The 184,646-nt window shown below is 72.6% G+C and carries 115 protein-coding genes and 4 pseudogenes (1 of these 119 only partly in view); 60 read left to right on the top strand and 59 right to left on the bottom strand.

The annotated features are described in order from the left end of the window. The 8 genes and pseudogenes from ACFY04_RS16955 to ACFY04_RS16920 all read left to right on the top strand — a co-directional run. Positions 1-551 (top strand): annotated as a pseudogene (locus tag ACFY04_RS16955) (carboxylate--amine ligase); the annotation flags it as partial. A 502-nt stretch (positions 552-1,053) separates the two neighbouring features. Beyond that, entirely contained in the window at positions 1,054-2,337 is a 1,284-nt protein-coding gene (locus ACFY04_RS16950; RefSeq protein ID WP_389117365.1) for a cation:proton antiporter, read from the top strand. 328 nt (positions 2,338-2,665) lie between these two features. After that, positions 2,666-2,992, top strand: a complete 327-nt coding sequence (locus tag ACFY04_RS16945) for a carboxymuconolactone decarboxylase family protein (protein ID WP_389117363.1) — start codon at positions 2,666-2,668, stop codon at positions 2,990-2,992. Positions 2,993-3,084: 92 nt separating this feature from the next. Further along, the gene (locus ACFY04_RS16940) at positions 3,085-4,515 is read left to right on the top strand and encodes a DUF2252 domain-containing protein (RefSeq protein ID WP_389117362.1); all 1,431 of its coding nucleotides are present in this window, start codon (positions 3,085-3,087) and stop codon (positions 4,513-4,515) included. Positions 4,516-5,081: 566 nt separating this feature from the next. Beyond that, entirely contained in the window at positions 5,082-5,462 is a 381-nt protein-coding gene (locus ACFY04_RS16935) for a hypothetical protein (protein WP_389117361.1), read from the top strand. Positions 5,463-6,158: 696 nt separating this feature from the next. Beyond that, positions 6,159-7,802, top strand: coding sequence for a flavin monoamine oxidase family protein (locus tag ACFY04_RS16930; RefSeq protein ID WP_389117358.1), 1,644 nt, complete (start codon positions 6,159-6,161; stop codon positions 7,800-7,802). Positions 7,803-8,069: 267 nt separating this feature from the next. Next, complete coding sequence (locus ACFY04_RS16925; RefSeq protein WP_389117357.1) at positions 8,070-9,035, top strand: hypothetical protein; 966 nt, start codon at positions 8,070-8,072, stop codon at positions 9,033-9,035. Further along, complete coding sequence (locus ACFY04_RS16920; protein WP_389117355.1) at positions 9,032-10,270, top strand: hypothetical protein; 1,239 nt, start codon at positions 9,032-9,034, stop codon at positions 10,268-10,270. Before ACFY04_RS16925 ends, ACFY04_RS16920 begins: the two co-directional genes overlap by 4 nt. Before the next feature lie 438 nt (positions 10,271-10,708). Here ACFY04_RS16920 and ACFY04_RS16915 read toward each other — a convergent pair whose 3' ends face one another. The 8 genes from ACFY04_RS16915 to ACFY04_RS16880 all read right to left on the bottom strand — a co-directional run bounded on the left by ACFY04_RS16915 (position 10,709) and on the right by ACFY04_RS16880 (position 24,193). After that, positions 10,709-11,302 (bottom strand): sarcosine oxidase subunit gamma, encoded by a 594-nt coding sequence (locus ACFY04_RS16915; protein WP_389117354.1) that lies wholly within the window; start codon positions 11,300-11,302, stop codon positions 10,709-10,711. Then, positions 11,295-14,606, bottom strand: coding sequence for a sarcosine oxidase subunit delta family protein (locus ACFY04_RS16910; protein WP_389117352.1), 3,312 nt, complete (start codon positions 14,604-14,606; stop codon positions 11,295-11,297). Before ACFY04_RS16910 ends, ACFY04_RS16915 begins: the two co-directional genes overlap by 8 nt. A 12-nt stretch (positions 14,607-14,618) precedes the next feature. Then, entirely contained in the window at positions 14,619-15,851 is a 1,233-nt protein-coding gene (locus ACFY04_RS16905) for a sarcosine oxidase subunit beta family protein (RefSeq protein WP_389117350.1), read from the bottom strand. Positions 15,852-15,914: 63 nt separating this feature from the next. After that, entirely contained in the window at positions 15,915-18,353 is a 2,439-nt protein-coding gene (locus ACFY04_RS16900) for an FAD-dependent oxidoreductase (RefSeq protein ID WP_389117347.1), read from the bottom strand. 221 nt (positions 18,354-18,574) lie between these two features. After that, the gene (locus ACFY04_RS16895) at positions 18,575-19,573 is read right to left on the bottom strand and encodes an ABC transporter substrate-binding protein (protein ID WP_389117346.1); all 999 of its coding nucleotides are present in this window, start codon (positions 19,571-19,573) and stop codon (positions 18,575-18,577) included. A gap of 50 nt (positions 19,574-19,623) precedes the next feature. Beyond that, entirely contained in the window at positions 19,624-21,615 is a 1,992-nt protein-coding gene (locus ACFY04_RS16890) for an ABC transporter permease (protein ID WP_389117344.1), read from the bottom strand. Further along, positions 21,615-22,703 carry a glycine betaine/L-proline ABC transporter ATP-binding protein gene (locus ACFY04_RS16885; RefSeq protein ID WP_389117342.1) on the bottom strand — a complete coding sequence of 363 codons (1,089 nt, stop codon included), beginning with the start codon at positions 22,701-22,703 and terminating at the stop codon, positions 21,615-21,617. Before ACFY04_RS16885 ends, ACFY04_RS16890 begins: the two co-directional genes overlap by 1 nt. A 20-nt stretch (positions 22,704-22,723) precedes the next feature. Next, positions 22,724-24,193 (bottom strand): aldehyde dehydrogenase family protein, encoded by a 1,470-nt coding sequence (locus ACFY04_RS16880; protein ID WP_389117340.1) that lies wholly within the window; start codon positions 24,191-24,193, stop codon positions 22,724-22,726. A gap of 219 nt (positions 24,194-24,412) precedes the next feature. Between ACFY04_RS16880 and purU the strand changes: the two genes are divergently transcribed. Next, positions 24,413-25,285: a formyltetrahydrofolate deformylase gene (purU, locus tag ACFY04_RS16875; RefSeq protein ID WP_389117338.1), complete on the top strand. Its 873-nt coding sequence runs from the start codon at positions 24,413-24,415 to the stop codon at positions 25,283-25,285. 59 nt (positions 25,286-25,344) lie between these two features. Here purU and ACFY04_RS16870 read toward each other — a convergent pair whose 3' ends face one another. Further along, positions 25,345-26,184 (bottom strand): 5,10-methylenetetrahydrofolate reductase, encoded by an 840-nt coding sequence (locus ACFY04_RS16870; protein WP_389117335.1) that lies wholly within the window; start codon positions 26,182-26,184, stop codon positions 25,345-25,347. Further along, complete coding sequence (gene betA, locus ACFY04_RS16865) at positions 26,181-27,839, bottom strand: choline dehydrogenase (protein WP_389117334.1); 1,659 nt, start codon at positions 27,837-27,839, stop codon at positions 26,181-26,183. The genes ACFY04_RS16870 and betA overlap by 4 nt, the downstream gene beginning before the upstream one ends. Before the next feature lie 153 nt (positions 27,840-27,992). Here betA and ACFY04_RS16860 point away from each other — a divergent pair, with 153 nt between their 5' ends. Continuing rightward, positions 27,993-28,790 (top strand): IclR family transcriptional regulator, encoded by a 798-nt coding sequence (locus tag ACFY04_RS16860; protein WP_389117333.1) that lies wholly within the window; start codon positions 27,993-27,995, stop codon positions 28,788-28,790. 42 nt (positions 28,791-28,832) lie between these two features. On the opposite strand, the gene ACFY04_RS16855 is transcribed toward ACFY04_RS16860, so the two are convergent. The 5 genes from ACFY04_RS16855 to ACFY04_RS16835 all read right to left on the bottom strand — a co-directional run bounded on the left by ACFY04_RS16855 (position 28,833) and on the right by ACFY04_RS16835 (position 33,809). Next, the gene (locus tag ACFY04_RS16855; RefSeq protein ID WP_389117332.1) at positions 28,833-29,966 is read right to left on the bottom strand and encodes an aromatic ring-hydroxylating dioxygenase subunit alpha; all 1,134 of its coding nucleotides are present in this window, start codon (positions 29,964-29,966) and stop codon (positions 28,833-28,835) included. 102 nt (positions 29,967-30,068) lie between these two features. Beyond that, positions 30,069-31,235, bottom strand: coding sequence for an NAD(P)/FAD-dependent oxidoreductase (locus tag ACFY04_RS16850; RefSeq protein ID WP_389117330.1), 1,167 nt, complete (start codon positions 31,233-31,235; stop codon positions 30,069-30,071). Further along, positions 31,232-31,594, bottom strand: a complete 363-nt coding sequence (locus tag ACFY04_RS16845; protein WP_389117329.1) for a bifunctional 3-phenylpropionate/cinnamic acid dioxygenase ferredoxin subunit — start codon at positions 31,592-31,594, stop codon at positions 31,232-31,234. Before ACFY04_RS16845 ends, ACFY04_RS16850 begins: the two co-directional genes overlap by 4 nt. A gap of 497 nt (positions 31,595-32,091) precedes the next feature. Continuing rightward, positions 32,092-32,724, bottom strand: coding sequence for an MBL fold metallo-hydrolase (locus ACFY04_RS16840; RefSeq protein WP_389117327.1), 633 nt, complete (start codon positions 32,722-32,724; stop codon positions 32,092-32,094). Further along, positions 32,724-33,809 (bottom strand): S-(hydroxymethyl)mycothiol dehydrogenase, encoded by a 1,086-nt coding sequence (locus tag ACFY04_RS16835; protein ID WP_389117325.1) that lies wholly within the window; start codon positions 33,807-33,809, stop codon positions 32,724-32,726. Before ACFY04_RS16835 ends, ACFY04_RS16840 begins: the two co-directional genes overlap by 1 nt. A gap of 130 nt (positions 33,810-33,939) precedes the next feature. Here ACFY04_RS16835 and ACFY04_RS16830 point away from each other — a divergent pair, with 130 nt between their 5' ends. From ACFY04_RS16830 to ACFY04_RS16820, 3 genes are all read left to right on the top strand, one after another. Beyond that, complete coding sequence (locus tag ACFY04_RS16830) at positions 33,940-34,314, top strand: hypothetical protein (protein WP_389117324.1); 375 nt, start codon at positions 33,940-33,942, stop codon at positions 34,312-34,314. Positions 34,315-34,428: 114 nt separating this feature from the next. Next, positions 34,429-35,343, top strand: a complete 915-nt coding sequence (htpX, locus tag ACFY04_RS16825) for a zinc metalloprotease HtpX (protein ID WP_389117322.1) — start codon at positions 34,429-34,431, stop codon at positions 35,341-35,343. Positions 35,344-35,359: 16 nt separating this feature from the next. Further along, positions 35,360-35,950: a hypothetical protein gene (locus ACFY04_RS16820; protein ID WP_389117321.1), complete on the top strand. Its 591-nt coding sequence runs from the start codon at positions 35,360-35,362 to the stop codon at positions 35,948-35,950. Between the two features lie 45 nt (positions 35,951-35,995). Here ACFY04_RS16820 and ACFY04_RS16815 read toward each other — a convergent pair whose 3' ends face one another. Continuing rightward, positions 35,996-37,321 (bottom strand): DUF2254 domain-containing protein, encoded by a 1,326-nt coding sequence (locus tag ACFY04_RS16815; RefSeq protein WP_389117319.1) that lies wholly within the window; start codon positions 37,319-37,321, stop codon positions 35,996-35,998. Between the two features lie 208 nt (positions 37,322-37,529). On the opposite strand from ACFY04_RS16815, the gene ACFY04_RS16810 reads away from it, so the two are divergent. Further along, positions 37,530-39,365, top strand: a complete 1,836-nt coding sequence (locus ACFY04_RS16810; RefSeq protein ID WP_389117318.1) for a glycoside hydrolase family 15 protein — start codon at positions 37,530-37,532, stop codon at positions 39,363-39,365. Positions 39,366-39,537: 172 nt separating this feature from the next. On the opposite strand, the gene ACFY04_RS16805 is transcribed toward ACFY04_RS16810, so the two are convergent. The 5 genes from ACFY04_RS16805 to ACFY04_RS16785 all read right to left on the bottom strand — a co-directional run bounded on the left by ACFY04_RS16805 (position 39,538) and on the right by ACFY04_RS16785 (position 45,206). Next, entirely contained in the window at positions 39,538-41,310 is a 1,773-nt protein-coding gene (locus ACFY04_RS16805) for a cation:proton antiporter (protein WP_389117316.1), read from the bottom strand. Between the two features lie 235 nt (positions 41,311-41,545). Continuing rightward, positions 41,546-42,586 (bottom strand): cytochrome d ubiquinol oxidase subunit II, encoded by a 1,041-nt coding sequence (gene cydB / locus ACFY04_RS16800; RefSeq protein WP_389117314.1) that lies wholly within the window; start codon positions 42,584-42,586, stop codon positions 41,546-41,548. A 26-nt stretch (positions 42,587-42,612) separates the two neighbouring features. Beyond that, on the bottom strand, positions 42,613-44,055 hold the full coding sequence (locus tag ACFY04_RS16795; protein WP_389117312.1) for a cytochrome ubiquinol oxidase subunit I: 1,443 nt from the start codon (positions 44,053-44,055) through the stop codon (positions 42,613-42,615). Positions 44,056-44,380: 325 nt separating this feature from the next. Further along, positions 44,381-44,905 carry a gluconokinase gene (locus ACFY04_RS16790; RefSeq protein ID WP_389117310.1) on the bottom strand — a complete coding sequence of 175 codons (525 nt, stop codon included), beginning with the start codon at positions 44,903-44,905 and terminating at the stop codon, positions 44,381-44,383. Positions 44,906-44,912: 7 nt separating this feature from the next. Then, positions 44,913-45,206: a hypothetical protein gene (locus ACFY04_RS16785; protein WP_389117308.1), complete on the bottom strand. Its 294-nt coding sequence runs from the start codon at positions 45,204-45,206 to the stop codon at positions 44,913-44,915. Positions 45,207-45,540: 334 nt separating this feature from the next. Between ACFY04_RS16785 and ACFY04_RS16780 the strand changes: the two genes are divergently transcribed. The 6 genes from ACFY04_RS16780 to ACFY04_RS16755 all read left to right on the top strand — a co-directional run bounded on the left by ACFY04_RS16780 (position 45,541) and on the right by ACFY04_RS16755 (position 66,451). Continuing rightward, the gene (locus tag ACFY04_RS16780; RefSeq protein ID WP_389117306.1) at positions 45,541-46,503 is read left to right on the top strand and encodes a 2-hydroxyacid dehydrogenase; all 963 of its coding nucleotides are present in this window, start codon (positions 45,541-45,543) and stop codon (positions 46,501-46,503) included. A gap of 37 nt (positions 46,504-46,540) precedes the next feature. Next, complete coding sequence (locus ACFY04_RS16775; RefSeq protein WP_389117304.1) at positions 46,541-46,792, top strand: hypothetical protein; 252 nt, start codon at positions 46,541-46,543, stop codon at positions 46,790-46,792. A 393-nt stretch (positions 46,793-47,185) separates the two neighbouring features. After that, positions 47,186-50,407 carry a hypothetical protein gene (locus ACFY04_RS16770; protein WP_389117303.1) on the top strand — a complete coding sequence of 1,074 codons (3,222 nt, stop codon included), beginning with the start codon at positions 47,186-47,188 and terminating at the stop codon, positions 50,405-50,407. Next, positions 50,407-53,946 carry a hypothetical protein gene (locus ACFY04_RS16765; RefSeq protein WP_389117300.1) on the top strand — a complete coding sequence of 1,180 codons (3,540 nt, stop codon included), beginning with the start codon at positions 50,407-50,409 and terminating at the stop codon, positions 53,944-53,946. Before ACFY04_RS16770 ends, ACFY04_RS16765 begins: the two co-directional genes overlap by 1 nt. Continuing rightward, on the top strand, positions 53,934-55,127 hold the full coding sequence (locus tag ACFY04_RS16760) for an MBL fold metallo-hydrolase (protein WP_389117298.1): 1,194 nt from the start codon (positions 53,934-53,936) through the stop codon (positions 55,125-55,127). The genes ACFY04_RS16765 and ACFY04_RS16760 overlap by 13 nt, the downstream gene beginning before the upstream one ends. Positions 55,128-55,135: 8 nt before the next feature. Next, positions 55,136-66,451: a LysM peptidoglycan-binding domain-containing protein gene (locus ACFY04_RS16755; RefSeq protein WP_389117297.1), complete on the top strand. Its 11,316-nt coding sequence runs from the start codon at positions 55,136-55,138 to the stop codon at positions 66,449-66,451. A gap of 136 nt (positions 66,452-66,587) precedes the next feature. Here the strand turns inward: ACFY04_RS16755 and ACFY04_RS16750 are convergent, their stop codons facing one another. The 5 genes from ACFY04_RS16750 to ACFY04_RS16730 form a co-directional block, all read right to left on the bottom strand. Then, positions 66,588-67,664 (bottom strand): ferritin-like protein, encoded by a 1,077-nt coding sequence (locus ACFY04_RS16750; RefSeq protein ID WP_389117295.1) that lies wholly within the window; start codon positions 67,662-67,664, stop codon positions 66,588-66,590. A 45-nt stretch (positions 67,665-67,709) separates the two neighbouring features. Then, positions 67,710-68,210, bottom strand: coding sequence for a hypothetical protein (locus tag ACFY04_RS16745; protein ID WP_389117293.1), 501 nt, complete (start codon positions 68,208-68,210; stop codon positions 67,710-67,712). Positions 68,211-68,605: 395 nt separating this feature from the next. Continuing rightward, the gene (locus tag ACFY04_RS16740; protein ID WP_389117292.1) at positions 68,606-69,778 is read right to left on the bottom strand and encodes a serine hydrolase domain-containing protein; all 1,173 of its coding nucleotides are present in this window, start codon (positions 69,776-69,778) and stop codon (positions 68,606-68,608) included. A 26-nt stretch (positions 69,779-69,804) separates the two neighbouring features. After that, entirely contained in the window at positions 69,805-71,370 is a 1,566-nt protein-coding gene (locus ACFY04_RS16735) for an alpha/beta fold hydrolase (protein ID WP_389117290.1), read from the bottom strand. Positions 71,371-71,572: 202 nt separating this feature from the next. Continuing rightward, positions 71,573-74,947, bottom strand: a complete 3,375-nt coding sequence (locus tag ACFY04_RS16730) for a CHAT domain-containing protein (protein WP_389117382.1) — start codon at positions 74,945-74,947, stop codon at positions 71,573-71,575. A 275-nt stretch (positions 74,948-75,222) separates the two neighbouring features. Between ACFY04_RS16730 and ACFY04_RS16725 the strand changes: the two genes are divergently transcribed. The 18 genes from ACFY04_RS16725 to ACFY04_RS16640 all read left to right on the top strand — a co-directional run bounded on the left by ACFY04_RS16725 (position 75,223) and on the right by ACFY04_RS16640 (position 100,816). Next, complete coding sequence (locus ACFY04_RS16725) at positions 75,223-75,765, top strand: hypothetical protein (RefSeq protein ID WP_389117288.1); 543 nt, start codon at positions 75,223-75,225, stop codon at positions 75,763-75,765. 116 nt (positions 75,766-75,881) lie between these two features. Then, entirely contained in the window at positions 75,882-79,259 is a 3,378-nt protein-coding gene (locus tag ACFY04_RS16720; protein ID WP_389117287.1) for a CHAT domain-containing protein, read from the top strand. Further along, the gene (locus ACFY04_RS16715; RefSeq protein ID WP_389117285.1) at positions 79,256-79,999 is read left to right on the top strand and encodes a hypothetical protein; all 744 of its coding nucleotides are present in this window, start codon (positions 79,256-79,258) and stop codon (positions 79,997-79,999) included. Before ACFY04_RS16720 ends, ACFY04_RS16715 begins: the two co-directional genes overlap by 4 nt. Positions 80,000-80,034: 35 nt before the next feature. Beyond that, positions 80,035-80,682 carry an RES family NAD+ phosphorylase gene (locus tag ACFY04_RS16710; protein ID WP_389117284.1) on the top strand — a complete coding sequence of 216 codons (648 nt, stop codon included), beginning with the start codon at positions 80,035-80,037 and terminating at the stop codon, positions 80,680-80,682. A 68-nt stretch (positions 80,683-80,750) separates the two neighbouring features. Continuing rightward, on the top strand, positions 80,751-81,863 hold the full coding sequence (locus tag ACFY04_RS16705) for a hypothetical protein (RefSeq protein ID WP_389117282.1): 1,113 nt from the start codon (positions 80,751-80,753) through the stop codon (positions 81,861-81,863). A 134-nt stretch (positions 81,864-81,997) separates the two neighbouring features. Further along, positions 81,998-82,228, top strand: coding sequence for a hypothetical protein (locus tag ACFY04_RS16700; RefSeq protein WP_389117280.1), 231 nt, complete (start codon positions 81,998-82,000; stop codon positions 82,226-82,228). Beyond that, positions 82,221-82,991, top strand: coding sequence for a hypothetical protein (locus ACFY04_RS16695; protein WP_389117278.1), 771 nt, complete (start codon positions 82,221-82,223; stop codon positions 82,989-82,991). The genes ACFY04_RS16700 and ACFY04_RS16695 overlap by 8 nt, the downstream gene beginning before the upstream one ends. Next, on the top strand, positions 82,988-83,806 hold the full coding sequence (locus tag ACFY04_RS16690; protein WP_389117276.1) for a PP2C family serine/threonine-protein phosphatase: 819 nt from the start codon (positions 82,988-82,990) through the stop codon (positions 83,804-83,806). Before ACFY04_RS16695 ends, ACFY04_RS16690 begins: the two co-directional genes overlap by 4 nt. Before the next feature lie 2 nt (positions 83,807-83,808). Further along, positions 83,809-84,918: a hypothetical protein gene (locus tag ACFY04_RS16685; protein WP_389117380.1), complete on the top strand. Its 1,110-nt coding sequence runs from the start codon at positions 83,809-83,811 to the stop codon at positions 84,916-84,918. Next, positions 84,906-85,556 (top strand): 4Fe-4S single cluster domain-containing protein, encoded by a 651-nt coding sequence (locus tag ACFY04_RS16680; protein WP_389117274.1) that lies wholly within the window; start codon positions 84,906-84,908, stop codon positions 85,554-85,556. The genes ACFY04_RS16685 and ACFY04_RS16680 overlap by 13 nt, the downstream gene beginning before the upstream one ends. Further along, positions 85,553-86,992 carry a hypothetical protein gene (locus tag ACFY04_RS16675; RefSeq protein ID WP_389117272.1) on the top strand — a complete coding sequence of 480 codons (1,440 nt, stop codon included), beginning with the start codon at positions 85,553-85,555 and terminating at the stop codon, positions 86,990-86,992. The genes ACFY04_RS16680 and ACFY04_RS16675 overlap by 4 nt, the downstream gene beginning before the upstream one ends. Next, positions 86,980-89,112: an AAA family ATPase gene (locus ACFY04_RS16670; protein WP_389117270.1), complete on the top strand. Its 2,133-nt coding sequence runs from the start codon at positions 86,980-86,982 to the stop codon at positions 89,110-89,112. Before ACFY04_RS16675 ends, ACFY04_RS16670 begins: the two co-directional genes overlap by 13 nt. Then, complete coding sequence (locus ACFY04_RS16665; RefSeq protein WP_389117269.1) at positions 89,109-91,166, top strand: Hsp70 family protein; 2,058 nt, start codon at positions 89,109-89,111, stop codon at positions 91,164-91,166. The genes ACFY04_RS16670 and ACFY04_RS16665 overlap by 4 nt, the downstream gene beginning before the upstream one ends. After that, positions 91,166-92,356 (top strand): hypothetical protein, encoded by a 1,191-nt coding sequence (locus tag ACFY04_RS16660; protein ID WP_389117267.1) that lies wholly within the window; start codon positions 91,166-91,168, stop codon positions 92,354-92,356. Before ACFY04_RS16665 ends, ACFY04_RS16660 begins: the two co-directional genes overlap by 1 nt. Beyond that, positions 92,353-94,854, top strand: a complete 2,502-nt coding sequence (locus ACFY04_RS16655) for a GTPase-associated protein 1-related protein (RefSeq protein WP_389117265.1) — start codon at positions 92,353-92,355, stop codon at positions 94,852-94,854. Before ACFY04_RS16660 ends, ACFY04_RS16655 begins: the two co-directional genes overlap by 4 nt. A 6-nt stretch (positions 94,855-94,860) precedes the next feature. Then, positions 94,861-96,411, top strand: coding sequence for a hypothetical protein (locus tag ACFY04_RS16650; RefSeq protein ID WP_389117264.1), 1,551 nt, complete (start codon positions 94,861-94,863; stop codon positions 96,409-96,411). A gap of 350 nt (positions 96,412-96,761) precedes the next feature. Next, complete coding sequence (locus tag ACFY04_RS16645; RefSeq protein ID WP_389117262.1) at positions 96,762-99,548, top strand: SpoIIE family protein phosphatase; 2,787 nt, start codon at positions 96,762-96,764, stop codon at positions 99,546-99,548. Positions 99,549-99,670: 122 nt separating this feature from the next. Beyond that, complete coding sequence (locus tag ACFY04_RS16640) at positions 99,671-100,816, top strand: ABC transporter substrate-binding protein (protein WP_389117260.1); 1,146 nt, start codon at positions 99,671-99,673, stop codon at positions 100,814-100,816. A gap of 49 nt (positions 100,817-100,865) precedes the next feature. Here ACFY04_RS16640 and ACFY04_RS16635 read toward each other — a convergent pair whose 3' ends face one another. From ACFY04_RS16635 to ACFY04_RS16580, 12 genes and pseudogenes are all read right to left on the bottom strand, one after another. Then, on the bottom strand, positions 100,866-101,519 hold the full coding sequence (locus tag ACFY04_RS16635) for an ATP-dependent Clp protease proteolytic subunit (RefSeq protein WP_389117258.1): 654 nt from the start codon (positions 101,517-101,519) through the stop codon (positions 100,866-100,868). A gap of 289 nt (positions 101,520-101,808) precedes the next feature. Next, a pseudogene (locus ACFY04_RS16630) lies at positions 101,809-101,988 on the bottom strand (hypothetical protein); the annotation flags it as partial. 95 nt (positions 101,989-102,083) lie between these two features. Then, complete coding sequence (locus tag ACFY04_RS16625; RefSeq protein ID WP_389117384.1) at positions 102,084-102,302, bottom strand: hypothetical protein; 219 nt, start codon at positions 102,300-102,302, stop codon at positions 102,084-102,086. Positions 102,303-102,381: 79 nt separating this feature from the next. Next, positions 102,382-102,549, bottom strand: a pseudogene (locus tag ACFY04_RS16620) (aminotransferase class I/II-fold pyridoxal phosphate-dependent enzyme); the annotation flags it as partial. A gap of 273 nt (positions 102,550-102,822) precedes the next feature. Further along, positions 102,823-103,665: a TauD/TfdA dioxygenase family protein gene (locus ACFY04_RS16615; protein WP_389117257.1), complete on the bottom strand. Its 843-nt coding sequence runs from the start codon at positions 103,663-103,665 to the stop codon at positions 102,823-102,825. Further along, positions 103,647-103,802 carry a hypothetical protein gene (locus ACFY04_RS16610; RefSeq protein WP_389117254.1) on the bottom strand — a complete coding sequence of 52 codons (156 nt, stop codon included), beginning with the start codon at positions 103,800-103,802 and terminating at the stop codon, positions 103,647-103,649. The genes ACFY04_RS16615 and ACFY04_RS16610 overlap by 19 nt, the downstream gene beginning before the upstream one ends. Positions 103,803-104,175: 373 nt before the next feature. After that, positions 104,176-106,167 carry a beta-galactosidase gene (locus ACFY04_RS16605; protein WP_389117252.1) on the bottom strand — a complete coding sequence of 664 codons (1,992 nt, stop codon included), beginning with the start codon at positions 106,165-106,167 and terminating at the stop codon, positions 104,176-104,178. After that, a complete protein-coding gene (locus tag ACFY04_RS16600; protein ID WP_389117250.1) occupies positions 106,164-107,201 on the bottom strand; it encodes a zinc-binding dehydrogenase in 1,038 nt (345 codons plus the stop codon). The genes ACFY04_RS16605 and ACFY04_RS16600 overlap by 4 nt, the downstream gene beginning before the upstream one ends. Further along, positions 107,198-108,169 (bottom strand): inositol monophosphatase family protein, encoded by a 972-nt coding sequence (locus ACFY04_RS16595; protein ID WP_389117249.1) that lies wholly within the window; start codon positions 108,167-108,169, stop codon positions 107,198-107,200. Before ACFY04_RS16595 ends, ACFY04_RS16600 begins: the two co-directional genes overlap by 4 nt. Continuing rightward, entirely contained in the window at positions 108,166-109,434 is a 1,269-nt protein-coding gene (locus ACFY04_RS16590; protein ID WP_389117246.1) for an aspartate aminotransferase family protein, read from the bottom strand. The genes ACFY04_RS16595 and ACFY04_RS16590 overlap by 4 nt, the downstream gene beginning before the upstream one ends. 413 nt (positions 109,435-109,847) lie before the next feature. Then, the gene (locus ACFY04_RS16585; protein WP_389117244.1) at positions 109,848-110,450 is read right to left on the bottom strand and encodes an HAD family hydrolase; all 603 of its coding nucleotides are present in this window, start codon (positions 110,448-110,450) and stop codon (positions 109,848-109,850) included. A 26-nt stretch (positions 110,451-110,476) separates the two neighbouring features. After that, positions 110,477-111,703 (bottom strand): MFS transporter, encoded by a 1,227-nt coding sequence (locus ACFY04_RS16580; protein WP_389117243.1) that lies wholly within the window; start codon positions 111,701-111,703, stop codon positions 110,477-110,479. Positions 111,704-111,873: 170 nt separating this feature from the next. Here ACFY04_RS16580 and ACFY04_RS16575 point away from each other — a divergent pair, with 170 nt between their 5' ends. The 7 genes from ACFY04_RS16575 (at position 111,874) to ACFY04_RS16545 (ending at position 134,885) form a co-directional block, all read left to right on the top strand. Further along, positions 111,874-112,641, top strand: a complete 768-nt coding sequence (locus tag ACFY04_RS16575) for a DeoR/GlpR family DNA-binding transcription regulator (RefSeq protein WP_389117242.1) — start codon at positions 111,874-111,876, stop codon at positions 112,639-112,641. A 497-nt stretch (positions 112,642-113,138) separates the two neighbouring features. Next, the gene (locus tag ACFY04_RS16570; protein WP_389117241.1) at positions 113,139-114,260 is read left to right on the top strand and encodes a LuxR C-terminal-related transcriptional regulator; all 1,122 of its coding nucleotides are present in this window, start codon (positions 113,139-113,141) and stop codon (positions 114,258-114,260) included. 88 nt (positions 114,261-114,348) lie between these two features. Next, a complete protein-coding gene (locus ACFY04_RS16565; protein ID WP_389117239.1) occupies positions 114,349-122,190 on the top strand; it encodes an amino acid adenylation domain-containing protein in 7,842 nt (2,613 codons plus the stop codon). Beyond that, positions 122,187-132,749 carry an amino acid adenylation domain-containing protein gene (locus ACFY04_RS16560; RefSeq protein ID WP_389117237.1) on the top strand — a complete coding sequence of 3,521 codons (10,563 nt, stop codon included), beginning with the start codon at positions 122,187-122,189 and terminating at the stop codon, positions 132,747-132,749. The genes ACFY04_RS16565 and ACFY04_RS16560 overlap by 4 nt, the downstream gene beginning before the upstream one ends. Before the next feature lie 80 nt (positions 132,750-132,829). Then, positions 132,830-133,030 carry an MbtH family protein gene (locus ACFY04_RS16555; protein ID WP_389117235.1) on the top strand — a complete coding sequence of 67 codons (201 nt, stop codon included), beginning with the start codon at positions 132,830-132,832 and terminating at the stop codon, positions 133,028-133,030. 84 nt (positions 133,031-133,114) lie between these two features. Next, the gene (locus tag ACFY04_RS16550) at positions 133,115-134,446 is read left to right on the top strand and encodes an MFS transporter (RefSeq protein WP_389117234.1); all 1,332 of its coding nucleotides are present in this window, start codon (positions 133,115-133,117) and stop codon (positions 134,444-134,446) included. Positions 134,447-134,621: 175 nt separating this feature from the next. Beyond that, positions 134,622-134,885 carry a hypothetical protein gene (locus ACFY04_RS16545; protein ID WP_389117232.1) on the top strand — a complete coding sequence of 88 codons (264 nt, stop codon included), beginning with the start codon at positions 134,622-134,624 and terminating at the stop codon, positions 134,883-134,885. 86 nt (positions 134,886-134,971) lie between these two features. On the opposite strand, the gene ACFY04_RS16540 is transcribed toward ACFY04_RS16545, so the two are convergent. Continuing rightward, entirely contained in the window at positions 134,972-135,484 is a 513-nt protein-coding gene (locus ACFY04_RS16540) for a hypothetical protein (protein ID WP_389117231.1), read from the bottom strand. Positions 135,485-135,581: 97 nt separating this feature from the next. Further along, the gene (locus tag ACFY04_RS16535; RefSeq protein WP_389117229.1) at positions 135,582-136,625 is read right to left on the bottom strand and encodes a LuxR C-terminal-related transcriptional regulator; all 1,044 of its coding nucleotides are present in this window, start codon (positions 136,623-136,625) and stop codon (positions 135,582-135,584) included. A gap of 245 nt (positions 136,626-136,870) precedes the next feature. On the opposite strand from ACFY04_RS16535, the gene ACFY04_RS16530 reads away from it, so the two are divergent. Next, positions 136,871-137,098 carry a response regulator transcription factor gene (locus ACFY04_RS16530; protein ID WP_030016799.1) on the top strand — a complete coding sequence of 76 codons (228 nt, stop codon included), beginning with the start codon at positions 136,871-136,873 and terminating at the stop codon, positions 137,096-137,098. Here ACFY04_RS16530 and ACFY04_RS16525 read toward each other — a convergent pair. The 10 genes from ACFY04_RS16525 to ACFY04_RS16480 form a co-directional block, all read right to left on the bottom strand. Further along, positions 137,092-138,393: an MFS transporter gene (locus ACFY04_RS16525; RefSeq protein ID WP_389117228.1), complete on the bottom strand. Its 1,302-nt coding sequence runs from the start codon at positions 138,391-138,393 to the stop codon at positions 137,092-137,094. The genes ACFY04_RS16530 and ACFY04_RS16525 overlap by 7 nt on opposite strands. Before the next feature lie 47 nt (positions 138,394-138,440). Then, on the bottom strand, positions 138,441-139,979 hold the full coding sequence (locus tag ACFY04_RS16520; protein ID WP_389117226.1) for an amino acid adenylation domain-containing protein: 1,539 nt from the start codon (positions 139,977-139,979) through the stop codon (positions 138,441-138,443). A 114-nt stretch (positions 139,980-140,093) separates the two neighbouring features. Beyond that, positions 140,094-143,333, bottom strand: coding sequence for an amino acid adenylation domain-containing protein (locus ACFY04_RS16515; RefSeq protein WP_389117225.1), 3,240 nt, complete (start codon positions 143,331-143,333; stop codon positions 140,094-140,096). Between the two features lie 19 nt (positions 143,334-143,352). After that, positions 143,353-146,601 (bottom strand): amino acid adenylation domain-containing protein, encoded by a 3,249-nt coding sequence (locus tag ACFY04_RS16510; RefSeq protein ID WP_389117224.1) that lies wholly within the window; start codon positions 146,599-146,601, stop codon positions 143,353-143,355. Continuing rightward, the gene (locus tag ACFY04_RS16505; protein ID WP_389117223.1) at positions 146,598-148,403 is read right to left on the bottom strand and encodes a condensation domain-containing protein; all 1,806 of its coding nucleotides are present in this window, start codon (positions 148,401-148,403) and stop codon (positions 146,598-146,600) included. Before ACFY04_RS16505 ends, ACFY04_RS16510 begins: the two co-directional genes overlap by 4 nt. Beyond that, a complete protein-coding gene (locus tag ACFY04_RS16500) occupies positions 148,396-148,620 on the bottom strand; it encodes an MbtH family protein (protein ID WP_389117222.1) in 225 nt (74 codons plus the stop codon). Before ACFY04_RS16500 ends, ACFY04_RS16505 begins: the two co-directional genes overlap by 8 nt. A gap of 74 nt (positions 148,621-148,694) precedes the next feature. Continuing rightward, complete coding sequence (locus ACFY04_RS16495; protein ID WP_389117221.1) at positions 148,695-150,962, bottom strand: pyridoxal-phosphate dependent enzyme; 2,268 nt, start codon at positions 150,960-150,962, stop codon at positions 148,695-148,697. Between the two features lie 2 nt (positions 150,963-150,964). Next, the gene (locus ACFY04_RS16490) at positions 150,965-151,945 is read right to left on the bottom strand and encodes a kinase (RefSeq protein WP_389117220.1); all 981 of its coding nucleotides are present in this window, start codon (positions 151,943-151,945) and stop codon (positions 150,965-150,967) included. Beyond that, positions 151,911-153,497 (bottom strand): argininosuccinate lyase, encoded by a 1,587-nt coding sequence (locus tag ACFY04_RS16485; RefSeq protein WP_389117218.1) that lies wholly within the window; start codon positions 153,495-153,497, stop codon positions 151,911-151,913. The genes ACFY04_RS16490 and ACFY04_RS16485 overlap by 35 nt, the downstream gene beginning before the upstream one ends. Positions 153,498-153,645: 148 nt before the next feature. Continuing rightward, the gene (locus ACFY04_RS16480) at positions 153,646-161,004 is read right to left on the bottom strand and encodes an amino acid adenylation domain-containing protein (protein ID WP_389117217.1); all 7,359 of its coding nucleotides are present in this window, start codon (positions 161,002-161,004) and stop codon (positions 153,646-153,648) included. Between the two features lie 244 nt (positions 161,005-161,248). Between ACFY04_RS16480 and ACFY04_RS16475 the strand changes: the two genes are divergently transcribed. Together ACFY04_RS16475 and ACFY04_RS16470 are read left to right on the top strand one after the other, a co-directional pair. Beyond that, positions 161,249-162,082 carry an alpha/beta fold hydrolase gene (locus tag ACFY04_RS16475; RefSeq protein WP_389117216.1) on the top strand — a complete coding sequence of 278 codons (834 nt, stop codon included), beginning with the start codon at positions 161,249-161,251 and terminating at the stop codon, positions 162,080-162,082. Between the two features lie 137 nt (positions 162,083-162,219). After that, positions 162,220-162,792, top strand: coding sequence for a TetR/AcrR family transcriptional regulator C-terminal ligand-binding domain-containing protein (locus ACFY04_RS16470; RefSeq protein WP_389117214.1), 573 nt, complete (start codon positions 162,220-162,222; stop codon positions 162,790-162,792). A 69-nt stretch (positions 162,793-162,861) separates the two neighbouring features. Here ACFY04_RS16470 and ACFY04_RS16465 read toward each other — a convergent pair whose 3' ends face one another. Beyond that, positions 162,862-163,791, bottom strand: coding sequence for an MBL fold metallo-hydrolase (locus ACFY04_RS16465; RefSeq protein WP_389117212.1), 930 nt, complete (start codon positions 163,789-163,791; stop codon positions 162,862-162,864). A gap of 150 nt (positions 163,792-163,941) precedes the next feature. Here ACFY04_RS16465 and ACFY04_RS16460 point away from each other — a divergent pair, with 150 nt between their 5' ends. From ACFY04_RS16460 to ACFY04_RS16440, 5 genes are all read left to right on the top strand, one after another. Further along, positions 163,942-164,151: a hypothetical protein gene (locus tag ACFY04_RS16460; protein WP_389117210.1), complete on the top strand. Its 210-nt coding sequence runs from the start codon at positions 163,942-163,944 to the stop codon at positions 164,149-164,151. Continuing rightward, the gene (locus ACFY04_RS16455; protein WP_389117209.1) at positions 164,138-165,544 is read left to right on the top strand and encodes an amidase; all 1,407 of its coding nucleotides are present in this window, start codon (positions 164,138-164,140) and stop codon (positions 165,542-165,544) included. Before ACFY04_RS16460 ends, ACFY04_RS16455 begins: the two co-directional genes overlap by 14 nt. A gap of 133 nt (positions 165,545-165,677) precedes the next feature. Then, the gene (locus tag ACFY04_RS16450) at positions 165,678-166,952 is read left to right on the top strand and encodes a pyroglutamyl peptidase (protein WP_389117207.1); all 1,275 of its coding nucleotides are present in this window, start codon (positions 165,678-165,680) and stop codon (positions 166,950-166,952) included. Positions 166,953-167,226: 274 nt separating this feature from the next. Continuing rightward, positions 167,227-168,339 carry a mechanosensitive ion channel family protein gene (locus tag ACFY04_RS16445; protein ID WP_389117205.1) on the top strand — a complete coding sequence of 371 codons (1,113 nt, stop codon included), beginning with the start codon at positions 167,227-167,229 and terminating at the stop codon, positions 168,337-168,339. 199 nt (positions 168,340-168,538) lie between these two features. After that, positions 168,539-169,294, top strand: a complete 756-nt coding sequence (locus tag ACFY04_RS16440) for a DUF4118 domain-containing protein (protein WP_389117203.1) — start codon at positions 168,539-168,541, stop codon at positions 169,292-169,294. 7 nt (positions 169,295-169,301) lie between these two features. On the opposite strand, the gene ACFY04_RS16435 is transcribed toward ACFY04_RS16440, so the two are convergent. Continuing rightward, positions 169,302-171,374 carry a SpoIIE family protein phosphatase gene (locus tag ACFY04_RS16435; RefSeq protein WP_389117202.1) on the bottom strand — a complete coding sequence of 691 codons (2,073 nt, stop codon included), beginning with the start codon at positions 171,372-171,374 and terminating at the stop codon, positions 169,302-169,304. 574 nt (positions 171,375-171,948) lie between these two features. Between ACFY04_RS16435 and ACFY04_RS16430 the strand changes: the two genes are divergently transcribed. Then, entirely contained in the window at positions 171,949-172,398 is a 450-nt protein-coding gene (locus ACFY04_RS16430) for a GNAT family N-acetyltransferase (RefSeq protein WP_389117200.1), read from the top strand. A gap of 26 nt (positions 172,399-172,424) precedes the next feature. Here the strand turns inward: ACFY04_RS16430 and ACFY04_RS16425 are convergent, their stop codons facing one another. The 4 genes from ACFY04_RS16425 to ACFY04_RS16410 form a co-directional block, all read right to left on the bottom strand. After that, positions 172,425-173,177: an anti-sigma factor domain-containing protein gene (locus ACFY04_RS16425; protein ID WP_389117198.1), complete on the bottom strand. Its 753-nt coding sequence runs from the start codon at positions 173,175-173,177 to the stop codon at positions 172,425-172,427. Further along, positions 173,174-173,851, bottom strand: coding sequence for an ECF RNA polymerase sigma factor SigK (gene sigK / locus ACFY04_RS16420; RefSeq protein ID WP_389117196.1), 678 nt, complete (start codon positions 173,849-173,851; stop codon positions 173,174-173,176). Before sigK ends, ACFY04_RS16425 begins: the two co-directional genes overlap by 4 nt. A gap of 172 nt (positions 173,852-174,023) precedes the next feature. Next, on the bottom strand, positions 174,024-174,443 hold the full coding sequence (locus ACFY04_RS16415) for an ATP-binding protein (RefSeq protein WP_389117194.1): 420 nt from the start codon (positions 174,441-174,443) through the stop codon (positions 174,024-174,026). Between the two features lie 135 nt (positions 174,444-174,578). Next, the gene (locus ACFY04_RS16410; RefSeq protein ID WP_389117192.1) at positions 174,579-174,965 is read right to left on the bottom strand and encodes a hypothetical protein; all 387 of its coding nucleotides are present in this window, start codon (positions 174,963-174,965) and stop codon (positions 174,579-174,581) included. Positions 174,966-175,360: 395 nt separating this feature from the next. Here ACFY04_RS16410 and ACFY04_RS16405 point away from each other — a divergent pair, with 395 nt between their 5' ends. The 3 genes and pseudogenes from ACFY04_RS16405 (at position 175,361) to ACFY04_RS16395 (ending at position 177,232) form a co-directional block, all read left to right on the top strand. Further along, entirely contained in the window at positions 175,361-175,858 is a 498-nt protein-coding gene (locus tag ACFY04_RS16405; protein ID WP_389117190.1) for a hypothetical protein, read from the top strand. Next, positions 175,749-176,708: pseudogene (locus tag ACFY04_RS16400) on the top strand (xanthine dehydrogenase family protein molybdopterin-binding subunit); the annotation flags it as partial. The gene ACFY04_RS16405 and the pseudogene ACFY04_RS16400, both read left to right, overlap by 110 nt. Positions 176,709-176,791: 83 nt before the next feature. Further along, the gene (locus ACFY04_RS16395) at positions 176,792-177,232 is read left to right on the top strand and encodes a molybdopterin-dependent oxidoreductase (protein ID WP_389117189.1); all 441 of its coding nucleotides are present in this window, start codon (positions 176,792-176,794) and stop codon (positions 177,230-177,232) included. Between the two features lie 43 nt (positions 177,233-177,275). Here ACFY04_RS16395 and ACFY04_RS16390 read toward each other — a convergent pair whose 3' ends face one another. After that, complete coding sequence (locus ACFY04_RS16390; protein WP_389117187.1) at positions 177,276-177,695, bottom strand: molybdopterin-binding protein; 420 nt, start codon at positions 177,693-177,695, stop codon at positions 177,276-177,278. Between the two features lie 628 nt (positions 177,696-178,323). On the opposite strand from ACFY04_RS16390, the gene ACFY04_RS16385 reads away from it, so the two are divergent. From ACFY04_RS16385 to ACFY04_RS16375, 3 genes are read left to right on the top strand one after another with little or no spacing between them, the layout of a single operon-like run. After that, positions 178,324-178,959, top strand: coding sequence for an ATP-binding cassette domain-containing protein (locus ACFY04_RS16385; protein WP_030016709.1), 636 nt, complete (start codon positions 178,324-178,326; stop codon positions 178,957-178,959). Continuing rightward, positions 178,956-179,822: a metal ABC transporter permease gene (locus tag ACFY04_RS16380; protein ID WP_389117185.1), complete on the top strand. Its 867-nt coding sequence runs from the start codon at positions 178,956-178,958 to the stop codon at positions 179,820-179,822. The genes ACFY04_RS16385 and ACFY04_RS16380 overlap by 4 nt, the downstream gene beginning before the upstream one ends. Further along, positions 179,780-180,592, top strand: coding sequence for a metal ABC transporter solute-binding protein, Zn/Mn family (locus tag ACFY04_RS16375; RefSeq protein ID WP_389117184.1), 813 nt, complete (start codon positions 179,780-179,782; stop codon positions 180,590-180,592). The genes ACFY04_RS16380 and ACFY04_RS16375 overlap by 43 nt, the downstream gene beginning before the upstream one ends. Before the next feature lie 878 nt (positions 180,593-181,470). Here the strand turns inward: ACFY04_RS16375 and ACFY04_RS16370 are convergent. Then, positions 181,471-183,147 carry a class I adenylate-forming enzyme family protein gene (locus ACFY04_RS16370; RefSeq protein WP_389117182.1) on the bottom strand — a complete coding sequence of 559 codons (1,677 nt, stop codon included), beginning with the start codon at positions 183,145-183,147 and terminating at the stop codon, positions 181,471-181,473. Further along, on the bottom strand, positions 183,144-184,646 hold the 3' portion of the coding sequence (locus ACFY04_RS16365; RefSeq protein ID WP_389117180.1) for a CoA transferase. Its footprint extends 333 nt past the window's final position; only the last 1,503 of its 1,836 coding nucleotides appear in the window; its start codon lies beyond the right edge, outside the window; it ends in the stop codon at positions 183,144-183,146. Before ACFY04_RS16365 ends, ACFY04_RS16370 begins: the two co-directional genes overlap by 4 nt.

Genomic DNA, 184,646 nt, shown 5'->3' with positions numbered 1-184,646 from the left:
CCGGTCAGCGGCCCGCCCCCGCATTTCGCGGGGCTCGCGGACTACGAGGCGCGAGCCGATGCGCTGGTGGGACCCGGGGTGATCCCGGACCGGGGCAGCTGTACTGGCACGCCCGGCTCTCCGAGCGCTATCCGACGGTCGAGGTGCGCTGCTGTGACGTGCAGCTGGAGGCGGACGACGCGGTGATACTCGCCGGCGTCGTCCGCGGGCTCGCCGCCACCGCGATCGCCGAGGAGAAGGCCGGCGTCGCTCCCGCACCATGCCGCCCGGAGCTCCTGCAAGCCGCGACGCGGCATGCGGCCCGGCACGGGATCACCACCACGCTCATGGACTCGAAAGGCCGACTGCGGAGCAGCGGGGACGTGCTGTACGCGCTCCTCCAGCACATCGGTCCCGCCCTCGAAGAGAATGGTGACCACCGCGAGGTGACCTCACTTGTTCATCGGCTCCTCCAGCAGGGAACGTCGGCCGACGGCCAGCGCCGCGCCCTGGCCGAGGCCGGCCTGCCGGCGGTCGCGGCCCTGATCACCGCAGGAGCCATCACTCCGTGAATCGCGTGCCGACGGATGGATCAAGGCGTGCTCCCGCCGACCGTGTTGCGGCGCGCCGTGCGGTGGCCGCTCATGCCGAAAGCCCCGCGGAGTGCGAGATGCTGCTCGACATGCTCGGGCTGCTTTCCGGCGAGGAGCGCCCGTGGACGTCGGTGTCAGGCCCTGCGCACTTGGGCGAGTGAAACCCCGTGCGGGCAGCCCAGCGCCTTCCATTCTCCGTCGATCCCATGACGTGGACGGCGGCCGTGTCTCCGGGCGTATGGCCATGCGCAGCGCCGCAACACCTGCCAACCCCGTTCAGCTCCTTGTGGCCGCCGCTCATTGAGCCGATCGGGCCGGGTGGGTGTGGTCGGAGCACGGTTCCGCAGGGCATGGCCGGCAACGCCGTAGGGTCAGGCTTCGTGTCCCTGCGTGAGGTGATGTGGCGTGCCTGGGACACCTGGCACGCTGCCGGTGACGCAGCCGCCCCGGCGACGACGGATGCCCAGTGCGAGGAGTACGGATGAGGGAATGGGCCATCGTGATCGCTGGGGGTGTGGTCGTCGGCTACGGGATGCTCTCGCGGCGCCTGTCGACCACGGTGCTCTCGGGACCGTTGGTGTTCATGCTGTTCGGGCTCACGATCGGCCCTCTGGGCCTGGACCTGCTGGACCGTGAGAAAGATCCCGAGATCACGCGGACGCTGCTGGAGAGCGCGCTGGTGCTCCTGCTGTTCGCGGACGCGGCAAAGATCAGGGCCCGGGACCTGCGCCGGGAGGAGTTCCTGCCGCTGCGCCTGCTTGCGCTGGGCCTGCCGGCCACCATGGCTCTGGGATGGCTGGCGGCCTGGCCACTACTGCCCGGCCTGAGTCTGTGGGAGCTGGCCCTGGCCGGCATCATCCTGGCACCCACGGACGCCGCGCTCGGCCAGCAGGCCGTATCCAACAAGAAGGTGCCGGCCCTGGTCCGCGGCGGCCTGTCCGTCGAATCCGGTCTGAACGACGGTCTGGCGCTTCCCTTCTTCGTGCTGGCACTGGCTGCCGCCGGTGAGGGCCACGGCCATCCGGGCATCGCCGAGACGTTCCTGCGCGCACTGTTGCTGAGCGGCGCGATCGGACTCGCCGCCGGCTGGAGCGGGGCAAGCCTGCTGCGCTGGTCGCTCGCCCGAGGATGGAGCAGCCCCGACTGGCGCCCGTTCCTGGTGTTCGCCGTTCCCGTGATCACCTACGCGCTGTGTGTCACGACCGAAGGCAGCGGCTTCATCGGCGCCTGGACCGCCGGCCTCGCGTTCGGCATCCACCTGCGCCGGACCGCCGCCGACCGAGGCATCCGTACCCAGGACTCGGATCCGGCGCAGAACGCGAGATTCACCGAACGACTCGGTCTCCTGCTCGCCTCACTGAGCTTCCTCGTCTTCGGCGCGGTCATCCTGGGACCGACGCTCCAGCACCTGACGTGGCGGACGGTCGTCTACGCGCTGCTCAGCCTGACCATCCTGCGGATGCTGCCGGTCGCGCTCGCGCTGGCCGGCACCGGGCTGCGCGCCGCCTCCGTGGCCTACATCGGCTGGTTCGGCCCACGTGGGCTCGCTTCCCTGGTGTTCGGCCTGCTCGCCCTCGAGGAGCACCTGCCCGGGGGGGCCTTGCTGAGCGAGGTCATCGCTGTGACCGTGGGCCTGCGCATCCTCCTGCACGGGGCCTCCGCTCCCTTCCTGGGAAACCGCTACGGCGAATGGTTCACCAGGACACTGCGCGTGGAACCGAACCTGCGGGAGAACGCACTCGCCCACAAGGACGCGCCACGCTGAAGGGACCGCGCCTCCCTCAAAGGGCGTCGTTCCATCAAGGCGGGGAGCTTGGTAACCGCCGGACGAACAGGGGCGCAGCGCACTCAAGATCGAGTACTCAGCGCTGATGCTGCAGCCCCTGATCCTGAAGCCGGACGAGGCCACCGCCTCGATGGCCACACCGCTCTCAGATGATGGGCACGGCTACCCCGCGCGCAGGATCGGGAGGGGTTCTAGGGTGGGAGGAAGGGGACACCGGTGGTCTGCGGGCCTCCGCTCCTCTCACGTCGTTCGCGCGTGCTCGGAGCGGGCGCGACGACACCCCGGACACCCCTGGAGGACATGCGTCATGTCCACTGCATCTGAAACCCCTGTTCTGGATACGCTCGCCGCCATGACGGTCGACTCGCTCGAGCGGTGCGGGTTGGCCCCGGACATGCTCCTGATGACCCGTATCGCGGCCCTCGCGGCATCGGACGCCCCGCCGATCTCCTACGCCGCCCACATCGATCCCGCCCTCCGAGCCGGTCTGACCGCCGCGCAGTTGCAGGACGTGCTGGTCGCCATCGCCCCCATCGTGGGCACCGCCCGGGTCATGACGGCGGCCGGCAACATCACCGCGGCACTCGGCATCGCCATCGCCGTCGCCGAGGCCGAGATCGGCGCCCAAGGCTGACGCAGACGACCCATGGCACCACTGGACACGGCGCGCAGAGCAAGGCGCCGTTCCCCATCGTGAGGACCGCAGGGTCAGGCAGGAGTGCATTGATGTCCGAAAGCGCGGCCGCCGCGATGCGCGCGGTGCCCTACAGCACGCCCCAGGAACGCGCGGCCCAGGGCAAGGAGGCCCGGAGCCGCTCGCCAAGGTCGTCGCACGCCGTCTACCGGCCGTCTCCGGACCGACCGGACCCACTGGCGATCCTTGAGGCACAGTCCGCGGCGCGGGTGCCCGAGCTGGTCCCGATCCGCTACAGCAGGATGTCGGAGTCCCCTTTCCGATTCTACCGGGGAGCCGCCGCGATCATGGCGTCCGACCTGGCAGGCAGTCCCGACTCGGGGATCACGGCCCAGCTGTGCGGGGACGCGCACCTGCTGAACTTCCGGCTGCTGGCCTCTCCGGAGCGGCGGCTGATGTTCGACATCAACGACTTCGACGAGACGCTGCCCGGTCCCTGGGAATGGGACGTCAAACGACTGTCCACGAGTCTCGTCATCGCCGCCCGCGCGAACGGCTTCGACGACGGGGAGCGCGCACGCATCGTGAGATCCGCCGTGCGTGCGTACCGCGAGGCGATGCGCGGCTTCGCCGGCATGGGCAACCTCGACGTCTGGTATTCGAAGATCGACGCGGACCGCCTGGAGGACCTCACCGCGGGTCAGCTCGACAAGGGCGGACGGAAGAAGCTGTCCCGTTCCATGGCGAAGGCCCGCACGCATGACACCCTGCAGGTCTTCGACAAACTCACGGAGCTGGTCGACGGCCGGCCCAGGATCGCGGCGGACCCCCCGTTGCTGGTGCCGCTCGCCGACCTGCTGCCGGACGTCGAACGCACTGAGCTCGGACGTCAGTTCCGTCGTCTGGTCGAGCGCTACAGCCTCACACTGGCAACCGACCGGCGGACACTCCTGGAGGACTACCAACTCGCGGATGTGGCCCGCAAGGTGGTCGGCGTCGGCAGCGTCGGCACCCGCTGCTGGATCTTCCTGCTCCTCGGCCGCGACGGCCAGGACCCGCTCTTCCTCCAGGCCAAGGAAGCAGACACCTCCGTACTCGCCGAGCACGTCGGCGCGAGCCGGTACCGCAACCAGGGCGAACGTGTGGTCTCGGGACAGCGGTTGATGCAGGCGGCGAGCGACATCTTCCTCGGCTGGGAACGGGTGGACGGGATCGACGGCAAGCGGCGCGACTTCTACATCCGCCAGCTGCGCGACTGGAAGGGCATCGCCATGCCGGAGACGATGCCGCCCGGACAGATGGAGACGTTCGGCGAGTTGTGCGGCATCACCCTGGCCCGTGCGCACGCACGGTCGGGCGACCGGGTTGCGATCGGCGCGTACCTGGGCCGCGGGAAGGCGTTCGACCGCGCGCTCGTCGGCTTCGCCGAAGCCTATGCCGACCAGAACGAACGCGACCATCAAGCCCTGGTCGACGCAATACGCGCAGGCCGGATACCTGCGGAGGAACTCCCCACAGCCTGACCGTTGCGCGGTTGGCGGCGCCCGGCACACCGAGCATGCCGATGCCCTCACTACGCCTGCTCAGTCCGCCCGTGTTCACGGCAACGCGCTGCTGATGACACGGCCCTCGCCGGTTCGATGGAGGCGCAGATGCGCCCCGGCGCGGACCGGCGGGCCCTGTCCTCTCGACGTAGACCTGGCCATGACGGCGACGGCTCTCGGTCCACCATCCCTCGCCGGGCCCGCCCAGAGAGCTGCGGAGGGCCCGGGCGCATCTCGAACTGCCGGGAGTGCGGCGGGCTCAGCCGCGGCGCACGCTTGAAGCAGGGCACCACGATGGCAGCCCGGCACCGGCAGGCAGTCCTCGGCAACCGGCTGCCCGTACTGACCGTGCTCCTCGGGGCGGCCGGAGTGCTGCTCGCCCGGCGCCGACGCAGGGCCCCGGTGGCCACCATGCTGTGCGCGGCAGCCGCCTGCCTGATCCTCGCCATCGGCCTGGCCATCGCCCCGCAGCCACTACCTCGACAACCTCCCCGCCCGAGCAGGTCCAGTCACCGAGTGCGGCAGCAGACGTCTTCGACACCCTGGTGCGGTTCCTGCGGCTCAGCATCCGCACCGAGATCGTCCTCGGGATCATCGTCGCCCTCGGCGCCTACCTGTCCGGAGCCGGCCGACTGCCGCGCGGTGTACGCGGTACGGCCGAACGCACCGCCGACTCCGCCGCACGCTGGGGCGCCGCCCACGGAGTGCACACCGGGCGCGTCGGCGTCCGGGCGGAAGCCCGCCGGCGCTGGATCACCATCGGGGTGCTGTTCGTAGTGGCCCTGGTATTCGCACTGTGGAACCACCCGACCGAACTCACCGTCCTGCTGCTCGTCCTCATCCTCCTCGCCGTACTCGCCGTACTCCCGCTGGTCGCGGCCAGCGGCCGGGCCAGCGAGCGTACGCAGCCCACTGACAGGCGGTAGCAGCGGCAGATCACCGCCCCGTCACCTTTCCTCCGGGTCGATGGCCTCCACCTCGGGGAACAACGTGACCTGGATCCCGCCCGCGGGCTCCCCCCGGGACACCACCGCTGTGCCGTCACGGGCTGGTGCCCCGGCACGGTGCGACTCCGGGCCGAAGTCGGGAGACCGACCCCGGCCCGGGCATGGCGGTCAGGATGCCTCGTCTACTACCTGGGGGAATGGGCTGTGAGCCTCATAGACCTCTCAGTTCGGCCTGACGTGACACCAGGTGCGTGTGTCCTCTGACGCCGAACCCGGATCGTTTGCCGGCAGCCACAGGTGACATGCAGGGGCTCTCTGAAGCGTCAGGCCGGGGTTCCGGACTGCTCCTGGCCGTGCCCGGCACCGCAGTCACCTCCTCCGGCCGCACACGGCTTCTTGAAGGTTGTCCGCCGCGGGCCGGCAAGCGCGGGCGCACGCCGGCGTGCGTCAGCTTCCGCTCCGTGTGCTCACCCGGACGGTCGGCGTCCGCTCTCGACAGACCGGGAAGGACCCCTTGCGCAGGCCGAACTCGTACTTCGCGCGGCACTTCATGGCCAGGTCTCGTCTCCTTCGGGGCCATCCCGCGGCCGGTCCCACGGGCTTCTTCACCGCACAAGCCACAGGAGCCAGACGAACCGGGATTGGCACCGTCCCGTCCGACCCGAGAGGTGAGCCATGAGTACCCGCACGTCCGCCACCCCGTCCGAATCCGCACAGTCGCTCTACCACGCCATGTCCGGCCTCGCCGGCCCGCTGAGCTCCGGCGAAGGCACCGCGCCGGACTTCGCCGCCGCACCACGCGCGGCGGCCGGCGAGGAGCCGTCGGTACTCATCCTCGGCGCAGGCGTCGGCGGACTCACCGCCGCCTACGAACTGGGCAGGCTCGGGTACCGGTGCACGGTCCTGGAGCCCCAGACCCGCACCGGCGGCCGCAACCGCACCGCCCGCAAGGGCGACACGCTGTACGAAATCGACGGCGTGGGCAACAGCCCGGTGCTGACCCACACCTGCGCGTTCGACAAGGGCCTGTACCTCAACCTCGGCCCCGGCCGCATCCCGTACCACCACCGCCGAGTCCTCACATACTGCACCGACCTCGGGGTGCCTCTGGAGCCGTACATCATGGAGACGACGGCGAACGTCCTGCACAGCGCGGGACACACCCCGCCCGGCCAGCCCTGGCGCAACCGGCGGATCGCCAACGACACCCGCGGCCACCTCGCCGCGCTCCTGTCCGCCACCCTGACCGAGAGCGACGAGTTCACCGGCCTGCTGCGGGACCTGCTGCGCAAGTTCGGCGACCTGGACGAGGAAGGCGAGTACCACGGCTCCACCCGCTCCGGCTACGACGAGCCCCTCGACGTCCACGAATTCCCCCGGCCCGCGCCCCCGCTGCCCCTCTCCGAACTGATTCAGTCGGAGTTCTGGAAGCGCAGGTTCTACCAGCCGGTGGACTACCTGTGGCAGGCCACGATGTTCCAGCCGGTCGGCGGCATGGACAAGATCGTCCACGCCCTCACCGAGCGGATCACCTCCGAATACGACGTGACCGTCGAACTCGAGGCCGAGGTCACCTCGATCGACCTGACGGGCGACGCAGTCAGCGTCACCTACCGCACGGGCGGACAGGAACTGACGACGACGGCCGACTACTGCGTGAGCAACATCCCTCTGCCGGTCCTGAAGCAGCTCACGCTGACCGGCTTCTCCACGGGGTTCCGGAACGCCGTGCAAGCGGTGGACTTCGCGCCGACATGCAAGGTCGGCTGGCAGGCCAACCGGCGGTTCTGGGAGGACGACCACAACCAGATCTACGGAGGCATCAGCTGGACCGACCACCCCATCACCCAGTTCTGGTACCCGTCCAACGACTACTTCTCCAAGACGGGCACCCTCACCGGGGCGTACAACTTCGGCGACCACGCCGAGGACATGGGCAAACTCGCGCCGGCCGACCGGCTGCGCCTGGCCCGGGACGGCGCCGCACAGATGCACCCCGAGTTCCGGGAGAAGACCACCGTGCCCCAGGACCTGGGGGTGACCATCGCCTGGCACAAGGTGCCCCACCAGCTCGGCGGCTGGGCCGACTGGGACCCGGCCGACCCCGACCACCAAATCGCCTACAAGCAGCTCCTGCAGCCCGAGGGCGACGGCCGCTTCTACGTCGTCGGCGACCAGGCATCACCGCTGCCCGGCTGGCAGGAAGGAGCCATGATGTCGGCACAGTACGTCGTCGCTCAGATCCTCGGTCTCCTCCCCCGCACCGCCCCCGAGACCGTCCAGGTCCCGGACGCCGTCTTCCTGACGCAAGGACTCTGAACACGCGCTCGGGGCCCGGCCCGCAGCACCCGGGCCCCGACCGACCCGCTGACAGCCAGGTCGTTCCCGCTGGCTCAAGGCCCTGGTCGCTGAAGTCCGGCCCGAGGTCTCGTACGGACGGCCAGAGGGCTGCCCAGAAGCGTGCATCATGCCGCCCTGGCCCGCCTCAGGAGTCGTCTTCCGCCGTGCGTCACCCGTGGCGGAAACCCTTCATCCCTGACGGGGACGGCCGGTGTGGGAGGTGACGACGCCGGGTAGGGCGGGATCATGCCCGATATCCCCCTGGCCGGAGCGGCCCTGCGAAGGGTGCTGACGGTCGTCGACCAGACGGCGGAGTTGGCTACAGAGGTGGCGGCCGCCCTCCGGATGCGCCCGAATGACGCCACGGCCCGCACGGCGGCGACATCGCTCGGCGTCGACGTACTGGCCTTCGAGCCTGCCGACTTCAAGGCGGTGGCCCGCCATCTGGAACCGCTGGACCAACTGATCGCAGCCGTCCCGCCCGATGCCGACGGAATGCGGTGGCGCTACCTGGACGAAGCCGTCCTGTTCCGATGCGAGGCGGAAGTACCCACGCTGTTCGATGAGTTCACCGCACGCCTGGACATCAGCCGGGTGATCGGTCTGACCACCGGCTACCTGGCCGGCCGTACGGATGTCCGGGCACGCGATGCGGACGGAAGGCCCATCTGGCAGCTGGAGCGCAGCATCAGCCGGGCCCAGCCCGCTTACCTCGCGCTGTCCGGCGCCGATGTACTCGACGTCTGCAAGCTGGAGACCATCGACTACGGCCCGGACGATCAGCTGCTGCGTTGGCGGCAGGTCCACAGCGCGAACGCCTCCGCCCTTCAGGACGACGGCTCGGTGTCCTTCGCCCGGACCCCGAAGGGCACCAGAGTGACCATCTGCACCCATCAGGAGTTCGCCCTCCCCCCGTTGTGGCAGGCGATCACCCCCGCGCTATGGCCAGTGGTCCGGCGCGCTCTGGTAGAGGACGCCTACCGCAGGTCCTTTCACATCACCCTGAGAACCATCGCCGCACGCGGGCAGGGCAGCGGTGCCGCGCCGGTGGAGGAGCCGGCTGGTGCCGCCTTCTCGCTCTGGGACGCCCTCGCCCGGTTGGCCGAGCCGTTGAGCCCATGGACCCTGTCGGCCCTGAGGCAACCGGCCCGGCCCGATCTCACCGACAGTTCCGGCTTTCGCCACTTCAGGCCCGAGAGGCAGCCCCGTTGACGCCGCCCGCCACTCCCCCGCACGCGTACCCGTACGCCTTCCACATCGCCCTCGACGGCAACGGTCTCAACGGACTCGAAGGCCGGGCGGGAGTGTGCGTCTTCCGCTACGACCCGGCCACCGGCCGGTACGCGTACAAGCTCCACTACTACGACGGCATCGCCGGCGGCCATGCCGTCAGCGTCAGCCCGGACCACACGCTCGGCTTCCTCGGCAACACCGGCCAGCACCTGCTCTTCTACGACACCGCCACCCTCGACGAGGCCGACCGCCTGTCCACCCTGCGGATCGAACCGACCGACTCGTCCGTCAAAGGCACCACGCACATCGCCTGGCTGGGTGACCGGGAGATCGTCGGCGCGATCGGCGAGCACCTGTGGCGGTTCGACATCGACAAGCTCGATGCTCCCGAACGCCTGGGCCCGCACGGCCTCAAGCTGCCCCACGCCATGAAGGCCACGGCGTCGGGCCGCTACCTCGTCTACGGCGGCATGGACCACCCCGGCCGCGGCGAGGCCCGCGAGGTCGGCATCTTCGACCTGCAGACCGGCAGCGCACGCCGCGTCGAACTGCCCGCCACCTGCTGGCACGTGGCCGTCCACCCCCGCGAAGACCGTTTCTACGCCCTCTCCTTCCGCGTCCTGCCCCAGGAAGGACACGACTGGCACGAATGGGCCATGGCCTACCTCAAGGAATACGTCTTCGAGATCGACGCCGAACACGCGCAGGTCCTGCGCCACTGGACGGCCCCCCGTGAGACCCCGGCACACATGAACTCGGACGTCTGCGTCTCCGACCGTGAACTGATCTACTGCAACGGCGGCAGCGGCACCATCGTCATGATCGACCTGGACGACTTCTCCACCCACCGCATCATCGACGAACGCCCCGGCCTGCCCGAACAACTGCTCGCCGGACGCCAATCACTCCACCAGGTGACCGACGCCTTCACCCGCGGGTCTCCGGCCGCGAGCAGCAGGCACTTCCTCTCCGCCCTGCGGGTCTCGCGCGGAACCCTGCTCGATTCGGTGTACGCCTGCCAGCTGTCGGCCGACCAGACCCTGCTGTTCACCGCCAACCGCGGGCTCAACACCATCACCGTCTACGACTACCCCGCCAACACGGTCCGCCAGCGGGTGCGCATGCCACAGCTGCGGCAGTACGTCGACGGCCTCTCCTGGTGGCACGACCCTCGACTCGGCTTCCACCACAGCACGCTGGTCTCCCCTCCGTGAACGGACGTTTTCCCCCGCGACCAGCCAGAAGGCCGCCCGCGGTTCCCGCTGGGACCGGGCGCCCGGTTCCAGCTGCCTACGGCTCACTCAAGGGTGGCGAGATGATCGGCGTCGCCCCCGCGCCACTCGATGAGGAACATGGTCGCGTCGTCGATGGTGATGCCGCCTCGTTCCTGTTTCAGGGTGTGGGAGAGCGCGCGCACCACCCGCAGCAACGCGGCGCCGCCTCCGGCAGGCGGACGGTCCTTCAGGACTGATGCTGACCGAACGCTTACTTTTCTGACGCACCTTCAGTCCGGTCCAGCGGCTCAGCCGCACTGCCCGAGCGTCGTCGATCGCCCGGCCCGGCAGCGCCCGGCGAACGCGGCGCTGACCGGAACCCCCACCGCATCGCTGAAGAGGTCCATCTGCCCGGGGGCCGTGAGTGGACGCTACGTGTCACACGTACTCCGATGCTGCGTCCAGCAACCAGTCCGCCAGGTATCCGGCGAAGGACGACCGGACCAGCAGCCAGAACCCCGCTCTGGGCTCGCCCCGTGGGACCAGCACCACCTGCGCGCGGGCCAGGGTGGTCTGGGCGCAGCGCCCGGGGCCGAAGGCACGCGGGTGCAGGTCCAACGGGCAGCCGTGCGCCAGCAGGTCGCGAGCGCGGCGGCCCGTAACGAGCACGGTGGTGCGCTGTGCGGAGACGTCCGTGACGGCGGCGGGCCCCTCGCCCGCGGCGTCGCGGATCCGGTGAGCCAGGTCGGCGCGGCTGCCGGGCGGGCCCACGACGAGCCATTCGTCGGGGCCGAGCCAGAGGGCGGAGCGGTCACCGGCGTGCACGACGGTGTTGGGCTCGCGGGGCAGTCGGAGCCCCAGAGCAAGCTCGATGGCGTCGGCAGCCGGGCCCTTGGGGTCGAGCCGGACGTTCACCTGGCCGAGGAAGGGCAGTTCTGCCAGGCGCAGGTCGCCGCCCGAGGCACGGGTGGCAGCGGCGAAGCGATCGGCGGCGTGCCCCAGGGGACTGTGGCGGATTGCGGTGTCAGCCATCGCGGCGGGCTCCCTCGGGGTCGTAGAGGACGGGACTCGCGACCGTCACCGGAACAAGGCGGTCGCCCACCGGCGCGTACAGCAGCTCGCCGATGCGGTCCCGGCCCCCCTTGATCAGGGCGAGTGCGAAGGTCCGGCCAAGCGCCGCGCTGTGGTAGCTGGAGGTGACGTGGCCGAGCATCGGCACCGGCGGCGCGGGAAGCACACTGTCGGCGACCAGGTGGGTGCCCTCGGGGAGGAAGGCGTCCGGGTCTTCGGGGAGCAGGCCGACGAGGTGCTTGCGGTCGGGACGTGTGGTGTCGGCGCGTGCGTGGGAGCGCTTGCCCACGAAATCGGGCTTCTTCTTGGACACCGCCCAGCTCATGCCGAGATCCTGCGGGGTGACCGTGCCGTCGGTGTCCTGGCCGATGATCGGATAGCCCTTCTCGGCGCGCAGGACGTGCATGGTCTCGGTACCGTACGGGGTGATGCCCAACGGGCCCCCTGCCTCGTACAGCGCCTCCCACAGCGCGCGGGCGTCCCACGGCGACACGTTGATCTCGTAGGCCAGTTCGCCGGAGAAGCTGATCCGGCAGACCCGGGCCGGGGCGTCCGCGACAGTCGTGTCTCGCCACGCCATGAAGGGGAAGTCGTCGTTCGCGACGGCCAGTTCAGGGGCCAGGGAGGCCAGAAGCTCTCGGGAGCGGGGGCCTACGAGGGCCACTGTGGCCCACTGCTCCGTAACGGAGGTGCAGTGGACGCGCAGATCGGGCCACTCGGTCTGCAGCCATTCCTCCATCCAGTCCAGCACGGCGGCCGCGTTGCCGGTCGTGGTCGTGACCAGGAAACGCTCCTCGGCAAGGCGGATGACGGTACCGTCGTCGAGGACCATGCCGTCGAGGCGGCACATGACGCCGTAGCGGATCATGCCGACTTTGAGGGTGCTCATCATGTTGGTGTAGAGCCGGTCGATGAAGACGGCGGCGTCCGGCCCCTGCACGTCGATCTTGCCCAGGGTGGAGGCGTCCATGAACGCGACGCCCTCGCGGGCGGCGCGGCACTCACGGAGCACGGCGGCCTTCATGTCCTCGCCGTCCTGGGGGTAGTACCAGGGTCGCTTCCACTGACCGACGTTCTCGAACAGGGCGCCGTGGTCGGCGTGCCAGTCGTGCAGGGCGGTGACGCGGACGGGGTCGTGGAGCGCGCCGCGGTCGCGACCGGCGAGGGCGGCGAAGGAGACGGGGGTGTAGGGAGGGCGGAAGGTCGTCGTGCCGAGGGCGGAGATGTCCACGCCCAGCAGGTGGGCGACGGTGCCGCTGGCCAGGACCCCGGAGGTCTTGCCCTGGTCGCTGGCGGTGCCGGCGGTTGTGTAGCGCTTGGTGTGCTCGACCGAGCGCATACCGGCACCGGTCGCACGGGCGAGGTCTTCGACGGTGACATCACGCTGGAGGTCGACGAAGCGGGGCGCGCCGAGGACGCCGGGGACGACGAAGACCTGCATGGCCGGGGAGTGCGGTCCGTCGGCGGCGGCGGGGAGTCGGGGCGTGCCGGCCGCGTAGCCCTCGGCCTCGATCGCGCGGCCACCGGCGGCGGCGCCCTCGGCGAGGACGCCGGGCAGGTCCAGGACACCGTTCGCCGAGCCTGCGACCTCGACGGCCTGGCGGCAGCCGTCGGGCACGAACGATCCGAGTGCCTCGTCGTATCGCAGCTTGCCGCCCGCCTGGCTGAACAGGTGCGCCACCGGGTTCCAGCCGCCCGAGACAAGCAACAGGTCGGCAGCGAATTCGCGGCGCCCCGCCACTTCTCCGTACGGGGCGACGGCCACCGCCGTGAGGCGCGGGCCGCCCTCGGTGCCCACCACTGCGTGGCCGGTCAGCACCTCGATCCCGGCGTCCTGGGCGCGGCGCGCCCACTCCCCGGGCTCGGGGCGGGTGTCGACGACCGCCGCGATGTCCACGCCCACCGCCGCCAGGTCGAGCGCGGCCGCGTAGGCGCTGTCGTTGGTGGTGAAGACGACGGCGCGGCGGCCGGGCAGAACGCCGTAGCGCTGGGCGTACGTACGGGCCGAGGCCGCCAGCATCACGCCGGGGCGGTCGTTGTCGGCGAACGCCAGCGAGCGCTCGTGGGCTCCGGTGGCCAGGACGACTCGACGGGCGCGGATGCGCCAGACACGCTCGCGGGAGACATGCCCGGGGGCTGCGCCGCCGAGGTGGTTGGTGCGGCGCTCGACGGCGAGGACGTGGTTGTCGTCGTAGTAGCCGAAGACGGTGGTGCGGCGCAGTATGCGCACCTCGACCTCGGCCGCGAGCCGCGCGACTGTCTCGCCTGCCCAGTCCAGGAGCTGTCCTGTCCCGAGGAGACTGCCGCCCGGTTCGGGCTGGTCGTCGGCGAGGATGACGCGCGCGCCGCTGCCTGCGGCGGCGGACGCGGCCGCGAGTCCGGCCGGTCCCGCGCCGACGACGAGCAGGTCGCAGTGGGCGTGGACGGCGTCGTAGCGCGCGGGGTCGGGCGCGGTGGCAAGCCGTCCCTGCCCGGGCAGGCTGCTCGCGACGAGCCCGTCGTACAGCTCCACTGCCGTCGTCGGCAGCATGGGCTCCGGGAAGGGCTCCTCGATCTGTACGACGGCGTTGGGTTCCTCGACTCCGGCGGAGAAGATGCCGCGCGGGCGGCCGAGCTTGATGCCGGTGCCGGTCTGGATGACGCCGTTGGCGAGGAGGGCGGAGGCGAGGGTGTCGCCACGAAAGCCCTCGTATGTGGTGCCGTCGAAGACGAAGCCGAGCCGCTGATCGCGGCGGATGCGGCCGCCGGTGCTCAGGCGGAACGGCTGGGGGCCGCGCTGGGACTCGGGGTACGTGCTCGTCTGCGGCTCGGTGGCCGCAGGGTTCTCCGCCACCCCGCCCCTTCCCGGGGCCGGGGGCTTGACCCCGGACCCCTCGGGCTCCCTCGCCGGGTGCGGCACGGTGGGCGGGTTGTGCCCACCTGCCCCCACAGCTCCGCGTGGGGGCACCCCCATGGCGCTGCGCTCGCCCTCGCGGAACGACTGCCCACGACCCGGGTCCGGGCGTGGTTCGTCCGTTCGGTACACCGCCAGGATCTCGTTCGTCGCCGTGTCGCGCACCGCGTTGAACCACCGGCGGCAGCCGGTGGTGTGGCTCCAGCGCTCCGCGAACGGGCCCTTGGGGTTGTCGCGGAAGAAGAGGTAGCGGGACCACTCCTGGTCGGTCAGGGCGGCGGGGTTCTCGGGATAGGGCACGTGGGCCTGACCGCCGTAGTGGAACTCGGCCTCGTCACGGGGCCCGCACCAGGGGCATGGGATGAGCAGCATCGATTCGGCTCCTCAGTGGGCGACCGCGGCCGCGCCGTGCTCGTCGACGAGCGCGCCGGTGGTGAATCGGTCGAGCGAGAAGGGGGCGTTGAGGGGGTGGGGGGTATCGTGGGCGATGGTGTGGGCGTAGACCCAGCCGACGCCGGGGGTGGCCTTGAAGCCGCCGGTGCCCCAGCCGCAGTTGACGTACAGGTTGTCGACCGGGGTGAGCCCGATGATCGGCGAGGCGTCGGGGCTGACGTCGACGATGCCGCCCCAGGTGCGCAGCACATGGGCGCGGGCGAAGACCGGGAAGAGTTCCAGGGCGGCGGACATCTGGTGCTCGATGATGTGGAAGGCGCCGCGCTGCGTGTAGGCGTTGTACGAGTCGATGCCTGCGCCCATCACCAGCTCGCCCTTGTGGGCCTGGCTGACGTACACATGCACGGCGTTGGACATGACCACGGTGGGGTGCACCGGCTCCAGCAGCTCGGATACCAGGGCCTGCAGCGGGTGGCTCTGCAGCGGCAGCTCGAAGCCCGCCATGGCCGCGAGCACCGAGGTGTGTCCGGCCGAGCAGAGCGCGACCTTGCCGGCGGCGATGGGGCCGAGCGTGGTCTGTACGCCGACGACCCGTCCGCCCTGGATGTCGATGCCGGTGACTTCGCAGTTCTGGATGATGTCGACGCCGGCGGCGTCGGCGGAGCGGGCCAGCCCCCACGCGACGTGATCGTGCTTGGCGATTCCGGCCCGCGGCTGGTACGTGCCGCCCATCACCGGATACCGCACGTCGGGCGAGATGTTGACGATCGGGCAGACGTCCTTGACCTGATCCGGGTCCAGCCATTCGGCGTCGACGCCGTTGAGCCGGTTGGCCTCGACGCGGCGCACGCTTTCGCGGACGTCCTGCAGGCTGTGGGCGAGGTTGAGCACACCGCGCTGGGAGAAGAGGATCGGGTAGTCGAGTTCGTCCGCCATCCCCTCCCACAGTTTGAGGGCGTGCTCGTAGATTCCGGCGCTCTCGTCCCATAGGTAGTTGGAACGGATGATCGTGGTGTTGCGGGCCATGTTGCCGCCCGCGAGCCAGCCCTTCTCCAGGACGGCCACGTTGGCAATGCCGTGGTTCTTCGTCAGGTAGTGGGCGGTCGCGAGACCGTGGCCGCCGCCGCCCACGATCACCACGTCGTACGACCGCTTCGGCTCGGGTGTGCGCCACAGCCGGTCGGGGTGCTCGGGGAGGTCGGCGCCCGGGGTGCGGGGGGTCATCGGGCGTCTCCTGAAAGGTGCGGGTGCAGCGGGTGCTTGGCGGCCGGCTTTCCGGTCACAGCACTAGCCGCGCAGGCGGGACATGGAGGGGTCGAACAGCGGCTCTTCGGCGACGACCGCTGCCACGCGCTGGTCGAAGTAGCCGATGTGCACGGTCCGGCCGGTCGTGGCGAGCTCGGCGGGCAGCCAGGCGTACGCGACGCCCTTGCCGATCGTGTATCCGTACGCGGCGCTGGTGACGTAGCCGACGGGGCGGTCGCCGTCGTAGACCGGTTCCTTGCCCATGACCACGGCTAGCGGGTCGTCGATGGTCAGACAGGTCAGTCGGCGCCGTACGTCCGCCTTGCGCCGCACCAGCGCGGCCTTGCCGATGAAGTCTTCCTTGTCGAGTTTGACGGCGAAGCCGAGCCCCGCCTCGTAGGGGTCGTGCTCATAGGTCATGTCAGTGCCGAAGGAACGGTATCCCTTCTCCAGGCGGAGGCTGTTGAAGGCGCCGCGGCCGGCCGCAATGCCGCCGAGGGGTTGCGCGGCCTGCCACAGGGTGTCCCACAGTTTCAGTCCCATGTCGGCGGTGGTGTACAGCTCCCAGCCTCGTTCGCCGACGTACGACAGGCGCATCGCGGTGACGGGGACGGAGCCGATGTGGGCGCGCTTGGCGCGGAAGTACTTCAGACCGCCGTTGGAGAAGTCCGCGTCGGCGAGCGGCTGGAGGACCTCGCGGGCCAGCGGGCCCCACAGGCCGATGCAGCAGGTGCCGGCCGTGATGTCACGTACGGCGACCGATCCGTCGGCCGGCAGGTGTCGGCCGAACCAGTCGAGGTCGAGGCTGCCGTTGGCGCCGACCTGGAAGTGGTCGCGGCCGAGACGGGCGACGGTGATGTCACTGCGGATGCCGCCGTCCTCGTCGAGGAGCAGGGTGTATGTCACCGAGCCCACCGACTTGTCGACGTTGCCGGTGGACAGCCGCTGGAGAAAGGCGGCGGCGCCGCGACCGGTCACTTCCAGGCGCTTGAGTGCCGTCATGTCGTACATCGCGACGGTCTCGCGGGTGGTCTGGGCCTCGGCGCCGACGACGGGCGACCAGTAGCGCGCCGCCCACTCGTTGGGGACGGGGATGGAGCGACCTTCGACGAGCGGGGCGTTGGCCTCGTACCACTGGGGCCGCTCCCAGCCGGTGGCCTCCAGGAAGAAGGCGCCGAGTTCCTGCTGGCGGGCGTAGAAGGGGCTGGTGCGCAGGGGCCGGGGCGCGCCGGCCGGCTGGAGGGGATGGAGGATGTCGTAGACCTCGACGAAGTTCTGGCAGTCGCGGGCCAGGACGTACTCCGTGGAGAGCTGGTGCGGCTCGAAGCGGTTCACGTCGCACTCGTGCAGATCGAAGGACGAGCAGTGACCGTCCACGAGCCATTCGGCCACCGCGCGGGCTACGCCCGCGGAGTGGGTGACCCATACCGCCTCGGCGACCCAGAAGCCCATGACCTCAGATGATTCACCGAGCAGCGGCAGTCCGTCGGTGGTGAAGGAGAAGAGGCCGTTGATGCCCTCTTCGATCTTGGCATCGCGTGTCGCGGGCAGCAGCGCCCGCGTCTCGGCCCAGGCGTCGGCGAAGTCGTCCTCGGTGAACTTCAGGACGGAGGGCATCTGTTCGGCCTCGTCCACCGGGGTGATGTCCTCCGGGGCGACGGGCATGGGCCGGTGACCGTAGTAGCCGATGCCGATGCGGTCGAAACGGTCGCGGTAGTAGAGGTCCCCATCCTGGTGGCGCAGGATGGGACGGACGGCCTCCTCGGCCTGGCCTTCCAGCGCGGGGACGGGGCCGGTCCAGGCGAGCTGGTGGGCGAGCGGGGTCAGCGGCAGGTTCATGCCGACCATGCGGGCGATCTTCGGGCCCCAGATGCCGGCGCAGCACACGACGATGTCGGCGGGGATCTCTCCCTGGTCCGTGACGACTGCGCTGACCTTGCCCTCGCCGTGTACGACGTCGAGGACTTCGTGGCGGGCGAGGAAGCGGACGCCGCGCTCGGTGGCCCGCCGGATCTGAGCCTCGACGGCAAGCACCGCCTTGGCCAGTCCGTCGGTGGGGACCAGCAGTCCGCCGAGGACGCGCCGGCGATCCACCAGCGGGTGCAGTTCGACGCACTCTTCGGGGCCGAGCAGCCGTCCTTCGATGCCCCAGGCGGTGGCCCAGCCATGGCGACGGTGCAGCTCGGTCAGCCGTTCGGGGGTGGTGGCCACCTCAAGACCCCCGACCTGCAGGAAGCAGGGCTGCCCGTCCACGTCGAGGCTGCGGAACTTCTCGACGGTGTAGCGGGCGAGCTCGGTCATGGTCTTCGAGGAATTCGTCTGGAAGACCAGCCCGGGCGCATGGGACGAGGACCCGCCGGTGGCGGGGAGGGGCCCCTGGTCGACGACCGTGATGTCGGTCCAGCCCGCGAAGGACAGTTCGTCGGCGAGCGCCGCTCCCACGACGCCTGCTCCGATGATGACCACTCGGGGTCCCGCCATCGCCGCACCTCCACCTTCAAGCAGTTCAGTTGCTTTCAGCGCAACAAGCTTCAGGTTGCGCAACTCACGATGCCGGTCGCCGAGATGGGTGTCAAGGGGTCCCGGACGGCCGTGACCGGGGCGGAAAACAGCCGTGCCCGGCGGGCTGTCACGGCAGCCCGCCGGGCACGGCTGTGCTTGTTCGCCCGTCCCGCAGACGGGCTTGTCGGCTGTCCCGGGGATCAGCTCTTCTTGAGCCAGGCGTCGACCTTGTCGCGGTTGGCGTCCACCCACTTCTTGGCCGCCGCCTCCGGCGGCATCTTGTCCTCGGCGATGTACTTCGCCACGAGGTTCTGGTCCTCGTTGGTCCAGGTGAAGTTCTTCACGAGGTCGTAGGCGGGGCTCCCCGAGTCGGCGAACTTCTTGCCGACAATCTTGTCCAGCCGGTATTCGGGATAGTCGCAGGCGACCTTCTCCGCCACGGCGTCACAGCCGTCCGTGTACTCCGGCAGATTCACCTTGACCAGGTCGATCTCCGAGAGGAACCACTGCGGTTCGTAGAAGTACCCGATCAACCAGGTCTTCTTGGCCTCGGCCTGCCGGAACGCCTGGATGAGCGCCGCCTCGCTGCCGCCGTAGACAACCTTGTAGTCGAGCCCCAGATTCTTCACCAGTGCGGCGTCGTTCGTGACGAACGACGGGTCGCCGTCGAGGAACTGACCCTTGTCGCCCGACTCCGACGTCTTGAAGTCGGCGGCGTATTTGTTGAGGTTCTTCCAGTCAGTGATGTCCGGGTGTTCCTTGGCCAGCCACGGCGGCACGAACCAGCCGATGACTCCCTTGTTGCCGGTCGTGCCGGCCGTTACAGCGGTCTTCTGGTCGGTGATGTACTTCTTCTTCAGATCGTCGTGGCCCCAGTTCTCGACGACGGCGTCCACCTCGCCGGTGCCGAACCCCTGCCAGGCGACCTCTTCCTTGAGGTCCTTCTTGGTGACCTGGCACCCGAGGTCCTTCTCTGCGACATACGCGATGACCGCCGCGTTGGCCTCGTATCCGACCCAGGGGTTGACCGCGAGGTTGAACGTACCGCACTTGCCGGAAACACCGCCCGAAGCACCCGATCCCGACTCGCCCACCTTGGCGCCGCCGCAACCGGTGACGACGGCCAGGCCCAGCGCCGCGAGACCGGCCATGGCGGCCCGCCGTCTCGCGGGACGCGATGGTGTCATGAAGTTGCCCATCTTGTGCTGCCTCCTGTGCTTGTTCCTGTGAGCGCCGGGATGTGGGCGGCCTAGCGGGCGCCGGGCCTCCTCGCCCTCCGCCGTGCCGCTGCCTGGGTGATGCGGTCGAACATGACCCCGAGCAGAACGATGGCCAGGCCTGCCGCCAGGCCCTTGCCGTACAGCTCACCCTGGGAGAAACCGGCTACGACGTCGTAGCCCAGGGCGCCCGCACCGACCAGTCCGCCCACGACCACCATGGACAGGACATAGATCAGGCCCTGGTTGGTCGCGAGCGTCAGGGCGCTGCGTGACATGGGGAGCTGGACCTTGGTGATGATCTGCCAGGTACTCGAGCCGGCCGCGGTGGCGGCCTCCACCGTGGTCTGCGGCACCGCTCGCACACCGTCTGCGATGATCTTGATCGTCACCGGGGCGGCGAAGACGACCGCGGCGGTGATCGCCGTGAAGCGCGTGGCGCCGAACAGCGCCAGGAACGGCACCAGATACACGAACGAGGGCATGGTCTGGCCCGCGTCGAGGCTGGGTCTGATCATCCGGTCGGCCAGGGAACTGCGCCCCATCCACACGCCGACCACGACACCCAGCAGCAGGACGATCAGGGTCGCCACCGCCGTGGAGGCCAGCGTCGTCATGCTGTCCGACCACACGCCGGTCGCGACGAGCGAGGCTACGCAGGCCGCGGCCGTGACACCCGCGCGCCACCCGCCGAACACGGCGCCGACGGCGACGAGGACCGCGCCGACCAGCCACCACGGGGACTCGGTGAGCAGCGTCTCGAAAGGGTTGAGCAGCGCTGTGGTGATCAGATCCCTGGCTCCGTTGGTCAGTCCGCCGAAGGTGTCCTGCGTCCACAGGCTGACCGAGTCCGCCGTACGCGCGATGGCGCCGCCGGCCGCGGCGTCGCCGGGAAACTCGGCCGCCCACACATAGGTGTGGGACAGCCATACGCACACCGCGGCCGCCGCGCCGCCGGCCGGCAGCAGGGGCCGGCGCCACTTCCCGAAGCGGCCGGCGCCGCGCTTCCTGGCGGCCTCCACCCGGTCGCCCGCCGCGGTCGTCACCCGGTCCAGCACGATGGCCATGACGACGATGGCGAGGCCGGCGTTGAAGGCGACGCCCACGTCGAGGGTCTGCAGCGCCTTGACGACGGTCTTGCCCAGGCCGGGCGCGTCGATCAGAGCGGCGATGGTGACCATGGACAGCGCCGCCATGATGGTCTGGTTCACGCCCATGACGACGGTCCGCTTGGACATGGGCAGCAGCACCTTGGTGAGCGTCTGCCGCCGGGTGGATCCCAGCGACTCGGCGGCCTCGACCGTGGTGGCGGGCACCTCGCGGATGGCATGCGCGGTGATGCGGATCGCGGGAGGCGCCGCGTAGATGAGCGTGGCGATCGTGGCGGATGCCGGGCCGATGAGGAAGAACAGCGTCAGCGGGGCCAGGTAGACGAAGGTCGGCATCGTCTGCATGAAGTCGAGGAAGGGTGCGATGGCGCGGTTCACCCGGTCGGAGAGCCCCGCCCAGATACCGAGCGGGATCCCGATGAGCAGGGAGACGAAGACCGCCGACAGGGTCAGGGCCAGGGTGTCCATGCTCTCCTGCCACAGTCCCTGCAGCCCGAAGAAGACGAACCCGGCCACGGCCAGGGCAGCGACGCGGATGTTCCCGAAGGCCCAGGAGATGTACCCGACCAGGGCGACGACGCCCAGCCAGCCGATGACAGGGACCGGACGCCCGGCCGACGGCTGGGAGATCAGTGACTGGATGAAGGTCACGAGAGTGTCGATGACCAGCCGGATCTCATTGAAGAAGTAGAGGAAGACCGGATTGCTGTTGCGGTTCGCCCCGATGGTGTCGTTGACCGAGTTGAACCAGCGGTGCAGGTCCGTCAGGTCGGCCGCCGCCAGCGCCAGGGTCTGGCGCCCGCGCAGAACGGCGAACAGCACCAGCCAGGCGACCAGGATCGCGGCCACCACGGCGCTGCGGCGGACCCCGCGTACGGACGCGACCCGCACGGCCGGTTCGGCGACGACGGCCATCACGCGCCGCCTTCCTGCCCCGCCACGACCGCGAGGATCTCCTCGTCCCCGACGATGCCCAACAGCCGCCCGTCCTCGACGACCTTGACCGGCTTGTCGGCGGCGAGCACCGCCCGCGTCGCCTCACGCACCACGACGTCCGGGCCCAGCTCCGGGCCGTCGAGGGGGTCGCCGGGCTCGGGGGCCCGCATGATCCAGCGCAGGGTCAGGACCTCGGCGCGGGCCACGTCCCGGACGAATTCCCGGACGTAGTCGTCGGCGGGCGCGCCGACCAGTTCGTCACCCGTGCCGCACTGAACCATCTTGCCGTCGCGCATGATGAGGATGCGGTCGCCGAGCTTGAGCGCCTCGGACAGGTCATGGGTGATGAACACCATGGTCTTGCCGACCTCGTGGTGCAGCCGGATGACCTCGTTCTGCATGTCGCGGCGGATCAGCGGGTCGAGCGCCGAGAACGGCTCGTCGAAGAAGAGCACGTCCGGATCGCCGGCGAGCGCCCGGGCGAGACCGACTCGCTGCTGCATGCCGCCGGACAGCTGCTCGGGGTAGGAGTTCTCATATCCGGCCAGGCCTACGAGTTCGACCACCTCCTGGGCGCGCCGGTTACGCTCGGCCTTGCCCATCCCACGTATCTCCAGTCCGTACGCGACGTTGTCGACGACCCGGCGGTGGGGCAGCAGCCCGAAGTGCTGGAAGACCATGGAGAACTTGCGCCGCCGCAGCTCACGCAGCCGTCTGGCGTCGGCGCCACGGATGTCCTCACCCTCGAAGTCGACTTCCCCCGCGGTGGGTTCGATCAGCCGGGTGAGACATCGCACCAGCGTGGACTTGCCGGAGCCGGACAGGCCCATGACGACGAAGACCTCGCCCGGCGACACCTCGAAGTTCACATCCCGTACGGCGGCGGTGCATCCCGTACGGTCCATGAGCTCACGGCGCGTGAGCCCGCACAGCTCCTCGGAGTCCGGCACCTGGTCGGCCTTGGGCCCGAACACCTTCCACAACCCGCGCACGGAAATGACCGGGGCAGCGTCCTGGTCCTTGGACGTGCCGCGCCGCTGCGGCAGTACAGTCTGCTTGGGGGTCACGATCGACCTCTCTTCGGCGTTCAGCCGCGGAACCAGTGCTGCGGCCGGGGTTGGATGTTCTGCCAGATGTGCTTGGGCTCGCGGTATTCGTCCAGACCGGTCGGTCCCAGTTCCCGGCCCACGCCCGAGTGTCCGAAGCCACCCCATTCCGCTTGCGGCACATAGGGGTGGTAGTCGTTGATCCACACCGTGCCGTGGCGCAGCCGTCGCGCGACCCGCTGGGCCTTGCCCGCGTCCTGCGTCCATACGGCTCCGGCGAGTCCGTACTCGGTGTCGTTGGCGATGCGTACGGCGTCGTCCTCGCCGCTGAAGCGCTCCACGGTCAGCACGGGCCCGAAGGACTCCTCGTGCACCACGCGCATGTCCTGCCTGCACTCGTCGAGCACGGTCGGCGGGTAGTAGTAGCCTTCCGCGAGCGCGGGGTCCTCCGGGCGGCTGCCGCCGCATCGCAGTACGGCGCCCTCGGCGAGGCCGGCCGCGACATACGCCTCGACCCTGTCCCGATGCTGTGCGGAGATCAGCGGTCCCGTATCGGCCTCGGGATCGAAGGGGCCGCCCAGACGGATGCGCCCGGCGCGGCGCACGACCTCGTCGACGAAGGCGTCGTGCAGCGAGTCCTCCACGATCAGGCGGGCACCGGCCGAGCAGACCTGCCCGGAATGCAGAAAGACGGCCGTGAGAGCGAAGTCCACAGCGGTATCGAAATCGGCGTCGGCAAAGACGACGTTGGGGTTCTTGCCGCCCAGTTCGAGGGCGACCTTCTTTACGGTCGCGGCGGCCGTGGCCATGATCCTTCGGCCGGTGTCCAGGCCGCCGGTGAAGGAGATCATGTCGACGGCGGGGTCTTCGGACAGCGATGCGCCCACCTCGGGGCCGGTGCCCAGCAGGAGGTTGGCGGCGCCGGCCGGCAGGCCGGCCTCCTCAAGTACCCGCATCAGCAGGATCGATGTGGAGGGAGTGAGTTCACTCGGCTTGAGAACGATCGTGTTCCCGGCCAGAAGCGCGGGGGCGACCTTCCACGACGCCTGGAGCAGCGGGTAGTTCCACGGAGTGATCAACCCACAGACACCGACGGGCTCGTAGGTGACGCGGCTGACGGCGTCGTCGCGCCCGGTGTCGATCACCCGGCCGGCGCTGGTACCCGCGATCCCGCCGTAGTAGCGGAAACAGGAGACCACATCGGCGATGTCGTACTCGCTCTCCACCAGCCGCTTGCCGGTGTCCAGCGATTCGGCGCGGGCGAACTCCTTGGCGTCGCGCGCGATCAGATCGGCGGTGCGCAGCAGCAGCGCGCCGCGATCCCGCTCGGGGGTGCGCGGCCAGGGGCCGTCGTCGAATGCCCGGCGGGCCGCGGCGATCGCGGCGCCGCTGTCGGACCGCGTCCCCTCGGACACGACCGCGGCCAGCGTGCCGTCTGCGGGGCAGCGGATCTCCCGGTGACCTCCGGCAACCGGATCGCACCATTCTCCGTCCAGATACAGATCTGCCACGAGCGCAGCCCTTCGAGCGAAGTTCCGTTGCGCATGATGCACCGCATTGCTTGTGATGGAACACCCTGGCCGACCGTGTGACCTTCGTCAAGAGGGTGCGGCGGGCGGATCCGCCCCCTGAGCCCGTTGCCCCGGCTCCCTTGACCAAGGGCCACGACAGGCCGACCATGTTGCGCATCACTCACCCTGTTGTGCAATACGCACCAACGGAGGCCGTGCATGTCCCCTCGACCGCAACCTGGCCGTGAATACGTCCTCACGCTCTCGTGCCCGGACCAGGCCGGACTGGTTCACGCCGTGAGCGGCTATCTGGTCAGGAACTCCGGCAACATCCTGGAGAGCCAGCAGTTCGACGAGCGGCTTCAGGGCCGTTTCTTCATGAGGGTCCACTTCGATGTGTCGGACCCGGACACCGACGTGAAGAATCTGCGTGACCGATTCGGCCCCGTCGCCGAGGCATTTCGGATCTCGTGGACTCTTCGGGACGCCTCTACCCCGACCCGTACGCTCATCATGGTCTCGAAGTTCGGCCACTGCCTGAACGACCTGCTCTTCCGCCGGCGCACCGGCGCGCTCAACATAGAAATCCCGGCCGTCGTCTCCAACCACCGGGAGTTCGAGGAACTGGCCGGGACCTACGGCATCCCCTTCCACCACATCCCGGTGACCAAGGACACCAAGGCCGACGCCGAGGCACGCCTCATGGAGCTGGTCCGCGAGCTGGACATCGACCTGGTGGTGCTCGCCCGCTACATGCAGATCCTCTCCGACGACCTGTGCAAGCAACTCGAGGGCCGGGCCATCAACATCCACCATTCCTTCCTGCCCAGTTTCAAGGGCGCGCGCCCGTATCAGCAGGCGTACGAGCGCGGTGTGAAACTGGTCGGCGCCACGGCGCACTATGTGACGCCGGACCTGGACGAAGGGCAGATCATCGAGCAGGACGTGGTCCGTGTGGATCATTCGCTCGACCCGGACGAGCTGGTCACGGTCGGGCGGGACGTGGAGGCGCAGGTGCTGGCGCACGCGGTCAAGTGGCACAGCGAGAGCCGCGTCATGGTGGACGGAAGCCGCACGGTGGTCTTCCGCTGAACGGTACGCGATCGCCGGACAGGATTGTCTCCCCCACCCCGCCCCTGTCCTGACCGGGGCTACGCCCCGGGTCCGGCCCGGACGTCGAGGCGCTCCAGCATGCCGCGTCGCCAGCGCTCGGTCTCGGCGATCTGGTTGAAGGTGAACAGGTGCAGGCCCGCGACCGCCGCCGAGGGCGCTGTCAGCACGGGCGCGGCGCGCCGCAGCAGCCGCTCCGGCGCATAGCCGCCCGGCGCCGCGAAGCGCACGAACCAGGAAGCGTGCCGGGCCAGGAAGCGCGTCGACTCCCCCACACCGATCTTCGCCGCCATCGCCAGGAGCTTCGTACGTTCGACGGGCCCGGCCACGCCCACGTGCACCGGGAGGGTGACATCCCGGCGGCGGACCCGCGTCACCCACTCGCCCAGCACGCGGGGGTCGAAGCACAGGTTGCTCACGATGTACGTGGCGTGGGCACGCTTGTCCCACATCGCCTGGATGGTGGTGTCGTCGTCGATGAGCGGATGGCTCTCCGGGTAGCCGGTGATGCCAACCCTGCTGAAGGGGCTGCCCAGCTCGCCCAGCCGCCGCAGCGCGGGCAGCGCCCCCTCGTACGGTCCGGCGGGCGGATCCGCGTCCCCGGCCGGTACGAAGACGTCGTCCACGCCCGCCTCCCGCAGCCGTGCGACGACCTCCGCCACATGGGCGCCGTCCCTGAGGAGCCGGGCGGGCACATGCGGCACGACGCCGTACCCCTCCACCGCCAGCCGGGTCGCGAGATCCAGCGTCGGCTCCAGGCCCTTCACCGGCGACGCCGTGACCGTCACCACCACATCGCGCGGCACATGGGCGAGAACCTTGTCCTGCGTGGACTTCGCCGGCAGGACCTCGTAGCGGACGTTCTTCAGCAGCTCTCTCACCGCGGGTCGCGGTGCCGGTAGTACGAGGCCTTGGAGGGCGGCAGCGGCTCCTTGCCGAGGATGAGGTCGGCGGCCTTCTCCGCGATCATCATCACGGGTGCGTAGATGTTGCCGTTGGTGACGTACGGCATCACGGAGGCATCCACAACGCGCAGCCCCTCCACGCCGTGCACCCGCATGCTCTCCGGGTCTACGACGGCCATCTCGTCCGTGCCCATCTTGCAGGTACAGGAGGGGTGCAGGGCGGTCTCACCCTCCTTCGCGACCCAGGCGAGGATCTCCTCGTCGCTCCGCACGGAGGGTCCGGGCGAGATCTCCCCGTCGTTGTACGGGGCGAGCGCGGGCTGGTTGAGGAGCTTGCGGGTCACCCGGATCGCCTCGACCCACTCACGTCGGTCCTGTTCGGTGGACAAGTAGTTGAAGCGCAGCGCCGGATGCTCGCGCGGGTCCTTGCTCTTGATCTTCACGGAGCCGAGGGCGTCGGAGTACATGGGTCCGACGTGCACCTGGTAGCCGTGCCCGCCGGCGGGCGAGGACCCGTCGTAGCGGACCGCGATGGGCAGGAAGTGGAACATCAGGTTGGGGTAGTCCACATCCTCGTTGCTGCGGACGAAGCCCCCCGCCTCGAAGTGATTGGTCGCGGCCGGGCCCTTGCGCAAGAGCCACTGGAGGCCGATGAGAGGAGCGCGCCACTTGGCGAGGTACGGCTGCATGGACACCGGCTGCTTGCAGGCGTGCTGGACATAGACCTCCAGATGGTCCTGCAGGTTCTCACCCACCCCCGGCAGGTGGTGGACGACGTCGATGCCGAGCGGCTCGAGTTCCTCGGCGTTTCCGACGCCGGAGAGCTGCAGCAGCTGCGGGGAGTTGATCGCACCGCCGCACAGGATGACCTCGCGGGCGCGCACCTGCCGCACCTTGCCGCGGCCGCGCCGGTACTCGACGCCGACTGCGCGCTTGCCCTCGAAGAGCACGCGAGTGGCCAGGGCACGTGTCCTGACGTCAAGGTTCGGCCGCCTCTTCACGGGCCCCAGGTACGCTTTCGAGGCCGACAGGCGGCGGCCGCGGTGGACGTTGCGGTCGAAGGGCGCGAAGCCTTCCTGCCGATAGCCGTTGACGTCGTCGGTGCGGGGGTGGCCGGCTTCCTGGACGGCCTGGAGGAAGGCGGGGAAGAGCGGGCTGGAGGCCGGGCCGCGTTCGAGGACGAGCGGGCCCTCGTGGCCGCGGAACTCGTCGTCGGGCTCCGCCGCCAGGCAGTTCTCCATCCGCTTGAAGTACGGCAGACAGTGGGCGTAGTCCCAGGTTTCCATCCCCGGGTCGGCCGCCCACCGCTCGTAGTCCATCGGGTTGCCGCGCTGGAAGATCATGCCGTTGATGCTGCTGGAACCGCCGAGCACCTTGCCGCGGGCATGGTAGACGCGCCGACCGCCCATGTGGGGCTCGGGCTCGGATTCGTACTTCCAGTCGTAGAAGCGACTGCCGATGGGGAAGGTCAGCGCCGCGGGCATGTGTATGAAGACATCCCAGGGGTAGTCGGACCGGCCGGCCTCCAGCACCAGCACGCGGTTGCCCGGCTCGGCGGAGAGCCGGTTGGCCAGGGCGCTGCCGGCCGAACCGCCGCCGACGATGACGAAGTCATACTGCAAGGGGGCCATGGCCTGCCTCGTCTCGCTCGCGTCGTCGATATGCGCGGCATGGTAGTACGGGTAGCGCTATACGCACTAGGTTGCAAGCCGCGCAACTTGATCCGCTTGAGGCCCCTTCTCGCTTCCGCCCGCGCCGTTGTTTACCGTGCGTATAGTTGCACCATGAGCAACTTCACCGCAGATAGCGAGACGGCGGGACCACAGGGCGGTGGCGTGCAGTCCGTCGACCGCGCCATCAGTGTGCTGGAGATCCTGGCCCAGCGCGGCGAGGCCGGCGTCAGCGAAGTGGCCGCGGAGCTCGACGTCCACAAATCCACCGCCTTCCGGCTGCTCGGCGCCCTGGAGGCACGCGGGCTGGTGGAACAGGCGGGCGAGCGCGGCAAGTACTGCCTCGGCTTCGGCATCGTACGGTTGGCCGGTGCGGTCACCGGTCGTATCGACATCACACAGCAGGGCCGCCCGGTCTGCGAGCGGCTCGCCGAGGAAATCGGCGAGACCGTGAACATCGCCATCATGGAGAAGCAGTTCGCGATCAACCTCTGCCAGGTGCGCGGCCCCGGCGCCATCACCGCGCACAACTGGGTCGGCCAGCTCACCCCGTTGCACGCCACCTCCAGCGGCAAGATCCTTCTGGCCCACCTCCCCGCGAAGCAGCGCGCCGAACTCCTCGCGGACGCGGGCCTGGAGAAGCTCACGCCACACACCCTGACCTCGAAGACGAAGCTCGAGAAGAACCTCGCCGAGGCCAGGGAGCGCGGCTATGCCTGGACGTTGGAGGAGCTGGAGATCGGCCTGCATGCCATGGCCTCTCCGGTCCGCTCCCGGGACGGCGAGGTCATCGCCGCGGTCAGCGCCTCCGGACCCTCCTACCGCTTCACCGAGGAGCGGATGCACGAGCTCGCACCGGTACTGGTCAAGGGCGCAGAGGAGATCAGCCACCGGATGGGCTACCTGGGCTGACCGCACGCTGCACGCCTGGCACCCCGGGCGCTCGGGCCGCCGTTACTCCGGCTGCCGGGTGCCGAGGCGTTCGCGTACCCAGTCGTGGAAGGCGCCGATGTGGTGCTCGCTGGGCACCAGGACACCACCCTTGGCGTACAGGCGCGAGCTCATCGCCGGCTGACAGCGCTCGCAGGCGTCGAAGTCCTGCCGGTTGACCCGGTCGAAGAGCTCGACGGAGCGGCTGACGTCCTTGCCGCCGCGCACGACGTCCTTCAGATACAGCCAGTCGCACTCGACGATCGTGCGGTCCGCGGCCACCGGGTACATCCGATGGAAGATCACATGGTCGGGCACGAGGTTGATGAAGACCTGGGGCTTGATGGTGACCGCGTAGTAGCGGCGGTCCTGGTCCTCGGTGACGGTCGGGATACGATCGAGCCCCTCCGAGCCGTCGACCGTGAAGCCCTTGATGTCCGTGCCGAATTCGGCGCCGTGACCGACGTAGTACTGCGCGGCGTAGCCGTCCGCGAATTCGGGGAGCACCTCGGTGAGTTCGGGGTGGATGGTGGCGCAGTGGTAGCACTCCATGAAGTTCTCGATGATGAGCTTCCAGTTCGCCTTGACGTCGTAGACGATCCGCCTGCCGACCTCGAGGTTCGCCATGTCGTAGTGCTCGATGGACTCCACGTCGCCGAGCCGGGTGCGGACCGCGCCGATGACCTGGTCCTCGAAGGAAGGCGGATTCTCGGCCAGGCAGACCCAGACGTACCCGAGCCATTCGCGTACCCGCACGCCCACCAGGCCGTACTCGGTACGGCCGACGTCCGGCATCCTGGTGAGGTTGGGCGCGGCGACCAGCTTGCCGTTCAGGTCGTACGTCCAGGCGTGGTACGGGCACTGGAAGGCCCGCTTGACCTCGCCGGTCTCCTCGGTACAGAGCTTGGCGCCGCGGTGCCTGCAGACGTTGAAGAAGGCGCGAATGGACTCGTCGCGCGAGCGGGTGAGGAGGATGCTCTCGCGGCCCACGTCCACGGTCTTGAAGGCACCCGGCTTGGCAAGCTCCGAGGAGCGCGCGACGCAGAACCACATCGCCTCGAAGATGTGCTCCTGCTCCTGGGCGAAGATCCCGGGATCGGTGTAGTAGGAGCCGGGGAGAGTGGCGATCAGGCTGTCCGGCAGGCTGGTCGAGGTCACAGGGCACTCCTCGCGGAAAAACGTCGTTGTGTGACAAGCAACGCAATGTGCAATACGCAACCGCAGGCAACGCCCGCAGCATGCGGTGCGAAACCGGAGGCGTCAAGACCTCGCCGTGGCGAGCTGCTTGCGCCAGCGGGTGAACAGCCGCGGCTGGTCCATCCCGAGCACGGCGACCGGGTGTCCGGCACTCCGGTAGACGGCAAGGAAGCTGCGGTCGTCCGTAGCTCCCTCCTCGACCGTGACGCTGTCGGACCCGGCGACGTGCCCGGCGAACTGGATACGCACGCCGTACTGGTCGGACCAGAAATACGGTGGCCTGGGAGCCGCCGGTGCCCCCGTGCCCCCGGAGAGCAGCGTCGCGACGGCCACGGTCGGCCGTTCCTGGGCGCCGGTCCAGTGCTCGACCCTGCGGTGGGCCCCGGAGGCCGGGTCGTACCAGGAGGCGCAGTCGCCGACCGCGACGACACCGGCCAGGCTGGTGCGGCCGTCGACGCCGCACCGGACGCCGTTCTCCAGCACGACGCCGGAGCCTTCGAGCCATTCGACACACGGGCGGGCACCCACACCGACGACGACCGTGTCCGCCGGAAGCCGGCGGCCGTCCGCCAGCAGGACCGCGTCCACTCGGCCGCCGGCCCCGCTGAGCTGTTCGACCCCCATGCCGCAGAGCAGCCGTACGCCATGGTCCGCGTGGAGCGAGGAGACGATGCCGCCCATGGTCTCACCGAGCGGTCCGGCAAGCGGGGTCGGCGCCACTTCGACGACCGTCACATCGAGACCGAGCCGGTACGCGGTCGAGGCCACCTCGGCGCCGATGAATCCGCCGCCGATGACGACCAGCCGCCCGCCGCGGGCGAGGTCGGCCCGTAGGGCCCGAGCGTCGTCCAGGGTACGCAGTGTGTGAACACCAGCCAGACCGTCGCTCCCGGGCAGGGTGCGGGCCGCCGCTCCGGTGGCGATGACGATGCCGTCGGCCCGTACCGCACGGCCGTCGGCAAGGCGCACCGAGCGGTCGCCGCGGTCAAGCCCGGTGGCCCGTACGCCGAGCAGCCACTCGGCGCCGAGATCCTCGCCGTCCGCCTCCAGCGAGAGGTCCGCCTCGCCCATGCCACCGGCGAGGTATTCCTTCGACAGAGGCGGCCTGTCGTACGGCCGGTGCGGCTCGTCGCCGATCAGGACCAGCCGCCCACCGTATCCCTGCTTCCGGAGTGAACGCGCCGCCGACAGTCCGGCCAGCGAGGCGCCCACCACGGCCACGGTCCTCACGCGGGACCTCCGGCGAGCCGTGCCGTGACACAGGGAGGCAGGTTGGGCACGGCCTCGGACGGCTGTACGTAGATCATTCCACCCTCGACGACCACATGGTGGGTCCGGACGGGCAGCCTGGCCGGCGGAGCGTCGACGGCCCCGGTCCGCAGGTCGAACTTGGAGGCGTGCAGCGGGCATTCGACCTCGCACCCTTCCAACCAGCCGTCCGCGAGCGAGGCATCCTGGTGTGTGCAGGTGTCGTCGATGGCCAGCACCTCGCCGTCTTCGGTGTGGAACACCGCGACGGGCGGGTCGATTTCGAGCCGATGGGCCTCGCCTCGCGGCAGATCCGCGAGGCGGCACACGGGAATCATCAAGGGACACCTCGGTGCGTATAGCGAAACGGATTGCGATGTACGCAACATCAGTCTGGAGGGGGCCCCATACCTTGTCAAGGATTCGATCGGGACAGCGGGGCAGCCGCAGAAGGGGCCGCGAGCCTTGACGCGGCAGGTCCGCCACCACGTCACCCTGGTGGCCAAATGCGCACTGAATTGCGTATCGCGCCGCCGCCCACGAGGAACTCGTACGGATGGTCGTGTCGGACCGAAGTACGGCCTCGGCATCCCGCCGCAGAACGTCATCGGCGTCACGACGCTGCTCCGCGACCCGGCGGCCGACCGCCTCACCACCGCACGCAGTCGTACACCGACAGTCTGGAGGCAGAGAAGGAGAAGCGGTCCGCCAAGCAGAAGTCACGCTGGCGAAGCCGTCGACGCCGGGCGAAGCCGGGTGGTGGTGGAACCGGCGGAAATCGGCGGCTGACGCCCGGCGGGCTGCCGGGGGCGGGGGCGAGCCCCCGTGCCCGTGCCCGTCAATGGCCCCGCGCGATCCACTCCTCCACGTGCGGCGCCTCGTCGCCGACGGTCGTCGCGTCGCCGTGCCCCGTACGGACCACCGTGTGCGCCGGAAGGCTCAGCAGCCGGTCCCGGATGGAGTCGATGATCGTCGGGAAGTGGGAGAAGGATCGCCCGGTCGCGCCGGGCCCACCGGCGAACAGCGTGTCGCCGGTGAAGACCGTCCCGAGCTCCGGCGCGTAGAAGCAGACCGCGCCCGGTGCATGCCCGGGCGTGTGCAGCACCGTGAGTTCGGTGCCCGCCACCGACACCACCTGGCCATCCGCCAGTTCGCCGTCCGGCGACCGCTCCGGGTGGGTTTGCTTCCACAGCGGCAGGTCGTCACCGTGTAGCAGGATCGGCGCGCCGGTCCGGTCGGCGAGCGCCGGGGCGGCGTCGATGTGGTCGTTGTGTGCATGGGTGCACACGATCGCCCGGAGGGTACGACCGCCGAGCGCGGCGGCGATCGCCTCGGCGTCGTGCGCGGCGTCGATGACGATCGCCTCGTGGTCGTCACCGATGATCCAAACGTTGTTGTCGACGTCCCACGTGCCGCCGTCCAGGCTGAACGTCCCACTGGTGACCAGGTGTTCAATGCGCACGTCGGCCATCACAGCACCACGACCGAGCGCAGCACCTCGCCGTGGTGCATCCGCTCGAAGGCCTTCTCGACCTCGTCCAGCGCGATGGTCTCGCTGACGAACGCATCCAGGTCCAGCCGGCCCTGCAGGTAAAGGTCGATCAGCATGGGAAAGTCGCGACTGGGCAGGCAGTCCCCGTACCAGCTGGACTTGAGTGCGCCGCCGCGCCCGAAGACGTCGAGGAGCGGCAGCTCCAGCGTCATGTCGGGCGTCGGGACACCGACCAGCACCACGGCGCCGGCCAGGTCGCGGGCATAGAACGCCTGCCGGTACGTCTCCGGGCGGCCGACCGCCTCGATGACCACGTCCGCGCCGAATCCGCCGGTCAGCCCTCGGATCGCCTCGACCGGGTCCGTCTCCTGGGAATTGACGGTGTGGGTGGCTCCCAGTTTCCTCGCGGTTTCGAGCTTCCGCTGGTCGATGTCCACCGCGATGATCTTCGCGGCGCCGGCCAGCCGCGACCCGGCGATCGCAGCGTCGCCGACCCCGCCACAGCCTATGACGGCAACGCTGTCGCCACGCCCGACGCCCCCGGTGTTGATCGCGGCGCCGATGCCCGCCATCACCCCGCAGCCCAGCAGTCCGGCGACCGCCGCCGACGCGGCGGGATCGACCTTCGTGCACTGCCCGGCCGCCACCAGGGTCTTCTCGGCGAAGGCGCCGATGCCCAGGGCCGGGGACAGCTCGGTGCCGTCGAGGAGGGTCATCTTCTGCTTCGCGTTGTGGGTGTTGAAGCAGTACCAGGGGCGGCCACGCAGACAGGCCCGGCACTGGCCGCACACAGCCCGCCAGTTGAGGATCACGAAGTCGCCCGGCACCACGTCCGTCACGCCCTCGCCGACCGCTTCCACGATGCCCGCGGCCTCGTGGCCGAGCAGGAAGGGGAAGTCGTCGCTGATGCCGCCGTTGCGATAGTGCAGATCCGTGTGGCAGACGCCGCAGGTCTCGACCTTCACCAGCGCCTCGCCCGGGCCGGGGTCGGGCACGTTGATCGTTTCCAGAGTGACGGGAGCACCCTTCTCCCTCGCGACAACAGCACGGACCTGGTGAGCCATGGCCACTCCTCGACTGATCTGAACCCGGAGAGATGAGTTGCTCATTACGGCACGCATCGCATGTACCGCAACATCAGCATCGTGGAGGCCCGAACGTCAGTCAAGAATCCTGCGCGTCAGACCCGGCCGGATGGCCGCGCACGACCGGGAGATCGCGGACATATTCATCGGCCGGCGAGCACTGCACGGAGCCGCATCCGAGGGCCTGGCCGCCACCGTCGCCGCGCTGCAGCGCGGCCAGGTCTCGGCTCTGCTGCTCAACCACCCCCCGGCGTCCTCGCTACGGCTGTGGACCGGCCCGCAGCCCTCCCGGATCGCCCTGACCGAGGACGAGCTGAGGTCTTTCGGGGTACGGGCACCCCACGAGGACCATGCCGACGAGGCCCTGGTGCGGGCCCTGGTGGGCACCGGAGCCGAACTGGTCGTCGTACCGCAGGACGACTTGCCGCTGCGGGACGGTGTGGGCGCCCTGCTCCGCTACACGGACGCGGGGACGCCGTCCTGAGCGCCGCGGGGCCGGTCCGGGCCATGCGCGGCACAGCTGGTTGTCCAGAGGGAGAAAGCGGCACAATCGAGGATGAGGAGCGCGGCGCCAGCGCTCCGGCTGGAGGGTGATCAGATGCCTGGGACCCGGTCTCATTCCCGCTACGTCCCGGACAGGGGACTCACCACCCGCATGGTGATGACCATGTTCCTGATCGGGCTGCTCTACGTCGTCTTCGTCGGCGTCCTGCTGGCCCTGTTCCGGGGCTCGTGGCCCGTCATCCTGGTGGTCGCGGGCGGTCTGTTCATCGCGCAGTTCTGGTTCAGCGACCGGATCGCGGCCTTCAGCATGGGTGCCCGTGAGGTCACCCCCGAGCAGGCGCCCGAGCTGCACGGCACCGTGGACCGCGTCTGCGCCCTCGCCGACATGCCCAAGCCGCGCGTGGCGATCGCCGACAGCGATGTGCCGAACGCGTTCGCCACCGGCCGGGGCGAGCGCACCGCGCTGGTCTGCGTCACCACCGGCCTGCTCCGCCGTCTGGAGCCGGAGGAGCTGGAGGGCGTACTCGCGCACGAGCTGTCGCACGTCGCCCATCGCGATGTCGCGGTGATGACCATCGCGTCGTTCCTCGGTGTCCTGTCAGGAGTGATGACCCGCATCGCGCTGTACAGCGGACTCGGCCGCGACAGCCGCGACGGCAACGCCGCCGTCGTGGCACTCCTGATACCCCTGGTCAGCGCCGTGGTCTACGTGATCAGCTTCCTGCTGACCCGGCTGCTGTCCCGCTACCGCGAGCTGTCCGCCGACCGCGCGGCCGCATTGCTGACCGGCCGTCCGTCGGCGCTCGCCTCCGCGCTCACCAAGGTGACCGGGGAGATGGCGAGGATCCCGAGCCGGGATCTGCGCAAGGCGGAGCCGTTCAACGCGTTCTGGTTCGCGCCCGCGTTCTCGTCCAAGGAGAGCCTGGGCAGGCTGCTCTCCTCCCACCCGACGCTGGAGGAACGGCTGGACCGACTGGGCAAGATCTCGGCGCAGCTCGGCCGACCCTGAACAGGAGGTACTTCCTGTGGGACTCCTCGACACCATCCTCGGCCGCAGCAAGCCGGTACGCCCTGACCTCGACCAACTCTTCGGCCTGCCGGGCGCGGCGATCACCCTCCAGGCGGCTGCCGGTTTCGCTCCGACCGGCGTCGGCTCGGTGTGCTTCGCCAGCGTCGAGGGCGGCGCCTTCGCCGGGCTCCAGGAGGAGGTACGGGAGCTGCTCGACGCCGATACCGGCCGCGGCGGCATACCGGTCGAGTTCAGCCAGGACGCGTACGGCTACACCTGGCTCCTCGCCCGCCGGCCCGCCGACGACCTGCCCGCACTGGTAAACGACCTGCACGCCGTCAACACCCTCCTCCAGGACGCCGGCTTCGGCCCGCAGCTGCTCTGCTCCCTGATCGGCTTCCGCGAGGCCGCGGGACAGCGCACGATGGCGCTGGTCTACCTCTACAAGCGCGGCACCTTCTACCCCTTCGCGCCACTTCCCGGAACGGCTGGGAAGCGTGACAACGCATTGGAGCTCCAGACCAGGGCGCTGCTCGCGAACGACCTGAGGGTCGACCCCGACCTGAGCCGCTGGTTTGCGGTGTGGGGCGCGCCGGGGATCGGCTGAGGCGTCGCCTGTTCGCCTTCTCCTCGCCTGAACCACCCGCGACCATCACGACCGGGGATGCGGCGATGTCCGGGGGCTCCGCCCACCGCCGATACCCTGCCGGTCGGCCGTCTGCGCGCTGGCGCGACGGGTGGGGTCGGTGAACGCCCGCTGGACCGATTCCCCGAGGAGGGCGAGCTCCGCGCGAACCGCCGGCAGACGCTCGGCCGGCAGGGTTTCGAGGAGGTCGTCCAGCAGCGCGCGGAGCCGCCTGCACACCTGGAGGGACGTGGCCCCGTACTCACGGATTTCGGTAACGCCGAGCTGCAGGTAATTCTCCCAGCCGCGGCCCTGTACCACCAGCCGGGGCCGGCCCTCGCCGTCGGCGAGAACGTACCGGCCGCGGAGCTGCGCCCGGCCGACCACGTGCAGGAACGTGTCGATGTGGTTGAGCACCTGCACGGCGGTCGTGGGGTCGTTCACGGCGGGAGAGAGGGCGCGGATGGCGATGTCGACGAGGATGCGCAGGGCGAAGGCGGGATCCTGCTCGATGGTGCGCTCGGTTCCGAGGGCGACGAGCCCGGTCACCCGCCGCGGGTCGGGTGGCCGGGCGGAGCCGTGGGCCTCGACGAGGGTGGTGCCGGGCGGTACGAAGTCGCCGACCTGGTGGGCCAGGACGAGGACGCAGTCGTGGCGGACGGCGGTGGCGATCAGCCCCGTCGCGTCGAACGCCTGGATGACTCCGCCCCGTTCGGACCGGATGAGGGTCACCGGACCGGCAGGCGGCAGGGAACCCTCGTCGCGTGCCGACGAGCGGTGGATGCGTTCCGTCGCGCGCATGAGCACCTTCTCACCCAAACGCCCCACCAGGTCGGCGATGGCCACGGGCCGGAGGTTGTGGGTGAACCGGTTGAGGTAGATCAGCAGAAGCATGAGGCTGACGGAGACGGCCACTCCGGACAGGGTCACCCCCAGGTCGGGGACGGCGTCCGACTCGATTTTGCGCAACAGGGAAAAGGCGTACGCGAACGTTCCGGTGAACGTGGCCAGCACGGCCTTCTGCAGCCGGTCGCGATACCACAGGCGCATGTAGCGCGGGGACAGCGTTCCCGTGGCCTGCTGGACGACGAGTACGCCGATGGTCACGACGAAGCCCAGCAGCGCGACCATGGACCCGACGACAGAACTGAGCACGCTGCTCGCCGTCGTCGCGGAGTACTGCCAGGTGTCCGGCAGCCAGCCCGCTCCCTCCACGCCGGCGGCCCATTCGGCGAACAGAGCCCCCAGCAGGAGTCCGATCAGAGGGATGATCCACAGGCTCGCCTTGGCGTACTGCCGCAACCGGAAGCGCGCCGCCCAGGACATCACCGCCGGCTCTCTTGCCGTCCGCATCGGATGCCTCTGTGGGTTTCCGGAGCCGGCGCAAAGTTCGACAGCACGGGCAGCCTCCGGTTTCGGCGGTGCAATGCGGTCTGAACATCCAGTTCGTGCGTTCCCATGCTAAGGGCGATTCCCGGCAGGCGCAGGGGCAGCCGGCTCGCCGGGTTCGCAGCGGATTCCGCGCTTAACCTGACTGGGTGGCGTCGAAAGGGGTTCTCCCATGGCTGACTACCCGCTGATCGAAAATCACGGCCTGATCGGCGATCTGCAGACCGCGGCGTTGGTGACCACGGAAGGAACGATCGACTGGTTCTGCTGCCCTCGTTTCGATTCCCCCAGCGTGTTCGGAGCTCTTCTCGACTGGGAGAAGGGCGGGCATTTCACGGTCAGACCGACGGACGAGGCGTACACCACGAAGCAGTTGTACCTGCCGGACACCGCGATTCTCGTGACGCGGTTCATGACCGAGACCGGTGCCGGCGAGGTGGTCGACTTCATGCCGGTGACCGGAACGACGGCCACGGACCGGCACTGCCTGGTCCGCATGCTCCGGTGCGTACGCGGCAGCATGACGTTCCAGATCGACATCGCCCCACGGTTCGACTACGGCCGCAGGCCCCACACCCTGCACGTCACCGAGAACGGGGCGGTGTTCGCCTCCGACGACCTGGAACTCACCCTCAGCGTGGTACGGGAGCCGGAGGACGAGCGGGTGATACACGCCCTCACCGGCGATCACGACCTGCGCGTCACGCTTCCGCTCGAAGCCGGACAACAGCGGGGTCTGTTCATGGAGTCGGCCGCGGAGGGGCCGCCGCGCGAGATCCGCGTCGCCGAGTTCCAGGGGCTCTTCGACGACACCCGGCAGTACTGGCGGTCGTGGCTCCATCAGTCCCGGTACACGGGCCGATGGCGCGAGATGGTGGAGCGCTCCGCCGTAACGCTGAAGCTGATGACGTACGCACCCAGCGGGGCCCTGGTGGCGGCCCCCACGGCGGGTCTGCCGGAGCAACTGGGCGGCGAGCGCAACTGGGACTACCGGTTCACCTGGATCCGTGACGCGTCCTTCTCCGTGTACGCCCTGCTGGGACTGGGGTTCACGGAGGAGGCGAGGGCGTTCATCGGCTGGCTGGGCGACCGGGTGAAGGAGAAGGCCGGCAGCGACACCGACACGGGACCGCTGAACATCATGTACCGGGTGGACGGTTCCTCCGATCTCTACGAAGAGACCTTGGAGCACTGGGAGGGATACCAGGGGTCCGCCCCGGTGCGCATAGGCAATGGCGCGGCGACCCAGTTGCAGCTGGACATCTACGGCGAGGCACTCGACAGCATCTCCTTCGCCCACCAGCACGGCATCCATCTGGACATCCAGGGCTGGACATCGCTGCGCACCCTGCTGGACTGGCTCGTGGACCACTGGGACCAGGCCGGCGAGGGGTTGTGGGAGACACGCGGCGGGCGCCAGCACTTCACGTACGGGCGGGTCATGTCCTGGGTCGCGTTCGACCGCGCGCTGCGGCTGGCGGTCGCCCACGGCCGGCCGGCCGAGAGCGGCCGCTGGGCCGCCGAGCGCGACAACATCTACGAGCAGATCCTGGCGAAGGGCTGGGACGCCGACCGCGGGGCTTTCGTCCAGCACTACGGCAGCGGTGTGCTCGACTCGTCGCTGTTGCGGATGCCTACCGTGGGTTTCATCACGCCCGACGACCCGATGTGGACGTCCACCTTGGACGCGATGGACCGGGAGCTGGTCACCGACAGCCTGGTCTACCGCTACAACCCAGAGGCGTCGCCCGACGGTCTGCGCGGCAGCGAAGGAACCTTCTCCCTGTGCACCTTCATGTACGTCGACGCCCTGGCACGGGCAGGGCGGGCCGATCAGGCCAGGCTCGTGCTCGAGAAGATGATGACGTACGCCAACCACCTGGGCCTGTATTCGGAGGAGATCGCCCTGACGGGCCGGCAGCTCGGCAACTTCCCGCAGGCGTTCACCCACCTGGCGCTCATCGACGCGGCCATCACGCTGGATGAGACCTTGAACCGCATGCGGTAGGGCGGCAGCTGAGGGCTGTCCCGCAATCCGCGGTGGGTCGGCGCGCGGCGTCGGATGCGGTGCATCGCACGGCGGAGGGTCGCCCTTGTACCGGGCGTGTTCGGACGACCCGGCAGCGCGGCGAGGTGCCGTAACCGGAGCCGTGCGCCCGCCGGGGATCACAAGCCGGCCCTCAGGCGGGGGGAGACTGTGCGGGGCCGAACAGAACGACGGAGTCGCCCGCTTGCGGGGTGACCGCCTGCGTCTCGTCCAGCGGTTCGAGCCGGCCGTCGTCACGGACCACGAACAGTGTTTCGTGCCCCGGCGGGAGCGGATCGGAGGCGGGCTGCACCAGGAACCGGGCGCCCTGCTCGTACCGTGCCGCCAGGACGTGCCTGACGAGTGAACCGCCGAAGAGGACCGCGCCGCCCGTGTAGGGCGCGACGGCACCGTGGCTCTCGTGCGGCGGTCCCACCCGGTAGACGGGGCCCTCGACGTTGTCCTTGACCAGCACCGAGGCGAGCGCGTTGAAGTCGTCGTCATCGGTGAGCAGGAAGACGGCGTTGACTCCCTCCAGCCGCGCCCTGGGGTTGGTGGCCGTCGCCAGCATTTCCCCTCTGGCCAGTTCGATTCCGGCGTCCTTGATCCGTTCCCGCTCCTCGTCCATTCCCGCCCACATCTGCACCTCGAGCCCCGCGGACCGCAGGGCTCTTCCGAGTGCGATCACCCACGGAGCGCCGCCCACCAGGAGGGGCCGTGTGCGGTTCGGCGTGGCGACGCCGAGCCGCCGGGCCACGGGGCCGGCCGTCAGGGCGTACAGCACGACCGTCGAGACGATCACCAGGAAGGTGATGGGAAGGATCTTGGAAGCGCCGCGCAGCCCCAGTTCGACGAGGCTCGCCGCGAAGGCCGCCGCGGTGGAGGCCGCGACGATACCGCGCGGGGCCATCCATCCCGCGAACGCCCGTTCCCCCAGGGTCATGTCCTTGCCCGTGGTGGCGGTGAAGGCCACGAGCGGCCGCACCACGAGGACGAGGAAAGCGACGAGGACGAGCGTGGGAAGGAGCACGGGCGTCAGCGAGGCCGGGGGGACGCTCGCCGCGATGGAGATGAACAGCAGCCCGATGATCAGCTGGACCAGTGTCTCGAAGAAGGGGCGACGAGCGGGCATGTCGAAGCCCCGGATGTTGGCGGCGGCCATGCCGGTGACGATCGCGGCGATCAGCCCGGTGTCGTCGCGGAAGATGTCGCAGCCTGCCGACACGGTGATCACCGTGGCCAGTTGCGCCAGCGTTCCCAGCGCTTCGCCGAGCCGGAGCACGCGCAGGGTCAGCCACAGCAGTGCCACCCCGACGGCTCCGCCGATGAGGCCGACCGCCAGGCTGATGAGGAACTGTCCGATCTGGTAACCGCGACCGATGTCGATCCGGTGCGTCGTGGCGACGGCGTGGAAGACGATGGCCCCGAGGATGGCGCCGATCGGGTCGGTCAGCGTTCCTTCCCAGATCAGCAGACGCCGCACCTTGTCCCTCGGCCGCACGTACTGGAGCAGGGGCCCCACGACCGTGGGCCCCGACACGACGAGGATCATGCCCACCATCGCGGCCACCCGCAGCGACATGCTGAACAGGGCCGGGCCGACGGCACAGACGGCCAGGAAGGTGAAGGCCACTCCGAAGAGCAGCAGCCTGCCCACGACCGCGCGGGTGTGGCCCGTGAGGTTACGCAGGTCGAGGCCCAGCCCTGCGTCGTAGAGGATCACTGCCACGGACAGGGACACCAGGGCGGAGAACGCCTCCCCGATCAGCTGGTCCGGATGGACGATGTCGGTCAGGGCGCCCGCGGCGAAACCGGCCGGCAGCAGCAGGATCAGCGCGGGGACGCGCAGTTTGCTCGCGAGGATCTGGCAGGTGGTGGCCAGGGCCACGACCAGGGCGAAGCCGAGGAGGACGTCATCCTCGCTCACAGCGGTTTCCTTCCTCGCCTCACGGGCGTGAGGGGGGACTCGACGAGGTTCCGGAGGCCGGCAGCCCCGGTCGGCGGCCGGTGCCGCGGCCACCGGGTCGGCGTGGCGCCGCGAGGTCGGTCGCCGTCGGGCCGCCTCACCTCGCGTGGGGCGGGTCCGCCGCAGCTCGGTTCGGTGGGGTTGGCCCACGCGTCCGCCGGGGCTTCGGTACCCGGTGCGACCGGCGACTCCGGTGTCATAGCTCGGGCCGGGCCGCGGACGGCGCGGTGGGCTGTCCGGGGGTGAGGAAGCCGTCGGCGGAGATCCGCTTGCGGAAGACGTGGTAGGTCCAGCCCTGGTAGACGAGGACGACGGGGAGCAGGACGAGGGCGACGACGGTAATGACCTTGAGTGCATAGGGGCCGGACGCGGTGTTCTGGACGGTCAGGTCGAAGGCGCTGTTGCTGCTGGAGACCATGACCCTCGGGTAGAGCTCGGTGAAAAGCGATGCCACGGTCGCGGCCATCGCGAGGGTGGTGGCGCTGAAGGCCCAGCCGTCGTGGCTGCTGCTGATGGCCCAGGCCGCGGCGGCGACGGCCAGGACGGCCGCGAGTTCGACGACGTTGACGAGGATGCCCCGCTCGACGAGGGAGCGCGTCCAGAAGACGAAGGCCAGAACGACCAGGCCGACGGGCAGGACGCTGCGACGGGCGAGCCGGTGCGCCCTTTCGCGGACCTCCCCGCTGGTCTTGAGAGCGAGGAAGGTCGCGCCGTGCAGGAGGCAGAGCACGGTCAGGGTGATCCCGGTGAAGACGCCGTAGCCGGTGAAGAGGTCCGCGAAGGTGCCCTCGTACTCCTGGTCGCGGCCGATGGGGACGCCGTGGAGCAGGTCTCCGAGGGCGATGCCGAGGACCAGGGGAACGGTCAGGCTGCCGGCGGTCAGCAGGATGCTCCAGGTCCGTCGCCATCGCACGCCGTCGACGCGGTCGCGGTACTCGACGGCGATGCCACGGACGATGAGTCCGGCCAGGAGAAGGACGAGGGCGAGGTAGAAGCCGGAGAAGAGGGTGGCATACCAGCCCGGGAAGGCGGCGAACATCGCGGCGCCCGCCGTGACCAGCCAGACCTCGTTGCCGTCCCATACCGGTCCGATGGTGTGGAGTACGGCCCGTCGGCCCGCTTCGTCGCGGGAAAGCAGTCCGTGGAGCATGCCGACGCCCAGGTCGAAGCCCTCCAGGACGAAGAAGCCGACCCACAGTACGACGATGAGGATGAACCAGAGAGTGGTGAATTCCATCGCGGGCCTTCCGGCGGCTCGGGACCTCAGTAGGTCAGCTCGGGGGCGGGCTGGTCGTCCTGCTCCGTCGGGTCGGTGCTCTTGCGTGCGTGGCGTGTCATCAGTACGGCGGCGACCACGGTCAGTGCGGCATAGAGGAGGAAGAAGGCCACGATGCTGATGGCCACCTCGGTGGTGCTGACGGAGGAGGAGACACCGTCCTTCGTCAGCTGGAGGCCCTGCACGATCCAGGGCTGGCGTCCGTTCTCGGTGAGGAGCCAGCCGGCGGTGTTGATGAGGAACGGCATCGGCACGGCCCATACCGCTGCGTTGAGGAACCAGCGCGAGTGGGCGAGTCGCTTGCGCCGCAGCAGCCACAGGCCCCACAGGCCGAGGAGGAGGGCGAGTACGGCGAGGTAGGCCATGACGCGCATGGCCCAGTACTGGATGAAAACGTTGGGCACGTAGTCGCCAGGACCGTATTGCTGCTGGTACTGGCTGTTGACCTCGTTGAGACCGAGGACCTTGCCGTTCCAGTGGTTGGTGGCCAGCAGGGACAGCAAGTGGGGGATTTCCAGGATCTGCGTGGGCGTCTGGTCGTTGTTGCCGCCGCCGATCTGGAACAGGGAGAAGGAGCAGGGCTGGCAGGTCTCCCATTGCGCCTCGGCGGCGGCGATCTTCATCGGTTGGTACTTGCCCTCCGTCACGCCCAGTTCACTGCCGACGAGCATGGCGAACAACAGTGCGGGCACGAGGACCAGCAGCGACAGGCGGGCGGAGAGCCGGAAGGCCGAGCCCGAACCCTTCGTCGTGTGCGGGTCGCCCTCGGCATCGGCATCGGCATCGGCCCTGTCGTCGCGGAGGTCGTTGCGCAGGTGCCATGCGGAAATGGCGAGCATGACCATCGAACCGGTGATGAGCGCGGCCAGCACCACGTGGAGATAACCGCGGAGGAAGACCGGGTTGATGAACAGCGCCCACACGTCATTGAGCTGCGGCCGACCGGTGGACGGGTCGATGGCGTAGCCGACCGGATGCTGCATCCAGGAGTTCGCCGCCATGATGAACAGCGCCGACAGTGCGCTGCCGGCCGCCACGGCCCAGATCGTCGCCAGGTGGACGCGCTTGGACAGCTTGTCCCAACCGAAGATCCACAGGCCGAGGAAGGTCGATTCCAGGAAGAAGGCCGCAAGGCCCTCCATCGCCAGTGGGGCCCCGAACACATCGCCCACCGTGCGGGCGTAGCCCGACCAGTCCATGCCGAACTGGAACTCCTGGACCAGGCCCGTCACCACACCGACGGCGATGTTGATCACCAGCAAGGTCCCGAAGAACCGCGTCAGCCGCAAGTACTCGGCCCGCCCGCCTCGGTACCAGGCGGTCTGGAGCAGGGCGGTCAGCAGACTCAGCCCGATGGTCACCGGGACGAACAGGAAGTGGTAGATCGACGTCATCGCGAACTGCAACCGCGCCAGATCCAGCTGACTCATGTGTCCACACCCATCACGGCAACGCGGGCTGATTCTCAGCCGCCCAGACAAGCAGATCCGGGCCGGGGCGGCCGACGCGCCGCACCCGGAACGGCCACGGCCATCCGTCCGGCTCAACCGCTCGTGCCGGCCGCTCTCCGGTTCGGGCGGCAACGACTGCCTACCGCCTCTGGCCGGCGGCGGCGCACCTGGGTGCGGTGCGTACTTATCCGGTTGAGCGCTGGCTCTTGGCCGTCGGCCGGTCCTGCTCTATCGGTTCCGCACGCCGAGGAGCCTCGTGACTCCGGGGACCGGGGCCGGATTCGGACGATGCGAAAGGGGGTTCTCATCGGGTCGCCGGCAGTGCCTTCACCGCCTCGTCGACGATGGCGTGCGGGGTGGCGCCGGCGTCCACGGTCGTCCCCGGCTCGTCGCGCCGCAGTGGTTCGAGGGTGGTGTACTGGGACTCCTCCAGCCGGGCGGGCATGAAATGGCCCGTGCGTCCGGCGACCCGTCGGTTCGCGGTCGCCTGGTCGAGCGTCAGGTGCAGGAACCAGACGCCGGCGCCCGCCCTGCGGAACTGGTCCCGGTACGTGCGCTTGAGAGCCGAGCAGGCCACGACCCCGCCCCGGCCGGAGTCGGTGGCTTCCTTGATCCAGTCGGCGAGCGAGATCAGCCAGGGTCGGCGGTCCTCGTCGTCGAGCGGCCGGCCCGCGGCCATCTTGGCCCTGTTCGCGGCCGGGTGGAGGTCGTCCGCCTCCAGGAAAGGCAGCGAGAGCCGCTGCGCGAGCAGGGCGCCCACGGTGGACTTGCCCGATCCCGCGACTCCCATGACCACCACGACGGTAGGCACGTCGGGAGCTGTGTCCATGATGCCCTCAGAGGACGGCGACCGGGTTGACCGGTGAGCCCGTGGCGTCCGGCAGCCGCAGGGGTGCGATGACGTACAGGAAGGACCGGCGCTCCTCCGCCTCGCAAGCCTGTGCCACGTCTTCGAATGGGAGGTGGTCCAGCAGGTGCGGGCCCATGGCGCGGATGGCCAGGACGTGCACGGGGAGGTGAGGGATCCTGAGTGCCGCGAACCAGTCGACGACTCCCTGCGACGACACGCGGGCCGCGGCCTGCAGGTCGCCCACCAGGCCGTGCTCGGCGATGGGAGGGCAGCGGTCCATTGCGGCTCCGAGATCTCGGAAGAAGCCCCCTGCGTCCACTATCCGGCACCTTGGTCACGCCTGCCACGTCGCAACGACCGACGGCCGGCGGCCGGAGTCCGACGGCCGGCGGCCACCGGCCGGAGTCCGCGTGCGCCGGGATTCAAGGCCGGACGCCACCGGTCGGGACGCATACTCCCGGTCGGCCGGAGCGTACCGGGCTCGCGAGAGCGGGCGCATGTCCGCACGGTTCACCGCGATCTGCCGCTCCCCGTTCGCCCGAACGAAGAATTTGGCCGACGATGTGGGTCGAGTCCGCCCCGGTCATGGGTGACCGATGGTCTAGGTTCGGCCCGTGAGTTCCTTGGACCGTCCCGCTGATCAGAGCGCCGCCAGGTTCTTGCTGCCGTACCCGGCTTCAGAGGTGCGCGGCCTGCCCGACGGTCTGCCCGTCACGGTGTGGGACGGCACCGGCAGCCCGCCGGACGCCGAGAGCCTGGCAACGGTGGAATTCTTCGTCATCCCCTACGGCTCCACGGATGCCGCCGTACCGGTCCTTACCGGCCTGCCGCGGCTGCGAGTGGTCCAGTCCCTGTCAGCCGGCGTCGACGACCTCGTGCAGTACGTTCCCGCCGGTGTCACTCTCTGCAACGCCAGGGGCGTCCATGACGCCAGCACTGCGGAACTGGCCGTGTCGCTCGTTCTCTCGTCGCTCCGGGGTATCCCCGATTTCGTCCGTGCCCAGGACGCCGAGGAGTGGCGGACCGGCTTCCGCCCCGCGCTGGCCGACCGTACGGTCCTGCTCATGGGGTACGGCTCCATTTCCGCAGCGATCGAGGATCGGATCGCCCCCTTCGAGTGCGAGTTCCTGCGAGTCGCCCGCACAGCCCGCTCCCTTCCGCGCGGCCCCGTCCACGCGCTCGACGAACTGTCCGAACTCCTGCCCCGAGCCGACGTCGTGGTCCTCACCGTCCCGCTCACCGAGGAGACGCGCGGCCTGGTGGACGCGCGCTTCCTCTCCTTGATGCCGGACCGCTCCCTGCTGGTGAACGTGTCCAGAGGGGCTGTGGTGGAAACGGACGCCCTGCTCGCCGAACTGACGGCCGGCAGGCTGAACGCCGCCCTCGACGTCACCGACCCGGAGCCGCTCCCGGCCGGGCACCCGCTGTGGCACGCGCCCAACACCCTCATCAGTCCTCACGTCGGAGGCAACAGCTCTGCCTTTCTGCCACGGGCACTCCGGCTGATCCGCAACCAGATCCTGCACCACCTCGCAGGAGAGCCATGGGAGAACGTCGTAGTGCGCCGCTCGGCATGACCGCCCGGACCGGTCGCCAGCGGTGGAGCCGCCGCCCGTGCCCACCACATGCCCCCCCACCCCCGCGCTCGCCTTCCCCCAGCAACTCAGCCACGACGTGAACGCCGCCGACTGGCGCCCCCGGTTCCTCGACTACCTGTACCTGGTGCTCACCAACGCCACCGCCTTCAGCCCCACCGACGTCATGCCGCTGGCCTCCTGGTCCAAGATCGCCATGGGTGTTCAGTCCCTGGTCTCCCTGCTCATTCTCGGGCTGGTGGTCGCCCGCGCTGTCAACGTCCTCGCCTGAGGATCTGCGGGTCCGCCCTGACCGCCCCGAACGGCTCACCTGCGGTACGCGCCGGGCCCGGGCTCGGTGGACTGGACGGGGTGTACGCCCTTGCGGCGACCGCATACCGGCTGGTGTCCGACGGCGGACCATGCACGAGACGGGTCCGCGGCGGACAGTGACGTCCGGCTTGCGCTCGCCGCTGCTCCGGCCGAGCGGAGTGCATGGCCAGTCGTGGGACACGGCATGCCGTCGCGATGGTCCGGATACGTCTGACTGCTACAAACAGCCTTTGGGCCGGATCCCGGATGATGCCGACAAGGGTGCTGTGCGGGTCGGGGCTCCTGTTCGATCCACAGCCGGCGAGTACGTGCTGCCGGCATGGGCGCACTCGTCGGCACGTGGAGGCGGTTCATGGGTGGACCAAGCGGCGCACAGCCGGATCCCCCGCCGGTGATCAGGCGGGTGCGGTACGACTGCGGCGTCTTGACCGTCTCCTGGAGCGGGCCCGCACAGCCGAGGCCCGAGACGACGTATGTGGTGCAGGTGTTGAACGACGGCCACACGGTCGCAGAGGCGTGGGCCGGGGCGGCGACCAATGCCTCACTGCCTCTCGACGTGGCGCCCGGTCTGATCTACAAGGCCCGAATCGAGATGTACAAGGGCAATTCGGGGCCGACGGACTCTCCGGAGGTCACGATCGTCACCGAAACCTCCACGGTCGAGCGGGCCGAGACCGACCCGGTGAGCGGCGCCCTGACCCTGTCCTGGAAGGCCGCGGACACCGACGACTTCCTGGTGCGGCTCGTGGTCAACGGCACCGCCCCGGATCCGGGAGCCCCGGTCACCGGCGGATCGTTCGTCGTGAAGCAGCCACCGCCGCCGGGCTCGACCGTGGCGGCCGCACTCGCCCGCGTCCGGACCGACGGGGACGCGGTGTCCATCGGCCCGTACGGTCCCGGGTTCGCGGCGCCGACCGGGCGGCCCGAACTTCTCGCCGTCGAGTTCGACGACGGCCTGCTCTCGGTGGCCTGGGCCGCCGTCCCCGCCGCGGACGCCTACTGGATCAGCGTGCTGAACGACCACGGGGTGTTCTTCCCGGCCGCCGAGGTTCACGCGCCCGCGACGACGGCCGGGCTGGAGCCCGGCATCGACGACGACGGCGCGTACCGCGTCGTCGTCCAGGCCGTCGACAAGGCGGGCTCCGGGCCGCCGTCGCCGCCGCTCCGGATCCGGCTCACGCTGCCGGACGTCACATCGGCGGCGTCGGACGGCGCGACGGTCTCGATGGAGGTGGAGCCGCCCGATTTCGCACCCACCGCGTACGACGCCGTCCTGTTCCGCGACGGTGTGCCGGTCCGCCGGGAGACCCTGAGCCCCGCGCCGACGTTGTCGCTCGCCGTCCCCGAGCCGCTGCCGCGCGGCGCGGCCTACGCGGTGTCGGTCCGCGGGCGGGCCGGGCGCTCGGCCGGCCCGGCGGTGACGGCCCCGGTCGTGCCGGCCGCACCGGCCGTCGCGTCGGTGGTCTGCGACGAGGACCTCGTCGTGGCCGCGACGGCCGGTGCGCTGCCCGAAGGGGTGCCGATCGAGGCGGTGCTGTACGTCGACGGGGTTCCGGGCACGCCTCAGCAGGTGGACGAGGATGGCATCGCCGTGTTCCCCGTGCCGGACGGCAACGTAGCCGTCGCCGTCCGCGGGGTCGACGGGGTGGCGACCGGGCCGTGGTCCGTGCCGCTCCCGGCGCCCACCGAGCCGGCCGATCTCACCCTCGCGCGCGCTGACGGCGGACGGGTCGCCCTGGCCTGGGGCGGGCCGCCGGACGGGACCTTCCGCGCAGCCGTCGGCGACACCGCACTCCTGGTGCAGGGTCAGGCCGCCGACCTGCCGCTCACCTCCGGCCCGGCCACGGTCGCCCAGGTCGCCGGCGTGGCGAGGGGGCCGGTGGCGTCTCTCGACCTGGTCACGGCCGGCCCTCGGCTCACCGACGTCGCCGTGGGCGCCGCCCGGAGCGTGGCGCTGGAGTGGACGCCGCCGGAGTCTCCGCCGCTGACCGGCGTGCAGCCCGTGGTGCGATGGGACGGCGCCGAGGTCGAGCTGGAGGTCCAGCCGGTCACCGGCGATCCGATCGTCCTGACGCTGCCGGACGGCATCCCCAACACCGCCGCGATCGCCCTGCGGGGACTGGCCGGCACCGCCGTCGGCCCACCCGGCAACGCCGCCGCACTGCTCACCGTCGCACCGGCCGCCGTGAGGGTGGCATACGACGGCGCCGACCTGCGCGTGTCCTGGGCCGCGCTGCCCTCGCCGCTCGTCGACGGGTACCGGGTCAGCACGGTCGTCGACGAGACCGTGACCACGCTCTTCGACACGACGGCGACGTCCGGCAGCCGGCCGGTGGAGATCACGGACACCTCCACCACGGTCGTCGTACAGGCGCTCGCCGGTCTGGCGGTCGGGGCACCGTCGGAGCCCGTCCCGGTGTTCGTCGAGGCGCTGTTCGTCGGCGGTTCGTACGTCGCGCCGCAGCTGGGTCCGGTGCTGGCGGCGACCGACATCACGCTCAGGCTGCCGGAGCTGTTCGTGACCCGGCAGGCCGAGGCCGTCGATCTGCCGCTCGGCTTCGTCCTGACGCCGGCCGGCTCCGGGCCGTACGCGTACACGTTGCTGATCCCGGCGACCAGCCCGGTGTGGGACTTCACCGACCGCCCCGACGTGATCGCCGAGTGGGCCACGCTGCTCTCGCAACTGCAGCCGCTCGGGATCACCCCGTACGGGGTGATGGCGCTCACCGAGGCGGTGTCGCGGTCGATGCCTCAGACGTTCGCCGAGACGCTCTACTTCGCGTACGGGCTGCGGTTCGACCGCGGCTGCTTCGACGTGCGCCCCGGCATCGTGATGCGCGTCGAGTACGAGGGGTACCAGATCGCGCCGGGTGGCCAGGGCGACCCGCTGTCCGGGTTCGTCACGGCCGGTGTCGCCGACTACGAGGTGGCCTCCTACGACAACTCGGGAACCTGGACCAACGGTCTGGACGCGTTCCTCGACGAGCTGGCGCAGCAGAGCGGTGTCGACGTGCCGAACCCGTCGGGGCCGCCCAACCGGCAGGGTCAGCTGTACGGCAGCGGGGGTGTGCTCGACCTGTTCGCGAAGGCGCTGCGGTTGCCGTACGCGCGCCTGGTCTACCCGAAGACCCTGCTGCCGACGACCACGCCGGGTTCACTGTGGCCCCAGCAGAACGCCGTCCTGCTGGCGGCCACCTCGCTCGGTGCGCTGGACGCGGCCACCGAGAACGTCCGCCGGCAGGACCCGCCCGGCGGTGGCGTCGCCGCGGCCTACCTGCGCGGCCGTGCGGTGGTGCGCGCGATGGTGCGGATCAGCGTGAACGGCGCACCCCGGCTGGTGCCGGTGGGGACGACGCTCGGCAACGTGCTCGCGAGCGAGGGCCGTCGGCCGTCGGCCGTCCCCGTGCCGCTGCGCGGTGTGACGATGCACCGGCCGCGAACGGCGGCGGCGCCGGCCGACGGGCCGGCCGGCGACTGGCTGGTCGTCCCGGGCTGGGAGCCGCGCGACCCGGCCGCGCTCACGTTGCCGCTCCTGCACGGCGATCGCCTCGATCTTGCGACGGACCCCGGCTGATGACCCAGCCCGCGTTCACCCGCTCCGGGGACACACCGCTCTACTGGGCGGATCCGGCGGACCGTGTGGCGGCCTTCCTCTCCTCCGACCCGGGTGCGCTCGGCAACCGGCCGACGCTGACCCGTACGTGGGAGGACGGCCGTGGTGGGTACGTCTTCCTCGGAGCACCGGCCATGGACTCGGCGGGGTTCCTGGCGGCGCTTCGGACCTGGCTCGACCGCTACGCGCCCCAGGGCCCACCGCGCTTCCTCTGGGTCGCCGACCCCACGGCGGCGCCGATCGCGTGGGTGACGACCGCGCTGTCCGGCGGGACGGGCCCGGGCGGGGCGTGGGTGGCGGACGGAACGACCTTCCAACTGGCCGACTACCAGATCACGTTGGCCGGAGGTGGGACCGTCGCTCCCGCGGACACGGAAGCGGGCTGGGGCTTCTCCGTCGCCGACGGGGCCGACTGGTCCGCCGTCACGCTGTACTCGCCGACGGCCCGGTTCCCCGCACGGCATACGACCACGCTGCTGTGCATGGACGCCGGGCACACCGGTGCGTGGCGGTTCGTGATCGACGCGCCGGCCGGCAGCGGGGACGTGTTCGACGGGCTCGGGGCCGGGCTGCGCTTCTTCACTCCCGGGGACGAGGGCGTCGTCAAGACCGTCCGGTTCCGCATCGTGCGCCAACCGGAGGACGTCGGCCTGGAGTTCTATGCGCAGATCGATCCGCTGCGGCAGCTGGACGGTGAGCGCACCTCGCTGGGCTTCTTCGCGTGCACGACGGGCGAGGGCGATCCACCGGCGCTGCCGTCGGGGTACGCCACGGTGCTCGGCCACGGCGTGGACCTGCGTCCGCTCACCGCCGCAGGGAGCACGACGATCCCGGCCCGGCTGGTGTTCGGCGTCGCGCCGTACTTCTCCGACGAGGAGGCGAACGCCGGCTACCACCTCGTCCCGGACGGGCCGTTCGCCGTCGAGGCCGCGACCGCGGGGCCTCGCGTCATCTGCGGCATGTCCGGTCTGGAATATCTCGGTCTGCCCGCCGAGGGCTGCACGCTGGCGTTCCTGCCCGGGCAGCCGGGATACGCGCCGCTCGGACCGGACCGGACCGGCGTCGGCTCACTCACGCCGCACGGGACGACGTCATGGGTGTCGGTCGAGTCGGCCGAGGACGCCGGCGTCGTCACGTACTACAGCCAGCCGGAGGACGCACCGCTGTACACGGCCGGCGAGGCGGCCGCGGCAGGCGGGGTCGACCTGCTGGACTTCTGCGAGGTGCCGGCCGCGACCGCGACCCGGACTCCGTTCCCGATGGCGCCGTTCCACGGGCTCGCCGAGGACGCGGTCCGGGCCGCGGTCACGGTCGAGCAGCTGGCGATCGCACCCACCCGCCGCGCGGTGCTGCTGCCCCACGGGGGCGGCGAACCGGCGGTGGACGCTGAGCCGACCGTCGCCGTGACGCCGCAGGGGCTGGCCGTCGGGCTGGCCTCCGACTTCACCTGGAGCTGGCTCGGCATCGGCCACGACGGCGACGCGGCGGCCAAGCCGGACCTGCGGTTCACCACGGTCACCGGCCCGTTCCGGCAGGCCATGCAGACCAACAACCTCTTTCTGGTCCTCGGCGACCCGGAGGAGTTCAACCGGTTCGGCTCGGTCGCGTACGAGCTCACCACGGCGACGCTCGACGTCATCGCGACCATCCCCGTGGACCGGGGCGGCGTGCCGTCGAATGTCCTCGACGCGGTACGCGGGGCGATGCACGACACCGAGTACGACACGCGGACCGCGTTCGTCGCCGCGCTGGTCGACGCGTGTCCCGGGATCACCGACGCGCAGCAGCGGGTCTTCCTCCGGTACGGCGGCCGGCTCACCCCGGTCGCCGGCGGGTGGCCGTTCCGGCTCGCCCCGGACAGCTGGCGGCCGTCGACCTACCTCATCGTCAAGTTCGCCCTCGGCCGCAGCATCGCCGATCTGGTGGCGGACGTGTCGACCTGGGCCTGGCCGTCGGCCGCCTCGCGCACCGGCCGGCCGGCTGACGCCCAGAAAGCGATCCGCGATGTCATCGGCGCTGCACGCAGCGAGCCGTCCGGGTCGCCCTACGCGTCGTTCCTGAAGGTCGTGGACGACCCGGACTGGACCGGAGTGCTGGCCCTTTCGGCGGAGGTCCCGCTCGATCAACTCCCCGACGAACTCCAGGTGCTCGCGGCCGGGATCGACCCGGCGGGGTTCGCGGCGCACCATTTCGGGCTGTCGCTCACGCCGTACCGGCTCGCGGACGGGCAGTTGGTCTTCGAACGCTCGGCGATGTTCGGGCTGATCGACTACCAGAACCCCGAGGACCAGTACTTCAGCGAGAACATCCACTTCGCGTTCCGCGTGCTGCAGCTCACGGTCGGTCTGCGCAACTCCGTCGTCACGACCTTCACCAGCAAGGCCGAGCTGCTCGTCAACCGCCTGTTCGGCGCGCCTGCGCGGCTGCTCCCGACCAACCACGGGAACAACATCATTCTCGACGGCGCGCTCCAGCGCCAGCAGCTGCCTCCCCCCGACGGCACGACGCACGACGCGTACGTGTTCTCCATGGCCGAGCAGAACACCTTCCAGCTCGACGGACCCGTGCTCCGGAGCGTCGAGTTGCTGTCGACCCAGCTCGTCACCACGAAGGCGTCCGACCCGGCGTCGGGCAGGGCGACCGTCGGCGCGGTCTTCCAGCTGGCGGGCAACCTGCGGTTCTACGAGCCGGAGAAGTTCGACCCGTTCTGCTGGGGCGAGGACGCGGCCGGGGAGGACGGCTACCTCCGCTTCGGCGGCCTCGCCATCGCCATGTCGTTCGACCTCGGCGATCCGGCCGGGACGACCCGGTTCACGCTGAAGGACGGGAACCTGTCGTTCGACGCGGCGAACAGCAGGCCGCGCGCCCAGTCGATGGCCGCCCGCTTCCCGATCGGGCTGAACGGACTCATCGCCACGCCCGATCCGGAACTCGCCACGGGCGCCCCGCCACCGCCGCAGACGCCCGCCGACATGGGATACGTCTCCGTCACCGCGCCACTCGACCAGTCGGAGCTCGCCCAGCCCTGGTACGGGCTGGACTACACCGTCGACCTCGGAACGCTCGGCTCGCTCGCCGGGAGCAAGGCGCTCGCCCTCCAGGTCCTCGTCGCCTGGAGCCCGGGCACGGCCGACACCGATCCGGGGATCTACCTGGGTGTGCGGCTGCCCGGCGCCAAGGGGCTGGTCGGGGTCAGCCTGCCGTTGCAAGGCGTTGTCACCATGGGCTTCCGCTCGGTCGAGTTCCTCGTCGACGAGGAGAACCGGCTGCGGACGTACACGCTCAGGTTGCGCGACTTCGCGGTGCGGTTGCTCGGCCTGGCGTTCCCGCCCGGCCACAACGACGTGATCCTCTTCGGCAACCCCGACCAGGGCGGCGCGTCGAAGGTCGGCTGGTACCTCGCGTACGCATCGGCCGCCGACCCGAAGCGCCCGCCGCCGCCACCGCCGGCCCGGGCGGCACTGCGCTCCGGGAGAGGGGGCCCGCCGTGGCGAGCCTGACGCTGGTGAAGCTGCTGTTCTGCGGCCAGGGCATGACCAAGCTCGTCGAGATCTACGACGAGGGCAAGGAGAAACCGGCCGCCGACTACCTCGCCTTGATCGACTGCGGGGGAAGGCTGGAGCAGTCAGCAGACGCGATCAACGCCATCGTGGAGAAGGTCGCCGCCCGGGACGGCACCCCGAAGCGGATCGACCTGGTGGTTCTCTCGCATCAGGACGGTGACCATGTCAGCCTGCTCCCGCATCTCGGCGAGGCACTGAAGAAGAGGCTGGGCAGCAAGGTCGAGGTGGGCGACGTGTACTGCGGCGGGAACGGGTGGATCCCTTCCAACACGAAGGCCGTCAACGACTTCCTCAGGTGTGTCAACTACCCCGACATGAAGGCGAGACACTTCGAGCCGGAGCGGAGCGACTACGAGAACGCCACCAAGCGGTCGGACCTGGGCTGCATCAAGCAGCACAAAGACGTCTACTTCCGGATCCTGATCTCGAACCTGGCCGTTGCCGGGGCGACGGGCACCACGCGCAATGCGTCGTCGAGTGTGGTCGTCGTGGAGAACGGCCACGAGGCCGTGCTGCTCCCGGGCGACGCCACCTACCAGACGATGGACCGGATCAATGGAACCCCCAATCTGTCGTCCCTGTTGCCGTCGGTCCTGTGCCTGGAAATCCCGCACCACGGCGCACTCGCCAGCGCTGTCGAGGACTACGACTCGAGCGAGGATCCGAGCAAGTACGACTGGGCCGTCATCGACGATTTCGCCAAAAAGATGCATGCGAAGTACATCGGTGTCAGCGCCGGTCCATGGAACAGTCACTGCCATCCGGTGGACCTGGTCGTCGACACATTCGTCAAGCAATCGACGGAGATACTCCCGGAACACTCGTATGTGACGTACCTGTTCCACACCCAGCACTGGAATACGTGGACCGGTGAACTCCCGATCCAGTGCACCGTCCGGACCATCGAACCAGTCCTGTGGGCATGGTCGCGGAAGAAGGAGAAGGGGAAGAGGCGGAAGCTCCAGGACACGGGGGCCACGTACACGTCCGGCGAAGTCGTGTTCAAGCTTGCCGCCCCCGGGGTGCTGAAGCCGCAGGAGAAGGTGGAGTTCCGCCCACGCGGAACGATGGTGATCCACGGGACGGACGAGGTCATCGTCCAGGCCCCCGAGCCGTAGGAGGCGGCATGTCAGTGGACGGTGTCCATGACGCCTTCCGGATCGCCGCGTCGACCGGATGGCTGACCGGCGACGCGCCCGCCGGGCTCGCGGACCTGCTCGCCTCTCTCGGTGTCGACCGGCTCGGGATCCGCGACGGACAGGCCGCGAGCGGGCCGGACAGCACTTCTCTCACGGGTACCACGGAGTACCTCCACACCGTCTGGACGATGCGGCTCACCAGCACTCCGCAGCCCGGCGCCGACCGGGCGGCCCTCGTGCTGGAGCTCAACAGCACGGAAGGGACCTGGACGTTCAAAAAGGCGTTCGGCACACTGCCGGACAGCAGGCGTCCGGCGGGGGACCCCGGCGGGGGCCTGGATGTCGGGGAGAGCGTGCTCGGACCGCTGATCCTCGAAGAGCCATGCGTGTACGCCGCGAACGAGCCGACCGGCACGGTGCGGCGGCTGTCCGGAACCCTCCTGATGCGCGGCAGCCCGTCGGTGCCCGGCAGCGACATCCTCGCCCCGTACGCGGACTTCCTCGGCGACCGGCTCTACGTCGACGGGCCCATGTCCCCCGCGCCCGCGCCGGTGTTCCTCGACCTCCGCGCAGTCGCGCCGGGTGTGCGTGTGACACTCGCCCAGCTGGAGCTCTCGGCAGTCGGCCTTGTCCTGACCACCGATTTCCCCGACCCCTGCTCGGTGCCCGACCAGGGGGCGCGGCGGTCGGCCGTCCTCCTGTTCGCCGACGTGACGCTGCCGACCGATCCGGCGGAAGTCGCCACCCTCACCGGCCCGCTGCTCTTCGGTGACCACGTGTGGCCGCTCTCCGTCGGGTTCGAACCCCCGCTCGGGCTGGAACAGGGGATCCAGGCGCTGCTCGCGATGACCGGAGGCAGCGGGTCGGACTTCACGCTGCCACCCGGCATCGCACCGGTCAACGCGTTCGGCCTCGCGAACCTCGGGTTCGGCGTGGTGCCGGTCGAGCTCGGCGACCCCGGCCTGTCGTACGCCGCGGTCGACATCCGGTCGAAGGAGCCGTGGGACCCGCCGATGCCCTACCTGACCCTGGACCGGGTCGGCACCAGCTGGGCGTTCAGCTTCGACACGCCGGGCCGGCCGCTGGTCACGGGCAAGGTCTACGGGACCATGCGGTTCGGCCAGAAGAAGGCATCGTCGCTCGGCGCGGCCGCGCCCCATGCCGAACGCGTGGCGCGTGGCCTCCTGCCGCGCACCGGCCTGGACGACGTCGTCATCACGGTCGAGCTGTCGCTCCCCGACCTCGGGTTCTCGGCGTACAACGTGCAGCCGTTCGACATCCCGATCGCGCAGGCGCTCGCCGCGTTCCTCGGTAGGGACGGTACGCCGATCGGCGCCGACCTCACCGTCGAGTCGCTGAGCATCAATGCCTCCCTGCTGCGAAAGGACCTCACGGCAGGCCTGACAGTGAGCGGTGACTGGTCCATCAAGGCCGGACGCGTCACCCTCGCCCTGACCGGCCTGGAGCTGCAGATCCACGTCCTGCAGAACAGCCTCTCCGGCATGCTCGTGGGAAAGGGCGAGATCGCGGTACCCGACTCCGCCCCGATCGAACTGCTCGCCCGGGCACAGTACCCGGGCACCGGTGCGTGGGAGTTCGGCGCGATCATGGCCGGTGCGGTGGACCTGCCACGTCTGGTCTACGGCCTGCTGGGCCAGGAGCCACCCGCCTGGGTGAACGAGCTCCAGTTCGAACTCGCCGACCTGAGCGTCCAGTACAGCACGGCTGCGGGCAACCCGTACTCCGCTGCCGGCACCCTGCGGGTGCGGGTCGGCGAAGAACTCCTGGGCATGACAATCCAGTTGCAGCTCTCCGCGACCATCGACCGGGCGCTGCGCACCACGCCCGCAGACGAACACCTGGCGATCGCGCTGCGCGACACCGCGCTGGTGGATCCGCTCACGGTGCTGACCGGAAGCCTGTCCGGGACCTTCACGATCAACAAGTTCGAGGTCACCGCCTCGGTGTCGGTCACCGATGCCGGCAAGGACTACACCTTCGAAATCGCCTACCGCGACGTCTCCCTGAGCGCGGCGACGTCCTGGACCGGCGAGGGGGGCGACCGGCACCAGATCCTCACCATCCGTCTCACCGGCACGCTCGGCGAGCTGATCACGGACCTCGTCTCGCTCGTCAACCCCCATGCGACCTTCCGGCTCGACCCGCCCTGGGACTTCCTCAACAGCATCGACCTCACCGGTCTGGAGCTGACGATCGACCCCGCCAAGCAGAAGGTCGCCGTCAAGCACGACCTGAAGCTGGACCTCGGATTCGTCAAGATCCAGTCCATCGGCCTGAGTTACGACCGTTCGACCGGAAGTCCTGCGGTGAACATCGAGCTCGACGCCCAGCTGCTCGGCGACACCGCCGCCAAGCCGCTGACGTGGGATCCGGTCACCCAGGCGCCTCCCCAACCCGCAGGCCTGGGGCAGAAGCTGTTCTCCCTGCGCTACCTCGGTCTGGGCCAGCACGTCTCGGTGAAGGGCCTCACCCGCTACACGAGCATCTCCGATGTCGTCGACGCGATGGTCGCGGCGATGCGCCCGGTCGATCCCGCCTCCGGCAAGCCGCCGATCGACCCGGCGACGATGGTGTTCGACGCCTCCAGCCAGTGGCTGTTCGGGATCGACGCGACGTTCATGGACACGGTCGCGGTCAAGCTGGTGATGCACGACCCGGACCTGTACGGCATCCTGCTGGCGCTGCGCGGGGCGCAGGCCGGCTCGCTCGCCGGGCTGAACGTCGAGCTGCTGTACAAGAAGGTCACCGACGACATCGGCGTCTTCCACGCACGGCTGCAGATCCCCGACGCCTACCGGCAGTTGCAGTTCGGCGCGGTGTCCGTGACGCTCGGCGTGATCACCGTCGACATCTTCGCCAACGGCAACTTCCGCATCGACCTCGGATTCCCGACGGGCCACGACTTCACCAACTCGTTCGCACTCGAGGCCGGCATCTTCAACGGCCGGGGCGGCATCTACTTCGGCGTGCTGAACGGCGCCACCTCCAGCCGGGTTCCGCGCATCATCGACGGGACGTTCAGCCCGGTCCTCGAACTCGGGGTGGGGCTGTCCATCGGCGTCGGGCGCACCTTCCAACGCGGGCCGCTGAAGGCCGACATGTCCGTCAACCTCGTGGTGATCTTCGAGGGCGTGCTGGCGTGGTTCCACCCGGACGAGGGCGGCAGAAGCACCGAGCTCTACTACGCGTGCCGGGGCACGGTCGGCATCGTCGGCAAGCTGTACGCGACGGTCGACTTCAAGGTCGTCCGGATCGAAGTCAACCTGCAGATCTCCGCGATGGCGACCGTCGAGCTGGCCGCTCACCGGGCGACCGTCGTTGCGCTGAACGTCTCGGTGCGGGCCAGCGCCAGTGTGAAGATCCTGTTCGTCAAGGTCTCGTTCTCGTTCTCACTGACACTGGAGACCTCATTCACGATCGGCTCCGACAGCACGCCGCCGTGGCGGCTCGCCCCCGGCACCGCCCGCCGCAGCCTCACGGCCCCGAGCGCTCCCGCGGTGTTCGTGGAGGCCGAACAGCCGCCGTACCGGCTGCACTTCGACCCGGACGCGCACGTCTTCCCCGACGGCCGGCCGAGAACCGCGCACCTCACGCTCGTTCCCGGTTACACCATCGCGAACGTCCCGGTCGACTGGACCGGCCGGACGCCGCCGCCGAACGACGAGCCCGACCACCGCCTCGTCGTCATGCTGCTCGCCGACAACGCCGTCCCGGTGGACGCGGTCACCATCGCCCGGACCGAGCGGCCCGACGTATCGCGCAACGCGCGCGCGGACGGACCCGCCGACACGTCGTTCAACCGGCTCGCCGAAGGCCTGCTGCGCTGGTCGATCGACGCGCTCGGCGTCACCTCGCCCACCGTCACGCTCGGCGAACTGCTGGAGCTGGTGGAACAGCTGGCCTTGGCCGAGGCCGAGAACGTGGGCTTCACCTGGGCCAACATCCAGGGGTTCCTGGCCAACAACCTCCACCTCGTGGTCAGTGGCACCCCGGCGGGCGACACCCCGGACGACGTCTCGGGAACCCCGTTCCCGATGATCCCGGTGCTGAAGTGGACCTCGACCGGTCTGCCCGACCCGGCGGACAAGGACCGTGACTTCGCGGCCTACCGGCAGATCGACGCGACGTACGAGGCCGGGGCGCTCGCCTACTTCGCCGAACTGGACCCGGTCCCGCCGGGCGAGCGCCCCTCCTCCCGCGCCGGGGCGGACGAGCCCAGCGAGTCCATGGCGACGTTCGTGCTGCGCGACTACCTCCGCATGGTCGCCCGCGCCGGCGCGCAGGCCGCCGTGAACCTGCTGACCGCGTTCCCCCACGAGGTGACGGAGACGGACTCGCTCCGGTCCATCGCGGCGGGATTCGGGCCGACCACCACGCCGCACGTGGTCGCCACCCGGGACACCACGGACCACATCGCCTCGGCCCTCGGCGTCTCGACCGCCGAGCTGTCGGCGCTGAACCCCGGTCTGCCGGACCGGCTGGCCGCCGCCCGAGCCGGCGACACGCTGACGGTCGCCCTCGGCGTCACACCGCAGTCGATCGCCGTCGCCAACCCCGACTGGCCCGTCGTCGCGGACACCGCGGTCACCCTCGGCACGCTGCCGGTGCAGCTCGGCGCGAGCCAGACGCTCGGTCAACTGGCCGACACCTACCAGGCCGACCCGACCACGCTGCTCGACCACCTGCGCGACACCACGCCGCTGCTGCGCGCCGGTGCGACCGTGCCGCTGCCCGGGTTCGTCCACACCGGGCTGTCCGTCGACGACACGGCGGCGGTCTTCTACGTCCGGCTCGGGCTGACACTTCCGGACGACGTGCCGCTCGCGGACTGGTACCAGCAGGCGATCGACCGGCTCGGCGGCAACCCGGGACACCCCCTGCCCCCGACCCTCCTCGTGCCCGACGGCTACCAGAGCACCACCACCATCACCTGGACCACCCTGCCGGGCGACACCGTCCTCGATGTCGCCGCGTACGCCGCGCTGATCCAGAACGTCGTCCCCGGCACGCCGTTCGCCGACTGGCTCGAGGCCGTACGCACGGCGAACGAGCCCGCGGACCCGGACGGCGTCCGCCTTCCGGCCGACGCCGCGGCCGTGGTCCTGCCGAACGACACGCTCCGCTCGCTCCAGGAGCGGCTCCTGCTCCCCGCTGCGCGGTTCGACGCCTACGCCGCCGCGGCGGACGCGCTCGTCGCGCTGGTGACCGTCGACGTGCCCGGCGCGGTCGGCACGACGACCTGCGGCCTCACCCTGCTGACGCTGGCTCAGAAGTACGGGCTCGGGCTCGAGGACCTCGCCGAGCGGATCGCCGACGACACGGGCGTGCTGGCCACCCGGGAGAACCGGCTCACCGTGCCCGGCGTACCCGAAATGGCGCTGGACGAACTCGTCGCCGCGATGCACGACGGCGCGGCGATGGCCACCGTGAGCGGCCAGGTCGCGCGGTTCATGCTGGGCGGGCTGCGCCTGCCCGCGCCGGTCCCGGTAGACGGTACGTACCGCGCCGTCGGTCCGATGACCGGCGGCTACGAGCTGATCGGCCAGCAGGTCACCGGCCCGCCGCCCCCGGCCGAGTCCGAGGACCCGGTCGTGACGATCACCGTCGCCAAGGCAGTGGCCGCCGACTGGCTGACCTTCGCCGGATCGGAGGTACACGAGGGCGTGATCCGGCTCGATGCCGCCGAGGCCGGCCACGCGGTCATCTCGATCACCGCCGCCGACCTGCGGGACAACTACCCCGCGGCCGGACTGGCGCCGGTGGTCGAGAGCCCGCTCGCGGCCCTGCCGTTGTCGCACGGGATCGGCACGCGCCCCGCCCTCGCGCAGATGATCCCGTGGCAGACGACCACGACCGTCCGGCTGCCCGTCGCCCCCTCGGGGCCGCCCTCGCTGTGGCCGCTGCCGAGCGACCTGATCGCACGTGCCGGGTCGGACCGCAGCAGCTCGGAGTTCCTGCTGGAGCAGACGACGCCGCAGACCGGCGCGGACGCCCGCTACACGGAGCTCGGCTCCTACGCGTGGGCGACGCTGGTCTCCTTCGCCGTCCGCCGCATCCCGGGCCTCGCGGGGACGGTCGAGGTACTCGGCGCGGACACCGCTGACCGGCAGCGGATCGCGCAGATCCTGGAGTACCTGCGGGCCATCCCCGAGAAGCCGGCGACCGGCGCCTACCCGCCGGCGCCGCCCGGCGAGAGCCTGCTGCTCACCCCGCTCTGGCAGCTTCCGCCGTCACCGGGCCTCACCCCGGGCCTGACCTCGACACCGCTCGACGCCGACCGGACCTTCATCGTCCAGACCAACCTGTCCACCGAGACGCGCAGCGGCCCCACGTCCCAGGACGCCACATCGGGGCAGCACTTCGCGGCCATCGCCGACGGCGAACGGTTCCTCACACTGCTGTGGGAGTGCAGTGTCGTCGGCGGTGGCGGCTACTGGATGCAGTACCGCGGCGAGGTGCCCGACTCGATCTTCGACCAGGACGGGCACACCCGGCTGTCGCTGCTGGTCCAGCTCTCGTCGCAGTGCGGCGCGGAACCGGACCGGCACCTGTACGCGTTCACCGACGTCGCCGTGGTCGGCGACGGGGTGGACCCGGCCTCGGTCGCACTCTCGGCACGCGCGGTGAACCCGCCCGAGCTGCGGCCGGTCGCCTCGGTCACCCCCGGTCAGGTCGGATTCACCGCGCGGTTCGCCAACCCGCTGGCCGACGACACGCCGCAGGGCCGGCTGCGCCGCCTGTACGGGCTGCTCGGCTTCCAGCTGGACCGGACGCAATGGTTCCGTGGCAGCGTCGAGGGCCGGGCGGTGTCACCGAAGCCGGCTGACGGAACGGACGAACTCGGGCTCCTGGCACCGGGCGAGGCTGCCGAGGAGGTCTGGGACCTCACCCGGATCATCGACATCAGCCGGTTCGCCGCCCAGCGTGCCGAGGCCGTCCCCACCGCCCCGCCCCCGGACGCCGACCCGTACGCCGGCATCGCCGCAGGCGCGCGGACCCAGGTCTCGGTGTGGTTCGAGGACGTGTTCGGCAACCGGTCGGGCACCCCGGACCAGACCGCCGTGCCCGTCCGGTACACCGACCCGGTCATCGGCGTCGGCGCCTGGCCGTCGACCACCCTGCGGTACGGCGTCGCCCCGGCCGGCGACCTGGCCGAGCTGGCCGTCGCCGTCGACTTGCAGACCATCGCCTACCAGCCGGGCGCAGCCGAGGCCGGCGGGTCGGCCGCCGCCGCGGCGGAGCGCGACCAAAGCCGCCTGGTGCCGGTCTACTACCAGGTCAGCCAGCCTGATGTCCGGGCCGTGCTGCTCACCTCGCTGCAGCAGCAACCCGGTTCGGACGCCACCCCGCTCGCCCTCGACGTGAACGTGCTGCGCCGGTACGTCATCGGCGCGCACGCGCTGCTCGGCTCGCTCGCGACGATCGGCCCCGCACCGGCCACGGGCGCCACGACCCTCGACGCCGTCTGCACCGCGTACGGGGTCGGCTTCGACGACCTGGGCGGCGCGAACGCGGACACGGCCATCAGCGCCATGCTCGACGCCGACGAACTCGTCGTACCGGTGAGCGCCGCGTTCCGCAACGGCGACACGATCGCCGGACTGTGTCACGCCGTCGACCCCCCGCTCGACCCGGAGCAGGTGCTGCTCGACGAGGACAACACCGTCCTGCCGCTGAACCCGGCCGTCGAGCTCGTCACACCGCCGCGCGACGCGGTCGTGCCGCCCGACTCGCCGCCGGCCGATGAGCTCGCGGCTGCCCTGCGCTGCTCCCTCAGGACGCTCGTGACGGCCAATCAGGAGCGCGCGGGTCTGCTCACCCCGGGGTTCGTCTTCGAGTGCGCGGGCGCCAAGGTCCAGGTCGCGTTCGACCGGCCGGCCAGCGAGGCGACACTGGCGGGCGTCACGTCGGCGTTCCAGGGAATGGGTGTCCCGTTCGATGCGACGCAGGTGGTGTCACTGAACGCGGACAAGCCAGGCATGTTCCGCGCGGGTGCCTCCCTCGAGGTCGCGGGCTACCTCGTCGAGGGCGGCGACACCCTGCGCGACAACCGGGAAGGCCTGACACCCGAGCAACTCGCGCCGCTGAACACCGCGACCGTCGACCTTTTCACCCCGGGCACCCCGGTCTTGCTCGCCACGACACCGACACCGGTGCCGCAGGGTGACACGCTCGGGCAGTTCGCCGCAGTCAACGGCACCACCACCGGCGCGCTGCTGCGGCACAACGGCTCGGTCGAGGTTCTGGCCGACTCACCGCCGGCCGTACCCGGGACATGGGCGTGGCCGGCCGATCCGGACGCCCTGCGGGTGCCGTACACCGTCCGCGAGGGTGACTCGCTCGACGGCATCGCCGCACACTTCCCCGGCGCCGACCTGATCGTGGTCAACGCCGAGATGCCGGGGACCATCGCGTCCGATGTCACCGTCACGGTCGGGGGCGAGACCGTAACGACGACCGCGTACGCCTCGTTCGCCGAGGTCTGCGCCCTGTTCAGTCCGCCGATCGACCTCGCCGCGCTCGCCGACGCCATCGGAGAGCGGACCGACGTGCCGGCGACCGGAGCGCTGCTGGTCTGCCCGCCCGGCGTGCTCCCCGGGCAGCCCGCGGCGGTCGGAGTGACTCCGCAGGCGGCAGCCCAGCCGTTCGGCGTCACCGCGCTCGCGCTGCTCGCCGCGAACGCCGGCACGCCGGGCCTCCTGCTGCCCGGACAGGTGCTGCGCGCACGGCAGCCCGGCACGGACGGCACCGTGCCCACCGAGACCACCGCCGCGTCCGACACGCTCACCGCCGTGGTCGCGCGGTTCCACCGGCGCGGCGTGGTGACCGGCGTGGACGCAATCGTCGCGGCGAACGCCGGCACCGGGTTCCTGCGGGCCGGTGCCCGTGTGGTCGTCCCGCCGGCCACCGCCCTGCTCACCGGCCGGTTGGGGGAGTCGACGCCGGACGGCGTGCAGTGGTCGTTCCCCGAACCCGTCTTCCCGGTCACCGTGGCGCTGGAACTCTCCCGCGAGCCCGAGCTGGTCGATCCGGCCCTCGCCGCGACCGCCACCCGCGACCGGACCGTCGTCCCCGCCGCCCGGGGCGCCGACCCGGCCCAGGACGGCGCGCTCACCCTGGCGGCGTTCGCCGAACAGGTCCAGCGCGCGGTGCCGGTCCTGCGGCTGGCGACGGCGCCGGGCCGTACGTCCGACACCGACGTCTGGGCGGTCGTCTTCGACGCCGAGGGCATCGAGCGCGTCCGCATCGAGCCCCCGTGCGAGATCGCCGGCACCCGGCAGCCGCGCGCCTTCGCCCTGCGCCCGCTGAGCACCACGCTCATGGCGCGCCGGCACGTGACCACGTCCGGGTTCGACGTCCACACCGGGGAGCTGACCGAGGGCCAGGTCAGCGACTACCAGGGCATCGACCTCGAGGTGTGGGCCCGGGCCTTCCTCGCCGACGCCGAGCTGCTGCTGTCGGCCGCGTACGTCCAAGGTGCGTACGCGCTGCGCCGGGACGTGCTCGACGGGATCATCGGCGTCAAGAAGACGCTCGCCGCGGCAGTGGCGGAGGGTCTGCACTACGTCCTCGCCGGGGAGGCGCCGGACGCCGGACCCGATCCCAAGCGGGCGGCGGCAGTCGAACGGCTGCGCCAGGAGCTGCTCGTCTCGCTGACCCGCGGCTACGCGACCTCGGCCGTCGTCCAGTACGACACCAGCGCGTCGTCCCCCTGGGCCGCCCCGTACGCAAGGCTGTCCGGCAACCCGGTCGTCGACTACCGGGACGTCCCTGCACACCTGCGGACCGTGACGGTGTCGAACGGCAAGGTCTCGCTCGCCGACGGCGACTCGCAGATCAGCTTCCTGATCACCGTCCCCGACGTGGCCGCGCACGCCGCGCTCGACCTCACCCTCGACTTCGCGGGCGTCGAGCTCGAGTTCGGGATCGAGCGGGAGGTGGAAGGCTACGAGCGGTCCGACTGGCTCACCTTCGTCACACCGCTCGCCTCCGGCTCACCGCCCGCCCTGGACTTCGACCTCGGCGCTCCGCGCGTGCCGGTCCCGCTGCGCGCATACCCGCCGATGCCGATCCTGCTCGATCAGCACGCCGACGTCCCCACCAGGGCCGACGGGCTCGGCGACGCGCTGTACTGGAAGTACCGGTTCTCGGTGCAGCACCAGTCGGCCGAGCAGGACACCGTCGAACTCCGGGTCGCCTTCAACCAGTCCGCCGGTACGGCCGTCGCAGCAGCCGACGACCTGTTCGCCGCCCTGGCCCAGTACACCGCGGTGTCCGCCCCGATGCTCGGCCTGCTCGCCGGGCTGACCGACTGGGAGCACGCCGACGCCGACCGGCGCACCGCCCTGGCCAACGCCCTGGGCACGTACCGGACGCTCGCCTCCGCTGTCGCGGACGCCTGGGCCGCGCACTGGGAGAATGGTGTCGCTCCCTCGCCGACGCTCGCGGCCGCGTCCGCCGACGGGCCGGTCCCGGACATCTACCGATACGCGTTCGGCCTCGACGCCCAGGACGGCTGGTACACGACCCTGAGGCTGACCCGCACCGTGGAGAGGGGACCCGGCGGCGTGGGGTGGCCGGAGTCCGTGTGCGTCATCGTGGACGGCAAGCGCCACGAGCTGGAGCCCGCCGACCCGGAACTGTGCGGGTGCACGGCCGCCTTCGCCGACGCCGAGCACTGCCGGTGCTTCGTCTTTCCGCTCCCCGTCGAGGCCTTCGCTCTGCTCACGTTCGAGCTGACGTTCCCGCCCGTGCACATCGCCGCCTACCAGAACGCGTCGGCCCACACCCGGGTGACACGCAACGCGCGGCTGCTCGGCGAGGGCTGGCCGGACACCGAGCCGGCCTTCGTCTACCGGACGCCGGAGGTCGGCCACTCCGAGCCGGTCGTGCCGTTCATCGACATCACCGGTGCCATCCCCATCGGCCCTTGGGATCCGCACGGCGACAATCCGCTCGGGCCGATGTTCGGTGTGGTCTTCGACGGTGACCCGGCCGGCCGGACGGTCGCGATCGGGGCACGGTACGCATACACCCTTGTCGCCGGCGCCCCGCCGGTGTCGGCGCTGCTGCCGGTCGTGCAGTCGACCGTCGGAACGTACGACACGACAACGGTCCCGACGCTCACGCAGGCACTCGTCGAGTGGAGCGAGCGCGAGCAGCCCGCAACGGAGGGCGGGGCCTGGGCCTTCCGGGTCAGCCTCTACTCCTCCGTCGACCGGTCACTCCGACGGCCGGTGTTGCAGCTCAAGCGCCTGTCGTCCGAGCTATGGGACCGCTGAGTCGTGTGACCGGGGGCGTCCGAGCGGGACGGCGTACTGCCGACGCTGTTCGTCACCCTGTGTAGTTTACCGTCGGGTTTGCGCACGGAACGTCAGCGGCGGGCGTGTCTCTCCTCAGCGGCGCATCGGTGTTCGATCAGGCTGGGATGTACAGGAACTCGGGCCCGTATGTCTGCCCGCTCCCGTCCGGCAGCTCGTGACGCATCAGCGCCCGGGCAGGGCTCGCCAAGCTCCGCATCTTCGCTTCGGCTTCGTCGAAGGCGTCGGTCGCTTCCTGCGGATCATCCGTCTGCCATGCCTTCTCCAGCCATCCCAGCAGTTCGCTGTAGCGCTGGTTGAATTTCGTGAGGAGCGCCCGCACCTCGGCGTCGGGGAGGTACTTCGGCTCCTGTGCCCAGCCTCCCTTGGGCACGGTCCCCATCCGGTGGGCCTCAGGCATCACGATGGGATCGCCCTCGTAGGCCCACCCCTCGGGAGCCGTCGGCACCTCGACCAGCTTCCTGCCTTGCAGGATCTGGCGGAACGCGTAGTAGTGGGCGAGTTCGCCCTCCGTGCCGAAGTAGCGGTTCCTCGGTGAGCTGTGGCTTCCCTCACCCTGCTCCATGATGACCTGGATGGCATCGTCCACTGCCCTCGGTGTGGAGAGCGGGACCAGGCTGTTTCCCAGGCCGTGAGCGTTCTCCATCTCCTTCTCGACCTGTCTGCGGCCTGTGATCAGGTCGGCGTTCTTCTTGAACGCTTGCCGGACGGCGCTGTAGAAGGCCCCGATCGACGTACTGGGTTCCTCGAATTCGGCGACGGGGTCTTCGGGACGTTCGATCTGGCAGTACATGTCGAGGGAAGCGGGGGTCAGACCGCTGAGGGATACGCGGAGTTGGGGCCGCACGCCCCCGGGAAGGGGGCCGGGATACCTCGGAACCAGGTCGGGGTGGGCGATCCTCGGGGACCCGCCGATGGTGGTGAGCATGTTGCATGCCAACCCCATGTGCGACATCTCGTCCATGACGATCGCCAAGATGGCATCGTGGACGGTCCTGTCCCCCACCGGATCCTTGATCGACCAAAGACCGCACAGATACGGAGGGAGGGTCGCGAGCTCCAGCATGATCGCCTGCTGCAAGGCGTCCTGCAGCCACCTTCCGTTTCGCCGCATCTCGGGTTGGCCCATCAAGGCGACGATCGCCTTGCTCTCATAGGCGAGAGTCTGGGTCAAGGGACGCTCCTTCCCATCCTGGTCTCATCACGGGGGATGGCCGATTCAGTGCAGTTGCCGGACACCGGTCGCGTCACGGACGAAGACCGAGCGGGTGTCCGTGGCGCGGTAGCGTTCCTTGAGGCTGAAGGGGGCCGGCGTGCCGGACACTGGGGTGTCGGGCTCCTCCACGTACAGGACATAGGTCTTCGTGGTGTCGGTCTCGCTGTCGAGCTGCAGCCAGCCCATGCAGCCGGCGGCCGGGAAGGTGCCGGCTGCCGTAATGGTCACAGCGGTCGTCGTCTGGCTGAAGGTGTAGGCCGCCGTGCCGAGTTCGAGCCGTTTGCGGGCGCCGTCCTTCCAGCGTCTGAACAGCTGGATCCATTCGTCCGGCCACGGCCCGCCGTGGCCGACCGGCGGCATGCCGTCCTTCAGGCGGTCCTGGATGTCGTCGGCCTCGGCCACCACGGCGTCGTAGTCCCAGAGGTCGAAGCTGGACATCATGTGGTCGCGGTCGATGGCGCGGAACATGGGTCGGATGTGGAGCTCGAAGACGGGGGTGCGCATGCTAGCCGTACACCTCCATCAGCACGTCCCTCAGCTTCACTGCCGTGACGGGTTCCGTCGGCGGCTGAGGACGGGGCGTATCGAACCGGCAGGGGATGTACTGGAGCGTCACCATAGGGTCCTCGGCTGCATCGGGTGTGGACTTGAGCACTGATGTCACGTCGAAGCGGACGATGGAGGTGTCCAGGAACCCGCGGGATTCGCCACCGACCGCGCGCACAGGATTCCGAGGACGTGGATGCAGTCGACCAGTTGTGCGGAACGCAGCGCGTTGGTGTCCTGCCGGTTCTCGACCACCGCTTCCTCCGTTCCCGGCCGAAGGTAGAGCAGGCGGTGACGCACGCGAGGGAATCAGCCCGAATGTGGGCGCGCCGCCGTTCCGCGCGGCGCGATGACTATCGCATGGTCGGATCCCGGCCTGTCCATATATCCATCAGCTGGTTGGCCGCACGGAAATTGTCGGGCGAATCCACGTTGCACACGACGGTTACGGCAGTCTTGCGGTCCGGGCTCACCTTGAAGGTGCTGTGAAATCCCTCCCAGTCGCCGCGATGCACCAGGCTCTTGTCGGGGAGAAGGAGGATTCCGGCCCCGTACCGGCCTTCCTCGATGCCGCGCCCGCGCAGGACGTCGCCCACACTCACCGCTCCCTCGGTGACTCCGGTGAGCAGTTCCGTTCCCCCTATGCGACCGGTGCGGTAATGGTCGGCCCAGCGGACGAATTCTCCGGGGGTGGTCTGGACGGAGCCGTCTCCGTACTGTTTCCAGGGGGAGGAATTGAGGCTGAAGGAGCCGTCCTTCTCGTCGTACGACTTCGCCTTTCCGGGAAGGTCCACCGCCGGGGACAAAGTCATGCGCAGGTGCAGTGGGGTGAAGAATTCCTGTTGGAGGAAGGCCGGGAACGGCTTGCCGGTGACCTTCTCGACGACATGCGCCCGGAGGACGTAGTTGGAGTTGGAGTAGGAGAAGCGCTTGCCCGGCGGGTCTTCCGGCTGCGAGGCGAGGATGGCCGCGATCGCTTCCTTCTGGCCGGCCGGATCCGTCAGCCCGATGCCCTTGGCCTCCAGCAGGTCCTGGTAGTCGGTGATGCCGCTGGTGTGACGCATCAGGTCGCCCAGCGTGACGTCCCGCGTCCAGGCGGGCGGGTCGTCGAGGAATGCGGACAGGGGGTCGTTCAGCGCGAGTTGGTGCCGCCCGGCCAGCAGAAGGACGGCGTCCGCGGTGAATTGCTTGGAGTTGGATGCCATGTCGAAGACCGTCTTCAGGGTGATGGTGCGCCCTGTCGTCAGATCGGCTTTCCCTCTCCCCGCTTCCCAGACAACACTTCCCCGTTCGCCGACGGCTGCCGCACAGCCCGGGCCCTCAGGAGAAGGCACCAACTCCTGGAGCACCTCTGCGCTGCGCTTCCCGCGGTCGTCACCGGTCGCGTATGCCTGCGGCTGTGCGGCACCGGCCAGCACCGTCTCCCCTTGCGCGCCCGCGGGCGCCGCGAGCAGGCCGGTGACGAGGATTGCGGTCGCCGCCGCGGCCGACCCGGAGCGCAACCGTCGTACGTGTGGGCGTGACATCTGCCCTCCTGGTCACTTCGGGCGGGTCACTTCGGGGTGATCGTGAACGGTCCCCACCCGAGGCCCGCCACGCATCCGGTGTCGGGCGCGGTCGGACGGGTGAGGAAGGACGCCAGCACCTTCTGGCCGCAGGGCGACTGCGGGACCACCCAGTGGCCGATGCCGGGGATCTGCACGGTGGTCGACCGGGGCAGCGTGCGGGCCGTCTTCTGCGCCCAGCTCGCCCCGGTCTTCATGTCGCCCGTCCCGTTGACGAAGAGCGTCGGCACCGAGCTGACGGGCGGCACCCGCATCGTGGCGGTGCGGTCCGGGACGTTCCAGACACGGCACACCTGGTCCTGGAAGGCCAGTTGAGGCGCCTGCGCCAGGACCGGGTCCGGCCAGTCGGGGAAGGCCCGGCGGCCCGCGTTCAGCACGTCGGACGCCGAGTGGTCCGGCACCCACTCGCTGCACACCACCGAATTCGTCAGACCATGGGCGGTCTGGCCGACGACCTGGACCGAGCCGGCGGCGCGGGCCCGGGCGAAGCGCTCCGGACGTCCGCGGGCGAGTTCGTCGATCGCCGCCGGGACGTCGGCGAACGGGATCGCCTTGGCGACCAGCAGGTTCACCAGCGCGCCGCCGTCGAGGACGACCTTCACCGGGTCTCCGCCCTGCGGCGGGCGGACGTTCAGCGTCAGCGGATGGGCTTCCAGCTTGCGCACCTGCTCGTTCAGGGTGCGCTCGAGGTCCGGGTAGCGGCTCTTGCAGCGGGGCTCCGCCGCGCAGGCCTGGTAGAGGTGGTCGAGACCCTCCTGGGCGCCGGCCCAGGCGAAGGGCAGGGAGACGGACTGCGAAGGGGCGATGGAGTCGAGCGCCACCGCGCGGATCCCCTGGGGGTGCAGGCGCAGGTAGGTCATGGCCAGGTTGCTGCCGTAGGAATGGCCGTAGACGTTCCACTGCTTGATGCCGAGCGCCGTGCGCAGGTCGGCGAAGTCGGCAGCGTTCTCGGTGCTGTTGTAGGCGCTCAGGTCGTTTCCGTCGGCCGTCAGGCGGGCCCGGCACTGCTTCACCGCGTCGAGCATGAGCCGCTCCGTCCGCGGTGCGTAGGAGGGGAGCCCGACGGACGTGGCGTAGAAGCGGTCCAGCTCCGGGCAGGCGAGGTCGGGCTCGTCGTAGAGATTGCCGCGCTGGGCCATGACGATCAGCTCGCGGTCCCGGTTCAGGCCGGAGGAGACGAGGAACGGGATGTCGTCGAAGGTCTCGCCACCGGGGCCGCCCGACATGAACACCACGGGGTCCTGGGCGGGCTTCGCCGAGGCGGCCGGGATGACCGCCACGGCCAGCCGGATGGTCCGGCCGCCGGGACGGGCACGGTTCTCGGGTACCTCCAGGAATCCGCACCGGGCGGTGGCCAGCGCCTCGATCGGCTCGGGCGTCCTGGGGCACGGACCGGGCACGAAGCGTGACGCGACGACCCTGCCGGGGCCCGGGATGCCGCTGGTACCGGTGTGGGCTGGTACGGCGCCCGCCGCACTCGGGGCCGGTGCCGTCAGGAGGCCCAGAGCGACCCCGGCCGCCGCAGCCCCGATACGGAAGCTGTGCTCTGCCATACGACCCCGTTCCTCCACCGGTCAACGGCTGCCCCTCAGGGCCACACCGCGGCGATATGGACGGAACTCACGTATTTCGACGCTAGCAGGCGGTCCGGCCACCCGCACACGGGCCGACGGCGGCCGCCCCGGCCGGCCTTCTCCGGCAAGGTTCGCGGCCTTCCTCACTCTCGGCCGGATGCCCCCTGGCGCACCGGCGCCCTCACCCCGTGGTGGCCGGCCCCGGATGGCCCTGGTGGATGAAGGCGGCCCAGGTCGCCGGGCGGTGCAGGTCCGGGCCACGGGTCAGCTCGTCGAGGAGGCTGCCGCTGAGCGACCCCGGGTTCTGCCGCTCCGGGTCGAGCATCCACATCTGGGCGGCATGGAGCGCGTCGACCGGGCTCATGCCCTCGACGGTCAGGTAGTGGTGGAACACCGCCATCATCAGCGCCGCGGCCGAGTCCCGAGTGGCCCAGCGGGAACCCACCACATCCCGTGCGCCGCTCGCCACGAAGGCGGTGGTCAGGGTGAGCGCCTCGTCGTGGTCGCGCTTGCTCAGGTCCGTCTCGCAGGCACTGAGCACGACCAACGGCCCGTCCGGGGCATCCTGTTCGTCCATCGGGCGGTCGAGCAGGCGTGAGACGGTCAGGAGGTCGGTGGGCCGGCCTTCCTCCGGTCCGTCTCCGTCCGGTCCTTCTCCGTCGGGTGCCAGGCGCAGCGCGGAGGTCGTCGGGTTGGTGCCGGCCGAGCCGTGGCACGCCACGTGGAGCAGGGACGGGGCACCGGCGAGTGCGTCGAGGAGGTCGCCCGGAGTGCCGGCCGCCGTGGGCTCGGCGGGCGGTTCGTAGAACGCCCCGTACAGGCGCGCCTGCGGGTACAGGGCCTGCTGGAGCGCCGCCACCTCCAGCTCCGCGTACGGCAGGCTCATGGTGGGGTCCGACACCAGGACGGGAGCGGCGGCCGGGGCGCGGCGGGCACGCCGGACCGTGTTCAGGAACTGGCTGCCGGACGCCGCGTAGCTGATGATCATGATCTGGCAGACGTAGTCACTGGGGGCCTCGGCGGGCAGGCGGGCCGCGTGCCAGGGCACGATGCCGAGGCGGCCGCAGGGCACCAGCACGATCCTGGGCGGGCCGGGGCGGTCCTTGCGCCGGTTCTCGTTCTCGGCGAGCCGTTCCACGATGCCGCTGATCACCGGGATGATCACCGCGTCCGTCGCCCAGTCGCAGAGACCGGACAGAGCGTCCTCCCAGGTCTGCGCGGCGGCCGGGGCGCCGGGCCGTTCCTGGTAGGCGGACGCGGCGTCGAGGTACCGCTCCAGGGGGCCGCTCTGCTCTCCGGACAGGAGGGGCAGTGCCCGTACTCCGGTGCCGGTGTCCGGGCCCACGACCACCGCCATGCCCGGCGTGTCGCCCTCGCCCGCGAGCAGGTAGACCAGCGCGTCCGCGTTGCCTTCGGCCACCCCGGCCTTGAGCTCGTCGACCGTGGGGGTGCGGAAGAGGACACCGCCCGGCTCCCGTGCGCCCAGGGCCTCCAGCGCGCGGCGCCGTAGGGAGCTGGGCAGTTCCCAGGGGAGCGTGTCGGGTGCCGCGCCGCTGCCGGCTCCGGTACCGGGTCCGGCTGCGTCTCGTGCGCGTTCCGCCGCCCGCCATTCGCCCGCGAGGTCGTGGTGGCCGCGGGACTCCAGCAGTTCGGGCACGGCCCGGGACGTGGACGCCGCTCGCAGCACCAGGGCCCTGCCCAGTTCGAGCGCGGCGACCGCATCCTCGACCCGGCCCTGGGAGGCGGCCCAGATCGCGGCCCGCATCCCGCGGTCGGCCCCGGACCGGGCGGCCAGCAAGCCGTGGTCGGAGCCGGCCTGCAGGACGACCTCACCGGCGAGCGCCTGCAGCGATTCCAGGGCCGCGTCCGTAGAGGCGTCCCGGTCCGCCGGGTCCTGGGTGCGGCCCAGGCGGCGGCGGTAGTTCTCCGCGAGCTGCCACAGGGCGGGGGCCGCGAGCTGCGGCGCCCGGCCCTGCCGGGTGTCGTCGCGGACCTGCTCCAGTCCGCTGATCGCGGCGTCCAGATCGGCGGGGTCCTGGGTGGTGGAGTGCCGGAGGGTTGCCGTCAGGGCAGCGAGGTAACGGGTGCCGGTCGCGGCGCCCGGGGCCGGCGGAGCAGGGTCGGGCATGAGGCCGGGGGTGTCGCCCAGCACGGCCCGCGCGGCCCGGAGCGCTTCGCGGAGCGCCACGACCTGCTCCTGGGGGAACCAGGGTTCCGTCGTGGGCCCGCTTGCGAGGGCGGATTCCTGCAGTGCCAGGCCACGCACGAGCGTCTCGGTGTCGCCGGTGCGCTCGGCCGTCGAAACGAGTGTGGTGCCGTGGAGGAGCTCCACCAGCCATCGGAAGGGGCTCTCCGGGAGCACCTCACGTTCGAGAGCCTCCACCTCGCCCACCAGCCTCAGGTACTCCTCCTCGTTCTCCGCCTCCTGCGCCGCGGACATTCTGGTGAGCAGTTCGTGCGCGCGGAGCCCGACGGTGAGGTCGGCCGCTCCGGGATCCCCGGCCGTCCACTGCCTGAAGTGCTCGACGACCGAGTCGATCTGCCCGTGGGCCTCGCCGCTGTCCGCCCGGCTGCCCCCGAGCGGTCCGGCCGTCTGCAGCACCAGGCGCATCAGGTTCTCGATCTCGGCGGCCCGGCCGTGCCCCGTGGGCAGGCTGTCGAGCTGCCCTCCCATCCGGTGCAGAAGCCGGTTGAGGGACTCGGGATCGCCGGTTTGCAGGGCCTCCGGCAGGCCGAGCATGGCGGCGAGCCACGCGCTGGTGACGGTCGTGTCGGCCTCGGACTCCGGCTGCGGTTCCCGGCCGACGGCCCCCGGGACGGACGGCGCACGCGATTCGGCCGGGGCAGCCGGCCCAGCCGGGGCAGCCGGGTCAGGCAGGGTGGTGATGAGGTGCAGCATGGTCCGCATCTGCTCGCCGAACGGCAGGTCGGGGGGCAGCATGGCCAGCAGCGTCTCGGGGTCGGAGAGGTCGGTCTCCACCATGTACGCCAGCACGTCCTGCATCTGCCCCAGCCGGGAGTGCAGTTCCGGCGGCACCGGCAGCTGCCCGACCTCGGCGGCCAGCGCGGCCATCCGGGCCGCCTCGGCGGCGGCCCCTTCGGGACCGGCCGCCATCGCCCGGTCGAAGACGGACCAGAAGTCGGGGGGTGCCCCCGCCGGGCGGCCGGGCTCCGTATGAGCCGACACCATCATCAGGAACATCGCCGCCCACTGCCTGCCGTCCTCCGTCATCCGCTCCCCGGCGGGCGTCGTCCGGTCCCGTACCTCCTCCAGCAGACGCCGGGCCCGGTCCGGGTCGTCCGGTGTGCCGCGCCCGGTGGCGTGGCGCTGGGCGAGCAGGCCCCCGAGCACCAGGGTGACCCTGCCGAGCAGTTCCGTGTCGTGGCCCAGGAGGGGCCGCAGTTGCGAGAGTTCGGCGACGGAGCCCTCGTACTCCTCCGCGGACACCGCGTCGCCCTCGCCGTCGTGTCCCATCAGCCGGGCGGCGCGTTCGGCCGCCTCGTCGGCCCAGGCCCGAAGTGCCCGCACCCCGCCGCTCTCCCCGTCCTCCGCCATGTCCCCCACGACCCCGTCCGCCTCGGTGATTCCATCCGGTCGTTCCCGCGGCCCATCATGGCCGCACCGCGCTCCCGTCGTACCCGATCGTGGTCAACTCGCCCCTCCCGACCGGAAATCGACCGGCCGCCACCCCGACAGCGCCCACGGCACCCCCGTTCCCGGGCCCCGATGGGCGACAACGGGGCAGACATCGGGCGAAGTCCGGGCCGGGCCTTCACCCGGGACGCCCTCCGCTGCTTCGCTTGTCGCACGGGGAAAGAGGGGGGAGCCGCGTGGACATCGGTGTGGTGACCGCTCCGCTGACTGCGGTCGCGGGTGTCGTCGGCACACTGATGTCCGCGCTGCTGACCCAGCGGGCGGCTGATCGCAGCCGGCAGCGTGAGCAGGAGCGGGCCGACGAGTTGTGGGACCGGCGCGCCTCCGCCCAGGAGCTGTGGTCGTGCTACGTGGCGCTCAACACCTCCGGCCGGCGCTATCTGGCGGCGCTCACCGACCAGTTGCACGCCCTGGGCCGCGATGCGGAGGCACCCCAGGCACGCCAACGGCTCACCGGTGCGCGCGACGACCACCGGGAGGTGTACGCGGAGGCGCAGATGCGGCTGCCGGAGCGGGTGCTCGACCACGCGGCCGCCGTCAGCCACGGACTCGGGACGGTCTACGGCATGCTCCGGCGGCTGGATGGCGGTGCTCCGCGCCCGGGGGACTCGCCGGCCGCCGCACACGCAGCCATCGAGTCGCTGTGGGCCCGGCTGCGGGAGATGCGGCGGGAGATGCGGGCCGATGTGGGTGCCTCCAGGTCGGACTCGGGTCGTTGACGGGGAGAAGCGGGGCAACTCGCCGCGACGCCCGCTACGGATGTGCATAGTAGGAGGACTCGGAGGCTGTTGGGGGCGCGTGCGGGCCGTTCGCGGCCCGGAGAGGCGGAATGCCGGTGAGCCGGGAGGAGAGCGGTGGCGTCGAGGGCCTGCGCGCCTGGGTGTCGGACGCCGTGGAGCGGGTGAAGCGGCTGTTACCGGGCCTGCAGGCGGCCGGTCCACCGTCACACCGCGCCTGTGAGGCGTCGGTCGCCGAACTCGACCAGCTCGCCGGGCTGCTGTACCACGACGAAGAACTGCGCGGCTCGGTGCGCGTATGGCTGGCGGGTGCGCTGACCCTGCGGCACGTGAACGGGGGCGGTACGGCAGCGGACCGGGACCGGGCCGAGGCGCTGCTGCGGGACGCCCGGGACCGCACGACACCGCTGGGGGCGGTGGTGACCGAGGAGGAGCGGCGATGGGCGGCGCTGTTCCTGATCAGCCACGTCTCGCCGATCCAGCCCCAGGCCGGGTCTTACGGGGCCGCGCCCGACCTCTCCGGCTATCTCGACTGGCTCACCCGGGCCGGCCCCGCCGGGATGCTGACCGCGGCGGCGGAGATACGCGAGCTGATGGACGACGTGGCGCAGCTCCCCCTGCCCGCCGAGGTGCTGGATCCGCTGCGCCAGGTCCAGGAGGTCCTCTCGGCCCCCTCCCTGCCGGGGCTCTCCGACATGATGGCGGGCATGGTGCCGGCCGGCTCGCCGTTCGGGGACCGGTTACGGCAGATGATGGGCCAGGTGTTCGCAGGTGCCGGGGGCTTCGGCGGAGGTCGGGCGGCTGGCGGGACGCCGCCGGGTCCACCCCCGCAGCCGGAGCAGGAGCCCCGGCCCGGGCCCGAACCGCAGCCGGCGCTCACCCCCGATGACATCCGGAACCTGTTCTTCGCCATGGACGCCGTCAACGCGGCCGCCGAGGGGCTGGACCCCGTCCTGAACAGCGGTGACCCCCAGGCGCTCAACGACCTCCTCGGCAAGCTGCGTTCGGCACAGGACCTGCCGCTGCCGGGCCCGGACCAGGCCTCCGCCCTGGAGGGCCTGCGGGCACTCCTGCTCAGCATCAGTCCGGCCGTGGGCGGCACCCGCCAGGACCAGTCGGCAGGCCGCGCCCACCTGGGCGCGGTCATCGGCCACCTGCAGGCGATCTCCGGCTCACTGCCCCAGGGCATCGGCGACCCGGCCGTCCTGGGCCGGGCGATGGACATCACTTCCCGGGCGATGGAGGCGCGGGAGGCGGAGAACGTCCCGGCACTCCACGACCTCGTGGGAGAGGCGGAGGCCTTGGGGGCGACCGTCCCCGAGAGCGATCTGCTCCGGTTCGCGGTCGACGCCGCGCTCGGCGCGGCCCACGGCTCGCTCGGGATCGCGACCCGGGACCGGGAGACGCTGCTGCGGGCCCTGCCCTACGTCGAGCAGGCGATGAACCGCGCCAAGGAGAGCGGACTGCCGTTCGCCGACGAGCTGGCCGCCCCCCGGACGGGGGACTTCGACATGATCCGCGCCGCCCTCGCCGGAGAGCAGGCGACCTCGGTCGCCGACCACGTTCCGCCGCCCCCGGACGCCCCGATGGACGACCTCTACACCTCCACGGTCTCCCTGCGCGTGCGCTTCGGCCTCGACCGCGACCCGGCCGTGCTCGATGTCCTGATCGGCGAACTCGAACGCCTGCGGGACGGCGTCCGCGAGGGCCGGGCGCCGCGGATCGCCGCCGACGCGCTGTGGCACCTGGCCGAGGCCTACCACCTGCGCGACCGGCTCGGGACGGACCCCGCCGACCCGGCGGGCAGCGGCGCGCTCGAAGCCGCCGAGGAGGCACTGACGGCCCTCGCCGGTGACGTCCTCCTCCAGGCGGGCGCCGAGCACGGCCTGCTGGCCGCCCGCACCGGAGCCAGGCGAGGCGTACGGACGGCCCGGATGGCTGCCTCGTACGGAAGGCTGCACGAGGCCGTGGCCGCGCTGGAGCTGGGCAGGGCCCTGGTCCTGCAGGCCGCCTCCACCTCCTCGGCCGTGCCCGAACTCCTGGAAGCGGCCGGGCGCCAGGACCTCGCCGAGGCGTGGCGGACGGCCGGCGGCGCCGCGCGGGGTGCCGACGGCACCTCGGGCGACGGCCGCGGACCGGACGATGCGGGAGAGGTTCCCGGTCTGCTGCCGAGCACCCTGCGCCGCCAGGCCCTCGACGCCCTCGGCTACCGCCGGGACGGCGGCCTGCTGAACACGCCCACGCTGAGCGAGCTCTCGGACGGACTCGCCGACGCTGGTGCGGACGTACTCCTCTATCTGCTGGCCGGCGACGAAGAGGGCCCGGGCCTGATGATCGCCGTGGGGCCGCGCATGGGGGCCGGTGCGGGCGCCCTGCCCCAGCTCGCCGACGACGAGGACGGCCCACTCGCACGGTACGTGGAGGCGGCTGCGGCACGGGACCGCGATCAGCACGACGCCGCCCTCGCCCGGGCGTGGGAAGAGGCCCTGGAGGAGTTGTGCGACTGGGCGTTCCAGGCGCTCGGCCCGGTCCTCGGTGGCATCGAGGAGCGCCTGGCGGAGGCCGGTGACGGGCGGGAGGACGAGGACCGGCCGCCGCTCCGCGTCGTACTGGTGCCCTGCGGACGCCTGGGGATCGTGCCGTGGCACGCCGCGCGGCTCCCGGCCGGGGCGGCCCACGAGCGGCTCTGCCAGGTGGCGGTCATCAGCTACGCGGCGTCCGGCGGCCAGTTCCTGCGGACGGCGGGACGAGCGCCGCGTGACCCGGTGGCCGCCCCCGTACTGGTCGCCGATCCGACGATGAGCCTGGGGTTCTCCGATACGGAGGTCACCGCCCTGCGGGACGCCTTCTATCCGCATGCCCTGCTGTGCGGCGAGCTCTACGGCGAGAAGCTGCCGCCCGGCACGCCCGACGCGGTCCTGGGGTTCCTCGCCGACGGCACCTCCCTGCTGCACGTGGTCTCGCACGGGTCGGCGGGCACCCGCCCCACGGTCTCGGCGCTGGAACTCGCGGCCGACGAGACGTGCACGCCGGCGCTGCTGACCGTGACCCAGCTGCTCGACCGGGAATGGCAGCAGGACGCGTCCGACGGGCCGTTGGTCGTCCTGAGCGCATGCCAGACGGATCTGAGCACACGAGACCACGACGAGGCGCTGACCCTGACGACGGCGTTCGTCGCGGCCGGAGCGCGGGACGTCGTGGGATCGCGGTGGCTGGCCCAGGACAGTGCCACGGCGCTGCTCATGGCGGTGTTCCACCACCACCTGGCGGTCGACGGGCTCAGCCCCGTGGACGCCCTGCGGGCCGCGCAGCTGTGGATGCTCGACCCCCACCGCGAGAACCCCGGCTCCCTCCACGGCGACCTGCTCAGGGAGATGGGGCAGCCGGGACTGGAACGGACCGCGCTCTGGGCCGCCTTCACCCATCAGGGGCACCCGGGTCCGGGCCCGGCGAACACAGCAGAGGGGACAACATGAACGAGGAGGGCCGCGGACCATCCGCGGAGCCGCTGCTCGCCCTGATCGGCGAGCACCTGGAGTCCATCCGCGGGGCGCTCGACGACGAGCAGCACGCGCTGCTGCTCACCCGGCTGGCCGCGCTCGCCGAAGCGCCACCGGACGACACCATGGCGGTGCGCCGGGCGCTCCAGGGCGTCAGGCTGGCGCTACGGCCGCTGCCGTTCGGGCATCCGGTACGCGTCGCGCTGGACGGTGTACGGCTGGTGGCCGCGCCCCCCGGGCCGGCGGCCGTGACGGAGGCGCTGGCACTGATCAGCCTGATGACGGCCGCGGACCCGGCACCTGCCGGGCCCACTCCCGCCGGGCCCACCACCGCCGGGCCCACTCCCGCCGCAGCACCCGCCGTGGGGGCCGGCGACGACCGCGCGCCCGACCCGCTGCTGCGGGAGCCGGCGCTCTCGGCGGCCGAGGCGACGGCCCGCTGCGGTGGTGCGCCACCGCCCGAGCTGATCAGGCTGCCGGACCCACCGCACGGAGACCGCTACCCGCAGTTTCAGTTCCCCGCGGGCGGCGGTACCCCGCACGAGGTCGTCCTCGAAGTCAACCGGCTGCTCCTGGCGGACATCGACCCCCGGGGCGCCGCGTCCTGGTGGCTCGGCGGAAACACCTGGCTGGGCGGGACCCCGGCATCGTTCCTGGGCCTCCTGCCCGACCACGAACTCGTCGGTGCGGCCACCGCACTCGTGGAGGGGGAGTGATGAGCAACCTCCGGCCCGCGATCACGTTCTTTCCCATGATCAGGGACGTACTGGACCCCAACCGTGAGGTGATCCCGGCCGGCACGGAGCTGTGGCGGGTGCACAAGTCCAAGTACAGGCCGACCCAGTTCAACCCGACGCTGGCGGACCTCCATCTCAGCGGCGGCCGCTTCGAGGGCACGGTGCTGGACCCGTACCGGAGCCTGTACGTGGCCGACAGCGCCTTGACCGCCGTTGCGGAGAGCGTGCTGCGCTCGGTGCCCTGGAAGGGCGACAGGAGGGAGATCCCGTACGCCAACGTCCACGGCCGGACCCTGAGCGTGCTGCGCACCACCCGCGAGCTGACCTTGGTCTCGCTGATCGAGGAGAAGGACCTGGCCGCCGTCCACCAGACCGCCAACCTCCTGGACGACGAGCGGAGTTATCCGATGGCACGGCGGTGGACGAGCGAGATCCGGGCGCAGGCGCCCGATGCCATGGGGCTGGTCTGGCAGTCCCGCCGGAACCGCCCCCTGCACGCCATGGTGCTCTTCCACGACCGCTTCGACGACTGCCACTGCAGCGCCCTGGAGGTGCTGCCGGGCCGGGGCATCGCGGACCTCGGCTCGCCGGAGGGCGTCGAGGAAGTGAACGGGCTGCTCGATCCGCTGCGGGCGGAGGTGTCGAAACCCGTGACGTGGTGACGTGGTGATGCAGACGAGCGGGCGGCCGTGGCTTGTCCGCCCGTGAAAGGTGATGCCATCGTGGGCCCATGGCATTACCTCCATCTGATTACACCGCACTTCTCACCGAGTTGAAGGAGGTCAGGCGCGCGGGACTGGTCCGGCTGAGGGGGCGTGCGCTGCCCGCCCTGGAGGCGGCGGCGGAGACGGCCGTCGCGCCCTCCGCCCGGCCGCCGGGCGCCCCCATCGAGGTGTTGCTGCGGTGCGCGGTCGCGCGCCTGGACGCGGGAACCCTGCGCAGCGCCGCCGAGTACACCCTGGGCCTGGCCCAGGGGACCCGGGACTGGCCGGCGTCCTCCCGGCGCGCCAGGGCGGCCTCGCTCTACGGGGTGAGCATCGAGCGGTTCCGCAAGGATCAGGAGGTGATGGTGCTCGGCCAGGTCGCCGAGCACATCGTGCGGCTGGCGGCGGACGCGGTCGCGGCGGACACCGGTACGGCCGCGGCGGACGGGGGCGGCCTGGGCACCCATCGCACCGTGGAGGTCCGGACCGCCGGCCGGCCGGTCAGGCTCACCGTGCACGTGCACCCCGTGGACCTGCTGCGTGACGTGGACGTGGTCGTCTCCCCTTCCAACGTCTACTTCGCGCTGCCCGAGGCGTACAAGTCGTCCATCGCCGCTTCGTTACGGCGGGCGGCGGCCGTGCACGGGGTCACCGGTGAGGTCCTGTCGGACCCGTTGCCGCAGGAGCTGCGCAGGTGGGCCGAGCGGCACGGCACGTCGGGGCGGGCGGTGCGGCCCGGCACCGTGGCGGCCACCGGTGCCGGGGCCCTGACCGCACAGGGCGTACGACGCATCTACCACGCGGCGATCGCCGTCCCCCGGGCCGGGACCAACGACTACGACGTACTGCCGGCCGATGTCACCCGGGCGGCGTCCCGGGCCCTGGCCGTGCTCGCCGAGGAGCACGACCGCCATGCGCCGCCGCTGCGCTCCGTGTGCTTTCCGCTGCTCGGCTCGGGCCGCGGAGGCCTGCCCTACCAGGTGAGCCTGGGCGCCGTATGGGCGGCCGTGGAGGCGGAGCTGGCGCGCGGGGCGCGCTGGGACGTCCACTTCGTGGTGCGCACGCCCGAGGCGGCGGCGGTAGTGGAGCGCGTCCCGGCCGGAATCCGCCCGGCGCACGACCGGAGGCCGACCGGCTGACCCTGTGCAATGGAAAGGTGCCCGGTGCACGCGAGGGCGCACCGGGCGGCGCACAGGGGTACGGGAGGGATCTTCGTGTGGGTAATCTCCGCTGATGCGGGCAGAGTTGACGTGACATCACCTAGCGTGGGCGCATGAGTGATGGGATGGATCAGTGGGGTCATGGGGCACCGGGCCGGGTCATCACCTGGCCGGATCCCGACGCTTACGTCCTGGTCGAAGGTGTGCTGCTGCGCATGCCCCCGGACTCCCCCGGGATTGCGCCGGGTGCGGAGGTCGTCGTGCGTTACGACGCTGCGCGGCACCGCCTCGTCGCGCGCGCCACTGCCCGGACGGACGAGGGCGGGGCGCCGGGGAATGAGTGAGTACGGCTTCGGACTGGCGGAGGGCTGCGACGAGCGGCAGCCCGTCGTACTGCTCCTCGACACCTCGCAGTCCATGGGACGCCCGGCCGGGAACCCGCGGATCGACGAGCTGAACGAGGCTCTGGCCGGCTGGTTCGACGGGGTTCGGGCGGAGCCGAGGCTGCGTGCGCGGGTGGAGGTCTGCCTGATCACCTTCGACTCGCGGGTACGGGTCTTCGACCCGGACCGAGAGCGGCTGGTGCCGGTCGAGGAGGCCGATCCGGACCGGATCTTCGTTCCGGTGGACCGGATGCACCCGCCCCGGCTGGAGGCGTCCGGGCTGACCCGGATGACGGAGGCCGTCGAGTCGGCCCTCGACCTGGCCAGGGCGCGCCACCGGGCGTTGCAGACACGGCAGGTCCAGGTGCGCAGGCCGTTCCTGTGGGTGCTGACGGACGGTGCGCCGAGCGACGCGGACGGGCAGCCGATGGACGCCGCCGCGCTGGCCGCCACGGCACAAAGGGTGCGCCTCGGCGAGGAGAGGGGCGAGTGCGTGCTCCAGGCGATCGGTGTGCGCGGCGCCGACCTGGAGCTCCTGCGGGTCCTCGCGCCGAAGGGCGCTCTGATGCTGGAGGGCCTGCCCTTCGAGCAGATCCTCGATCTGATGTTCCGGAGCTCGGACCGGACGGGGGCGGGCCAGGCCGCCGACGAGATCCACGTCCAGACGGCCCACCTCGTGGACCAGGAGCGCCGGATGCGACTGCTAGAGGAGAAGTTCCGGTGATCGTGGCGGGGGCTGCCGTCCAGGGGACCGCGCACCTGGCTCGCGGGCAGGGGTGCCAGGACGCCTTCAAGGCGGTCGGCCTGGGCGGGACCGCCGTGCTCGCCGTGGCGGACGGCGCCGGGGGCCGGGAGCGCAGTGCCCTCGGCGCGCACATCGCCGTGGACGCCGCCTGCCGGGTCCTGGCCGAGGGCATCCCCCGGGCCGAGGACGCCCCGGAGGTGTGGACGGGGTGGATCGCCGCGGCCGGTGCGCAGCTGGTCGAGGACTATCGGCGGGCGGTCGAGGGCGTGCTGTCGGCGCCCGCGCCGGCGGGGCCGGTGGAGGTCGGCGCGCTGGCCTCCACCCTGGCCGCGGCGGTGCTGCGGCCGCCCTGGGTGGCGTTCCTGTCGGTCGGCGACTGCTTCGGTACGGTGCTGACCCGCGAGCCCGCCGGGGCCGGGCCGGCCGACGGGGTGCGGGAGCGGTGCCACCTGGTCCTGCCGCCGCCGGTTCCCGGCGCGCCGGAGACGGTCTTCCTCTCCTCGCCCGGGGCAGCCTTGCGATTACGGTCCTTCGTGCTCTGGGAGCCGTGGCTCAGCGGGGTCGTGCTCGCCACCGACGGCTGCGCGGCCCTGACTCTCGACCGTCCTTCCGTGCGCGAACTCCCTCCCGAAGCGGGACCGTTGCCGTCCGAACGGTTCTTCTGCGGGCTGGCCGCGACGCTCCGCGCCAACGGCGGTGACGCCGAACCCCTGCGCGCCCTGCTCTCCGGGCCCGGGGCGGCCCGGACCGGTGACGACCTGACCGTGCTCTGCGCCCTGACGGACGGCAGGTGACGATGGCCCTCACGGTGGTGTCCGTCAGCGGGCACACATGGCGCCTCACGCAGCGGATCGGCAGCGGCTCGGAAGGGGTCGTGTACGCCGTGGACCACGCCCGCCCGCTGGTGGCCAAACTCGTCCCCGCCCCGCCGGACCCGGCCGCGTACCGGCGCCGCATCGCCCGGCTGGTGCGCCAGCGCCGCGAGCCGCGCGCCGTCCGGCTGCTGTCCGGGACCACCCCGCGGGTGGCCTGGCCGATGGTGGGGGTCCGGGCCGGCGGGCCGGGCCCGGACGGAGTGGACGGCTATGTGATGGCCGACATGCGCCACGCCCACCAGCCGTTCGCGCGGCTGCTGACCCCGCAGGCCCGCCGGACGTACCTGCCCCGCGCGACGTGGGCCACCGCGCTCGCCGCCGGTCTCTCGCTCGCCCGGCTCCTCGCGGACCTGCACGCCGAGGACTATGTGGTGGGCGATCTGAAGCCGGACAACCTCTGGGTTGACGCGCAGGGCGGGGTCGGCATCGCCGACGTCGACTCCTGGCAGTTCACGGACGGCGGCGAGGTGTTCGCGGGACGGATGGGCAGCCCGGGTCACACGGCGCCCGAACGGATCGGCGCGCCCGCAGGCACCGCGCCGGACCGGGCCGCCGACGCCTTCGTGCTCGCGGTCCTGGTCCACGAGCTGCTGATGTGCGGACTCCACCCCTTCGCCGGGCATCCCGCGGCCGGCACCGACTACCTCTCGTACGACGACAACATCCTGCACGGACGGTGCCGCCTGCTCGACCGGACCTCGGTGGTCCTGCCCCGCTCCGCGCCGCCCGTCGATCTGCTCCCGCGCCGGCTCACCGCCCTCTTCCGGGCCGCGTTCGGCGGGGTGCGGCCCCCCGCGTCGGCCTGGGCCGACGCACTGGCCGCGGAGTCGGAGCCGGCGCGGCTGAGGACCTGCCGCAGGAACCCTCTGCACGTGCACACGGCGGAGCGGCCGTGGTGTCCCTGGTGCGATCTGGCCGAACACGGCACGGACGGCTATCCCGCCCAGGCCCCGACGCCGTCCGCCGACGGCGCGGCGCCGTACCCGAAGGACGTGAAGGGCATGGAGGAGAACACCCCATGGCAGAGGTGACCCGGCTCTCGGTGGCGAGGAGGCTCGACCGCTGCACCGTCCTGGGGCCGGGGATCCGGGCGGTGATCTGGGTGCAGGGCTGCCCGCTGCGCTGCCGGGGCTGTGTGGCGGCGGAGACCCTGCCCTTCGAGGGCGGCACCGAGCACACCGTGGCCGAACTCGCCGACTGGCTGTGCGGGTTGCCGGACATCGAGGGCGTCACCCTGTCCGGTGGCGAGCCCTTCAGCCAGGCGGCCGCGCTGGCCGCGCTGCTCGATTCCGTCCGGGCACGGCGCCCCGGCTTCGGTGCGATGGCCTACTCCGGGTTCCGGTACGAGGTCCTGCGCCGGGGCGGCCCGGACCGGCGCGCGCTGCTGGGGCGCCTCGACCTCCTCGTCGACGGCCCGTACGTGGCCTCCCGGCAGCACGGCCTGCGCTGGCGCGGCTCGTCCAACCAGCGCATCGTCGCCCTGACCGACCGCTACGCGCACGTAGGGACCGAGCCGGACACCAGCGTGGGCGTCGAGCTGTCCGTCGAGGCCGACGGGTCGCTGTCCTGGGCGGGGGTGCCGCCGGCTCCGGGGTTCCGGGAAGGGTTCGAGGAACGACTCGCGGCACGGGGCTTCGTCCTGCGGGCCGAGGCAGGGAGGGAAGCATGAGCGGATCACCCAAGTACAGCACCGTCACGGTCGCGCCGGCCTACGCACGGCTGGAGGCGGAGCGGCGCCGGGCCCGGGAGGCGGCACGCAGGCGCCAGCAGGCGCAGCGCGCCAGGGAACGGGCCGAGAGCGCCGCCCGGCGGGCCCGGGAGGCGGCAGCACGCCGGGACCGGGCCCGGGCGGAGGCCGAGCGCAGGACGACCGAGCTGGCCGCCCGCCGCGCCGCCCGTCAGGAGGCGCAGGCCGCCCGGTCGCGCCAGGAGCAGTCCGGTGCCGACGCGCGCCGGCTGGCCGAGGTGGGAGAGCTGCTGGGCCGGGTCCGCGCGCCCGACTCCGAGGTGCGGGTCCTGCGGGACCAGTTGGACCTGCTGCGGGGCCGCGCCGGCGGCGCCGAGGACCTCGGCCCGGCGATCGAGGAACTGCGCGGCCGGGTCGTCCTGCTCGGCCGGGAAGGGGAGGCTCCCGGCCGGGGCGCCGGCCACGGAGCCGTCCTGGCCGGGCTGGAGGAACGCCTCGCCCGGATGGGTCCGGAAGCCCGGGAGCACGACCAGAAGGGGTACCGGCACTGCGTCGACCTGCTCGGCGAGCTGCGCGCCGCGACCGGCCCGGGCGGGGAGACGCGCTTCCGGGCATTGCTCGGCACGGTGGAGCACGCGCTCGCCCGGCATGCCGCGACCGCCGGGGAGCGGGCCGCCGAGGAGCTCCGGCGGGCCGAGCGGGCACGGGAGGCCGCACAGCAGGCACAGGAGATCGCCGCCGGTCAGGAAGCGGACCGGCAGGCGGCGGCGGAGGCCGAGCGGGAACGGCTCGCGGCGGCGCTCGCCGAAGCGGCGGACCGGCTCGGCGTCATACGGCAGTCGGTGCGGGAAGCGGCTGCCGAGGCCGTGGAGCTGGCCGATCCCGGGCTCGCGGATCGGGCCGAGGCGGCGCTGGCCGCCGTCACGGGCGCGCTCGCGGCCGGTGCGGCGGCGGACGCGCTGACGGCGGTCGCGGCACTGGAGGAGTTGCTCGTCGGAGCCGAAGCACGGCTGGACGAACTCCAGTTGGCCCATACGCGCCGGATGGATCTCGCGCAGGCGCTGCAGGACGCCATGCTCGGTGAGGGTTTCGCCTTCACCGGCGGCGCGGAGCAGGACGGGCGCCTGCTGATGAGCTTCGAACGCCCGAGCGGGGCGACGTACCGGACCACGATCGGCACGGACGGCGAGGACACCGTCCTCCTCTACCAGGTCGACGGCGAGCCCGACGTCGTTCTCCGTCCGGATCCGGACGACGCGGTGTGCGACCGCACCGAGGACCTCCTGGAGCGGGTGCACGAGGCGATCGTGGAACGGAACGGCTTCGTCCCCGGTGAACTCACCTGGCAGGGCAAGCGGTCCGGGCCGCAGCCGCCCCCTCCGCCGGGTGCCGCCAAGGGCTGGACGTGGACCCGGTGAGCGCGGCCGACTGGACGAAGCGGGCGAACGGCGCCGGCGACGGCGCCGGCGCCGGGGGGCGCCCCCCGGCCGCGCACCACCGGAGCGGACACCCGGGCGACGGCGAACCGGTCACCGCGGACGGCATGATGCCGCTGTGGGCGGTGTCGCTGGACTGGGAGCTGCGCCGCGGACGTCAAGTGATCATGAACGGGCAGATCAGGGACCGCTGGTGGTTCGCCGACCGGCCGGCTTCCTTCCGCATGGTGGTCGCCCGCCAGCTGGAACGGCGAGGTGCGGAGACCGTCGGCTGGTGGGATCCGGTGGGCGGGCTCACCTTCCCGCTGCCGGGCCACGCGGAACACTTCGACCGCTTGCGGGAAGGGCGGCCGTCCGAGAGGCCGCAGACGGCCGACGGGGCGGTCGGCACGCCTTCCGACGCCGCGGGGCCCCGGCCGCCGGAAGGCCACGGGAGCCCGGACGGGGCGCCCGACGACGAGCCCGGCACGGCACGGACCCGGCGCGGCGGTGAGCGGGACCGCGGCCGGGAGCGGCTGCTGGCGCCCCGGCAGCCGGGCCGGCCGCGCGCCTTCGAGGACGTCGTGGCCACCGTGCACCGCCTCGTGGCCTCGCCGGACGCGGCCACCGCCTTCGTCTTCGAGGACGTCGACCACCACCTCCCGGCCGACCAGGCCGAATCCCGCCTGGGCTATCTGAGGCTGCGCGCCGCGATGACGGAAGCCGTGACCCCGCGCTCCGCCGCCGGCCCGGCTCCGCACGCGCGCAACGCGGTCCTGTGCGCGGTCGGCGACGTCGGACGGCTGCCCGGCTGGTTCCACCTGGAGGACCCCCGGATCGCCGCCCTGCACATCGGCCCGCCCGACCCGAGCGAGCGCCGCCTGTGGCTCAGCTGGCTTCGGCGCTACTTCAACGGGGCGCAGGACTCCTCCCGCGCCGACGTCGAAGCCCTCGTCGGCGCCACCGACGGCATGACGGGCTGGGACATCGACTCCCTGGCCAGGACCTCGTGGCTGCGCAACGCGCCCATGCGCAAGCCGGACCGGCTGCTGGAGCTGCACCGGCTCAACGTGAGCGTCGATCCGTGGACCCAGCTCGACCGGGAGACCGTCGCGGGGGCCGCCCAGGCCCTCGGCACCCGGGTGGTGGGCCAGTCCACGGCCGTGAACGCCGTCGCCTCGGCCCTCCAGTCCGCGTTCGTGGGCGTCGACTTCGGCAGTTCGGGGACCGCTCGCCCCCGGGGCGCGTTCTTCTTCGTAGGACCCACCGGCGTGGGCAAGACCGAACTCGCCAAGGCCGTGGCCGAGTTGATGTTCGGTGACCAAAGTGCCTACGCCCGCTTCGACATGAGCGAGTACCAGCAGGAACACGCCGCCGAGCGGCTGGCCGGCGCGCCGCCCGGATTCGTCGGGCACGAACAGGGCGGCGAGCTGACCCGCCGGGTCCAGGAGAGGCCGTTCAGCGTGTTGCTCTTCGACGAGATCGAGAAGGCCCACCCCAAGGTCCTGGACAAGTTCCTGCAGATCCTGGAGGACGGCCGGCTCACCGACGGGCGCGGCCAGACGGCGCACTTCTCCCAGTGTCTGATCATCTTCACCTCCAACACGGGTGCGGAGCAGGTCCAGAGCCTGTTGGAGGAGCGGGACGAGCTCTCGTACCCACAGCTGGAAGCGCACTTCACGCGGGCGGTGGAGGACAAGTTCCGCCAGATCGGCAGGCCCGAGATCTACGGGCGGCTCAAGCCGGGGGTGGTCGTCTTCGACATGCTGCGCCACGAGCACGTCGTCAGCATCGCCGACCGGCTGCTGCGCCAGCTCGCCGAGTCGGTCCGCGAACGCCACCGCGTGGAGCTGATCGCCGACCCGGACACTTTGCACCCGTGGATCACGGAGCGGATGTCGGACCCCGAGCACCAGGCGTACGGAGGACGGCAGATCCGCAACGAGCTGGAGCTGGTGCGCTCGGCCGTGGTCGGCCACCTGCTGGCGCACCGGCCGGATCCGGGCAGCCGGATCCGGGTCGGCGTCGCGGCCGACGGTACGGCGCAGGTCACCCCCGACAACGCGCGGCGGGACGGCGACGGCACGGCGTCGTTCGCGGACGAAGGGAGCGAACGAGCATGATCGCCATCGACCTCGGACACCGGTTCGGACGTGTCGCGCGGGTCGGCCCCGACGGCCGGCCCGAGGTGACCCTGACCGAGCTGGCGGGCGTGGACGGGGTGCTCGACCCGGTCCGCGCGCTGCCCCGGCTGCTCGGCTCGTCCCGGGCCGACGAGGACCCCCTCGTGGTGGAGCCGGACCGCACCGCCCTCCTCGGACTCCCGGTGTCGGGTGGGCGGGAGGACGAGCTGCGGTACGCGGTGGAGCGCGCCGGACTCGACGTCGCGCGCGTCGTACCGGAGCCCGTGGCCGTGGCCCTGCACTACGGGGCGATCGCGGAGGGCGTGGACCACACGGTCCTCGTCTGCGACCTGGGGGCGACGACCCTGGACCTGAGCGTCCTGGCGATCGCCCCCGACCTCACCGTGCACGTGGTCCGCGCCCTCAGCCTGAGGCTCGGCGGCGACGTCTGGGACGCGGCGGTCGCCGCGGAACTGACCGGCGGCCTGCCGGAGGGCTCGGACCCGCTCCGGGCGGCACGGACCCTCCGGCAGGGGCTCGACGGCTCGGACCTCGCCACCGGTTCCGTGGAGGACGCGGCCGGCGAGCAGCACCCGCTGACCCTGGAGCGGGCCTCCTTCGAGCGGGCGGTGGCGCCCTTGCGGGAAGGTGTGCTCGCCGCCGTCGCGGAGCAGCTGGCCACCGCGGAACCGGCCGTGGACACGGTGCTGCTCGCCGGCGGGATGAGCGCCGCGCCCGAGCTGCGGGCCGGGATCGAGGCCCTCCCGGCCGCGCGGGGCCTGGGGGTGCGCTGTGACCGGCCGGCGCTGGCGGTCGTGCTGGGGCTGTTGTCGCTGCGGGACTTCGGTGTCCTCCGCGTCGTCACCGGATCCCCCGCCCGGTCGATGCGGGCCGGGACCGGGTACGCGAGACCGGGCTCCGGTCACCCGCGCGCGCAGGCCGGGTACCTCGGCCCGGACGATGCCTGCGTCGGGCCGGACCCGGAACGCGCCGCCGCCGCGACGGACCCGGAGCCCCGTACCGGCCGCCCCCCGGCGCAGGACCCCGAGCCCGGGTCACGGCAGGGCGGCGCGTCGGCCGTCCAGGACGCCGGGCCGATGCCCGAACAAGCCGATCCGGACGAGCCGGACGAGCCGGACGAGCCGGACGGACGCCGCGGTGCCTTCGGACCGCCGGAGCCCGAAGAGGTCACGCAGCCGTACGCCGAGCCGCCGGACACCGGGGCTCCGCACCCGCCGTACGCCGGACCGCCCCCCACCGAGCCCCCGTACCCCGATGCGCCGGAGGCCGGTCCCGCGCCCACCGCCGCCCCCGCGGAGGCGGCGGAGCCACCGCCGCCGGGGCCCGGAGCTGCGGACCCGCCCGGCCACGGCGGCAGCCCGTACGACGTCACGGCCGGGTCCTCGACGGGCTCTGCGTCCGAGCCGCGGGTCCTGTTCGCGGTGCCGGTCGACCAGCTCCAGGTCATCCGGCGCGGGGACCACCTCCTCGTGCTCTGGGCGTGGCCCGAGGGCGCCCTGAGCGCGCGGGTCCGCTGGCGCCGGGACGCAGGCACCGCCGGTGCGGGCGACGGGGACGCGGTGTGCCGGCGCCGGGTGTACGAGCACGACGGCGGGTTCGACCTGGCCGTGGGCCGGGGAGCCGTCACCCTCACCGTGGAGGCGCTGGTCCCGGAGCTCCACGAGGGCTGCGAAGGCGCGTCCTCGCTGCTCGTTCCCGCCGCACCCGCCGTCGTCGCGTACGAGCCGATCGTGCGCCGACGGCTGAAGGGCCGGGTCGCTTCGGTCACCTTCACGTCGGAGACCGGCTGTGACCTGCCCGGTCTCCGCATCGTCCACGGTCTCGGCCGCTTCCGCCCCACCACCACGGCCGAGGGCACCGTCCTGCACGAGGTGCCCGCGCAGCGGCTTTCCGCCGGCACCCCCATGACCGTGGAGTTCCCGCTGCCCGCCACCCGCGGCCCGTCCTGGCTGGTCTGCTTCCCGGCGGACGCGGGCACCGACTCCGGTATCGACATCCGCCCGACGGCGCTGCACAGACTGCGAGTCACCTGATGGCCAAACGCCTCACCTGTCCCTACTGCTACGAGGGCTTCGCCCTGCGGGAGATCCGCTTCCGCTGCAACAGCCGCCTGAGCCGGACCGGCAAGCAGTGCGCGCGCCGCCGTGACCAGGTGCTCGACCAGCGCAAGGGACCGCGCCGCAGCCACGACCTCGGCCCCGACTTCGCCGCGGACGGCCGAAAGCCCACGGCCGTCTGCCCGGACTGCGAGGGTGAGACCACCTACCGGATCTGCCCGGTGTGCCACTCCGAACTGCCCGTCCAGTTCGGCATGGTGGACAACCGTCTGATCGCCATGGTCGGCCCGAAGGCGTCCGGCAAGACCGTCTACATGACCGTGCTGCTCCACGAGGTGCGCCACCGGGTGGGCGAGGCGTACGGAGCCGCCCTGATGGGCACGGACGACGCGACGATGCGGCGCTACAGTTCCGACTACGAGGACCGCCTCTACCGCGACAACCAGATGTTCCCCGGCACCCAGACCGCCTCCACCACCCTCAACCGGGTGGACCCGCTGGTCTTCCGGTTCGGCCTGCGCCGGCGCACCCTGCTCGGCGAACGCCCGCAGCACACCGTCCTGTCGTTCTTCGACACCGCCGGTGAGGACTTCAGCTCCCGGGAGAGCGTGGAGCTCAACACCCGGTACCTGGCCAACGCCGACGGCATCGTGCTGCTGCTCGATCCGCTGCAGATGCCGGGCGCCCGCGACAACGCGCTGCCCGGGACGCCGCTGCCGGGCACCGAGGGGCTGGACTCCCCCCTCAACGTCCTCTCCCGGGTCACCAGCCTGCTCCTCGCGCCCCGCTCCGGCCGCTCCGGCCGGCTGCTCGACACCCCGGTCGCCGTCGTCTTCCCGAAGATGGACGCCTTCTGGCACCTGCTCGACCCCGGCAGTCCGCTGCGCGACTACGCGCCCTCGCGCGGCCGCTTCGACGTCGGCGACAGCCTCAGCGTCCACGAGGAGATGCGCCGGCTCCTCAAGGACTGGGACGGGGTCGCGATCGACCACCTGCTGAACAACCACTACTCCCGCTACCGCTACTTCGGGGTCTCCGCCCTCGGCCGCAACCCCACCGCCGACGCCCGGGTCGCCCCCACGGGCATCCAGCCCTACCGGGTGGCCGACCCTCTGCTGTGGCTGCTGAGCGAGTTCGGCTCGGTGCCGAAGGCGGGCCGGGGATGAGCCACTTCCAGCAGCTCTACTACACCTCCTGCGAGCACGGACTCAGCGGGTTCTCCGGATTCCAGTTCAATGCCGTCAGCGCGGGCGTCACGGCCGAGACCCGGCAGGCCGTGGAGGCTCTGGCCGGGTACGAGCCGCCCCGTTCGCTGGTGGAGTCGGACACGCCGGAGTTGCTGGAGCGCTGCCCGGTCAACCTCTGCTACCGGCCCCGCGACCGGGCGGGACGCAGCGCCACCGTGCTGTGCGTGCGTTACGTGGGCCGCGACTCCGCCCGGCGCTTCGGCAACTACTTCGCCCACGCCCTGCACAGTGAGGACTTCCCGGCGGCCGGGGGCGGACTGCTGCCGATCGAGTGGTGGAACTCGCCGGTGTGGACCCGCACGGTGGCCCCGAGCACGGAGATCCCGACGCTGGCCGGGGCCGCTCCCGGGCCGCTCGATGTCCGGGCCGTGGGCGAGTTCCTGCGTGGCCATCCCCACGCGGACCGGCTGCCGGAGCTGCTGGCCGCCGTGTTCGCCGCGCTCACCGAGCACGGCTCGGTGGTGGTGGTCGACGGCTCGACCGAGCAGATCGCGCACTGGTTCGCCGCCGTCTCCTACCTGCTGCCGCCCCCGCTCTCCCGCGGCCTGTCCTTCGCCACCTACGTCTTGCGTCCGGCCCGCAGCCGGCTGCACCTGATCGGCACGGTGCCCGAGACGCCGCTCGCCTTCGCTCCGGACGAAGAAGCGGCCTACACCGTGTTCGACTTCGCCCGGGGCGTGTTCCCCGAGGTGCCCGTCCCCGGAGTGGTCCGGCTCCTCACCCGGATCGGTGTCGGCTCCGTACGGCCCGTCTGGTCCTGGACGGCGGACTACGCCGAGGGCGGGGAGGAGACTCCGGACGACTGGCACGCTCCCGTCGCCGCGGCGGCGGCCTCCGGCGGCATCGCGCTCGCCACGGCCGACGTCCACGCGGTGGTGGGCTGGCTTGCCGGGGCCGGCCATCTGGGGGCGCGCGGGGCGGCCGTGGCCGCTGCCGTCCACCGTGAGCACCGGGGCCTGGACGACGCCCAGCTGACCGCGCTGAGCGCGGCCGCGAGGGCGAGCGGTGATACGGCGGTCCACCAGGAGATCGAGGGAAAGCTGTACGGGCTGCGCATGCGGGCCTACACGACCGGCGCCGAGGACGCCGTCGAGCCCGTGCCGATCACGGATCCGGTGGCACGCGAGCGGGCCGCCGCCCTGTGGGAACGGTTGCTGGAGACCGAGGTGCGGACCGTTCGCGAGCGTACGCGGCTGCTGCTCTGGGCCGTCGGTACCCGCCTCCCGGTGCTGCCGGAGGTCATGGCGCGCGAGACGCTCGCCCTGTCCCACGCGCTGCTCGGGACCACGGCGCCCGCGCCGGGGTTCCGCCGTGACGTGGCCGAACTCGTCCGTGTCCTGCCGGCGATGAGGACCTCGCTGGCCACGGCGGTGGAGGAAGCGCTGGAACGGCGCGCGGGGCAGGAACAGCTCTTCGCGCAGTTCCCCGCCGAGCTCCTGGGCGAAGGCGACCTGTCGGGCCGGCCCCTGCTCCTGGAGCACCACCTGCGGGCGAGGGCCGAGCGCGATCCTTCGAACACGGTCCCGCTCATGTTCAAGATCCTGAGCATTCGCGGACGCACTTCGCCCGACGAGGAGTTGCTGCGCGGCCTGTGGCGGCAGCCTTCGCGCACCTGGTCGCACCGGGAGGCGGCCTGTATCGCAGTGAGGCTGCCCGTCTCGAAGCCGGTGGACACGGTGGTCGGCGAGTGGTTCGACCGGGCCCTGAGCCAGGGTATCGAGGACGAGGACGCCCTCAGGGCCTGTCTCGACCTGTGCCGCGTGCTCTCCCACCCGCGCCGCTCCACCTGGCTGCCGGCAGGCGCCGCGGAGCGCGTACGGATCACCCTCGGCCTTGCGGTCGCGCTCCGGGACGCCTGCGAGGCCACGGAACTCTTCGCCGAGTTCGCGATCCCGGAGACCGGCCCGTGGGCCGCGCCGCGGGCGCTGAAGCGCTTCTACCTGGTGCCGGTCATGCTGCGCCTGCCCGCCGATGTCAGCCGGCTCCGTGGCCGCCTGGCGGAGCTGACCCACCGCGACCTGGACCGGTACCTGTCGCTCTTGCACCAGCAGATGACGGGAGGCGAACAGATCGACGACATCCTGCTCAGTCATGTCGCCACCGTCGCCACCCTGCCCAAGGGGGCCCGGCTCTCCCAGGCCCAGGAAGAGACCGTCGCGGCGATCCGGGCCCATCCCGAAGAGCACTGGCGCGTGCCGGACCTGAAACAGCTGGCGGAGGCGGTGCGGCCCCACGCGGCCGCACTCGCCGACCACTACGCCGGGCGGGCCGAGGCCCGGCGGCCCGGCCCGCCGGGCCCGCCCCGCAAGTTCCCGTTCTTCGGCCGGCGCACCGCGCCCGCCTCCGCCGACCCGCCGGACACCGCTCCGTCCGACGCCCCGGAATCCGACAACTCCCGCAAGAGGAAGGGACGGTGACACTCCGTGGCTGAGATCGGCAGGTTCGTCCTGCTCCCCGTCCTCTTTCTCTTCGGGCTCTCCGCGTACCTGCCCTTCGTCCCCTTCATCGCCGCCCTGCGGGGCCTCGCACTGGTCATGCAGGTGCTCATCGGGTACGGACGCACGCTGGTCGGCGTCCTGTACCGGCGCACCCCCGAGTTCCGGACGCTGCCGCCCTACCGCCCCCAGGACGAGGAGGTGAAGGCGTACCGCAACTACTTCTTCGGCCCGGCCTCCCGCGACCTGCGCCAGCTGCTCACGCTGGAGGGGCGCTCGTACGCCGCCGCGGTCGGCGATTCCTTCCGCGCCGTGACCTCAGGGCAGTTCGTCGCCCCGGCACAGCACCGGGCCTTCACGATTCCGTACGGTCTGACGCTGTACCTGGGACTCTGCGCGGGCGCGGCCCTGGCCCTTCCGCTGCTCGGCCTGCTGTTCGCCCTGCACGCGCTCGTCCTGGCGCTGCTGACGGGCGGGGCCCGGCTCCTCGCCGGCACCCTGAGAGCCGTCGACCGGGCGGTGCTGTGGATGAAGCGGCTCCGCACCGGAATGCTCTGCCCGCACTGCTTCGAGCGAGTGCCCTACCCGGCGTACGACTGCCCCAGCCCCACCTGCCGGCGCCGGCACGCCGACATCCGCCCAGGGACGTACGGCATCTTCCGGCGGCGCTGCGAGTGCGGACAGCGCATGCCGACGCTGCTGATGCTGATGGGCCGGAACTCGCGGCTCCAGGCGTACTGCGTCCACCCGCACTGCGGGAAGCCGATGAACACGGACGCCGGCCACATGCCCGAGGTGGTCATACCGCTGATCGGCGGACAGGCGGCGGGCAAGACCCAGTTGATGGCGGCCATGCTGCTGTCCCTGGAGCAGGCCGCGGCAAACGGCGGTCCGGCGATCACCCTCGCCGACGAGGAGTCGGACGCCAACTACCAGGTGCTGCGCGAGGTACTGCGGATGCGGGGGCACACCCGCGCCACCCAGAAGAGCCTGCCCCGGGCACACTCCTTCGTCCTCGGCGGCGGCCGGTCCCAGCGGTTGGTCCACCTGTTCGACACGGCCGGCGAGCGGTTCGTCGACCGCGAGGACACCGACGCGCTGCGCTACGCACGGGCCGCGCGCACCTTCGTCTTCGTGCTGGACCCGATGGCGGTGAAGGCATTCTGGACCACCATGGACCCGCCGCCCGGCCCGCTGCTGGACCGCACCCTCGGGTCCACGGTCGATCCGGAGGAGGTCTTCGCCCGATCGGTGCAGGCCGTGGCCGCGATGGGCGCCCCACTGCAGCGCTCACGCCTCGCGGTCGCCATCAGCAAGACGGACCTGCTCGCCGAGCACGGCCTGGTACCGGCCGGCCTCGAAGACAGTGACGGCGTCCGGACCTGGCTCCGTGAGGCGCTCGGCCTGCACAGCCTCGTGCAGGGCATGGAGCTGAACTTCCGGGAGGTCCACTTCTTCCGCACGGCCGCGGTGGCGGACGAGGAGGCCGGGGTGGACGACAGCGTCGCGGGGTTCGTCGAGTGGTGCTTGCGGGAGTGAGGAGCAGGGGGTCCCGGTGACCCTGCGTACGAACCCCTCGCGGAGCCGCTGCTCAGCGCCCCTGCCGGGCATCGCGTTCTCGGTACCGAGGGTGACCTCGCCACCTGCGCGCCGACCGGAAGCGCGAGGGGAGGCCCGTGTCCCTTCGCGGCCGGCACGGACTCCGGAGGCCGCCACGGGACACGCCTGGCTGATCTCCACAGGGCCAGGGCGGTCTCCGCGGACCACGAGCGTTCGCGTCCCGGTCGGCCGTCCCCGGGTCTGCCCCGCTGCCGACGGCCCGCAGAGGTTGGAAGATGGATTATGAGCAAAATCCGGGAGCACTCCGGCGCCGGCTGCTCGGTTCGGCCATGAGCTCCTCCGCTCGCCCTCGGCCTCGTCGCTCAGGGCACCGCCAGGAGCGTCAGGATCACGCCCCACCCGCCAAGGGAAGGGCGCGGCGGCCACAGCGTCTTTCCTCCCTGCTGAGCGTGCGCAGCGTGGCCGGCGAGGTGTTCCTCCTGCAGCTGGCCGTCGTGATCCTTCTCGTCGCCGCCGCGGTCGTGGCGCTCGTCGTGCAGGCCCGGAGTTCCGCCATGCTGGACGCCCGGCACCGTACCCTCGCCGCCGCCGGAGCGTTCGCGGAGTCTCCGGGGATCGTCGCCGCCGTGCGCAGCCCCCACCCCAGCGCGGTGCTTCAGCCGAGCGCCCAGGCAGCTGGGAAGATCGCCGGGGTCGACGGGATCAACGTGTACACACTCGACGGGGTCACCCTCGCCCACAGTGACCCGCGGCAGATCGGCAAGCGCGTCGTCGGCCCCTTCGCCGAGGCGGCGGCCGGCAAGTCCTTCACCGAGACGTTCGCCGGGTCCCTGGGGCAGTCCGTGGTCTCGGTGGTCCCCGTCAAGGACGCCGACGGGAAAGTCATCGCCATCGTCTCCTCCCCGGTCACGGTCCAGAACGTCCAGAGCATGGTGAACGGGCAGCTGCCGGTCGTCCTCGGCACCGCTGCCGCCGTGCTCGCCCTGTCGGCGGGCGGGACGGCTCTGGTGAGCCGCCGGCTGCTGCGCCGGACCCACGGCCTGGGACCGGCCGAGATGACCAGCATGTACGAGCACCACGACGCGGTGCTGCACGCGGTGCGCGAGGGCGTACTGATCATCGGCGGCGGCGGACGGCTGCTGCTGGCCAATGACGAGGCGCGGCGGCTGCTGGATCTGCCGGCGGACGCGGAAGGGCTCCCCGTCACGGACCTGGGTCTGGAGGAGGGGATCGCCGGCCCGATGGCGTCGGGCCGTTCCGCGACCGACGAGCTGCACATGGCGGCCGATCGGCTGCTGGCCGTGAACATCCGGCCCACGGCCCCCTACGGGAAGGCCGGGACCGTCGTCACCCTGCGCGACACCACCGAGCTGCGGGCACTCGCCGGCCGGGCCGAGGTGGCTCGCGAGCGGCTGAAGCTGCTGTACGACGCGGGGGTGCAGGTCGGCACGACGCTGAACGTGGAGCGCACCGCGGAGGAGCTGGCGGAGGCGGCGGTCCCGCGGTTCGCCGACGTGGTCACCGTCGACCTGCTGGACCCGGTGCTGCGCGGCGAGGAGCCGCCCGAGGTGATCACGGAGATGCGCCGCACCGCCGTCGTCGGTCTTCAGGGCGACCACCCGCTCTCACCCGTCGGCGAGCTGATCCGGTTCGGGCCCACCGGACCCATGGCCTCCGGGCTGAACGGCGGCCGTGCGGTCCTGGAGGCGGACCTGCGCGCCACCCACCGCTGGCGGGCCCAGCACCAGGCCAACGCCCTGGAGATCCTGGACCGCGGCATCCACTCGCTGATCGTCGTGCCCCTGCGCGCCCGGGGCGTGGTGCTGGGCATGGTCGGCTACTGGCGGGGGCAGGACTCCCCGCCGTTCGACGGGGAGGACGTGTCCTTCGTCGAGGAGCTGACCGCCCGGGCGGCACTGTCCGTCGACAATGCCCGCCGCTACACCCGCGAGCACGACATGGCCGTGACCCTGCAGCGCAGCCTGCTGCCCCGGGGCGTGCCGGAGCAGTCCGCCGTCGAGGTCGCGCACCGCTATCTGGCCGCGCAGGCCGGGGTGGGCGGTGACTGGTTCGATGTCATCCCGCTGCCGGGCACCCGGGTGGCCCTGGTGGTCGGCGACGTCGTCGGCCACGGTCTCCACGCCGCCGCCACCATGGGCCGGCTGCGCACCGCCGTGTACAACTTCTCCACCCTCGACCTGCCCCCGGACGAACTCCTGAGCCACCTGGACGAGCTGGTCGCGCACATCGACGCCGACGGCCAGGAGTGGCAGGGGATCACCGGAGCCACCTGCCTGTGCGCCATCTACGACCCCGTCTCGGGGCAGGTGACCGCCGCCTCCGCCGGGCACCCGGGCCCCGCTCTCGTCGGCCCCGACGGGACCGTGTCCTTCCCCGAGGTGCCGGTCTCCCCGCCGCTGGGCCTGGGCGCGGGTCTTCCCATGGAGACCATGGCGCTCACCCTGCCCGAGGGCTCCCGGCTGGCGCTCTTCACCGACGGGCTGATCGAGAGCCGCGACCGTGATCCGGACGCCGGCCTGGCAGCGCTGCGGGCCGCCCTGTCCGGGCCCGCCCGCACCCCGGAGGAGACCTGCACCGCGGTGATCGACGCAATGCTGCCCTCCAAGCCCAGCGACGACGTCGCGCTGCTGGTGGCCCGCACCCGCCTGCTGGATCCGGCGCGGATCGCCGAATGGGACGTGGAACCCGACCCCGCGGCCGTGTCCCCGGTGCGCAACGCGTGTGCCCGCCGGCTGGCGGAGTGGGGCCTGGAGGACATCTCGTTCACCACGGAACTCATCCTCAGCGAGCTGATGACCAACGCCGTGCGCTATGGCACCGAGCCCATCCGGGTGCGGCTGCTGTACGACCGCTGCCTGGTCTGCGAGGTCTCCGACGGGTCCAGCACCTCCCCGCACCTGCGCCGGGCGGCGGACACCGACGAGGGCGGCCGCGGCCTGTTCCTCGTCGCGCAGTTCGCCGAGCGCTGGGGCACCCGCTACACCGCCCGCGGCAAGATCATCTGGAGCGAGCAGGCGCTCCACGAGGGGGACGCACCGGCCTCGCCGGACCTCGGGGAGGCGCTCCTGGCCGCCTGGGACGACGAAGGGTTCTGAGAACGCACCGCTACGACAGCCGCAGGGAAGACCGCGGACACCACGGCCCGGGACTGCGCCGCCGGGGCTGCCGAACGTACGCTGGCCTCGATCGGTACGCGACCGCCCGTTATGGAGCCTTTGTGCCCGCACCCCGTCTCCGGACAGCCTTCGTCGCCGCCCTCCTGGCCCTCGCGGCGGCGCCCCTCGGCGCCTGCGGAGACAAGCCTGTCGCCGCACCCAGGGCACCCGCGGTGGCCACCTCCGCCGCGGACGCCGGCGGCATGGCGGCACTGACCGCGGCGGCGAAGAAGGAGGGCTCGCTCAATACGATCGCCCTCCCCCGCGACTGGGCCAATTACGGCGCACTGATCGACGGCTTCGAGAAGAAGTACGGGATCAAGGTCAGGGTGGAGAACCCGGAAGGCACCAGCCAGGACGAGATCAACGCCCTGAAGGAGCACAGGCCCGACGGCCGCGCCCCCGACGTGATCGACGTGGGGGGCTCGTTCGCCCAGTCGGCGGCCCGGCAGGGCCTGCTCGCTCCGTACGAGGTCGCCGCGTTCGACCAGATCCCCGAGGAACAGAAGGACAAGCACGCCCGCTGGTACAACAACTACGGCGGGTACATCTCGATCGGCTGTGACGCCAAGCGGGTGAAGACCTGCCCGTCGACCTTCGCCGATCTGCGCAAGCCCGAGTACAAGGGCCAGGTCTCGCTCAACGGCGACCCCACCAGGTCCGGCTCCGCCTTCGCCGGCGTGTACGCGGCGGCCCTGGCGAACGGGGGGTCCTTCGACAACATCCAGCCGGGCATCGACTTCTTCGCCGAGCTCAGCAAGAACGGCAACTTCATCCCGGTCGCATCCTCACCGGAGACGATCGCGAAGGGCCAGACCCCGATCAGCATCGACTGGGACTTCCTCAACCTCGAATACGCCGACCAGTTCCGCGAGAAGGGCGCGGACGTCGACTGGCGGACCGCCATCCCCTTCGACGGCAGCTTCGCCGAGTACTACGCCAACGGGGTGAACAAGGACGCCCCGCACCCCGCGGCGGCACGTCTGTGGCAGGAGTACGTCTTCAGCCCGGAGGGCCAGAACCTCCGGCTCGGCGCCTACGCGCGCCCCGTCCTCATGGAAGCCATGAGGGAGGACGGCACCCTCGACAAGGCTGCCGCGGAGAATCTGCCGACGGTCGAGGGCACGCCGACGTTTCCGACGGAGGAGCAGCGGGAGAAGGCGCGCAGGACCGTCAACCGCAACTGGGCCAAGGCCGTCCCGGGCTGAGATCAGGGCCACCGGTCACGAGCGCGCCCGCGAGCGCGCCCGCGACCGCTCAGCCCAGCCGGCTGACGCGCGGTCCGACGACGTGGTCCACGAGTCCGTACACCACGGCCTCGCGCGCGGTCAGGATCTTGTCGCGCTCGAGGTCCTCGCGGATCCGCTCGATGCCGTGGTGGGAATGGGCGGCCAGCATCATCTCCAACTGCTCGCGCATCCGCAGGATCTCGCGTGCCTGGATCTCCAGATCGGACACCTGACCGCGCCCGCCCTCGATGGAGGGCTGGCGGATGAGCAGCCGGGCACTGGGCAGCGCCATCCGCTTGCCGGGGGTGCCCGCCGCCAGGAGTACCACGGCGGACGAGGCCGCCTGGCCCATGCAGACGGTCGATATGTCGGGGAGCACGTACCGCATCGTGTCGTAGACCGCCGTCAGCGCGGTGAACGAGCCGCCGGGCGAGTTGATGTAGAGCGAGATGTCGCGGTCCGGGTCCATGGACTCCAGACACATGAGCTGGGCCATGATGTCGTTCGCGGACGTGTCGTCGATCGGCGTACCGAGGAAGATGATCCGCTCCTCGAAGAGCTTGGAGTACGGGTCGTACTCGCGACTGCCCTGCGAGGTGCGCTCGGTGAAGCGCGGGAGGATGTAGCGGCCCTCGGAGCGCAGGCGCTCTTCGGCGGCTCGCATCAGGTGGGGGATGTTCATGTGGCCCTCGTCCTCCGTCATTCGTGCGCACTGGCGTGCGATGGCGTCGATGGAACAGCTCCTGCGGTCCGGTCCCGGAGTTCGCCGGGTGAGGACGTCGGAGTGCGGGCGCGGTGTGCGGCGAGTGGAACGCGCAGACCGAGGGGCCGACGCGGGAAATGGTTCCGGGGCACGGAACGAAGCGGCGGATCCGCCCGTTGGAGGGATGAGGACCCGTGCCCGGGACCCTTCCGTAAGTTACCGCTCATTTCCCGTACGCTCCTTCATTTCCGCGTGCCGGCCGGCTTCTTCAGAGCTGCCAGGAGGACTGCACGGAGGCGAAGGCCTGATCGACCAGATCGGCCGGCTCCTCCTTGCCGCCCGTATCGACCCATCTCTCCGTCGCGGCTCCGGCGACCGCGACACAGGTCGCGGCGAGGGTGCGCACGCCGAGGCCGTCCTCTCCGACTCCCATGCGCTCGGCCACGAGCGGGGTGAGGCCTCGGTGATCCGCCGGTAGCGCTCCCAGGTCTTGGCCCGCAGCGCGGGTACCCGCCAGATCGGCCGGCGGCGCTCGTAGAGGAGTCATGACCCGCACGGCCCGAGTGCCTGGCGGGCGCCGGACCGGTAGCGGTCGGCCGCCGAGAGGAAGGCGTCGTTCTCCTCCGGCAGCCCGACGGTGACGCGGACGCCGTCCCCGGGGAAGGTCCGCACGAGCACTCCGTGGCGGGCGCAGAAGTCGGCGAAATCGGCGGCCTCCTCCCCCAGGGGCAGCCACACGGAGTTGGCCTGCGAGGGGGTCACCGGGTGGCCGTGGCGCGTCAACAGGGTCTGCAGCCGCTGCCGTTCGCGGACGGTCGCCGCGGAGCGCGCGCACCTCCTCGGGGCGGTCGAGTACGGCGAGGGCCGCCGCCTGGGCGAGCCGGCTGACCGCGAAGGGGACGGACACCTTGTGGACGGCGGACACCACGGCCGGCGCCGCCACGCAGTACCCGATGCGCACGCCGGCGAGCCCGTACGCGGTCTTGTCGTAGCGCCGGACGCCGCACACGCGCCGTGCGCCGCCGGGGCCCCTGATGACGTCCACGATGTACTCGGTGCCGTCCAGGAAGGACTGGGCGAGCAACTCGTCGTTGTACCGGCCGAAGATGTCCCGGCTAGGAGGCCGGCTCCTTCACCGTGCGGGCGGGGTGTCGGCCGCGTCCTGGACCGCGTCGGCCGGGTACGGGCGCAGGTCCGGCGGGGGTACGCAGTCCGGGAACTCGACGAGCGTGCTCCGCAGGTGCACGACGTCCGCGCCGGTCGGCGCGGCGGCGGGGCGTGCTCACGCGGCGGCGGCGCTGACGCGGTGGACGGTCCGGGATACGCCGGGCGGCAGGTCGGTGGCGACGTGGTAGGTGGTGGCGGACTTCCACAGCAGCAGGTCGTGCGGGGTCCACTGGTGGGTGTACGTCCGGTCGGGGTCGGCCAGGAGGGTGTCGACGAGGTCGAAGAACTCCTCGTTCTCGTTGGCGTCGAGGCCCACGACCCGGTCCATGTAGGCGCGGGCGCCGTACAGGAAGCGGCGGCCGGTGTGCGGGTCGCGGCGGACGACGGGGTGTTCGACGGCCGGGTACTGGCGGGCGACGAGGGCGCGCACCTCGGCGATCGACAGGCCCACGTGCTCGGGGGCGATGCGCTGCTGCTTGGTGAGGGTGTGCAGCCCGATGCGGTCCCACAGCAGGTCGCGCCAGTCCTCGGGCAGCCGGTCGTAGACGTCGGCGGCGCTCGCGAAGACGGTCTGGCCGTGCCCCTCGGGCACAAGGACGCCGTGCAGCACGGTGTAGGCGCAGGGGTCGGCGTCGAAGGAGGAGTCCTGGTGCCAGAAGTGGCCGACCCGCTCGATCCCGATCGGCCGGCCGGCCTTGCGCTCGTTGGACGAGACGAGGATCTCGGCGAACTCGGGGTGGCGCCAGTCGGCGAGCGGGGAGGGGACGGGCCGGCCGATGCGGGCGGCGATGCCGATCTGCTGCTGGGGGGGGGTGAGATCGATGCCGCGGACGACGACGAGATCGCGCTGGTGCAGGGAGTCGACGACGTCGGCGAAGACCTCGGGGCGGGTGAGTCCGGTGTGGGTGAGTCCGGTGTACTCGACGCCGATGAAGGGGGTCAGGTCACGCTTGTGCACGGTTCCTCCTTGTGCCAGGTGTACGGGTGGGTGCGGGCGGCGGGCAGCAGCAGGCAGGCGGCGCAGACCGCCGCTCCGGCGGCCGCCCACGGGGCCGCGATGAAGGCCAGGCCGACGCCGCCGGAGAACAGGCCCATGGTGCGGTCGGCGGCCGGTCCGGAGAGCCTGCTGACGTAGTCGAGCAGTCCGGGGAAGACGACGATCTCCCGGCCGTCCGCACGAGGGTGGCGAGCGCCAGCTCTGCAGCCGGCCGAGGAGCCGTCCGGCGGCCAGGTCCGCGGCGAGGGCGCCGGCCCCGAAGGCGGTGACGACCAGGCCCGCCCCGGCCGCGTCCAGGCCGCCCCCGCCCAGCAAGTGGGGGGAGAGGAAGGGCCCGTCAGGCGGAGCCCGTCGCGGCACCGCGGTCCGGCGGAGCCGGCAGTGGGACCGCCACCGGGGAGGGACCGCGGGCGGGTGGGGCCGGGCGGCGGGGGGCGCGCTGTCAGGTACGCTCCCCCGCCGCCCGGGTTCTCAGGAGGCCCGGACGCGCATGGCGTCGGCCTGCTCGCCGCCCCAGAGGAGGGCGACGGGGGTGGCGGACGGCTCCTCGGGGGTGGCGAGCCAACCCGCGAGTGCACCGTCGCGCGTGACGAGGACCGCGGCGGAACCGGCGGGCAGGTCCAGCGTCCAGCCGCCGCCGGTGCCGGTGCCGGTGACCCGGTCGTCGGCGTCGGTGCCGGTGACCCGGTCGTCGGCGTCGGTGGGGTTGAAGGCGCCGATGACGCGGACGCCGTCGGGGCCGGACCGGCTCAGGACGCGGGCCCTGCCGTGCGCCGTGTTCCAGCGCGGGCCGGCCGGTGCCGGGAGCGCGGCGGCGAACGAGGCGAGGAACGCGGCGGCCGCGCCGTCCGCGGACTCGCCGGCCGGGAGCGTCAGTTCGCCGGGGCCGTCACCGTCGGGGTGCCCGGCGCGCAGCACGGCGACGGGGACGGGGGTGCCGTCGGCGGCGGGCGCCGGCCGCTCGTCGAGCCAGCCGAGCCCGATCAACCGTCCGGAGTCGGCCAGTTGGCGGTGCACGGCGTCCGCGAGTTCCGCGAGGACGGTGGGGCCGGTGCGCTGCCAGGCGCCGGCCTCGGGCAGGGCCCGGTCGACGAGGACCACCGCGTCGCGGTCCAGGACGGAGCCGGACAGCAGGTCGCCGAAGCGGTCGAGGAACACGGCCAGCAGCTTCAGGCCCTGGGCGTTCGCCTGGCGGGCACCGCCCTCGGCGAGCGGTGCGCCCGGGGTGTACGGCGGTGCGTGCAGGGCGGGATCCACCCCGTCGGCACGCAGCCCGTCGGGGTCCATGTCGACCAGCGGGCCCCAGTTCTCCGTGGCGCAGGCGGTGTAGACGCTGACGGTGGTGGAGCCCAGCAGGAGGGCCAGCAGGGCGTTGAAGACGGGGGTCGCCGGCCGGGCGAAGGACTCGTCGGTCCAGGTGAACCCCCAGTTCGCCTCGACCACGTCGGTACCGCCGAGGAGGATCCCGGCCAGGTGGGAGCCGAAGGCGGCGGTCTCCCGGGCCGGGTTGCCGATCCATTCGGTGTGGCCGACGAAGTACCCGGAGCCCTGGACGGCGCGCTGCCGGGCGGCCCAGGCGTCGAGGGCGGCGCGCGGTGCGGTGACCCCGGTGAGGGGGACGTTGGCCAGCCGGGCCGGGCCTTCGGGGAAGAGCGCGGAGATCCGGTCCCACAGGCCGACGATGGCGTGCCCGGACCACCGGGACCACTGCTGTCGCGTGGCGCTGGTCCACCGGGTGACGTCCTCGGTGGCGAGGGCGGCCTCGTCGGGCAGGCCGCGCCCGGTCAGCCAGCGGGCGAAGGCCCGGCGGGCGGCCGGCGAGGCGTCCTGGGCGTCGACGGGGAGGTGGGCGTCGCCGCAGGTGCCCTCGTTGCCGAGCTGGAGGGCGACGACGGGGCCGTCGGGGGCGGCGGCCCCGGCGACGACCTCGTCGGCGACGGCCTTCAGCCAGGTCTCGGTCTCGGCATGGACGGCAGGGTCGAGGAGGCTGGGCAGCGGCTTGCCCTGGGAGGTGAGGACGGTGCCGTCCAGCCCCTGGTAGGGGGTGTGCCCGGGGCCGCAGAGACGGTCGGGCAGCCCGCCGAGCTGGACCTCGGCGTGGATGAAGGGGCCGGGCTTGAGGAGGACGCCCAGCCCGGCGGCGGCGGCCAGTTCCAGCAGTCCGACGATGTCGCGCTGCGGGTCGGTCTTCCCGGTGAAGTCGAAGGAGGGGCCGCCCTGCGCGGGGCGGTCGCCCTGCGCGGAGCGGTCGCCTGGTGCGCCGGGGAGCGGATCGCCGGTCTCGTGGAAGCGCCACGGGACGTAGCAGGAGACGACGTCCACGCCGAGGGCACGCAGTTCGCGCAGGTCGGCGGCCCAGTGGGCGGGGGCGGCCCGGTAGTACGGGTACTCGCCGACGACGACGGGCCGGGTGGTGCCGGGGACGAGCGCTCCGGCGAGTGCGGTGCGCGGGGCGGGGCTCATGCGGCCGCTCCGTCGTGCGGGGGTACGAGGACGACCTTCAGGGCGGTGTACTCGGCGCCGGGGACGGCGGCGAGTGCCTTGAACGCCTCCTCGTGGTCGGCGAGGTCGAAGCGGTGGGTGACCACGCGCTCCAGCGGCAGCTGCCGGGCCAGCTCGACGGCCTTGGGGAAGATCTTGCTGTTGTAGTCGCCGGCGCCGATGATCTGCAGGCCGCGCTGGAGCAGGGTGAGCGGCCGGACGGTGGCGGAGGCGTTGCTGTTGAAGCCCATGACCACGACGCGGCCGCGCACGGCGGCATAGCCGATGCTCTGCTCCAGGAGGTTGCCCACGGAGTCGACGACGAGGTCGCCGCGTCCGGTGAGGGCGGGGTCGTCCGGGGTGTGGACGGTGACGCGGCCGCCGAACTCGGGGGCGTCGAAGATCTCCTGGCCGAGCCGGCCGCGTACCGGGTCGGGTTCGACGAGGAGGACCGTGGCGCCGTAGCGCTGGGCGGCCATGGCGGTGACCACGCCCATGGGGCCGCCACCGACGACGACGGCGGTCTCGCCGGCCGCCAGGCGGCCGGCCTCGATGTTGTTGAGTGCGCAGGCGAGGGGTTCGACGACGACGGCGCGGTCGAAGTCCATGTCCTCGGGGATCGCGTGGCAGAAGAGCTCGGGGAGGCGGATGAACTCGGCGAAGGAGCCGTCGTAGTCCAGTCCGACCTCGGTCCCGGCCTTGCGGCCGCAGAAGTTCCAGTGGCCTTCGAGGCAGGTGGGGCAGTTTCCGCAGTACAGGGTCGGGTTGACGATGACCCGGTCGCCGACGGCGAAGCGGGTGACGCCCGGGCCCGTGGAGTCGACGACGCCGACGGCCTCGTGGCCCATGACGACACCGGTCTCGGCCGGGAACTTGCCGACGAGGACGCTGCGGTCGGTCCCGCAGATGCCGCTCTGGGTGACGCGGATGACGATGTCGTCCGCGGCCACCGGCTCCGGCTTGGGGTGGTCGACGAGGGCGAGCGTGCGGTCGGCGGTGAGCGTCAGGGCCTTCATGATTCCTCCCTCACGGGCGCGGCGGCGGCGCGACCCAGGTCCCAGCGGATGGTGTCGAGCAGCTGCTTGTGGAGTTCGGGGGTGGCGGCGGCGATGCAGGACTTCTGGTTCATCGGGCCGAGGTCCACCAGGGAGGTGCTGCCGAGGTCGTCGCCGAAGGCGTCCGTGATGACGACGCCGGCCTGCCGGGCGAGGTAGACGACGGCGGCGATGTCGTAGGGGAAGAGGTGGAGGATCGAGCCGCGGCCGACCCGCAGGAACGCCTCTTCGGTGTCCGGGTGGTCGCGCAGCACGCGGTTGCCGATGTCGACGTAGGCGTCGAGCTGGCCGGTGATGATGCGGGAGATGGAGAAGGTGCTGCTGTTGAAGACGAAGATGCCGCCGGTGTTGGCCGAACTGTCCACGAGGTGGCCGTAGGCCTGGGTCATCAGGTCCATCGGGTGGCCGTTGAACTCGATCGACCAGAACATGTGGGTCGGGTCGGTGTTCCGGCTCAGCCTCGGGACCGGGGTGGCGAATCCGCCGCTGTCGAGGCCGTCGGTGTCGTCGCCGTAGAGCCATGCGCCGCTCTTGATCTCGACCAGGCAGGCGGCATCGACGTCGGCGAGGGTGGGCTTGCCGTCGCGGTAGGGGGCGGCCGCGATGGACACCATGCCCATTTCGAGACCGGCCGAGGTGGGACGGGTGCCGTCGATCGGGTCGACGACCAGGAGGATCTGCGGCTCGGGGGCGAGCTCCACGTAGGAGCCGTCCTCGGTGTAGAGGGCCGCGGGGACGTGGGCGTGTTCGCGCAGGTACTCCAGTACGGCCTTCTCGGCCACCTCGTCGACGTCGAACTGGGCGTCGCCGCCGGGCGAGTCGCCGTGGACGCTGCGCTCGCGGCCGGTGGCCTCGTAGGCGAGGAGTTCGGCGCGGACGTGCTGTCCGAGGGAGGTGAGCAGCCGCTTCATCGGGTTGTCGGCGGTCATCGGGCCAACTCCGTGAGGAAGAGGTTCTCCAGGTTGTCGCAGATCTCCTCGGCCTGGTCCATGGTGAGAATCAGCGGCGGGCGGATCTTGAGGACGTTGCCGTAGCCGTAGCGCGAGGTGCGCAGGATCAGGCCGTGGTCCATGGCCTTGGCGGCCAGGTGGTTGGTGAGCTTCACGGCGGGCTTGCCGTCGGCTTCGGCGATCTCGAAGCCGATCATCAGTCCTACGCCGCGGACGTCGACGATCTCCGGGTAGCGGCGCTTCATGTCGTTGAGGCGTTCCATGATGTAGCCGCCCGTGCGGGTGACGTTCGCCAGGAATTCGGGCTGCCGCACGATGTCGAGGGTGGCGTTGGCCGCGGCGGCGGCCAGCAGGTTGGCGCCGTAGGTGAACGAGTGGTGGTTCGCGGGGAGGCCGGCGAGCCGCTCGTTGGTGATGATGGCGGCGACCTGCGCACCCGATCCGCCGAGGCCCTTGGCGGTGGTGATGGCGTCGGGTTCGACGTCGAAGTACTGGGCCGCGAACATGTGGCCGGTGCGGCCGATGCCCGTCTGGATCTCGTCGAATATGAGGGCGATGTTCTGCTCGTCGCAGAAGGCGCGCAGTTTCTGCATGTAGCCGTCCGGCGGGACGATGTTGCCGCCGTTTCCGGAGATCGGCTCGATGAGGACGGCGGCGACCCGGCCGGAGCTGGCGTAGTCGACGAAGTCCTCCAGCCGGTCCACGCACATCATTCCGCAGGAGCCTTCCTTCTGCCCGTAGAAGCAGCGGAAGCAGTACGGGTCGGGAACCTGGAGGCTGCCGGGAAAGAGGTTGGGGAACGGCTCGCGGCGGAACGCGTTGCCGGACATCGACGTCATCATCATCGTCTGTCCCACGTGGCTGCGGAACAGCGTGATGACCTCGGACTTGCCGGTGGCCATCTGGGCCATCTTGATGGCGCCCTCGTTGGCGGCGGAGCCGCCCGAGACCTTGGGGTGCACCTTCGTCAGGTTGTCCGGGGAGACCTCGACCAGCCGCCGGACCAGGCCGTTGACCGGATCGCTCTGATAGGAGGAGGTGATGTGGACCACCTTGTCGAGCTGGTCCTTCATCGCGGCGACGACGGCCGGGTGGGAGTATCCCAGGCTCAGGTTGAAGGTCGCCGACGCGCAGTCGAGGTAGCTCTTGCCGTCCTCGTCGTAGAGGTAGACACCCTCACCCCGCGCCATCTTGTAGTCGCTGACGGGATAATAGATGTGCTCGGTAACGTCCTTGGTTTCCATCGGTCCCTCTCACACGGGTCGTTCGAGACGTCAACGCGTCGAAAAATGGACGGCGGAATTGCAACTCACGTCCAATGGAAAAGAATTCGGATACGGCGGCTTGATGCCGGTGGGGGCGGCCCGGATACTTCACCCGTTGGAGACAGGGATCTCGCGGCAGCGCCTTCTCTTTCATCTGATCACATTCCAACTCGGCCTGACAAGTGACCATTTGGAGATGCAGATCTCTTTGCTCCCTTGCGATCCGGTTTTACTGGCCGGGAAAGACGAAGGCGCCGGCGGAGCCGCTCAGGGAACGGGACACGGCCGTCGCGGCGCGCGCGACGGGCAGCCCCGCGGAGCCCGGCGAGGCCCCGGCCCGTCTTGGTCTCGCGGCGCGGCGGCGCACAGGGCGCAGAGCTGCGCCGGGGCCGTCACGTCAACGCCGCCTCCAGGGTGACCCACAGCTCTTCGGGCGAGGTGAACACGTGCCCCTGGAGGCCGAGTCGGCGGGCCGCGTCCACGTTCTCGGCCCGGTCGTCGACGAACAGGATCTCCCCGTGCGGCAGTCCGAGCTCGCGGACGCACCACTCGTAGGCGGCGGGTTCGGGCTTGGCGCTGCCGATCCGGCAGGAGAGACCGCGGACCGCGAACCGCTCCAGCCACGGCTGGGTGGCCTCGTACCGGGCGGCCAGGTCCTCCGGGATGTTGGAGAGGAGGCCGAGCACGATCCCCCGGCCGGCGAGGAGGCCGAGCAGGTCCACGGTGCGCTGGTCGATCTCGCTCCAGCTGGCGAGGTCGGCGGCGGTCAGCTCCTCGGTCAGCCGCCGGTCGAGCGGGATGCCCAGCTGCGCGCAGACGGCCTGCCAGTAGCCGGGCCCGGTGACCTCGCCGCGGTCGTAGGGCGGCCGCTGCGCCCAGTACGCCGCCCAGAAGCGGTCGGGGTCGCCGCCGACCGTGCGTTCCAGGACGGCCATGGAGGCGGGCGACTGGACACGTGCGATGACACCGAACATGTCGAAGAGGACGGCTTTCATCCTTCGGTTCCTCACGTTCTACGGGTTCAGGGTGTGGTGACGGCGTCCGTACGCCCGGAGTCGCGCGGGCCGGACACACCACCGGGGTCGGGGGCGTTGCGGCGCAGCCACAGGCTCAGCACGCCGCAGATGACGGCGAGCAGGAACAGCAGCAGCGGCACCGTCTTCACCTCCATCGTGTCGATGACGGCGCCCAGCAGGGGCGGGAACGCCACACCGCCGATCATCGAGGCGGCGATCACATAGGCACCGGCGGCGCCGACGCCGGGTACGGCGCGGTTCAGCCAGGGCAGGCAGGTCGGGAAGATCGGCGCGATCATCAGGCCGACGCCGAAGTACGCGTACGGGGCGAGCGCCGGGACCGTCGCCAGGAGGAGGAAGCCGGCCATGCCGACGCAGCAGACGAGGAGGATCGACGGCGCGGACCAGCGCAGGCTGATCGGCGCGGCGACGAACCGGCCGATGGTCATGGCGGCCCAGTAGGCGGAGGTCGCGGTCGCGGCGGTGGCGGCGCCGTACCCGACCGCTTCGAGGTGGGTGGGTTCCCAGCCGCCGACGCCGGTCTCGATGGCGACGTGCAGGACGTAGACGCCGATGAACACCGCGATGATCGGAAGCACCCGGGCGCCTCCTGCCGGGGCGCCCTCCGCGGGGACGGGGGCGGGCTCCCGGGCGGCCACCCCGCCGAGGGTGACGAGGATCAGCAGGCTGATCACGCCGGTGCCGATGAAGATCTCCGGGTAGCTGTCCGCCCCGAGCCAGCCGATCAGGGCGGGGCCGGCGATCGCGCCGATGCCGAAGTGTCCGTTCAGCAGGTTGAGCATGGCGGTGCTGCGGTGGCCGAAGCCGACGGCGAAGAGCTGGTTGAGGCCGTAGTCGATGCCGCCGAAGCCCAGGCCGATGACGAACGTGCCGGCGAGCGCGAGCGCCCAGCTCGGGGAGAAGGCGAAGACGGCCGCGCCGACGGCCATGAGCACGTAGGAGCCGCCGAGCAGCACCCGGTTGTTCAGGCGGCCCCGCAGGAGGTGGTAGATCAGCACCCCGAGGAGGGCACCTACGAAGTGGGCACTGAGGCTGAGCCCGGCCACGGCCGGGCTGATGCCGAACTCGTCCCGCAGGGCCGGGATCGCCGGACCGTAGAGCGCCTGGAGGGCGCCGATCACCACGAACGCCAGGCACGAGGCGCCGATCGCGACGGTGGTGAGGAGGGGCTTCCCTCCTTCTGGCAGGTCGGCCTCACGGGTGGCGGTCATGGCTCTCCTCATCGGTCACGTCCGAATGAACACGATCAACGTTCACAACAGCAGGAAGTTCCCACCGTTCCGCTCAAGCTACACATCGTCGATGTTCGTTTCAACAGTTTGGATGTTCGAAACGCACATCCCGGCAGCCCTCCGCCCCCATCTGTGCTAAAAGCAGACACATGAACGTGATGGAGAGGCACAAGTTCGTCGTGGGACTGCTCATGCAGCAGAACCGCGCGACGGTGGCCGAGCTGGCCCAGGCCACCGGGGCGTCCGAGATGACCATCCGCCGGGACCTGGAAGTACTGGAGTCCCGGGGAGCGCTGCGCCGCGTGCGCGGCGGGGCGGTGAGCAGCCTGCCCGGCGGCGTCGAGCCCCCCTACGCGATCCGGGCCATGTCCGGAGCGCAGGCCAAGGAGCGGCTCGCGCGCGCCGTGGTCGAACTGCTCACCGACGGCGAGACGGTCGCGCTGGACACGGGCACGACCGCCGTGGCCATCGCCAAGGCCATGGCGGACCGCCAGCTCACCGTCGCACCCCTCTCACTGCACGCGGCCTTCACGCTGTCCGCGTATCCCGGCATCCAGCTGGTGATGCCCGGCGGGCAGGTGCGCCCCGAGGAGCTGTCCTTCTACGGCCACGCGCCCGTGCAGACCTTCAAGGACCTGTGCTTCGACACGTTCATCCTGGGCTGTTGCGGGGTCGACCCCGTCCAGGGCGCCACCGCCTACAACCTCGACGACGTACAGGTGAAGCGGGCGGCCGTCGCCGCGGCGCAGCGCGTGATCCTCGTCGCGACCGCCGACAAGATCGGCCGCGCGGCGCTGGGCCGCATCTGCTCCATGGAGGAGATCGCCCTCGTCGTGACGGACGCCCCCGCGGACTCCCCCGCGGTCGAGGTGCTGCGCGACCAGGGGGTCGAGGTGGTCCATCCGGCGGACGACTGAGCCCGGCGGCCGGCCCGGGCGGCCCCGGCGGGCGGGGCCCGCCGGTCGTTGGGGATCCATGCGAACGCGCCTTTCCTGCACGGTGCGCATCCCCGATCGGCGCGCCCCGTCCCAGCATCGAGGGGGAGGCGGCCGCCCGCCAATGGGGTGCGACCGTCGTCTTACCGACTGTCGGAAAGACGACAGCAAGTTCTTGCAGCGCCCTTCAGGCGGGGCCCTACGCGTTCCGGCCATCCCCACGGAGGCCCGCCGTCCGGTGCGCCGGTCCGCGCCCGCCGTCGGATTCCGCCGTGGATCAAGGATCTTGCACCGGCCTCCCCTTGAGGCCCGCGCACAGGAAGCGTGTCTGATACACGTTCCTGGGGCGGCGGGGCCGGAGCGGAGTCTCCTAGCATCGCGATCACGACGGATGCGAACGAGAGGGCAGCGAAATGAAACCAGGCGCGCCGAAACGCCCGCAGGACCGTGACCGACCCCGGGAGCTCACGTCCGAGGAGATGGCCCTCTACCGGGAGTTCGCAGAACACGGCCCTCTCCAGGGAAGCCAGGTGCTCGCCCGGGCGGAACCCGCCGCCATGGCCCGCACCCTCGACGCCCTCGTCTCCAGCGGCCTGGTCCAGCAGATCGGCCCCGACTGCTTTGCAGCCACCAACCCCACCGACGTGTCCGCGCGGTTGCTCAAGCGGTGGGAGGAACGCGTCCAGGGGGCCCAGCTCGACCTGCTGCGCATGCGGGGGCAGCTCGCGGAGCTGGCCATCGTGCACGCCGCGCGCCAACGCACCCTGGAGGGGCCGCCGCTGGAGCGCATCGAGTCGGCGGCCGAACTCCGGCGCATCCTCGACCGGCAGTCCGCCGCGTGCACGCAGGAGGTGCTCTGCGCCCAGCCGGGCGGCCCCCTGCCCGAGGCCGAACTGCGCCGCGCCCGCGCCCGGCACCGGGACCTGCTCTCCCGTGGCGTCCCCGTACGCACGCTGTACCAGCACTCGGCCCGGTTCGACCCGCCGACCGTGCGGTACGAGGCGGAGCTGGCGGCTCTCGGGGCCGAGGCGAGGACGGTCTCCGGCGGCCTGGCCCGGTGCCTGGTCTTCGACCGGTCCCTGCTCGCCCTCCCGCTCCCGGAAACGGCGGGCGGGGCGCTGCTCGTCCGCAGCCCGGACCTGGTCGCGTTCGTCGCCGAGATGTTCGACCTGCTGTGGGCGACGGGCGACCGCATCGGCAAGCCGCGCGAGAAGGCCTTCATCCAGGACGTCGCCGACCAGGCGAAACGATCCGTACTGCAGCACCTGATGCAGGGCGACGACGACCGCGCCACGGCCCGCGCCCTCGGCATCTCGGTGCGCACCTGCCAGCGGCACGTCTCCGCCATCATGCGTCAGCTCGGTGCGACGAGCCGCTTCCAGCTCGGCTACCTGGCCCACCGGCACGGGCTGCTCGGACCCGACGGCCCGGAGACCGCCCGCGCCGACGTCTCGACATCGATGTCAGGCCCGGCGCCCGCGCCGGCCCCTCCCGGGTCCCCGGGGTGCGGCGCGGACCGCGGCACCTGGATCCACCTGTCACGGGATCGCGGTACCGAGGACTTCTCCGAGCGGATCGGGCGTCGTCAAGAGGCGTATTAGTGGGACTTTCGGGACCGTCCGGCCGTCGCGGACAGTGGCCTCACGTCGTCGTTGATCGACCGATCCGACTGAGGAGACTGACCACCGCATGGCCACTCACGACCGCGGGCCGCTGCCCCTGACCCCGCCGCAGAACGGCGTCTGGTTCGCACAGCAGCTCGACCCCACCCGCCTCGACTACACCATCGCCGAGTACCTGGAGATCCGCGGGGCGGTGGATCCGGAGCTGCTCGCCGAGGCGGTGCGCACGACGGTGGCCGGAACCGAGACGCTGTGCGTCCGCTTCGCCGAGGTGGACGGAGTGGTGTGCCAGATACCGGCCGGTCCGCCGCCGCTGCGGATGGAGACGGCCGACGTCAGCGACCACCCGGACCCGGACGCCGAGTCCGAACGGCTGATGCGCGCCGAGCTGGCCCGGCCGACGGACCTGACGACCGGTGACGTGAGCCGGCACCTCCTGGTGCGGACCGGTCCGGCGACGTACCGCTGGATGCAGGGCTACCACCACCTCGTCGCGGACGGGGTCACCGGCTCGATCCTCGCGCGGCGGACCGCGGAGGTGTACTCGGCGCTGGTCGCGGGAGAACCCGTACCGGCCCCCGAGAGCACGCCGTGGGAGCGGATCGTGGCCGGGGAGGAGGAGTACGCCCGCTCCGAACGGTCCGCGGCCGACCGGGAGTTCTGGCGGGCCCGGCTGGAGGGCGCCCCCGAGCCCGTGTCCTTCACCGGCAGCGTCCCGGCGCCCGCGTCGGGTACGGCGGTGCGGGTGAGCGGTGAGCTCGACCCCGCCGATGCCCGTACCCTGCGCGACGCCGCGCGCCGGCACGGCACGCGCTGGTCGGCGCTGGTGATGGCCGCGGCCGCCGCCCACCTGCACCGCGCGGGCGCCACCGAGGACGTGGTCCTGGGCCTGCCGGTCACCGGCCGCACCACCCCGGACGCCCGCCGGACACCCGGCATGTTCTCCAAGGTCCTGCCGCTGCGGCTGGCGGTGACCGGGGACACCACGGTCGGCGAACTGCTGCGCAGCACCTCGGCCGGCATCAAGGAGGCCCTGCGCCACCAGCGTCACCGGATCGAGGAGTTCACCGGAACCGGGCCCCGGCTGTGGGACGCCGCCGTCAACCTCATGTCCTTCGACTACGAGCTGTCCTTCGCCGGTGCTCCCGCCTCCGCGCACAACCTCTCGGTCGGCCCGGTGGAGCACGTCTGTCTCAACGTCTACGACCGCGGCGGCGACAGCCCGCTGACCGTGCAGGCCGAGGGCGACGCCGCCGACATCGGCCCGGACGAGCTCGACGCGCTGCGCGTGCGGTTCACCCGTTTCCTGGTCGCGCTCGCCACGGCCGACGACGAGACCCCGGTCGGCTCGCTGCCCTTCCTGACCGCCGAGGACGAGGAGCGCCTCGCCGCCTTCGCCGAGGGCGGCGCCGACCCGGCACCCGGCGACGGGCCGCTGCACACGCTCTTCGAGCGGGAGGCGGCACGCACACCCGAGAAGGTCGCCGTGATCTGCGCCGGCCAGGAGGTCACCTACCGGGAACTCGACGCCTGGGCCCAGGACATCGCGGACCGGCTGCGGCCGGACGTGGAACCGGGCACGCCGGTCGGCGTGTGCGTGGAGCGCTCGCCCTCGATGGTCGCGGCCCTGCTCGGCGTCCTGAAGGCGGGCGGCTGCTACGTACCGCTCGACCCCGGCCTGCCGCCGGAGCGTATCGCCTACATCGTGCGCGACGCGGGGCTGCGCACGGTCGTCGCCGGGCCGGGCGGCCGCGATCGGCTGCCGCACGACCTCCCGTCCGTGGTCGACGCGGGAGCGGTGACCGGCGGGATCCGCGGCGACGGGGCGGGCGCAGCGGTGCCATCGGCGTCCGCCGCGTACCTGCTGTACACCTCGGGCAGTACGGGCGAGCCGAAGGGCGTCGTCGTCCCGCACGCGGCGGCGGCCGACTTCGTCCGCGGCCACCTCGCCCTGTGCGGCGCGGGCGACCGCCACGGATCCGGGCGCACGGAGCGGTTCCTCGGCTTCGCCTCGCTGTCCTTCGACGTGTCGGTCCTGGACGTGTTCGGCGCGCTGCTCAGCGGTTCCACCCTGGTCCTCGCCACCGACACGGAACGGGTCGACGTCGACCGCCTCCAGGCCCTGCTCGCCGGGCACGCGGTGACCGTCGCCGACCTGCCGCCGGCGCTCCTGCCGCTGCTGGACCCGGCCGCGCTGCCCGCGCTGCGGTTCCTGTCCACGGGCGGCGAGGCCCCGTCGGGGGACGCCGTCGACCGCTGGGCGGCGGACGGCCGCGAGGTCTGGAACGCGTACGGGCCCACCGAGGCCGCCGTGTCCGTCACCATGCACCGGGTGGTTCCGCCCTCGCACGGCCGGATCCCGCCGATCGGCCGTCCGATGGCCAACCACCGCGCGTACGTGGTCGACCGGGCCCTGCGGCTGCTGCCGCCGGGAGCGACCGGCGAGCTGTGCGTGGCCGGTGCCGGTCTGGCCCAGGGGTACGCGGGGCGCGCCGCCATGACGGCCGACCGCTTCGTGCCCGACCCCTTCTCCGGTGTTCCCGGTGCGCGGATGTACCGGACGGGCGACCTCGTGCGCTGGTCGGCACGGGGCGAACTGGAGTTCCTCGGGCGGGTGGACCGACAGGTCAAGATCAATGGACACCGGATCGAACTGGGCGAGATCGAGGCGGTGCTCGGCCGGCAGCCCTCGGTGGGGCAGGCCGCGGTCGTGGTGCACGCCCCCGCGGGACGAGCACGGCGGCTCGTCGCCTTCGTGGCGCCGCCGGGCGACGGCGGCCCGGCGCCCGAACCTGAGCTGCTGGCAGCGGAGTTGGGCCGCATCCTGCCGGGCTACATGGTGCCCCGTACCTTCGTGGCGGTGGACCGGCTGCCGCTCACCCCGGGCGGCAAGGTGGACCGCGCGCGGCTCCACGTACCCGAGGCCGCGGACCGTCCGGAGCGCCCCGAGCGTGCGTACGGCGCGACCGAGGTGGCCCTCGCGGCGCTGTTCTCCGAGGCCCTCGGCACCTCCGCCACCCCGGACGACAACTTCTTCGAGCTCGGCGGCGACAGCATCGCCGCCCTCAGCCTGACCAGCCGGGCACGGGCCCGGGGCTTCTCCTTCACCCTGCGCGAGGTGTTCGCGCACAAGACGGCGGCCGCCCTCGCCGCGGCCGTCGGCGAGCCGGGCCACGGGACCTCGCAGGCCGCCGGCCGTCCGGCCGTCCCGGGGAGCGGTCCGCTCCCCGGGACCCCGGTGATGCGCTGGCTCCTCGACGGGCCGGGCCCGGTCGGGCGCTTCAGCCAGTCCATGGTGCTGGCCCTGCCCGAGGGCGCGGACGACGCCACGCTCGTACGGGTCCTGCAGTCGGTCGTGGACCGGCACGGGGCGCTGCGCCTCGGCGTGACCGCCGGACCTGAGGGCCCGCTGTGCACGGTCGGCGAGCCCGGTTCGGTCGACGTGTCCCGGCTGTACCGCACCGTCACCGTGGCGGGGTCGGACGAGTCCGCCCGTGCCGCGATCGTGGCGGAGACGGCGCGGGAGGCGGCCGGGCAACTGGATCCGGCGGCCTCGGTGATGCTGAGGGCGGTCCGCTTCGACGCCGGCGGGGCGTCGCCGGACCGGCTGCTGCTGTGCGTGCACCACCTGGCCGTGGACGGGGTGTCCTGGCGGATCCTGACGGCGGACCTGGCCGCGGCCTGGGAGGCCGCCGTCGCCGGGCGTCCGCTTCCGGCCGCGGACGGGGAGGTCTCGTTCCGTGCGTGGGCCCACCACCTCGAACTCCAGGCGCGTTCCCCGGAGGTGCTCGCCGAGCTCCCCTTCTGGCGCTCGACGCTGGAGACCCCCGGGGCCGGCCCGGACCCGCGGGAGCCGTGGCACCGGGTCCCCGACCCGGTGCGGGACACCGCGGGCACCACCCGCACGCTCGAACTCGGCCTGCCCGCCGAGGTCGCCGGCCCGCTGCTGGCCCGGGTGCCCGGCGCGCTGCGCACCGGTCCGGCCGAGGTGCTGCTCGCGGGGCTGGTCCTCGCGGTCCACCGCCTGCGCTCCCCCGGTTCCGCCCCGGGGTCGTTGCTGGTCGACCTGGAGGGCCACGGCCGCGTCGACCGCACCGGCCGCCACGACCTGGCACGCACGGTCGGGTGGTTCACCACCCAGTATCCGGTCCGGTTCGACCTGGACGGCCTCGACCTGGACGCGGCGGCCCGCGGCGGCGACGCCCTCGCCGAGCTGGTCGCGCGGATCCACACGGCGGTCGCCTCCGTACCGGACCACGGCACGGGCTTCGGGCTGCTGAGCCGGCTCGATCCGCGGACCGCCGCGGAACTGTCCGGACTCCCGCGCCCCCGGGTCCTGTTCAACTACCTGGGCCGGTTCTCCGGCGGGGACGGGGCGCCCTGGAGCCCTGCCCCCGAGGCGGGCGGACTGCGGGCCGACGTGGATCCGGCGATGCCCGTCGAACACGCCCTGCAGATCGACGCCATGGCCGTGGACGGCGCCGGCGGCCCCTCCTTCACCGCGGTCGTCACCCATCCGCAGGCCCTGCTGACCGACGCCGAGGCGGACGCCCTGGTGACGGCCTGGGGCGAGGCCCTGCGCCTGCTGGCCGGCTGGACGGGCGCCCCCCGACCGCGCCGCCTCACCCCTCGCGACCTGCCGCTGGTCCGGCTGACGCAGCCCGGGACGGACGCGCTGGCCGCGCGCTACGCGGGGCTCGCCGACGTGCTGCCGCTCTCGCCGCTCCAGGAGGGCCTGTTCTTCCACTCGGCCTTCGACACGGGCGCGATGGACGCCTACACCGGCCAGATCCTCCTCACCCTGGACGGTCCCCTGGACGAGGGCACCCTGCGGACGGCATGCGACCGGCTGCTGCGCCGCCACACCGCGCTGCGTTCCGCCTTCACCGACCAGGGTCTGGACCGGCCGGTGCAGATCGTCGTCGAGTCCGCCGGAGCGCCGTGGGAGACCGTGGACCTCGGCGGACTCGGGTCCGCGGACCGGCAGCGGGAGTGGGAGCGGCTGCTGGCGGCCGACCGGGCCCGCCGCTTCGACCTGGAGCGGCCGCCGCTGGTGCGCTTCACGCTGGTCCGGTTCGGCGCGGGCGAGCACCGGCTGGTCATGACGAACCACCACATCGTCTGGGACGGCTGGTCCTCGGCGGTGCTGCTGCGCGAACTGCTCACCGGGTACGCCGAATGCGCCGGGTCCGGCGAGCCCGGGGACACCGGTCCCGTCGCGGAAGGGGTCCCGTACCGCTCGCACCTGGACTGGCTGGCCCGTCAGGACGACGGCGCCGCGGAGGCCGCGTGGAGCGGCGCGCTGGCCGGGCTGGAGGAGCCGACCCTGCTGGGCGCGGCCGACCCGAACCGGATCGACGCGCTGCCCGAGCGGGCCTCGGTCGAGCTGTCGGCGGAGCTCACGGCGCGGCTCACCGCGCGGGCCCGTACCGCGGGCGTCACCCTCAACAGCGTTGTCCAGGGACTCTGGGCGGTGCTGCTGGGCCGGGTGACCGGGCGCGACGACGTGGTGTTCGGCGGGACCGTCTCGGGACGCACCGCGGACGTCGCGGGTATCGAGGACATGGTCGGCCTGCTGATCAACACCCTGCCCGTGCGGTTCCGGATCCGGGAGGGCGAGCCGCTGCTGGCCGCGCTGGCCCGGTTCCAGGACGAGCAGGCGGAGCTGATGGACCACCAGCACGTCGGACTCGCCGGCATCCAGCGGGCGGCGGGACTGGGCGCCCTCTTCGACACCACGGTCGTCGTCGAGAACTATCCGCTCGACCTGGAGTCGATGCGGGACCTGGCCGGCGGGCCGCGGCTGACCGGGGTGGAGGGCTCGGACGCCACCCACTACACCGTCAACCTCATCGTGCTGCCCGGGGAGCGGCTGCGGCTGCACCTCGACCACCGCACGGACGTCCTCGACGCGCGGACGGCGCGCAGCCTCGGCGAGGCGCTGGAGCGGCTGCTGACGGCCGTCGCCGACGCCCCCTCCACCCCGGTCGGGGAGGTGGACCTGCTCTCCGCGGAGCAGCACCGGCTGATCCGGGAGTGGAACGCCACGGCCGTGCCCGTCCCCGACACCACGCTGGTGGAGCTGTTCGCGCAGCAGGTGGCCCGGACGCCCGATGCCCCGGCGGCCGTCTTCCGGGACGAGCGCCTGTCGTACGCCGAACTCGACGCCCGTGCCGAGCGGCTGGCTCGGGAGCTGTGCGCCCGGGGCGCCGGTCCGGAGCGGATCGTCGCGGTCGCCCTGCACCGCTCCACCGAGATGGTGGTCTCGCTGCTGGCCGTGCTGAAGTCGGGGGCCGCCTACCTTCCGGTGGACCCCTCGCTGCCGACGGACCGGATCGCGTACCTGCTGTCCGACGCCGAGCCCGTCCTGCTGCTCGCGGACGACGAGGTGGCGGCGGCGCTGCCGGCCGCGGCGGACCTGCCGCGGCTGGATCCGGGGGCCGTCCACGACGGGACCGCCGGTGCGGTGCCGCAGGCCCCCCTGCCCGCGCACCCCGCGTACGTGATCTACACGTCCGGGTCGACAGGGCGGCCCAAGGCCGTCGTCGTGGAGCACTCGGCCATCGTCAACCGGCTGCTGTGGATGCAGGACCGGTACCGGCTGGGGTCGGACGACCGGGTGCTCCAGAAGACCCCGTTCGGCTTCGACGTCTCGGTGTGGGAGTTCTTCTGGCCGCTGCTGACCGGCGCGGCCCTGGTGGTCGCCGAGCCCGGCGGGCACAAGGACCCCGCCTACCTCACCCGGGTGATCCGGGAGGAGGCGGTCACCACCGTCCACTTCGTCCCGTCCATGCTGGCCGCGTTCGTGGAGGATCCGCAGGCGGGCCGCTGCCGGTCGCTGCGCCGGGTCGTGTGCAGTGGCGAGGCCCTGCCGGAGGAGCTGAAGAACCGCTTCCTCGACGTGCTCGACGTGCCCCTGCACAACCTGTACGGGCCCACCGAGGCGGCCGTGGACGTCACGCACTGGGACTGCCGCCGCGAGGAGACCGGGCCCGTGCCGATCGGCCGGCCGATCTGGAACACCTCGCTGTACGTGCTCGACCCGCGGGGGCGGCCCGTCCCGGTGGGGGTCGCGGGCGAGCTGTTCCTGGCGGGTGCGGGCCTCGCCCGCGGGTACCTGCGCCGCCCGGCGCTGACCGCGGAGCGCTTCCCCCTGGACCCGTTCGGCCCGCCGGGCTCGCGCATGTACCGCACCGGTGACCTGGCCCGCCACCGGGCCGACGGCTCGGTGGAGTACCTGGGCCGCACGGACGACCAGGTGAAGATCCACGGCTTCCGGATCGAACTCGGCGAGATCGAGACGGCGCTGGGCCGCCTCCCCGGTGTCGGGCGGGCCGCGGTCGTGGTCCGCGAGGACGTCCCGGGCGAGCGCAGGCTCGTCGGGTACGTCGTCCGGGAGGCCGGGGCGGACGCCGCCTCCGACCCGGACCCCGAGGCGATGCGCGCCGAACTGGCCCGCTCCCTCCCGGAGTACATGGTTCCGGTGCTCGTGGTCGTGGACGGGCTGCCCGTCACGGCGAACGGCAAGCTCGACCGCAGGGCGCTCCCGGCGCCCGCCGCGGCGGCCGCCGCCACCGGGTACGAGCCGCCCGCCGGGGAGACCGAGGAACTGGTCGCCCTGGTGTGGGCCTCCGTACTGGACGCGCCGCGCATCGGCCGCCACGACGACTTCTTCGCCCTCGGGGGGCACTCGCTGAGCGCCACCCGGGTGGCGGCCCGGCTGCGCCAGTCCCTCGGCCTGGACCTGCCCCTGCACACCCTCTTCGAACAGCGGACCGTCGCCGCCCTCGCCACCGCCGTCGAGACGGTGCTGCTGGCCGAACTGGAGGCCGAACCGGCCCCGTTCGCCGCCACTGCTGCCACCGCCGACGCCGTTCCTTCACTCGTACTTCAGGGAGAGACCTCGTGACCACCCAGGAGAGCCTGCCGGCCGCCGGCGTGGACAGCCGGCTGGCCGCCGCCCGGGAACTGCTGCGCCGCCGGGTGCGCGCCGCGCTGGACGACTCGGCGGCCGGTCCGGCCACCGCGGCGGCCCCGGCCCCTGCCGCCGCCGGCCCCGACGCCGAGCCCGTCGCCTCGTTCGCCCAGGAGCGGATGTGGCTGGTGGACCGGATGATGGACGGCACCCCCGGCTATGCGATCCCCGAGGTCGTGCGGCTGCGCGGCCCCGTCCGCCCCGACCTGCTGCGCGGGAGCCTGACGGCCGTCGTGGCCCGCCACGCACCGCTGCGCACCGTCTTCGAGGAGCGCGACGGCGCCCCGCACCCGGTGGTCCTGCCCGCGCCGGCGGCCGTCCCGCTGCCGGTGCTGGACCTGGGCAGCGCCCCCCTCGCCGAACTGGAGGAGCGGGCCCACGCCCTGGCCCGGGAGGAGGTCCGCAGACCCTTCGACCTCGCGGCGGGCCCGCTGCTGCGCGCCCTGCTGATCCGGCTGGGCGCGGAGGACCACCTGCTGGTGCTGGTGGTCCACCACATCGCCACCGACGGCTGGTCCATGGGCCTGCTCTGGCAGGAACTCTCCGAGGGCTACGCGGCCCTGCTCGCGGACCGGCCGCTCCCGCAGGCGCCGCTCCCCCTCGGCTACCAGGCGTACGCCCGTACCCAGCGCGACCGGTTCGCGAGCGGCGCGATGAACGGGCAGCTGCGCTGGTGGGAGGAGTGCCTCGCGGGGCTGGAACCCCTCGAACTGCCCACGGACCGGCCCCGGCCCACCCGCCGCAGCGGCGACGGCGCGAGCCTGGACTTCACCCTCGACGCCCGCCTCACCGCACGGCTGCGCGGCATCGCCGAGAGCGCCGGCGCCACCCTGTTCATGACCCTGTTGGCCGGCTTCCAGGCCGCCCTGGCCCGCTACGCCGGCCGCACCGACATCGCCGTCGGCACTCCGGTGGCCGGCCGGGACCGGGTGGAACTGGAGCCGCTCGTCGGGTTCTTCGTCAACACCGTGGTGCTGCGCGCCGACCTGTCGGGCGATGCCGGGTTCCGCGAGCTGCTCGGCCGGGTCCGCCGGGCGACGGTGGACGCGTACGACCACCAGGAGGTGCCCTTCGACCGGCTGGTGGAGCACCTGAGTCCCGAGCGGGTCGGCGACCGCAACCCGCTCGTCCAGGTGATGTTCGCGTCGGCACCGGACGAGACGGCCGGGCTGCGGCTGCCGGGCCTGGACGCGCAGGCCGTGCGGACCGACTTCGGCGGGTCCCTCTTCGACCTGAGCGTCTTCGTGTCCGAGGGCGCCGAGACCTGCTCCGGCTCGCTCGTCTTCGACACCGACCTGTTCGACCGGGCCACGGCCGAACTCGTCCTCGGTCACTACCTGGAGCTGCTGGCCTCCGCCGCCGAGGAGCCCGACCGCCCCGTGGCCGAGCTGCTGCCCTCCGCCCCGACCGCGGCCCGGCTCGCGGCCGCGGGCCACGGCACGGTGCGCCCGGACCTCGCCCCGGCCACCCTGGTGGAGCTGTTCGCCGAGCAGGTCCGGCGCACCCCCGGCGCCGAGGCCGTGGTCTGCGGCTCCGACCGCCTCGGCTTCGCCGAACTCGACTCCCTCTCCGACCTGCTGGCGGCCCGGCTGACCGCGGCCGGGGTGGGGCGCGAGACCCCGGTGGCCCTGCTGATGGAGCGCTCGGTCCACCTCCCGGTCGCGATCCTGGCCGTCCTGAAGGCCGGCGGGGTCTACGTCCCGCTCGGCGAGGGGTTCCCCGTCGCCCGGCTGCACTGGATGCTGGAGCGGACCGGCGCCCGCCTGCTGCTCGCCGATCCGGCGACGGCCGGCCACGAGGCGGTCCGTACCTCGCCCGTGCCGGTGTTCGACGTGACGGCCCCGGCGGACGGGAGCCCGGCCGGCCCGGTCCCGTACCCGCCCTGCGCGCCGGACCAGCTGGCGTACGTGATGTACACCTCCGGTTCCACGGGAGAGCCGAAGGGCATCGGCGTCACGCACGCCAACGTCGTGGCGCTCGCCCGCGACACCGCCTTCGGCGCCGCGCACCGGCGGGTGCTGGCCCACTCACCGCTGTCGTTCGACGCCTCGACGTACGAGCTGTGGGTGCCGCTGCTCTCCGGCGGACAGGTGGTCATGGCGCCGCCCGGCCGGGTGGACACCGCGGCCCTGGCGCGGCTGGTGGAGGAGCACCGGATCACGTCCGTGTTCCTGACGGCCGCCCTGTTCAACCTGGTGGTAGAGGAGTGCGTGGAGCTCCTGGCGCGGGTGCGGGAGGTGTGGACGGGCGGCGAGGCCGCCTCCCCGCACTCCTTCGCCCGGGCCCTGGAGCAGGCACCGGACACCGTCCTGGTCAACGTCTACGGGCCCACCGAGACGACCACCTTCGCCACGGGCCACCGGCTGGACCCCCGCGCCGGGGCCGTCGTGGACGGCCGGATCCCCATCGGCACCGCCCTGGACGACACCCGCCTGTACGTCCTGGACGAGCGTGGCCGCCCGGTGCCGCAGGGCGCCGTCGGCGAGCTGTGCATCGGCGGCACCGGCGTGGCCCGCGGTTACCTGGGCCGGCCCGGCCTGACCGCACGGCAGTTCACCCCGGACCCGTACGGCGCCCCGGGCGCCCGGATGTACCGGACGGGCGACCTGGCCCGGCGGCGCCCCGACGGCACCGTCGACTACCTGGGCCGCGGCGACCAGCAGGTCAAGATCCGCGGCCACCGGATCGAGCCGGGCGAGATCGAGGCCGAGCTGGCCCGCTGCCCGCAGATCGGGCACGCCGCGGTGGTGGTCCGCGAGGACACCCCCGGCGAGCAGCGCCTCGTCGCCTACGTGGTGCCCTCGGACGGGCAGGCGGCCGAGCCGGCCGAGCTGCACCGGGCCCTCGCCGCACGGCTGCCCGCGTACATGCTGCCCTCGGCAATCGTGCCGCTCGCGGCCCTGCCGGTGACCCCGAACGGCAAGCTGGACCGGCGCGCGCTGCCCGCCCCGCCCGAAGAGGGGGTGCGCCGGGCCGAGTTCGCCGCACCGGCCACGCGGACCGAGGAACTCGCCGCGGCCGTATGGGGCGAGGTGCTGGGCACCGGGCGGATCGGCCGCCACGACGACTTCTTCGCGCTCGGCGGCCACTCCCTGCGGGCCACCCGCGCCGTGTCGCGGCTCGGCGCCCGTCTGGGCACCGGCGTGCCGCTGCGGCTGCTGTTCGAGCACCCGACGCTGGAACGGTTCGCGTCGGCGCTGGACGCCCTGCGCGGCGACGGCCCCGGTACGGCCGCGGCCGCCCTCACCGCGATCGGCGCCCGGCCGGCCGGAGAGCCCGCGCCGCTGTCGTTCGCGCAGCAGCGGCTGTGGTTCCTGGACCAGCTCCAGCCCGGCCGGCCCGACTACAACATCCCCGTCGCGGCCCGGCTGCGCGGCCCGCTCGACGCCGACGCGCTGGCCGCCGCGCTGTGCACGGTGGTGACCCGGCACGAGGTGCTCCGCTCGCGGATCACCGAGGGCCCGCGAGGCCCCGTACAGACCGTGGAGGCGCCGGAGGTCTTCGCCCCGGTCCGGACCGACCTGGGGGACCTGCCCCGCGAGGAGGCCCGCTCGCGGGCGCTCGGCCTGGCCCACGCGGACGCCGCCGCCCCCTTCGACCTGGGCTCCGCTCCCCTGCTGCGGGCCCGCGTGGTGCGGGTCGCGGACGACGAGCACCTCCTCGTCCTGGTCCTGCACCACACCGTCGGCGACGGCTGGTCGATGCCGGTGCTGTGGCGGGAGCTGTCCGGGGCCTACGCGGCCCTGCGCCGCGGCGAGCGCCCCGCACTGCCGGAACTTCCCGTCCAGTACGGGGACTTCGCGTACTGGCAGCAGCGCCGGTTGACGGACGGCGAGGCCGACGCGGGCATCGCCCACTGGCGGGCGGCCCTGAGCGGCCTCCCGGCCCTGGAGCTGCCCACCGACCGGCCGCGGCCGCAGGTGCGCTCGGGCGCGGGCGACGCCTTCGTCTTCGAGGTCCCGGCCGAACTCGCCGAGCGGCTCGGCGGGCTGGCCCGGGAGCGCGGGGCCACCCTGTTCATGGTGCTGCTGGCCGGCTTCCAGGCGCTGCTGGCCCGCTACACGGGCCAGGCCGACATCGCGGTGGGCTCGCCCATCGCGGGCCGCGACCGCACCGAACTGGAGCCGCTCGTCGGCTTCTTCGTCAACACCCTGGTGCTGCGCACCGACCTGTCCGGCGACCCGGCCTTCGGCGAACTGCTGGGCCGGGTACGCCGGACCGCGCTGGCCGCGTACGAGCACCAGGACGTCCCCTTCGACCGGCTGGTGGAGGAGCTGCGGCCGGAGCGCGACCTCAGCCGCAACCCGCTCTTCGACGTGCTGTTCCAGCTGCACCCCGAGCAGCTCGCCGCGCTGCCGCTGGACGGTGTGGAGGTCGAGGGCCTGGACACCTCCAACGGGACGGCCAAGTTCGACCTCAGCCTCGCGATGACCGAGCACCCCGGCGGTCTGACCGGCACCGTCCAGTACGCGACGGACCTCTTCGACCGGGCTACGGTCGAGCGGTTCGGCGCGCACTACCTGCGGCTGCTGGCCGGTGCGGCCGAGAACCCCGACGCGCCGCTGTCCCGGCTGGACGTGCTGTCCCCGCAGGAGCACGCCGCCCTGCTCGGGGAGGAGACCGCGCCGCAGGCGGACCGGCCGGCGGCCCGGACCCTGCACTCCCTGGTGGCGGAACAGGCCCGGCTGCGGCCGGACGCCCCGGCCGTCACCTGCGAGGGCACCACCACCAGCTACGCGGAGCTCGACGCGGCCGCCAACCGGCTGGCCCACCGCCTGCGGCAGCTCGGGACCGGCCCTGAGACCCGGGTGGCCGTGCTGGCCGGGCGCGACCCGCGCACGCTGGTCTGCGTCCTCGCGGTGCTGAAGGCCGGCGGCGCCTACGTGCCCCTCGACGCGGGGCATCCGGCCGAGCGGGTCCGCACGGTCCTCGCCGACAGCGGCGCCCGCCTGGTGCTGACGGCGGGCCTGCCGGGCGGGCTGCCCGCGGACCTGACCGGCGACGTACCGGTCCTGGACCTGGACGCCGAGCGGGAGCTGGTCGACGCGCTGCCCGCGACGGATCCGGCCGTCCCCGCCTCCCCGGCGCACCTCGCCTACCTGCTGTACACCTCCGGGTCCACCGGCCGCCCCAAGGGCGTGGCCGTCACGCACGCCGCGATCACCGGCTATCTGGCGGCGCTGGCCTCCACCTTCGCTCTCGGCCCCGAGGACGTGGTGCTCGCCCGTACGGCGCTGACCTTCGACCCGTCGGTACGCGACCTGTTCGCCCCGCTGACCACCGGCGGGCGGATCGTGCTGGCCTCGCAGGACGAGGCCGGGGATCCGGACGCGCTGGCCCGGCTGCTGCACGCCGAGGACGTGACGGCACTGCTGTCGATCGTCCCGTCGATGCTGGAGCCGCTGGTCGCCGCAGCCTCCGCCGCCGACGGGCCGGCCCCGGCGCTGCGGCTGGTGATGACCACCGGTGAGGCGCTGACGGCCGGACTGGCCCGCGCCGCGCACACCCTGGGCGTGCCCGGCCGGCTGCGGCTGGTCAACCAGTACGGTCCGACGGAGTGCACCAACACCACCACGTACCACGTGGTGACGGACGCCGACATCGAGGCGGGCCGCATCCCCATCGGGCGGCCGCTGCCCGGTGCCCGGGTGCTCGTGCTCGGCGAGCACCTCGAACCGCTGCCCCGGGGCGCGATCGGTGAACTGTTCATCGCCGGACGCGGGGTGGCCCGCGGCTACCTCGGCGATCCGGCCCGCACCGCCGAGGCCTATCCGCCGGACCCGTACGGGCCGCCCGGCGCGCGCATGTACCGCACCGGTGACCTGGCGCGGCTGCGTTCCGACGGGGTGCTGGAGTTCCACGGCCGCCGCGACAACCAGGTCAAGGTCCGGGGCCACCGGATCGAACTCGGCGAGGTCGAGGCCGCGTTGCTGCGCCACCCCGACGTGGCCCGGGCGGTGGCCGCCGCGCACGGCGAGGGCGCCGACCGGCTGCTCGCCGCGTACGTGGTGTGGCGGGACGGCAGCGGTGATCCGGCCGCCGTACTGGACTTCGTCCGCGCGGCCCTGCCGGCCGCGATGGTGCCCTCCGCGCTGGTGGTGCTGGACGCGCTGCCGCTGACCCCGAACGGGAAGACCGACCGCAGGGCGCTGCCCGCGCCGGAGTCCGGTCCGGGCGGCGGGCACCGGGCGCACGTCGCCCCGCGCACCCCGCTGGAGCGGACGGTCACCGAGGTCTGGGAGGAGGTGCTCGGCGAGGGCCCGATCGGGGTCCGCGACCACTTCTTCGAGCGCGGCGGGCACTCCCTGCGCGCCACCCGGGTCATCTCCCGGCTGCGCGCCCTGCTGGAGCTGGACATCCCGATGCAGCTGCTCTTCCGCCACCCGGTGGCCGGGGACCTCGCCCGGGCGCTGGCCTCGCTGGGCGCGGCGGACGGGGCGGGACCGGCGATCCCCGCGCTGCCCGAGGGGCCCGGCCCGCTGTCCTTCGGGCAGCAGCGGCTGTGGCTGCTGGACCGGCTCCAGCCGGGCCGGCCCGACTACAACATGCCCGGTGCCGTACGGCTGACCGGCGAGCTCGACACCGCCGCGGCCCTGGCGGCCCTGGGGGACGTCGTCGCCCGGCACGAGGTGCTGCGCTCGCGGATCGAGGAGTTCGCGGAATCCCGGGAATCCCGGGAGTCCCGGGAGTCCCGGGAGTCCCGGGAGTCCCGGGAGTCCCGGGAGGACCGCGGCGAGGGGGCCTTCGCGGCCCGCGTCGTGCCGGGTCCGGCCTCGATGTTCACCCCCGCCTTCACCGACCTGTCGGAGCTGGGTGCGGCGGCGGCCGGGGAGCGGGCGCGGGAGCTGGCGGCGCACGACGCCGCGCTGCCCTTCGACCTGGCCGCGGCGGGCCCGCTGCGGGCCCGCCTGGTGCGGATCGCCCCGCAGGAGCACCTGCTGGTGATCGTCGCCCATCACATCGCCTTCGACGGCTGGTCGGTGGGCGTGTTCTGGCGGGAGTTCTTCGCCGCCTACCGGGCCCGCACCCTCGAAGGGGCCGAGCCGCTGCCGGAACTCGCGGTCTCCTACCGCGCGTTCGCGTCCTGGCAGCGCGAGCGGCTGAGCGGTGACGCGCTCGCGGGCACCCTGGACCACTGGCGTGAGCGGCTGGCCGGGCTCGCCCCGCTGGACCTGCCCACCGACCGGCCCCGGCCGGCCACCCCGTCCGGACGCGGCGAGCAGTTCTCCTTCGAGCTGCCCGAGCCGCTGCTGCGTGGGCTGCGCGACCTGGGGCGCCGGCACGACGCCACCCTGTTCATGGTGCTGCTGGCGGGCTTCCAGGCCCTGCTGGCCCGCTGGTCGGGCAGCGAGGACGTGGCGGTGGGCTCCCCCATCGCGGGCCGCGACCGCACCGAACTGGAGCCGCTCATCGGCTTCTTCGTCAACAGCCTGGTGCTGCGCACCGACCTGTCCGGCGACCCGGCCTTCGGCGAACTGCTGGACCGGGCCCGGGAGACGGCCCTGGGGGCCTACGCCCACCAGGAGGTGCCGTTCGAGCGCCTGGTGGAGGAGGTACGGCCGGAACGCGACCTGAGCCGCAACCCGCTGTTCCAGGTGATGCTGGTGCTCGACGAGGAGGCCGCCGCGCCGCCCGCACCGCCCGGGCTGGACGTCGAACCGCTCTCGCTGGCCAGCGGGGCCTCGAAGTTCGACCTGTCGCTGTACTTCGCCGAGGAGGAGGGCGCGCTGCGCGGCGAGGCCGTGTTCGCCACCGACCTCTTCGACCGGGCGACGGTCGAGCGCATGACCTCGGCGCTGGCCGAACTGCTGACGGCCGCGGTGGCCGATCCCGCGACCCCGCTGGGCGCGCTGCCCCTGATGGGCCCGGCCGAGGAGCGCCGGATCCTGTGCGCGGGCGGCGGGTCCGCCGAGCCGGCCGCCGACCGGCCGCTGCACATGCTCGTCGGTGAGCAGGCCTCCCGTACGCCGGAGGCCGTCGCCGTGGACGACGGGGAGCGCAGCCTGACGTACGCCGGGCTGTGGGAGGTCTCGGGCCGGCTGGCCCGGGAGCTCGCCCGGCTGGGGGTGGGCCCGGACACGGCGGTGGCCGTGTGCGCGGAGCGCTCCGCGCTGCTGCCGGCGGCGCTGCTGGGCGTCCTGCGCTCCGGCGGCATGTACGTGCCCGTCGACCCCGGGTATCCGGCCGACCGGATCGGCTACATGCTCACGGACAGCGGCGCCCGGGTGCTGGTGGTGTCGGGGCTTTCCGGCACCGCGCAGGCACCGGACGGGGTCGCCGTGGTGGACCTCGGCGCCCTGGCCGGGGACGGGAGCGCGCGGGCCGACTTCGCGCCCGTGCCGCCGGAACCGGAGCAGCTGGCGTACGCCCTGTACACCTCGGGCTCGACGGGACGCCCAAAGGGGGTCACCGTCCCGCACCGGGCGCTGGCCAACTTCACCCGGGACATGGTGCGCAGGCTGGAGCTGACGGCCGGTGACACGGTCGCGGCCGTCACCACGGCCTCCTTCGACATCGCCGTGCTGGAGCTGCTGGTCCCGCTCACGTGCGGAGCGACCGTTCGGGTCGTCGACCGGGAGACCGCACGGGACGGCACCCTGCTCGCGAAGGAGCTGGACGCGGCGCCGGTGACGGTCGTGCAGGCCACCCCGGCCACCTGGCACCAGCTGATGGAGTCCGGCTGGCAGGCGCCCCGCGTACGGGCGCTGTGCGGCGGCGAGGCGCTGCCGCCGGCCCTGGCCGAGCGGATGCGTACGGCGCTGGGCACCGTCTGGAACGTGTACGGGCCGACGGAGACCACCGTCTGGTCCACGGCGCACCGGCTGTCCGGTCCGGTCGGCGACGGGCCGGTGCCGATCGGCTCGGCGCTCGCCAACACCCGGCTGCACGTGCTGGACGCGGTCCTGCGGCCGGTGCCGGTCGGCGTGTTCGGCGAGCTGTACATCGGCGGCGACGGGGTGGCCCGCGGCTACCACGGGCGGCCGGCGCTGACCGCGGACCGGTTCGTGCCCGACCCGTACGCGGCGGGCGAACGGCTGTACCGCACGGGTGACCTCGTACGACGGCTCGCGGACGGCGGTCTGGAGTACCGGGGCCGGGCCGACGGCCAGGTGAAGGTGCGCGGCCACCGCATGGAGCTCGGCGAGATCGAGTCCGCGCTCGCCCGCCACCCGCGGGTGCTGGCGGCGGCCGTGGCCGTCCACGGCACGGGGGTGGACGCGGCGCTGGCCGGCTACGTGACCTGGCGGGACGAGGCGGTCGACGTGCGGGAGCTCGGCGACTTCCTGCGCCAGGACCTTCCCGAGTACATGGTCCCGGCCGTCCTGACCGTGCTGGAGCGGCTCCCGCTGACGCCGAACGGCAAGCTCGACCGCAAGGCGCTGCCCGCTCCTTCGGCGGACGCGGCGCGCGGCGAGGGCGCGGGGCGGGTCGCCCCGCGCGACACGACCGAGCTGCGGATGGCGCGTCTGTGGGAGCAGACCCTGGGGACGGCCCCGATCGGGGTGCGCGAGGACTTCTTCGCGCTCGGCGGGCACTCGCTCAAGGCCTTCGCCCTGATGGCCGCCGTACGCCGGGAGTTCGGTGTGGAACTGCCGCTGAACCTGGTGTTCCGCCGGCGCACCGTGGAGCTGCTCTGCGAGGCGCTCCCGGACGCGGGGGCGGCCGCCGCCAGGCTGCTGGTCCCGCTGGCCGACGGGGACCCGTCCCGGCCGCCGCTGGTCCTCGTCCACCCGCGGGGCGGCGACGTCGTCTGCTACCGGGACCTGGTGCGGGACCTGTCCGCCCGTCCCGGGGGCGACCGGCGGATCCTCGGCCTGGAGTCGGTGGGCTACAACACCGGCGAGACCCCGCTGGAGCACGTGCCCGAGATGGCCGCGCGCTATCTGGCCGCGCTCCGCGAGGAGCAGCCGCACGGCCCGTACCTGCTCGCCGGCTGGTCGTTCGGCGGGACGGTGGCCTACGAGATGGCGGCCCGGCTGGAGGCCGCCGGTGAGGAGGTCGCCTTCCTCGGCCTGATCGACGCGGCGGCGCCGGGCACGGCTCCCGGCAGCCGTTCCGGTACGGCTTCGGGGCCGGGCGATCCGGACCTGCTGCGGTACGGCATCGCCGCCGGGATCGACGCCGGCTCGGCGCGCGAACTGGACGAGGAGGAACTGCTCGACGTCCTGGTGCGCCGGGGCCGCGAGGAGGGCACCCTCCCCCGGACGTCCCCCACGGAGGCCCTGCGCAGACTGCTGCGGGTCGCCGAGGCGAACGGGGCGGCCTCCGCCGCCTACCGCACCGACGCCGTACTCGCTGTCGGCCTGCACCTGTTCACGGTCGACGAGCGCCATCCGGAGCTCGCGACCCCGCTGGTGGACCCGGCGGCCTGGCGGCCGCGCACCGCGGGCGCGGTCGTACGGGCCGCGGTCCCGGGCAACCACCACGACCTGGTGGACCCCCCGCACTGCGCCGCCCTGGCGGAGCTGCTGGCCGCGGCCCTGCCCTCCTGAACCCCCTGGCCCTCCTGGCCCTCCTGAACCGCCGTACCCCGAAGACCCTTCCGCTTCCCTGATCCATCGAGGAGAACACCGTGAACGACGCGTCCCCGCAGCAGTACCTGGTCGTCGCCAACGACGAGGAGCAGTACTCCCTCTGGGAGGCCGGCCGGCCCGTCCCGCTCGGCTGGCACGACCAGGGCGTACGCGGCGCCAAGGAGGAGTGCCTCGCGCACATCGAGCGGGTGTGGACCGACATGCGCCCGCTCAGCCTCCGCGTGAGCATGGCCGGCTGACCCGACGATCCCCGGGCACCACGCCGCCCGGCAGACCCCGTCGCGGGCTGCCGGGCGGCGCGGCGGTGCCGGAAGGAAACCCGTATGACCAGCTCGTACACCGGCGGCTCCGCGTCAGCGCGCCGCCGCACCCCGCTGGCCGCCCTGGTGGCGGCCGCCGGGATCTCCTCGCTCGGCATGGCGGCGACCCTGGTCGCCGTGCCCTGGTTTGTCCTGCACAGCACGGGCAGCGGCACCCGGACGGGGCTCGTCGCCACCGCCGAGGTGCTGGGCCTGCTGTGTTCCGCCGTGCTCGCGGGTCCGGTGGTCGACCGGCTGCCCGTGCGCGCGACGAGCATCGGAGCGGACCTGCTCACGGCCGCGGCGATCAGCCTGATCCCGCTCCTGCACGCCTGGGGCGCCCTGCCCCTGCCCGTCCTGATCGTCCTGGTCTTCCTGGTGGGGGCCGCCCGCGGACCGTCCGACACCTCCAAGCAGCTGCTCCTGCCCGGCGCGATGGAACGCGCGGGCGTCACGGCGGAGCGGGCCACGGGAGCGGTCGAGGGAGCCCGCCGGATCGGCATGATGGCGGGGGCGCCGCTGGCCGGTCTGCTCATCGCGACCGCCGGGCCCGTGCGCACCCTGTACGCGGACATGGCGGCGATGGCGCTGTGTGCCCTCCTCGTGGCGGCCCTGGTGCCGGCGGCGGATCGCCCCCGCCCGGCCGGCGGCGGGGCGCCGCGCGGTTCCTACGCCCAGGAACTGCGGTTCGGGCTCGGCCAGTTGCGCAGGGACCGGCTGCTGGGGGCGATGGTGGGGGTCCTGATGCTGACCAACGCCCTGGACGGGGCGCTGAACGGCGTGCTCTATCCGGCGTACGGGGCCCAGGTGCTGCGCAGCAGCGCCCTGTTCGGGGCGATGGTGACCGCCATGGGGGCCGGCGCGCTGCTCGGGGCGGCCCTGTACGGCTGGGCGGGCCACCGGATGCCCCGGCGCACGGTCTTCGTCGGGGCCTTCGTCCTGGTCGGGGCGGTGCGGTGTGCCGCACTGGCCGCCGAGCCCCGGGTGCCGGTGCTGCTGGGGGTACTGGCCCTGTCCGGCATCGGGTCGGGGATCGTGGGTCCGCTGATGATGTCGGTCGCCTACGAGCGGGTGCCCGAGGAGGTGCGGGGGCGGGTGTTCGGTCTGCTGACGGCCGCCGCACTGGCGGCGACGCCACTGGGGATGCTCGGTGCGGGGCTGGCCCTGGACGTCTCGGGGCTGGTGGCGGCGCTCCTGGGCACGGGGGCGCTGTACCTCGCGGTCACGCTCACGCCGCTGGTCTTCCCGGTGTGGCGGGAGCTCGACAACCGGGGCCCGGCGGAGCCCGCGGAGGCACCGGCTGGGCAGGAACAGGGCTCCTTGGCCGCCGCGGGAGCGGGAGTCCTGGCCGAATAGGCAGGATTCGAGGGGATTTACGGCCCCTCACCATCGCGCCAGGCAGCTTGATGAGCAGTCTGATCGATCACCGAAGTGCCCCGGGCACGGCAAGGTTGGCACTGCACCGACCGGCGCGGACGGCCCACAAGGCGGTTCACGCCCACACCAGACCGCTCGTACTCCTGGGGATCCCATGCTCAAGCGTTACGTCATCGCCCTGTCCGTGGCCGCGTCCGCCCTGCTGCTGCCCGCCGCCGCCGGCACCGCTCAGGCCGCCGACGACACCTCGGCCGCGACCACGGTGACGACCACGGCGACGACCACCACCGGGGGCGAGGGCGGCACCACCACCCAGACGCCGCGTCAGATCGTGACGTCCAACGGCCGGGTGGTGACGGTCGGCACCACGCAGGGCGGCCGGAACCGCGACACGGCCGACAGCTCCTGGGGCGGCTGATCGCACCGGCCCGTAAGGGCCGCCGAAAGGGGGGAGGGAGGACCGCATCGCGGTCCTCCCTCCCCCCTTTCACCCCTCGCGTGCCGTCAGTCGCCGGGACCGCAAAGGGAGATGACGGCGTAGCGCGCCTCCGGTGCGCCGACACGCCTGCGCGACCACCGGGCCGGTACGTACAGCACCTCGCCGGGCAGCAGCCGGCACTGGAAGGACTCCGGCCGGCCGCTCTCGCCGGTCCCGGTCAGCTGCCAGGTCACGGCGCCGGCGATCTGGTGGATCAGCAGGTGCTCCCGGTCCCCGGGCTGCCCGGTCCAGACGGCGTCCACACCGGTGCCCGGGACGGCCCCTGCCGCCTCCACCCGGTCCAGCCGGACGGACAGGCCGGTCAGGGAGGCCAGTTCGGTCGTGAACCGGTCCACCTGAGCCGGGCGCACACCGCCATCCGCCGGGCCCGCCCCGGCGTCATCGGGGTCGCCGAACGCCGGGTTGTCGTACTCGGGCCACAGAACACCCGGCGCCCGGTCCAGGTGGACCGAGAGGAACAGGACGATCTCCCGCAGGTGCGGGGCCCCCTGCTCACAGGCTTCATCCGGCATGTCCATTACGTGCCCCTCTTGTTCGGCGGCTCCACAGCTCCCATCTCAGCAGCATGCGACACGCCCGCCGACCGCGACAGACACGAGAACACGTGACACCAGGTCAGGAGTGCTGTAGCGGCTGTCCCGGCTCGCCGTCCGCCTCGGCCTCCGGCGCCAGCAGCCCACGCGCGGCGGCGGCCACCCCCGCCTGGAAACGGCTGCCCGCACCCAGCTCCTGCATGATGTCGGCGATGTGGCGCCGGGCGGTGCGCAGCGACATGCCCAGGCGCCGCGCTATGGCCTCGTCCTTCAGCCCGGCCGCGAGCAGCCGGATGATCGTCTCGTGGATCTCCCGGGCCACCTCTTCGAGTCCCTGGCCCGCCGCGGCCGAGAACGGCGAGGCCAGGTCCCAGGTCTGGTCGAAGATGTTGCACAGGTACGCGACGGTCGACGGCTCGCGTACGACCACGGCGCCCCAGCTGCCGTCGGCGACGGGTATGAAGGCCAGTTCGCGGTCGAAGGCGATGAGCCGGCCGAACAGTTCGTGCGCGGTGCGGTACTGCGCCCCCAGTACGGAGGTGGCCGCGACATAGGCCTGGCTCGGTCCGTTGAAGCGGGCCGTGTGGTGGTAGAGGGTCCGGATCGAGATCCCCCGCTGGAGCATCGTCTCGTCCCGCCGCAGCGCCTCCTGCATCGCCTCCGGCACCCTGCCGCCGCCCCCGGGCTGCGAGCTGAGCATCTCGGTCGTGCAGTTGAGGGAGGCCCGGTTGAGTGCCCCGCGCACATCCTCCAGGCTCTCCAGGACCTCCAGCGACTCCCCCGTGGAGCGGCGGCCCAGGTAGTGCGGCAGGAAGCGCCCCAGGTCCTCGCGGATCCCGCTGATCGCCCGCTGCTGCTCGCGGATCTGCGCCTCCAGGGGCGCGACGAGTTGCTCGGCGGCCGTGTCCGGGGCCACCGCGAAGGCCACCGACGGGTCGATCGGACTCACGTGCAGCAGGCGGGAGGCGCGCAGGCGTGACACGCTGCGCCGGACCTCGTCCACCTCGAGTCCCGTACCGGCGGCCACGGCGTCCACGTCCCCCGTGCGGTGTTCGAGCACCCAGCCGTAGACATCGATGTCAACATCGGCTCTGTTCGGATCCGGCACCACGTCAGATGTTTGCATTGCCCCACTTTGCCCTTTTCACCCCGGGTCGCTTTACTGCCAGGCACTTTGGTGAGGTGCCCGCCCCCTGGCGCCAGGATATGCAGGACGAAAGGCTGTACCCGACGAACAGCGGCGGGTGTCCGGCCACTTCAGGCCCCGGACGTCCGAAACGGTGCGGTCACGCGCAGCGTGATCGCACCGTCACCGGGGGTGTCGAGCCCCGCCGCCCCCCTTCACCTTCGATCCGGAATCCGGAGCCCCACATGCTGCACACCACGCTCACCGCCCGCGCACCGGAGCTGCCCGCCCTGACCCCCCGCGAGCAGGAGGTCCTCGCCTACCTCGCACAGGGGGACACGTACCGGATGATCGCCTGCCGGATGGGGCTGAGCCCGCACACGGTCGACACCTACCTGCGCCGGCTGCGCAGCAAGACCGGCGCGGTGAACCGGACCCAGCTCACCCACATCGCCTTCCGGCTGGGCTACTGAGCCGGCCGGGCGGCCGTGGCCCCGGCTCCCGCGGCATCGTCCTCGAACTCGCGCATCCTCCGCAGCGGGGAGCAGAGCAGGACCAGCGGGGCCGCCGACAGCGCGGCGGCGCACAGCCACAGCGCGTTGCGCACGCCCAGCAGTTCACCGAGGAGTCCCGCCAGCAGACCGCTCAGGGGCAGGACGCCCCACACCAGGAAGCGCATGGTGGCGGTCATCCGGCCGAGCAGGTGCGGCGGGCAGACCGTCTGCCGGTAGGTGACCTGGCAGATGTTGTACAGGGTGACGCCGGCCGACTGGACGAGCGACCCGAGCACGAACAGGCTGATCCGCCAGTCGTTGCCGGCGAGCGGGAGCAGCAGCCCGAAGGGCATGGTCACCAGCAGGGACAGCCACGTGAGCCGGGCCGCGCCGACGGCCCGGGTCACCCGGTCCGCGGCGGTGGCCGCGAGCACCGAGCCGATCGTGGCGGTCGTCAGCACCCAGCCGATCGCCGCGGGCGGCAGCCCCACGGTGCGGGTCAGGAAGAGCACCTCGATGGCCATCACCGCGCTGAGGAACAGGTTCACGGCAGCCGTGTTCAGGGCGATGAGCCGCAGGATCCGGTGGCTCAGGACATAGCCCAGGCCTTCGCGGATGTCGCGCAGCAGGTGCCGGCGCGGGGCGGGCTCCGGCTTCTCCTCCCGGGCCCCGATCCGCCCCAGAAGGACCACGGACACCAGTGAGGTGACCGCCTGGCCGGCCAGCGTCCCAGCCGCGCCCAGCAGTTGCACCAGGAAGCCGGCGATTCCGGGGCCCGCGAACTCGGCCCCCGAACGCACCGTCTCCAGCTTCGAGTTGCCCGCGATCAGGGTGTCCTTGCCGATGAGGGCCGGCAGGTAGCTCTGATCGGCCACGTCACCGAACAGCCGGGCGCAGCCGAGCAGCAGGGCGACCGCGTACAGCAGCGGCATCGAGTGCAGGTCCAGCAGGTAGGCCACCGGCAGTGCCGTCAGCAGGACGGCGCGCGCCAGGTCGGCGGCCATCATCACGCGGCGCTTGCGCATCCGGTCCACCCAGGCCCCGGCGGGCAGTCCCAGCAGCAGGAACGCCGCGTGCTCCGCGGCGGACAGCAGACCGGCCTGCATCGCCGAGGCGTCGAGGGTGAGCACCGCCATCAGCGGCAGGGCCACGTACGTGATGCTGCTGCCCAGCTCGTTGCAGATGTGCGAGGACATGAAGAGACGGAAGTCCCTGCGCTGCCGGCGCTCGACGCTCTGGACGGAATCGGTGGACTCGGCGGTGGTGACGGACACGGGTGCGTTCCTTGTCTGGTCGCGGACGGGGTCCGCGGGCTGCTGGTTCATCGGGGGGCGGGCGCCGGGAGCGCCCTGGGATCGAGCTTGCCGCCCGGGGTCCGCGGCAGCCTGTCCATCAGTGTCACCACGGCCGGTACGAGGTACCCGGGCATCCTGGCCAGAAGGTGCCGGCGCAGGTCGTCCGGGGTGAGGGAGCTGCCGGGGGTGACGGCGGCCCAGGCGGCCAGCTGCGGTCCGCCGGCCGCCGCGACGGCGCGGGCGACCACGTCGACGACGTCGGGGTGGGCGGCCACGGCCGCCTCCACCTCCTTGAGTTCGACCCGGTGGCCGCGGATCTTGACCTGGTCGTCGGCGCGCCCGAGGAAGACGAGCGGGCCGCCGGGTGCGCGGGTGACGCGGTCGCCCGTGCGGTACATGCGCTCGCCCGGGGCATCGGCGAAGGGGTCGGCGACGAACCGCTCGGAGGTCGGCCCCGGCCGGCCGTGGTAGCCGCGCGCCAGGCAGGAACCCGCCAGGTACAGCTCGCCCGCGGCGCCGGGGGGTGCCTCGCGCAGCTCCTCGTCGAGGACGTAGGCGCGTACGCCCGCCAGCGGTTCGCCGAGCGGGATCAGCTCGTCTCCCGCGAATCCGTCCAGTTCGGCCGGTCCCGGCTCGTAGGAGGTGGCGGTGATCGTGGACTCGGTGAGGCCATAGCAGCTGATCACCGGGGGGTGGCCGGCGGCCGTCCAGCGCTTCAGGTCCGCGGTGCGGCCCGCGTCGCTGCCGATCACCACACGGCGCAGTGCGGACGGCAGCGGCCGCGGGGCGCGCTCCAGGTCCTTGGCCCACTGCGACCAGTACGGGGTGGGCAGGTTGACGACGCTGATCCGCTCCTCGGCGAGGAACGGCTCCAGTTCGGCGGGCGAGAGGACGTTGTCCTTGACGAAGACGGCCGTACCGCCCGTGCACCAGGTGGGCAGGGCCTCCTCCAGGCTGACGTCGAAGGCGGGGGCCGCGAACTGCAGGACCGCGTCCTCGGCGGTCAGCCCGTAGCGTCCGGCGAGGGTGGCGACCTGCGCGGCGAGTCCGGCGTGGCCGACCGCCACGGGCTTGGGCTGCCCGGTGGAGCCGGAGGTGAAGAGCACGTAGGCGAGGGAGCCTGGGGCCACTTCGGCGGGCCGGGCCGCCGGCGTGGGGGCCGCGGTCGTGGTGGAGGCCCAGAACAGCTCGCTCCCGGTACGGCGTTGCAGCACCGCCGCCGCGCAGGTGTCCTGCGCGACCGCGTGCCGGGTGCCGGCGGCCCGCAGCAGGGTGCGCAGCCGCTCGTCGGGGGCGTCGAGGTCCACCAGGAGGGGGGCCGCGCCCGCGTACCAGATGCCCAGCAGCCCCACCGCCCAGTGGACGCCCCGGCGCACCCCTAGGAGCACGGTGTCCTCCGGCCCGGCGCCCGCGGCGCGCAGTTCCTCGGCCACCGCGCGCGCCCGCCGGTCGAACTGGCGGTACGTCAGCTCCCCTTCGGGTGCGCGGACCGCGGTGGCCTCGGGTGTGAGCCCGGCCCGGTGCGCGATGCGCAGGGGCACGGGGGTGGTCTCGGTGGGGCTCATGGTGGTGGTGTCTCCTGGGGTGCGGACGGGCTCTTCGCGGGGGGCGCCGGGGGGTGCGGCGCGTTCAGGCGCGTTCAGGCGCGTTCAGGCGCCTGAACGCGCGGTCACGCCTGGTCAGCCCTGGTCACGGGAGCGGGGACGCAGGGCGGGGCGGGCGGGTGCGGTGGCGGCCTCGCCGAGGCGGGCGGCGATGCCCGCCGGGGTGGGCGTCTCGAAGAGGTCGCGGATGTTCAGCCGTACGCCGAGTTCGGTGCCGATGCGGCCGGCCAGCCGGGTGGCGAGGAGCGAGTGGCCGCCGTGGGCGAAGAAGTCGTCGTCCATGCCCGCCTCCTGGAGGCCGAGGACGGAGGCGAAGATCTCGCAGACCGTCTTCTCGGTGGGGGTGACGGGCAGCCGGCCCGCCGGGCGGTGCACGGTGGCCGGGTCGGGGAGCGCCTTGCGGTCGAGCTTGCCGTTGACGGTGAGCGGGAACTGCGGCAGGTGCAGGAACAGCGACGGGACCATGTAGTTGGGCAGGTTCCGGCCCAGTTCGGTGCGGACCTCCTCGGCGGTGGGCGTGCCGGTGAAGTAGCAGATGAGCCGCTGCTGGCCCGCGTGGTCCCGGTCGACGGCGACGACGGCCTCGCCGACGCCCGGCACGGCGCGCAGCGCGGTCTCCACCTCGCCCAGTTCGATGCGGTTTCCGCGGACCTTGACCTGGTGGTCCTGGCGGCCGAGGAAGTCGAGCTGGCCGTCGGCCCGCATCCGGGCGAGGTCGCCGGTGCGGTACATACGGCTGCCGGGCACGGCGGAGAACGGGTCGGGGACGTAGCGCTCGCTGGAGCGGCGCGGGTCGCGCAGGTATCCGGGGCCCACGCCGGTGCCGCCGATGAAGAGTTCGCCGGGCACGCCGGGCGGTACGGGGGCCAGCGCGGCGTCCAGCAGGTAGAGGGTGTTGTTGCGCAGCGGGCGGCCGACGGGCAGCCGGCCGTGTTCCAGCTGGGCGTGCACGTCGGGGCCGATGAAGGCGTGGGTGTTGTCGTCGGAGCACTCGGTGAGGCCGTAGGCGTTGACGATCGCGGCCTGCGGGTGGCGCGCGTACCAGCGGGTGCACAGGTCGGGCGGCAGCACCTCGCCGTTGACGATGAACCAGCGCAGCTCGGGCAGGGCCGGCGGCAGCACACCGGTGTCCCACAGGTCGACGGCGGCGCGGACGAAGGAGGGCACGGTCTCCAGGACGGTGATCCCCCGGCGGGCGGCGTCGTCGAAGAGGGCGGCCGGGTCGCGGGCGGTGTCCCGGGTGACCAGGTGGACCTGTCCGCCGATGATCAGCGGGGCGAGCATCTGCCACACGGAGATGTCGAAGGTGAGCGGGGCGTTCATCACCACGCGGTCGCCGTCGCCGAGCCCGAGGTCCTCGGCCTTGGCCAGGAGGTGGTTGTTCATGCCCCGGCGGTGGACCATGGCGCCCTTGGGCTTGCCGGTGGAGCCCGAGGTGAAGCAGACGTAGGCGAGGGCGTCGGGTCCGCCGGCCGGCGCCGGCCGCTCGCCCGGGGCGGCGGCGGCCGCGTCGTCGATGACCAGGACGGGCAGGCCGCCGGGGACGGCGGCGGCGATCTCCTGGGCGCGGGCGCGCTGTTCGGGGGCGGCCAGCAGGCGGGCGATCCCGCCGCTCGCGAGGAGGTCGGCGGTACGGGTGACGGGTCCCTCGGGGTCGAGGGGGACGTAGGCCGCGCCGGAGCCCAGGATGCCGAGCATCGCGACGGGGACCCGGGCGGTGGGCTCGCTCAGCACCGCGACCAGGTCGCCGGGGCGTACGCCGTCGGCGAGCAGGGCCAGGGCGAGGGCGTCGGCGCGGGCGACGAGGGCCGCGTAGCTCAGCTCGCGGCCGCTGTCGTCGGTGGTGGCGACGGCGTCCGGGCGGCGCTCGGCCTGCTGCCGTACGCGCTCGACGGCCTCCGCGTACTCCTCGTCTCGTGCGGTGTCGTTCCATTCGACCAGGACGCGGTGGCGTTCGGCCGGGGAGAGCAGGTCCACGGTGCCCACCGGGCACGACGGGTCCTCGACGACGGCTTCCAGGAGCCGGGCGAGGCGTTCCATCAGGGCCTGGGCGGTGGCCCGTTCGAAGACGTCCGGCCGGTAGTCGATCTGCAGGCGCAGCCGGTCGCCGGGGATGGCGGTCAGCGAGAGCGGGTAGTGGGCGGCGTCGTGCGGGTCCACTCCGGTGACCCGGAGCCCGCCCGCGCCGAGGGCGGCGAGGCCGGCCGCGTCGACCGGGTAGTTCTGGAAGGCGACGCAGGAGTCGAAGAGCTCCCCCGCTCCGGCGAGCCGCTGGATCTCGACCAGACCCAGGTGGTGGTGGTCGATCAGCCGCGCCTGCTCGTCCTGGAGCCGTTCGAACAGGGCGACGAGGGACTCCGCGGGGTCGATCCGCACGCGGACCGGCACGGTGTTGATGCACAGGCCCACGATGTCGGCGACGCCGGGCAGTTCGGGGTCGCGGCCGCTGACGATGGCGCCGAAGACCACGTCCTCGGAGCGGATCTGACGCCCGAGCAGCAGCGCCCACGCGCCCTGGAGCAGGGTTCCGGAGGTGATCCGGTGGTCGCGTGCAAGGGCGCCGAGCCGCTCGGTCAGGGACGCGGGGAGGTACGTCTCCACGCGGTCGGGCAGGACCGAGCCGGGCGGCGGGGACACGGGCGCGGTGCGGGTTCCGCCCGCCAGGCCGTCCAGGGCGCGGGTCCAGGCGTCCTGGGCGGCGGCCGTGTCGCGGCTGTGGAGCCGTCCCAGGAAGGCGGAGTACGGGGTGACCGGGCCCAGGGGCGCGTCGTCGGCGTGGTGCAGGGCGAGGAGTTCGCGCACCAGGACCGGCCAGGACCAGCCGTCCATCAGGATGTGGTGGTAGGTCAGCAGCAGCCGGTGGGACAGCGGGCCGGTGCGGATGAGGGCGAAGCGCAGCAGCGGCGGCCGGGCGAGGTCGAAGCGGGTGGCCCGGTCCTCGGCGAGGAGGGTGTCGACGGCGAAGGCGCGCTCGGTCTCGCCGAGCCCGGACAGGTCGACCTCCTGCCAGGGGGCCCGTACGCCGCGCCGGACGACCTGGGCGGGTTCGCCGGTGGCACGGCGCAGGAAGCCGGCGCGGAGGTTGGCGTGCCGTTCCAGGACGGTGTCGGCGGCCGCGCGCAGCCGGTCCGCGTCGAGGGGGCCGTCGAGGTCGAGGAGCAGCTGGGCGACGTAGACGTCGCGTTCCTCCTCGTCGAAGAGGGCGTGGAAGAGGATGCCGTCCTGGAGCGGGGAGAGCGGCAGGACGTCCTCGACCAGGGAGCGGGCGGCGGGGGCGGCAGGGGCGGGGGCGGGGGTGGACGGCGGGTGGTTCACGGTGGTGTTCCTTCTGTGGTCAGGCGGTCTGGGTGCGGCGGGCCCGGCGGACGATCGGCGGGTCCTCGGCGCCGGCGCCGGCGGCCGCGGCGGCGGGCAGGGCCGCGGCCAGTTCGGCGACGGTGGGACCGGTGAAGAACTGGCGGATGCCGACGGCGGCTCCGAACCGCGCCGTGACCTCGGCGAGCAGCTGGGTGGCGAGCAGGGAGTGGCCGCCGAGGTCGAAGAAGCTGTCGTGGACCCCGATCCGGGGGAGGCCGAGGACCTGCTCCCAGATCGCGCACAGGGCGCGCTCGTCGTCGGTGCGCGGCTCCTGGTGGGCCCCTGCGGTGCCTGCCGTCGCCGGGCCCGGCGCGGGCAGGGCGGCCAGGTCGGTCTTGCCGTTGGCCGTCACGGGGAAGGCGTCGAGCAGGGTGAGGGTGGCGGGCACCATGTAGTCGGGCAGCCGGGCGCGCAGGTGCTCGCGCAGTTCCCGCGGGTCGGGTGCGGGGGTTCCCTCGGCAGGGACCGCGTAGCCCGCGAGCGCGGGTCCGGCGGCCGTGTCCACGACGGTGACGGCTGCCTGGCCCACCGCCGGGTGACCGACCAGGGCGTGCTCGATCTCGCCGGGTTCGATGCGCAGTCCGCGGATCTTGACCTGCCGGTCGGCGCGGCCGAGGTACTCGACCTGGCCGTCGGTGTTCCAGCGAGCCAGGTCTCCGGTGCGGTACATGCGGGCGCCCGGGGGGCCGTACGGGCAGGCGACGAAGCGTTCGGCGGTCAGCGCCGGCCGGCCGAGGTAGCCCTGGGCGAGTCCGGCGCCGGCGATGTAGAGCTCGCCGATGACGCCGGGCGCCACGAGACCGAGCCGCTCGTCCAGGACGTGGAGCTGCGTACCGTCGAGCGGGCGGCCGATCGGGACCTGCCCGTCGGGGGCCTCCTGGCCCGGGCCGACGGCGAACGTCGCGGCGAAGGTGGTGGTCTCGGTGGGGCCGTAGGCGTTGGTGACGGTGGTGCGGGGGCAGGCCTCGCGGACCCGGCGGACCATGGACGGCGAGGCGGCCTCGCCACCGGTCATCACCTCGTGCAGCGTGCCGAGTGCGGGCAGGCAGCGGTCGGCGAGGACGTTGAAAAGGGTGGCGGTGAGGAAGGTTCCGGTGACCTTCTCCTCGGTCATCAGCCGGGCCAGCGCGTCGACGTCGAGCTCGCCGGGCGGCGCGACGACGACCAGGCCGCCGTTCAGGAGCGGCACCCACAGTTCGTAGGTGGAGGCGTCGAAGGCGTGCGGGGAGCGGAACAGGACCCGCTCGTGCCCGTCGCCGCGCCAGCGCCCGTCGGTGGCGAGGGCGACGACCTCGCGGTGGGAGACGGCCACACCCTTGGGCGTGCCGGTGGAGCCGGAGGTGTACATCAGATAGGCGAGCGCGTCGGGATGCCCGGGCGGCGGCGGGGCCGTCACCGCTGCCGCGGCCGTCGCGGCTTCCGCGGCCGTCGCGGCTTCCGCGGCCCCGTCGGCGGGGGCCCCGTCCGGGCGCAGTACGTGGCGCGCACCCGCCGGTACGGGCTCGCCGTCCGGGGCGTCGGTGACGAGGACGGCGGCCCCGGCCGCGGTGATCACGGCCTCGGTACGGGCGCGCGGGGCCCGCGCGTCCAGCGGCAGGTAGGCGGCGCCCGCCTTGAGGATGCCGAGGCAGGCGGCGACGAGGCCGGCCGAGCGGTCCATCAGTACGGCGACGGCCTCGCCCGGGCGGACGCCGAGGGTGCGCAGCCGCCCGGCGATCCGGTCGGCCCGGGCGTCGAGTTCGGCGTACGTGGTCTCCCGGCCGGCGCAGAGCACGGCGGCGCGGCCGGGGTGGGCTGCGGCCCGCTCCTCGAAGGCCTGGTGGACGGTGCGGGCGTCGGCGGCGCCGGGCGCACCCTGCCAGTGCTCCAGGAGGTCGGCGCGCTCCCCGGGCAGCAGGACGTCGAGCGCGGAGGCCGGGGTCCCCGGTTCGCGGACGACGGCGCCGATGAGGTGGACGAGCCGGTCCAGCAGGCGCCGGGCCGTCGTCCCGTCGAACAGGTCGCTCGCGTACTCCAGGCCGAGGGCCAGGCCCCGGGGCTCCCCGGTGGCCGGGTCGTGGAGCTCCTCGACCTCCAGCGTGAGGTCGAACTTGGCGGTGTCGGTGCGTACCGCCTCCACCTCGGCCCGCAGGCCCGCGAAGGCGGGGGCGAGCGGCTCGCCGCGCTGGGCGGAGACGGCGACCTGGAAGAGCGGGTGACGGGCGGGCGAGCGGGCCGGGTTGAGGCGTTCGACGAGCGATTCGAAGGGCAGTTCCTGGTGGGCGTACGTCTCCAGGGCGGCGGCGCGCACCCGGCCCAGCACCTCCGTGAAGGTGGGGTCGCCCGAGGTGTCGGCGCGCACGATCAGGGTGTTGACGAAGAGGCCCACGAGGTCGGTGAGGGCCTCGTCGTCGCGGCCGTCGACGGGGCAGCCGAGCGGCAGGTCGGTGCCGGCGCCGAGACGGGTGAGCAGGACCGCGAAGGCGGCCTGGACGGCCATGAACGGCGTGGCGCGGCCGTCCCGGGCCAGCGCGGCCAGCCCCGCGTGGACGGCGGCGTCGGTCCGTGCCTCCACCAGTGCGCCCCGGTGGCCGGCCACGGCCGGGCGCGGCCGGTCGGCGGGCAGGGCCAGTTCCTCGGGCAGGCCGTCCAGGACGGCAGCCCAGTGGGTGAGCAGCCGGGCGTGCAGGGAGGCGGGGTCCTGGGCCGGGCCGAGGAGTTCGCGCTGCCACAGGGCGTAGTCCGGGTACTGGACGGGCAGTTCGGTCCACTCGGGCGGCCGGCCGGAGCACCGGGCGGTGTAGGCGGCGGCCAGGTCGCGGACGAGGACGTTCACGGAGTGGCCGTCACCCGCGATGTGGTGCAGGACCAGGAGCAGGTAGTGGTCCTCGTCCCCGTCGGTGAACAGGTCGGCGCGCAGCGGCGGTTCGGTGCCGAGGTCGAAGGGCCGGGACGACGCCTCCTCGGCCCGCCGGGCGCGTTCGGCGGGCGGGCAGACGGTGACGGTGAGCACCGGGGCGGCGTCCGCGGGGTCCAGGACCCGCTGGTGGGGGCGGCCCGCCGCGTCGGGGAAGACGGTGCGCAGGGCCTCGTGGCGGCCGCTCACGTCCGCGAGCGCGGCACGGAGGGCGGGGCGGTCGAGGGCGCCGCGCAGCCGCAGCCCGACGGGGATGTGGTAGAGCGCGCCGTCGGCGCCGTCCCGGGCGTGGAACCACAGCCGCTGCTGGGCGTGGGACAGAGGGATCACAGCAGGGCTCCGAGCTGGGATTCGAAGGTGTCGAGGTCGGCCTGGCTGACCTGGGCGAGGGGCACGTCGGAGGGGGTCAGCCCGCCGGCGTCCGGGCGGGCGGCGTGGGTGACGACGGCGCGCAGCATGGTGAACCACTCCTGCGCCAGGTCGTGGACCCACTGCCCCGGGAAGGCGTTGCCCGCCCAGGTCCAGGTGGCGCTGAGGGTGAGGCCGTCCGGGCCCTCGTGGGCGGCCGCGTTGACCTCCACGGCGTGGGCCATCGGAAGGCCGTCGTCGGCGTCGTCGAGGGCGAAGGCGTGTCCGGGCGCGGCGTCCCAGGGGGCGTCGCCGCCCATCGGGAACCGGCCGAGGTAGTTGAAGCCGATCTGGGGTATGCCGCGCGCGGCGAGGTCCGGCCCGGTACGGGAGTTGAGGTGGCGCAGCAGCCCGAAGCCGATGCCCTTGTCCGGTACGGCGCGCAGTTCCTCCTTGACCAGGCGCAGGGCGGCTCCGACCGCGGGTCCGCCGGCTCGGGCCTCGTCGAGGTCGGGGCGGCCGAGGGCGAGGCGGACGGGGAACACGGTGGTGAACCAGCCGACGGTGCGGGACAGGTCCGTGCCGTCGGCGACGTCCTCGCGGCCGTGGCCCTCGACGTCGACGAGGACGGCGCCCTCCTCGTCCTCCCCGCCCTCCCCGTCGGCACTCCGCCGGCCGAGCACGGCGAGCGCGAGGGCGGTCAGCAGGACGTCGTTGACCGTGCCGTTGACGAGGCCGGGCGCGGTGGTGAGCAGGGGGCCCGTCACCTCCGGCCCGAGGGTCAGGGTGAGGGTGTTGTCCGGGCTCTCGGGGTCGAGGCCGCCGGGTGCGCGGACCCCGGCGAGGGCCTGCGGGGCCTCGCGCAGGGCTGCGGCCCAGCGGTCGGCCTCGGCGGTCCGGCGGCCGGAGGTGGCCTCCGCGCGCAGCAGGTCGGCCCAGTGCGCGAAGGGGGTGTGCGCCGGTTCCAGGGCGGGCTCGCGGCCCTCGGTGAGGGCCGTCCAGCAGGCCCGCAGGTCGTCCTGGAGGATCCGCCACGAGACGCCGTCGACCACGAGGTGGTGGACGACGAGCGCGAGACGTCCCTGCTGTCCGGCTCCCCGGTCGAGGAGCACGGCGCGCAGCATGTGGCCGTCGCGGGGCGAGAGCAGCCGCCGGGCCGCGCGCATCCGCTCCCGGGTCAGGGCGGGGAGTTCCCCGTCGGCCGCCCCCCGGGCGTCCACGTGCTCCAGCAGGTCCGCCGCGGTGACGGAGCCCGCGGGGGGTACGAGCGGCTCGGCGCCCGAGGCCCCGATCCCGTCGGGCAGCCGCAGCCGGAGCATCTCGTGGGTGTCGAGGAGGGCCTGGACGGTCCGTTCGGCGTCGGCCGCCCCGAAGCCCGGCGGGGTGCGCAGGACGAGCGACTGGTTGTACGTGTCGACGGGACCGCCGAGTCCGGCGAGCCAGCCCATGATGGGGGTGGGGACCAGCGGCCCCAGGCGGCGCGGGGGCACGGCCGGGCCGGCGCTCTCCCCCGCCCGGCCGCGGGCGGTGGCGGCGAGCGCGCTCACGCTCTCGGCGCGGAGCACGTCGCGGGTGCTGACGACGAGGCCGGCCGCGCGGGCGCGGCTGACGACCTGGATCGCCTGGATGCTGTCCCCGCCCAGCCCGGTGAAGCTGTGGCCCTCGTCGACCTCGGCGCGGCCGAGGACCTCGGCGAAGAGCGTGCGCAGGGTCCGTACGGGGTCGACGTCGGTGTCGGTGTCGGTGTCGGCCGGCTGCCCGGCGCGGTGGACGGGCTCAGCCACGGGGCGCGTTCCCGGCGAGGGCGGCCACCAGGGAGGCGGGGCGCATGTCGGTCCAGACCTGCTCGACGTGGTCCAGGCAGGCCTGGCGGCCGTCGGGGCCGTGCACCACGGTCCAGCCGGCCGGGACGGGGTTGGCGGCGGGCCACAGGGAGTGCTGGAGCTCGTCGTTGCGGACCACGACGTAGGCGGCGTTGTCGTTCTCGAAGGGGTTGCTCATGGCGGTTCGCCTTTCGGGTCGGGTGCGGCCGTACGGGTCGTACGGCGCGCCTTCGGGCTGGAAGTGACGGAAGGTCAGGAGTGGTGCACGGGCTCGATGTCGAGGCGGAGCAGGGCCCGCGCCGCGTCGAGGGCGGCGTGCACGCCCGCGGGCTCCGGGTGGCGGGCGATCACGTGCCCGAGGCGGTCGGAGGCGCTGCGGGGCCTGCGTACGGGTGTGCCGGGGGCGGCGGTGACCAGCACCGACTCGACCCCCTCGACGGCGGCGGCCTCTTCGGTGCCGTGGGCGGCCCCGAGGGTGCCGTCGGCATCGGCGAGGAGGAACTGGATCCCGGCGTGGCCGGTCCCCTCGGCCTTGAGCTGCGGGGGCAGGCCGAGGGCGGCGCGGAGCTGCTCCCCGAGGAGGTCCACCCCGGTGGCGAGCCGGATCAGTTCGGGGATCATGCCGCCGGCCGGGCGCGGGTTGATCTCGATGAGGGCGGGGCCGTCGGCGGTCAGTTTGACCTCGGTGTGGGTGGCTCCCAGGCGGATCCCGGCCGCGTCCAGGGCCGCCGTCACCGTCTCGGTGATCCGCTGGGCGGTGGCGGCGGGCAGCGGGGCGGGGAAGAGGTGGCGGTGCTCGACGAAGTGCGGAGTGGCGGTAACGGACTTGGCGGTGATGCCGACGCACACGGCCTGGCCGTCCCCGCTGAACATCTCGACGCTGTACTCGGGCGCGTCCAGGTACTCCTCGACGAGGACGGTGCGGGCGGTGGGCATGCCCCGGACGTTGGTGTCGATGGCGAGGATCCGCTCGGTCTGGGCGCGGACCTCCGCCTCGTCGGCGCAGAGCAGGACGTTGGTGGAGCCCGAGTCGTCGGCCGGCTTGACCACGCAGGGCAGTCCGGTGCGGGCGACGGCGGCCGCTGCCCCGGCCGGCTCGCGGACCAGGGCGTACCGGGGCTGGCGGACGCCCGCGGCCCGCAGGGTCTCGCGCAGGGCGGACTTGTCGCGGCAGACGGCCACCGCCTCGGGCGGGTTGCCGGGCAGACCGAGCCAGCGGGCGATCCGGGCGGCGGCCGGTACGTAGAAGTCGCTGGTGGTGGTGACGCCCGCGATCTCCTCGCGGCGGAACCGCTCCTGTACGGCGGCGCGCAGGGCGGCGTCGGAGTTGGTGTCGCAGCGCACCACCTCGGCGCCGGTGTCCGCGAGTCCCCGGTAGCGGTCGGGGTCGCCGGTCAGCAGGACGGGTACGGTGCCCAGTTCGCGCGCCCGGTCCAGGGCCAGCATGCCGGTGCCGGTGGTGTTGGACTCCACGAACAGCAGGTGCCGGCGGATCCCGGCGGGCGGGCTGTAGGCGAGGGTGGACCAGGTGCGGGCGGTGCCGTCGGGCGCGAGGGCGGCCGGTGCGGTGGCGGTGGGCACCTCGCGCAGCCGGTTGTCGTCCCAGTGCTCGTCGTTGTAGACGGTGTCGGCGTAGCGGTCGCCGCGGTCGGGCAGGATGCCGACGATCCTGGTCCCGGGCTCGGCGCGGTCGGCGAGGCCGGTCAGGACCCGGTAGACGGAGCCCGAGGTGTTGCCGCCGAAGATCTGCTGCTCGCGGGCGAGGTCCCAGGTCGCGGCGAAGGCCTCGTGGTCGTTGAGCCAGTGCACCTCGTCGACGAGGGTGCGGTCCAGGTTCTTGGGCAGCAGGCTGTTGCCCAGCCCGCTCTGCAGCCGCTGCGGTACGTCGGGCTGGCCGAAGAGGGCACTGCCCACGCAGTCGACGCCGACGATGTGCAGGGCGGGGAGGCTCTCGCGCAGCGCCCGTGCGGTGCCGCACAGGGAGCCGCCGCTGCCGACGGCTCCGACGAGGGTGTCGAACTGTCCCAGATCCTGCAGGAGTTCACCGGCGAGGGTGCGGTAGGCGCCGGGGTTGTCGGGGTTGGTGTACTGCTGCGGCCAGAAGGCGCCCGGCAGTTCGTCGAGCAGTTCCGCGAGCCGCTCCAGGCGGGCGCTCTGCCAGCCGTGGCTGGTCATGGCCCCGACCACGTGGACCCGGCAGCCCAGGGCACGGAGTTTGGCGAGGGTGACGGGGTCGATGCGCGGGTCGGTGACGATGTGGACCTCGTGGCCCAGGGAGCGGCCGACGAGGGCCACGCCGAGGGCCATGGTCCCCGAGGAGCTCTCGATGACGGGGGCGCCCGGCTTCAGGGTGCCCAGCCGCCGGGCCTCCAGCAGGATGTTGCGGGCGACGCGGTCCTTCATCGCGAAGAGGTTCTGCAGTTCCAGCTTGGCGTAGACCTCCACGCCGCGGGCCTCGCCCAGGCGCAGCCGGACCAGCGGGGTCGCGCCGATCGCGTCCGTCACGGTGTCGAACAGCATGCTCAGATCTCCAGCTCGGTGGGATGGGCGGGCACGGCCTTCGGGCTCCAGCTGTCGCCGTCGCCGAGGGAGCGGTGTACGGACACCTCTCCGCCGAGGGCGGCGCAGCCGGCCCGGATGTGCGCGGTCTTGCCGGCGAGGGCCGGGTCGTTCGCCTCCAGGAGGACGCCGAGCATGGTGCCGCTGTGGGCGAGCACCAGGCCCAGCCCGTCGACCTCGCGGCACAGGGCGTGCAGTTCCGCGAATCCGGCGCGCCGGCGGCGGTGGGCGTTCATCTCGGCGCTGCGGGTGGCGACGGCGCCGACCTCCTGGAGGTCGCCGCGGGCCACGGCGCCGGTGAGCCGGTCCAGCAGGAGCGCGTACTCCTCCCGGTCGGCGGCGTCGATCGCCCGGGCGCCCCGATTGTGCGCGACGGTGTCCACCTGGCCGCCCTCGTCGTGGGCGACGACGGTGAGCGGGGGCAGCACGCCGAGGCGGCGGCCGAGGCGCACCTCACGGTGGTGGAAGGCGACGATCTCGTCGTACATGACCCCGTCGGCCGGTTCGATGCCGCGCAGGAAGTCCTCCGTCTCGACCGGGGTGAACTCGCGCCCGTGGGCGGCCCCGACGGCCCGTACGGTGGCGACGAGGTCGGCGGAGGAGCTGGCGAGGCCCTTGCCCTCGGGCAGGTCCCCGGCCACCTCCAGGAGGCCGCCGTCCGCCGTGCCGAGGGCGGCCAGGACGGCCTCGGCGACCCGGCGGGACTTGGCCTTGTGGGCCGGCCGCACCTGGACGCCGCGGTGGCCGGGTCTGGGGTGGAACACGGCGGTGGCCCAGCGGGCGAGGGGGAAGGTGACCAGGAAGTCCCCCTGCGGGTGGGGCAGGGCGCCCTGGAGCAGTTCGCCGAAGGTGCCGAAGGCGCTGCCGGAGCCGGGCCCGAGGACGGAGGCGGAGGTCCCTCCGGCGGTGTCAGCGGGCGTGCTGTACACGGGTGCGGGTGCCATCGCCGTCCTCCTCGTGGATCTCGTCGCCGGTCACGCCGGTCACCCCGGTCACGCCGTACAGGGCGCGGTCGCCCTCCTCGGCGCCCGCGCGGACCGCTGCGGCGCGCAGCTCCCAGTCGGCGCCGAGCCGTTCGTACGTCTCCTGCTGGGTGCGCAGGACCGCGCGCACGGCGTCGGGGCGGGCCGAACCGGCGGACACCATGCGCTCCAGGCCCCGGTCGACGTCGAAGGCCTCGGCGAGGAGCCGGGCGGGGTCGGCGAGGGTGATGCCGTGCCCGGCGGCCGCCTCGGCCAGCAGGGCGGGTTCGCCCGGGGCGGGGGCGGCGCCCGCCACCGCGGCGAGCACGACGTACTTCCCTGCGACGACCTGGGCGGTGCGCCAGGGCACCCCTTCGGTGAGGCAGAGGGCGTTGGCGAGGCTGAAGCCGCCCAGGAACTCGCGCTCGCACACCTGGCGCATGCGGTCGGCGCGGAAGGTCAGCCTGCGCAGCACCTCGGTGAGGAGGCGGACGGTGCCGTGGGCCGAGTCGAAGGCGTTCAGCAGGTGGGTGCCGGCCTCCTTGGACACCTCGACGAGGTTGCAGAAGGGGGTGTTGCGCTGGCCCAGGAGCACGTCGAAGTGGAAGGCGGTCAGGTGGGCGGTGCGCCCGCGGATGCGTTCCAGGACGGGGTAGTTCTTCTTCTGCGGCATGGCGGAGGAGATGCCGGACAGCTCGTCGGGCAGTTCGATGAAGCCGTACTCGCTGCCGCCCCAGGTGAGCAGGTCGGTGGTGAAGCGGCTCAGGGCGGTGCCCAGCAGGCTGAGCTCCGCGGTCAGTTCGGCGCTCCAGCGGCGGGAGGCCACGGCGGTCAGGGCGTGGGGCTGCGGCCGGGAGAAGCCGAGCAGCCGTGCCATCCGGTCGCGGTCCCAGGGCAGTTCCTGTCCGGCCATGGCGCCGGCGCCCAGCGGGCAGGCATCGATGCCGTCGTAGGCGTTCAGCAGCCGGGCGTGGGTGTGCAGCAGGTGCTCGGAGAGCGCGGCGAGGTGGAAGCCGGGGGTGATGATCTGGGCGGCCTGGAAGTGGGTGTACCCCGGCATGGGCAGGTCGCAGGTCTCCTGGGCCAGCCGGTGGACGACGGCGGCGAGTTCGAGGAGCGCGCCGGCGAAGCGGGTGAGCTGGTCGCGGCCGTACATCACCTGGGCGCAGGCCTGGAGGTCGTTGCGGCTGCGGTCGGCGTGCCAGCGCACGACCGGGGCGGGCAGGCCCGCCTCGACGTGCCGTTCGAGGGCGAAGGCGATGTCCGACATGTTGGCGCCGGGCTGCGCGCTGAGGGTCTCGGGCCCGACGGAGTCCAGCAGGGCGGCGATCCGGTGGGCCTCCTCGGCGGTGATCAGGTCCATACGGACGTACTCGGCGGCCAGGGTCTTCTCGATGGCGACGTAGTGGCGCAGCAGGTGGCGGGACTCGAACCCGAACTGCGGGGCGAGCACTTCGTCGTGCAGGAGTTCGGCGGGTCCGCCGCGGATACGGCCGCTCAGCTCGGGGGCGGGCCCCGGGGTGTCACTCGTCACGTGGTGTGTTCCGTTCCTGTTCTGGTGCGGGCGCAGGGTGCGGGGTGCGGGGCGCAGCGCGCGTCGGCGCATGCCTCGTCGGCGCATGCCTCGCCGGCGCGCGGCGCGGGAAGGGGGTATGGGTGCCCCGGGCGGGCCGGGGCCCCGTTCAGCGGTGGTCGGCCGCGGCGAGGGCGGTGCGCAGGAGGGCGGCGGCCCGGGTGCTGTGCGGCGGCCGCATCAGCCCGTAGTGGTCGGTGGCGGCGTCGTGGCGGGTGAGGCCGGCCACGGCCCGCCCGGCCCATCGGTCGGCGGCCTGCTCCCGGGCCCCGGTCCCGCTCTGGAGGAACAGGACCGGGCAGGGGGCGGCCGGGGGCTCGTACGCGGCGGCGGCGCGGATCCCGGTACGGAACACCGCGTAGTGCCGGGCGAGGTCCTGCGGGTCCAGTCCGGGGGCGAAGCCCTCGCGTTCCACCTGCTCGGCGAGGACGGCGAGCCGGGCCGTGGTGTCGGTGACGCTCCGCAGGGCGCTGCGCAGGGCGGAGGTGCCCTCGCCGGACGGGTCGAAGCCGGCGGAGCGGGCCAGGTCCTCGTGGAACCACTCCAGCAGCTCGCTCTCGTCGTCCGGGACGTGACCGGGCTCCGGGTAGCCCGTGTCCAGCAGCGCGAGGGTCGCCACCTCCTGCCCGGCGGCCCGCAGCTGGACCGCCATCTCGTAGGCGAGGAGCCCGCCGAAGGACCAGCCGGCCAGGTGGTAGGGGCCGGTGGGGCGGATCCGGCGCAGGGCCTCCAGGTGGGCGGCGGCCAGCTCCTCGACCGTGGCTCCGGGCGCCGCCCCGGGGTCGGTCAGCCCGGGTGCGCTCAGCCCGAACACCGGCCGGTCGGCGTCCAGTTCGGAAGCCAGGGTGCGGTAGCAGAAGACGTTCCCGCCGATCGGGTGGACGAGGAAGAGCGGGTCGAGCGTGCCCTCGGGCCGCAGGCGCACCACCGGGTCCGGGGCCGCCGCGGCGTGGCGGCCCCGCAGCAGCGCGGCCTGCCGGGCGACGGTCGGGTGCTCCAGGACGGCCGAGACGCCGAGGCGTTCGCCGAAGGCCTGGTTGATCCGGCCGATCAGGCGCAGGGCGTCGATGGAGTGCCCGCCGGACTCGAAGAAGTCGTCGTGGACGCCGACCGGGCCGGCGGCCAGCAGGCGCTCCCAGATCCCGGCGAGGCGGGATTCGAGGGCGTCACGGGGCGGGGTCGGCTCGGCGCCGCCGCGCAGGTCGGCGGGGTCCGGGGCGGGCAGGGCGGCGCGGTCCAGTTTGCCGTTGGCGGTCAGCGGGAGGGCGTCCAGGCGCACCCAGGCGGAGGGGACCATGTACTCGGGGAGCCGCTCCCGGGCGTGGGCGGCCAGTTCGCCCGGGTCGGGGGCGGGTGCGGGGGCGCCGTCCGGGCCGGTCGTGTCGGGGACGAAGTAGCCGACGAGGCGTTCGCCGCGGGGCAGGACCGCGCAGTCGCGCACGCCGGGGTGTTCGGCCAGGACGGCTTCGATCTCCCCCGGCTCGACCCGGAAGCCGCGGATCTTGAGCTGGTGGTCGGTGCGGCCCGCGTACTCCAGGGCTCCGTCGGGGCGGTGCCGGGCCAGGTCGCCGGTCCGGTAGAGGCGGCGGGTGGCGCCGTCGGGTCCGGTGTGCTCGATGAACCGCTCGGCCGTCAGCTCGGGTCGTCCGTGGTAGCCGTCGGCGAGGCCGACGCCTTCGAGGAAGAGTTCCCCGGTGACGCCGAGGGGGACCTCGGCGAGGCGGCGGTCCAGGACGTGGGTGCGCATGTTGGCGATGGGCCGGCCGATGGGCACGGTGTCGCCGCCGTCCGGGCGGCACTGCCAGTACGTGACGTCGACGGCCGCCTCGGTGGGCCCGTAGAGGTTGTGCAGTTCGACTCCGGGCAGCCGCTCGAAGAACCTGCGCTGGACCTCGTACGGCAGGGCCTCACCGCTGCACACCACCCGGGTGAGGCCACGCGAGCGGGCCGCTGCCGAGGGGTCGTCGAGGAACACGCTGAGCATCGACGGGACGAAGTGCACCGTGCTGATGCCCTCGTCGTGGATCAGGCCGGCGAGGTGGTCGGGATCGCGCTGGCCGCCGGGGCGGGCAAGGACCAGGGTGGCGCCGGTCAGCAGGGGCCAGAACAGCTCCCACACGGAGACGTCGAAGGTGTACGGCGTCTTGTGCAGCACCCGCTCCCCCGGGGTCAGTCCGTACGCGTCCTGCATCCACAGCAGCCGGTTGGCGATGGCGCGGTGGGAGACCACGACTCCCTTGGGCTTGCCGGTGGAACCCGAGGTGAAGATCATGTACGCCGGGTCGGACGGCTCGGGCGCCCGGGCAGGACCCGCGGTGCCGGTCGCGGCCTCGTCCGGCCGGACGACGGTGACCCCGCAGCCGTCCAGCCGCTCGGCCCACGCGCCCTCGGTGACCACCAGGCCGATGCCGGACTCGGCGAGCAGCGACCGCACGCGCGGCGCCGGGTGCTCCGGGTCCAGCGGGACGTAGGCGGCGCCCGACTTCAGGACGGCGAGCAGGACGACGGGCAGGGTGAGGGAACGTTCCAGCAGCAGCCCGACGAAGGTACCGGGGCCCGCGCCCCGTTCCCGCAGGGCCGCGCACAGCCGCTCGGCCTCGGTGTCGAGGGCGCGGTAGGTCAGCTCGGCGCCCTCGAAGCGCACGGCGGGGGCGTCGGGGGTCCGGTCGCGCTGAGCATCGATCAGCCGGGTCAGGACGTGCGGCTGGGGATAGTCGACGGCGGTCCGGTTCCACTCGGCGTAGCGGCGGTGTTCGGCCTCCGGCAGCAGATCGGCGGCCGTGCAGTCACGGTCCGGGGCCTCGGCCAGGTCGCACAGGGCGGCCGTGTAGGAGGCGTGCGCGCTCTCCATCTGTGCCTCGGAGAACTGGGCGGCGTCGAAGCGCAGGCCGAGTTCCAGGAGGGAGCCGTCGGGGCTGCGGGAGAACTCCGCGCCGAAGGCGAAGTCGGTGCCGGCCTCTCCGGTCTCCTCCAGCACGGTGAACGCGCCGTCGGCGGTCCCGTCGCGCTCCACGTGGAAGTGGGTGTAGTTGAAGAAGGTCTCGAAGAGCGGGCCGCCGCCGGTCAGGCGCTGGATCTCGGCGAGCGGGAAGCGGCGGTACGCGTGCAGGTCCGCCTCCACGGCGGCGACGTGCGCGACGAGGCCGCGCCAGCTGAGGCCGGTGACGGCGACGCTCAGCGGCAGGGTGTTCAGGAAGACGCCGACGACCTTGTCGCCGTCGGTCTCCTCGGCCCGGCCGTTGTGGACCACTCCGGTGGTGACCGCGTCGCCGCCGCCCAGCAGGGCCATGGCCCTGAGGTGGGCGGTGAGCAGTACGGTGCGCAGCGGTACGCCGCACTCGGCGGCCAGGGCGGTCAGCCGGTCGTGCAGCCCCTCCGGGAGCGGCGCGAGGTACCAGGACATGCGGGCGGGTCCGCCGGTCGCCTGCGGGCGGGGCAGCCGGGTCGCGGGGGCGTCGGCGGCCTTGCCGGTCCAGAAGGCGCGCTGCCCGGCGTCGGCCAGCGCGGCCCGTTCCAGGGCGACGAAGGAGGCGAACCGGGAGCGGGGGCCCGCGTCCGGGGAGGGTCCGTCCTCGGGGGTCCGGGCGGCGAGCGCCTCGGTGTAGCAGGAGGCCAGTTCGGTGAGGAGCGAACGTTCGCTCCAGCCGTCGAGGACGGCGTGGTGCTCGGCGACGAACAGCTGGAGCCGGGTGTCGGAGAGCCGCTGGACGTGGAAGCGGATCAGCGGGGGCCGGTCCCAGGCGAACGGCCTTTCGCGCTCGGCGGCGTAGCGGGCGGCGACGGCGGTCCGCTGTGCCTCGGGGTCGAGCCCGTACAGGTCCTCGAAGATGATCTCCGGGCGGGCGCCGCGGTGGACGAGCTGGAGGGGCTCCCCGAAGCCGTGCGGGTCGAAGGAGGTGCGCAGCATCTCGTGCCGGGCCGCGAGGACCTCGACGGTGGTCCGCCAGGCGTCCTCGGAGAAGGGCGCCTCGACCAGGTAGGAGGCCACGTTGTGGTAGACGCGGCCGCCGGCCGATGGCAGGTCGCTGTGGTAGAGCATGCCGGCCTGGAGCCGGGTCATCGGGTAGGCGTCCTCCAGCCCTTCGGGCAGCGCGGCGCGGTCCTCGGGGGTGAGCAGGGCGAACGGCTCGTACGGGGCCCCGGTGCCGGCCGCCGCATCCCCCCGGGTCACGACGGGGGCCAGCGCGCGGGCCGTCTGACGGCGCATGAGGTCGGCGACGGTGAGGTCGAGGCCTCGTTCCCGGACCCGGGCGAGCACCTGGAGGGAGCGGATGGAGTCCCCGCCGAGGGCGAACCAGTTGTCCAGGGCGCCGACCCGTTCGTGCCCGAGGACCTGGGCGAAGACCTCGGTGAGCGCGGTCTCGACCGGCCCGCGGGGCGCCTCGTAGGCGGCCGTGGGGGTCCGGGGCACCGAGCCGGGAGCGGGCAGGCGGCGCCGGTCGGTCTTGCCGTTGGCGGTCAGCGGGAAGGCGGACAGGGTGACGAAGGCACCGGGGATCATGTAGCCGGGCAGCCGCCGCGCGAGGTGCGTGCGCAGCTCCTCCACGGTGGGGCCCGCCCCGTCCTCGGCCCCGGTCACGGCCAGGTAGCCGACGAGGACGTCGCTCCCGGCGGGATCCGGTACGACGAGTGCGACCGCGGCGTCGACGAGGGGGTGGGCGGCCAGGGCCGCCTCGACCTCGCCGAGTTCTATCCGGAAGCCGCGCAGTTTGACCTGGTGGTCGATGCGGCCGAGGTACTCCAGGTCCCCGTCGGGCAGGGCGCGCGCGAGGTCGCCGGTGCGGTAGAGCCGCTCACCGGCCGAGAGCCCGGCGGGCCCGTCGGCGCCGCGGCCGGCGAGCGCGGCGAGGCCGGTGGGGAAGCGTTCGGCGGTGAGTTCGGGCCGGCGCAGGTAGCCGCGGGCCAGGCCCGCCCCGGCGACGTACAGCTCGCCGACGGCGCCGCGCGGGACGGTCCGGCCGCGCGCGTCGAGCAGGTGCAGGCGCAGGTCGGGGATGGGCACGCCGATGACGCTGCCGCGGCCTTCCTCGGCGTCGCGGGCGGTCAGCGGCCGGTAGGTGACGTGCACGGTCGTCTCGGTGATGCCGTACATGTTGACCAGGCGGGGTGCGGTGTCGCCGTGCCGGGCGAACCACCCGGCGAGGGCGGCGACGTCGAGGGCCTCCCCGCCGAAGACCACGTGGCGAAGGCTCAGCCCGGACCCGGCCGGACCGGCCGTGCGGTGGTGCTCCTCGTCGGCGCGGGCCAGCTGGTAGAAGGCGGAGGGGGTCTGGTTGAGGACGGTGACCCGCTCGGCGCGCAGCAGGCGGTGGAACTCCTCGGGCGAGCGGCTGGTCCCGTACGGCACCACGACGAGGCGGCCGCCGTGGGCGAGGGCGCCCCAGAGCTCCCAGACGGAGAAGTCGAAGGCGATGGAGTGGAAGAGGGTCCACACGTCCTCGGGGCCGAAGCCGAACCAGTGGTCGGTGGCGGAGAACAGCCGGGTGACGTTGGCGTGGGGCACGAGGGTGCCCTTGGGGAGGCCGGTGGAACCGGAGGTGTAGATGACGTAGGCCAGGTGGTCCGGGGTCACGCCGCTGTCGGGGGCGGTGTCCGGTTCGGCGGCCAGGAGCGGGGCGTCGGCCTGCAGGTCGACGGTGTGCAGGCCGGGGGCGTCCCACAGGACCCGGGTGGCGGTGGTGCCGACGACGTGCTCCAGGCGGGCGTCCTGGACGATGTGGCGCAGCCGCTCGGGCGGGTTGTCGGGGTCGAGCGGCAGGTAGGCGCCGCCGGCCTTGAGGATGCCGAGCAGCCCGACGACGAGGTCGGCGGAGCGGGGCAGGCACAGTCCGACGAGGGTGTCGGGTCCCACGCCGAGGGCGCGCAGCCGGTGGGCGAGCCGGTTGGCCCGGGTGTCGAGCTCGCGGTAGGTGAGGGACGTGCCCTCGTGGACGAGGGCGACGGCCTCGGGCGTGCGGGCGGCGTGTCCGGCGAACATCTCGTGGACACAAGCCGGCTCGCCCGGAGCGTGCGGGAGGGCGGCGCGGGGCGGGAGGGCGGCGCGGGGCGGGAGCGGCGAGCCGATGCCGCTGCGCTCGTCGGCCGACAGCATCGGCAGCCCGCTGAGCGGCAGTTCGGGGTTCGCGGTGGCGGCGTCCAGGATCCGTGCGAAGTGGCGGCCGAACTGCCGGGCGGTGGTGGCCTCGAACAGGTCGGCCCGGTACTCCAGCCGGCAGCTCAGCGCACCGCCGGTGCGTACGACGTCGAAGGTCAGGTCGAACTTGGCGGTTCCGGCCGGTCCTTCCAGCATCCTGGCCCGCGGGCCGGGCAGGCCGTCGGTCATGCCGTCCTCGTCGTGCAGGCCGAACATGACCCGGAAGAGGGACGCGTCCTCGCCGGTGCGTCCGGGGGCGATCCGGTCGACGACGCGTTCGAAGGGCAGGTCCTGGTGGTCCTGGGCGTCGAGCACGGTGTCCCGTACGCGCTCCAGGTGGACCCGGAAGGCCGGGTCGTCGGACAGGTCCGCGCGGATCACCAGCGTGTTGACGAACAGGCCGACGGTGTCCTGGAACTCCTTGCGGTTCCGGTTGGCGACCGGCGTTCCGACCAGTACGTCGTCGGTGCCCGTGTAGCGGCCCAGCACGATCTGGAAGGCCGCCAGCATCAGCGTGTAGGGGGTGCTGTGGGTGTCGCGGCACAGGCGCTCCATCCGGGCGAGCACCGGGGCGGGCACCTCGAAGGAGTGCAGCCCGGCCGCGCCGCGGGCCGCGCCGGCCCCGGGCCGGCCATCCCGGGGCAGGGGCGCGTCGGGCAGTTCGCCGCCCAACTGCTTCTCCCAGTAGGCGAGCTGGCGATGGGCGGCGGCGCCGTGGAGCCATTCCTCCTGCCAGTCGGAGAAGTCGGCGTACTGGTACCCGGGCGCCTCCGCGGACGCGGCCGGCCGCGGACCGCCGGGGCCGTCCATGCCGTCGATGCCGTCGATGCCGTCGCCGCACCGGGCGTACGCGGCGAGGAGCTCGCGGGCGAGGATCCCGACGGACCAGCCGTCGGCGACGATGTGGTGCATGGCGAGCGCGAGGACCGCGCCCTCGGGGGTGTGCAGCAGCGCCGCCCGGAAGAGCGGTCCGGACTCCAGGTCGAAGGGCCGGTGGTGTTCGGCTGCCATCCACTCCTCGACGTCCTGCGATCCGCGCGCGGCGGCGGAGGACCAGGCGAGCGCGGCCTCGGTGTCGATGTGCTGCCACAGTTCACCGTCCCGCAGGACGAACCGGGTGCGCAGCGCCTCGTGCCGGTCGATCAGACCCTGGGCGCACGTGCGGAGCGCGGCCTCGTCCACCCGTCCTTCGAGGGCGTAGAAGACGGGCATGTGGTAGGTCGGCCTGCCCTCCTCCATCTGCTGGAGGAAGTACATCCGCTGCTGCGCTCCCGACGCGCGGAACGCGCTGAACGAGGGCTCCGCAGGGCGTTCGATCGGATCGTGACTGGCCAAGACAACTCCCTCGGCGCCGCACCGGTGCCGGTACGCGGCGCATGCTCCGCTTGCTTGCCCGTCCAGCCTAGGAAGGGCATCGATTCGGGTGAAGTCGCCTGTTTCCGGTCCCCTGTTCACGTGACCGGAGCTGTGGACGACCTGCGTAAGTACCGGCGGAAGACCGTGTTCCAGCGCGGTTCGGGGAACCCGGGGCGGGAGACTGCTGCCGCGGACCGAACCGAGATCGCCACAGGAGGCCACCATGCCCTTCATCACCGTCGGCCAGGAGAACACCACCGACATCGACCTCTACTACGAGGACCACGGCAGCGGTCAGCCGGTCGTCCTCATCCACGGCTACCCGTTGGACGGGCATTCCTGGGAGAAGCAGCTCCCCGCCCTGCTCGACGCCGGCCACCGCGTCATCACCTACGACCGGCGCGGCTTCGGACAGTCGAGTCAGCCCACCACCGGTTACGACTACGACACCTTCGCCGCCGACCTCCACACGCTGATGGAGACCCTCGACCTCACCGACACGATCCTCGTCGGCTTCTCCATGGGCACGGGCGAGGTCGGCCGCTACCTCGGCACCCGCGGTTCCGGACGCGTGGCCAAGGCCGCCTTCCTCGCCGGCCTCGAGCCGTACCTCCTGAAGACCGACGACAACCCCACCGGTGTCGACGGCAGCGTCTTCGAGGGCATCCTCGCCGCCGTCACGAAGGACCGTTACGCCTACTTCACCGACTTCTACCAGGCCTTCTACAACCTCGACGAGAACCTCGGCACGCGCATCAGCGAGGAAACCGTGCGGGCGAACTGGGCCACCGCCGCCGGCGCCTCCGCGTACGCCTCGCGTGCCGCCGTCCTCACGTGGACCACCGACTTCCGGGCCGACATCCCCAAGATCGACGTTCCCGCCCTGATCCTCCACGGCACCGCGGACCGCATCCTCCCGATCGGGGCCACCGCGGAGCCCTTCCACAAGGCCCTCCCGCACGCCGAGTACGTCGCCGTCGACGGCGCTCCGCACGGTCTCCTGTGGACCCACGCCGAAGAGGTCAACAACGCCCTCCTCGCCTTCATCGGCAAGTAGCGCCCGCCGCAGCCGCCCGCCTCGCCCCGGACTCCGCGGCCGGCACCACCGCGGAGTCCGGGGCGGCGGCCGGGCCGCTTTGCGGCTGGGCGGCTGCGGTCGAGCATGATGCAAGAAATTTGCTTTAAGCTGGCCGCATGAGCCGAAAAGCGATGGTCCGCCCCGGAGGCCGCAGCGCGCGGGTCCAGGAGGCGGTCCACACCGCCGTGCGTGAGCTCCAGGCCGAGCTGGGGCGTCCGGAGCTGACCGTCCCGATGGTCGCGGCACGGGCCGGCGTCACTCCGTCGACGATCTACCGCCGCTGGGGCGACCTGCAGGAACTGCTCTCGGACGTCGCCGTCGAGCACCTGCGCCCCGACGCTCCGCCGGAGGACCACGGAGACCTGCTGAAGGATCTGCGGGGCTGGGCCGAGCAGTTCCAGGAGGAGATGGCCTCGCCCACGGGACGCGCTTACATCCGTGACGCGCTGCTGGGGGACCCCGCCGGCGACAACGCGGGGCAGTGTTCGGCCTACGCGGCGGAGCAGATCGCCATCGTGCTCGCCCGCGCCGCGGAGCGCGGCGAGGAGGCCCCGGACGTCGAGACGGTGCTCGACCGGGTCGTGGCGCCGATGATGTACCGCATCCTGTTCCGCCCCGCCGGCCTCACCGGCGCGTACGCGCACCGGCTGGCACAAGAGGCCGTACAGGGCTTCGGCGCACCCCGCTGACCGGCCTGCCGCGCACGCGTCGCCCAACACGGCGTCGCCGGACACGCGTCGCCGGACACGCGTCGCCGGTCAGCGGCGGGCCGGTGCGGCGGCCACGGGTTCGAGCCGGTACCCGTCCCCCGCGGCCACCACGCGGCCGGCGGTCGGCGCGGGGAAGTGCGTGCCGAGGACCAGGGCGCCGGTGCCGGCGAGCCGGGCGAGCAGCGCGCGGCGGGTGGCCTCGGCCTGCACGGGGTCGACGTCGACGCAGCTGCCGATCTCCGGACGGGCCAGCTGCACGGGGTGGTGGACGGCGTCCCCGGTGACGAGGGCCGCCGCGCCCGCGCTGCGCACCTCCACGGCGATCTGCCCGGGGGTGTGCCCCGGCGCGGGCAGCAGGCGCAGCCCCTCGGCCACGTCGATCCCCTCGGCCGGTACGTCGACCAGGCCGAGCAGGCCCGCCTCCTCGACGGGCACGACGGAGTCGTGGAACATGCCGCGCCGGGCCTCGTCCATGTCGTAGGCGGCCCAGAACTCGTACTCCGCCCTCGACGTCAGGTAGCGGGCGCCCGGGAAGGTCGGCACCCATGCGCCGTCCTCCTCGCGGGTGTTCCATCCGACGTGGTCGGTGTGCAGATGGGTGAGGATCACCAGGTCGACGTTCTCGGGGGTGAATCCGATGTCCGCGAGGCGTTCGAGGTAGTCGGTACGGAGGTGGTGCCACGCCGGGTTGGCCCTCGTCTTGCCGTTGCCGATCCCCGTGTCGACGAGGACCCGCAGACCGTCCACCACCAGCGCGAAGCTGTGGCTGTCGAGGTGCAGGACGCCGTCCGGGCCGGCGAAGTCGGGCCTCAGCCAGTCGTGTTCGGCCACCACGTCCGGGGTGGCGGACGGCAGCAGCCACGGTCCGGTCGCGGGCGGCAGCGGCACCTCGTCGACGCGGTGGACCGTGATCTCCCCGACGGACCAGTGGGCAGCGGTTCCGGACGGGGCCGGTTCGGTGAACTGTGCGGTGCGCATGCGCGTGTTCCTTCGTCTACAGAGGACCAGCCGACAACAAAAGCGATTGATTCGCTTTAAGCGACCGTAAGTCCTACCGTGGGCTAACGCAAGTCGTTAGCTTTAACGCGGCGGTGATCGTTCCGCCGTTCCCCGGAAGGAAGGCAGCACATGTCCGCCCCGCACCTCACTCCTCCCGAAGCCGCCCGCTGGGCCGCACGGTCAGGGCTTCCGCTGGCGCAGGACCGCCACGCGGGAGTGGCGGCCACCGCCGACCACATCCACGCCGTCGTATCGCTCCTGCGGGAACTGGACTTCGGCGAGACACCGCCCTCCGCGGCGTACCGCGCGGGAGGGGAGCAGCACGATGGAGCCGTATGAGCTGACCCTGGCCGAAGCGGCCGAGGCCGTACGCACCCGGCGGGTCTCGCCGGTCGAACTGGTGGACTCGGCGCTGGCGCGCATCGCGCGGGTCGAACCGCGCCTGAAGGCCTTCACCGCCGTGACGGCCGACCGTGCGCGCGACGCGGCTCGCCGGGCGGAGACCGAGATCGCCCGAGGCGCGTACCGGGGGCCCCTGCACGGGATGCCCGTAGGCCTGAAGGACCTCATCGACGTGGCCGGGATGGCGACCACGGCGAGCTCCCGGGTGCGGGCGGGGCACCGGGCGGAGGCCGACAGCACCGTCGCGGCGCGGCTCGCCTCGGCCGGAGCGGCCTTGGTGGGCAAGACCCACACGCACGAGTTCGCCTACGGCCTGACCACCCCTCAGACGGCCAACGCCTGGGATCCGGACCGGGTGGCCGGCGGGTCCAGCGGCGGGTCCGCCGTCGCCGTCGCCGCGGGGGCGGCCGCCTTCGCCCTGGGGACCGACACCGGCGGATCGATCCGGGTGCCCGCCGCCCTGAACGGGGTCGTCGGCCTGAAACCGACGTACGGGCTGGTACCGCGCCACGGCGTGACCTCGCTGGCCTGGTCTCTTGACCACGTGGGCCCCCTCACCCGCACCGTGGAGGATGCGGGGCTGGTCCTGGCCGCCCTGGTCGGACACGACCCGCGCGACCCGGCGTCCGTCGTGGCCCCGGCCGCGGACCACCGGCCGGGCCGCGGCGCGGATCCGGCGGATCTGACAGGGCTGCGGGTCGGGGTACCGGTCACCTACTACTTCGACCGGGTGGACCCTGAGGTCGAGGCCGCCGTCCGGCGGGCGATCGGGCGGCTGGAGGAGCTCGGCGCCCGGCTCGTCGACGTCGAGATCCCGATGACGCGCTACATCCGGGCGGCCCACTGGGGCCTGATGGTGCCCGAGGCCACCGCCTACCACGAGCGGACCCTGCGGGCGGTGCCCGACCTGTACGAGGCCGACACCCGGGTCCTCCTGGAGGCGGGCGAGCTCATGACCGCGGGCGACTACCTGCGGGCCCAGCGCGCCCGCACCCTCATGCGGCAGGCCTGGCGGGACATGCTGGAGGCGGTCGACCTGATCGCCGCGCCGACCGTGCCGGTCACCGCCGTCGAGTCCGGCCGGACCGGCGTGACCTGGGGTGACGGCAGCGTGGAAAGCGTCGCCGACGCGTACGTACGGCTGTCGGCCCCGGCCAACCTCACGGGCGTTCCGGCGCTGAGCCTGCCCGTCGGCCTGGACTCGGCGGGCCTGCCCATCGGCATGCAGCTCATGGGAAGGCCCTTCGGCGAAGCCACGGTGCTGCGCGCGGGACACGCCCTCGAACGGACCGGCACCGCACGCGGTCTGGCCCCGGACCGGGCGGCGTAGCGGGACGGCCGACGTCGCGCGGGGCGCCGCCACGCGGTGAACCGGCCGTGACAGAGGTGGAGTTGAGCCAGTCACGGCTGGTGCGGCCGGTGCGTCTGGTGGGGGTGGAGGCAGCTATGTAATGTCACATCGCATGATGCTCTTACGGCGTGCGGCGTCGGCCGCCGCCCTTCTCGCCACCGTCCTTCCCCTGGCCGTCGCCTCGCCCGCGCAAGCGGCCGACGGCTCGTCCGCCTGCCGCGCCGACGCGTCCGCACCGCTGGACGCCGAACAGGCGCGGCTCTCGGACGCCCGCACCACGGCGCTCGTCGAGCGCGGCGGGCTCGGGGACTTCGTCCGGCGGTTCCCCGCCGCGCTGTGCGCGACCCGCGGCCCCGCCGAGGCCGGCCGGCTGGTCACCGACTGGGGCGAGGCGCTCTGGCAGTCCTCCGTACGGCGGGCCCAGGGACAGCGGCCCGGCGGCGACCTCGCCCCCGGGGACGACCGGCCGCTGTACTGGGCGCGGCTCGGCATGACCGCCGCACTCGCCCGCTGGCAGCCGGAGTTCACCGCCGACCGGGCCGCGCTCCGCGCCCGCTTCGAGGACGCCTCCCGCGGCCTGACGAACAACGCCTTCCGGACCGCGCCCGGTGTACGGCGCGTCTTCATCAGCGGGTTCGACCCCTTCGGGCTCGACGCCGAGATACGCCGCGCCAACCCGTCGGGGTCGGCCGCCCTCCAGCTCAACGGACGGCGCGTGACCCTCGCCGACGGCAGCCCCGCCGAAATCCGCGCCGTCGTCCTCCCCGTGCGGTACGCCGACTTCGACGCCGGCATGGTGGAGCGGGCGTTCGCCCCGCGCATGGCCGCCGGCCCCGCCTCGGCCGACATCATCACCACCGTCAGCCAGGGCTATCCCGGCATCTTCACCCTGGAGGACTGGGCGGGACGGGCACGGTCCGCCGACCCGTACCCCGACAACGTGCGCGCCCTGTCCGGCGGCACCCGCGAGCACCCGGTGACCGCCCCCGGCCTCGGCCCGGGCCCTGAGTTCATCCGCACCACGCTCCCCGCCGACGCGGTCACCGGCGCCGTGCAGACCCCGTACCCGGTCCTCCTCAACAGCGACGTGACCGAGATCCCGGCGGGCGGCACGGCTCCCGTCGACCGGACCGACGGCCCGACCCCGGGCTCGCGGGCCGTGGCGGGCGGCGGTGGCGGCTATCTGTCCAACGAAGTGGCCTACCGCTCCAACCGGCTGCGCGCCGAACTCGCCCCGCACCTGCCCGGCGGCCATCTCCACACCCCGGTGCTCACCGGCCTGCCGGCCGACCCCCGGCAGCTGACCGGCCCCGAGTTCGAACGCGCCGAGAGCGCGATCGCCGCGGAGGTCCGCGCGGTCCTCGAACACGCCGCCGCGCGGCGCTAAGGGCTGTCTTGTCGGTCGGGCCGGATCAAGGCCGGGTGACGCGAGCCCGGCCTGATCGCCAAGGCACCCGCCAGCGGCAGCCCCGCCTGCGGTGCGTCCTGCTGCCATGGGGCAGGATGGCAGCCCGTTCCGGATGCGTACACACGCCCGAACGCGGCTTCACGCACGACAAACTGACAGGTGACAAGGTGACGACACACCCACACCCCATACGGCGGCCGGCAGCGCCCGCCGCCACTCCCCGGGGCCGGCGCGGCGCACCGGAGGGGGTCCGTTGAACCGGGATCTCGTCCTGCACGACTGGCTCGTCGCCGGGATCGCGCTGGCGGCGGGCGCCGCGGCCGGACTGCTGCTGCGCGCCCTTCTGCGCTGGCTGGGCCGGCACGCCGAGCGGACCCGGTGGCGGGGGGACGACGTCATCGTCGACGCGCTGCGCACCATCGCGCCCGGGGCCGCCCTGATCGCGGGCGCGGCCGTGGCCGCCACTACCCTGCCGCTCACCGCGCGCGTCTCGGGGTTCGTGAACCAGTCGCTGACCGCGCTGCTCATCCTCATCGCCACGCTCAGCGCGGCGCGGGTCGTGGCGGGCCTCGTGCAGTCCGTGGCGGGGGCGCGCACCGGTGTGGCCGGTTCGGCGACGATCTTCGTCAACATCACGCGGATCGTGGTCCTCGTGATGGGCGTTCTCGTCGCCCTGGAGACCCTCGGCGTGTCCATCGCGCCGCTGGTCACCGCCCTCGGCGTGGGTGGTCTGGCGGTGGCCCTGGCCCTGCAGGACACCCTCGCCAACCTCTTCGCCGGCGTGCACATCCTCGCCTCGAAGACCGTGCAGCCCGGTGACTACATCCGGCTCACCAGCGGCGAGGAGGGCTACGTCGTCGACATCAACTGGCGCAACACCGTGGTCCGCAACCTGTCGAACAACCTGGTCATCATCCCCAACGGGCGTCTCGCCCGGACCAACATGACCAACTTCACCCAGCCGGAGGCGCAGTTCTCGATCCTGGTCCAGGTGGGCGTGGGCTACGAGAGCGATCTGGAGCACGTCGAGCGGGTGACCCTCGACGTGGTCGGCAAGGTGATGGCGGACGTGGACGGCGCGGACCCCGCGCACGAAGGGGCCGTCCGCTTCCACACGTTCGCGGACTCCCGGATCAACTTCACGGTGATCCTGGGCGTCGGCGAGTTCAGCGACCAGTACCGGATCAAGCACGAGTTCATCAAGCGGCTGCACGAGCGGTTCCGGGCGGAGGGCATCTCGATCCCCGCTCCGACGCGTACGGTCGCGCTCCACCGGGACGAGGTCCAGGCGCCGGCGGCACCGCACCCGCCGGTCCCGCACCAGCGCGAGGCGCCGCCGTCGGTGCTCGCGGACAGCGGCCGGTAGACCGCCCGCCCCCTGCGCGCACCCGAGCCCTCGCGTGCCCGCAGGGGGCGGCGGCGGTCCGGCCCGGGTGCGGAATCCGTATGCGGTACGTCAAGACCTCACCACGGCGGGTGCCTCCTCGCCCCGCCGTGGGCAGGCTGGACGTGGCGACAGCCGATCGGCCATCTGGTTCTGGTCACCTCCGGACGGGAGGCAACACATGCCCGGGTACCGACTCCACGACCGTGCGGCGCTGTTCGGGGCCCTGGTGGTGCCCCTTCTCGTGGCACTCGCGCTCGTCCCCTTGCGCACCTGGCTCTCCCCGGCGAACGAGGCCCTGGTCCTGGCCGTCGCCGTGGTCGTGATCGCGGCCTCGGGTACCCGGGCCGCCGCGGCCCTGGCCGCACTCTCCGCGGCCGCCTGGTTCGGCCTCTTCCTCCTCGCCCGGCCCTACGAGCGGTTCACGATCGCCGACCGGGACGAGCTCCAGACGGCCGTCCTCCTGCTGGCTGTCGGGCTGATCGTCTCGCAACCGGCCGTCCGCGCCCGCAGGCTGGAGGCGGTCGTGGTCACCGGCGCCGCGCACCTGTCCAGCCTCCAGGGCACCGCTCGGCTGGCCGAACGGGGCGGCTCGCCCGACGCGGTGGTCGAGTTCGTCCGCCGGGAGCTCATCGGCCTGCTGGGGCTGCGCGGCTGCCGTTTCGAGTACGGGACCCTGATCGGGCACCGACCGCGGCTGGAGCACGACGGCGGCCTGTGGCTGCGCCGCGGCGACGAGGTCACCGGGTACGCCGACTGGCCGGACGGCGAGACCGAGCTGCGGGTCGTCGGGGGCGGCCACTACTACGGCCGCTTCCTCCTCGCCCCCCTTCCCGGCCGCCGCCTGCCGCCCGAGGACGCCCGCTCGGTGGCGGTCGCGCTGGCCGCGCTGGCGGGCGCCGCGCTGGACACGGCCGGGGTGTCCCACCGCGGCTGAACCCCGCTCAGGGCCGCGGGCGGTGGGAGCGGTGGACGCGGGCGAGGACGAGCACGGTGTCGTCGGTCGGCGGGTCGGGCAGCAGGCTTCCGAGGATGTGCTCCGCCATCTCCTCCAACGGCCTCCCGTCCCTGCCCAGTTCGGCGCGCAGCGCGTCCAGGCCGGCCTCGATGTCCCGGCCCCGCGCCTCGATGAGGCCGTCGGTGTACAGGGCGAGGATCGAGTGCTCGGGCAGTTCGACCTCGGCCGTCCGGAACGGGCAGCCGCCCACGCCGAGCGGGACCCCCAGCACCTCGTCCACGGTCTGCACCGTGCCGTCCGGCCGGAGCACCAGGGGCGGGGGGTGGCCCGCGCTGGCGATACGGGCCCGTCCGTCGCGCGGGTCGTAGACGATGTACAGGCAGGTCGCCAGCTCGATGCCGGCCTCCTGGGCGCACGCGTCGAGTTCGGTGAGCAGGTCGGCGGGCTCGCTGTCGTGCCTGGCCAGCGCCTTGGTGGTGATCCGCAGGCGCCCCATGGCGGCGGCCGCCGACACCCCGTGCCCCATCACGTCGCCCACGACGAGGACGACCCGGCCGTCGGGCAGGTCGATCATGTCGTACCAGTCGCCGCCGACCTCGGTGATCCGGCTGCCGGGCACGTACCGGTGGGCCACGTCCACGTACGGGGTGGCCGCGAGCGCGCTGGGCAGCAGGGCCCGCTGCAGGGTGAGGGCGATGTCCTGGACCCGGCTGTAGAGGCGGGCGTTGTCCAGGCAGATCGCGGCGCGCGAGGCGAGCTCGCCGGCCAGGCTGACGTCCTCCGGGCTGAAGGGCGGGCGGGCGGGCGACCGGCCGAAGATGGCGATCCCCTGGACGGTGCCCCTGGCGATGAGCGGGGCGACGAGGATGCAGGCCACCCCGCTCTCGGCCATGAGCCGTGCGCGGGACTCGATGACGACGGTCCGGGCCAGGAACTCCTCGTCCACGACGGCCGAGATGGCACGGCCGGTGCTCAGCATGTCGTGGATGACGGAGCCCGGCGGGTACCGCACCTTCTCCACTCCGCTCACGAGTTCGACGGCCGGAGCGGGCAGGGTCGTCCCGGAGGCGATCCGGCGGGTGATCAGCGGTCGCGCCGGGTCGAAGTCCTCCGACTCGTCCATCCACTCGACGACCTCGACCACGGCGCCGTCGCAGAAGTCCGGCATCGACGCGTCGACCAGCTCCTGGGCGGTGACGTTCACGTCCAGGGTGGTCCCGATCCGGGTGGAGGCCCCGTCCAGCAGCGCCAGCCGGCGGCGGCTGGCCGTGGCTTCCAGGATGGCCCGTTCCCGGTCCGTCACGTCCACCATCAGCCCGCCCACCCCCGGGCGCGTGCCGACCGCCTGGCTCAGCGGGAAGAAGCTCACGGACCGCACCTGGTCGCGGTCCGGATGCCCCCGGGGGCGCACCCCGACCAGCGTCCCCACGACGGGTGCCCCGCCCCGGGCGACGGCGCGGAGCATCCGCTCGTACTCACCACCGTCGGACATGATCATGATTTCGTCCATGTGCCGTCCGAGGTGGGCCTCGATGGGCAGGCCGTCCATGTCGGCGAGGGCCTGGTTGAGGTGGATGTACCGCAGGTCCTGGTCGATCATGACCAGGCCGATGGGGCAGGTCTCGAAGAGGGCGTCGAGGAAGGCGAGGTTGGTCTTGACGCGGTCGAGTTCGTCGCTGCGGCTCGACAGGACCATCACCACCGAGGGGCCGTATCCGGTGACGGAGAAGGACCGGAAGCCGCAGTCGAAGACGGTGCCGTCACGGTGCCGGGCCGTCAGCCGGCCCCGCCAGTAGCCCTGCGTACGGCCTTGTTCCGTCAGCCGGGCGCACGATGCGGACCTACCGCGCGCGGCATCGGCGAAGAGGACGGCGCCGGGCCGGGTGAGGACGGCGCCGGGCTCGTACCCGAAGAGGTCACGGGCGCCGGGCCCCCAGAAGCAGACTCGGTCGTGTTCGTCGATGCCGAGGACGGCCACGGGCACGCGCTCCAGCAGCGACCCCGGCTCGGCCCAGATCGGGCCGTGGGTCTCCTCGCCCCCCGGCCGGGCCGATGGCACGAGACGCCCCCTTCCGCACGCCGTCCTCTCCACATCATCATGCGGGCAGGCCGGGCGGGCACGCCGGGCGTCGCGTGGCGGCCTGGGGCGGGCACGGGGGCGAGCACCGGGCGCTCGTCATCGCAGACGCGCACCGACCGGCGATCGGCCGGCAGTCACCAGGCAAATGGTACCAACGACCTAGCATATGCCCATGCTCATGCCCGATTGACCTCTTGGATGATCGACCATGACGCCGCGGGGCGGGGCGGCCTGGTTCCGTGCCCTGCACCAGGTGCCGCCCCGGGCCGCTCCTGGTTGACTGGCCGTGGCCACCACCCTCCGGACCGCTTGGCGGCTCTCGCGGTCACGGAGTGACCTGGTGCAGGAAGCCCCTGCGCGCCGACAGCGGTGTTCGGCGCGCAGGGCTTCGCCGGCCGTACCCGTACATCGTGGCGCCGGGACGGCCCGCTTTTCGACACCCCGGCACCTGCCGGGCCCGCCCGGCTCCAGCATGATCGAAGCTCTGCGCCGGAGCGGCGGCGCACACGCCCCGCTCCGCTCCGCTTTCCTTCGATCCCGGGAGTCCGGTCCTATGTCCGACATCAGCGTGCGTTCCGTGCGGGCCGGCGATTTCGCCCAGTGGCGCGCCCTCTACCGCGGCTACGCCGAGTTCTACGGGGTGGAGCAGACCGAGGAGGCGGCCGCCACGGTCTGGTCATGGGTGACCGACCCCGGCCACGAGGTCAGCGCCCTGGTGGCCGAGGACACCGAGGGGCGGCTGCTGGGCCTGGCCCACTACCGTCCGTTCGCGCGCCCGCTCTCCGCGACGGTCGGCTGCTTCCTCGACGACCTGTTCGTGGCGCCGCAGCACCGCGGTTCGGGCGCGGCCGACCTGCTGCTCGGCGCCCTGCGCGAGCTCGCGGCCGAGCGCGGCTGGAGCGTGGTCCGCTGGATCACCGCCGACGACAACCACCGGGCACGGTCCAAGTACGACCGGGTCGCCACGCGGACCATGTGGGTCACCTACGACATGACCCCCTGAGCCCCGGCTCCGTCCCCTCGCCGGAGTCAGGCGGGAAGGTCCATCAGGAGCAGGGGGGTCGTGGTGGGTTGCGGGGATCCTCCGGCGGGTTCGAGGGTGAGGCCGATCGCGGCGGCGTCGGCGGGGTCGCCGTCGACGAGGACGGTGCCGTCCTGCTGGATGAAGCCGGCCGGGCGCATGGTGCCGTCGTGGTCCAGCCACAGCTGGTAGGTGGTGCCGGGGACGGGCGCGGGCAGTCCGCCGGCGGTGAAGACGGCCTTGTTGCGCAGGGCGGAGGAGACGACGGTGGCGGATGCCCCGTTGCCGGTGCGGCCGTGGGCCGCGCGGGCGTCGGGAGCGGCCAGGACCGTGCTGACGTCGTCGAGGCGCTGCTCGATCTGCCGGGCCTGCTGTTCGTACTGGCGGCTCTCCTGGTTCTGCCAGGCGGCCAGGCCCGCGAACAGGGCCGCGGCGGCCACGCTCGCGGCCACGGCGAACCGGCCGGCCTTGCGGCGCAGCGCGCCGCGCAGCGGGACCGGGGAGAGGGTGGTGGAGCTTCGGGGCGGGAGCTGGCGCACTCCCTCGACGGCCGCCAGGGTCCGCCGCTTCATGGCGGCCGGGGGCTGCTGGGCCACGGCGGCGGCCAGCCGGGCTGCGGTGGCCTGGAACCCGGCCACTTCCAGGCGGCACTCCTCGCACCGGGAGAGGTGGTCGGTGAACGGCTCGCGTTCGCCGGCGTCCAGGGCGTTCAGGGCGTAGGCGGCGGTGAGGGCGTGGCTGTCGGACCGGCGCCGGCTCATGCGGTCACCCCCATGCAGTCGCGGAGCCGGATCAGTCCGTCGCGCATGCGTGTCTTGACGGTGGGAAGCGGCGCGTGGAGGACTTCGGCGACCTCGCGGTAGGTCAGGCCCTGGTAGTAGGCCATGGTCACCACCTGGCGCTGGAGTTCGGTGAGGCCGCGCAGGCAGCGGCGGACCTGTTCGCTGTCCAGGCGGGTCTCGACCTGTTCGGCGACCTCGTCGAAGGCCGTCCGGTGCTCGCGGGCGGCCTGCGCGCGTTCCCGGTCGGTGGACGCCTGGGCGGAGCGGACCCGGTCCACGGCCCGCCGGTGGGCGATGGTCGCCGCCCACGTGGTGACGCTGCCGGAATCGGGCCGGTAGCGGGCGGCCTGCCGCCACAGGTCGATCATGACCTCCTGGGTGACCTCCTCGGACTGGGCCCGGTCGCGTACGACTTTGATCACGATCCCGAAGACCAGGGGGGCGAGGGCGTCGTACAGGACGGAGAACGCCTCCTTGTCGCCGTGGGCGACCTGCCGCACGACCTCGGGGAGCCCGGTGGGGCCGGTGCGGCCGGTGGGGCCTCCGGTGGGGTCGGGACCGAAGGGGCTCTGCTGATTCACGGTGCGGGCTCCGGCCGGGGGGACCAGGCGCAGGGTCGGCCGGTGGCGTCCGGCCGGGGGCGGGGTGTCCATCGCATGGTGGTCCTTGTCCGGAGAGCAGCGGCCGGACCGCCGCGCAGCGCGGTGTCGGCCACAGGTCCAGGTGATGGGTCTGATGGTTCTTCGTAGCGGAGGCGCGCGCGGATGGGAGGGCATTCACGCTCCGGGACGGCGCGCGGTTCCCTCGTTCGAGGGAACCGTCGGGTCAGCCGTCCCGCCAGGTGATCACTGCGATGACCTGCTTGCCGCGCGGTGAGCGGCTGACGAACAGGTCCGCGCCGAGCGCCCGGACGATCTGCAGCCCGCGCCCCCGGGTGGCGTCGGTCCCGCGGCCGTCGCCCCGCTGCGGCAGGGAGAGCGAGCCGTCGCTGACGCAGATGCCCGCCCGGCCCCGGTCCAGGCTGATCGTGAGCGCGTACGGGGGCATGGCGTGCCGGACCGCGTTGGTGGCGAGTTCAGACGCGATCAGCAGGATGTCGCAGGCGGTCTCCTGTGGGCAGCGCACGGGGTGCAGGGCCAGGGTGCGCGCGGCGCTGCGGCGGGCTTCCCCGGCGGCCTGCGGTCCTGAGGGCAGTGGGTGGTGCACGGTCCTCGGCCGTGCCGGGGATGCGATTGCGGTGTCCATGACGGTTTCCTCGCTGTGCGAGCGGCCCCGGTGGATCCGGGCCGGACCGGGGGCCGGGAACGGACGGGGTTCCGGGGCGGTGACCCCGGAACCCCTTTGTGCCAGGTCGGCGCTACGGTGCCATGGCGCTACGGGCTACCACTTGCTGTGGCAGTTCCAGTGGCCGGGCACCCAGTGCTTCGAGTGGCCCTTGCCCCACCAGCCGTCGTGCCAGTCGCCGTGGTGGTCGCGGTAGCCCTGGTGCCAGGTGCCGTGGTGCCACTTGGATTCCCAGTGCCCCTTAACCCAGGTGCACCGGTCATGGCGGTCCCACCGGTTGTGGCGGTCGTGGCGGTCCTGACGGTGGTCACGATCACGATCACGGTCACGGTCACGGTCACCGGTGAGCGTCGAGCTCACCGTGGCGGACGCCGCCGGGGCGGCGTTCGCGGTGCCGGAGAGGCCCAGCAGCGACCCGCCGGCCAGCAGCCCGGCGGACGCGGCTCCGACGATCAGGCGCCGCGTGCGCAGCGAACCGGTCATCGCACTCACCTCCTTCCCTTCATCGGACAGTCGGTTCAGCGGCCCCTTCGACCTCAGGAGCCTCACCAGGGATTCGCCGCGAACGGGATGAGGGATTGGAAAATCCTCATCATCGGACATAACGCCTCGACGCGACGGCGATCAGCAGCTACCGGTGAATACAGCATTTGCTAGGCGAAATCATGAGATCCACCTCATCTGCAGCCTTATCTGACTGATACATTCCGCAGGCGCAATCCGCACACTCCGCCCCGTCACGGCTGTCCACAACCTGGTTCGACGCCGTGCCGAGCACCTCGGTCAGACCGAAGTCCCGAGAACCACCACGGATGCGTCGGAGGCCGTGCGGCCATGGCCGCCTCCAGCCGAGATCCACCTCCGAAGGGGAAATTCTGATGCGAAAGATGCTTCTACGGCGCCCGGCCGCGGGAAAGGCGCTGGTCGTGAGCGCCCTGCTGGCCCTGTCGGTACCGGGAATCGCGTACGCCAACACGGTCGGCGCGACCGTGAAGACCCCGGGCGCCACCATGGGGCCCGGCTCCGCCTTCTCCGAGATATCCACCAGCGCCGCCTGTAGCAGCGGCCTGATCTCCGGCGGCGGGATCGCCCAGGCCATCGGCACCGGCACCTCGTCGAACGGCAACAAGATCAACGGCACCTCGCCGAGCCCCGACGGCAGCACCGAGTACACCGGCTCCACCGGCGTGGTCGGGACCGACCTGGCCTACTGGCTTCCCGGGCCGTCGACGGTGTGGTCCTCGCCGCCTTCGCCAGGGAACGCGCGAGGACGTCCCCGACGGCTGGCTCACCGGCACGGGCACGGCGGTCGCCATGATCGCGACCGGCCCGCCCGGCGGCCACTTCGCCGACGCCCGGGTGAGCCTGCTGCGTGACGGTACGTACGACATCGTGGTCGGCACGGCGGAGTTCGGCAACGGCACGACCACCGTCCACCAGCAGATCACGGCCGGCGCCCTGAACACGACGGTGGACCGGATCGCGGTCCGCCAGTCGGACACGAATGCGGTCCGGCACGACACCGGCGCGTTCGGCTCGGCCGGCACGGTGGTGGCGGGCAAGGCGGTGATGCTGGCGGCGAATTCGCTGGCGGAGCGCCTGCAGACCTTCGCGGCCCGCCACACGGGCGTGGCCCGGCACCTGTGCAAGCTGGGGCCCGAGGCCTTCGACTGCGCGGGCCGGATCGTCACCCTCAAGGAGCTGTACGAGGCCGCGTACGACAAGGGCAAGCTGGAGGAGATGGCCGCGGACGGCCACTGGACCGGCTCCCCCCGCTCGGTGGCCTTCAACGCCCAGTGGTTCCGCCTCGCCGTCGACCCGCACACCGGCGAGATGAAGATCCTGCGCAGTGTGCACGCCGCCGACGCCGGCAAGGTCATGAACCCGATGCAGTACCGCGGCCAGGTGGAGGGCGGTGTGGCCCAGGCGCTGGGGGCGACCCTCTTCGAGACGGTACGGGTGGACGAGCGCGGCGAGGTCACTACGGCGGCGTTCCGCCGTTACCGGCTCCCGCAGTACGCGGATGTCCCGCGCACGGAGGTCCACTTCATGGAGACCTCAGACGCGATCGGCCCGCTCGGCGCCAAGTCGATGAGTGAGAGCCCCTTCAACCCGGTGGCCCCTGCCTTCGCCAACGCCCTGCGCGACGCGACCGGGGTCCGGTTCACGGAGATGCCGGTGACCAGAGATGTCGTCTGGCAGAGGATGCAAGCCGCGAGGGGGTAGAACGCACTCACATGCAACTCACATGGTGAGATGAGGCTGGCAGATACGTTTCCGGGGCGAGGAGATCTGGGAATCGGGCTCGTATGGCCAAACTCATGCTGCACGGCGACCTCGACCGCCCGGCGCTGCTCAGCGTCGCCGACCTGCGCGCATGGGAGCAGCACCCGGCCAAGGTGGTGTTCGACTGCGCGACGAACGGCCCGCAGCACCACGTCTTCGAGGGCGTGCTGCTGCGTGACGTGGTCGCGAGCGCGGGGCCTGCCTTCGACGCCCGGCGCCGCAAGGACCGGTCGCGCTTCCTGCTGGCGGTCAGCGGCGGGGACGGCCACCACAGCGTCCTCGCCTGGGCCGAGCTGGACGCCGACTTCGGGGGCAGTCCGGTGCTGCTGGCCACCCGTCTGGACGGGGAGGACCTGGACGAGTCCGGGGCCCAGCTGGTGGTGCCCTCGGACCGGTGCGGGGCGCGCTATGTCAGCGCGGTCACGCACGTGTGGTTCGGCGCCCTGGCGGCGCCGGGCCTCTGAGCGCGGCCGGGACCGTGCGAACGGTACCGGCGATATGGGGGGTTCAGGCACTGGCGAGGGAGATCTCGGTCGACTTGATCAGCGCCACGACGGAGGAGCCGGGGACCAGGCCCAGCGCCTGGACACCGTCGGCGGTGACGGCCGCGGTCAGTCCGCCCCCGTTCACGTTGACCTTCACGGCGGCCATGGCCGGGCCGACGGTGACCTCCGACACCGTGCCCGTGATCTGGTTGCGGATGGAGATGTTCTCGACCGGGCCGGTGGCGAGGGCCACCTCGGTGGCCTTGACGAGCGCCTTCACCGCGGAGCCCGGGGTGATGCCGAGGTCCTTGACGGCGTCGGCGGTGATGGCCGCGGTGATCTCCTCGCCGCCGTCCAGACGGACCTTGACCGTCGCCATGGCCTCACCGACGGTGACGGCGGTGACGGTGCCCGCGAGCTGGTTGCGGATGCTCAGACTCATGAAGGTTCGACCTCTTGCGTAGGCGCCTCGCGCGGTCCGAAGGGGCCGCACGGGACCGACCGTAGGGCCACCCGGTCCGGTCCGCCCCGATCCCCCTCGCGCCCGCGCGCCGGAACCACCCGGCCGGCTGGCCCGGTGCTTGCCGGGGACCATGCCATTCGACCGCTACGGCGTGCTGGCCGGGACCCTGCACAAGCACTTCCGCGACACCCCGGACACGGAGGGCGCCTGGTTCCACGTCAACCTCCGGGTCGACGCCCCGGACGGGGGATACAAGTGCGCCGTCGAAGGTCTTCACCGTGGACGCGGCGGCACTCGGCCCTTTGTGGCATCTGGCAGGACGGAGCAACCATGACCCGCCGCCCCGACGGGCGTTACGACGTGTTCCTGAACAAGTTCTCCGGCCAGAGGGACCACACGGACGACGCCGGCCACCCGGTCTGAATCCGGCCTGCATTCGGGCTGCAGCCCGTCTGCATCGGTCTGCATCCGGCCTCGGTCCGGGCCGGCGGTTCCGGGCCTCCGCGGAATCGGCCCCGGACCGCCGGGAACCCCGGGCGCCTCCCATCCGACTACTGCCGCGTGGGAGGCGGATCCTCGCCTTCCCGCGCGGCGGAGGAGGCGTGTGATGGGCGGGCTGGATGTGCGCATGCGGGAGGTCGTGTGCCGGCACGGCCGGGTGGAGGCCGTCTCGGACGTCGATCTGGAGATCGCCGCCGGTGAGCGCGTGGCCCTGACCGGTACCAACGGCTCGGGCAAGACGACGCTGCTGCGCGCCGTCCTCGGTCTGCACCGGCAGACGACGGGCTCGATCCTGGTCGGCGGCCGCGAGGGCCGGTCGCCCGCCGAGTGGGCCTGGCGGCGCCGGGCCTGCGCCTGGATCCCGCAGAAGCCGGCCGCCGGCCGCTTCCCCCTGCTCGGCGCCGAACTGCTGGCCGGCAGCAACGCTCCGGCGGAGGCGGCCGAGGCCGCGGAGCGGCTCGGTGTGGGCCCGCTCGTCGGGCGGCCCCTGCACACCCTCTCGGGCGGCCAGTTGCAGCGGATGTACCTCGCCCGGGCGATCGGATGCATCGCCGCGGGAGCCGAGCTGCTCCTGGCGGACGAGCCGACCGCCGCCCTCGACTTCGACGGCCAGTCGGAGGCCGCGGACGTCCTCACCTCCCTGCCGGTGACCCTCATCGTGGTGACGCACGACCGGGCCCTCGCGGACCGCTGCGACCGCGTACTGGAGATGGCCGCGGGCCACCTGCGGGAGGTCCGGTGAACCTGGCCGCCGCCGACCTCGGTGAACTCCTCCAGCTGCTGCCCGTGCAACGGGCGGGCGTGGCCCTGCTGCTGGCCGCGATCGGCCTGCCGGTCATCGGCGTGGTCATCGTCGGGCTCGACATCATGCCGGTGCGGTTCGCGATGATGCACGTGGCCCTGCTGGGCATCGCCGTCGGACTCCTCACCGGACTCGACCCCATGCTGTGCGCGCTGGTGGCCTGCGCGCTGGCCGGCGCGGGCGTGGCCCCGCTCGCCCGGACCCCGGACGGCCTGTCCGGGGCGATGGGCCTGCTGATGAGCCTGGCCATCGCGGCGGCGCTGCTCCTGCTGGCCGTGTCGGGGGTCAACGCCTCCGGCGCCTTCGCCCTGCTCTGGGGGTCGATCCTGTCGGTCGGGACACCGGACCTCATCGTCCTCGGCGTACTGGCCGTCGCCGTACCGGGCCTGTTCTGGTGGCGGCGCCGCGAGATCGGCCTCCTCCTCTACGACCGCGAGCTCGCCCTGTGTTCCGGCGTACCGGTGCGGGCCCTGACGGCCGCCCTGCTGGTACTGGTCGCCATCTCGGTCGCCGGGGCGATCAAACTGACCGGCGCCCTGCTCGTCGACGCCCTGACCCTGCTGCCCGCACTCGCCGCCCGCCGCCTGGGCAGCTCACTGAAGTCGATCACCCTCTGGGCGGTCGGCATCGGGGTGGCGGTGAATCTGACGGGGTTCCTGCTGGCCCTGTGGCTGGACTGGCCGCCCGGCCCGGTCCTCGTCCTGACCGCGGGGGCACTGGTCCTCGCGGTGCATTTCATACCCGAACGGAGAATCAGCTCATGGCGCGCACCCGCGTCCGTATCTCTTCCCTCCTCGCACTGAGCGCGTCGCTCGTCCTGACCGCCGCCTGCGGGAACACCCCTTCACCCCAGGACGCGAAGTCCCAGGACGGCACGCAGCCGCAGGCCAAGAAGCCGGTCGTGGTCGTCACCACCACCTGGGAGGGCGCCTTCGCGAAGGCCGCGGGCGCCGAGGACATCAAGGTCATCGTGCCGCAGTCCGTCCACCACGCCCCGGACTACGACCCCAAGCCCTCGGACCTCGCCGCCGTGGCCAAGGCCGACTTCGTGCTCTACGCGCCGTTCGAGCCGTACGCCGCGAAGATCAAGGAGGCCGCGGGCTCCAAGGCGAAGCTGGTCGAGGTGAACCTCGACAACGACCCCGACAAGGCCAAGGCCGAGGTCGACAAGCTGGGAGCCCTCTTCGGCACGGCGGACGCCGCCACGAAGTGGAAGACCGGCTTCGACACCGAGTACGCGAAGCTGAACAAGGAGGTCCAGGCCGGGTGGCCCGGCGGCAAGAGTCCCTCCGTCGTGGCCCAGGTCTTCACCGCGTGGTCGGCGAAGCTCGCGGGCGCCACCCCGGTGGGCACCTACGGCCCCGAGGCCGTGACCCCGGCGCAGCTCGCCGAGCTCGCGGCGAAGAAGCCGGAGCTGGTGCTGGACAACGCGCACATGTCCACCGGCACGGTACTGCCCGACTCCGGCGCCAAGCAGGTCAAGATCGTCAACTATCCCGGCGAGGACCTCGACCTCCTGCCGGTCTATCGCAACGCCGCGGCCGAACTGAAGAAGGCCATGGGCGCCTCCTGACCGACTGCCCCTGAGCAGCCCCGCGGCCGACGCGCGAGCCCGGACGGGAACCGGCCGTTGCCGGGTGTACCGGCTCGCCGTTCCGCGGGGCACTCCACCGTGCCTGGGCCGTCGGACCGCACCCCGAACGGGAACCCGGGCGCGGGGCTGCACCGCCCGACGAGCGAGGACTCCTGGACTCCTGGACTCCTGGACTCCTGGACTCCTGGACTCCTCATCGAGCGGTACCACTGGACGTACCCGGCGCCGGACGGATCTCCGGTGCCGGGAGGACGCCCGCGCGCCGTAACGGCTCGTACCAGCCCTGGTCGGCGGACTCGATGAGGCGCGGAGGCCGGGTGTCGTACCGACCGCCTATCTCACGCGATGATTTCCGATGAGGGTACGCACCCGACGGTCCATGTCCATGTGGGTGAGCGCCGAGCGCAGATCGACGAACAGCTCGCGCCGACGATCGAGGCGCTGTGGCGCAGCACTCGGGACGGAGGCTCCGGTCGAAGGCTGATCGTTTCTTCCCGGGGGCAGTGATCGTTGGGCGGGTGTGACCTCGAGAACCGTGTGCCCGCCGGCCGGGCCCCCGCCGGCCCTGATGGATGGCCGTACCCGTGACCCGTATCCGTACTTCGCGTGGCTGCGCCGGCATGCGCCGGTGTCCTGCGAGCGCAGGGCGAGCGGGCTGGTGGTGTGGCAGGTCGCCCGCTACGACGACGTCGGCGCACTGATCGCGGACCCGCGCCTGAGCAAGGCCCCCGGGCGGGTGCCCGGCCCGGGCCCCCGGCCTCTGATGAGGCGCCGTCCGCGGCGGGGCCGGCCGGCCCCGCCGCGCTCGTCCGTCCGGTGGGGCCCGGCGGGCGGTGCCTGCCGCCGGGCCCCGTCCCTCAGCCCGCCTGTGCGAGCGGCGGAGCCATCGCGGAGGTCGCCGCGAGGCGCTCGCGCAGGGCCGCGCGGTCCGGTTTGCCGGCCGCCGTCAGGGGCAGTTCGGCGATCAGGAGCAGCCGCTCGGGGTGTTTGCTCCGTTCCAGCCCGCGCCGCGTGAGGTGTTCGCCGAGGGAGGCGAGGGTGAGGGGCTGCCCTCCGCGCGGTACCACGCAGGCCGCCAGCCGCTCCCCCATCAGCGGGTCCGGCACGCCGACGCAGGCCACGTCCCGGATCTGGGGGTGCGCGGTGAGTTCGCGTTCCACCTCCGCCGGGCTGATGTTGGCGCCGCCGCGGATGACGATGTCCTTGAGGCGGCCCACGATGTGCAGGACGCTGTCGGAGTCGAGGTACCCGAGGTCACCGGTGCGGACCCAGCCGTCGGGCGTACGGTAGCGGGCGTCCAGGTCGGGCGCGCCCACGTAGCACAGCGGGGTCATCGGGCCGCGCGAGATGATCTCGCCGACGGCGCCGTCGGGCAGCGGTTCGTGCGTGTCGGGGTCGGCGATGCGGATCTCGGCGACCCGGGGGTCGGGATGGCCGGCGACGACCCCGGATCCGTCGGTGGGCGGCACCGTGTTGCCGAGTCCGGTGTGACAGTTGACGCCGTCGGCGGAGCCGTAGAGGTTCACCACGGGACAGCCGAAGGCCTGGGCCGCGGCGGCCGCGGTGGTCTCGTCGAGCGGCGCCCCGCCGAGGACCAGTGCGGTGGGCGCGGGCAGCTTCTCGTCCGTCCCGTCGAGGCGTTCGAGCATCATGCGGACCATGGTGGGCACGCCGAGGATGTGGGTCGGCCGGTGTTCGCGTACCGCCTCGATGGCCGCTTCCGGGGTGAAGTGGTCGAGCAGGACGAGGGTGCCGCCGTGCCGGGCGAGGGTGACGGCGGTGCCGTTGGACCCGAAGGCGGACGCCAGCGGTACGAGGAACAGGCAGCTCGGCGGGGTGCGGTCCGGGATGAGGGAGGCGAGGAAGTTCCCGCGTCCGCCGGCCAGCGCGTTGTGCGAGTACGCGATCATCTTCGGCTCGGCCTCGGAGCCGGAGGACACGAGGATGCGTGCGGCACTGTCGGGATCGGGCCGGGCGGGGACGAATCCATTGGGGTCGGAACGCAGCAGGCCCGACAGCTGAATCGTTCCTTCAGGTGCGTCTCCGCGGCCGGCGGCGATCACGTGGCGCAGGTCCGGGAGCGCCCCGGCGAGCGTGCTCAGATCCGCCGCGTGCCGGAACCCCCGGTGCTCGGTGGAGGCGATGACGGCGACGGCCTCGGCGCGGCGCAGCAGGCACTCGGCTTCGAGGACGCCCCGGCCCACCGGGAACGGGAGCGCGATCGCGCCGAGCGCGGCGAGCGCGAGATCGGCGATGACGGCGAAGCGGTTGTTGGGGAGTTGAACGCCGACCACGTCGCCCGGGCCGATCCCGAGTTCCCGCAGGCCGGTGGCCAGACATCGCACCTTGCGGTCCAGCGCGGTGTAGCAGAGCTTGCCCTTGGCATCGAGGACGGCCGTGCGGTGCAGGTCGGCGATCTGGCGTGCCCGGAAGAGGCTGTAGAGGTCGAGGTCGGGGCAGGTCCCGTCGACCACCCAGGACCGTCGGAGTTCGGCGGGCAGCAGGTCGTGCAGTACGAGCCTGTCGGCGGTCATACGAAGCTCCAGGGGTCGGGGACTGCGGGGGCGCCGTGCGCGTCGCGGCTGATCGAGCCGGGGAAGCGCGGATCGTGGTGCAGGTCGGACAGCTCGGTGGTGACCGCGGTCGCGGTCAGCCCGTGCTCGTGCAGCCGGGCCAGGGCCTCGGTCGTGGACAGGCCGCCCAGGTCGTGGGCGGCCACGGCGGGGGCGTCGGCGTCGGCCGGCGCGAGCCAGCCGTCCGCCGTCGGCCGCGGGAGCCGGAATCCGGCCGGCCGGCGGGGGTTCTCGCCGCGGGCCGCCCGGCGCAGGGCGGGGGCGGTCAGCGTGTCGGCCGCGCCGAGCAGGGAGGAGTCCACCCGTACGCCGTGGCCGGTGCGCTCGCGCAGCAGCAGCCCGGCGAGGACGGCCTCGGCGCCGAGCAGTCCGCCCAGCACGTCGAGCAGGGTCATCAGCGAGGGCGCCGGGGCCTCGCCGTCGGGGCGGACGGCCTCGCCGACGCCCGTACGTGCCTGGACCATGAAGTCGGTGCCCATGGGGGCGTCCTCGATCCGGTCGGCCCAGCCGCTGGTGTACGCGTAGACGAGTGCGGGATTGACCCGTGCGAGGTCCCCCGAGTCCAGGCCGAGCTCGGCGGCCTTGCCCGGCGCCCAGTTGTGCAGGAAGACGTCGGCCCCGGCCACCAGCTCCCGCAGCCGTAGGCGGTCGGCCTCCTTCTTGATGTCGATCTCCACGGCCCGCTTGCCCCGGTTGAGGGCGAGCCAGCGCGCCGAGATCCCGGAACAGGCCGGGGGCATGCCGCGCAGCGGGTCGCCGCCCGGCGGTTCGATCCGGATCACGTCGGCCCCGAGGAGCCCGAGCAGATGAGCCGCGAGCGGGGCCTGGATGCGACGGCCCGCCTCCAGCACGGTCAGCCCGGCCAGGGGTCCGCCGGCGGGTGCCGCGCCGGGCAGCCGGACCGACCTGGCGGTGAGACGTCCGGTGGCCGACCGCGCCAGGGACCAGGGGGCGGCGCCGTCGTGCTCCGCGGCCCGTTCCGCGGCCCGTTCCGTGAGCGGGTGCAGGGCGCACACCTCGGTGCCGTAGGCGGCCGCGGCCCGGCGGATCCGCTCCCAGGTGTGGGACCGGGCCGTGAGGTGGAGGGCCGCCGGGAAGGGAGCGCAGGCGGTGGCGTAGCGGAACTGGAAGGGCCGCCAGCCGGCCCTCAGGGCCTCCGCGGGCGCCTCCAGGGCCTTCCAGAAGGCCGCCCAGGCACCCGGATCGAGGGTCTCCAGTTCGAAGAGGACGCCGTCGGCGGAGGTGAACGGAGGTCCTCCGGCGGCGAGTTCGGCGGCCTCACCCTCGTCGGCCCCGGCGGCGGCGAGGTACTGGGAGACCGCGAGCAGGCCCGCCCGGTCCGCGCTGGTGGTGACCGCGCGGGCGGCGCCGCCGCGGGCCTGGCCCACGAGGGCCGCGAGCAGCCCCTGTACGGCAAGGACTCCGGTGGCGGTGGCCGCGTAGTCGACGGCGAGGCCGCG

The sequence above is a fragment of the Streptomyces sp. NPDC001549 genome, from assembly GCF_042894025.1.
Lineage (GTDB): Bacteria > Actinomycetota > Actinomycetes > Streptomycetales > Streptomycetaceae > Streptomyces > Streptomyces kutzneri.
This window is presented reverse-complemented; position numbering and strand designations above follow the sequence as displayed.

Coding starts and splice junctions, on each gene's coding strand:
- sigK (WP_389117196.1), bottom strand. CDS start 173,851: ATGGACACCCCGCCCCCGGCCGGACGCCACCGGCCGACCCTGCGCCTG.
- ACFY04_RS16930 (WP_389117358.1), top strand. CDS start 6,159: ATGAGTACCCGCACGTCCGCCACCCCGTCCGAATCCGCACAGTCGCTC.
- ACFY04_RS16375 (WP_389117184.1), top strand. CDS start 179,780: ATGGCGCGCACCCGCGTCCGTATCTCTTCCCTCCTCGCACTGAGCGCG.
- ACFY04_RS16815 (WP_389117319.1), bottom strand. CDS start 37,321: ATGCGGACGGCAAGAGAGCCGGCGGTGATGTCCTGGGCGGCGCGCTTC.
- ACFY04_RS16840 (WP_389117327.1), bottom strand. CDS start 32,724: ATGGCCGACGTGCGCATTGAACACCTGGTCACCAGTGGGACGTTCAGC.
- ACFY04_RS16490 (WP_389117220.1), bottom strand. CDS start 151,945: ATGGCACCCGCACCCGTGTACAGCACGCCCGCTGACACCGCCGGAGGG.
- ACFY04_RS16665 (WP_389117269.1), top strand. CDS start 89,109: ATGATCGCCATCGACCTCGGACACCGGTTCGGACGTGTCGCGCGGGTC.
- ACFY04_RS16675 (WP_389117272.1), top strand. CDS start 85,553: ATGAGCGGATCACCCAAGTACAGCACCGTCACGGTCGCGCCGGCCTAC.
- ACFY04_RS16715 (WP_389117285.1), top strand. CDS start 79,256: ATGAACGAGGAGGGCCGCGGACCATCCGCGGAGCCGCTGCTCGCCCTG.
- ACFY04_RS16570 (WP_389117241.1), top strand. CDS start 113,139: ATGGCCCTCTACCGGGAGTTCGCAGAACACGGCCCTCTCCAGGGAAGC.
- ACFY04_RS16520 (WP_389117226.1), bottom strand. CDS start 139,979: ATGAGCCCCACCGAGACCACCCCCGTGCCCCTGCGCATCGCGCACCGG.
- ACFY04_RS16810 (WP_389117318.1), top strand. CDS start 37,530: ATGGCTGACTACCCGCTGATCGAAAATCACGGCCTGATCGGCGATCTG.
- ACFY04_RS16740 (WP_389117292.1), bottom strand. CDS start 69,778: ATGTCACGCCCACACGTACGACGGTTGCGCTCCGGGTCGGCCGCGGCG.
- ACFY04_RS16495 (WP_389117221.1), bottom strand. CDS start 150,962: ATGCTGTTCGACACCGTGACGGACGCGATCGGCGCGACCCCGCTGGTC.
- ACFY04_RS16475 (WP_389117216.1), top strand. CDS start 161,249: ATGCCCTTCATCACCGTCGGCCAGGAGAACACCACCGACATCGACCTC.
- ACFY04_RS16405 (WP_389117190.1), top strand. CDS start 175,361: ATGCGAAAGATGCTTCTACGGCGCCCGGCCGCGGGAAAGGCGCTGGTC.
- ACFY04_RS16425 (WP_389117198.1), bottom strand. CDS start 173,177: ATGAGCCGGCGCCGGTCCGACAGCCACGCCCTCACCGCCGCCTACGCC.
- ACFY04_RS16415 (WP_389117194.1), bottom strand. CDS start 174,443: ATGGACACCGCAATCGCATCCCCGGCACGGCCGAGGACCGTGCACCAC.
- ACFY04_RS16795 (WP_389117312.1), bottom strand. CDS start 44,055: ATGAGTCAGCTGGATCTGGCGCGGTTGCAGTTCGCGATGACGTCGATC.
- ACFY04_RS16785 (WP_389117308.1), bottom strand. CDS start 45,206: ATGGACCGCTGCCCTCCCATCGCCGAGCACGGCCTGGTGGGCGACCTG.
- ACFY04_RS16580 (WP_389117243.1), bottom strand. CDS start 111,703: ATGACCGCCACCCGTGAGGCCGACCTGCCAGAAGGAGGGAAGCCCCTC.
- ACFY04_RS16695 (WP_389117278.1), top strand. CDS start 82,221: ATGAGTGAGTACGGCTTCGGACTGGCGGAGGGCTGCGACGAGCGGCAG.
- ACFY04_RS16430 (WP_389117200.1), top strand. CDS start 171,949: ATGTCCGACATCAGCGTGCGTTCCGTGCGGGCCGGCGATTTCGCCCAG.
- ACFY04_RS16895 (WP_389117346.1), bottom strand. CDS start 19,573: ATGGGCAACTTCATGACACCATCGCGTCCCGCGAGACGGCGGGCCGCC.
- ACFY04_RS16790 (WP_389117310.1), bottom strand. CDS start 44,905: ATGGACACAGCTCCCGACGTGCCTACCGTCGTGGTGGTCATGGGAGTC.
- ACFY04_RS16660 (WP_389117267.1), top strand. CDS start 91,166: ATGGCCAAACGCCTCACCTGTCCCTACTGCTACGAGGGCTTCGCCCTG.
- cydB (WP_389117314.1), bottom strand. CDS start 42,586: ATGGAATTCACCACTCTCTGGTTCATCCTCATCGTCGTACTGTGGGTC.
- purU (WP_389117338.1), top strand. CDS start 24,413: ATGTCCCCTCGACCGCAACCTGGCCGTGAATACGTCCTCACGCTCTCG.
- ACFY04_RS16755 (WP_389117297.1), top strand. CDS start 55,136: ATGTCAGTGGACGGTGTCCATGACGCCTTCCGGATCGCCGCGTCGACC.
- ACFY04_RS16605 (WP_389117252.1), bottom strand. CDS start 106,167: ATGAGCCCCGCCCCGCGCACCGCACTCGCCGGAGCGCTCGTCCCCGGC.
- ACFY04_RS16410 (WP_389117192.1), bottom strand. CDS start 174,965: ATGACCGGTTCGCTGCGCACGCGGCGCCTGATCGTCGGAGCCGCGTCC.
- ACFY04_RS16395 (WP_389117189.1), top strand. CDS start 176,792: ATGGCCAAACTCATGCTGCACGGCGACCTCGACCGCCCGGCGCTGCTC.
- ACFY04_RS16575 (WP_389117242.1), top strand. CDS start 111,874: ATGAACGTGATGGAGAGGCACAAGTTCGTCGTGGGACTGCTCATGCAG.
- ACFY04_RS16460 (WP_389117210.1), top strand. CDS start 163,942: ATGTCCGCCCCGCACCTCACTCCTCCCGAAGCCGCCCGCTGGGCCGCA.
- ACFY04_RS16440 (WP_389117203.1), top strand. CDS start 168,539: ATGCCCGGGTACCGACTCCACGACCGTGCGGCGCTGTTCGGGGCCCTG.
- ACFY04_RS16635 (WP_389117258.1), bottom strand. CDS start 101,519: ATGAACATCCCCCACCTGATGCGAGCCGCCGAAGAGCGCCTGCGCTCC.
- ACFY04_RS16925 (WP_389117357.1), top strand. CDS start 8,070: ATGCCCGATATCCCCCTGGCCGGAGCGGCCCTGCGAAGGGTGCTGACG.
- ACFY04_RS16770 (WP_389117303.1), top strand. CDS start 47,186: ATGGGTGGACCAAGCGGCGCACAGCCGGATCCCCCGCCGGTGATCAGG.
- ACFY04_RS16545 (WP_389117232.1), top strand. CDS start 134,622: ATGCTCAAGCGTTACGTCATCGCCCTGTCCGTGGCCGCGTCCGCCCTG.
- ACFY04_RS16655 (WP_389117265.1), top strand. CDS start 92,353: ATGAGCCACTTCCAGCAGCTCTACTACACCTCCTGCGAGCACGGACTC.
- ACFY04_RS16905 (WP_389117350.1), bottom strand. CDS start 15,851: ATGACCCCCCGCACCCCGGGCGCCGACCTCCCCGAGCACCCCGACCGG.
- ACFY04_RS16910 (WP_389117352.1), bottom strand. CDS start 14,606: ATGCTGCTCATCCCATGCCCCTGGTGCGGGCCCCGTGACGAGGCCGAG.
- ACFY04_RS16600 (WP_389117250.1), bottom strand. CDS start 107,201: ATGAAGGCCCTGACGCTCACCGCCGACCGCACGCTCGCCCTCGTCGAC.
- ACFY04_RS16530 (WP_030016799.1), top strand. CDS start 136,871: ATGCTGCACACCACGCTCACCGCCCGCGCACCGGAGCTGCCCGCCCTG.
- ACFY04_RS16465 (WP_389117212.1), bottom strand. CDS start 163,791: ATGCGCACCGCACAGTTCACCGAACCGGCCCCGTCCGGAACCGCTGCC.
- ACFY04_RS16730 (WP_389117382.1), bottom strand. CDS start 74,947: ATGGCGGAGGACGGGGAGAGCGGCGGGGTGCGGGCACTTCGGGCCTGG.
- ACFY04_RS16590 (WP_389117246.1), bottom strand. CDS start 109,434: ATGGAAACCAAGGACGTTACCGAGCACATCTATTATCCCGTCAGCGAC.
- ACFY04_RS16595 (WP_389117249.1), bottom strand. CDS start 108,169: ATGACCGCCGACAACCCGATGAAGCGGCTGCTCACCTCCCTCGGACAG.
- ACFY04_RS16565 (WP_389117239.1), top strand. CDS start 114,349: ATGGCCACTCACGACCGCGGGCCGCTGCCCCTGACCCCGCCGCAGAAC.
- ACFY04_RS16470 (WP_389117214.1), top strand. CDS start 162,220: ATGAGCCGAAAAGCGATGGTCCGCCCCGGAGGCCGCAGCGCGCGGGTC.
- ACFY04_RS16385 (WP_030016709.1), top strand. CDS start 178,324: ATGGGCGGGCTGGATGTGCGCATGCGGGAGGTCGTGTGCCGGCACGGC.
- ACFY04_RS16550 (WP_389117234.1), top strand. CDS start 133,115: ATGACCAGCTCGTACACCGGCGGCTCCGCGTCAGCGCGCCGCCGCACC.
- ACFY04_RS16765 (WP_389117300.1), top strand. CDS start 50,407: ATGACCCAGCCCGCGTTCACCCGCTCCGGGGACACACCGCTCTACTGG.
- ACFY04_RS16500 (WP_389117222.1), bottom strand. CDS start 148,620: ATGAGCAACCCCTTCGAGAACGACAACGCCGCCTACGTCGTGGTCCGC.
- ACFY04_RS16830 (WP_389117324.1), top strand. CDS start 33,940: ATGGCCGCGCACGACCGGGAGATCGCGGACATATTCATCGGCCGGCGA.
- ACFY04_RS16685 (WP_389117380.1), top strand. CDS start 83,809: ATGGCCCTCACGGTGGTGTCCGTCAGCGGGCACACATGGCGCCTCACG.
- ACFY04_RS16860 (WP_389117333.1), top strand. CDS start 27,993: ATGAGCAACTTCACCGCAGATAGCGAGACGGCGGGACCACAGGGCGGT.
- ACFY04_RS16890 (WP_389117344.1), bottom strand. CDS start 21,615: ATGGCCGTCGTCGCCGAACCGGCCGTGCGGGTCGCGTCCGTACGCGGG.
- ACFY04_RS16735 (WP_389117290.1), bottom strand. CDS start 71,370: ATGGCAGAGCACAGCTTCCGTATCGGGGCTGCGGCGGCCGGGGTCGCT.
- ACFY04_RS16390 (WP_389117187.1), bottom strand. CDS start 177,695: ATGAGTCTGAGCATCCGCAACCAGCTCGCGGGCACCGTCACCGCCGTC.
- ACFY04_RS16705 (WP_389117282.1), top strand. CDS start 80,751: ATGGCATTACCTCCATCTGATTACACCGCACTTCTCACCGAGTTGAAG.
- ACFY04_RS16535 (WP_389117229.1), bottom strand. CDS start 136,625: ATGCAAACATCTGACGTGGTGCCGGATCCGAACAGAGCCGATGTTGAC.
- ACFY04_RS16455 (WP_389117209.1), top strand. CDS start 164,138: ATGGAGCCGTATGAGCTGACCCTGGCCGAAGCGGCCGAGGCCGTACGC.
- ACFY04_RS16945 (WP_389117363.1), top strand. CDS start 2,666: ATGTCCACTGCATCTGAAACCCCTGTTCTGGATACGCTCGCCGCCATG.
- ACFY04_RS16540 (WP_389117231.1), bottom strand. CDS start 135,484: ATGGACATGCCGGATGAAGCCTGTGAGCAGGGGGCCCCGCACCTGCGG.
- ACFY04_RS16370 (WP_389117182.1), bottom strand. CDS start 183,147: ATGACCGCCGACAGGCTCGTACTGCACGACCTGCTGCCCGCCGAACTC.
- betA (WP_389117334.1), bottom strand. CDS start 27,839: ATGGCCCCCTTGCAGTATGACTTCGTCATCGTCGGCGGCGGTTCGGCC.
- ACFY04_RS16450 (WP_389117207.1), top strand. CDS start 165,678: ATGATGCTCTTACGGCGTGCGGCGTCGGCCGCCGCCCTTCTCGCCACC.
- ACFY04_RS16940 (WP_389117362.1), top strand. CDS start 3,085: ATGTCCGAAAGCGCGGCCGCCGCGATGCGCGCGGTGCCCTACAGCACG.
- ACFY04_RS16645 (WP_389117262.1), top strand. CDS start 96,762: ATGAGCTCCTCCGCTCGCCCTCGGCCTCGTCGCTCAGGGCACCGCCAG.
- ACFY04_RS16745 (WP_389117293.1), bottom strand. CDS start 68,210: ATGCGCACCCCCGTCTTCGAGCTCCACATCCGACCCATGTTCCGCGCC.
- ACFY04_RS16835 (WP_389117325.1), bottom strand. CDS start 33,809: ATGGCTCACCAGGTCCGTGCTGTTGTCGCGAGGGAGAAGGGTGCTCCC.
- ACFY04_RS16585 (WP_389117244.1), bottom strand. CDS start 110,450: ATGAAAGCCGTCCTCTTCGACATGTTCGGTGTCATCGCACGTGTCCAG.
- htpX (WP_389117322.1), top strand. CDS start 34,429: ATGCCTGGGACCCGGTCTCATTCCCGCTACGTCCCGGACAGGGGACTC.
- ACFY04_RS16710 (WP_389117284.1), top strand. CDS start 80,035: ATGATCAGGGACGTACTGGACCCCAACCGTGAGGTGATCCCGGCCGGC.
- ACFY04_RS16915 (WP_389117354.1), bottom strand. CDS start 11,302: ATGGCTGACACCGCAATCCGCCACAGTCCCCTGGGGCACGCCGCCGAT.
- ACFY04_RS16900 (WP_389117347.1), bottom strand. CDS start 18,353: ATGGCGGGACCCCGAGTGGTCATCATCGGAGCAGGCGTCGTGGGAGCG.
- ACFY04_RS16680 (WP_389117274.1), top strand. CDS start 84,906: ATGGCAGAGGTGACCCGGCTCTCGGTGGCGAGGAGGCTCGACCGCTGC.
- ACFY04_RS16700 (WP_389117280.1), top strand. CDS start 81,998: ATGAGTGATGGGATGGATCAGTGGGGTCATGGGGCACCGGGCCGGGTC.
- ACFY04_RS16950 (WP_389117365.1), top strand. CDS start 1,054: ATGAGGGAATGGGCCATCGTGATCGCTGGGGGTGTGGTCGTCGGCTAC.
- ACFY04_RS16610 (WP_389117254.1), bottom strand. CDS start 103,802: ATGGGCCTGTTCTCCGGCGGCGTCGGCCTGGCCTTCATCGCGGCCCCG.